Source organism: Falsirhodobacter xinxiangensis (assembly GCF_004959935.1).
In the GTDB taxonomy this organism is placed as follows: Bacteria; Pseudomonadota; Alphaproteobacteria; order Rhodobacterales; family Rhodobacteraceae; genus Falsirhodobacter; species Falsirhodobacter xinxiangensis.
This window is the reverse complement of the sequence record NZ_SMYN01000003.1, coordinates 1-230089: the sequence shown is the minus strand read 5'-3', so window position 1 is coordinate 230089 and position 230089 is coordinate 1. Positions and strand designations below refer to the sequence as shown.

The window sequence follows — 230089 nt, the reverse complement described above, 5'->3', positions numbered from 1 at the left end:
AACCCTAGAAATCCAGATCGGCGTAATGGGCGGGTTGCGGCATCCCCGGAACCTGATCGACCAGAAGCGACCGGAAGGCCGGGCGCGACTTGATCTTGGCATACCATTCCTTGACCACCTCGTGCCGGTTCCAGTCCACATCCGAGATGTAGTCGAGAGTGGACAGATGCGCGGCGGCGGTGAAATCGGCCAGCGTCATCACGTCACCCGCCAGCCAGCGGCGCTGGTCCAGCAGCCACGCCATGTAATCAAGGTGATACTTGATCCGCGTCGCGCCGAATTTGATGTTCTTACTGTCGGGATATCCTGCGCCGCTGATCTTCTTGTTCACCCGTTCGTAGACCAGTTTCGACGTGACCTCGTGGTGGAACTTGTCGTCGAACCACGAACACAGGCGGCGCACCTCGAATCGCCCGTCGGGGTCGCGCGGCATCAGCGGCGGCTGCGGCACGGTTTCCTCAAGGTATTCGCAGATCGCCTGGCTTTCGGTCAGAACCCGCCCGTCGATGCGCAGGATCGGCACCTTCCCGGCCGGGTTGCGGCGCAGGAAGTCGGGGTTCTGCTCCCAATACCGTTCCTCGACCAGCTCGACCTCGATCCGCTTTTCGGCCAGTGTCAGGCGCACCTTGCGGCAGAAGGGCGAAAGCGGAACGTGGTAAAGACGGTTCATGGGATCCTTCCGGGGCTAGGCCTTCTGAATGAACCCGCGCGGGCGGGTTTGCAAGCGGCTCAGCCCTCGAAACAGCGGGCGCGGCCATCCGCGCGGATCGTCGCCGCCCCGGACAGCGCGGCCTGCGAGCGTCCGCGCACGAATTGCGTCGGATTGGCCGCATCGCGACGTTTCGGATCGGGCAGGATCGCCGCCAGACGCGCCGCCTGAACCGGGGTCAGATCCGCCGCATCGACGCCGAAGTAATGCCGCGCCGCCGCCTGCACGCCAAAGACCCCGTTCCCGAATTCCGCCACGTTCAGATAGACCTCGAGGATGCGGCGCTTGGACCAGAACGTCTCGATCACCGGGGTCAGGCCAGCCTCCATCGCCTTGCGAAGCCAGGATCGCCCATGCCACAGGAACACGTTCTTTGCGACCTGCTGGCTGATGGTCGATGCGCCGCGATTGGACCCGGCATTCACCGCCGACCGGATCGCGGCCATATCGAAGCCCCAGTGCAGGCAGTAATTGGCATCCTCGGCGGCCACCGCAGACCGCGCCATGACCGGGGCGATATCATCCCAGTCGGCCCATTCCTGTTCGACCCCGCCCAGCCGCTGTCCTTCGGCGAACATGTAGGGCGTGGTCGGTGGGTTGAGGAACGAAAACAGCAGCACGAAGAAGGCGAAGACCCCCGCCACGCCCAGCACAAGCCGCAGCGCCCAGCGGCGCAGCAGCGGCCTCGGCGCCGGTTTCTTCGGGGCGGGTTTTCTTGCCATGCGTTCCTGTAGCCCGCGCCCGAGGGCCGATCAAGAAAAAGGCCCGCACGTGGCGGGCCTTTCGTTCATTCCGCCGGAACCGCCTGCGGTTCCTCGGACAGCGGATGCGGCAGGTGGACCAGCATCTCGCGCGGGCAGGCTTGCAGGAAGTTGCCCTTTTCCGCCGCCCAATCGCGCAGGATCTGTGCGCCCTTCTGGCTGCCCGTTTCGGCGACATGGCGTTCGATCATGCCTTTCAGCTGCGCTTCCCAATGCGGATGCGACACCGCACAGGTCACCAGCGTTTCAAGGTTCATGAAATCCTCGGCCACGCCCTGCGGGTCATAGAGATAGGCCATCCCGCCCGTCATTCCCGCGCCGAAGTTCGCGCCGATGGAGCCGAGGATCACCGCCAGACCGCCGGTCATGTATTCGCAACCGTTGGTCCCGCAGCCCTCGATCACCACCTTCGCGCCCGAGTTGCGGACCGCGAACCGCTCGCCCGCGCGGCCTGCCGCGAACAGCCAGCCGTCGGTCGCGCCATACAGCACCGTGTTGCCAATGATCGTGTTTTCGGATGCCACCAGCGGCGAGGCCATCTGCGGGCGCACCACGATGATGCCGCCCGACAGGCCCTTGCCGACATAGTCGTTGGCATCGCCCTGCACCTCGATCTTCAGGCCTGGCACCGCAAAGGCACCCAAGGACTGCCCGGCGTTCCCGGTCAGCTTGATCGACAGGTGATCCGGTTGCAGGCTGTTCCGCATCCCGAATTTCCGCACGATATGGCTCGATGCGCGCGTCCCGATGGTCCGCAGCGTGTTCCGCACGGCATAGGACAGCTGCATCTTCTCGCCTTCCTCGAAGAAGCGGGCACCGTCCTTGACGATGTCGGCGTCCAGCGTGTCGGGCACGTGGTTGCGGGGCTTCGAGCGGTCATAGGTGATCCGGTTCGACCCATCCACGGTGATCAGCAGCGGGTTGAGGTCCAGATCGTCCAGATGCGCCGAACCACGGCTGACCTGCGACAGCAGGTCCGCCCGCCCGATGATCTCGTCGATCGACCGCGCGCCGATGGAGGCGAGGATTTCCCGCACTTCCTGCGCATAGAAGGTGATCAGGTTCACCACCTTGTCCGCAGAACCGGTGAACTTCTTGCGAAGCTCGGTGTCCTGCGTGCACACGCCGACCGGGCAGGTGTTGGACTGGCACTGGCGCACCATGATGCAGCCCATCGCGATCAGGGCGGCGGTGCCGATGCCATATTCCTCGGCCCCCATCATCGCGGCCATGACGACGTCGCGGCCCGTGCGCAGACCGCCATCGGTGCGCAGAGTCACCCGCTCGCGCAGGTTGTTCATCGCCAGAACCTGATGCGCTTCGGTCAGGCCCATCTCCCACGGCAGACCGGCATACTTGATGCTGGTCCCCGGCGAGGCACCCGTCCCGCCGTTGTGACCAGAAATCAGGATGATGTCGGCCTTCGCCTTCGCCACACCCGCTGCGATGGTCCCGACGCCGGACGAGGACACCAGCTTCACCGTCACCTTGGCGCGCGGGTTGATCTGTTTCAGGTCATAGATCAGCTGCGCGAGGTCTTCGATGGAATAGATGTCGTGGTGCGGCGGGGGCGAGATCAGCGTCACGCCCTTGGTCGAGTGGCGCAGACGCGCGATCAGTTCCGTCACCTTCATGCCCGGAAGCTGGCCGCCCTCGCCCGGTTTTGCACCCTGGGCGACCTTGATCTCCAGTTCCTCGCACGCGTTCAGGTATTCGGCGGTCACGCCGAACCGCCCCGAGGCGACCTGTTTGATCTTGGCCGACGGGTTGTCGCCATTGGCTTCCGGCAGGAAGTGTTCGGGCAGCTCGCCCCCCTCGCCCGAGTCGGACTTGGCGCCGATGCGGTTCATCGCGACGTTCAGCGTCTTGTGCGCTTCCGGCCCCAATGCCCCCAGCGACATGCCCGGCGTCACGAACCGTTTGCGGATCGAGGTGATGCTCTCCACCTCCTCGATCGGCACCGGCTTGCCCAGCGGCTTGATGTCCAGCAGATCGCGGATGTGGATCGGCGGGTTCGCGCGAAGGGCCGCCGAATACTGCTTCCAGATGTCATAGCTGGCGCGGTCGCAGGCCGATTGCAGCATGTGCATCGTCTGCGCTTCCCAAGCGTGCTTTTCCCCCGAACGGCGGGCCTTGTAGAAGCCGCCGATGGGCAGCACGTCCTGACCGCCCAGCCAGCCGCGCGCATGAACCTCCTCGGCCTTGCGCTGCAGGCCGATCAGGCCGATGCCGGAAATCCGCGACTGCATGCCGGGGAAATATTCCGCGACCATGGCGCGCGAAAGCCCCACAGCCTCGAAGTTCAGACCGCCGCGATAGGAAGAGATGACCGAGATGCCCATCTTCGCCATGATCTTCAGAAGGCCCGCGTCGATGGCGTCGCGATAGTTGCGCATCGCCTCGGTGATCGTGCCGTCCAGCAGGCCGCGCGCGATGCGGTCCGCCAGCGAATCCTGCGCCAGATAGGGGTTCACCGTGGTCGCGCCACAGCCGATCAGCACCGCAAAGTAATGCGGGTCGATACATTCCGCCGAACGCACGTTGACCGAACAGAAGGTCCGCAGACCCTTGCGCGTCAGCCACGAATGCACCGCGCTGGTGGCAAGGATCATCGGCATCGCGACACGATCCTCGGCCTGCGCTTCGTCCGACAGCACGATATGGCCCGCGCCCGACCGCACGGCATCTTCGGCCTCGGCCCGGATGCGGGCCAGAGCGTCAGCCATGTCGGTGCCTGCGGGGAAGGTGCAGTCGATCACCCCCACCTGATCGCCGAACTGGCGCAGCATCACCTCGAACTCGGCATTCGCGACGAAGGGCGATTCCAGCACGAGGATCTCGGTCTGCGACGAATTCTCGTCCAGCACGTTCTTGAGGTTGCCGAACCGCGTCTTCAGCGACATCACCCGGCTTTCGCGAAGCGAGTCGATCGGCGGGTTCGTCACCTGGCTGAACGCCTGACGGAAGAAATGCGACATCGGACGGTAGACCGAGGACAGCACTGCAGCCGGCGTGTCATCGCCCATCGAGGCGATCATTTCCTTGCCGTCCTCGGCCATCGGGGCCAGAACCTGCTCCAACTCCTCCAGCGAATAGCCGGCGGCGATCTGGCGGCGGCGCAGTTCGGCACCGTCGAAGCGCACCGATTCCGGCACCTCGCGCAGCAGGCTGTTCAGGTCCGTGACCTTTTCCACCCATTCGCCATAGGGACGCTCGGCGGCCAGCTTGTCCTTCAACTCGACGTCGTGGAACAGACGGCCCTCGGCCATGTCCACGGCGATCATCTGCCCCGGCCCGAGCGCGCCCTTCTCGCGGATGGTGGTCTCGTCCACCGGCACCATGCCCGCTTCGGAGCCCGCGATCAGCAGCCCGTCGCCCGTCACGACATAGCGCATCGGGCGCAGGCCGTTGCGGTCGAGGCCGCCGCAGACCCAGCGGCCATCGGTCATCGCCAGCGCCGCCGGGCCATCCCACGGCTCCATCACGGCGTTGCAGTAGTTATACATGTCCTGCCAGGCCTTGGGCATTTCCTCGGTCTGTTTCGACCATGCCTCGGGGACCAGCATCGTCTTGGTCATCGGGGCGGAGCGCCCGCCGCGGACCAGAACCTCGAACACCGCGTCCAGCGCGCCGGAATCCGACGTGCCGCCGGGGATGATCGGCTTGATGTCCTCTGCCGCCTCGCCGAAGGTCGAGGACGCCATGCGGATCTCGTGGCTGCGCATCCAGTTGACGTTGCCCTTCAGCGTGTTGATCTCGCCGTTATGGGCAAGCATGCGGAAGGGCTGGGCCAGCCACCACTGCGGGAAGGTGTTGGTGCTGTAACGCTGGTGATAGATGGCGAAGGCGCTTTCGAACCGTTCGTCCATCAGGTCGGGATAGAAGACCGCAACCTGTTCGGCCAGCATCATGCCTTTATAGATGATCGACCGGCAGGACAGCGAGCAAAGATAGACCCCCGCGATGCCGGCGGCCTGTGCCGCCTTCTCGATCCGGCGGCGGATGATGTAAAGCTCGCGCTCGAACTGTTCTTCGTCGATGGCCTTGTCGCAGCGGATCAGGATCTGCTCGATCTCGGGGCGGGTGGCGTTGGCTTTTTCCCCCAGAACCGAGGTGTCCACCGGAACGTGACGCCAGCCATAGATGTAATGGCCCATGCGCAGGACTTCGGTTTCCACGATGGTCCGGCAGCGTTCCTGCGCGGCGAAATCGGTGCGCGGCAGGAAGACCTGCCCCACGGCGATCTGCTTGGACGTATCCGGCTCGTGCCCGGTGCGGCGCACCTGATCATAGAAGAAGGGCACCGGGATCTGGACGTGGATGCCCGCACCGTCGCCGGTCTTGCCGTCGGCATCGACCGCGCCGCGGTGCCAGATCGCCTTCAGCGCGTCGATCCCCGCCTGCGTCACCTTGCGCGAGGGTTTGCCCGAAATGGACACGACAAGGCCCACGCCGCAGGACGATTTCTCGTCCTCGTCCTTGTAAAGGCCGTTCTCGTGCAGCCAGGCGCGTTTGGCTTCCTGCTCGCGAACCCAGTTTTCATCATAAACGGTCATGGCTGGCCTCCCTCAGAGGAACTGGCAATCATTGCGAAGAATTCGTCGCCGGTCAGGCGTTTGGTCGGACCGGCAAAGTCATAGGCGGCGGGTTTGCGGTCGATGAAGATCTCGTCCACCAGTTTCAGCCCCGAAAGGTCGTCCAGCAGGCCGGGCGAAAGGTAGTAGTCGGCCTCCCCTCCGGTCGCGCGGAACCATAGGTTCGATCCGCAGGTCGGGCAAAAGGCGCGCTGGCCCCAGTCCGACGATGTGTATGTCGCAACTTCGCCCGTCACGGTCAGGTCGGCGGCGGGAACCGGCACGGAAAAGCCGATCATCCCCTGCCGACGGCAATTCTCGCAATGGCAGGCGTGCATGTCATGGGCGAGGTTGGTCACCGAAATCTGCACGGCGCCGCAAAGGCAATGTCCGGTCGAGGTCATGCTGGTCCTCCGCTTGGTTGCAGTTGCGACAGGATGGCGTCGCAATCGAAGATCGGTTGGGTCGCGGCGAAGCCTTTCTCGCCGGGAAAGATGAACTGCACGGGCCGTCCGTCGAAGGGGACCCAGTTGCCGTCCGCGTCCTGAAACTCGGACGGGCCGGAGAAGAACATCCGCATGTCGGGGCTGATGTATTCCCGCCCGCGCGACCGGCGCATCACGTTCCCGGCGCTGTCCGTTTCGGCGAATTCGAACTCGGTTTCGCGCAGCGGAATGCCGTCGATGGTCACGTCGGTCCCGGTCAGGCTGTCGAAGCCCTGCACGTGGCTTTGCGCGCCATCCTCATGCTCCAGCCGAAAGTCATAGCGGTCCACGCCGCCTGCCAGCAGGTCGCTGAACGAGGCCGGGTCCTTCCTGTCGCCAAGACGCTGGGCCGAGCCGCGCTCCATCCCATAACTTTCGACCCATTCCGCTTCGGAGTTGATGCGGCTGAAGAAATAGGGGCCTTCCTGGTCGGCATCCATGCGCCATTGATCCCCGGCGGGGTCCGACGCGCAGCGGAAATGATTCGACACGCGGCACTGGCGGGATTGGACGGTCATGAACGTCTCGCATCCCGGCGGGGGAACGAACCCTGCCGCCAACGCGGGCGCCGGAAGCAGCGCCGCGATGACAAGCGCGCGGATCATTCCGCAGCCACGGCGGCGGGCTGCGCCAGATAATCCATGATCGCATCCGCCGCTTCGCGCCCGTCGCGGATGGCCCAGACCACCAGCGAGGCGCCGCGCACGATGTCGCCCGCAGCAAAGACGCCGGGGATGTTCGTCGCATGGCTGCGGAAGTCCGCCTTGACCGTGCCCCAGCGGGTCGCGCCTAGATCGGGGGCCGACCATTGCTGCGGCAGGTCTTCCGGCTCGAAGCCCAGCGCCATGACGACCAGTTCGGCGGGTTCTACGTAATCCGCACCCTCGATCACCTCGGGCATCTGGCGGCCCGAGGCGTCGGGCTGGCCCAGACGCATCTGCTGCACGATCACGCCTTCGACGGCATCGCCGCCGGTGAAGCCCTTGGGTGCGGTCAGCCAGACGAATTCGACGCCTTCTTCCTCGGCATTCTGCGTCTCGCGCTGCGATCCGGGCATGTTGGCCTTGTCGCGGCGGTAAAGGCATTTCACGCTGGTCGCGCCCTGACGGATCGCAGTCCGAACGCAGTCCATTGCGGTATCGCCGCCGCCAATGACCACTACCCGTTTGCCGCTGGCATCCAGATCGCCGTTGTCGAAGGCCTCGACCTCGTCACCGAAGCTCTTGCGGTTGGAGGCGGTCAGATAGTCCAGCGCCTTGACGATCCCGGTCGCACCCACACCCGGGGCCGAGATGTCGCGCGCCTTATAGACGCCCGTCGCGATCAGAACCGCGTCATGCTGGCCGCGGATCGCGTCGAAGCTGATATCGACGCCGACATTGCAGTTCATCACGAACTGCACGCCCGCCGCTTCAAGCTGCTCGACGCGGCGCATGACCACGTCCTTTTCCAGCTTGAAGCCGGGGATGCCATAGGTCAGCAGCCCGCCGGCGCGGTCGTAACGGTCATAGACCGTGACCTGCACGCCCTTGCGGCGCAGCGCGTCGGCCGCCGCCAGACCACCCGGGCCCGCGCCGATGATGCCGACCGACTCGACGCGCTCGGATTTCGGCTTCTGCGGAGTGACCCAGCCGTTCTCCCACGCGGTGTCGGTGATGTATTTCTCGATCGAGCCGATGGTCACGGTGCCGTGGCCCGACTGTTCGATCACGCAGTTGCCTTCGCACAGACGATCCTGGGGGCAGATGCGGCCGCAGATTTCCGGGAAGGTGTTGGTCGCTTGGCTGATCTCATAGGCTTCCTGCAGCCGCCCTTCGGCGGTCAGGCGCAGCCAGTCCGGGATGTTGTTGTGCAGCGGGCAATGCGACTGGCAATAGGGCACGCCGCATTGGCTGCACCGGCTGGCCTGCTCCTTCGCCTTTGCATCGGCGAATTCGCGGTAGATCTCGTGGAAATCCTCGGTGCGCAGATCGGGCAGGCGTTTCTCGGGCATCTCGCGCGCGGTCGAGACGAATTTGAGCATCCGTTGCTGGGCCATGGCTGGGCTATCCTTGCGAAGCAGGCGACTGGCCACCCTATTATCGCTAGTCCATTCCGGATAAAAGTCAGCAGTGCTGACCTATTACTCACTTTTTATATGCCGCGCCCCAGTCGGGTGAAGATTTCTTCGGCGAAATAGGTCAGCAATGCTTCCCTATCACCTCAAAAGCCCAGCGAAAGCAGGGTCAAGGCAACCGCACCCACGACGATTCGCCACCAGCCGAACAGGCTGTATCCGTGGTTCGACACATATCCCAAGAGCCATCTTACCACGAAAACCGCCGAAATGAACGCGGCGACGAAGCCGATGGCGATGATCCCCGCAGCATCCGCATCGATCACGTCGCGATTCTTGTAGAGGTCGTAGGCAAAGGCGCCGAACATGGTCGGCATCGACAGGAAGAACGAAAACTCCGCCGCCGCGCGCTTGCTGACACCCATGGCCAGCGCCCCCACGATGGTCGCCCCCGACCGCGACGTGCCGGGAATCATCGCAAGGCACTGGATGAAGCCGATCTTGATCGCCACCGGCAGCGGCAGGCGCATCGCGTCTTCGTATTTCGGGTTCACCGCCAGCCGGTCCACGAACAGAAGGATGACGCCACCCACGATCAGCATGATGGCGATCAGCTTCGGCGTTTCGAACAACACGGTCTTGATGAAATCATGCGCCGCCACACCGATGAACACGGCGGGCAGAAACGCCAGCAGCACCGACAGAAGGAACCGCCGCGCGTCGGGATCGTGCGGCGCGGCACGCACCACGGCCAGCAGCTTCGCGGCATAGACCGACAGCACCGCCAGCACGGCGCCAAGCTGGATCACGACCTCGAACGCGCGACCCGCGCTTTGGAAACCGATGAAGTGACCCAGAAGCAGCAGATGCCCCGTCGAGGAGACGGGGATGAACTCTGTCAGCCCCTCCAGAATACCAAGGATAAGGGCTGCAAGAGTGTCTGGCATAGGTTTCAGGCCTTCAAATTCTTCGCGGACTCTTTAATCGCGGCATATTGGCCCGAGGGCCTAAACCGCCACAAGTATTCGGGAATAACCGATTCAAAAGCAACCGGCTGAATGCCGAGTGCGGCAAAACCCCGCGCGCCTTCGGACACGACATTGTCCTTGGCCAGCAACCGAAGCTGATCGCGCGTCAGGAGCGTGTTGGAGATCAACCCGCCCGTCAGCCCCTGCACCAGATCCAACCCGCGCGCGGGAATCGCGGCCAGCACGGACGGCAGGCCAAGCACCCATTTGCGACGCATGATGACGGTCAGCATCTGCTGCATCAGCTCGCGCAGCGTCGCGACCTCCGGCCCGCCAAGCTCGTAGATGCCCGGCGCCGCCCCGTTCACGCCGGCGACGACGGCCTTTGCCAGATCGTCCACATAGACCGGCTGGAACCGGGTCTCGGCCCCGACCAGCGGCAGGATCGGGCCGGACATGCCAGCGAAACGGTTGAAGAACTTGTCCTCGGTCCCGAACAGGACGGACGGGCGCAGGATCACGGCGGCGGGGAAGGCCGCCTGAATCGCAGCTTCTCCCTCGGCCTTGCTGCGGGCGTAATCGCTGCTGGAATGCGCGTCTGCCCCAAGTGCCGAGACGTGGACGAGGTTCGAAACACCCAGTTCAGCCGCGATGCGCGCCACGCGGCCCGCGCCATCGGCCTGCACGCCCTTGAAGGTACTGCCGCCGCGCGGGTTCATGATGCCGACGCAGTTGACGACCGCATCAGCCCCCTCCATCGCCGCGCGCACCGACGCGTCGTCGCGGATGTTGCAGAAGACGGGGGTGACCTGCCCGACATGCCCATACGGCTTGACGAACAGCGCCTCGTTCGGGCGGCGGACGGCGACGCGGATGCGCCAGCCCTCTTTCGCCAGCCGCCGCGCGACATAACGCCCGACGAAGCCAGAACCGCCAAAAATCGTGACCAGCTTGCCCATCTCTCCGCCCCTGTTTGGGATTGGTTTTGCGGGTTTAGCCTTATCCGCAAGGGCGCGGGCGAACAAGCCGCAATGAACGGCAAGAAATCTTCACAAAGCCTGTTGACACCCCCCGCCGACCTCCGTAGATAGCCCCCCACGACATCAGCCCAGATGGCGGAATTGGTAGACGCGCACGGTTCAGGTCCGTGTGCCGCAAGGCGTGGAGGTTCGAGTCCTCTTCTGGGCACCATTACCAAGGCGAAAGCCCCGCGGTCGAAAGACGCGGGGCTTTGTCATTTCCAGCGCATGGGGAAAAACGTCGGGATCAGCCCCGGCGCAGCGATGCCGCCGCACGGCGGGCAAGAAGCGCCTCGGCGGCGTTGTTGCTCGTCTCGGCCTCTGCCTCCAGCCCTTCGGCCAACAGGAGCACCGTTTCGCGATCGGGGGCGAGCCCGCGGACCAGCGTGGTGATCATCCGCACGGCAGCGCTGCGGGTGGAGCTAAGCTCGTTGCGGACAGACAGCAGATCCCGGCCTTGCACGCTCATGACGTCTCCTTCTTTTCGCTGCCATGGGATTCGGAGAGGGACGGCAGCTCGGGAAAAAGAGTTTCACAGCTTCAACTATCGTAAAAGTTGAATCAGCATCGGGAGCGCAATTTTAGTTCGCCTGTGCCCCCTCCGTTGCCGGGTCGGGCAGGTTCGCCCCCGTCAGCGGCTGGTCGTCCGGCGCGCCCGTGCTGTCGCTATAGATATAGAGCATCCCGGCGGCCATGATTGCAGCGATGACGAAGGCGATCAGAAGTCCCCGGATCGGACGGCGCGAGTTTTCCATGCATCTCTCCTTTTGCGCTGGAAACAGGCCAAAGACCGCGCCGGTTCCACAACGATTCCTTGCGATCCCGCCCCGAAGGGCATAGCTGACTGCCTGTCCCCCGCGCGCAAGAAAGGCCGTCATGACGATTCACCTGCATCAGAACGATCTGCCGGACGGGCTGGACCTTGGCGCCGTCGTCGCGATCGACACCGAGACGATGGGCCTCGATCCGCGCCGCGACCGGCTTTGCGTCGTGCAGCTTTCCTCGGGCGATGGCGATGCGCATCTGGTGCAGATCGCCAAGGGCGCGACGCGCGCGCCGAATCTTGAACGGCTTCTGGCCGATCCGGGCGTGGTGAAGCTGTTCCATTTCGGCCGATTCGACATCGCTGCGCTGTATAACGCCTTCGGTGTCGTGACTGCGCCCGTCTTCTGCACCAAGATCGCGTCGAAGTTGATCCGGACCTTCACCGACCGCCACGGGCTGAAATACCTGCTGGCGGAACTGGTGGGCGTGGACGTGTCGAAACAGCAGCAGACGTCGGACTGGGGCGCGGCGGTGCTGAGCGATGCGCAAAAGGAATATGCCGCGTCCGACGTGCTGTATCTGCACCGTCTGAAGGCGGAGCTGGAGCTGCGGCTGGAGCGTGAAGGCCGGACCGAGCTTGCCCGCCGCTGCTTCGACTTCCTGCCGACGCGCGCGCAGCTGGACCTGATGGGATGGGACGAGCCGAATGACATCTTCCACCACTGATTTCCTGGACACCGCCCGCCGCGTCATCGGGATCGAGGCCGACGCCCTGTCCACTCTGTCAGGATCGCTGGACGACAGCTTTGCCCAGGCGGTCGAGACGATCCTGCGTGCGCGCGGCCGCGTCATCGTGTCCGGCATGGGCAAGTCGGGCCATATCGGCAAGAAGATCGCGGCAACCCTGGCATCGACCGGAACCCCCGCGCAATTCGTTCACCCGGCCGAGGCGAGCCACGGCGATCTGGGCATGGTCACCAAGGACGACGTCGCGCTGGTGCTGTCCTTCTCGGGCGAGACGCCGGAGCTGGCCAACCTGATCGCCCACACCCGCCGCTTCGACATTCCGATGATCGGCGTGGCGGGACGGCCCGATTCGACGCTGCTGCGGCAGGCGGATGTGGCGCTGGTCCTGCCCGCCGCCCCCGAGGCCTGCGGCACCGGGATCGTGCCGACCACATCGACCACCATGACGCTGGCGCTGGGCGATGCCCTTGCCGTCGCGCTGATGGAGCATCGGCAGTTCACGCCCGAACATTTCCGCGTCTTCCACCCCGGCGGCAAGCTGGGCGCGAGACTGGCGCGCGTAGCCGACCTGATGCACCGCGACCTGCCGCTGGTGGCGTCCGACATGCCCATGCCCGACGCGCTTCTGGTGATGAGCGGCAAGGGCTTCGGTGTCCTTGGCGTGACCGAGGGCGACCGGCTGGTCGGCATCGTCACCGATGGCGACCTTCGCCGCCATATGGACGGGCTGCTGTCGCTGACCACCGGTCAGGTGATGACGCGCGGACCGCGCACCATCGGCCCCGACGCCCTGGCCGAAAAGGCCGTGGCGGTGATGCAGGAGCGCAAGATCACCTCGCTTTTCGTGGTCGAAGGCGAGCGCCCGGTCGGCCTGATCCACATCCACGACTGCCTGCGGGCCGGGGTGGTGTGACATGACGAAGCGCGGGGACAGACATTCGCGCCGCGTCGCCTTTCTGAAGGTGGTGCTGCCGCTGGTGGCGCTGGTGCTCTTGTCCACGATCTTCCTCGTCTCGCGCACGATCGACCCGGACGATGCGATCCCCTATGCGCAGGTGGATGTCGAAGGCCGGGCGATGGACCCGCGCATGACGCTGCCGACTTGGTCCGGCGTGACCGAGGACGGGGCCGCGCTGGCCATCTCCGCCGCCGAGGCGCGCCCGCCCACCGACAGCGCCGCCGCGACCGCCACCGCCCTGCGCGCGCTGCTGACCACCCCCGACGGCGTCAAGACCGAGGCGCAGGCCACCAGCGGCACGTTGGACGGCAACACGTTGCGGCTGGACGGCGCCGTGCGGCTAACCAATTCCGCCGGATACGACATCCGTGCGCCGGGGCTGGTCACGACGCTGGACCGCACCGGGATTTCCAGCACCGGCGCGCTGACGGCGCAGGCCCCGATGGGCCAGATCACCGCCGGCGGAATGACGCTGGGCGAGGATGATGCGAAACCCGGCAATTACCGTCTGGACTTCACCGGGGGCGTCAAGCTGATATACACCCCTCCCAAGCAGCCTTGAGGCCCGCCATGCTCAGACCTTTCGCATTGATCCTCGCGCTTCTCGGCTCGCCCGCGATGGCGCAGCAGGTCGTGGAATTCGGCGGGCTGGCGCAGGACTCCTCGCAGCCGGTCTCGGTCGATGCGGACAGCCTTTCGGTCAATCAGGCCGATGGCAGCGCGACCTTCACCGGCAACGTCCGCGTCGCACAGGGAGAGATGCGGCTGGGCGCCGAAGCCATCCGCGTCATCTATGGCGAGGAGGAGGGCGAGATCCGCAGCCTCGACGCCACGGGGGGCGTAACGCTGGCGAACGGCCAGATCGCGGCCGAAGCGCAGACCGCCACCTATACCATCGCCAGCGGCACGGTCGAAATGACGGGCGACGTGCTGCTGACCCAGGGGCAAAGCACCATCGCGGGGCAGAAGCTGATCATCGATCTTCAGGCGGGGACCGGCACGATGGAGGGGCGGGTCCAGACCCTGTTCCGCCCGGAACAGAAGCAATGAACGAGAATACCGGCCTGCATGTCAGGTCCATCCGCAAAAGCTACAAACGCCGTCCGGTCATCCGCGACGTGACGATGCATCTGGACCGGGGCGAGGTCGTGGCCCTGCTTGGCCCGAACGGGTCGGGCAAGACGACCTGCTTTTACTCCATCGCCGGGTTGGTGACGCCCGAGGGCGGGCAGGTGCTGATCGACGGGCGCGATGTCACGCCGCTGCCGATGTATCGCCGTGCGCGCCTTGGCATCGGTTATCTGCCGCAGGAAGTGTCGATCTTTCGCGGGCTGACGGTCGAGGACAACATCATGGCCGTGCTGGAGATCCGCGAGCCCGACCGCCACCGCCGCCGCGAGCGGCTGGAGGAGCTGCTGAGCGAGTTCTCCATCACCCATATCCGCCGCGCCCCGGCACTGGCGCTGTCGGGGGGCGAACGCCGCCGGGCCGAGATTGCGCGCTGTCTTGCCGCCGATCCGCATTATGTGCTTCTGGACGAACCCTTTGCAGGCGTGGACCCCATAGCCGTGGGCGATATCCGCCATCTCGTCCATGACCTCAAGGGTCGCGGGATCGGCGTTCTGATCACCGACCACAACGTGCGCGAGACGCTGGAGATCGTGGACCGCGCCTATATCCTGCATGACGGCACGATCCTGAAAAGCGGATCGACGGATGAAATCGTCGCCGACGAGATGGTCCGCCGCGTCTACCTTGGCGAAAATTTCCGCATGGCGTGAAGCCCGTTGACAGAATCCCGTGTCGCGCGCCAACTGTGAAGGATGCGTGACAAGGTCCAACATGCCTTTGTGTCGGCCGAATCCACCGCCCATTCGCGGCGCAGGGTGGAAATGAACGCATCACTCCCCAACATAGGAAGATGGGCCGCAACTTTCGGCCCGGGACTACAGAATTGGAGGAAAGACCATGCGGTATCAGATCAGCGGCAAGCAGATCGACGTGGGCGAGGCGCTTCAGACGCACGTGAAATCGGAACTTGGCGAGGTGGTGGACAAATACGCCCAGCGCCCGACCGAGGCGGTGATCGTCTTCTCTCGCATGGCGCATGAACATGTGTGCGAGGCCACGATCCATCTGTCCACCGGGCTGACCGCGCAGGCCAAGGGTCATGCGACCGAAATCTATGCCGCGTTCGAATCCTGCCGCGAGAAGATGGACAAGCAGATGCGCCGTTACAAACGCCGCCTGCGCGACCACCACCGCGACCGCGTGGCCCCGGTTGAATACGGGGGCGGTTCCTCGTATATCCTCGCCCCGACAGAGGAAGCCGAGGATCAGGACGGCCAGGGCGATCAGCCCATGATCATCGCCGAGATGGAGACGAAAGTCCCGTCGATCACCGTGGGCGAGGCGGTCATGCAGCTGGAACTTGGCGGTCAGAAGATGCTTGTCTTCCGCAACGAAGGACATGGGGGCGTGAACGTCGTCTATCGCCGCGAAGACGGCAATATCGGCTGGATCGACCCGCGCAACAGCAAGTAAGGCCGTGACCCGGCCGGGGATAGCATGGAACTGACCAAACTTCTCGCGCCGGAAGCCGTCCGGGTTCTGGGTCATCTGACCAGCAAGAAACGGCTGTTTCAGGACCTGGGCGAGGTTGCGGCCGCCGCATACGGCATGAACGGGTCGGCCGCGACCGACGGTTTGCAGGAACGCGAATCCCTTGGCCCGACCGGGGTGGGGCATGGCATCGCCCTGCCCCACGCCCGCCTGCACGAGCTGAAACAGATTCAGGGCGTGTTCATCCGGCTGGAAAAGCCGCTGGATTACGACAGCGTGGACCGCCAGCCGGTGGATCTGATCTTCGCGCTGTTCGCGCCCAAGGATTCGGGGGTGGACCATCTGAAGGCGCTGGCGCTGGTGTCGCGCACGATGCGCGATCCGCAGGTCGTGGCCAAGCTGCGCGCCAATACCGACCCGGCCAAGCTGCATGCGATCCTGACGGAATCGCGCGCGTCGCAGGCGGCCTAACCCTCGCGCCAGTCGGCAAAGGCGAAGGCGTCGTAGTCGCGGCGATAGGCGTCGCGTGCCGCCGCCTCGATCTCGTCATCGACGAAGGCCGAAAGCGGGAAAAGCGCGTCCTCCTCGGGGGCGAGCGGCGGCGCATCGACGCCAAGCTCCGCCGCCAGATGCGTCAGACCCGTCTCCAGCCGGTCGTGGCGCAGGATCATGTCGGGGGCGCGGAACGTGCCCATCCCCTGCACGGTCTCCATCTGTGACGCGAAGGGCGCTGCCACGCGCAGGCCGGTCTGCCCCGACAGGTTCAGCTTCAGGAAGGTCAGGAACCCGAGGAACAGGTCGCGATGCGCCTCGATCCCCAAGGGCGCCTCCGGGTCTAGCAGCGGCAGGCCATAGCTTTTGACCAGCGCGCGGCGAATATCGGGGAACCGGCCGGCAAGGATGTGGCGGCAGAAACCGTCATGCGCGCGGGCCAGCGGATGCCTCAGCACCGTGAATCCCACATATCCGGGATTGCCGTGCCGCCAGCGCCGGAACGAGCGCCAGTCGAACCGTTCGTGCAGATCACCGATCCCGGCCATCCAATCGGTGACCCGCTGCTCGGACGCGCCCTGCATGGGCATGAACACCAGCGGCATGTCGCGCAGCGCGACCAGCGACGGGATTGCCAGCCCCCGGCGCGGCTCGAAATTCGGGATGGCGGAAAAGTCGAACCGATCCACGCGCGCCAAGGCGACCTCGACCGCCTCGGGATTCTCGACCTTTTCCGAGATCGGGTCCGGGTTCTGCTTCTTCAGCTTGCCGTCGAGGCCGTCCAGCCGCCCCTCGACCCCAAGGAACCGCGCCAGCCCGTTCAGCACGTCGATATCCTGCAGATCGGCATAGTCGATGTGGAACGCCGCCTGACCCGAAAGCTGGATGCGACGGTTGAGATAGCGGTAGAACTCCTGCAACTCGTCCAGATGCGCCTCGAACCCCTCGGGGTCGAAATGCACGCGGCTTGACCGCAGCTTCTTCGCATGGGTCAGCTTCCACTGGTCGGTCTGCCGCGCAATCAGCAGCGAGACATAGCTTTCCAGCGGGTTGCGCGTCAGGATGATCTTGGCACAGCCCGGATCGTCCAGCACCGCCTCGGTCACACGGGGGTCGTGGTCCTGAAACTGCCGGAACCCCGGCATTCCCCCTTCGGCCCGCATCAGGGCCAGCATGCGCAGCGGGTCCGCCGCGCGGGCGGGCATGTCCATCCCGAACGCTTCGAAACGGTTCAGCCTGCCGATGAAGGCGGGATTGAACAGCTCTCCGTGGCAGGCGACGCCGGGCAGCGCATTCAGGTTCGCTTCAAGGAAGTTCGATCCGGTCCGCATCGCGGCGAACATGACGAAGGAATGGAAGGACAAGTCAGCTCACCAGAAACGGGCGGTCGCGGCCCGGGTTGAAATCGTCCGAGGCGGGGTAGTCGCCCATCAGCGTCGGCTGCATCCCCTGATTGCGCAGGTCCTGAAGAAACCGGCCGAAGCCCGAAAAATCGGCCATGCGCGGCAGGTCCGCAAGGCGCGGGCGCAGGCGGGGGGCGATCTCCTCGACGATGGTTTGCAGCGGGTCCATCGGATTTTCAAGAAACTCGGCCAGCGGCCAGATGCGCACGCGCGCCTTGACCCAGCTTGCGCGCAGCAGCGCCAGATGCGCCGCCTCGATCTTCTGCAGGCGCGCGACCTCCTTGCGAACCTCGGCAAAGGGCAGGCCCGAATGGAACAGCGGCAGCGCGAAGGCGCCCGAGATGACCGAGATCTGCGCGTTCACATCCCCCGCCATGAATTCGTTCAGCGCCTGATTGTCCCCCGGCCCGGTCTGGAAACACTGCCGTTCCCCGCGCGCGTTCCACAGAAGGCTGGTCAGGAAACTGCGCGGGTTGTAGTCGCGCAGCTTGGCGCTGTCGGACAAACCGCCGTGAAAGACAGCCTCGCCCCCTGCGAAATGGACGCGGTCCGGCGCGAACAGATGGCCGTGCACCCGCCCGCCCGTCATCCGGCCCAGCCACGGCTCGAATTCCGGAAAGACGTCGGCGAAGCCCTGAAATGCGGAATAGGGCGCGGCCGTGCGTCCATTCTCGAACTCCCGGTCGGGAAAGCGGCTTTGCATATAAAGGCCGGGACGTCCGTTCACCCGCCGGTCCACCGCCTTCGAAAACAGCTTGTCGATGCGCCCCGGATTGGGCTCTGCCGCCACACGCTTGCCGTCGGGTGCAAGGAAGGTTTTGTAAAGCTGGTTCGCATGCGGCCAGATCTTCCGCGCAACGAGACAATCCGAGCGGCGCAGCAGCCCAAGGTGATCGTCATAGAAGATATGCGGCTTGCCTTGGAAATCGAACTTCGACAGCGTCAGCGACCGGCTTTCGATCCGTCCCGAATACCGGCGAACGAGGCTTTGGAAATAGCTTTCGTCCGGAATCCAGACGCGGCGGAAATAGGCGTCATGCACGCGCCGATCCGGGCTGTTCAGGATCGCCGCCAGCGTGCCGCGCGTCAGGCACCACCACTGGCTGCCCAGATGCGGCTCGACCCCGGCGGGGATGGTGCGGCTGAACCCCGCGCGGCGTTGAAGCCGGACATAGCCGTCGAACAGCGCCCGCTGGCTGCGCCACGAGAACGGAAACCGCAAGGTGAAGCGTTCGCGGTCAAGGCCGCCGACGGTCCAGCCCACGTCTTCGGTAGTCACGGATTCGATGAAATCCGTGCCGGGCCGCGCGGCAAGATACGCCTCCAGATCCGCGACCGGACGCAGGGGCAGGCAGGCCCCCGAGGCGAGAAAGACATGATCGACCTGCGCGAAATCGCGCAGCATCAGCGCCCCCGCGCCCAGAGTTGCCGCGACCAGCCCCCAGCTTCCCCATTCGCAGGCGAAACGGTCCGAAAAGCGCACATTCCCCAGATCGGCCAACTGCGCCTTCAGCCGTGCGAACGGCTGCGCCTTCACACGGGCGTCGACATGGATCACGACCGGACTGCCCGCCTCGGCCCAATACCGTGCCACCTGCGCCGCGCGGTCGAAGGCGGTGTGGCACAGCATGATGAAGCCGACCGTCATGCCCAGTTCCCCTTCGACATCAGCCCCAGCATCTCCAACTGCCGCCAGTTGACGTACTGCTCGCTCCACCGCGTCCACAGCACCGGCTGCGTGTCATAGGCGGCATATTCGCGCCCGTAATGCTGCTGGCGCTGCGATTCCTCGGCGGTCTTGCCCTCGAACGTGTCGATGAACTTGGCGTGCAGCAGACAGCCCGACGCCTTTTCGCCGCCGCCGCTGTCATAGACCTGATTCAGCCCGCGCGGCAGCAGCATGTGGGTGGAACTGACATAGGCATAGTTGCGGTGCCATTTCACCAGCGGCACCTTGTTCAGCGCCGGGGCCTTGGATGGAGCATCCGCAAAGAACATCCGCGCGCGCGGCCCGCCCTGAATCCACAGGTTCCGCAAATCGGGATTGCGGCTGATCTGGTAATTGCCGCCGTCGAACCAGCTCGCGATCTCCAGCGGGTCCTGCCCTTCGGCATAGCGGGCATCGGCGATGCGACCCTTTGGATACATGTCCACCATCATCGCCCCAAGCGAGCGGATGGCACAGGTGTCCAGCCAGTCGGTCAGCGCGCGCAGGGGCCGTGTGTCGGAAAAGGGATAAACGAGGAATTCGTCCACATCCACCGTCAGCGCCCAATGCCCATGCGCGTGGCGGCGCAACAGCAGGTTCAGCCAGTCCACCCCGAAACGCGACCGGGCATAGCTGGCTTTCGTGGTCCAAAGCGACACGTCCGGTTGCTGCGCCAGATACTCGCGCCCGCCATCGCCGCTGTCATTGTCGACGAAGAAGAAGTGGTTCACCCCGATCCGGCGATAGAAGTCCAGGAACCACGGCAGACGTATCCTTTCGTTCCGCAAGGTGCAGAACAACAGGATGTCCGTGCGCCGCAAATCCGAGGTGCGATCCACCACGGGCCGCAATTCGTGCCTGCGGCGAAAGGCGCGCAGGTGCCAGCGTTTCCGCCGCAACCGAAGCCTGTATGAATCGACGATGCCCAAATGCGCAGCCCTGTGGCAGGTATCCCCTACGTTCTAGTTTTCCTACCCAGGAATGTAAACGAAAGCTCAGACCCAACCACCACGCGACATAAGGCCAAGCGCCTCCAATTGGCGCCACCCGCGCAGCCGTTTGGAATGGGGGCCGTGCAGCACCGGATCGGCAATCAGCGCATCGTAGTAATTGTCGAACAGTGCCGGATCGAAGAAATGTTCGCCTCGCGCCTTTTCCAGCGCAGCGCGGCCCGGCGCACCATCGGCGAATTTGTCGTGCAGCAGAATCCCGGAAGGTCCGCCGTCATAAAAATGATTGAGCCGGCGCGGCAGGATCGAATGGGTGGAGTTCACATAAGCGAAACGCCGGTTCCATTTCACCAGCGGCACCTTGGTCAGCGTCGGCCCCCGGCGCGGATCGTCCAGCAACATCCGGCTGCGCACCCCTCCCTGTATCCAGAGGTTGCGCATCTTCGGCTGCATCTGGATCGAGTAATTGCCGCTGTCGAACCATTCCAACGCGCCGCCCCCGGACAGACGCCCTTTGGGGTAAAGATCCAGCATCATCGCCGGGAACATCTCGCGTCCCTGCGCATCCAGCCAGCCGGTCAGCGCCCGCAGATCGCGCGTCTCCCAATAGGGGTAGATCAGCGCCTCGTCCGCATCAAGAACCAGCGCCCAATGCCCGTGCGCATGGCGCATCATCAGCCAGCCGATCCAATCCAGCCCGAACCGCGCAGCGCGATAACCCGCCCCCGTCCGCCACAGCGAGACATCCGGCTGAGCGGTCAGGAACTCTGCCGTTCCGTCATCGCTGCCATTGTCGACGAACAGGAAATGTCCCACACCCAGACGTCGGTGATGGTCAAGAAACCCCGGCAAGCGGGGCATTTCGTTCCGCACGGTTGAAAAGCACAGGATCGCATCCGCGCCGATTGCCGCAGTTCGGTCCTGAACCGAGACAATCGCCCCCCGCGAACGAAAACACCGCCACAGGATGCGGCGGCGTTTCCAGCGCAGGTTCCAGGCCACCCGCAATTCGCGAACGGATGGCCCTTGCACCTTTTATTGCGCAGCCTTCTGCATGGCGTTGACCTCGGCCAGATACTGGCTGAACTCCTCGCGCAGTTCGTCCCGTGCAAGGCCGAAGGCGACGGTCGCCTGAAGGAAGCCCGCCTTGGACCCGCAATCGTAGCGCTGGCCGCGGAACCGCAGGCCATAGACGCCGGACTTGTCGATTTCCTTGGCGATCGCGTCGGTCAGCTGGATTTCGCCGCCCGCACCGGTTTCCTGCGCGTCGAGCGTGTTCAGCACGTCGGGCGTCAGGATGTAACGGCCGATGACGGCAAGGTTGGACGGCGCGTTGGTCTTGGGTTTTTCGACCATGCCCTTGACCTTGACGATCGAGCCCATGTCTTCCTGAATATCCAGAATGCCATAGGATTTCGTCTTTTCCGGCGCGACTTCCATCGCGGCGACCATGCAGCCGCCAGTCTGCTCATAGGCTTCGACCATCTGCTTCAGGCAGGGGTTTTCAGCCGCAATCACGTCGTCGGGCAGCATCACCGCAAAGGGCTCGTCGCCGATCAGGCGGCGGGCGCACCAGACGGCGTGGCCCAGACCCATCGCCTTGTGCTGACGGACATAGGCGATGCGCCCGCTGTCCATGTTGGTGTCTTCCAGAACCTTCAGCAGATCGTCTTTGCCGGAATCGCGCAGCGACTGTTCCAGCGCGGGCGAAAAGTCGAAGTAATCCTCCAGAGCACCCTTTCCGCGAGAGGTGACGAAGATGAATTCCTCGATACCGGCAGCGCGCGCCTCGTCGATCGCATATTGGATCAGGGGGCGGTCCACGAGGGTCAGGATTTCTTTGGGGATCGACTTGGTCGCCGGAAGAAAACGCGTGCCCATTCCCGCGACGGGAAAGACCGCTTTCGTGACCTTCTTGATTGTCATAGCTCTCACTTTTCACCAGGGCACAGATACAGTGCCGTAAGGGAGGAATTTTTTTGAGCCCCTTGCAAGGGGGCATCTGAACACCGGACGAAAATAGATTAGCGCGACGTTAAAAAGGATCAATGACCATTATGCAGCCGCAGAAAAACATTGGCCGATAACCGCCGGTCAGCGCCTCCTATTTCAGCGATACACCCGGTGCGAAAGCGATGAAGAACGGATTCTCGTAACCCTGTTTACCATAAAGCAGCGGCGAATGGTCATCGAATCGCACCACCTGCCCGCCAGCCCCGCGCAGGACCGCATCGCCCGCCGCCGTGTCCCATTCCATCGTGCGGCCCAGCCGGGGATACAGCTCGGCCTCGCCGGTGGCGACGAGGCAGAACTTCAGGCTCGATCCCGCGCTGGTCATGTCGCGCACGGCGTATTTCGCGATGTAATCGTCGGTCGCCTGATCCCGGTGCGATTTTGATGCCACGACCATCAGCGCCCCGTCGTCGGGCCTCGACACCTCGATCCGGCGCAGGTTGCCCGGACGGTTCTTGTCCAGCGCGCCCGTCTCCTCGACCGACGTGCCGTCTGGCTGGGTATAGAACAGCCGCCCCTTCGCCGGGGCATAGACGACGCCGCGCACCGGCACGCCATCCTGCACGAAGGCAATGTTGACGGTGAAATCGCCGCGCCGCTGCACGAATTCCTTGGTGCCGTCCAGCGGATCGACGATCAGAAAGCTGCTGGCCGTGGCGGCATGGCTGTCCGCCTGTTCCTCGGTCACGATCACGGCGTCCGGAAATGCCGCGCGCAGCCCCGCAAAGATCAGCGCATCCGCAGCCTCGTCCGCCGCCGTCACCGGGCTGGCATCGCCCTTGGCGCGCACGTCGAAATCGTCCTTGCCATAGATTTCCATGATGCGGTCCCCCGCCTCCAGCGCCAGACGGCGGATTAGCGGGACGAGCGTGTCGAAATCCATGGGGCTCTCCATAAAGTTGAACGCGGGCACGTTGAAACGCCGCGCACGGTCCTTTATCCTTCGCCGGTAAGCGGACGGCAAGATTTCCCGTTCAGGTTCAGCGCGATCCCGCGGAGTGACGATGTTCAGAACCGAGACGAATCCCAGCCGCCTTGCCGCCGCCCTTGGCGTGGCAGAACTGATCTTTCACGCCTCGGTTCGTCATGTGCGCAAATCGCACGGGAATGCGGTGCTCGGGCTGGTGATGGCGATCGTGCAGACGGTCATCATGATCGCGGTCTTCTATTTCATGATGCACATCCTCGGGATGCGGCAGATGGCGATTCGCGGCGATTTCCTACTTTTCGTGATGTCGGGCATTTTCATGTTCATGGTCCACAACCAGACCATGAGCGCGGTCACCGGGGCCGAAGGTCCGACATCGGCGATGATGAAGCATTCGCCGATGAACCCCATCGTCGCGATCGCGGCCGCGGCGCTGGGCACGCTGTATATCCAGATCCTGTCGGCGGCCGTGGTCCTCTATCTTTACCATGCCATCGTCACGCCCATCAGCATCCGCGTGCCGACCGCCGTTCTTGGGATGCTGCTGCTGGCATGGGGGTCGGGCGTCGGCATCGGGATGATCTTCCTTGCGGCGAAACCCTGGCAGCCTGCGCTGGTCGGCATCATCTCGACCCTTTACCAGCGGGCGAACATGATCGCCTCGGGCAAGATGTTCCTTGCCAACCTGATGACGGCCAAGATGCTGGCCCTGTTCGACTGGAACCCGCTGTTCCATGTCATCGATCAGGCGCGGGGCTTTGCCTTTCTGAACTATCACCCGCATTACAGCACGGTCTCCTATCCCATCAAGGTGATGGTGGTCTGCGTCGCGATCGGCTTGATGGGGCAATTCTATACCAAGCGTTACGCCTCGGTTTCGTGGCACGCCAAAGGCTGATCTTGCATTCGCGGGGGCATTGGCCTATATGGCATTCAACAGCGGTGCTGCGGGGTCCAAACCCGACAGTTCCAACCGGATGATGTCGCGGGCCGCTCGGCCCGCTTTTTTGTTTTGGAAACACGATGTCCGACCTGATCGCAAAGACCGCCATCGACCGGCGTTTGGCCGAAATCGTGACCCCCACGATCGAGGGGCTGGGATTCGAACTGGTGCGCATCCGCCTCATGGGCGGCAAGACCCGCACGCTTCAGATCATGGCCGACCGCCCCGAAGGCGGGATCGTGGTGGAGGATTGCTCGAAGATCTCCACCGCCGTTTCGGCGATCCTGGATGTGGAAGACCCGATCGAGGAAAACTACACGCTTGAAGTGTCGTCGCCCGGCATCGACCGCCCCCTGACGCGGCTGAAGGATTTCGACATGTGGGCCGATTACGAAGCCCGGGTCGAGACGACCGAGCTGATCGACGGGCGCCGCCGGTTCAAGGGCTTCCTGCGCGGCACCGAAGGCGGCGAGATCCTGATCGAGATCGAGGAGGGTGGCGAGATCCTGACCATCGGCCTCGACTTCGAATGGCTGTCGGACGCGAAACTGATCCTGACCGACGATCTGATCGCCGAGATGCTGCGCCAGAAGAAGGCCAGCGGCGTATTCAACGAAGCGGATTTCGACGAGGTCGAAACCTCCGAGGCGGGCGACGAAGACGACGCTCCCGAAACCCAACCCACCCGTCACTGACAAGGGCATTTGCGACATGGCGATTACTTCGGCCAACCAGCTTGAACTCCTGCAAACCGCCGAGGCGGTGGCGCGCGAGAAGATGATCGACCCGGATCTGGTGATCCAGGCGATGGAGGACAGCCTCGCCCGCGCCGCGAAATCGCGTTACGGGGCCGAGCTGGACATCCGCGTCAAGATCGACCGCAAGACGGGCCGCGCCACCTTCGCGCGCATCCGCACCGTCACCGACGAGGCGGAGATCGAGAATCACCACGCCCAGATCACCATCAAGCAGGCCAAGCAATACAAGGCCGACCCCGAGATCGGGGACGAGATCATCGACGAAGTGCCGCCGGTGGACTTGGGCCGCATCGCCGCGCAATCCGCCAAGCAGGTGATCCTGCAAAAGGTGCGCGAAGCCGAGCGTGACCGCCAGTTCGAGGAATTCAAGGACCGCAAGGGCTCGATCATCAACGGCATGGTCAAGCGCGAGGAATACGGCAACATCATCGTGGACATCGGCCGCGGCGAAGCCATCCTGCGCCGGAACGAGAAGATCGGCCGCGAATCCTATCGCCCGAACGACCGCATCCGCTGCTACATCAAGGATGTCCGGCGCGAGCCGCGCGGCCCGCAGGTCTTCCTGTCGCGGACCGACCCGCAGTTCATGGCCGAACTGTTCAAGATGGAAGTGCCGGAAATCTATGACGGCATCATCGAGATCAAGGCCGTCGCCCGCGATCCCGGTTCGCGCGCGAAGATCGCGGTCATCAGCTATGACAACTCCATCGACCCCGTGGGCGCCTGCGTCGGTATGCGCGGCAGCCGCGTGCAGGCCGTCGTGAACGAACTTCAGGGCGAGAAGATCGACATCATTCCGTGGAACCAGGATCAGGCGACCTTCCTCGTGAACGCACTGCAACCGGCCGAAGTGTCGAAGGTCGTGATCGACGACGATGCGGGCAAGATCGAAGTGGTTGTTCCCGATGAACAACTCTCGCTCGCCATCGGCCGCCGCGGTCAGAACGTGCGTCTGGCCAGCCAGCTGACGGCGCTTGATATCGACATCATGACCGAAAGCGACGAGAGCGCGCGCCGTCAGGCCGAGTTCACCGAGCGGACGAATCTGTTCATGGAGACCCTTGATATCGACGAGATGATGGCCCAACTCCTTGTCTCGGAAGGGTTCACCAACCTGGAAGAAGTCGCCTATGTCGAGGCGGACGAGCTTTTGTCCATCGACGGCTTCGACGAGGGCACCGCGAACGAGCTTCAGGCCCGTGCGCGCGACCATCTGGAAGCGGCCAACAAGAAGGCGATGGACAATGCCCGCGCCCTTGGCCTCGAAGACAGCCTTGCCGAATTCGAAGGCCTGACCCCCCAGATGCTGGAGGCGCTGGCCAAGGACGACATCAAGACGCTGGAAGACTTCGCCACCTGCGCCGACTGGGAACTGGCCGGCGGCTGGACGACCGAAAACGGCCAGCGCAAGAAGGACGAAGGTGTTCTGGAGGCATTCGACGTCTCGCTTGAAGAAGCGCAGACGATGGTGATGACCGCCCGCGTCCTGCTGGGCTGGGTCGATCCGACGGAACTGGAAGCCGAGGCCCCCGAGGCCGAGGAAGAAGACGAGGAATAAGTGACGCGCGGCGGCCATCAGGAAACGGGAACCGATCCCGAACGGAAATGCATCGTCACGGGCGCTTCCAGCCCGAAGGTCGGGCTGATCCGCTTCGGCCTCGGCCCCGACGCGCAGGTGGTGCCGGATGTTCTGGCCCGCCTGCCGGGCCGCGGCTTCTATGTCTCGGCCGACCGCAAGGCGATCGAGAAGGCGGCGGCGAAGGGCTTGTTCGCCCGAGCCGCCAAACAGCCCGTCAAGGTGCCCGAGGGTCTGGCCGACATGGTCGAGGCGCAGGTGGCACGGCGGGTCGTGGACCTGATCAGCCTCGCACGCAAGGCGGGCGCGGCGGTGACGGGATACGAGAAGGTGAAGGACTGGCTGGTGAAGGACAAGGCGCAGATCCTTGTGCAAGCCAGCGACGGCTCGGAACGTGGCAAATCGAAGCTGCATCCTCCGGGCGGACCGAAGACGTTCATAGGCTGTCTGACCTCGCAGGAATTGGGTTTGGCATTCGGACGTGAACATGCGATACACGGCGCGCTTGCCGCTGGCGGACTCACGACGCGTGTTGTAGAGGAAGCGGCAAGGCTCGCCGGGCTTCGCGGTGACATCGGCAGCAGGGCTGCCGGAAGGGATACGAAAGACGCATGAGCGATACAGACGGTAAGAAACCCCTCGGCATGGGTGGCGCCCCGCGTTCGGGGCAGGTGAAGCAAAGCTTCAGCCACGGCCGCACGAAAAGCGTTCTGGTGGAAACGAAGCGCAAGCGCGTTGTCGTCCCGAAGCCGGGTGCCTCGGGGTCATCGTCGGGCGCGACGCATCTGGGCGACCCGTCCAAACGCCCCGCCGGGATCACCGACGCGGAGATGGAACGCCGCCTGAACGCGCTGAAGGCCGCCAAGGCCCGCGAGGCTGAAGACGCAGCCCGCCGCGCCGAGGAAGAACGCCAGCGCGAGGAAGATCGCCAGCGTCGCCGCGAGGAGATCGAGGCGAAGGAACGCGAGGAGCGCGAGCGCGTCGCCGCCCTTGCCGCCAAGGCCGAGGAAGAACAGCGCCTGAAGGCTGCTGCCGAAGCCGACGCGCGCCGCGCCGAAGCGGCCAAGAACGCACCCTCCATCCCCGAGGCGCCCTCGCGCGCTGCGGCGGCTGCGGCTGCTCCGCCGTCGTCCAAGCCGGGTCTGCCGACCCCGCGCAAGACGGACCGGGAGCGTGAGGACCGCGATCGCGGTGCCAAGGGCAAGGAAGACAACCGCCGCGGCGGCAAGCTGACCCTGAACGACGCGCTTTCGGGCGAAGGCGGGCGTCAACGCTCGCTCGCCGCGATGAAGCGCAAGCAGGAAAAAGCCCGTCAGAAGATGATGGGCAACCAGCGAGCCGAGAAGCAGTTCCGCGATGTTCGCATCCCGGAAACCATCGTGGTGTCGGAACTGGCGAACCGTATGACGGAACGCGCGGCCGACGTGGTCAAATCGCTCATGAAGATGGGCATGATGGTCACGATGAACCAGGCGATCGACGCCGACACCGCCGAACTGGTGATCGAGGAATTCGGCCACCGTGCGATCCGCGTGTCGGATTCGGACGTGGAACAGGTCATCCAGCATGAACAGGACAAGGCCGAAGATCTTCTGCCGCGTCCGCCGATCGTCACGATCATGGGTCACGTCGATCACGGCAAGACCTCGCTTCTGGATGCGATCCGCAAGGCCAACGTCGTTTCGGGCGAAGCTGGCGGCATCACGCAGCACATCGGCGCCTATCAGGTGCGGACCGAGAGCGGCACGCTGCTGACCTTCCTCGATACGCCCGGCCACGCGGCCTTCACCTCGATGCGGGCGCGCGGTGCGAACGTGACCGACATCGTCGTTCTGGTGGTTGCCGCCGATGACGCGGTCATGCCGCAAACGGTCGAGGCGATCAGCCACGCGAAAGCGGCTGGCGTTCCGATGATCGTCGCGATCAACAAGGTGGACAAGCCGGGCGCGAACCCGACCAAGGTCCGCACCGACCTGCTGCAGCACGAAGTCGTCGTCGAGGCGATGTCGGGCGATGTGCAGGACGTCGAGGTTTCGGCCAAGACGGGCGCCGGTCTGGACAATCTGCTGGAAGCCATCGCGCTTCAGGCGGAGATCCTGGAACTGCGCGCGAACCCCAACCGCGCAGCACAAGGCGCGGTGATCGAGGCGAAGCTGGACGTGGGCCGCGGCCCGGTCGCGACGGTTCTGGTGCAGTCCGGCACTCTGAAACGCGGCGACATCTTCGTCGTGGGCGAGCAGTGGGGCAAGGTCCGCGCGCTGATCAACGACAAGGGTGAGCGCGTCGAAGAAGCTGGTCCCGCCGTTCCGGTCGAGGTTCTTGGCCTCAACGGCACCCCGGCTGCGGGCGACGTTCTGAACGTGACCGAAACCGAGGCGCAGGCGCGCGAGATCGCGGATTACCGCGAGAAAGCCGCCAAGGACAAACGCGCCGCCGCAGGTGCCGCGACCACGCTTGAACAGTTGATGGCGAAAGCCAAGGCCGACAAGGACGTGTCGGAACTGCCGGTGGTGCTGAAAGCCGATGTGCAGGGTTCTGCCGAGGCGATCGTTCAGGCGCTGGAAAAGGTCGGCAACGACGAGGTCCGCGTGCGGGTCCTGCATTACGGCGTCGGTGCCATCACCGAGTCGGACGTGGGTCTGGCAGAGGCTTCGGGCGCGCCGGTCATCGGCTTCAACGTCCGTGCCAACGCTCCGGCTCGCAACTCGGCCCATCAGAAGGGCGTGGAGATCCGTTACTACAGCGTGATCTACGACCTGATCGACGACATCAAGCAAGCCGCGTCGGGCCTGCTGAAAGCCGAGGTGCGCGAGCACTTCATCGGCTATGCCACCATCAAGGAGACCTTCAAGGTCACCGGCGTGGGCATGGTCGCAGGCTGTCTGGTGACCGAAGGCGTGGCGCGCCGTTCGGCAGGCGTGCGCCTGCTGCGCGACAACGTCGTGATCCACGAAGGCACGCTGAAGACGCTGAAACGCTTCAAGGACGAGGTGAAGGAAGTCATCTCGGGTCAGGAATGCGGCATGGCGTTCGAGCGTTACGAAGACATCCGCCAAGGCGACGTCATCGAGATCTTCGAGCGGGAGGAGGTCGAGCGCAAGCTCGACTGATCCCCACCCCATCCAAAATGAAAAGGCCGGGCGATTTGCCCGGCCTTTTCATTTGCTGCCCGTAGTTCTGTTACCGGCCCGATACAGGAAAGCCGACGAAGGTCTTTTCATCCACGCGGACGATGATGCGTCCATCCGCCTGCTGACCCACGACGAGCCCCTGAACCGAGATGCAACTTCCCAAGGAAATCGTTCTCAACATGGCTATCCCCATAGCTAGTCCCCATGAGACAACCATACACAGAGAAATTAAAAATTCATCACCAAAGCTTCGTGATCGCTCATTCCTTGGTTGTATTGTGAACTTTTAGTCACAGCCAATCGCGCAGAATGGGGATCAACGGCAGGTCTGCCGGGGGCATCTCGTATTCCGTCAGCGCGCCCGGGCGCACCCAGGCCAACGCCTGCCCCTCATGCCCATGCGGCACGCCCTGCCATTTCCGACAGGCAAAAAGCGGCATCAGCAGGTGGAAATCGGCATAGGAATGGCTGGCGAAGGTCAGAGGCGCGAGGCAGCTGGCATGGGTGTCGATGCCCAGCTCCTCCTTCAACTCGCGGATCATCGCGGCTTCGGGCGTCTCACCCGGCTCGACCTTGCCACCGGGAAATTCCCACATGCCCGCAAGGGATTTCCCCTCGGGGCGCTGGGCCAGAAGAACACGGCCGTCGCTGTCGATCAAAGCGACGGCCGAAACAAGGACAATCTTCACGAACGATAATCCGCGTTGATGTCGATATAGCGGTGGGTCAGATCGCAGGTCCAGACGGTCTTCGCACCGCGCCCCAACCCCAGATCGACCGAGATCACGAGGTTCTCGCCCTTCATATAGGCCGCCGCATCCTCCTCGGAATACGACTTCGCTCTCCAGCCCCGCTCGGCCAGAACCATGTCGCCCAGCGAAATCTTCAGCTTGTCGCGGTCCGCCGCCGCGCCGGATTTGCCGACCGCCATGACGATGCGGCCCCAGTTCGGGTCTTCGCCCGCGATGGCGGTCTTGACCAGCGGCGAGTTGGCAATCGCCATCGCCACCCGCGTCGCATCCTCGGGCGAGGCCGCCCGCGTCACGCGCACTTCGACGAATTTCCTCGCGCCTTCGCCGTCCTTGACCACCTGATGCGCCAGATGCAGCATCACGCCCGACAGCGCCGCCTCGAAGGCTTTGGCAACCTCGCCGCCCTTCACCTCGGCGGCCGCGCTTTGGCCGGTTGCCGCCAGAATCAGCGCGTCCGAGGTCGAGGTGTCGCTGTCCACGGTGATCGCGTTGAACGTATCGTCCACCTGACGCGACAGCATCTTTTGCAGCAACGCCGGTTTGATCTTCGCATCGGTGAAGATGTAGACCAGCATCGTCGCCATGTCGGGCGCGATCATCCCCGACCCCTTGGCGATGCCCGAGATGCGGATCTCTCCGCCCTCGCCCTGCACGACCGCCGAGGCACCCTTGGGGAAGGTGTCGGTGGTCATGATCGCCCGCGCGGCCATCTCGATCCCCGACGGATCAAGCGAGGCCACCAGTTCCGGCACCTTCGCGGTGATGCGCTGATGCGGCAGCGGCTCTCCGATCACGCCGGTGGACGACGAGAACACGCGGCTGGCCGGGATGCCCAGCACATCGGCCACGCGCCCCGTCACGGCAGCAACCGACTTCACCCCCGCCGATCCGGTAAAGGCGTTGGAGTTGCCGGAGTTCACGATGATCGCCGCCCCCGCCTTGCGCGGAACCGTCATCGCCAGTTTCTCCTGACAGTCCAGCACGCAGGCCGCGCGGGTCGAGGACCGCGTGAACACACCCGCGACCGACGTTCCCGGCACAAGCCGGATCAGCGTGACGTCGGTGCGATTGGCGTAACGCACCCCCGCTTCCACCGCCGAGAATTCGACCCCGGCGATGTCGGGCAGCCTCGGGAACCCGTCCTTGGGTGCCAGCGGCGAGACCGACTTCACCTTCGCCTTCGGCGCATCGTTTTGCGCCTTGGCCTTGGTCAGCTTTTTCTTCAGCGACTTGGCCTCGGCCTTCCAGTCGGTCTTCGCCATGTTTTGGCTCCCTTATTCCGCGATCAAGGAATCGTTGCGAAGCACGCTCGGGTCAATAGTTTCTTCGCTGCGCGTGACGTTTGCGCCTTCGGTGATCTTGGTCAGGTGCTCGGTCACGGCAGCCTGCTGAAGTTCGGCCGCCAATTCGTCGCGCACGGCATCAAGCGTCGGCTTTCCCGCGTCGCGCGTCTCGTTCAGCTTCACCAGATGCCAGCCGAACTGGGTTTGGATCGGGTTTGACACCGCGCCCGGCTCCAGCGTGTTCACGGCATCCTCGAAGGGCTTCACCATCATGCCGGGTCCGAACCAGCCCAGCGAGCCGCCGTTCTGGGCCGAACCGGGGTCCGAGGAATTCTCGGTCGCCAACTTGGCGAAATCGGCGCCGCCGTCGATCTGGGTCTTCAGCTCCTTCGCCTTCTCCTCGCTGTCCACGAGGATATGCGACGCATTGTATTCGGTCGTCGGCGCCGCATCGGCATAGCGCGCGTCATAGGCGGCCTGAAGCGCCTCGTCCGTGACCGCCGCCCCTGCTACCTCCTCCAGCGCCTTGCCCGCCAGATAGGACTGACGTTCGAGGTTCATCGCGATCTCGTCCTTGGGGGTGATCTCGCCCTCGACCGACTGGGCCAGCGCCTCCTGCTGGATCAGCTGTTCAAGGATGCCCTGATACAGCGCATCGTCCGGCAGGCTTTGATACTGGGGGGGAAGCTTCTCGCGCAGCACCAGCATCTGGGCCAGCGTGATGTCCTTGCCGCCCACGGTTGCGACCACCGTGTCGCCCGAAGGCTCCTGCGCCATCAGCGGCGTTGCCAGAACCAGCGCAAGCGCGGTGAGGGACAGCTTCGTTTTCGTCAGCATCGACATACTCCGGGTAAGGCCGCGCGGGACGCGCGACGTTGACTTGGCCCCAGCCTGCCCTTACATCGCTTGCGTCACGAGTGAGGGGCCCGCCAGGACCTTGCGCCCACCATTTAAGGCGTAAGGACAGCCAAGGCCACACCCTCACACGATCATGTCACACGCCTTTGACACGGCCGCGCGGAGAAAACATGCTGGGTCTCGGAAGTATCGCGAAGAAGGTCTTTGGCTCGCCCAACGACCGGATCGTCAAATCGGTGCGCCCGCTGGTCGCCAAGATCAACGCGCTGGAGCCCGAGTTCAAGGCGCTGAGCGATGAAGGCCTGAAGGCGAAGACCGCCGAACTGCAAAAACGCGCCCGAGGCGGCGAGTCTCTGGACAAAATGCTGCCCGAGGCTTTCGCCAACTGCCGCGAAGGCGCCCGCCGCGCGCTTGGCCTGCGTGCCTATGACGTGCAGCTGATGGGCGGAATCTTCCTGCACCAAGGCAACATCGCCGAAATGAAGACGGGCGAGGGCAAGACGCTGGTTGCGACCTTCCCCGCCTATCTGAACGCGCTGACGGGCAAGGGCGTGCATGTCGTCACCGTGAACGATTATCTGGCGAAACGCGACGCGGAATGGATGAGCAAGGTCTATGGCCAGCTTGGCCTGACCACCGGCGTCGTCTATCCCTTCCAGCCCGAGGCGGAGAAGCGTGAGGCCTATCGCGCCGACATCACCTATGCCACCAACAACGAGCTGGGCTTCGATTATCTTCGTGACAACATGAAGAACTCGATCGAGGAAATGGCCCAGCGCGGTCACAACTTCGCCATCGTGGACGAGGTCGACTCGATTCTGGTCGATGAAGCGCGCACGCCTCTGATCATCTCCGGCCCGTCGCAGGACCGCTCGGAACTGTATGTGGCGGTGGACAAGCTTATCCCGTTCGTGACCGACGAACATTTCAAGCTGGACGAAAAGACCCGCAACGTGACCTTCACTGAAGAAGGCAACGAATTCATCGAGGACAAGCTGGCCGAGGTCGGCCTGCTGCCCGAAGGCCAGTCGCTCTACGATCCCGAAAGCACGACGCTGGTTCACCACGTCACGCAGGCGCTGCGCGCCCACAAGCTGTATCTGAAGGACCAGCACTATATCGTCCGCGACGGCGAGGTGATGCTGATCGACGAATTCACCGGCCGCATGATGAAGGGCCGCCGCCTGTCCGAAGGTCTGCATCAGGCCATCGAGGCGAAGGAGGAGGTCAAGATCCAGCCCGAGAACGTGACGCTGGCATCAGTCACCTTCCAGAACTATTTCCGCCTGTATTCCAAGCTGTCGGGCATGACCGGCACGGCCCTGACCGAGGCCGAGGAATTCATGGAGATCTACAAGCTGGGCGTGGTCGAGGTTCCGACCAACCGCGGCGTCAACCGTACGGACGAACACGACCAAGTCTATCGCACCGCGCGCGAGAAATACGAAGGCGTGGTCAAGGCGATCAAGGAAGCCTACGAGCGTCGCCAGCCGATCCTCGTCGGCACGACCTCCATCGAGAAGTCGGAGATGCTGTCGCAACTCCTGAACTCCGAAGGCATCCCGCATAACGTCCTGAACGCGCGCCAGCACGAGCAGGAGGCGCAGATCGTCGCCGATGCCGGCAAGCTGGGCGCAGTCACCATCGCGACCAACATGGCCGGGCGCGGCACCGACATCCAGCTTGGCGGCAACGTCGAGATGAAGGTGATGGAGGCGCTGGCCGCCGATCCCGAAGCGCATCCGGACGAATTGCGCACCCGCATCGAGGCCGAGCACGCCGAGGAGAAGGCCAAGGTTCTGGAAGCTGGCGGCCTTTACGTCCTTGCCACCGAACGCCACGAATCGCGCCGCATCGACAACCAGCTTCGGGGCCGTTCGGGCCGTCAGGGCGATCCGGGGCGTTCGTCATTCTTCCTGTCGCTGGAAGACGATCTGATGCGCATCTTCGGCTCGGAACGTCTGGACAAGGTGCTGTCCACGCTGGGCATGAAGGAAGGCGAGGCGATCGTGCACCCTTGGGTGAACAAGTCGCTGGAAAAGGCGCAGGCCAAGGTCGAAGGCCGCAACTTCGACATGCGCAAGAACCTTCTGAAGTTCGACGACGTCATGAACGACCAGCGCAAGGCGATCTTCAGCCAGCGGCTGGAGATCATGGCCGCCGAGGACCTGTCGGAAATCGCGCAGGACATGCGCCATCAGGTCATCGACGATCTGGTGGACGAATACATGCCGCCCAAATCCTATTCCGACGCGTGGGAAGTTGAGGAACTGGACGCGGCGGTGAAGGATAAGCTGGTGCTGGACCTGCCCGTGGCGGCGTGGGCGGCCGAGGAAGGCGTCGATCAGAACGACATCCGCGACCGCATCTTCGAGGCGTCGGACAAGGCGATGGCCGAAAAGCTGGAAGCCTTCGGCCCCGAGACGATGAAGAACATCGAAAAGCAGGTCCTGCTTCAGACCATCGACGCCAAGTGGCGCGAGCATCTGATGCGGCTGGAGCATCTGCGTTCGGTCGTCGGCTTCCGCGGCTATGCCCAGCGCGATCCGCTGTCGGAATACAAGACCGAAGGTTTCACGCTGTTCGAATCCATGCTGAACTCGCTGCGGCAGGACGTGACGCAACGCCTGTCGCAGATCCGCCCGCTGACGGAACAGGAGCGCGAGGCGATGATGGCGCAGCTGGTCCAGCAGCAGCGCGCGGCACAGCCCGTCGTGACCGAAGAAACCGCCCCGCCCGAGGAAGTGGACCCCTCCGTCTGGGGCGAGGTGGGCCGGAACGATCCCTGCCCCTGCGGCTCGGGCGAGAAGTTCAAGCACTGCCACGGCAAGCTGGCCTGATCATCCTGCGTGGAAAAGCAAAACCGAAGCCGCGAGGCTTCGGTTTTTTTCGTTCGCGGGATTACAGATACCCACTCGACCTGAACGACAATTCGCGTTCCTTACCCACGATCAGGTGGTCGTGCAGCGTGATCCCAAGCACCTGCGCCGCCTCCTGTATCTGGATCGTCATGGTGATGTCGGCCTGCGAGGGCGTCGGATCGCCCGACGGGTGATTGTGCACCAGGATCAGCGCCGAGGCGTTCAACTCCAGCGCCCGCTTCACCACTTCGCGCGGATAGACGGGCACATGATCCACCGTGCCTTGCCCCTGCTCCTCATCCGCGATCAGGACGTTCTTGCGGTCAAGGAACAGCACCCGGAACTGCTCCGTATCGCGATGCGCCATCGCGGTATGGCAATAGTCCAAGAGCGCGTCCCATGACGACAGCACCGGCATGTTCATCACCCGCGCCCGCATCATCCGCTGCGCCACGGCTTCGAGGATCTTCAGATCCTGCGCCACCGTCTCGCCCACGCCCTTGACCGCGACCAGCCGCGCGACGGGCGCCGTCACCACCCGGTTCAGATCGCCGAACGTGTCCAGCAGCAGACGCGCCAGCGGCTTTACATCCTGCCGCGGGATGGACCGGAACAGCAGCAATTCCAGCAACTCGTAATCCGGCATCGCCGCAGCGCCGCCTTCGGTGAACCGCGCGCGAAGGCGTTTGCGGTGATCGCCGATATAGGAGGGCAACTTGCCCGCGATCGGGGCCGCTGCGGCCTCGTCATCGAACAGGGAAAGGGGGGCTTCGCTGAATCCGCTCATGCGCTCACCCTGCCTTAAGGATGGTTGCGAAATCGTTAATGCAAGGCTAGCGTCGCGGCAGGGCTGGCACGGCCCGCCGTCCGCAATCATGGTGAACGTGCCGCGAACCGAACGCCGACCTTTCACCGGCGCGACTGTCAGCAACGCGGACCCTGACCGAAGATGCGCCCGAAAGGACGACGATGGACCCCAAACTCATGGCCAAGGCGCTGCGCGCCGAGCTGGACATTCCGCATTCCCGCGCTCTGGAAATCGTGGCCAAACAGCTTGGCTACCGCGACTGGAACACCGCCGCCGCGCAACCCCGCTTCACCGAAACCTGCCCTATCCTGCGCATCTTCGATGAATCGAAGGCGCTGGACTTCTATGTCGGCTGGTTGGGCTTCACGCAGGACTGGCAGCACCGCTTCCACCCCGGTGCACCGCTTTACACGCAGGTCTCGCGCGCAGGGTTGATCCTGCATCTGTCGGAACATCACGGCGATGCGGTGCCGGGGGCGACGACCTTCGTGCGGATGAAGAACATCCGCGCCTTCCACACCGAGGTGATGGCGAAGCCCTATGCCAACATGCGCCCGGGTCTGGAGACCGAAGAATGGGGCACGCAGATGACCGTCTACGACCCGTTCCGCAACACGATCCGCTTCTGCGAGAGTTAGTCGATGCCCATCCGGGCAAGGTAGCCTTCGATCAGCGGCACGTCGGAGGGGTTGTTCAACTCCCAGAACGCGGCGCCGGGGGCGGTCACTTCGACCGCCTGCACCGGGTGGCCGTTTTCAAGGAAACGGAGCTGTTCCAGCCCCTCCAGCTTCTCCAGCGAGCCGATATCCCAGCCCATATAGGCGTCCAGAGCGGCACGGCGGTAGGCGTAAAGCCCGACATGGTGGAAGACCGGCACGATCCCATCCACCACCGTCTGCGCGTTCGTGAAGGGGATCACTTCTTTAGAGAAATACAGCGCCTGGCCCAGACGGTTCGACACCACCGTCGTCGCCCCCACGCGGCCTGCACGGCGGTCGGCCATGAAATTCGCCAACGCCTCGGCATCGCAGCGCAGCACGGGCGTTGCAACGCCCATGCCGCCGCGCATCGCCTCGATCAGGGCGGTGACGAAATGCGGCGGGGTCAGCGGCGCGTCGCCTTGCAGGTTGACGATGACCTCGGCCGTGATGCCAGCGCGCTGGACGGCTTGCGCCACGCGCTCGGTGCCGTTGCGGCATTCGGGATCGGTCATGATCGTGTCGGCGCCGATGCGGTCGGCTTCTGCCTTGATGCGGTCATCATCCGTGGCGACGAAGACCGGAACGCCGACCTGCCTTGCCGCGATCACGGACCGCTCCAAAAGGCTGCGGCTGACGCCGTTCGCCCCTTTCAGCACCGCCAGCGGTTTCGCGGGGTAACGGGTGGAGGCATAGCGCGCCGGGATGATGATGCAGGCGTCCATGTCAGAGCCCCTTGGCCAGCGCGTCGAAGGCCCGCAGGTTCGCGATCAACGCCGGCATCTGGTCCACCGGGATCATGTTCGGCCCGTCCGACGGCGCGTTGTCCGGGTCCTGATGCGTTTCGATGAACAGCGCAGACACGCCCACCGCACAGGCCGCCCGCGCCAGCACCGGCGCGAATTCGCGCTGCCCGCCCGATGTGCCGCCAAGGCCGCCCGGTTGCTGCACCGAATGCGTCGCGTCGAACACCACCGGCCAGCCGGTCGCCGCCATCGTCGGCAGCCCGCGGAAATCCGTAACCAGCGCGTTATAGCCGAAGGAGGTTCCCCGCTCGCACAGCATGATGTTGCGGTTGCCGGTCGATTCGACCTTGGCCGCGACGTTCTTCATGTCCCAAGGGGCGAGGAACTGACCTTTCTTGATGTTGATAGCGCGGCCGGTCTCGCCCGCCGCCAGCAGCAGGTCGGTCTGGCGGCACAGGAACGCGGGGATCTGCAACACGTCGCAGACCTCGGCCGCCTTGGCGCAGTGCCACGGCTCGTGAACATCGGTCAGGACCGGAACGCCGAACTCGTCCTTGATCTGCGCAAGGATCTCCAGCCCCTTTTCCATGCCAAGGCCGCGTTCCGTCCCGATGGAGGACCGGTTGGCCTTGTCATAGCTGGCCTTGAAGATGAACTTCGTGCCGGTCGGCGCGCAGGCCTCGGCAATCCGCCCCGCCATCATCCGCGCGTGTTCCAGCGATTCAAGCTGGCACGGCCCGAGGATGAGCGAGATCGGGTTGTTCCCGCCGATGGCGATGTCGCCGATGGTCACGATGTTCATGGCTTTTCCCTCAGTTCTTCATACCGTCCCAAAAGCCCTTCACCTTCGAAAAGAAGCTGGAGCCTTCGGGATTGTTGTCCGATGACAGCGTGTCGAATTCGCGAAGGATCTCCTTCTGACGTGCCGTCAGGTTGACCGGAGTTTCCACCGCCAGTTCGATCAGCATGTCGCCCGATCCGCCACCGCGCAAGGCAGGCATCCCCTTGGCGCGCAGGCGCATCTGCTTGCCGGTCTGGCTGCCTGCCGGGACCTTCACGCGCGACATGCCGCCGTCGATGGTCGGAACCTCCACCTCGCCGCCCAGCGCGGCGGTGGCGATGGACACCGGCACGCGGCAGAACAGATGCACGCCGTCGCGCTGGAAGATCGCGTGCTCGCGCACCTCGATGAAGATGTAAAGATCGCCGGACGGACCGCCGCGCAGCCCCGCCTCGCCTTCCCCGGCCAGACGGATGCGGGTGCCAGTCTCCACCCCCGCCGGGATGTTCACCGACAGCGAGCGTTCCTTTTCCACCCGGCCCGCGCCATGGCAGACCTTGCACGGGTTCTTTACGATCTGGCCCATGCCGTTGCAGGTCGGGCAGGTGCGTTCGACCGTGAAGAAGCCCTGTTGCGCGCGGACCTTGCCCATGCCGGAACAGGTCGGGCAGGTGACGGGTTCGGCGCCGCCCTCGGCCCCGGTGCCGTGGCATGCACCACAAGCGGTCGATGCGGGAACGCTGATCGTCTTCTGAACCCCGCCGAAGGCTTCCTCAAGCGAGACGCGCAGGTTGTAGCGCAGATCGGACCCGCGGGTCTGGCGTTGCCGCCCGCCGCCCGCACCGCCGCCACGGCCCATGAAATCGCCGAACAGATCCTCGAACACGTCCGAGAACGCGCTGCCGAAATCGCCCTGCTGGCCATAGCCCTGCCCGGGGCGACCGCCGCCCATGCCGCCCTCGAAAGCCGCATGGCCAAAGCGGTCATAGGCTGCCTTCTTGTCGGCATCCTTCAGCACGTCATAGGCTTCGTTCACTTCCTTGAACTGCGCCTCGGCGTTGGGATTGTCCTTGTTGCGGTCTGGGTGAAGTTCCTTGGCCTTGGTGCGATAAGCCTTCTTCAGCTCCTCGGCCGAGGCTCCGCGGGCAGCGCCCAGAACATCATAGTAATCACGTTTTGCCATTCCGGTCCCTTATGCGGGAAGGCGGCCCGTTTCCGGACCGCCCCCCTTCACCGCTGATCCGAAAGGATCATTTCCGCTTGTCGTCGCCCAGATCCTCGAAGTCGGCGTCCACGATGTCGTCATCGACATTGCGCGGGCCTTCCTCGGGATTTGCGCCTTCGGCTTCCTGCTGCGACTTGTAGATCGCCTCGCCCAGACGCATCGCGGCTTCGGTCAGGTTCTGGATGCCGCCCTTGATCTTGCCGGCATCGTCCTTGGCAAGGTTTTCTTCCAGCGCGTTCATCGCCAGTTCGATCGCCTCGATCGTCGACGGGTCCACCTTGTCGCCATGTTCGGCGATGGATTTCTTCGTCGAATGGATCAGGCTTTCGCCCTGGTTCTTCGCCTCGACCAACTCCTTGCGGGCCTTGTCGCCCTCGGCATTGGCTTCGGCATCCTTGACCATCTTCTCGATGTCTTCGTCCGACAGACCGCCCGACGCCTGGATCGTGATGTTCTGCGCCTTGCCGGTGCCCTTGTCCTTGGCGCCGACCGACACGATGCCGTTGGCGTCGATGTCGAAGGTCACCTCGATCTGCGGCATGCCGCGCGGAGCGGGCGGGATGTCCTCAAGGTTGAACTGACCCAGCATCTTGTTGTCGGCAGCCATTTCGCGCTCGCCCTGGAAGACGCGGATGGTGACGGCGTTCTGGTTGTCCTCGGCGGTCGAGAAGACTTGGCTCTTCTTCGTCGGGATGGTCGTGTTGCGGTCGATCAGACGGGTGAACACGCCGCCCAGCGTCTCGATCCCCAGCGACAGCGGGGTGACGTCCAGCAGCACCACGTCCTTGACGTCGCCTTGCAGAACGCCGGCCTGAATGGCCGCGCCCAGCGCCACGACTTCATCGGGGTTCACGCCCTTGTGGGGCTCCTTGCCGAAGAACTTCGTCACTTCCTCGATGACCTTGGGCATGCGGGTCATACCGCCGACCAGAACCACCTCGTCGATCTCGTTGATCGAAAGGCCGGCATCCTTCAGCGCAGCCTGACACGGCTTGATCGACGCCTTGATCAGATCGCCCACAAGGCTTTCCAGCTTGGCGCGGGTCAGCTTCATGACCATGTGCAGCGGCGTGCCCGAGTTGCGGTCCATCGAGATGAACGGCTGGTTGATCTCGGTCTGCTGGCTGGACGACAGCTCGATCTTGGCCTTTTCCGCCGCTTCCTTCAGACGCTGAAGCGCCATCTTGTCGGCGGTCAGATCGACGCCATGCTCTTTCTTGAACTCGTCGGCAAGGTAGCTGACGATGCGCATGTCGAAGTCTTCGCCGCCAAGGAAGGTGTCCCCGTTGGTCGATTTCACTTCGAACAGGCCGTCGTCGATCTCAAGGATCGTGATGTCGAAGGTGCCGCCGCCAAGGTCATAGACCGCGATGGTCTTCGACCCCTTCTTGTCCAGCCCGTAAGCCAGTGCGGCAGCGGTCGGCTCGTTGATGATGCGCAGAACTTCGAGGCCCGCGATCTTGCCCGCGTCCTTGGTCGCCTGACGCTGTGCGTCGTTGAAATAGGCCGGAACCGTGATGACGGCCTGCGTCACACCTTCGCCCAGATAGGCTTCGGCGGTCTCTTTCATCTTCTGCAGGATGAAGGCCGACACTTGCGAGGGCGAATACTTCTCGCCGCGGGTTTCGACCCATGCGTCGCCGTTCCCGCCATCGACGATGGCATAGGGGACCAGCTTCTTGTCCTTGGTCACTTCGGCGTCGGTGACGCGGCGACCGATCAGGCGTTTGACTGCGAAGATGGTGTTGGTCGGATTGGTCACGGCCTGACGTTTCGCGGATTGCCCCACGAGCCGTTCATTTTCCGTGAAGCCGACGATGGAGGGCGTCGTACGCGCCCCTTCCGCGTTCTCGATCACTCGGGGTTGCGCGCCGTCCATGATGGCGACGCAGCTGTTGGTGGTCCCGAGGTCGATCCCGATGACTTTAGCCATGTGTTTGCACCTCTGCTTGGCGGCGATTTATGGGTCCAGGCCCGCGAACGGCTCCTGGCCCCCGATCCCAGATGCGGCCGGCAAGGCTGCCGCCCTACCCGGCTACCGGGCGTATATAAGGAGGGGGTTTTCGCGCTGCAAGCGTCACAGCACCGTGAATGCGATGAAACGTCTCAGACCCGCAGCCCGTCCATCGCGGCAACCAGCGCGGCGCTGATCCCCGGCTCGGACAGGGCATGGCCCGCCATCGGCACGATCCGCAGCTCTGCCCCCGCCCAGTTTTCGGTCAGGCGGTGTGCGGATACGGGCGGACAGATCATGTCCAGACGCCCCTGCACGACAAGCGTCGGGATATGCTGGATTTCCCGCCGGTTCCGCAGAATCCAGCCGTCATCGTCCAGAAAGCAGCGATTGGTGAAATAGTGATTCTCCAACCGGGCGAAGGCGCGGGCATATTCGGACGGCGCCTCGCCCGGCACGCCTTCGGTCTGGACCGAAGCAAGCGCGTTTTCCCAATTCGCCCAGATCCGGCCAAGCCGCGCTTCCTCGACGTGATCGCCGCTGAACAGGCGGCGGTTATAGGCCGCGATCATGTCATCGCGTTCCGCTTGCGGGATCGGCGCAACGAACCGCCCCCACAGTTCGGGATAGAACCGCCCCGCCCCGCCGCCATAGAACCAGTCGAGTTCCGCCTGCGTGCCAAGGAACACGCCGCGCAGCACCAGCCGGTTCACGCGTTCGGGATGGGTGATGGCATAGACCAGAGCCAGCGTCGCGCCCCAGCTTCCGCCGAAACAGATCCAGTCCTCGATCCCCAGAAGATGCCGGATGCGTTCGATATCGGCGACCAGATGCCATGTCGTGTTATCCTCGACCGAGGCATAGGGGCGCGAGCGTCCGCAGCCCCGCTGGTCGAACAGGATCACGCGGTAATGCGCCGGATCGAAATAACGCCGCATCGCCGGGCTGCACCCGCCCCCCGGCCCGCCATGCAGGACCAGAACCGGGCGCCCCTCGGGATTGCCCGCCTGTTCGACATAGATGCGGTGCCCGTCGCCCATATCGATCATCCGCTGGTCGAACGGCTCGATCGGGGGGTAAAGGAATTCGACTGCGCGTTTCTGGGCTGACCTGTGATCCATGATGATCCTATATAGCCGCCAAAGACCCGCCGCAAAAGGAATGCCCATGCAAACGACCATCGATCCCGCAGAAGTGGCGAAATTCGAGGCGATGGCAGCCGAATGGTGGGACCCGAACGGCAAATTCAAGCCGCTGCACGTCATGAATCCCTGCCGGCTGGATTACATCACCACACAGATCGCCGCCGAATACGGGCGCGATCTGTCGGCGGACCGCCCGTTCGAGGGGCTGCGCATCCTCGACATCGGCTGCGGCGGCGGGCTTCTGTCGGAACCGATGGCGCGTCTGGGCGCGACGGTGGTGGGGGCCGATGCCGCCCCGCGCAACATTCCGGTGGCGAAGCTGCATGCCGAACAGTCGGGCCTGACCATCGACTATCGCAACACCACCGCCGAGGCGCTGGCTGACGCGGGCGAACAATTCGACGCCGTGCTGAACATGGAGGTGGTCGAGCATGTGGCCGACCCCGCCGCATATCTGCGCGCCTGTCACGACCTTTTGAAACCGGGCGGGATCATGCTGTGTTCGACCCTGAACCGGAACGCGAAAAGCTTTGCCATGGCCATCGTCGGCGCGGAATGGGTCATGCGCTGGCTGCCCAAGGGCACGCATGACTGGAAGAAGTTCATCACCCCGGACGAACTTTACGCACTGATCCGGGGCGCGGGGCTGGACCCGGTGGACCGCAAGGGCATGGTCTTCAACCCCATCACATGGCGCTGGAGCCTTTCGGCCCGCGATCTGTCGGTGAACTACGTCACCGCCAGCATCCGGCGCTAACGCGACCGAAGCTGCATGGTGGCGGCGATCGCAAGGCTTGCCAGCACGATCAGAATGCCCCCGGCGGCAGTATGCGGGGCCGGAACGGGCAGCGAATAGGCAACGGCGATCACCAGCATGTGCACGAGGTAGACGTCCATCGACACCTGCCCAAGCCGCCTTGTCCAGCCAAGCTCCGGCAGCCGCACCATCAGCGCGACCGCCATCACCAGCGGGGCGAACAGGAACTGCTGCGCTCCTTCGATCCCCACGATGTCCAAAAGAGAACCCAGCAGCGAGCAGCCCATCGCCGCCGACAGCAACAGCACCCCGTTCCCCCGCGCGGCAAAGATCACCACACCCATCCCGACCGATGGCAGATAGAGTGCCCCAAGTCGCAGGATCAGCGGCAAACTGTCATCCGCCCAGAGCGCCAGCAGCGGCAACGATCCGACGCCCAGAACCACCAGCGCCGCACCAAGCTGTCCCCATGAAGAGATCTGCATCACCGTCCGGCGCGCCGCCCAAGCCAGCATGAAGGTCACTCCTACCGCCCAGGGCAGGAACCAAAGCTGCGCGAAGCTTCCACGCGGTGGCAGGAAGCGCCAGATTTCCACCATCGGATCGCCCCCGGTGGCAAAGGCCTGACCCAGCTTGCAGGCCAGCATGATCGCGCACCAGACGAAGAAGGGCTGCATCAGCCGCCATGTCCGCTGGCCCAGCGCGGCAGGGCGCCCCGATGTCAGCCCGCGCAGCGTGAACCAGACCATGCAGATGGTAAAGAATGCGACCGCGCTTTCGCCCAGAGGCGCCAGCGTGGACTTGCTGTGGAACTGCACGATGACCAACGCGGCCGCGAGGCGAAGATAGTCGATGGTGGGGTTGTATCCTTCCTGCACCGTCGGCGCGGAGGGGACGCCCAAAAGGCGGTATGTCATGGGAGGCACTCGCGGGACTGGTTACGGAACCCCACCGTCCTTCCACATTCCAAACATCGAATCCACCCGCGAATTTGCGGGTGTGACCCTTCCTGTCACCTCTTGCTTATCTGGGGTTGAAGCCCCGATCACCCCATCGCGCGAAGGGCGTCGCGTGCGGCACGATACCGCTCATGCCCCGCGTCGAAAGCGGCGGTAAGTGACGCATCCGGCGCAAATTCCCGCGCGATGGGCGGCAGGGTTAGCACGTCCGTCCCCGCCCCCGTCGCGGCCATCAGCGCCAGTCGCGCCGCGCCGAACGCGCCGCCGAAATCCCCGGCGGCGGGCAGCAGCACCGGCACGTCCAGCGCCGTCGCGATCATCCGCAACCAGTAATCCGAACGCGACCCGCCGCCCACGGCGATCAGCTTGTCCAGCCGCGTTCCCGTGGCGGCCAGCGCGTCGCGGCAGTCACGGATGGCGAAGGTCACGCCCTCCAGCACGGCGCGGGTTCCGGCCTCGCGGTCGGTCGCATGCTCTAGCCCCAGAAGCGCGCCGCGGATGGCGGCGTCGTTCAGCGGCGTCCGCTCTCCGCCCAGATACGGCAGGAACAGCCCCTTGCCCGGTGCGCGCAGATCGCCAAGGCCGGATGTCAGGCCCGACGCCCCCTCGCCTACCAGCCGCGCATACCAGTTCAGCGCATCGGTCGCGGCAAGGATCACGCCCATCTGGTGCCACGCGCCGGGAAGCGAATGGCAGAAGGTGTGCACCGCCGTCGCGGCATCAGGCTGATAGCCATCGTTGGCCGCGAACAACACGCCCGAGGTTCCCAGCGACACGAACGCTTCGCCCGCGCGCACGACGCCGACGCCCACGGCGGATGCGGCATTGTCTCCGCCGCCGCCCGCGATCACCACACCCTGCGGCAGACCCCATTTCGCCGCCAATTCGCCGCGCAGCGTGCCCGAGACTTCGGACCCCTCGACCAGACGCGGCATGTTTTCCCGCGTCAGCCCCGTCGCGGCCAGCAGATCGTCCGACCAGTCCCGCGCGCCGGTGTCCAGCCACGAGGTTCCGGCGGCGTCCGACATCTCGGCCACGTGATCGCCGGTCAGCCACAGGCGCAGGTAATCCTTGGGCAGCAACACCTTGGCGACCTTGGCCCTCAATTCCGGCTCGTGTTTTTCCATCCAGACCAGCTTCGGCGCGGTGAAGCCGGGAAAGACGATGTTCCCGGTGATCGCGCGGAACTTCGGATCGGCGTCCAGCGCGGCCGCCTCGGCATGGCTGCGGGTGTCGTTCCACAGGATCGCCGGGCGCAGCACCTTGTCCGCCGCGTCCAGCGCCACCGCACCGTGCATCTGGCCCGACAGGCCGATTCCGCGCACCGCCGACAGATCCTGAACCGCCAGTTCCGTCATCACCGCCTCGGCCGCCGCGATCCAGTCGGCGGGGGCCTGTTCGGACCATCCCTCGCGCGGGCGCTGCACCGTCAAGGGGGCGGTTGCCTCGGCCAGCACGCGCTGGCGGTCGTCGATCAGCACACCCTTCAACCCCGACGTGCCCAGATCCAAGCCGATATACATGCGCCCACCCTTTGCTGCCTGCGACATGACTAGCACGCCCTGCATCGCTGTGAACCCCCTTGGCGGCACGCCGCCGCGCCACAGATCAAACCGGGCGGAGTTGCGTTGCCCCACCCGGCCCAACCTGCAATAGTCCTTGAAAAAGAGAGGGACAGGTCTTGGCAGGAACACGAACGCTCACTCTGGCCGCGGTCATGGCGCTTGGCGCGACGGGGGCGAAGGCGCTGGATGCGCTGGTGTTTCAGGTGGTCGGCAACGATGCCGAACTGACCGAGACGATCCGGAACAGCTCGCTTCTGGCCGAAACCGTCCGGGGCGAGGATCGGCAGGATGGCGATCTGTTCGGCGCGGCGCAGGCGGAATACGGGCGGCTGGTGGGCGCGATGTATGCCGTCGGGCGCTATTCCCCGGTGGTCAGCGTCACCATCGATGGGCGCGAGGCGGCAAGCATCGCCCCGCTGAACGCACCGCAGGACATCCGCCGCATCGTCGTGCGCGTCGATCCCGGCCCGCAATTCCGCTTTTCCCACGCACAGGTGGCCCCGATCCTGACGGGCACCGAACTGCCCGATGGCTTCCGCGCGGGCGAGCCTGCTGAATCCGGGCTGATCCAGGACGCGGTGAAGGCCGGGATCGACCGCTGGCGCGATCTGGGCTTTGCCAAGGCCGAAACGCGCGGACAACGCATCGCTGCCGACCACCGCGCGCAGACCCTGTCCGCCGATGTCGCGCTCAGCCCCGGCCCGCGCCTGCGCTTCGGCCCCGTGACCGTCGCGGGCAACGAACGCATGAGCGCGCGCCGCGTCGAAAAGATCGCCGGCTTGCCGGAAGGCGAGCGTTTCTCGCCCGAAGAACTGGAGGCCTCGGCCAACCGCCTGCGCCGCACCGGCATCTTCTCCTCGGTCACGCTGACCGAAGGCACGCCCGTCGCGCCTGACCTTCTGCCGATCGAGATGACGGTGGTGGAACAACTGACCCGCCGCTACTCCATCGGGGCCGAGATTTCGTCCTCCGAGGGCGCATCGCTGACCGGATACTGGCTGCACCGCAACCTGCTGGGCGGGGGCGAGCGGCTGCGCGTGGATGCGGGCGTCGAAAACATCGGCGCGCAGAATTCGGGCCGCGACTACAACCTTGGCGTCACGCTGGAACGGCCCGCGACCATCACCGCCGACACCACCGCCAGCGTCAACGCCGCCGTCGCCAAGCTGGACGAGGAGGATTACGTCTCCGACAGCCTGACCTTCGGCATCGGGTTTTCGCACATCTTCTCGGAAGAACTGACCGGCAGCGTCGGGCTTCAGTATACATATTCGGACGTCAGCGACGATTCCGGCGACTATGTCTTCGAAACGGTCGCCCTGCCCTTCGGCGCGATCTGGGACACGCGCGACGACGATCTGGACGCGACCGACGGATGGTATGTCAACGCGCTGGCAACGCCTTGGGCGGGGCTTGGCGGCACGGAATCCGGTGGACAACTGACTTTCGACGCGCGCACCTATTACAGCTTTGGCACGCCCCGGCGGTTGACGCTGGCGGGCCGTGTTCAGGGCGGGCAGGTCTTCGGGCCGGACCCGCTGGATACGCCCCGCAACTACCTGTTCTATTCCGGCGGTGGTGGGACCGTGCGCGGGCAGCCCTATCAATCGCTCGGCATCTATCCCGACCCGTCCGACCCCGATTTCAAGATCGGCGGCACCGCCTTCCTCGCCGCCTCGGTCGAGGCGCGGGTGATGGTCACGGAAAACATCGGCGTCGTCGGCTTCTTCGATGCGGGCAGCGTCGGCGTCGACGATTTCACCGACACGGGCGAGGATTACCATTCCGGCGCGGGCATCGGCATCCGTTACGACACGGGCGTCGGCCCGATCCGCTTCGACGTGGCCGCCCCGGTTTCGGGCGGCACGGGCGAGGGCGTCCAGATCTATGTCGGCATAGGGCAGGCCTTCTGATGAGACATATCTTCGCATTCCTGCTGATCCTGATGCCCTTCGCCGCGCAGGCGCAGGGCGAGGCGGAGCGCGGCTGGCTGGAAGGCATCATCGAGGACAACCTGTCCTCGGCGGGCCGTCAGGTGAACATCACCGGGTTTCAGGGCGCGCTGTCCTCGCGCGCGACGATGACGGAGTTGACCATCGCCGATGATGACGGTGTCTGGCTGACCATGCGCGGGCTGGTTCTGGACTGGAGCCGTTCCGCCCTTCTTGCGGGCCGGGTCGAGGTGTCGGAACTGTCGGCCGAGGAGATCATCGTCGCCCGCGCCCCCGTCCCGCCCGAGGGGTTGGAGGCTGCGCCCTCCCCCGAGGCGACGCCCTTTTCGCTTCCCGAACTGCCCGTCTCGGTGAATGTCGGGCGGCTTCTGGCCGCGCGGGTCGAACTGGGCGCGCCGCTGCTGGGCGAGGCGGTTGTGGCCAGCCTCGACGCCTCCGCCCGCCTGTCGGGCGGCGAGGGCGAGGTCAGCCTGACCGCGAACCGCACCGACGGGCAGGAATTGCAGATCGCGCTGGATGCCAGCTATGGTAACGAATCGCGCCAGCTTGCGCTGGACCTGAACCTTGCCGAAGGCGCGGATGGCCTCATCACCCGCACGATCGGCCTTCCGGGCGCACCTGCGATCGACCTGACCGTGCAGGGCACCGGACCCATCGACGATTACCGTGCCGACATCGCGCTTGCGACCGACGACCAGCCGCGCCTGACCGGGGCCGTCACGCTGAACGGCGATGCCTTCACCGCCGACATCTCGGGCGATATCGCGCCGCTGTTCCTGCCGGACTATGCCGAATTCTTCGGCCCGAACATCGCGCTGAACGTCGAAGGCTCGCGCAATGTCGAGGGGGTGCTGGACCTGCCGGTGCTGTCGCTGACCTCGCAGGCGCTGAACCTGAACGGCGGGGTGACCATCGGCGCGGACGGGCTGCCGGACCGCGTGGCGCTGACCGGGCGGATCGCCGCGCCGGATGGCCAGCCGGTGCTGTTGCCGCTGTCCACCGATCGAACGCTGCTGACTTCGGCCGATCTGGATATCGCCTTCGACGCCAGCCAGTCGGACGACTGGCGCGGGCAGATCCGCATCGACGGGCTGGACCGGGATGATTTCGACGCGGAATCGCTGGTGCTGGACGGCACCGGAACCATCGCGCCGGGCAATGTGACGGGCGATCTGACCTTCACCGCCGCAGGCCTCGCCCCCGCCGATCCGGGGCTGGCACAGGCGCTTGGGCCAGAGGTGACCGGCAGCGCGCGGCTGCAAAGCGCCGATGTCGGCGCGGGGCTGAACATCGAACGGCTGCGGCTGAACGGCGAGGGCTATTCGCTTCGCGCCCATGCCATCGTCGAAGGGCTGTCCACCGGCCTGACGATAAGCGGCGACGGTGTCGCGCGGATCGAGGATCTGTCGCGCGCCGCCACGCTTGCCGGGATGCCGCTGTCCGGCACCACCGAGGCGCGGATCGGTGGGCGCTATGCCGCGCTGGAAGGCGGCTTCGATGTGCAGGTGGATATGGACGGCACCGACCTTGCCATCGGCCAGCCGCAGGTGGACGGGCTTTTGGCGGGGGACTCCGTCATCCGTCTGTCGGCCCAGCGCGACGAGGCGGGAACCCGCATCCGCAGCCTGAACGTGAACGCACAGACCCTGACCGCGACGGCCCAAGGGTTGATCGCCAGCAATGGCAGCGACATCACGGCCAATGTAAATTTTTCGGACCTGTCGCCCTTGGGCGCGGGCTATGGCGGCGCGCTGCGCGGCGATCTGGCCTTCACCGGCACCGTCGATCAGGGCCGCGTCACCTTCGATGCGGCGGGCGACACGATCCGCACCGGCATTGCCGAGGTGGACGGGCTTCTGCGCGGCCCATCGGTGATCCGTGTCGATGCCGGGCTGAATGCCGGAACCGTCACGCTGACCGAAGCGCGGGTGAATGCGACCACGCTGACCCTGACCGCAAACGGCACCTTGGCCGAGGCGGGCAGCGACGTGACCGCCGATCTGAACTTCACCGACCTGTCGGTTCTGGGCAGCTATCGCGGGACGCTGGTGGCACAGGCCGGGTTCAGCGGCACGCCGGAGGATGGGCGCGTGACCCTGACCGGACGCGGCACCAACCTTGCCATCGGACAGGCCGAGGCCGACCGGCTGCTGCGCGGCGACAGCACCATCGACGTGGCCGCGCGCCTGACCGGCGGGCAGCCGATCGTGGAACGCGCGAACATCACCAACCCGCAAATGTCGCTTCAGGCGACCGGCACAGCCATAGACGGGGGGCAGAGCCTCGATCTGAATGCGCGGCTGGCCAATCTGGGGCTGGTGCTGCCGGACTTTCCCGGCGCGGTCACGCTGGCGGGCACCGTTGCGCAACGGGCCAGCGGCTATGATCTGAACCTGACCGCGAACGGGCCGGGGGGGATCAATCTGCGCAGCAATGGCACCGTCGCGGCCGATTTCGGCAGCGCCAACCTTGGCCTTTCGGGTTCGGCACAGGCGGCCTTGGCGAACGTGTTCCTTTCGCCGCGTTCGGTCTCGGGGCCGCTTGCCTTCGATCTGCGGCTGAACGGGCCGCTGGCGCTGTCCTCGGTTTCGGGACAGGCGCGGATGACGGGCGGGCGGCTGGCCGATCCTGAACTGGGCTTTGCCCTGAACGACATCGGCGCACAGGTGGACCTGTCGGGATCGCGCGCGCGCATCGCCGTGCAGGGCAACCCCGAAGAAGGCGGGCGCATCGGCGTGAACGGCACAGTGGGTCTGGACGCGCCCAACACCGCCGATCTGACGGTGGACCTGTCGCGCGTGCAATACAGCGATCCGCAACTGTTCCGCACCATCGCGGGCGGGCAGATCCGCATCACCGGCCCGCTGACCGGCGGGGCGCTGATCGCCGGGACCGTCGCGCTGGAGGAGACGGAGGTGCAGATCCCCTCGGGCGGGTTCGGCGCGTCCGGGCGCATCGACGGGTTGATTCATGTGAACGAGCCCGCCGTCGTCCGCCAGACCCGCCAGCGCGCCGGGTTGATCGAGGAACCGGGCAGTGCCGGCGGCGAGGGCGGCACGCCGTTCGGGCTGAACCTGCTGATCTCGGCCCCGAACCAGATCTTCATCCGCGGGCGCGGGCTGGATGCCGAACTTGGCGGCGAGCTGCGCCTGACCGGCGATACGAACAACATCGTCCCCATCGGTGCGTTCAACCTGATCCGCGGGCGGCTCGACATCCTTGGCCGTCGTCTGGATCTGTCCGAGGCAAGCCTGCAACTGGAGGGCAATTTCGTGCCGCAGCTGCGCGTCGTCGCTTCGTCGTCCAACAATGGCGTGACCAGCTATGTCAACATCACCGGGCGCGCGGACGAGCCGGAGGTGACGTTCAGCTCCAACCCCGACCTGCCGCAAGAGGAGGTGCTGGCCCAGCTTCTGTTCGGGCGCGATCTGTCCACCATCTCGCCGCTTCAGGCGGCGCAGTTGGCCAACGCGGTGGCGACGCTGGCGGGCCGGGGTGGCGAAGGCATCGTGGGCAACCTGCGCCAAGGGTTCGGGCTGGACGATCTGGACGTGACCACGGGCGATTCCGGTGCCGCTGCGGTTCGCGCGGGCAAATACATCTCGCAGAACGTCTATACCGAGGTGGAGGTGGATTCGCAGGGCGAGTCGGAGATCAGCCTAAACCTTGACGTCAGCGACAGCCTGACCGTGCGCGGCAGCGCCGGGAACGAGGGCAACACCGGCATCGGCATCTTCTGGGAACGCGATTACTGATGATGATGGTGGGCGGCGCGTTCGGCATCGACCGCCGCCCCCAGCAGGATCACGAAGCTGGACAGATACATCCACATCAGCAACGCGACCACCGCACCGATCGAGCCATAGACCTCGTTATAGCTGTGGAAGTTCGACAGATACCACACGAACCCGCGCGAGATCAGCGCCCAAAGCAGCACCGCCACGAACAGCCCGCGCGTAAAGATGAACCGCTTGGCCTTGGGTGGGCGGTTCGGTCCGAGGCGATAGACCAGCGCGATCCCGAACACGACGAGCAAAAGCCCAAGGCCGAAATTCATCAGCTCCAGCGCGCGGCCCTGCCCGGTGCCTTCCGTGACGTATCGGATGATGACAGGGACCACGACCGCCAGCACCATCGCCGACAACACCACCCCCACCAGCGTCATCGTCAACACCAGCGACCGGATCATGTGCAAAAGTCCGCTGCGGCTGGGCAGGTGATAGATCGCATTGATGCCAGAGATCATTGCCGACACCCCCGCCCGCGCCGACCACAGCGCCAGCGCGGTCGAAATTGCGGTCGCCCATCCCAGATCGCGTGAGTTGGCGGCCAGAAGCGCCTCCACCTGATCCGAGACAAGCTTGAACGCATCGCCCGGCAGGAAATCCTGCGCCAGCGCAAGCTGCCCCCGGATCACGCCCGGATCGGCCCCGAAACCCCAGATCGCGATGACGGCGGCCACGGCGGGAAAGATCGCAAGGAAGCCATAGAAGGCCATCCCCGCCGCGATCATGAACAGATCGGCGGCTTCGGTCCTTGCCTGCATCCGTTTCAGCCAGGACCAGAGTTTTGCGATCGTCATGGGGGCCCTTTCCGTTTGCGCCACTATCGGCACTTGGCCCCCGTGCCGCAACCTAGAAGGACCGCGACACCGTCAGCCCGATGCCCGGCCCCTTGTCCAGATCGGCCTTGTCCAGATCGTAGGTCTGATACCAAAGCTCGCCCGCGACGCGATACTGGTCATAGCTGCGCGAGGCACCCACGCGCAGCACCGCGCCATCCACCGCTTCGGATGTGAGGCGGTGGGCGGGGTTGTCTGCCGTGTTGATCTCGTGCCACGCCACGGCGTAATGCAGGTCGAACTGCGGCAGTTGATGTTCGACGATCATCTGCACCATCTTGGAATCGGTGTCGATCGCCAACCCCATGGAATCGCCGTGGTTCGTGTAACCACCGGGATAGTAGGCGTTGTTATAGGCCGTGCCCGGCCCGCAATAGCCCGACCCGGATTCCGAAATCTCGGTCGTGGCGCCTTCCAGCGTCACGGTGGTCGGGGTGCCGAAGACCTGCGCCTTTCCTTCGATCCCGGCCAGATACATGAAGCAGGACGGCAGACCGCCCGCCTCATCCTCGCCCACCGCCTGCGCATAAATCCGCACCGGCGCCCAAGTCTCGGGAAGCTGCCACGACAGGCCAAGACCGGCAAGCTGGTTCGCCTCGGCGTTCGGGCCTTCGTTGGATTTGCCGAAAAGCATGTCGAGGAAGCTGTCGCTGTTCTCCGGCAGCCCCTCGCCGCCCCATTGCGCGGTGCGGACGAGGTCGATCTCGAACCCGTCAAACGGTTGCAGCTGGACGCGCATCCCGAACAGCTTGGTCTTGTCGGGATTGCCCTCGCTGTCGGACTGGCCAAGGAAGACCTCGGCTTTCCACGGGCCGATCCAAGCCAGCCACGGCGTCTCGAATGCGGTGAACTCGCGCTTCTCGGCATAGATCGCGGGGAAGGGCCGCGCATTGCCGGACATGATCAACGACGAAAAGCGCGACGGCGACCAGTGCCGGTCCACCGCGCCGATCCCGAAGGCCCAGTTCCCGGCATAGGTTTCGGCATAGGTCCCGTCCAGACGCAGCCCGTCCGCGTCATCCTCGGCCCCCAGATGCAGGCCGAAGCCGAAGCGGCCCGAGCGGTGATCCCACCCGGCGGTCGCTGCGACATTCTCGGCAAAGCCAAGCGCCTCGCGCTGACCAAGGAAGGGGCTGGAGGAGCCGCCCACCGCGAAGGACAGCCGATCCTCGGCCGCAGCCATGGTTGCAAGACAGATCGCACAGGCGGCAAGGGCGGGGATGCGTGGGGGCAGGATCAATGGCTTCACTTTCAATACTTACATGGGGCGCGCGGCGGGAAGCAGGGGCGTGTCGTCCTCGGCGCCGCCCGGCGGACGGTAACCTTCGACATAGGCCCGCACAACCGCGCGGGCAGCATCGGCGTCGCCCACCGCCACGGCAGAGCGCAGGCTGCGCAGCGCGCCCGCCATCTCCAGCTCCGACAGGCAGGCCTCGCGCGCGCGCAGGATCTTGGGATGGGGCGTGGTCAACAGCCCCTCGCCGATCAAAAGCTCCTCGTGCAGCTTCTCGCCGGGGCGCAGCCCGGTCACGAGGATTTCGATATCGCCATTGGGGTTGTCCGCGTCGCGCACGGTATAGCCCGCCGCTTCGATCATCTGCTGTGCAAGGTCGCGGATCTTCACCGGCTTGTCCATGTCCAGCACGAACACCTCGCCGCCGCATTCATCCTCGCCCGCGAACGACCCGGCCAGCATCACCAGCCGCGCCGCCTCGGCGATGGTCATGAAATAGCGGGTGACGTCCTCATGCGTCAGGGTCAGCGGGCCGCCGCGCGCGATCTGGTCCTTGAACAGCGGAATGACCGATCCCGACGATCCCAGCACGTTGCCGAAACGCACCATCGAAAACAACGTCCCGCGCGAGCGTTTGGCGATGTCCTGAATGACCAGTTCCGCCAGCCGTTTCGACGCGCCCATGATGTTGGTCGGGCGCACCGCCTTGTCGGTCGAGATGAGGATGAACCGCGCCACCCCCGCCTCGTTCGCGGCATCGGCCAGCGTGCGGGTGCCCAGCACGTTGTTGGCAAGGCCAGCGATCGGGTTCGATTCCACCAGCGGGACGTGTTTGTAGGCGGCGGCGTGAAAGACCACCTCGACATCGTGGTCGGCCATGACCATACGCGCCAGCCGCGCATCCGTGACCGATCCCAGAACCGGGACCACCTCTACCTCGTGCCCCGGAAGCTCGCGCAATTCGCGGTCGATATTGTAAAGCGCGATCTCGGACACTTCGAACAGCACGATGCGGCGGGGGCGCGCAGCCAGAAGCTGGCGGCACAGTTCCGATCCGACCGAGCCGCCCGCGCCCGACACCAGCACCGACCGCCCGACATAGGCCTCGGCCCCCTGCGGCAGCACCGCCTCCACCTGCCGGCGGTTCAGGAAGCGTCCCGGCACGACCGGGGCCAGCGCGTCGATCAGCTTCTCCTCGCCGACGAGCTGGGCGAAGGAGGGGACGTGCATCACCTTCATGCCGGTTTCCTGCAGCCCGCGCGCGATCTGCGCCTGACGCGGCGGCGAGGCCGAGGGCATCGCCAGCAGCACCCGCGCGATATCGCGGTCGCGCACCAGCCGGGGGATCTGGTCCGGCGGCAGCACCCGCAGCCCGGAAATCGTCGTGCCGTGCAGGGAAGGCTTGTCGTCGATGAAGGCAACCGGAACGATGGTATCGTGCGAGCGGAGCGCCGCCGCAAGCTGCACCCCCGTGTTGCCCGCGCCATAGATCAGCACCCGATGGCGCGGCTTGCCCCAGCGCAGCACCCACAACAGCGTATGCAGAAGGCCCATGCGAAGACCGACCGACAGCAGGAAGAACAGCATCCCGAACAGGATTATCCCCGCCCCCGGAAACGGCAGATCGAAGCCATGCACCGCCGCGCCCAGCCCCACGGCCATCAGCAGCGCCATAAGGCCGGCCTTCATGATCGCCACCGTCTCGAACGCCTTGAGCTGCACGCGATAGATGCCGGTGACGAAGGACAGCACCCCTGCCATGACCATCACCACCGGAAGAAGCGGAAGGATCAGCCGCACGAGCGAGGTCGGAACGAAGCTGTTATGGACCAGCGCGCAGGTCATGATCAGCGCGGCGGGCGCGATCAGGAGGTCAACGCCCAGAAGCAGCGCCTGTTTCTGGGACCGCGTAAGCGGATCGACGATGGAAAACAGGCCCGACCGAAGCGACATGACCACGCTCACTCGTCACCTTTGAAGCTGCACTCAGGCATTGCCGCCTTCCACAAGCAGGATTCCGAAAATTGTTTGGGTCTCAACGGTGCATCATCTTCGTAACGCAGCCGGAGGGACCCCTCAATGACGGGGGTCCGGTCTGCGCGGGTTTCCGCTTTGCATTCTGCGCCGCAGAGAGAAGAATAGAACCCGCGAGAGCGTCTGCCAGAGGATCGCAAGGTCAAAGCAGAAATTTTGCCGCCGTTGATAGATCAGGTCCAGCCGCGCCTTTCGCGGGATGCAGCGGCGGCAATAGACGGCATCCGTCTCCTCGGGGGTGGCACAGCGCGACAGGACACGTTCCTCGAACCCGTGGATGTGCAGTGACGCAAGACCCGTGATGCCGGGGCGGTTCTTCAGAACTTGCGCGTAAAGGTCGGGGAACCGCTCGACGTAAAGACGCAGCGGGGGGCGGGGGCCGACGAAGCTCATGTCGCCGCGCAGCACGTTCCAAAGCTGCGGGATCTCATCCAATCGCGCCTTGCGGAGAATGGCCCCGATCGGGCCGATCCGCGCCGACTTGTCACCCCCCGAGACACCGGAATCGCTGGCGGCAGGGCGCATCGTGCGCAGCTTCCACAGCGCGAAAGGCTGCCCGGGGGCCTTCATCCGCTCCGCCACATAGAAGATCGGCCGCCCTTCGACCGCCAGCAGCACCACGACCAGCACCGCGAAGGGGATCGCAAGCAGGATCGCCAGAACCAGTGCGAGACCAATGTCGAAGGCGCGTTTCAACGGGGACAAACCTGCCTCCATTCCGCGACCATGCGGGCGGGGTCGGCGGGCGGCAGCGGACAGATCGCGGCCAGACGGTCGGTCGAAACCCCCACACGGGCGACGCCCCCCGGACGGTCGGGGCCGAACCGCCACGCGATACCCGCCGCGTCCAGCAGCGCCGACATCGCAACGGGGGGCGGTTCGGCGATGTTCAGAATGCGCGGCAGGTCTTGCGCCGCCATCACTGCGCTCAGCACCCGCGCCAGCGTCACCGGCCCGATATAGGACCGCACCGGGTCCACCGGGTCCAGCACGACCTCGGCCCCAGCGCGGCCCAGAAGCGCATCCGCCCCGGCAACATTGCCCAGCCGCAGGATCGTCGCCGCGCCGGGCAGCGCCTCCATCCGCAGTTTGGCGCGCCCATAGGCGTTCAGCGGCGCAGGCTCGTCGGTTTCCGCAAAATCCCCGGCACCATAGACCGCAACCGAGGACATCAGGAACACCCGCGCCCCCCGGCGCGCCCCTTCGTCGATGGCGCGGGCGGCGGTGGTGACGTTATCCTCCAGCGGGCCGTTCGGATCGGTGACACCCGCGAGGTTCAGTATGACGCCGCCCCGCCCCTCCGGCCAGGCGTCGCCGCGCGACAGCCAGTGCGCATCCGGCCAAAGCGGGCGCAGCATCCGGCCCAGCTTGCCCGACGCGCCCGTGACGATCAGATCACTCGGCATTCTCGAACCGGGTGCGCATTTCCCGCAGCACGGGCAGAACCGCGCGGACCTTGTCGGCCCCCAGCGACGCGACGACATCGCCGATCAGCGGCACGATGGCGCTGACCGCCGCATCCCGCGCCTGTCGCCCGGCGGGAGAGATCGCGACGAACTTGCGCCGCGCATCGTCCCAATCGGGACGGATATGGATGTGGCCCGCCCATTCCAGCTTGGCCAGCGTATTGGTCATCGCCCCGCGCGTGACGTGGAACGACTTGGCAAGCTGCGCGGGCGTGCGCTCCTCTCCGGCGCGGGCCAGATGGTTCAGCACGCCGAAATGCGAAAGCTCCATCCCCTTGGGCAGAACCTTGGAGATGCGGTTGCGGGCCAGCTGGTCGGCCATGAACAGCTCTCCGAACAGGGCGATGGCAAGATCGCTCATACGAAGGGCCGGTCATGGGTCAGCGAGGGGATGCGGGTGCGGGCGCGGTCCACCTCGGCCAGATCGATCTCGGCAAAGGTGACGCCGGGCTGGTCGCCGCCATCGGCCAGAACCTCGCCCCACGGCGCGATGCACAGGCTTTGACCATGGGTGCGGCGACCGTTGCCATGGGTTTCGGCGTGGAACCCGGTCTGGGCGGGGGCAAGGATGAAGCACCCCGTCTCGATCGCGCGGGCGCGCAGCAGGATTTCCCAATGCGCCTGCCCGGTCAGGTGGTTGAAGGCGGCGGGCACGGTGATGATCTGCGCCCCCTCCTGCGCCAGATGGCGATAAAGCGCGGGGAAGCGCACGTCATAGCAGACCGTCATCCCGATCCGGGCCAATGGCGTATCGGCCACCACCGCAGCCCTGCCCGGACGATAGCCCGAGGATTCGCGATACACTTCGGTTTCCGACACGTTCACGTCGAACATATGGATCTTGTCGTATTGCGCGGCGATGGCCCCGTCCGGCCCGATCAGGAAGCTGCGATTGGCGAAACGGCCGTCCTCGTCATGGGTCTTCAGGCCCAATGATCCGATCAGCAGCCATTTGCCCAGACGCGCCGCCTCGTCCCGCAGGGCGGAAAGGGTCGGATCATCCTCCTGGTGGCGGAACACCTCGCGCTGATGGGCGCGACTGGAAGACAGGGCGTTGGTGCATTCCGGCGTCAGGATCAGATCGGCCCCGCCCTCCGCCGCCTCGCGGATGCGGGCCACCGTCTTCGGCAGGTTGGCCGAAGGGTCGTCCGTCACGGTCAGCTGCACCAGCCCCGCGCGCATCAGCCCGCCAGCATCGGGTCGAGCCCGCCCTTGGCATCCAGCGCGTGCAGATCGTCCGAGCCGCCGATGTGATGCCCGTCGATGAACACTTGCGGCACGGTGCGTCGTCCGTTCGCGCGCTGCGTCATCGCCGTGCGGATCGCCGGATCACGGCTGACGTCGATTTCGGTGTAAGCCGTGCCCTTGGATGCCAGCAGCCGCTTTGCCGCGTGGCAGAAGGGGCAGGTGGGCGTGGTATAGATCTCGACCGTGGCCATGCGAATTCTCCTGTACCGTCAGACTATAGGCATCTAGGCATTCTTCGCAACGCGCGCCAGCACCAGCACCGCGACATCTGCGGCCCCGACGCCGAAACAGGCCTCTGCCGCCGCGCCCAGCGTCGCGCCAGAGGTCATCACATCGTCAATCAGCAGGACCGGGCGGCCCTTCACCCGCGCCGGGCGGCGCACGGCCAGCGCCCCGGCCATATTGTCGAAACGCCCCTCGCGGCCCCGCCCCTCTTGGCTGCGGGTGTTGCGGGTGCGGTGCAGAAGGTCGGGCAGATGCTCCAACCCCGCCACCTTGGCAAGCGCACGGCCCAGCAGCGCCGACTGGTTGTATTTGCGCTTGATCAGCCGCGTCCAGTGCAGCGGCACGGGCGCGACGATCATCCCCGGTTGCAAGATCGGTGCAGCAGCACGGTGCAGCCACTTCCCCGCCGGGATCGCAAGGTCCAGCCGGTCGCCATGCTTCAGCGCCAGCACCAGCCGCCGCCCGTTGCCGTCATACATCATCGCCGCCCGCCCGCGCGACCACGGCGGCAACAGGGTCAGGCAATCGTCGCAGATGCCGCCATCGTCTTCGCCCGGCACCGGGGTTCCGCAACGATCGCACACGGCACCCGTGATGAAGGGCGTGTCGCGCCAGCATGGGCCGCACAGGCCGAAATCCGAGGTCACCGCCGCGTCGCAGCTTATGCAGCGCGGGGGGTAGATCATGCGCAGCACGCCTTGCAATCCCATCCGCCGCTCCTCATCTTGCACGCCATGACGCCGATCACCGACCGCCCCGCCCTGCTTGCCCACCGCGCCCGCGCCACGCGCGATGCGATGTTCCTGCACGAGGAGGTCGTGGCCGAGGTTCAGGAAAGACTGAGCGAGGTTAACAGAACCTTTACGGACCCGGTCGTCGTGACGCCTTTCCCCGAATTGTGGCCCTTCCCGACCGTTCCCGACGACGATGTGCTGGCCCTGACGCCGGGCGCGCATGATCTGGTGATCCATGCGCTGTGCCTGCATTGGGCGAACGATCCGGTGGGGCAGATCGTGCAATGCCGCCGCGCGCTGCGCCCCGACGGGCTGTTCATCTGCGCGGCCTTCGGTGGCCAGACACTGTCGGAACTGCGCACCGTGCTGACCGAGGCCGAAGCCGCGATCACCGGCGGCCTTTCCCCCCGCGTGCTGCCGATGGCCGAGATCCGGGACATGGGCGCGCTTCTGGGCCGCGCGGGGCTGGCGCTGCCGGTGGCCGACAGTTTCAAGCGCCGGGTCCGGTATCGCGACGCGCTGCACCTGATGCACGACCTGCGCGCGATGGGCGAGGCGAACGCTTTGGAGGGCCGCCTGCGCCGCCCGACCCGCCGCGCGGTGCTGCTGGACGCCGCCCGCCGTTATCAGGCGCTGGCCGATGGCGAAGGCCGCGTTCCGGCCACGTTCGAGACGATCTGGCTGACCGGCTGGGCGCCCGACGACAGCCAGCAGAAACCCCTGCGCCCCGGATCGGCGCAAACGCGGCTGGCCGACGCATTGAAGCTGCCCGAGTGACGGCGTATGTCCTTGGCCAAGCCAAGGAGCGCAGCATGAGCCACATCCCCGCAGGTCACCCGCCCGTGAAACCGCCAAAGGTGGGGGTCCTAGTCGCCAATCTGGGGACGCCCGACGGTTACGATTACTGGTCCATGCGCCGCTATCTGTCCGAATTCCTGTCGGATAAACGGGTGATCGACTACCCCTCGTGGAAATGGCAGCCGCTGCTGCAGCTGATCATCCTGTCGAAACGGCCCTTCACCTCGGGTGCGAATTACAAGCTGATCTGGAACCACGACAAGGGCGAGAGCCCGCTGATGACGATCACCAAGGACCAGACCGCGGCCCTTCAAGCCGCACTGCCCGAGGTGATGGTCGATTTCGCGATGCGTTACGGCAACCCTTCGACCAAGTCCAAGGTCGGGGCGATGGTCGAGGCGGGGTGCGAAAAGATCCTGTTCGTGCCGCTTTATCCGCAATATGCGGGCGCGACCTCGGCCACGGCGAACGACGCGTTCTTTGCCGCGCTGATGAAGGAAGTCCGCCAGCCCGCCGCGCGCGTGATGCCGGAATATTTCGAACATCCGATGTATCTGCAATCGCTGGCCGCATCCGTGACCGAGGCCTATGCCGCGCTGGACGACAAGCCCGAGGTGCTGGTCGCGTCCTATCACGGGATGCCGAAACGCTATCTGATGCAGGGCGACCCCTATCACTGCCAGTGCCAGAAGACGACGCGACTGCTGCGCGAAACGCTGGGCTGGGACGAAGGGTCGATTCACACCACCTTCCAGTCGGTCTTCGGCCCCGAGGAGTGGCTGAAACCCTATACCGTCGAACATGTGGCCGAATTGGCAAAACAAGGCAAACGCCACATCGCCGTCATGGCCCCCGCCTTTTCCGCCGACTGCATCGAGACGCTGGAGGAAATCAACGGCGAGATCCGCGAAGCCTTCCTCCACGCAGGCGGCGAGAAGTTCACCTATATCCCCTGCCTGAACGACCGGCCCGACCATATCGCGGCGCTGGCGCAGGCGATCCGGGAAAACCTGACAGGCTGGATATGAAAAAGGCGGTGGGTTTCCCCACCGCCTTTTCCGTATTTCGATGTTCCTGAAATCAGGAAGCAGCAGCAGCAGCCACAACCAGCAGCAGCAGCAGCGGAACGACGACGCCGCCAGCCGACGAGCTGGTGTCTTCTTCGACGACAGCCGGAGCCATGACCGGCTGTTCGATGACCGGCTCGGCCATGCCACCGGCGAATGCCGACGTTGCTGCGACCGAGAGAGCGGCTGCGAGAGCGAATTTTTTCATTTTGACCTCCAGTTATTGCGCACCAACGATTTTCAGAGGCGGTGATGCGCACCCAAGACTGTACCTCGTAGGGATGACTAAGCATCTCCGGTAACCAAATGCAATCTGGCGCAAATGGTTCCCGGGATGCCCGTTATCCACAGGGTTAAATTAGCAACACCTGCGTTCCGACCTTGGTCAGGTTGTACAGGTCGATGATGTGTTCGTTATACAGCCCGACACAACCATTGGATGAGGCCCGCCCGATCTTGCGGGTGTCATGCGTGCCGTGGATACGGTAATAGGTCCAGGAAAGATACAGCGCGCGCACGCCCAGCGGGTTGTCCGGCGCGCCGCCCTGGACGACTTCGGGCCATTCGGGATTGCGCTCGCGCATTGCCGGCGTAGGGCGCCACGAGGGATTCTCGCGCTTCTCCACGACGGTCGTGCGGCCACGGCGGGTCAGATCCTCGGACAGCGGAATCGAGGTCGGATAGAGGCGATAGACCGACTGGTCTTCGGACCAGTAGTGCAGCGCGCGCGAGGTCAGATCGACAAGGATCGCACCGTTGCGGGTGTTGTCGAAATAATCCTGCCAGTCCAGCATACGGAAGCTGGAGGTGTTGCTGCGAACCGTTGCCGAAGGCTCCATCACGGTCGTGCCGTCCTGCGCGAATGCGGGCAGCGCCATGGCACCCATGCCTGCGGCAGCCGCCCCCAGAAGCGCGCGGCGGTTAAGCTTCACGTCGCCCATCTACGAATCTCTCCTTGAAAAAGCGTCCGGCAAGGGGCCGGTATCGTCCGGCGGGGATCATACCGCCTGCGACAGTGCGTCGCAAACCACTATCGCCGAAGAACGTCGACAGTCACGCAGAGTTGCGTTTGAAACACGCCTTGCGATTGGCTATGACGACCCCCGCAACCTTTTTTTTCGGGACCGAGATGAAGAAGCTTTCCGTTCTGGCCCTTTGCGGCGCCATCGCCCTTTCCGCCTGCGGCACCGGCCAGTCCGTGCAATCCGGCCCCGGCATGTATCGCATTTCTTCGGCGGACGAAGCGGCGGTGACCTATCGCGTGCTCGATTCCGTCAACACGCTGCGTCAGGCGCGGGGCCTTGGCCCGCTGTCGCTGAACGCCGAACTGACCGCGGCAGCCGCGACCCATTCGCGCGACATGTCGGTGCAGAACCGCCCGTGGCATTTCGGATCGGACGGCTCCTCGCCGCTGGTCCGGGCGCAGCGCGCAGGCTATCGCGGCAAGCTTCTGGGCGAAAACATCTCGGAAACCTACCAGACCGAGCTGGAAACCGTCGCGAACTGGATGGGCAAGCCCGACACGCGCGACGTGGCGCTGAACCCCGCCGCGACCGATCTGGGCTTCTCGTGGTATCAGGAATCCAGCGGCAAGATCTGGTGGACCATGGTCACCGGCGCGGGCGGCGGGTCGATGATGATGGCCTCGGGCCTCTGACGCAAAAGGCCCCGCGAGGGGCCTTTTTCATTTCATGATGTGAATGACGGTCCCGACCCGGATCATTGAATAGATCTCCTCGATCTCGTCATCCGTGACGGCGATGCAGCCTGCGGTCCAATCGCGCTGCCGTTTCGGGCCACGCGAATCGCCGTGGATGAAGATGTCGCCGCCGGGCAGCTTGCCATTCGCCAGCGCGTTGATCCGGTCGTTCGCGTTGGGATACGAGACGCCGACCGACAGGTGATAGGCGCTGTTCGGGTTCTGGCGGTCCAGCCAATATGCGCCCTCGGGCGTCTTGCCATCGCCTTCGAACTGCTTGTGACCCACCGGCTGGAAGCCCAGCGCGATGTCATAGGTCTTCAGCACCCGGTTGCCGTTCAGAAGATACATTTTCCGTTCGGCCTTGTGGACCTGCACCGAGGTCACGGGCGGCCCGTCATAGTCGCGAAATTTGCTCGGCCCGCCGCCGATGCCGCTGTCGCCCCCGCAGGCGGCCAGAAACAAGGCCACCGCAAGGGCTGAAAGGATTTTCACTGCCCGCATTTTATTATCCGCTCGATGCGCTTTTTTCTGCGGATATATCCGAATCCCGCAATCGCCTAGCAGGAATTTTTCACGACACGGTGAAGCGGGCCGCCAGTTCGACATGCGGGCTCCAGCGGAACTGGTCCACGACCTCTACCCGGTCCAGCGCATAGCCCGCCGCGATCAACACCTTGGCGTCACGCGCGAAAGTCACGGGGTTGCAGCTGACCATCGCAATGCGCGGCACGCGGCTGCGCGCAAGGGTCGCAACCTGCGCCTCGGCCCCGGCGCGGGGTGGGTCGATCACGACGGCGTCGAAGCCCTTGAACTCGTCCGGCTCCAGCGGGCGGCGGAACAGATCGCGGGTTTCGGTCGTCACCCGTTTCAGCGCCGCATTGCGCCAGCCGCGATCCAGCGCGGCCATCATCGCGGCATCACCCTCCACCGCGTGAACCTCGGCCTCCTCTGCCAGCGGCAGGCTGAAGGTGCCGGACCCGGCGAACAGGTCCACGATCCGCTTCGCCCCCGCCGTCCAGCCGCGCACGAAGCCCAAAAGCGCCGCCTCGCCCGCCGCCGTCGCCTGAAGGAAGGCGCCGGGGGGCGGGGCGACCAGCGCCGCGCCGAAACGCTGCATGGGGTTCGCACGCAGGGCGATGGTTTCGCCTTCCCATGTCAGGCGGGCGATGCCCTGCGCCTCGGCCACGCGGGCCAGTTCAAGCCGCAGCATCGCGTCCAGGGGCTTGCCGCCCGTCACCGACACCTCCGGCCCGGCAAGGCTTTGCGTGACCGTCAGCGACACTTCCCCGGACCGAGAGCCGCCCGCCTTCACCAGCGCCTCCAGCGCGGGGAAGCTGGCCATCAGCTCCGGCGTCAGCAGGATGCAGTTCGGCACCGCGACCAGCGTATCGGACGCCCGCGCATGAAAGCCCAGCAGGACGCCGCCCTTGGTGCGCCGCCCGTGCAGCGTGGCGCGGCGACGGCTGCGCGGGGGCGATGTCACCGTCTCGCCCACCGGCGCGTCCAGCCCCTGCCCTGCCAAAGCGCCCAAGACCACCGCCCGCTTCCATTCCGCCACGAAACGGTCGGAGGCATGTTGCAGCGAACAGCCGCCGCAGGTGCGGTAATGCGGGCAGGGCGCCTTTACCCGGTCGGGCGAGGGTGTGATGATGGCATGTGTGTCCGCCTCGACCACCTCGCCCGGAAGCATCCGGGGGATGTAGACCGGGCCGTCCGGCCCCATCGCCACCGCATCGCCGCGATGGCCAAGGCGATCGATCGTCAGTTTCACTCGGCAGCCTCTTCCAATCCAAGAAAGCCGCCCGATTGCCTGTTCCAGTAGCGCGCGTAAAGCCCGTTCTGCGCCAGAAGCCCCTCATGTGTGCCTTCCTCGACGATCCGGCCCGCCTCAAGCACCACGATCCGGTCCATTTCGGCGATGGTGGACAGCCGGTGCGCGATGGCCAGCACGGTCTTGCCCTCCATCACCTTTTCAAGGCTGGTCTGGATCGACGCCTCGACCTCCGAATCCAGCGCCGAGGTCGCCTCGTCCAGCACGAGGATCGGCGCATCCTTGACGAAGGCGCGGGCCAGCGCGATCCGCTGGCGCTGTCCGCCCGACAGTTTAACGCCACGCTCGCCCAGATAGGCGTCATAGCCGGACCGGCCCTGATGATCGACCATGTGTTCGATGAAGGTGTCGGCCTCGGCCGCGCGGGCGGCGTCGGCAAGTTCGGCATCGGTCGCGTCGGGACGACCATAAAGGATGTTGTCGCGGGCGGACCGGTTGAACATCGCGGTTTCCTGCGTGACCATCCCGATCTGGCGGCGCAGGGATTCCTGCGTGATCTGCCGCACGTCCTGCCCGTCGATCGCGACCGTGCCCTTTTCCACGTCGTAAAGCCGCAGCAAAAGCGCGACCAGCGTGGATTTGCCCGCACCCGATGCCCCGACGATGCCCAGCTTTTCCCCCGGCGCGATGGTCAGGTCGATGTCATGCACCCCGCCGTGACGCCCGCCATAGGTGAAGGTCACGCCCTTGAACGCCACCTCGCCCTGCACGGCGGGCAGCACCTGCGCGCCTGCCGCATCGGGCAGCTTGTGCGGCACGGCCAGCGTCTGCATCGCATCCTCGACCTCGCCCACCGAGGTGTAGATCGACATGAGCGTGAAGCTGACCCAGCCCGACATCTGTGCCAGCCGCATCGAAATGGCACCCGCCGCCGCGATGGCCCCCGCCGTCGCCTGCCCGTTCTGCCACAGCAGAAGCGTGCCGCCGATCAGCACCACAGGCAGCACCCCAGACAGGAGCATCAACGAGCTGCGGAACGCGGTCGAGATGACTCCGAAGTCGAGGCTGCGCTGGCGGAACACCTCCATGGATTGCAGCGCCACGCGATCCTCGAACGCGTCATGAGCAAACAGCTTGACGGTCTTGATGTTGGTGATCGTGTCCACCACCTGCCCCGACACCATCGCCCGTGCCGCCGCCCGCGCCGCGGAATTGCCCCGCACCCGTGGCATGAAGAACCGGATCAGCGCAATATAAGCCACGAGCCAGACGCCCAGCGCCACCGCGAGCCAGCCATCGACCGAAATCAGGAAGATCGCAGACCCGATGACCGAGGCCAGCGCGAAGGCGACGGTATTGATGGTTTCCGACGCCACATCCGTGACCGCCCGCGCGGCCTGCATCTGCTTTTGGCTGATGCGGCCGGCGAAATCGTTGTCGAAGAAGGTGACGTCCTGCCCCATCGTCCAGCGGTGCAGACGGCTCAGCACCAAGGGGAACAGGTTCGGCTGCACCATGATCGCATTGGTGGCCGAACTTGCCCCGAAGGCGATGGGCCGCAGCAGCACGAAGAACACGATCAGGCCCAGCAGCAGGTGCCAGCCGTCGGCCAGAAACCGTTCGGTCCCGATCTCCAAAGCGCCGTCGATGACCCAGCCGAGGATGGAGGCCGACACCACCTCCAGCGTGCCCGTCGCCGCTGCGACGGCCGCGGCAAACAGCAGCGCGGGCCATGACCCTTTCAGGCACCACAGAAAGAATTTGCCCAGCGTCTTGGGCGGTGCCGTCTTCGCCGGGCGGAAGGCGTCGATCACCCCGCCAAGGTTTCGCAGGTTCATTCCGCCGCCCCCGTTTCCACATAATCCGTGTCGATGAAACCGCCCGATTGCCGCGCCCAGAACCGGGCATAGAGCCCGCCCTTGGCCAGCAATTCGTCATGCGTTCCAAGTTCGGCGATGCGGCCCGCGTCCAGCACCAATATCCGGTCCATCCGCGCGATGGTGGACAGGCGGTGGGCGATGGCGATGACCGTCTTGCCCTCCATCACGCCATAGAGCGTTTCAAGGATCGCGGCCTCGACCTCGCTGTCCAGCGCGGATGTCGCTTCGTCCAAGACGAGGATCGGCGCGTCCTTCAGGATGACGCGGGCAAGGCCGATGCGCTGGCGCTGCCCGCCCGACAGCTTCACCCCCCGCTCGCCCACCTGCGCGTCGTATCCGGTGCGGCCTTCCTTGTCCTGAAGCGTCAGGATGAAGTCATGCGCCTCGGCCCGCTTCGCGGCGGTCGCGATCTGATCCTCGGTCGCGTCAGGGCGGCCATAGGTGATGTTCTCGCGCACCGAGCGGTGCAGGAGGCTGCTGTCCTGCTGGACCATGCCGACATTGCGGCGCAGGCTGTCCTGCGTGACGCGGGCGATGTCCTGCCCGTCGATCTCGATCCGTCCGCCCTCGACGTCATAGAAGCGCAGAAGCAGCTTCACGAGCGTCGATTTCCCCGCGCCCGACCGGCCCACAACGCCGATCTTCTCGCCCGGGCGGATGGTCAGGGTCACGTCCTGCAAGCCGCCGCGGTCGCGCCCGTAATGGTGGGTCACGCCCTTCAGGTCGATCTGCCCATGCGTCAGCGCCAGCGGCTTTGCGTCGTCGGCATCGACCAGCGCGATGGGCTGGGCGATGGTTTCCATCCCTTCCTTGATGATGCCGAAGGATTGGAACAGCTGCGTCGTCGCCCACATGATCCAATAGGTCAGGTTGTTCAGCCGCATCACCAGCGCGGATGCCGCCGCGACCACACCGACGCTCGCCTGCCCCTGATACCACAGCAGCACGGCCCAGCCGATCACGCCCACGATCATCGCGCCGTTCAGCATGGTCAAAGAGATGTCCATGCGCGTGATGATCCGCATTTCCTTCAGAAAGGCCGTCCGCGCCTCCTCGATGGACTTGCGGGCATAGTCCAGCTCGCGCCCGTCATGGGCGAACAACTTCACCGAATGGATGTTGGTATAGGCATCGACGACCCGCCCGTTCACCGCCGACCGCGCGTCCGAGCTTTTCTGCGCCGCCGGGGCCGCATGCCGGATCGTCCAGCGCACGAGATAGGCATAGCCGAGCGCCCAGAGCAGAAGCGGAATCGCAAGGCGCGGATCGGCCTGCCCCAGCATCACCAGCGATCCGACCAGCGTCGTTGCGGCGAATGCCACCGCGTCGAAGATGTTGAAGATCGCATCCCCCGCCGCCGTCGGCGTCTGCATGATGCGGTTGGCCAGACGGCCGGCGAAATCGCCCTCGAACCAGCCGACGGGCTGGCGCAGGACGTGGCTGTGCGCCCGCCAGCGGATCAGCGTGCCGAAATTCGGCAGGATCGCATTATGCAGCAGCGCCGTGTTCGCCCCCGCGAACACCGGGCGCAGGAACAGCACGAAGAAGGCGACGCCCAGCAGTTCCCATCCGTGATCGGCCCAGACCTGCTGCGGCCCGCCCGAGGCCAGAAGGTCCACGACCCGCCCGACATACCAGATCAGCGCAAGGTCGATCACCGCGATGATGACAGCCATCATGGCCGTCACCACGAAGACCTTGCGGAAGGGCTTCATGTATTCCCGCAGGAACGGCCAAAGCCGGTTCGGTGGAGTGTCTGTCTGTGCATAAGGCTCGAAAGGATCAACGAGCCGTTCGAAAAATCGGAACACGGGAAAGCCTCGTCGTTACCCCGTGCATATAACCGCGAAAGGGCCAAAGGAAAACCGTCAGCGCAGAAGATCCTCGCGCGACAGCGAAAATCCGGAGGCGATCCAGCGGGCCTCGATCTCCTTCAACCTGGCACCAAGGGCGGCACCGGAAAGGGCGGGCATCAGATCGGCGGCGGTCACAGGGAATCTTGCAGCGGCGGCGGCATCGATGCCCTCGGTTTCAGGCAAGGATTCCATCAGCGCGGCGCGCACCAGGGCCGCATCGCGGGCGATGTCTGCACCATGCCGCCATGCGGTTTCAAGGATGTTTCCCTCCAGCGCGGCGCGGCGGATCAGCGTCAGGCGCGCAGCCTCGGACCGCGACAGGCGCAGGTCGGCCTCGCCCCCCAGAACGGCAAGACGGCGGATCGGATCGGGCGACAGGGTTTCCAGATGCACCAGCACCGGCAGCGCCCTTGCGTCCGACCCCGGCAGGACACGGCCCAGCACGCCCGCATGCGCCATCGCCGCGACCGAGGGCGCGGGATCGCGCGCGGCCAGCAGCTTCTTCATTTCGGCCCCCACCCGCTCGCGCGACAGGCTCTCGATCCCATCGGCATTCGCGGCGCAGGCGGCCAGACCATCCGCATCCAGATCGCGGCCATAGATCGCGTGAAAGCGGAAGAAGCGAAGGATGCGCAGGTAGTCTTCGCGGATGCGCGCCTCGGGGTCGCCCACGAAGCGGACGTGATGCGCGCGCAGGTCGGGCAGCCCACCCAACGGGTCGATGACCGTGCCGAACGCATCGGCGTAAAGCGCGTTCATGGTGAAGTCGCGCCGGGCCGCATCCTCGGCCACGTCGGTGGAAAAGGCGACCGTGGCGCGGCGCCCGTCGGTTTCGACATCGCGGCGGAAGGTCGTGACCTCGTGCGGGACGCCATTCGCGATGATCGTGACGGTGCCGTGCTCGATCCCTGTGGGGATGGTGCGAAAGCCCGCAGCCTCGGCCAGATCGCGCACCCGTTCGGGCCGCGCGTCGGTGGCGATGTCGATGTCGGACACCGGAACGCCCAGCAGCGCGTTCCGCACGCAGCCGCCGACGAAAAGCGCGCGGTGCGGTGCCAGCGCGTCGCAGACCGGACGCGCGGTGGTCAGCCAGTCGCCCGTGACCTTCATGCCATCCTCTCGGCCAGGCCGCGCAGGATGCGGGCTGTTGCGCCCCAGATGTAATACGGCCCCCACGGCACGGAATAGTATCGACGCACCCCGCCCTGCCATTCGCGCGACTGGATGGAATAGCGCGCGGGGTTCAGCAGATGTGTCAGCGGCACGGCAAAGGCCTCCTCGACCTCGGTCGCCTGCGGTTCGGGCGCGAAGGGTGATACGAGGCCGATCACCGGTGTCACGCTGAACCCGGTCACGGTTTCATGCGGCGGCAGAGTTCCCAGAACCTCGACGCAGGGGGGCGGCAGGCCGATCTCCTCCTGCGCCTCGCGCAGCGCGGCCTCGACGGGGGTTTCGCCCGCGTCCAGCTTGCCTCCGGGAAAGGCGATCTGGCCGGGATGGTGCTTCAGCCCCGACGCGCGTTTCGTCAGCCAGATGCGCCCCTCGTCCACCGCGATCAGCACTGCGGCCTCGCGCAGCTTGCGGCCCGGCGGCGCCCTGACCGCCGGGTTCAGATCGAAATCCGACGACGCGGCAGAGGGCCGCGCCACTGCGCCGATCAGCCGGTCACGCACGCGCGTCCGAGCCCAGCGTCGCCGGGTCGAATTCGTAATGCGCGCCGCAGAACTGACAGTCGGCGGTGACGATCCCCTCGTCTGTGACCATCTCGGCGATCTCGGACTGCGGATATTGCGCGAGCGAATCCCGCACCTTGTCGGCAGAGCAGGAACAGCCGAAGCGCACCGGCTGGGCGTCATAGACGCGGGGGGCTTCCTCGTGGAACAGGCGCACCAGCAGATCGGTGGGCGCAAGCTGCGGGCCGATCAGCTCCAGCTCCTCGACGGTGTCGAGAAGGTAGTTGGCGCGCATCCAGTTCTCGCCCTCGTCCCCGGCAAGGATGTCGGCATGGGTCAGAAGACCGCCCTCGCCCGTGGCTTCGCCCACCGAGGGGGACGCCTTGGGCATGTGCTGAAGCATCACGCCGCCCGCCCGCCACGTCTCGGTCGCCCCCGGCACCTGACTGCGGCCATAGGACAGCTCGAAACGCGTCGGAAGCTGTTCGGACTGCGCGAAATAGGTCTCGGCGCATTTGGACAGCGATCCGCCGGCGATGGGGGTGATGCCCTGATAGGGGACCGTGCCCTCGCCCTGGTCGATCAGGATGGCGAAATAGCCCGCGCCGATCTGGGCGAAGGCGTCACCTGCCGTCAGTTCCGCCGCCTCGAACATGGCATAGGCGCGGATGCGCGCGGGGGCGCCATCATCGGTCGGGCCGTAATAATCCGTCGCGATCAACTTCACCGCGCCGTTGCCGCGGATCTGCAGCGACAGCTTCCAGCGCAGCTTGATCGTCTGCCCGATCAGCGCGGTCAGCAGCGCGGCCTCGGCCACCAGCGACTCGATCTGCGGGGGGTAGTCGTGTTTGGACAGGACCTGCTCCAGAACGCCGTCAAGCCGCGCCACGCGGCCGCGGATGTCCGAACGGTCAAGCTGGAAGGGCAGGACGGTATCGTCCCATGCGATTTGCGTTCCGATGGTCATGGGGTTTCCTTGGGGCATAAGCCTTGGCATACCGCGCCCATATAGGGATTGAAGCCGCAAGGGCCAAGGGCATGATCAGACGTTACGGCGAACCCGTCATCGCGGGGCAAAGATACAAGCGCCGCCCCGGCGTCTATGCCGCATTGCTGCGGGGCGGGCAGGTTCTGCTGACGCATCAGGCGCAGCCGAACCCCGAATACCAGCTTCCGGGCGGCGGGATCGATCCGGGCGAACATCCCGTCACCGCCCTGCACCGCGAGGTGATGGAGGAGACCGGTTGGCACATCGCCATCGGCCCACGCCTTGGCACCTTCCGCCGTTTCGTCTTCATGCCCGAATACGACATGTGGGCGGAAAAGGTCTGCATCCTCCACGTCGCGCGCCCGGTGATGCGGATCGGTCCGCCGACCGAGGCCGGACACACCGCCGCCTGGATGGCCGCAGACGAGGCGCTGGACGCGGTCGCGACCGAAGGGGAACGCGCGATGCTGGCCCGCGCCCTCAGCCGGTATAGGTGAACAGCATCCCCGACACATCGTCGGGGAACGCCGCCCCACCGCGATGATCGCTCAGCCGCCAGACCAGCGCCTCCAGCATCTCCTCATCGCCCATCTGCGCGGCATCGGTCAGAAAGGCTGCAAGCGCCGCCTCGCCAAATTCGCCGCCCTGCGGGTCCGGGCATTCCACGACGCCATCCGACAGAAGAAACAGCCGATCCCCGCGCCCAAGCTGGAATTCGAGCCGGTTCCACGTCGCGCCTTCGATCAGGCCGATGGGCATTCCGCCCGCGCCCACCTGTTCGACCTCGCCGCCTGCCCGAATGATCATCGGATGCGGATGGCCCGCCTGAACCAGCCAGACGCGGCCGGTGACCATGTCGATCTCGGCGTAGCACATGGTGAAATACTGATCGACGCTGATCTCCTGCAGCATCAGGCGGTTCAGTCGATAGGCGACCATCTCGGGGGGCCATGCGCCGCCCTGCCCGCCATCGCTGCCCGTCAGCGCGATGTTCTGATCGCGCGACGCCCCCGACAGCAGACCCGCCAGCCGCGCCGTCATCATCGCCGACGCGACCCCATGCCCCGCCACATCCACCGAGAACAGCGCCAGCTTGCGTTCGTTGATGTTGAACCATCCGACCAGATCGCCGCCCACATGCCCCGACGGGCGCAGCAGCACCGACGCCGCCCCGCGCGCGAATTTCGCATGCCGGTCGCGCACCAGCGTCTGCTGAAGCTTTCGCGCCTCTATCAGGTCGCGGTCCAGCGAGTCGTAGACTTGCTGCAATTCGCGCAGCGTGCTGGTGATCAACCGGTTCTTTGCCACCAGTTCGGAATGCATCCCCATGATCCGCACCCCGGCCCGCAGCCGCGCGCGCAACTCGTCAGGTGCGACGGGCTTGATCAGGAAATCATCCGCACCGCCATCCAGCCCACCCACGATCTCGCTCTTCTCGGATTTGGAGGTCAGCAGGATGAAGTATCCGTATCCGTCGCGCGGCAATGCGCGGAACGCCTCGCAGAATTCGAGGCCGGACATGCCCTGCATCACCCAGTCGCTGACGATGATGTCGAAATCCGTCGCGCGGCACATCGCCAGCGCCTCCTCGGCGGTCGAGGCTTCGGCCACGCGGTATCCCCAGCGGACCAGCAGCGCCGAAAGGATCAGGCGTTGTGCGCGGCTTTCCTCCACCACCAGGACATGGGGCAGCGTCGTCGCGGCGGGGCCTTGGCTGAAAGCTTTCACCTGCACGGGATACACCTGTCTTGAACGAACACAGTCATCCGATTGCACCTGCAGCCGTTAAAAGACGGTGAACCCTAAAAAGCGCGCCATCATCCACTGGGCGTTAACGTTCGGGGTTCAGGGTGACGTTGCAACGGCGGGGGCGGCGATGATCGACTGGGCGCATCTGTATGGTCTTCGGGCCGATATCGGCAGCGATACCTTTGCAAAGGTGATCGAACTGTTTCTGGACGAGGCGGATGGAACGCTGGATCAGCTTGCCCGTCCGGGTGCGGAAATCCCGCGGCTTCTGCACATGCTCAAGGGCACCTCGCTGGCCGTCGGCTTCACCGAACTGGCGGCGCAATGCCGCGATGGCGAAAGACGCGCGGGTGCCGGGGCCGCGCCGGATCTGGCCGCGATCCTTGCCGCCTATCGCGCGGGGCGCGAACAGCTTCTGGCGGGTCTGCGGCTGGTGAACCTCGCGCCTGCCGAAGCGCCAAGCCGGGCCTGCTGAACGGCTTGCCTTTCCGCGCTGCGGCGGACTAGGCTCCCGTTGGAAATTCAGCGGGATCGAGGCACGGCGATGGCACCCAAATTCGGAACGAGCGGGCTGCGCGGCCTTGTCACGGAACTGACGCCCGAACTGGTGGCGGCCCATGTCACCGCGTTCGCCGCCGCCTGCCCGACGGGCGGCGCGCTTTACGTCGGGCGCGACCTGCGCCCCTCGTCGGCGCGGATCGCGGGGGATGTGGCGGCGGCTGGGCGCGCGGCTGGCCTGCGGGTCGTCGATTGCGGCGAAGTGCCGACGCCCGCGCTGGCGCTCGCCTCGATTTCGGCGGGGGCTGCGGCGGTCATGGTCACCGGCAGCCATATCCCCGCCGACCGCAACGGGCTGAAATTCTATGTCCCGAATGGCGAGATCTCGAAGGCGGACGAGGCTGCGATCCTTGCCATGCCCGCCCTGCCCGACGGCACCGAGGCTGGCCCCGCGCCGGTCACCGATGCCGATGCGGGGGACCGCTATGTCGCGCGCTATGTCGCGGCCTTCGGTCCGGACGCGCTGGCGGCGCGCAGGATCGGCGTCTATTCCCATTCCGCCGTCGGGCGCGATCTGCTGATCCGCGCCCTGCGCGAATTGGGGGCCGAGGTGGTCGAACTCGGCCGGTCCGAGACGTTCATCCCCGTCGATACCGAGGCGGTCGATCCGGACACGCGCGCCCAGCTTCGCGGATGGGCGGCGGGGCTGGACGCCATCGTGTCCACCGACGGCGACGGCGACCGCCCGCTGGTGACCGACGCGGCGGGCGAGGTGATCCCCGGCGACGTGCTGGGCCAGATCACCGCGCGCGTGATGGAGGCGCAGACGGTGGTGACGCCGGTGTCTTCGAACAGCGGCGTCGATGCCAAGGGCTTTGCCCGCGTGATCCGCACGCGCATCGGCTCGCCCTTCGTGATCGCAGGGATGGAGGGGCAGGACCGCGCCGCCGGATACGAGGCGAATGGCGGCTTCCTTCTGGGCTTCGATTCCAAGGGGCTTGCTGCGCTGATGACCCGTGACAGCCTGCTGCCGATCATCGCGCCGCTGGTCGCCGCCGGGGATGCGGGGCTGGCCGCGCTGGTCGCGGCGGAGCCAGCCTGCTTCACCGCCGCCGACCGCCTGACCGAGGTTCCGGTCGAACGCTCGCAAGCGCTGGTCGCGCGCCTGACCAAAGATGCGGCGGCGCGGGCGGAACTGCTCGCCGCGCTGGACGGGGCCGAGGCGCGGGTCGATCTGACCGACGGGCTGCGGATCGGCTTGACCGACGGGCGCGTCGTGCATATCCGCCCCTCTGGCAATGCCCCGGAGCTGCGGGTCTATGCCGAAGCGAAGACGCCGGATCAGGCCTCTGCCCTTTTGGCGGCAGGGCTTCGGGCGGTGAAGGAACGAGTTTGATTTTTCACAAGGTGTTTTGAATGGTTCAACATGTTTTGGTGACGGGCGGCGCAGGTTACATCGGCGCCCATGCCTGCAAGGTTCTGCGCGCGGCGGGGTTCGTGCCTGTCGCCTTCGACAATCTTTCGACCGGCTGGAAGGACGCCGTGCGGTTCGGCCCGCTGGTTCAGGGCGATCTGATGAACCGCGCCGATATCGACGCGGCGCTGGCGGAATACAAACCCGTCGCGGTCATGCATTTCGCCGCCCTGTCGCTGGTGGGCGAATCGATGAAGGACCCCGGTCTTTACTGGCGGGTGAACGTGAACGGCGCGCTGAACCTGCTCGAAGCCACCGTCGCGGCGGGCATCCGCAACTTCGTCTTCTCGTCCACCTGCGCGACCTATGGCGATCAGGATGGCGTCGTGCTGGACGAGGCGACGCCGCAGCGCCCGATCAACGCCTATGGCGCATCGAAACTGGCGATCGAGGAGATGGTCCGCAACTTCGGCGCGGCGCATGATCTGCGCCATGTCATCTTCCGCTACTTCAACGTCGCCGGCGCCGATCCCGAGGGCGAGGTGGGCGAACAGCACCGCCCCGAGACGCATCTCATCCCGCTGATGCTGGATGCGGTCGCGGGCAAACGCCCTGCGCTGACCGTTTTCGGCACCGACTATCCGACGCGCGATGGCACCTGCATCCGCGACTATGTGCATGTGATGGACCTTGTGGACGCGCATGTGCTGGGTCTGCGCTGGCTGCTGGACGGGGGCGAGGATCGCGTCTTCTGCCTTGGCACCGGATCGGGATTCTCGGTGCATGAGGTGATTGAGCATTCCCGCGCCGTCACCAACCGCGAGGTGCCCATCGTCATCGGCGATCGCCGTCCGGGCGACGCGGTGCAACTGGTCTCCGGGTCGGAATCGGCGATCCGCGATCTGGGCTGGAACCCCGCCCGTTCGACCCTGCGCGACATGATCGGCGATGCGTGGAACTGGGCCGGCAAACCGGGCTTTGCCGAGTGACCACGTTTTCGGTGATCGTTCCCTTTCGCAACGCCGAACGGACGATTGCCGAAACCGCCGCCTCGCTGATCGCGCAGGACTGCACGGAATGGGAGGCGCTGTTCCTCGATGACGGTTCCTCCGACGCTTCGGTTCAGGTGCTGCGGGGGTTTGCCGATGGGCGCTTCCGCATCTTGTCCGAAGGCCCCGGTGCAGCGCGGGGCGTGGCGCGCACGCGAAACATCGGCATCCGCGCGTCGGTCGGACGGTATGTCGCTTTTCTGGACGCCGACGATCTTTGGGCGCCGGAGAAACTGTCGTGCCAGCTGCGCGCGTTCCAGCAGCACGAGGAACGGATCGTCTTCTCCTCCTATCGTCGGTTCGGCGGCGCAAGCGGCATCGTGCTGGCAAAGCCCCGAGTGGAATGGAAGGATGCGCTGGCGGGAAATCCCATCGGCTGCCTGACCGGCGCGTTCGACACCGATTTCCATGGCCGGGCCGAGATGCCGGAGATCCCCTTTCACGAAGACTATGCCTTCTGGCTGTCGCTGCTGCGGCGCGGCCCTGCGCGCGGGCTGCCCGAGGTGCTGGCGCAGTACCGCGTCTCGCCCGGATCGGCCTCGGCCAACAAGGCGAAGGGTGTGCTGGCGGTGTGGCGGATTCTGGGGGCGGAGGGGTTGCCCCTGCCGCGCCGTATCGCCGGGGTGGCGGGCCATGTCGCGGGCGCCCTGCGCAAACGGGTCTAGCGTCGTTCGGGTGTCGCGCCGGACAGCAGCCGCACCATTTCGCCCAGTTCAACCGCCCAAAGTTCCATCCGCACCGCGCTGGCCGTCAGCCGCCAGCGCATCGGGTGCGCGGAGCGAAGATAGGCCGCGATCTCGCGCACCGGCGGGGTCAGGCTGCGGACCGTCCACATCACGCGCCGCCGCAGCGGGCCAGAGGCGATCTGCCCGCCCTTGATGCGCCGCGCCTTGGTCACCAGCGCCGCACGGCTGCCGCGGGCGGGGTGCAACACCTCGGCCTTGGGGGCGAAGGACAGGCTGTGGCCTCGGCCCACCGCCCGGCGGCAGAATTCGGCATCCCCGCCGGACAGCCGCGTGGGGTCGAAGCCGCCCAGCAGGGCGAAGACCTCCTTCGGCACGGCAAGGTTGGCGGTGACGGCATAGTTGCGGGTGATGAAACGGTGCTGCGGGATGCCGCGCACGGTGTCGAAGATTTCCCAACGATTGGCGGCTGGCCCGGGAACGATCGTCACCGGGCCCGCCCGCAGCCCTTCGCCGGGCAGCAGCGCGCAAAGCCAGTCCGGCACCGGGCGGCAATCGGCATCGGTGAAGACCAGCAGCCGCCCGCGCGCCTGCCCCGCGCCAAGATTGCGCGCGGCATAGGAGCCGGGGGTGGGGCAATGCAGCACCCGCAGCCGCCCCGCCAGGGCCGCCGGAACGACGGGCACCGGCGGTTCGGGCAGGTCGTTATCAACCAGCAGCACCTCGAAGTCGGTCGCTTTCTGCGCGGCCAGATGATCCAGCAGCAGCGGCACGTGATCCCAGTCGCGATAGATCGGCACGATGACCGAGATTGCGGGTTCAGCCATGTCCTGCCGCCTTCAGGTAAAGGTCCGCCGCCCGCTCCGCATCGAAGCGCAGCGCGGCCGCGCGGCGCGGGGCCGGATCGCCCGGATCGCGCAGGGCATCGGCCATTGCGCGGGACATCGCCGCCGCATCACCGACCGGAACCAGCCGCCCAAGCCCCGGCGTCACGATCTCGGACGGGCCGGAGGGGCAATCGGTCGACACTACGGGGCAGCCGCAGCCCAGCGCCTCGACCAGCGACAGGGGGAACCCCTCCCACCGCGAGGACAGCACGAACAGATCGGCATGGGACAACCACGCCAACGGGTTTTCGACATGGCCGGGCATCAGCACGCGATCCTCCATCCCGGCGATCTGCGCCTCTAGTGCAAGGCGGTCCTCGCCCTCGCCCAGAATGACGAGCCGCGCGTCCGTCAGGGGGCGAAAGGCCTTCAGCAGCGTGGGGAAATCCTTTTGCGCCGTCAGTCGCCCGACGGCCACGACCACCGGGCGTTTCGCGAACCATTCATGCGGTGCAGACGCTTCGGCCAGACGGCGGCGGGCGGGGGTCCAGACCGGGTTTTCGATCACGGCAACGCGGCCCTCGGGCAGCGCGAAAGCCGCCTCGATATCCCGTGCAACGCCGGCGGAGACGGCAACCAGCGCATCGGCCCGCCCGACCAGCAGCCGCGTCAGGCGGTCCGCCAGAATGTCGGCGCGGCGGGGAACGCCCGCCAACTGCGATCCGCGATGGGTGTGAAAGCTCCAGACCAGCCGCGTTGCAGGCCCAAGCCGCGCCAGACGATGCGCCGCCATCATCGCGACGTTCACATAATCGCGGGCCGAGATCAGGATGTCCGGCCGGGTGCGCCGCAGATGCCGCGCGGCGTTCACGATGCCGCTGCGGGCGCGGCGGCCCAGATGCACCACGGTAACACCGGGCGGGGCTTCGCGGTCCGTCTCCTCCTCCAGCAGCAGAAGGTCCACCTCATGGCCGCGCCGCACGAATTCCTCGGCCAGATTCAGCATCACGATGCCGATGCCGCCGCCACCGATGGTTCCGGGGCTCAGGCAGATGCGCACGGCATGCGATCCGCGAACAGGATTTCCTCCCACAGGTCGATCACGCGATCCGGGGCATAGGGGGCCATGCTGGGTGGCCCACCCGCGGCCAGCGCCTCGCGCAGCGCCTCGTTCTGCATCAGGCCCGACAGCGCCTCGGTAAAGGCGGTGCGGCGGGCGGTGTCCGATCCGTCGCCCACGGGAACCAGCCGCCCGTTCACCCCGTCCTGCACCAGACGGTTCAGCCCCGAGCAATCGGCGAACCCCACCACCGGCATCGCCGCCGCCAGCGCCTCGGTCACGGCCAACGGAAAGCCCTCGAACTCTGCCGGATGGGCAAGGATCGAGGCGGTGAGGTAGTGATCCGCCACATCGCTGCGATGCCCCATCAGCGTGACGGCGGGGATGCTTTCCGCACGGATGCGGGCGGCGAGGTCTTCTTTCAGCGGGCCGTCGCCCCAGATGCGCAGTTCCCAACCCGGAAAGGCGGGGGCGATGGTTTTCCAGCAATCGATCAGCAGCCCGTGGCGTTTCACCGTCGCCAGCCGCCCCACTGCCATGACCACCTTCTCGCGCCCCGTCACCTCGGCCGCGCGCGGGGTGACCGCGTTGGGAAGGACGCAGACCGACCGGCGCAGATCCTCGGAATACCAGTCGCGGTATTCCGGCAGCAGCACCGCGATCCTGTCGATGCGCGACATCAGCGCCAGACGGCGGCGCTGGTCCAGCCGGGTGTGGTTCCAGCGTTCCGGGTTCTGGAAATCCTGCTCCGGCGCGTTGTGCATCGAGGCGACGCGTCGCATCGGATGATCCACCTTCGCCTTGGCCAGCGCCGAGATGGCGGGCGGCATGAAGCCGATCACCACATCGGGCCGGGTCGCGCGCAGGTGCCGTTCAAGCCGCCGGGTAAATCCGCCGTCGCGGGCGATGCCGACGATCCGGTCCAGCACCGGATAATCCGGCAGGAAGGTCAGCCGGCTGCGAATCCATTCGGTGAAGAACCGCCAGCCGCTGCGCGGAGGCAGCAGGTTCGAGACGACCACCCCCGGCGCGGTGTCATAGAACGGTCCCTTGCCGCGCGGCTCGTGGCTCAGGATCTCGACCTCGTGGCCGCGGGCGGCAAGGGCGTTGGCGGTTTCGATCAGCACGCGCTCGGCGCCGCCGCTGCGCTGGGCGAGCTTCTCGATCACGAAAACGATGCGGCGGCCCGAGGGCGGCACGGGTTTGGGCTGGCGGATCATTTCGCGTCCGGCCCCAACCGCGAGATCAGGAACTGACGCCCCAATTCCCGCAAGGCGTCGTCGCTGGCCTCGTGGTCGATATCCACGCCGCGTGCAGCTGCGAGCCAGTCGAGAAGCGGCGCCCAGAGGTCCGCATCCTCGCGCCAGCGAAGGCCCAGATTGCGCGCGGTGCCGGGCAACAGCGTCGCCATCCGGTCAAGCGCGAGGTTTCGCCGCAGGGCGACATCCAGCGGCGATCCCGGCTGGGGCTGCGCCGCCTCGGTGCCGATCGTCGCCTCCAGCCCCAAACCGTGCATCCATGCCAAAAGCTGCGCCAGTGCGGGCGCTTCGAACAGGGTGACGCCATGCAGGACGAAGACAGGCTCCGCGCCATGTTCCCGCACCGCCCCGGCAAGACCGGACAGCATTTCGGCCCATTCGTCGCCGTGATCCTGCAACAGATGCGAGAAGATCAGCAACGGCTCGTCCCTCGCGCCGAAATCGCGCACAAGCGAACGGCCCATGATCGCGATGGCCGGTCCCTCGGGTTCCAGCAGGAAGTCGTGGGTCTGGCGGCCCGGAATCGGGACGGCCCAGGTCGCGGGGACAGGTGCGATGTTCGCACCGATCAGCGCACCGAGGGCATCGCCCGGCACGGCATCGGGGCCAAGCAGTGGGCGCGCGCCCACCGCGACGTGAACCTTCAAACTCATTCAGCCCCCGGCACGCAGACGGCTGCGAAGGACGTTGCGTGCAACCAGCAACGCATGGCGCGGGCTGCCCAAGGCGGCCTCTGCCAGATAGCGGGCGGCACCGATACGATCGCCATTGGAATAGGCGAAGCGCGACGCCAGCCGATTTGCCTTGTAATGCAGCTTCGACGACAGCGCACGGGGATAGCGGCTGATCGCGGGGGCGTTCTTGGCAAGGATCAGCTTGTAGCAGGCGTGAACCTCGGCTGCGTTGCGGCCGATGTCGGATTTGAAATACCGGCACAGCGCCCGGCGGCCCGGCGCGGTTTCGATCCGCCCCCCGCCGCGCACGAACCGCAGGAAGTAATCCAGATCCTGAAGCCGCGGCAGCCTTTCATCGAACCGCCCCGCGATGCGGAACGCCTCGGCCGTGCCCAGAAGCGTCCAGAGATAGGCGCGGAAATGATCGCCCACCAGCAGTTCCAGCACCTGATCGCCGCCGACGCGCTGCGACAGGGTCCGCGCCTTGCCGTGCTGTTCCCAGTCATAGGTGCAGGTGACCCAGACCGAGGAGATATCGACGCCCTGCGCGGTCAGGCTGTCCAAATGCGCGAACTGCCGCGCCGTCTTGTCGGGATACCAGATGTCGCCCGCATCCAGCCATGCCACATGGGTGGCGTCGGTCAGATCCAGCAGGCGGTTGCGGGTGCGCGGGCGGCCAAGGTTCTTCGGGTTCCGTTCGAACAGCACCGCAAAGGGCGTCGTGGCGGCGAAGGCATCGCAATGGGTCTGGGCGGCCAGCGCATCATGATCGGGCGATCCGTCATCGACCACGATCACACGCATCCTGCCGCGCCAGGTCTGTTCGGCGACGGAATCGAGCGAGCGTTTCAGGCCGTCGGGATCGCAGTAATGCGGTATCAGCACATCCAGCGCAAAGGTCACGGGTGTCATATCCTTTCGCCGGCGCCGGCAGTTCTGTTCGGTCGCGGTCACTATAGACCCGATGGGAAAGCGCGACAACTCGGCCCCGGGTCAATATGGCGAAGGTCCTCCTACAGGATAAAATCCGAAAGCGTCACACCGACCGTGTCCATCAGCACGATGTTCATGTCCGATCGCCCGTCGCCGTCGATATCCACCTGCACCACCGTATGCCCCCCCGAGGTGAAGATGCGAAGCTGCCCCGCGGCCGTGAAATCGTCATGGCCGATATAGTCGAAACGCTGGTGCCCGCTTCGCAGCACATTGGCGTCGATGGCCGACAGGTCGATCTTGTCGCCCTTGGTACTGAAATCGAGGATCTTGTCGCGGTTCGCATCCGGCGTGCTGTCCAGCACCGAGGTGAAGACGAACACATCCGCCCCAGAGCCACCAACGAGGTAATCCGCCCCCAGCCCCCCGTGGATCGTATCGTTGCCGCTGCCGCCGAAGATCGCGTCGTTCCCCGCCCCGCCATACAGCCTGTCCGGCCCGCCGTCACCCACCAGCCGGTCGGCCCCGTCTTCGCCATGAAGCACGTCCGAACCGAGGCCGCCGAACAGCCGGTCCCGCCCGAGGCTTCCGTAAAGCGTGTCGTCGCCGTCCCCGCCGTAAAGCTGGTCGTTGCCGCTGGCGCCATAGATCAGATCGTTCCCCGCCCCGCCGTAAAGCAGATCGTTCCCCCGGCTGCCCGCGATATGGTCGTTCCCCGCCCCGCCATAGATCCGGTCGTTCATCGCGCCGCCATAGAGGAAATCGTCGCCGTCGCCGCCATAGAAGATGCTGGACGTATCGCCGCCATGGATAGTGTCGTTACCCGCGCCCCCGTCCATCGTGTCGCGCCCTGCGCCGCCAAAGATGATGTCGTCACCCTCGTCGCCCATGATGCTGTCATTGCCGCCGCCACCGACCAGCGAATCGTGCCCCGCCCCGCCGAAGATCGTGTCCGCCCCCGCCCCACCGATCAGCGTGTCGTTGCCGCCCCGCCCCTCCATCCGCGTCGGCAGCGCGGTCGCGACCATGCGGTTGCCAGCCTCCGTGCCGATCATCACCGGCCTTCCCGGCGTGGGGTCCGGTATGGGCGCCGGAAGGTCGGGCATGACGGGGGGCATATGCGTCATGTCGATCAGATCGCCCAGCATCAGCTGCGACGGGTCCACAGACCTGCGGTTAGCGGTGAAGACCTCCAGAAACTCGGCCCCATAGCGGATCGTGAAACCGTTCGTGCTGCGCTGGATGGTCAACTGGTCGAGGCTGCGGATCATGCCCCAGGCGGAAATGTCGATCCTGTCCTTCCTAAGCTCGAAATCCGCGATCGTGTCGGGCTTTGCGTCGGCGGAGAAGATGAAGACATCCGCCCCCGCGCCCCCGGTCAGCGTATCGCTGCCCGCGCCGTCCATCAGGACGTCCGCGCCGCTGCCGCCCGTCTTCACGCCGACCGCGCCCTTGGGCGGCGCGAACAGGTAATGCCCGATCCCCCCATCCCGCAGCGAGGTCACGAAAATCTCGATCCCCCGCGCGCCCGAGGACAGCGCGATCGCCCCTATCCCGTCCAGCCCGTATTGCGCCGATCCCGCGATATGCGCGACGCCCAGCAGCCGCCCCCCGGGCAGAAGACGCATCACGCTGATGCCGCCATCCGATCCGCCCGCGACGACATAGGCGGCGCCGTCATGCATCACCACCTCCAACGCCGAGACATCGTCGAACCTGGTCGAAAGATCGTCGATCACATGGTCGGTCACCGTCAGCTTGCCGCCCGCGCCCATTTCAAGCACGCTGATCGAACCGCTGCCCGCCGCCGCGACGATGACATAGGCGCGCCCGTCCATCACCACAGTTTCCACCACGGTCGCAGCGTCGATCCAGAGGCCGGACTCCTTGGATTGGCTGTCGCGCGCCGCAAGGGTGCCGCCCGCGCCCACCTCCCACGTGACGATGCCGTCGGTGCTGGCGCTGACGAGGAAGTCCTTGCCCGCCAGCCGCAGCGAAGCCAGCGCCACCACATCCGCCGATGCCGTCACCGCCGCCTTCTGGAACGCGCCCGCCGCCGAAAACCCCAGCCCCGCGATCCCGCCCTTGCCCGCCAGCCCGCCGAAGACCACCTGCCCGCCCGAGGCCAGATCCACGGTGACGGCATGGACCAGATCGCCGCTCAGCCCCGCCTTGATCTGCACCGGGGCCAGAAGCGCGCCCTTCGCATCGGTCTGCCGCAGATACAGCGTGCCCGTGCCGCCGCCGCCATACAGCGCCGCCTTGCCCGCCGATGTGGTGATGAAGGCCAGCCCGGCATCGAATCCCGCCGCGTCGCGCCCCTCGAACGGGACGGCGGTCATCGCCTTGGTCGCGCCCTTTGCATCCACCGAAAACGACTGGATGATCCCGCCCCGGCGCGTCGCGGCATAGAGCACGGACAGCCCGCCCACCTCGCGGATCTCCAGATCCGCGATGGTGGACAGGTTCGCCCCTGCCGCCAGATCGATGCGCGATACGTAGGAAAGCATCCCCTCGTCCCAGATGTTTTCGGGACGCAGAGTGTCGTTTGCGGGCGCCTCACCCCCGCTTAACGAAATGAGGCGCTAAAGTGGCATTCCCGGCGAATTTCCCTAGAACTGCGCGATCATCCTGTCGAATTCACCCGTGACATGGGCGCGATCCGACCTAGCGCGCACATGGCGCATGATGTCCATTCCGCGCTGCCAATCCGGCCCGCCAAAGGATTCCCGTGCGAAACGAAGGGCTTCCAGGATTTCTGCGTTCGTACACCCCTCTGGCAGCAGATAGGGGTAATCGTCGCCCAAATAATATCCCGCATCGCCGGCATTGGACTGGATCATCATGTTCGCAGCGCAATGAGCGGCGACGAAACCCTTCAGGAACGGCTTGGCGCCATCGATTCCCCGCGATCTGCGCAGGGCATAATGGAAACTGAAGCCGCCGATCTGTTTCAGCCAGTCGTCGCTCTGCTTGCTGGTATCGACGAGGTTGAACGCGACCTGACGCGAGATGTCGTCGTCGATGACGGTGTTCACCAATTCGCCGAAATATCCTGCGGCGAAATCGCGGCGCGGCGCTTCGGGACGGGCGATTCGCAGATCGACGTGATGCGTGACGTGGAAGGCCTGCGTTTCGGGGAACCGCATCATGTAGTCGCGATAGCCCAGCAGCGAGGATGCCATCAGCGCATCCACATGTTCGACCAGCGCAGGGTTCGGCGGCTCGTCCACGAAATCGGCGATCAGGACGTTGTCGCGCGCCATCCTCTCCAGCACCTCGGGGGCGGTGGTCTTCAGGAATCCTTTGGTCAGAACGAGGATGCGGCCCTGCTGATCGGTGTCGGGGGTGAAGCGCACCTCGCGCCCCGGTTGGTTCGCGGCGACCAGCGCGGAAAGCTGCTCGCCGCGCAGGAAGGTCGATCCGGTCGCGCGATGTTCGGGCGCGAAGACGAAGTCGATCCCGCGCGCGGCGATCCGGCGCGGCGGCTGGTGCAGGTTCTTGCCGTCGCGATGCGGCAGCTTGAAGAAGAAACGGTTGGCGCGCGAGGTGCCGACGATCTCGGGCAGCACCTTGGGCTTCTGCCCGGTCTTCCACAGCAGATAGCCAAGGCTCAGCTGATCGCGCGAGGATCGGGTCGTGATCTCCTGCCACCACGCTTCCATGAAGGATGCGACATCGGCGGCGGCATGGCGGCGCCAGATGAACGACGCCTCGATCATGCCGCTTTCGCGCGGCAGGCCTTGTTCGGCGTAATGGCGGATCTGGGCGAGGATCTTTTCCGGCGCATGGCGCAGGTGGCCGATGATGGCGCACCCTTCCAGATAGACGTCGTCGCGCAGCGGGTGCTGGAACATCACCCAGTCGCCGCCCTGAAGACAGATCTCGATCAGCCGTTCGACATTGCCGAGGAACAGCGTGTTCGCATCGACGAACATGGAATAGTCGTATTCGGCCAGGTGCTTGTGCGGCAGGATCTTGAAGGTCTTCGCGTTCAGGTTCGGGCTTTCCATCCCCGGATCGCAGATGACCTGCCGCCAGCCGCATTCGGCGCGGGGGCGGTCGGTGAAGCAGATGTAATCCACCCCTTCGACCGGCGCGATCACCGGGACGAGGTCGTCTATGTCGCCGAACAGGGTGGTGTAGATGCAGATGCGCAGCCCGGCGCGCGCCCCGCCACCGGGGGCCACGGGCTCGAACGCTTCGGCATTGCGGCGGGTGGGGCGGTCGATCTTGGTGATCGTGCGGCGGTGCCGGTTCGGCTGCGCTTCGATCTTGCGCTTCTGCCAATAGGTTTCCCAGATCGCGGCGGCGGCGTCCCAGTCGCTGTTGATGGTTGCGTGGGTCGCCTCGCCCTCCAGCACCGCCGGGGTCACGCCGAAGCGGCTGGACAGAAGGTTCGCGCAGGTCGCGACGAACTCGTAATCGCCCTCGCTGCTGGCCTTGGTGATGGCGTCGTAAAGCAGCCCTTCGTCGCGCTGGATATGGGCCATGTAATAGGCCAGCCGATTCTCGGGGGCGACGGTATGGCCCAGCGTCGGAATCTCGGCCATGTCGAGGCTGCGGCTGGTGCGGCGGCCAAGGAACCGTCCGATCTTTTCGTAGTGCTCCTGCGGCGAAAGGCCGGTGCGGTCCACATCGGGATAGGTGTCGTGATAGAACTGGGCGTTGAACAACCCCTTCTTGGCCGCCGCCGCGATCCACAGCGCCATGGTGGGCAGGGCCGGAACATCCTCTTTGCTTCCGAACTGGATATAGTGGTGGAACGAGCACAGCTTGCGGCGCGACACGTCCGGGCGGTGGGCAAGATAGAAGTTCACGTTGAACAGCGGCGACGGGTCCGAGCCGAAAAGATCGCCGAAAAGATAGAAGTGATAGATCGGGTCCATCCCCGGCACAACCACGCGCGCAGATGTGCGAGCGTAATGCGCGGCGTCGAACAAGCCCGACTTGCGGATCGCATCGCAGCCTTTTGCCGCGCCTGCCACGCGGGCCACGGCATCGGTGCTTTCGCTTTGCAGATAGCGCCAGTCGTTGCACGGCCCATGCATTTCGATCGGCACCACCAGATGCCGCTTGCCCGAGGCGTCGCAGCGGTCGGTGACATAGGTCGAGCGGCGGGCGGCTTTGGGCAGGCCGCCGAACATCCGCTCCAGCGCGTGGGCGGTGGTGCCGTCCTTGCCGCTGCCGACGGCGGCCTCGGCGCTTGCCGCCTCGGTCAGCGCATCCGCATGTTCGGCAAGCCCCGCCAGAAGCGGACCCGCGATCCAGAACATCGTGCCGGTGAAGAACGGCCAGTCGAAGACCTGCATCCCCAGAAGGTGCATCAGGTCCGCGACCTTGGCGCGATTGCCATACATCAGCGCGTTGGCCGACCGGACCTGAAACGCGCCGCCGACCATGCCCGCGTTATGGTCTCGGTCGAACACGTCCAGAATCTCGGCCACCAGTTCAGGGGTGCCGCACAGCCCTTCGAACATCAGATCGCCCTGCTGGCGGCGCAGGTCGGATTTGCGGTTCTTGGTATGCAGCTTCAGCACCGCGCGGTAACGGTGCAGCCCGCGCAGGCGGCACAGCTGGATGAAGGGAATCACGTCCATCCCGATATTGGGAAGCGCGATCACCTCGGCCTTCGGGAAGTCGGCAAAGACGGCGCCCTCCAATCCGGGGGCGATTTCGTCGCGGCAGGTGACGAACAGATCGAAACCGGGCGGGATGTTGCGCAGATATGCGGCGATCATCGGCCACATGTCTTCGTAATAGATATGGAGCGCCACCGCGAGTTTCGGAGCCGGCATTCTGCAACCCTTGATTGATCCCGCGCAGCCGCGACGTGCCGTCATGCTGCACCTGCAAACTGGCTGCACAATCGCCGATCACCCCCCGGATGGCAACCCGCCCGCAGGCGTTGCGAGGCCGCCGGGCGGTGGGGCCAGCACAATTTAACTTCGGGCGCCCACAGATATGCCGAAGATTTCCACCGGAGAAACCGCATGTCCAGCCTGTCCCCCGCCCTGTCGTTGCCGTTCCTGGAACCCGCGCAGGCGCAAAAGCACGTCACCCATAACGAGGCGCTGCGCCTTTTGGACGTGTTGGTGCAGCCCGTGGTTGCGGACCGCACCCTGCGCGCGCCGCCCACCGCCCCGGCGGAAGGCGACCGCCATATCGTCGCGGCGGGCGCGACCGGCGACTGGGCGGGGCAAAGCGGGCGCATCGCGGTGCGGGTGGAGCAGCATTGGGAATTCATCGCGCCCCAGCCGGGCTGGACGGCGCATGTCCGGGCCGAGGGCACAGCGGCGACATGGACCGGCACCCTCTGGGCCACGCCGGCCGAGCAGGAGTTGCGCGCCCAGCGTCTGGGCGTCTCGGCCACGCCGGACGATGCGAACCGTCTTGCCGTATCGTCCCCTGCAACGCTGTTGAACCATGCGGGGGCAGGGCATCAGTTGAAGGTGAACAAGGCCGCCGCGGCCGACACCGCGAGCCTGCTGTTCCAGAACGGCCATTCCGGACGGGCCGAGATGGGGATCGTCGGCAACGACAACTTCACCGTGAAGGTCAGCGCGGACGGCAGCAGCTTTGCCACCGCGATGACCATCGACCGCGCCAGCGCGCAGGTGCAACTGGCGCATGGGCTGACGGTGGCAGGCACCATCGGCGGGACCGCCGTGCAGTCGGGCGCGACGGATGCGACAGCGGACCGGCTGATGCGGGTCGGGGCCTTCGGCCTTGGGGGGCTGACGCCGATGATCGGGGATATGGCGACGACGGCCAATTCCATCGCGCCGGGCTTCTATCATCTCGACACCTCCAAGGGGTCCACCGGCGGGCCCGCGGGCGTCACCTTTGCCACGCTGATCCACCTGCGCCGGGCCGTCGGCGGGGGAGAGACGCAGATGGTCGTCGTGCAGGCGCCCGAAAACCTTGCTGGGCAGATCCACACGCGGGCGCGCGGTTCGGGCGCGTGGTCGGCATGGCGCGTGATGTGGGACAAGGCCTCGACCACGGTCGATGCCAACGGGTTCCTGAAACAGGCCAGCCCGATCCTGCGTCTTTTCGACGACGCGACCGAAGAACCCGTCCAGCCCACCGGCGCGACCGTCCTGCGCGGCGGGGTCGGTCATCACGAATTGCACGGCACGCTGGGCCTTGCACGATCGGGCTGGCAGATCGAGGTGCCGCGCGATCACAACGGCAACATCCTCGTCCACGTCGCGACGCGCTGGCAGGACGGGGTGCTGCATATCGACGTATCCGCCCCCGCCTGGGTGGATGGCCGTGTCGAAGCGGGGGCGCCTGCACCCATCCCCGAGGGCCGCTGGATCGACATCCGTCTGCACGAGGAACCTGCGGTTGATGCCCTAACCGTTTGACGGGGCTTTGCGGTTGCGCGATCACTGCTCCGGCAACGTCAGGGCAGAGGCGGCGACATGAAGACAGCTCTCATCACCGGATCGGCGGGTTTCATCGGCTTTCACCTTGCGCAGCGGCTGCTGGGCGAAGGGTGGACAGTCCGGGGGATCGACAGCTTCTCGGACTACTATGACGTGGGGCTGAAACGCCGCCGTCACGAGATCCTGTCGGCGCTGCCGGGGTTCGAGGGCGTCGAAGGCCGGGTCGAAACGCCCGGCCTGCTGCGCGAAATCATGCAGGACGCGCGCCCCGACATCGTCGTGCATCTGGCGGCGCAGGCGGGTGTGCGCCATTCGATCGACGCGCCGCGATCCTATGTCGAGGCGAACCTCCTGGGCACCTACGAGGTGCTGGAGGCGGCCCGCGCGATCCCGCCGAAGCATCTGCTGATCGCCTCCACCTCCTCGGCCTTCGGGGCGAACACCAAGATGCCCTATGCCGAAACGGACCGGGCGGACCATCAGATGTCCTTCTATGCCGCGACGAAGAAGGCCGGGGAATCGATGGCGCATTCCTATGCCCATCTTTACGGTATCCCCACCACGATGTTCCGCTTCTTCACCGTCTATGGTCCATGGGGACGCCCCGACATGGCACTGTTCAAGTTCACCAAGGCGATCCTGTCGGGCCAGCCCATCGACATTTACAACAACGGCGACATGCTGCGCGACTTCACCTTCATCGACGATCTGGTCGAAGGGATCGTGCGCCTGTCGGCCGCAATCCCCGGCACCGTTCCCGCGGGCGATTTCGACAGCCTGTCCCCGGTCGCGCCGTGGCGGGTGGTGAACATCGGCAACGGCACGCCCGTCCGCCTGCTGGATTTCGTCGAAGCGATCGAGGATGCGACGGGCCGCCGCGCCGAACGCAACCTGATGCCGATGCAGCCCGGCGACGTGCCTGCGACATGGGCGGATGCCACGCTGATCGACGCGCTGGTGGGCAAGCTGCCGCATACCGATATTCGTGACGGGGTGGCCCGGTTCGTCGATTGGTATCGGGGCTATTACCGTGTCTGACGCCCGGCGGATCGCCCAGAGCGGGCTGTTCGACGCAAGCTGGTATCTGCGCCGCTATCCCGATGTGGCGCATCTTGGGCTCGATCCGCTGGACCATTTCCTGCGTTTCGGCATGGCGCTGGACCGGTCGCCCGGGCCGGGGTTCGATGCGGATTTCTATGCCCGCAGCCATCCCGAGACTTCGGGCCGCACGCTGCTGCATTTTCTGGAACAGGGCGCGGCACTGGGATTCGCGCCCCTGCCCGCCGACGATTTGTGCGATCACCGACGCAACGCGCTTCGCCCCGACAGGGCGACCGACATCCGCGCCGGGCTGATCCGCGCCGATCTTGCGAATTTCGTGCTGGAGGCGGAATTTTGGCTGCAGGGCGGCGCTGCGCCGGTCTTGCGGGCGGGCAGGCGCGAGTGCGCGGGCGAGGCGTTCGACGCACCCCCTTCCGCCGCCGTGCCGCCGGGGGCCACGGTCTTCCGCGCAAGGCTGCCGCTGTCCGACCTGGATCTGGAAGCCGGGACGCGCATCGTCGCGTCGGGCGTGTCCTTCGCATTTTCGATCCCTGTCGTGCCCGTGGCGACGGCGCCCGATCAGCCATTGGCGGGGCCGCAGGATGTGGTCAAAGGGCGGCTGGATCATGCGGGGCGGCGCATGGCGCAGGGCTGGGCGCATATTCCCGGCAAGGACAGCCGGGTGGAGCTGCTCTTGTCGGTCGATGGCGTGCCACATGCGGTCCTACGCACCGGCCTTGCCCGGCCCGACGTGGCAGAGGGATCGCAACCGGGTTTTCGCATCGACCTTCCACCGAACCTCGCGCCCTGTGCGGCGGTCGAGGTTTCGGTCGCCCCGACCGTCGCCAAAGGCGTTCTTACCCCGGCAAGGCGCGTCCTGCGCCCCTCGGGCACGCTGTTCCCGCTGCCCGCGCCGAACCCGGTTCCCGTGATCCCGACGGGGGACGGCACGGACACGGTCTCGGTCATCATCCTGAACCGCAATGGCGAGAGCCTGCTGCGTGCCTTCTTCGACAGCGCCAGGGCGACTGGCGATCTGGACGGCTGCGAATGGATCGTGATCGACCACCGCTCGGACGATGGCTCGCAGGCGGTCTGCGAAGAAATGGGCGTGCGCTTCATCCGCCGCGACGGCAATTTCAGCTTCAGCGAGTCCTGCAATTTCGGCGCAGGATTGGCGCAGGGCCGCATTCTTCTGTTCGCCAACAACGATCTGGTGCTGCATGCGCCGTTCCTGCCGCTGTTGCGACGGCATTTCGCGGATGGGCGCTGCGGCATCCTTGGGGCGAAGCTGCATGATCATGCCGAAGGTCTGGCGCGCGGTCCGGTTCAGCATCTGGGCGTTCATATCGCCCCCCGCCTGTCCGGCGACGTGATCCGCCCGTTCGAGGCGCGCCGCACCGCCGAGACGCCCGACATAGGCCAGGGCGCCCTGCGCGTTCCAGCGGTGACGGGCGCCTTCCTTGCCATCGCCAAGGACCGTTTCGGCGCATTGGGCGGGTTCGACGAAGGCTATGTCTATGGCATGGAGGATGTCGACCTGTGCCTGCGCGCTCTGGAAGCGGGGATGCCCGTGCTGTGCGAGCATGGATTCGACATCACCCACCATCGCGGCTTCACCCGCGACGCCAGCCCAAGCCGCGCGCGGCGAGAGCGCAACTATCAGCGTTTCAACCACAGATGGGGTGCGGCGCTGCGTCATGCCGTGCCGCAGGACGTGGCGTTCTGGACCGGATCGCGACCCGTGATGGCGGGGCCGGCCCCGGCGCCGGGGGTGCATGTGCGCGACCCCGAAGGCGGTGATCTGTCAGGCATCGACATCGCACCCGAAACCCCGCACGCGACCGGGATCAGCCCGTTCATCCGTATGCTTCCCGGCCCGCTGGACGGCCCGCGCCCTTTGCGCATCGGCATCAAATGCCCCGCCCCCGAGGCCGAGACCGCCCGCTGGGGTGATTTCCACTTCGCCGAAAGCCTTGCCACCGCGCTGGGCCGTCTGGGCCATACCGTCCGCGTCGATTGCCGCGAGCATTGGTCCGCCCCGATCGGCGATGCCGACGATGTGGTGATCGTGCTGCGCGGGCTTTTGCCGTGGGTGCCAAAGCCGTCGCAGATCAGCATCCTTTGGGTCATCAGCCATCCCGGCGATCTGCCCCCGGCCGAGGTCGAGGGATACGACCTCGTCTGGTCGGCCTCGCAGACCCATGCGGACCTGCTTTCCTTGCTTTCGGGGCGCAAGGTCGGCTTCCTGCCGCAATGCACCGACACGGACCGTTTCGCCTTCGACGAAAACCGGATCGGCGCGCGACCGGACCGCGTGCTGTTCGTCGGCAATGCGCGCGGCGTTCATCGCGACGCGGTGCGCTGGTCGTTGGAGCGGGGGATCGACCTGCATCTGTTCGGCAAAGGCTGGGGGCCGTTCGTGCCGCAAGACGTGGTCCGCGCGGCCAACATCCCGAACACGGTGCTGGCGGATTTCTACGCCTCCAGCCGGATCGTGCTGTGCGATCACTGGGAGGATATGCGACGCCTCGGTTTCGTGTCGAACCGGGTGATGGATGTTCTGGCCGTCGGTGGGCGGCTGGCGGTGGACGATGTGGCGGGGATCGAGTCCCTCCTCCCCGGCGGCTATCACATCTTCCGGGACGCGCAGGGGCTCCATGAGGCCGCGAGCGCCGCGCCGGACCTGTCGCCCGACGGGATCGAGGCGCGCCGCCGCATCGCCCTGCATGTGCACGCGCATCACTCCTTCGATGCGCGCGCCCGGACGCTGGACGTCGCGATCCGCGAACGACTTCTCGCGGCGCGGCATACCGCGCTTCACGCGGGCGCCGCCGCCGTGGCAGGCTTGTATTCACACCCGAACTCTGCTGAGTTCAAAGGCAAAATCGCAGGAGACGGGCCGCATGGCGAAACGTGAAAAGATCCGCCTCGAAGCGGCGCCCCAAGACGGCAACGATCTTGAAACGGTGCTTGGCCTGCGGTCCATGTTCCGCAAGCCGCATTACCTGAACACCTCTGCCTGGACCGAACATGTCCCTTTCGCCTTCTGGATGATCGAGGCACTGCGCCCGCGCGTCTTCGTCGAACTCGGCAGCCATTACGGCGTCTCCTATTTCGCCTTCTGTCAGGCGGTCGAGCAGCACGGGCTGGGAACGCGCTGCCACGCCGTCGATACGTGGAAGGGCGACGAACATGCGGGCTTTTACGGCGACGAGGTGTTCAAGACGGTGCGCGCGCATAACGACGCGCATTACTCCGGCTTCTCGCAGCTGATCCGCGCGACCTTCGACGACACGCTGGAATATTTCGCGGACGGTTCGATCGACCTTCTGCATATCGACGGGCTGCACACGCTGGAGGCGGTCCGGCACGACTTCGAGGCATGGCTGCCCAAGATGTCCGACCGCGGCGTGATCCTGCTGCACGATACCAACGTGCGCGAACGGGGCTTCGGCGTGCACCTGCTGATGGACGAGCTGCGCAGCCGACATCCGGTGTTCGAATTCATGCATTGCCACGGGCTGGGCGTCGTGGGCGTCGGGACCGACCTGCCAGAGCCCGTGCGCGCGCTTCTGCGGGCCGGGGCGGACCCGGCGGCCTGGCAGACGATCACCGGAGTCTTCTCGCGCCTTGGCGAAGGCTGCATGCTGACCCGCAAAAACGCCGCCGCCGAACGCCGGGCCGATGTGGCCGAACAGCAGGTGCGCGACCGCAAGAAGAACATCGAGGATCTGACCGGCCAGATCGCGAAGCTGACCGAGGATGCGGCCGGACAGGTTCCACGCGCCGATCTTGACGCGCTGGACGCGCGGCTGCGCGCGCAGGAAGGCGACAACGTCGCCCTGCAATCGGCCATCGAAGCACTGGAGACGCGGCTGCGCGACGAGGAAGGCCGCCTGTCCGAAGCCCAAAGCGCGCTGATCCAGAAGCGCCACGAAAGCGACGAGACGGACGCCGCCCTGACCGCCCTGCGCACCGAACACGAGGCCCTGCTGGCCGAACTGGACACGCTGCGCGACGCGAGCAGCCGTCACGAGGCCGACGCCGTCCGCCTTTCGGACGACCTTGCGGAACGCGACGCCAATATCGACGAACGCTTCCGCGAAATCGCCATCCTGTCCTGCCGCATTCTGGATGCGGAGGCGCAGGCGAAGGCCCCTGCTCCGCCCGCGGCGCCCGTCATCGACAAATCCGCCGCCGATGCCGAGTCGAAAAGACTGCGCGGCCTGATCCGCGAGGACAAGGCGCGCATCCTGCGGCTTGAAGCGGCGCTGAAAGCCACCCGAGCCGAGCTTGGCAAGGCGCGCAACACGCAAGACGCGCTGTTGAAAAGCACATCGTGGAAGATCACCGGACCCCTTCGCCGCGTGATCCGTCTGGTGCGCGGTCGTTAATTCTCCATCGAGGCGAGGTGGCCGCGGCGCAGGAAGATCAGCGCCAGCATCGTCAGGATCATCCCAAGACCGAACCCGTATCCCATCGTGTCGAAGCTGGAATGATAAGTGGGATAGAACCCCTCGCGCACCAGTGCGATGCCGTGGATCAGCGGGTTCCACCACAGGAGATCGCGAATCGCCGGCGATAGATCATCGGGCAGATAGAAGATGCCGGACGCGATCATCAGCGGACGGCTGACAATCTCCCATATCCGTGTCCAGACGGGGAAGTATCCGATCAGCAGGCAGTTCATCATCCCGACGCCCAGCCCCATCGCCGCCATCATCGAAAGCCCGATCAGGATGGAATAGACGTTCAGGATCGTATGCGTGTCCACGATGATGAAGATGCCGGCGATGATCAGGCAGAAGACCACCAGTTCCGTCAGCACGTTCAGGATGAAGCGGGCGATGACGGAATCGATCCATGTCACGCGAGGATAGGCCAGAAGCGGTTTGGAATACCGCACCGCCCGCCCGATCTTGGCGCTGGTGATCGAGAACATGCTGAAGGGCAGGAATCCGGTGGCATAGAACAGGATGAAGCTGGTCCCAAGCGCAGGGGCATGGACCAGCAGCGAAAACGCGATGGACATCATGATGATGGTGCCCAGCGGCGACAGGATGGCCCAGATGTATCCGCCCGGCGACCGGCCATAGGTCGACCCCATCTCGCGCAGGACAAGCGCGCCGATGACGCGCAACGTCTGGTATCGCGGCGGCGGCAGCGCGACGGAGGGAGCTTGCGGTAGGCTGGGGGAACCGGACATCACGTTCCTTTCAGGGCTGCCCCAGACCTGCCACTTCGCGCCCGCGCCCGCAAGCGGGGTCGGGCGGGCGGGCGGAAAGCCGCGCCGCGGAAACTGAACCCTTGACCCCCCATCGGCCAAGGTCATATCGCGGTAGCGCTGACAGGAAATTCAAGGGAGCGGGCAGGTTGACAACCCACTATCTGATCGGAGGCAGCGGCATTCCGAACTACGGCGACGAACTCATCGCATCGGCCTGGATCGCGTTCATAGAAGGCAAGCACCCGACCGACGGCATCGTGCTGGACGTAAAGAACCGCAAGGCGTCGATGGAGATCGTCCGCTCCGGCCCCAACGTCACCCATGTCTCGTCGCTGAAGGATGTGGCCCATACCAAAAGCGCATCTGACGTCTGGGGCAACATCCGCCGGGGTTTGGGTTTCATCGACAATAACGGCTTCAAGAAATACGAAAAGGCCGCGCCGCTGCGGGACGCGATGGACGACCTCGGGACCTTTCACGTCTTCGGCGGCGGCTACATCAACACACGCTGGCCCGCTGCGGCCTTCTACCTCGGCCTTGGCGTCGCGGTGAAGGAGAAGACAGGCGCGAAACTGTTTGCATCGGGTCTTGGCCTGATGCCGTGGGCGCCGCCGGAAACCGAAGCGGAAAGGGAACTGGCGGCCCGAGTGGCTGAAGCCTTCGACGTGCTGGAAGTCCGCGACCAAGCCTCTGCCGATGCCTTCGGCGCCCCGATCACCGCCGGGCTGGACGATGTTTTCCTGCTGCCCACCCCGCAGCGGCAGGCGGGTCTTCCGCCGACGCTCCACATCTCGCTGACCTTTGCCGAAAAGAACTGGGAAGGCTTTGCCGACCGTCTTGTGGCCCATGTCGCGCAAACCTACGCCCCAGCCTTCCAGCGCGTCACGTTCTGGAACAACGCGCCCGACAAGGACGCCTTCGCGCTGAAGAAGGTGCGCGAGGCGATTCCGCAGGTCGAGGTGATCGAGATCGGGGATCTGGTGAACGCCCCCCTGCCCTTCGGCGAAGATGACGCCATGGTCACCACCCGCTTCCATCCGCATATGATGGCAGCGCGGGCGGGAATTCCCGGCCTCTATCGTCAGGGCAATTCCTATTACATGACCAAGCACGGTTCGGTCGCGCTGCTGGGTTCGGGCATGAAGCCGGTAGAGATGAAGAACCTGCCGAACGTGCTGCCGACCGACCGCGGCACGCTGCACGCCCGCGACGCCGAACTGCGGGCACAGAAGCTGGCGCTGGCCGAAAGGATCTACGGCTAGCTGTCTTCGTCCTCGTCCTCGTCCTGCGGCACCTTGGCCGCGGGGCGCTTCTTCAGGCCGAGGTTCGCGATGTGGGCGGCAATGGCTTCCTCCACATCGTCGTAATACTTCATCTGGCCGTTGTTCAGAACGATGCCCGCGCGGCAAAGCTGGCGCACCTCGGGCATGGAATGGGTCACGACGATGGCCCCCGCCGTCTTCATCCGGTCAAGGAACAGCCCCTTGCTTTTGGCGCGGAACGACGCGTCGCCCACCGCCGTCACCTCGTCCACCAGATAGGTGTCGAAGGGGATGCCGACCGACACGCCGAAGGCCAGACGCGATTTCATCCCCGATGAATAGGTGCGGACCGGCAGATTGAAATGCGCGCCCAGTTCCGCGAAATCGGCCACGAAATCGCACAGCTCGTCGCTGTCAACGCCATAGATGCGGGCGATGAACCGTGTGTTCTGCGCGCCCGTCATGTCGGTGTGGAAGCTGCCCGAATGGCCGACCGGCCAGGAAATCGTGCCGGTCGTCTCGATCTCGCCGTCGTCCTGGCTGATGCGCCCGCCGATCATCTGGAGCAGCGTCGATTTGCCGGCCCCGTTGCGCCCCAGAAGCGCGACCGAGGTCCCGCTGGGTATCGTCAGCGACACGTCCGACAGCAGCATCTTCCGCCCGCCACCCGGAGTGCGGAACCCTTTGGTAAGGTTCTTGAACCGGATCATCAGCGCCGGTCGCGCAGCGCGTAAAAGACAAGGCTGCCGATCGCCCAGGCAAGGAACGAGAACAGCGCCACCAGCCCGACCAGGAGGCCGCGCTGCGGAAACTCCGCAGTCTCGGCCAATGTCGGGCGGATATAGGAAGCGAGGTAGCGGTTGCGGCGGTTCGCCTCGGCCACCGCCGCGTCATAGGAGGCAAGCGCGGCGGTATAGGCGGTTTCGGCAAATTCGCGGTCCACCGTCAACCGCTCGAACTCCGACACGACCGTGGCGTAGTTGGTGCCGTTCGGGCCGCGCTGCGTGTTGCCGAATTTCTGGCGTTCCTGATCGATGCGGCTTTCGATCACCTCGATCCGCCGCTGGGCCTGCACGACGCGCGGATCGTCCGCCCGCGTGCTGCCCGCCACCAGATCCAGCTGCACCAGCGCATCGGCCAGTTGCGCCTGAAGGCTGGCCAGAACGCCCGTCTGCCCCTGAAGATCGGCGGTGATGTCCACGATCTGGTTTTCCACCCGGAACGAGGTCAGCCCGTCGCGCGCATTCTTCAGCCGTTCGACCGCGACATCCAAATCGTCGCGGGCATATCGCGTCGCGTCCTCGCGCGCGACGGTCGAAAGCTCGTTGATCATGCGCGAGCTTTCGTCGTGGATCGCCTCGGCAATGCGGCGGGCGTCCGTCGGATCGAAGGCCAGCACCCGAAGCTCCAACAGTCCCGAGCCGCTGTCATACGAGATGCGGACCATGCGCCGCCAGTAATCGCGCAGATCCTCGATGCTGCCGGACGAATCGAAGGTCATCAGCGGATCGGAATCGTGATGGCGCGCATACATCTCGCGCAGGTTCACCTTGGCGTCGATGGCCTGCACGATGTCCTGACTGCGGATGAATTCGTAAAGCACGTCACTTTCATTCGCGCTGGTCGTGCCAAGCGTGCGGCCCAAACCGCCCAGAAGGTCGATCGCGCCAGACGATTCCTCGCTCCGCACGGTGAAGGCAAGGGTGGAGGCATATTGGTCCGCCGCCCGCAGGTAGAGATAGGCTGCGCTGGCCAGCACCGGCAGGATGACCATGACCGCGAACGCGACCAGAATGCCGTAATGGCGCGGCATAGCCTTGGCCTGCGATACGACGCTGCGGAACTGCGTCGTGGCGGCTGCGGCCGCCGTCGGCAGCCGGGGCCGGGCGGGACGCGGGCGCGGCTTGGCCGGTTCCGGCCTTGCGACCTTGGGAGGCGTTTCGGGATCTTGCGCCATTACGCTGACTTCCTGTGCATCGCCCGCCGCCGGCGCGCGTTCCGCCTCTGATTACCCCGAGGCCCACCCAAGGGGCAAGCAACAGGGGCAGTATTCGGCGGAACCGTGATCACCGCCCGCTTTGGTCCAACAGGTGGCGCGCTCAGGCAGCTTCGGCAAGCAGTTTAGCTTCGAATCCCCGCAGGATTCGCCGCGCCGTGCTGCCATAGCTTTCGGGCAGGGCACGCAGGCTGGGGAAGATCGCGAAAAGCTCCTCTCGCACCGCGGCGTTCAGACCGCCCAGCGAGTGATCGCCCGGATGGAAACTTTCGGTCTCGGCGCCGTTGGCATGGATGATCTCGTGCCGGTCGAACAGCATGTGGATATAGGTGACCTCGGGCATCTCCACCATGCTGGCGCGCCCCGCCTCGGCCAGATGCTTGGCGGCCAGAAGGACCTCGCGTTCCGCGAACAGCAGTTCCGCGCGAAAGCCCCGGACCAGCATCCGATGCTGCGGCGACACGAGGATATCCGCCGTCAGCTCCGGAATCGTGCCCCTGCCGATGCGGATCGGAGCAAACCGCCCCATGCCCGGCACGTTGGATCGACCGATCCAGCGGATCGGTTGCGGGCCGCGGTCGCGCGTGATGACCATGTCGCCTTCGGCCAGCGTCTCGACCGCGCGTGCTCCCAAAGGGGTGGCGATCATCGTGCCGGGCGTGAAGCAGATGATCTGCTCGATATTGGCGAAGCTGATGGTCGTTCCGTCCGCCAGCGTGACCGAGCCGTGCATCGCCCCGGTGATCGGATCGCGATAGGAAATGTGGGTCTGGTAGCCCTTGGCCCCTCCCAGATCCAGAACGTCCATCTCGGGGGAGCCATCGGCGTTCTGCGATCCGTCGATGCTGATCCCGGCATCCGCGCGCCCTGCGGCATTGTTCGGCAGATCGTCAAGGACGAAGCGGTCGCTGCCCGCCCCGCCCACCGCATGATCGCCGCGCCCGAAGTGGATCGCGTCATCGCCATCGCCGCCGAACAGCCTGTCGGCCCCGTCGCCCCCGAACAGGACATCATTGCCTGCGCCGCCATAGAGCAGATCGTTGCCGCCATCGCCAAAAAGCGTGTCATGCCCGTCGCCCCCGTCCAGCGTATCGTCGCCATGGGCCGCGCCTTCCACTTCCGGCGGGGTGCCGACCATCTTGCTTTTGGCAAGGTTCTCCATCCGCCCGCCGGTATCGGGGCCTTGGATTCCCGCTTCGATCAGGTTGGCACCCTCGTTCTCCCAATACCGGATCTCGATGGTATAGGTGGCGCCCGGTTCCAGTTGCACCTGCGCCGTGCGCGCGGTCATGACCTGATGATAGTCGTTGTTCATATAGGACGTGACCTTGCCGGTCCCGTCGTCTGTGAAATCCAGCGCCTTACCATTCGCATCGCGGATGATGACGCGCGATCCGTCATCCGAAGCGGTGCGGATGGTATAGGCACCGCCCTGCACGACATTCAGCGTGCTGGTATAGATGACGCCGAAATCGTTCGGGTCGACATCGCTGCCGCGCGCGTTCTTGGCAAGGTGATCGAGGTGGAAATCCCCCACATGCCCCTCGCCGATCAGCCTGCCCTCCTCGATCGAGGCGGCCTGATCGTCGCGGCTCTCGAAATCCTTGTCATAGATGCGATAGTGCCACTGCCCGGCCAGCGGCTGATCCCCGCGGATCACGTCGCTCCCGCGCCCGCCGTCGATGAAATCCGCACCGCCGCCGCCCGATAGCGTATCCGCCCCGGTGCCGCCTTCGATCCTCTGATCGGTGCCCGTCGCCGGATTGGCGCTCTTGTTCCCAGCCATAATCGTTTCCCGCACATCACTGCCCGGGCGCTCGATACGCGGCGGCAAATGTGCGGGGCGTTAAGATGCCGCCCGCAGGTCGCGGAATCTGATCGGCATTCGTGATGAATTGAGCGGATTATGCCGCGCCCGATGGCGGACGCCATCGCAGCCTTGCAGACGGATTTTGGGAAGAAGTGGTGCCGCTGAAGGGCATTGAATGCCGCTATATCTAGACATCAGCAAATATCATCAAGTGTCTAAGTAGCTGTACTGCATAGATGTTGCCTTTATGTTCGATATCATTCAAAATCACTTTATCTCGTCCAATACTACATCTAGGGGTGGACCCTAAGGGGGACTGAGGCGGCAGTGATTAAGGGTGGACTGGTGCGCGCAACAAATCGATTGAGTGCCAAGGGTGCAGCGGCGTTGGGAGGTGGCAAGTATGCCGACGGAGCCGGTCTGTGGCTAGTGAAGGATGATTCGCCGCGCGGCAAGTGGGTGCTACGAGTCACCGTCCACGGCAGGCGACGCGAGATGGGCCTTGGGCCCTTCCCTGCCGTGTCTTTGGCCGAAGCTCGCAAGCGCGCTGAGGAAGCTCGTATGCTAGTGCGGAGCGGGATGGATCCAATCAAGAACCGTGAACGCAAGTGCCGGGAAGCGGAGCGTGCCATGCACCTGCTGCACGAGGTGGCGGCGGATTGCTTCGAGAGCCGCAAGGCGGATCTCAAGGGCGATGGCGTGGCAGGCCGTTGGTTCAGCCCACTGGAAATCCATGTTCTGCCCAAGCTGGGAAAGGTGCCCGTCGCCGAGATTGACCAGAAGGACATCCGTGACTGTCTCGCCCCGATCTGGCATACGAAGGCCGCGACCGCAGCGAAAGCAATTAACCGGCTTGGCCTATGCCTGAAACATGCTGCCGCCCTGGGACTGGACGTTGATCTGCAGGTGACAGACAAGGCGCGTGCCCTACTGGGCCGCCAGCGTCACGAGGCTGAAAACATTCCCGCGCTGCATTGGCAGGATGTGCCCGCCTTCTTCGCCAGCCTGGACGACGGGACCGTAACCCATCTTGCTCTCCGCCTCCTCATCCTGACCGGCGTTCGATCATCGCCCCTTCGCTTCCTTCACGAAAGCCAGATTGCAGGCGAAGTGTGGACCGTGCCGGGGGAAGCCATGAAAGGCCGCAAGGGCACAACTGCCGATTACCGAGTTCCGCTGACGCCAGAAGCATTGGAGGTGCTGGAGGCCGCCCGCCGCCATGCCCGCGACGGCTTCCTGTTCCCCAGCGTCAGGAGGGTGTCATCTCAGATGCGACAATGGCCCGGCTGATGGAGCGGCGCGGGATGGAGGCCCGCCCGCACGGGTTCCGCTCATCGTTGCGCGATTGGCTGGCAGAGGCCACAGATGCCCCTCACGAGGTAGCCGAGGCATGCCTTGGGCACACAACAGATGGCGCCGTAGTGCGCGCATATCGCCGCACAGATTTCTTAGAACAACGGCGGGGCCTATTGGGACGCTGGGCGAAACACGTCACCGGGCAATCGGGCGCGGTCGTTCAGCTGGTGAGTGCATGATCTGCAGCTGGAAGCAGATGTTGGATGCGCGCGATTGGGATGGGCTCGAAGACTTTTCGCGGCACGCGTCACAGCAGGAATGCACAGAAATTCTTGATAGATTGGGCGCGCTGGTACCAAAGGTCACAATGACCAATGGAACGGAGGTTCAAGAAGTTTTCGCTGGCCCAGACGAAGTTCCGCCGGAATTAGCTGGAGCCGCGAAGATATTGCTGCTCGGAGAACTTGAAGCACGTGCCTTGGGTGATGAGTACATCCCATGTCTTCTAGATCAATGGCATGACTTGTCGGCTGCGGCCGAAGACCAGTGCAAGAAATTGGCCGCACTTCCAGAGGTGACAGAAGGATCAGCCCAAATGTCGCGCGTCCATCACGCGACTGAAGCAGCAGAATTGCTTAGGTTCATTCCAGCGGTGCTCGCCGCTGTCATGAATGATGAAAATGGGACGCCGGATGAACTTGGCAACGCACTTCAAGAACATATCGCTACGGTGGCCTTATACGCGTTTACGGCAGGCAGGCACCTTCAGATTGCGCTCGGCAAGGAGCACGAACCAGATGCCATAAGAGGCGAAAAGGTCGCTGGCGGTCTGCGAAATCTCGCCCATTCGACGAACAGGCGTCACGAAGGACCGCGTGAGCGAAGGTTCGCACGTCTGCGAGAACTTGTCCCACAAATCGGTTTGGATAAGGCCTGTGCAACCTGCGAGACCGAAGGCTTAGGCAAGCATGAAGCCATAAAGCGGCAGTGGAACCGCCACCTGCAAAAGCGGGACACCTAGTCCGCTGTCCCGAAGGTGAACTGACAAGGATCGGCCTCTCATTGAGCATAAAGGCTGACCAATGCATATCATGGACCCCCTACTGACGGCCCGAGAAGCTGCACCGCTGCTGGGTGTTAGCATCCCTACTTTTTGGCGGCGCGTGGCCGACGGCACCGTGCCGAAGCCGGTGAAGCTCGGCGCGCTGTCGCGCTGGCCCCAGTCGGAAATCATCGAAGTCATCGAGAAAGCGAAAGCCCGTCGCTTCGCCTGAGTAAAGCCGCCACCCTATAGCGGATGGCGGCTCGTGCTTCTCTGAGATCAATGATCAGAGAGCGTAGGCTGCGTATCCGCCGCGATCCAGCGGAAGGAACTTCAGTGACCAATCATCAAGGTTACACCCACGAACCCTCCTATATTTGCCCACTAGATGCTCGCAAACGCCTGCGTATGGAGTACGCGACTTCTCTTGCGATGGCGCTGCGTGACGCTGACCCGGACGACGCAGCGACCATCTGTGCAGCCTTTTTAGAAGAGCAGAAAACCAACGGACCGGTAATGGGCGATCCGTTCGGCACTACCACCAGTGATGCGCTGTTTTGGGCCGACTGTGCGCCCCCACATGAACTTGTTGCCTACGGCATGGCCGCTTTGGATCGTCTTCAAGATCAGCCGCTGGGTATTAAAAGCCGCAAGAAATTGTTCGCATGTCTCTGGAAGACTTTTCTTCCCTCCGATCGGCAGGCATTTCTTATGCGTGTAGACCCTCAAGGTCAGTTTATCGACAGGGGGGCGGCGTGAACGCGTATGACCCCTTCTACGCTCTGCCTACGGCCGATGACGTCCCGGAAGAGCGGGTGGAAACGACAACTGCTACCGTGCAGGTGCCATGTGTCCCTGCGTTTCGTTTCATTCCTGTGGATGAACTGAAATATCGACCGCCCGAGTTTCTAGTTTCCGGACTGATCGAGACTGAAGGGCTGGGGCTGATCTTCGGCGACCCCGGCTGCGGCAAATCCTTTTTAGCGGTCGATCTGGGATTGTCCGTGGCGACCGGCACGCCGTTCCATGGCCGCGAAGTCAAAAAAGGACCGGTGCTCCTCATCGCAGGCGAAGGGCACAACGGCTTGACTCGCCGGTTTCACGCATGGGCGAAGGACCGCGGGCAATCTTTGGCGGACGCTAGGTTGTTCACCTCGGAACGTGCCGCGCAGTTTCTTGACAAAGCTTCCGCGAACACAGTGGCCGCTGCGGTTGATGCGATCGCCCGGGTACATGGTCAGCCCAGCCTTATCATCGTGGATACCGTGGCGCGAAACTTCGGGGCGGGCGACGAGAACAGCACACAGGACATGTCAGGCTTCATCGTGGCGATGGACGACCTGAAGGCCCGCTATCCCGGCTGTGTGCTGATGCTGGTTCACCATTCGGGGCACGGTGACAAGGGCCGCGCGCGGGGGGCGATGGCCCTGAAGGGGGCGCTGGACTTCGAGTTTCGCGTGGAGCGTGACGGTGCCCGCGTCCGAGTCGTGAACACCAAGATGAAAGACGCGGAACCCCCTGCCGATCTACACTTCACATTAGAGGGCGTGGAACTTGAAGCTGATGCTAAGAGTGCGGTTTTGCGGGCTGGGGACGCCCCTGGACGGCAGACGCGCCTGACATCTCCGATGAAGCTTGCCATCTCGACGTATGAAAATGCCGCTCGTGAGCATGGCATATGGGAGGACGACGGCAGGACGTTCCGGGGCGTGCATGTCGATCACTGGCGCGGGGCCTTTTATCCCAAGCACACGGGCGACAGTATCGATACCAAAAGGAAGGCGTTTCAGCGGGTACGGTCCGATCTGGTAAGCGCAGGCCTGATGGCAGTTCAGGATGACGTCTATCTCGTGAGGATTAGCGAGATACAAACGGCAATCTTCACCGCTGGGGAGCCTCGCCGGGACAAACGGGACAAGGCGGGACAAGTCCCGGACTGTCCCGAAGCAGAAGTGGAATACAGCGGGACAAGCGGGACAAATGCCTAAAGGCATGTCCCGTGTCCCGCCCCGTCTGGCTCATCGCCCTACGGCATTCATCGGAGGAAGAAGGCGTGGCATGACCAGCATATTGACAGCCTGTGAATCCGCCGCTTTGCATTGCCGCACCGGCCTTTCCCGGAGTGTGCAGACAGCACGGTTGAGAATAAGTCGGCACGTCGGTGTTCTGAAGCCCTAGCGACACATGTTCAGAGTCTTGCGCGACCTGATCGCAATCCTTCTTCCGATAAGTGCTGCCAAGTCCTACACTCTCAGGATGGCAGACATGATCCAGCAGCACACCGCCCCATCTCCCCGCCATGTGGCGGCCGGTCTCGGCGATGCCTCCCGCCAAGAGATTTGCGGCCTGCTCGCCCTGCTCGACGCCGCACAGCTCAAGAGGATCGCAGGCGCCATGGGCGAGGCCGCGTGGCGAAAGCTGGCCTCCGACAACAAGCCTGCCACTGATCGCGTGACCGCCTTCGCCAATGATCTGATGGATGGGCCTCTTCCAACTGATGCGCTGCGGGCAAGGCTCTGGCTCAGCATGAAGCAGGACCTGGGCCTGCCGGGCCTCTACCCGCTCTCGACGCGTGGGCTGGATGAGGAGGCCTCCGCCATTTCAGTGCGCGCTTCCGAAATCCTCGCCCCCGCCATTTTTGAGGCGCGGGAACAGAAGGCAGATGCCGATCGGTCGATCCTTGGGCGAACCAGCAGCAAGCTCATGCGCGCCGCGCCGGGAGCCCGCAGGCGGGCAAGCGCGGCCGTCACCTTTCCGGACGTCGTCGCGCATGAACTTGCGGGGCTCATGGAAGGCCTCACGCAAGCCGAAAGCACGCGCGATCTAGACCCAGAGGTTGCCGCTGCCATTCGCAAGGGCCAGCAGGCAATCTCTACGGCGGCCATTGCCGGAGGCGGATGGGCGACACTAGCCGGGGCGATCGGATCCGCGGGCTTCGCGCCCTACATCGCGGCAGCAAAGTTGTCGGCCGTGATCCCCTTCGTGTCGGGGCCGACGCTGACATCGCTCCTGTTTGTCATGATAAACCCCGTGACCGTCCTCGCCGGAAGTGCTGCCCTCGGCTATTGGGCAATCAACGGTCAGGCCAGCGCCGCCCGTGAACTTGCAGCGGCAAGGATCGCTATTCTCCTGACCCTGCATGGTCAAGGTTCGGGATCCGGGATGGCAGCGCTCCTAGACGCATTCCGCGCCCTTCATCGGATGGCCGACACGGATCTCCTCCACCTGGACGACAATCAACTCCACTCTATCCGACAGCACGCCGGCGCAATCACTACCGCCGTTTCAACCGGGATTCCGCCAGCGTCCCTTGCGGCGCCCGGTCTTTGGGGCGAGCGGATTGCAGAAGGCCAGGCGACTGACCGCCCAGACACGGCTCTCGTTGCAGGTCTGACGGCGGCCGATATGCTCTATCACGCCGCAGCGGTCGACCCGCTCGTCTTGGCCGCCGCCGACTTTTCGCGCGTGGCGGATATTGCCACCCCGCTCGACCTTGCAGTTCATGTTGCGGGTTTCGCATCCCCAGGCGGCCAGATCGGGCTGAGGGGTTACAGCGCTGAACAGTTCGTCATGGCACAGCTGATCGAGGACGGGCACGATGTGATGCTTGCCGAAGGCTCGACGACGCCGGGTTACGACCTCATCGTCGATGGAAGCCCGATCCAAGTCAAATGCGGCACCAACATCTCCTTGCTGCATGACCATTTTAAAAAGTATCCTGACGTTCCGGTCATCGCCGATAACGCCTTGGCCTTGCAGGCCCAATCGCTGGACGAAGCTTGGGCGCCGATGGTGGCGACCACCAGTGGCTTCGATCTCGAACATGTGCAGAGCTTGGTCGATCAATCCCTGTCGGCTGCCTTGGGATTGGGAGAGGTCTCTGTCCCGTTCTATGCAGCCGTCATTGGCGGAGCGCGTGCGGCCCACAAGGCATGGACGGGACAGATCCCGATCGAGGACCTGCCGGCATGGTTGGTCATCGATCTGACCATCCGCAGCGGTCTGGCTGGCGCGGGGCAAACCGGAGGGGCTATCCTCGGCCTTGTTGTCCTGGGGCCGGCCGGCGCGCTGATTCTCGGCCCTATCGCAGGGGCGGCGGCTCTGCTGGGTGTTGGACGCGCTCATGACCTGCTGGACCGTGGGATCAGAAACGAATGGCGGGCAGAGGTTCTGAACGAAGCGCGCGACCTGCACAGGGGCTTGCTAAGTGGGGCGAACCGTCAGATTGGTGCCCTGACGATCCGTCTGGAGCGGTTTCGGAAGCACGGAAGCCATCTGCCCCAGGATCTCTTCGTCTGGCTTGAGGCGCGCATGGTGGACGATCTGATCGCCGCCTTTGAGGCGCGGGAACGGCTACCATCACCTTCGACCATGCGCGCCGCGATGGAGCTGCTCGTGAAAGCCTCGACGGCAGACATGATTGCGCCGGACGTTTTACGCGCCCGTCACAGGCTTGCCAGATGCCTCGCCGCAAAGCCCTCCACCACTGACGCAGCGAAAGAGCTTCATGCGAAGCTAGGTACAGCTCTTAGAGCGCGTGTTGGAAAGCCGTTTTAGAGCCGCTCCCTACCCGTAACCCAAGCGTCAACCTTGACTTCCTCAGGCATCGTGCAATTTATCAGCAGCTTCCTGCGGAGCGGATGGCCCTCGGAATGCGCTTGCGGAAATTCGACGCCACCCACGTAGTCGCAGGAAGCACCTTACTTCCTGCCATGCTAATCGAAACAAACCCGGCGCACCCATCTGGGTAGGGGTAGCAAATCTGCACGTAACCTGTGATTACAGGCAAACAGCGCTTGCGCACGGTGCAAACTTCGCGATTGCTAAGTGCAGAAGCGCTCGAAAATTATAGCTAATCTTTTGAACCAGTGGTGTGATCGAATGTTTTTAGCGGAAGCTGAACTGAGTAAAAAAGTAAAGGAAGTGATGGGCGGCAACGACGTCGCGTGCGCTGTAGCGTTTTGGGGGCGGGGTGCAGAGGAACTTCTACCGTCCGCACAAGGCCAAGCGCCTCGAGTGATCTGCAACGTCACTTTGGGGGGCACTAATCCTTCAACGCTGCAGAAATTGAGCTCGATACACGGAGATCAACTTCGCCATCACGTAAATCTCCATGCGAAGGTGTACATTTCCGACAAGGGACTGGTAGTCGGTTCCGCAAATGCGTCTGACAACGGTATCGGCCTGACAGGTGCCAAAGCTGCATTGGTTGAAGCAGGCAGTTTTTATGAAGCGAATACCGGACCATGGCGCGACGCGCTAGATTGGTTCAATCTTGCGTTCGCCTCGTCGCCGGTCGTTGACGAAAAGGCTATCGCCATCGCGAGTCGGACTTGGATGCCACCACGAACTCCCGGCCGAGGCCAAGCCGCGGTTCCGGGTTCTTTGTTTAGCCTAGTGTGCGCCCAGCCGAATGCCTTCTCTGACATTGGGTTTGTTTTCGTGGATGAAGTCAACGATCGTGAGGTTTTGGAGGACCTCATCGCAAAGGAGGCTCAGGAGGGTGGTCAGAACGGCCCGGGGTGGGCGCTCCATTCTTCGTTTTTGAACTGGGGTAAAGACGAAGTCGCATCGTGGCCCGCGCATTTCTTTGAGTTCTGGCTCAAAGGCACTCCGCGAGTATATGCTTACGAGACAATCAAAACTGTTCTGGACGATGATGAGGGGCATGTCCTAGGAGCAAAGCGCTGGGACGCTATGGTGAAGCGATTGAGTTCCCGGGACGTACGGCTCCCTTCGCAAAGCTCAGTGGCAAACGCGGATCTGAAGTTGGCGAAACTCCTGCATGGCGGCGAAAGTCGCGTTTTCCGTAATGGCTTTGAGTTGGTCGATGCCATCAATCATCTGGAAAAGCAAAGTTCTTGATTTCTTGAGTGCATGAAGATGATGGCGCGATAACGCATGTGTATCGCGCCATTCGTTGATAATTGATCTGCTCCAAGGTGTTTCGAAGCAGGTCCTGCTATCAACTTAGAGAGGCTTGTTCATGCAAAGCCTCGTATAGCCGTCCTGGCCCCATCAGCGCATCCTTAAGCCCTTGCTGGACGACCTCAGATCCGAGCGCTTGGCGACTCATCTCCGAATGAGCGTCGAGCGCGTCGATGAACGCATCGACCATCGCCTTCTTAAGAGCAGGCGAGTTCGCGAACTGTTCTTTCAAGTTGCCGCTTGCTTGCTGGGCAAGCGTGCGGTTCTCCAGAAGCTTGTTCTTTACGGTCAGCATGTAGGACAGCTTATCGTTATCGGTCAGATCGCCGGTGAACAGATCGTTTAACTTATCGACGATCTGCGACAGCAGCGCCTTCTCTTTGTCCTGCACGCTTCCAGAGCCTGACTCAGTGATAGGCTTCAACTTCTCGCCGTCTGTGCCCAGCGTCAGATGTTTCGCGCCAGCAGTCGACAACTTATGATGGGTCAGCGCCACTTTGCTTAGGTCGACCCCCTCACGCTCTCGGCCAAAATCGAGGAGCGGGATGAGACGACGGTAAAAGATGCTCCGTGCTTCAATCGCAGTCGAGCCGTAGTCGAAGATCTGCGACAGAAACGCATAAAGTCTAAGGAACCCACCCATGTTGGAACGGAAGACGATCAGAGCCTCCTGCTCTTGCTTAGCTGCCGCCGCCGAGCTTGTGTCACCTTCTGCTAGTGCCGTCGCCTCGGATGAACGAGCCGCCTTGAAGGCTTTCAGAAGCCTGTCCGCCACAGGCTCAATCGCAGCGGACAGCGCCGCATGACTGGATTTCAGATCTAGCTCGGCGCGAACGACGCGATCAACCTCGAAGTCATCGTAATATCCCAAGCCGTCCAGCTTCGCCCGCAGGTCGAGCACCTGGTTCGGATCGGTCACCGCCTCCAGTTCTGCCGTCGCATAATAGGTCTTAAAGGCTGCGAGGATGTCGTCGGCGCTGTTGGCGAAATCAAGGATGTAGGTCGTATTCTTAACCTGATCGCCGTCCTGCCATGCCCGGTTGAGGCGCGATAGCGTCTGCACGGCTTGAATGCCTGCAAGTCGGCGGTCGATATACATGCCGCACAGAAGCGGCTGGTCAAAGCCTGTCTGGAATTTGTTCGCGACGATGAGGACGTGGAAGTTCGGCCCTTTGAACGTCTCGCGCATGTCTCCCTTAAGGCCGGGGTTCAGCAGCTTGCTTGTCTCCGTGAACGGGTCGGGACCGCTTTCAGGGTCAGTCACCTCGCCAGAGAACGCGACCAACGTGCCAAGGCCATAGCCCTTGTCGGCAATGTACTTTTGGATGGCCAGCTGCCAGCGCACAGCCTCTTTGCGGCTTTCGACCACCACCATAGCCTTGGCCCGACCGCCCAGCAGTGGCATGACCATCGAGCGGTAATGCTCCACAACGACCGCAACTTTCTGGCTGATGTTGTAGGGGTGCAGCTTGACCCATTGCATCAGCGATTTCTGCGCCGCACCGCGATCGACTTCCTTGTCGTCCATCTCTTTGCCGTCGCTCGCCAGCTTGAACGCCAGCGAATAGGGCGTGTAGTTCTTCAGCACATCGAGGATGAAGCCCTCTTCGATCGCCTGGCGCATGGAATAGACGTGGAACGGCGCGGGCAAGTTGCCGGGACCGGCGGGGCTTTCCGGATCGGGGCGTCGACCAAACAGTTCCATGGTCTTTGCCTTGGGGGTCGCGGTGAAGGCTACGAAGGTGATCCCCGACGGCGAGGCCTTGGCTGCCATCTGTGCGGCGAGAATGTCCTCGGCACCGACCTCGCCGCCATCCTGCAAGGCCGCGAACTCATCGGCTGACAGCACCTGCTTCAGCTTCGATGCCGCCTCGCCGGTCTGGCTGGAGTGTGCCTCATCAGCGATCACCGCGAAGCGCCTGCCTGTCGTGGCGGCCAGCTCCTGTACGGCGGCTAGCGCGAAGGGGAAGGTCTGGATCGTACAGACGACGATCTTCTTGCCACCCGCCAATGCCTCGGCAAGCTTTTCGCTTTTCGACCCCGTCTCACCGGTGATCGTCTCGACCACACCCGCGGTCCGCTGGAAGGCAAAGATCGCCTCCTGCAACTGCGTGTCGATCACCGTTCGGTCCGACACGACCACGATCGATGAGAAGATCTTCTCGTCCTTCTCATCATGCAGGTCGGCGAGCAGATGTGCGGTCCAGGCGATGGAGTTCGTCTTGCCCGATCCTGCCGAATGCTGGATCAGGTATTTGCCACCCGGCCCCTCATCCAGCACAGTTGCCCGCAGCTTTCGCGTTGCGTCCAGTTGGTGGAACCGCGGGAAGATCATACCGGACAATTGCTTTTTCGGGTTCTGCACGCCGACCATGAAACGGCCCAGAATGTCCAGCCAACTGTCCCGTGCCCAGATCTCCTCCCACAGATAGGCTGTGCGGTGACCATTCGGGTTCACCGGATTGCCTGCCGCGCCGTCATCGCCTTTGTTGAAAGGCAGGAAACGGGTGTCTGGGCCTTGCAGCCGGGTCGCCATCATCACTTCGCGGTCACTCACCGCGAAATGGACCAGCGCGCCGCCGGGGAAGGACAGCAGTGGCTCGGGCTTCTGCCCCTTCTCGACGGGCCTGCGGTCGAAGCGATACTGGTCGACCGCGTCCTGAATGTTTTGCGTGAAGTCGGTCTTCAACTCCGCCGTCGCTACCGGGATGCCATTCAAGAATAGCACGAGGTCGATGCACTTTTCGTTCGACACCGAATAGCGCAGCTGGCGCACGACTCGCAGGCGGTTGGCCTGATACCTTTCGGTGATGTCGGGGTTAATGCCCATGGCGGGACGGAACTGCGCGAGGGTCAACGGAGCCTTCAGGCCAAGGATCTCGATTCCCCGGCGCAGCACCTCCAGTGTTCCACGTTCATCTAGCTGCTTGCGCAGACGGTCGAGGATGACCGCCTCCCCATGGCGAGCCTTGGCGTCTGCCCAGGCTTTCGGCTGCGTCACCTCTGCCCAAGCTGCAATGTCCGCCGGGAACAGGGCGCGGGCGCGGTCATAGTTTGCGGCATCGCCCGACGCATAGAGCCAGCCTTGGCTCGAAAGGTGGTCGCAGATCACCTCTTCGAAGCCGATTTCCTTATGCGTCGCCATCAAATCAACCTATCCGTATACGTCTTCCGCCCAGTCCCGTTGGGCACGATGTCTTGTCGGCGCATCCAACCCAATTGATCAGCAAGGTATTGCGCGGACAACCTTTCCTTCTTCGCGGGATGCCAGTTCTCCCGCACCTCGTGGATAAGGTCGGCGTCGCTCGGGGCCTTGCCATCGTTGAGAAAGTCGTTCCACGCGGCATAGAGGGTCGCGACCGCCTCTATCTGCCTGGTCCCCATGTCGCCCAAGAGATCCATCAGGCGCAGAAACCCGTCCATCCGGTCGCCAATCTTTGCCGCGAGGTCGGCGCGCAATTGCGAGGCATCACCGATGAAGTCATAGCGATAGGCGCCTTGATCTCCCGGCTCCCGTGTCACACGGACGGCATTGGCAGCAGACAGTTCGGCTTCAACTTGGTCGCGGAGCCCGATGTCCAGCGGGCCATTGGCCGCGCGAAGATAGGTCCCGCCGATCCCGTCGATGTTCGCATGGGTCTGAGCCATGAAGAGCATCTTTTGCAACCAGACCCGCCCATGGTCCGATTGCCGCCCATGTCTGGCGATTACGATACCCGCGACCATGGCCGAGACGTTCAGGAGCTGCTGAGGTACAGCGACCGGCACCACCGCCTCGCGAACGTCGATCTTGCCAGTAACGGCAGCCGAGATCAGGGCAGCGCGGCGTTCCTGCAAAAGTGCGATAGCGGAGGTAACAGTCTCGGAAAGGGCATCAAGGCGAGCCGTTTGCTCGTCCAGATACCGCCGAATTTCTTGCTGTTCACTCAAAGGAGGCAGCGCCATCCAAATTTTAGTCATTCGAGTTAAACCAAGATCTTGGTTTGTAGCTCCCCGAGTATGAAGCTGAGATTGCTCGTAGCATCCTGTGCTGTTCAATGCATGAGCTACAAAGAACGGATCAACGTTCGGGATGAGTTTTAGGACGGCGATATGCACCCAAACCTGAAAATCAAAATCCAAATCCACAACACGAGCAACACCTGTCGTTCCTCCCTTTGTATAAAGGATATCGCCACGCTCAGGCACTATTCGTTTCGAAAACTCTTTGAAGTCTGATTCCGAGATAAATTTGACGTCATCTAAATGCCATTGATCAATGGCTACATTTCTTGCCGACAGAAACGGAATGCCTTCATCAACGTAAGATGGAGAAAAATGCGGGCCATCAGAAATGCTTTGGCAAAGTCTTCCTAATGCCACTCGACCCCACCCCTCCGGAATATCCCCGAGCCAATCGATGCCCGAGGGCTTGAGGGGGGCGGTGGGGTTCAGGCCTTTGGTGACGGCGTGGCTGATGACGGCCTGACGCTTCTCGGCCAGAAGCGCGATCAGGCGGCGCTGCTCCTCCACCAAGGCATCGATCTTCGCCGTCTCGCGGTCGAGGAAATCCGCAATGGCGCGTTGTTCGTCGTTTGATGGAACAGGAAACCGGGTTTCGTGCGCATCGGATCGAGATAATCCTGGAACACCAGTATCTTGGGAAACTGCGCCAAAATCCCCGATATGCAATGTCCAGTATAGCCACCGGATATCGCATAATGCTGCCCGTTTATCGATGAAGTAGACAGTATCGATAGCGAAGCAGTTGTCGTCACTCCAATTCAGTGCGCCATAGCTTCCTTTTCGCCCCACCAAAATAGCAGGCCCTATAGCATTATTGCTGCTATGCCATCCCACAGGTCCGTTAGATCCAAAGACCACAACATTCCCATCGATATCTCGGACGTCTGCGGCAAGCGCGTCACCGTAGGCTAAGAAAGTAATGCGCTTCAGCGGCAAGACCTCCCAAGTTTCAGGCACTTTCCCCAGCGTTCTAACACCGCTGTCCTTATAGGCCGGATAGCGCTTCATGCCGTCAGCCCCTTCAGCATCTCCTGAATCCGCGCGGTGAAACCAGCCAGATCGGCATCAATCTCGGCCAGCGGGCGCGGCGGCTCGAAGACGTAGAAATGCCGGTTGAAGGGGATCTCGTATCCGACCTTGGTCTTGTCGGGGTCGATCCAAGCATCCGCGGCATGGGGCAGAACCTCGCGCGCAAAGTATGCATCAATGTCTTCGGCCAGCGGCACGTTCTCGGTATCGCGCAGGCTGCTGTCGGGCTGCGGCTTGCCCTTGGCCTTGCCGCGCTGGCCAAGGACGACATTGCCGTCCTCATCCTTGAGAGGACGTTCTACGGTGATGCTGCTATAGCCGAAGGCCGCGTTCGGCAGGATGCGCGACAGGGGCGCGAGCTTGACCTTGCCGCCCTCCGGCGCGACGGGGGGCGTCTGGCCGGGCATTACGACCTCGGTCCCGATCTCCTTGCCGCTGTCGTCGATGATACGGGCAAGCTCGGCCTCGGTGAACGCGCCGAACAGCTTGGTGATGGTCTCGATGTCGCCCTCGCCCATCTCCCTGCGTTTGGAGCCGAGGGATTTGCGCATCTTTTGCCAGAAGCCCGAGCCGTCGATGAGTTGCACCTTGCCCTTGCGTGCCGCCGGTTTGCGGTTGGTCAGGATCCAGACATAGGTGGCAATGCCGGTGTTGTAGAACATGTCGGTCGGCAGGGCGACGATCGCCTCAACCAGATCGGATTCCAGCACGTAGCGGCGGATCTCGGATTCACCCGACCCCGCGCCGCCGGTGAACAGGGGTGAGCCGTTCAGGACGATGCCGAAGCGCGAACCACCCTGCTTGGCGGGGCGCATCTTCGACAACAGGTGCATGAGGAACAGCAGCGAGCCATCCGAAACGCGCGGCAGGCCGGGACCGAAGCGGCCGCCGTGGCCTTTCTGGTCATGCTCGGCACGGACGGCCTTCTCGACCTTCTTCCACTCGACGCCGAAGGGCGGGTTCGACAGCATGTAGTCGAACTGCTCGCCCATGTGGCCATCGTCCGACAGGGTGTTGCCGAAGGTGATGTTGCCGACATCCTGACCCTTGATCAGCATGTCCGCCTTGCAGATGGCATAGGATTCCGGGTTCAACTCCTGCCCATAAAGCGAGACCGAAGCACCGGGGTTCATGTTGACCAGATATTCCTCGGCCACCGACAGCATACCCCCGGTTCCCGCCGTTGGATCGTATATCGTGCGGACGACGCCGGGTTTGGAAAGAGCCGCATCATCTTCGACAAAGATGAGGTTGACCATCAGGCGAATGACCTCGCGCGGGGTAAAGTGTTCCCCTGCGGTCTCATTCGAAAGTTCGGCGAAGCGGCGGATCAGTTCCTCGAAGACCAGACCCATCTGATGGTTGGTGACCCGGTCGGGGTGCATGTCGATCTGGGTGAACTTCTCGACCACCTGATAGAGCAGCCCCGCCTTGGCAAGCCGGTCGATCTGGGTGTCGAACTCGAACTTGTCGAAGATATCGCGCACCTCGGGCGAGAAGCCGAGGATGTAGGCCCGCAGGTTCGCGGCGATGTTGTCCTGATCGCCGATGAGCTTCTTCAGGTCAAAGGGCGAGGCGTTGAAGAAGGACTGCCCCGCCTTGCGCCGCAGGAACTGCTCCACCGGAAGCCCCTGCGCCTTGCGCAGTTTGAGCTCCTCCAGCACAGCTTCCTTGGATGGCGAAAGGACACAGTCGATCCGACGAAGGACCGTGAAGGGCAAAATGACCTTGCCGTAGTCCGATTGCCGGTAATCGCCACGGAGAAGGTCGGCGACGCTCCAGAGGAAGGCGGACAATGATTGCTGGTTCACGGCGAGGCTCCTGTAAGTCAAGCCTCTGTATGGCAGCAAAGCGCGTCTTGACAACACAACCTTAAAGCAGACGATTGATCAGCTTTTCAAACTGAAATTGTGTCAGCCGAGTCGAGAGAGGATTTTCGAGCCTTAGGATCGACCGTTCCTCAGGCAACAGACTTAACATTTCTAAACATCGAAAAAGTCTTTGACTGCATCACGCATCGGGATGGCCGTCAGAAGTTCCAGCGATAAACGGGATGAAGAGACGGGCGTGATTACATTCACATCGAATGGTTCGAGACTTTGGAACGGCGGCCGCTGCGGATGCTACACTCTAACGTCTTCGAGCCGTCAGCCTGATAAAGCGAAAGCCATAGGGGGGACGGAAAGGGGGACTGGAGAAAGAAAAAGCCTCGCAAGTGACTGACACTACGAGGCTTTTTTGTTATTTCTGGTGCCGCTGAAGGGACTCGAACCCCCGACCCCATCATTACGAATGACGTGCTCTACCAGCTGAGCTACAGCGGCCTGGTGGCGGGCTATTAGCATTCTCCCGCCACGGGGTGAAGCCCTAATCTGCGGGTTTCTCCATCGTGTCGTCGCGCGGGGGCATCCCCACGATCAGGGGCAGCAGTTCGGTTCCGGTCGCGCTTGGTCCCGCGCCTTCCACCGGCTCGCGCCAGGACAGGGTATCGAAGCCGCCGCAGTTGTCGCAGATCGGTGTCCATTGCGAATGGACCGCCTGACATTTGTCGCAGCACCATTGCGGGCCACGCGGCGCGGTCAGCGCGCGGGTCAGCCAGCCGCGCACCACCGCATCGTCCGCCCCCTCGCCGCGTTCGATGGCGGCCATGATGGTCAGGGACCGCACGGTGGGCGCGTCGGTCGCCAGCTTGCCCAGCGCGCGGCGGGCACCCGGGAAATCCTCGGCGGCGATGGCAAGTTCGGCGGCCAGAAGGCGCGTTTCGGAATGATCGGCATGAAGGCCCGTCAGAACCTCGAACCGGCGCAGGCGCTCGCGCGGGGTCTCGTCCGGTGCGATCTCGGCAAAGGCAGAGGCGAGGTCGGGATGCGGCTGCGCCTCCCATGCCTTGCGCAGCACTCGCGATGCGTTCTTGGCATTGCCTTGGGCGATATAGCTGCGGGCCGCCATCACCGCCGCCGGGATCAGGTCGGGCGAGCGCTTGTTCGCTTCGATCGCCGCCTCGCGCGCTTCGATCGAGGCGTTGTCGTCCATGACCGTCCGCGCCTGTTGCAACGCCAGAACCGCGTCGCGGCGCTGATAGACGGCTTTGGGCAACTCGCCCGATTTGCGTTTCGCATCCAGCGTGGCGCGGGCGCCCTTCCAGTCGGCGCTGTCGGCCTGCAGCTTCAACAGGATGTCCTGCGTTTCGGAGTGTTTGGGGCGCAGGGCGAAGGCGCGCTCGGCCAGTTTCAACGCCGTCTCGTTGTCACCCTCGTCCAGCTTCTGCCGCAAGAGGCCGCGAATCCCGGTGAAGCGGGTCTTGTCGTCGGCCAGCAGTTTCTTCCAGGCATCCTCGGCCCTCGCACGGTCACCGGCCTTTTCCGCCGCCTGCGCGATCAGCAGCGTCGTCAGTTCGGGCTGGTCCAGATACCGCTCTGCCCGCGTTGCTTTCGTCAGCGCCAGACGCGGCTCGCCCGAGGCCAGCGCGAACATCGCCTCCGACAGCGCCTCGCGGCCCTTGCGATCGCGCGAGCGGTCGAAATAGCGCGTCAACGCAGTCTCGTCCCCGTTCAGGAACCGCAGGAAAGCGACGATCAGCGTCACCAGCTTCATCAGCAGCCACAGCGCGGCGACGATCAGCAGCGCCGCGATCAGCGTCTGGATCGGGCCCAGCGTCAGCTCCCACCCCGACACGGCGACGCGGATGCCGCCGCCCGAATCCAGCAGCCAGCTGGCGGTCAGGCTTGCCGCCGCGATGACGGCGACGAAGATCAGAACCTTTGCAAGCGACCAGAGCATCAACGCGCCTCCAGCGACGAAAGGGCGGATTCGGCCTCGACCCGGCGTTCGGCCTCGCTGCGCCAATCCGTCATCGCGCCCTGACCTTCCAGCGGCAGCGCGCGAAGCTGGTCCAGCGCGCCCGCGACATCGGCATTTGCCAGCGCCGCCTCGGCCCGCGACAGGATCGCGTCCGGGTCGTTGCCCTCGCGCGGGGTCAGGGACCGGGCGCCGGTCTGGCTGCGCAGGAACGATCCGACCCGGTCGGCCCAGGTCGCGCCCATATCCGCGGCAAGAGATGCCTCCAGCCCCGCGCGTGCCGCTTCGGGGAAGTCCTGTTGCAGTTTCAGGATCGAGGGCAGCCCTTCGGCATTGTCGGCAAGGATCGGTGGAACCTCGACCCCCGCTTCGCGCAGACTGTCCAGCGCGGTGGTGAAGGGGGTGCCGCTGTCCAGCGCCGCCGCGATCCGCGTCAGCGAGGCGGAAACCGTCGCCGCGCGGGCCGTCGCTTCGGCCTGCTGCTGGATGGACTGCGCCTCGGTCCGGGCCTGATCCAGCTGTTCGCGCGTCTGATCGACGATGGCCTGCATGTCCGGGGCCAGCGCGCCCGAGGTCATCTGGCCGCGAAGCTGGTCGATCTGTGCGCGCAGCTCGTCCACCGGCGAAGGGGCGTTTTCAAGCGCCGCGATGCGCCCCTCGACCCCCGACAGGTCCGGCGCGGCGGCCGATGCGACGCGGTCGCGCAGGGCGGTGATCTCCTGTGCCTGACGCGTGATCTCGGCCTCCAGCGCGGATGTGTCGCGAATAGGCCAACCGTCGGGCACGAATTGCGCGGCGCCGAAGCCCAGACCGGCGGCGACGATGCCGCCCAGCAGCAAGGGCAGAAATACCGACCGTTGCGGCGGCGCGGCATGGGGTTCCGCCGGAACCGACAGGTCGGGAACCGGCTTCGGTTCCGGCTCTGGCTTCGGTCCGATGGCAACCTCCGCCTCAGCCTTGTTCTCGGGCTTGTTTTCGGGGCGGGTGTCTTCGTCTGCCATGCCGGTGCCTCATACGGGAAACTGCGATACGCCAAGAACCTAGCTTTGCCGCTCTCATGTCTCAAGACTCTGCATCGCGGCGATAAGGTCAATCATCGCGGCGGCGGTCGGTTCGGCGGCGATCCGCACTTCGACGGCGGGTGGGGCGGCGGCCGCCACCGCAGGGCTGAGGCAGGCGAGGCGAAGCGGTGCGCGCGCTGCGATCCGCGCGAACCGCCGCGCGCTGGCGGGCGAAAACAGCGGAACGATCACCGGGGCGGCGCCTTCCAGCAGGGCAAGCGCCTCGGGCGTCGGAGGAAGGGGGACGATGTCATAGACCACGGCTTCGGCGCAGGGGATGCCCGCGCCAATCAGCCGGGCGGCCACATCGCCCCGCGTCTCGCGCCCGCGCAGGTGCAGACAGCGCCCCGGCGGCGCATTCAGGATCGCCGCCACCAGCGCATCGGCATCGCCCGAGGCCGACCACGCCTGAAATCCCGCCTGCCGCGCGACCTCGGCGGTGCGGTCCCCCACGCACCACGCGCGCGGTGCAGGCAGCCGCCCCCCCAGCGCATGCACGGCGTTTTCCGAGGTGAAGATCGCGCAATCCGCCAGCGGCAGGTCCGGGTGCAGGAACCGCACCTCGGCCAGCGGGGATTGCACGATGCGCCCGACCAGCCGCGCCGCGAACCGCGCAGTCTGCGCCGCAGGGCGCGTCAGCAGGATAGGGATGTGGGATTGCCCGGGCATGGCACGAAGGTTACATGCGGGTCAGACCCCAGACAACCGGCGCATCATGGACACGCTCACCTTCCTTGGTATCGAAAGCAGCTGCGACGACACGGCCGCCGCCGTGCTGCGCGGGTCTGCGATCCTGTCGTCGGTGGTCGAAGGTCAGACGGCGCTGCATGCGGCCTTCGGCGGCGTCGTGCCCGAGATCGCCGCCCGCGCCCATGCCGAACGGCTGGACATCTGCATCGAAGCCGCGCTTGATCAGGCGGGCGTTTCGCTGGCCGATCTGGACGGGATCGCGGTGACCGCCGGGCCAGGGCTGATCGGGGGCGTGCTGTCGGGCGTGATGTGCGCCAAGGGGCTGGCGGCGGCGACGGGCCTGCCGCTGGTGGGCGTGAACCACCTTGCGGGTCATGCGCTGACGCCGCGTCTGACCGATGGGGTGGACTACCCCTATCTGATGCTGCTGATCTCGGGCGGGCATTGCCAGTTCCTGACCGTGCGCGGCCCCGAGGATTTCAGCCGTATCGGCGGCTCCATCGACGACGCCCCTGGCGAAGCGTTCGACAAGACCGCGAAGTTGCTGGGCCTGCCCCAGCCCGGCGGGCCGGAAGTGGAGCGCGAGGCGGCAAAGGGCGATCCGAAACGTTTCGCCTTCCCGCGTCCGCTGCTGGACCGCCCCGGTTGCGACATGAGCTTTTCCGGGCTGAAGACCGCGCTGCTGCGCCAACGGGATGCGCTGGTCGCGGCGCAGGGCGGGCTGACCCGCGCCGACCGCGCCGACATCTGCGCGGGGTTCCAGCAGGCCGTGGCCGATGTGCTGGTCGAAAAGACCCGCCGCGCGCTGAAGGTGTCGGGCGCAAAGGTGCTGGCGGTGGCGGGGGGCGTGGCCGCCAACACGCTGATCCGGGCCGGCCTTCAACGCGTCGCGGCCGAGGCGGGCGCGGATTACGTCGCGCCCCCGCTGCGCCTTTGCACCGACAATGCGGCCATGATCGCATGGGCCGGGATGGAGCGGTTCCGCATGGGCGCACGCGACGGGATGGACCTTGCCGCCCGCCCGCGCTGGCCGCTGGACACCACCGCCGCCCCGCTGATCGGGTCCGGCAAGAAGGGAGCAAAGGCATGAGCGTCGCGATCCTTGGCGCAGGGGCCTTCGGCACCGCCCTTGCCATTGCAATCGAGGGGCCGGTTACGCTTTGGGGGCGCGGACTTGTGGGCCGCGAGGCTGCGCGCCTGCCCGGCGTCACGCTGCCGGACAGCGTCCGCATCGCGCCGGATCTGGGCGCCATCACCGAAAAGACCGTGTTGCTGGCGGTGCCGATGCAGGCGCTCGCTGGGTTCGTGCGGGACCATGCGAAGTTGCTGGACCGCCGCCGTGTTGTCGCCTGCTGCAAGGGAATCGACCTTGCCTCGGGGCTTGGCCCGGCAGAGGTGATCGCCCGCGCCTGCCCCAACTCCATCCCCGCCATCCTGACCGGACCCAGTTTCGCCGCCGACATCGCGCGGGGTCTGCCGACCGCGCTGACCCTTGCCTGCGAGGATGAGGCCGTGGGCGAATTGATCCAGCGCGAGCTGTCCGGCCCCGCGCTGCGCCTTTACCGCACGACCGATGTGACGGGGGCCGAACTGGGCGGCGCGCTGAAGAACGTGGTCGCCATTGCGGCGGGAGTCGCGATCGGGGCGGGCATGGGCGATTCCGCCCGCGCGGCGCTGATGACCCGGGGCCATGCCGAAATGCTGCGGCTGGCCCATGATCTTGGCGCGCGGGCGGAAACGCTGGCGGGGCTTTCGGGGCTGGGCGATCTGGTGCTGACCTGCACCTCTGACCAGTCGCGCAATTTCCGCTATGGCCGTGCGCTGGGCAGCGGCGCGGACTTCCCTCCCGGCCAGACGGTCGAAGGGGTTGCGACCGCGCTTGCCGTCGCTAAGCTGGCGCATGATCGCGGCGTGGACATGCCGATCGCGCAGATGGTGGCCGCCCTCGTCGATGGTCGCATATCCGTCGCCGAGGCCGCGAAGACCCTGATGACCCGCCCTTTGAGGAGTGAATGATGCGCGTCGCCCTGATCTGCCGTGACAAATCCGGCCATCTGCAAACCCGGATGGACAACCGTGCCGCGCATCTGGCGCATATCGAAGCCTCGGGCGTGGTTGAAAGCGCCGGCCCGCTTCTGAACGACAAGGGCGAGATGGCCGGATCACTGGTCATCCTGCTGGTGGAGGATCTGGACGTGGCCAAGGACTGGGCCGCGAACGACCCCTATGCCAAGGCCGGTCTGTTCGAGGATGTGCAGATCATCGAATGGAAGAAGGTCATCGGATGAACTACTGGCTTTTCAAGTCCGAGCCGGACACCTGGAGCTGGGACCAGCAGGTCGCCAAAGGCGCCGAGGGTGAAGAATGGGGCGGCGTGCGCAACTATCAGGCGCGCAATTTCATGCGGGCGATGAAGGTGGGGGACCTCGGGTTCTTCTATCACTCCAACATCGGCAAGGAAGTTGTCGGCATCGTCGAAGTCTGCCGCGAGAGCGAGCCTGACAGCACGACCGAAGACCCTCGCTGGGACTGCGTGATGATCCGCGCAGTAGAGCCTGTAAAGGTCCCGGTGACGCTGGAAGATTGCAAAACCACGCCCGCGCTGAAGGACATGGTGCTGGTCAACAACTCGCGGCTGTCGGTGCAGCCGGTGACCGCGGACGAATGGAAGACGATCCGCAAGATGGCTGGGCTGTAGCGCATCGGTTCCGAGCGTTCGACTGCCGGTGGTTTTAGGACAGAACTGCCATTCAGCTCCATGAAGCTTTCAGCGGTGGCAATACAGCTACGTCCTCAATGGCGTAGGCAATGCCGTCAACCAGAAGGCCATTGGGCATTTCACAACCCAGCGGTTGGCGGGCTATCTGCCGGAAGCCCAGCTTCTGCGCCAAGCGAGCGCTCGCTGCATTAGGGGCCGCGTGACCCGTTGTCGCTAAGCGGGCATCCCAAAGCTCGAACGCGGCCCGTATCATTGCATTGACCGCCTCTGCCCCATATCCTTGTCCGGAGGCAGAGGATCGCACCCAGTAGGACAGACGGAATTGGCCTCGTCGCCAGATCGGCATGAGATCGACGGCTCCAACGCAACGACCTGAAGCCCACGCAAGATATGACAGTCGTTCGCGTCGATTGGCGGCTTCCACGTCTTGTGCCAGACGCTCCGACTGCCACTGCGCATCGCCCTCCTGATCCACCTTACCCATCGACTGGTGAAACCACGGCGAAAGCTCCGCATAGCTTTCGCGCCTTGCCTGTGCGACCGCTGTGGCGTCATCCATGACGGCAGGACGAAGTTGAAGCCGCGGTGTCTGCACAATCTGCGGCAGCAGACAGGACATGGGGTCCGCGAGGCGTGCGTATGGCAGTGACATGGCTCTCTACCGGAGTGATCGGCATGATCTTCGCCCGGATTACGTCAGATTGGAAAGACCGCTCCGACCTGGCACAAAGCAAAAGCCTCGCGGGAGGGCGCCCGCGAGGCTTCATCGGAAACTCAGCCCGGATCAGTTCATCTGTCCGATGGACCAGAACAGCGTCTCGCCCGAGGAGTCGTCCACGCCGTCATTGTCGGTGACCACCCAGCCGATACCGTCCGCGTCGATGGCGAAGCCTTCGACCTTGTCGAGGACGTATCCGTTCAGCTTCTTCAAGTCGGGAATGAAGTCGTGAACTTCTTCCTTGGTCACGACCGGTAGCGTTTCGCCGAAGGCGGTTGCGGTCAGTTCGGAGACTGGGAAGCGGAAAAGCTTTTTCGTGACCGCCGCCGCGCCGATCAGGTTGTCGCGCTCGATCACATAGGCCCAGTCGCCGTCGATGGTCAGCTCCGACAGGCCCATCCATCCGGTCTCTGCCGCTTCCAGCGGATAGGCGACGGCGCCGACCCATTCCTTGGCATCCGTGTCATAGGCCATCAGCTTGACCTGACCGTCTGCATCGTTCCATTCACGCTGCACGACGACCCAGACCAGATCGCCCTGCACCGCGATGCCTTCGAAACCATAGCGGGTCTGACCTTCCAGAGCCTCGGCCGGAAGCGCGACCTCGGTCTTGATCTCGCCCTTGGCGTTCACGTTGTAGATCGCGTGGGGGATCAGACGGTCGTCGCGCCCCTCGGAGGCGAGCCAGAAGCCGCCCTTGCCGTCGGTCGCGATGCCTTCGATGTCCAGCTTCTGTGCCGGGTGGCCGTTGCGGGTCACGATCAGCTTGTTCGTGATGCGCGCGGGCGTCTGGGTCGCGTCGATGGTGAAGATCGCAGGTTGGTTGCCATAGACGCTGTCGGACACGGCGAAAAGCTGGCCGGCTGCTTCGCCTGCCGCCAGACCCGAAAGCGCGCCCCAGCCGATCAGCTCCTCGGACCCGGCCGAGGTGATCATCGGATAGGCCGCAGGGCCTTCCCCGGCCTCGAACAGCATGACATGGGCACGCGCGCCGCCGTCTTCGCCAAGGTCGGCCTCGTTGGCCGACACCAGCAGGTTGCGGGACGGGATCGCGACCAGACCTTCCGGGCTGACACCCGAGGGCAGGATCTGCGTCAGCCCCGGCTGCGACGGGTCCGTCACGTCATAGACGCCGATGACCGAAGCGCGTTCCGACACGACGAAGACATAGGGCGTGCCGTTGAAGGTCGCGACCTCGATCGACTCCAGCTCGACCCCTTTGGCGTCGGAACGCTTTTCGGGATAGTGGCCGATCTCGGCCACCGCACGTTCAAAGGACGCGCCGGATTCGTAAACCACCGTTCCGTCGCGGTTGAAGATCGTCCAGCCGCGCGATCCGCCTTCGTAATCGCCCTCGTTCGCCGTGGCGAAATGGGCGTCGTCGATCCATTTGACGCCATCGGGTTCGCGCGGAACATCGGCCAGCGTCTCGGTGAAGGACAGCTCGCCATTGTCCTTGGCGTCCACGCCCTCCAGCGTCACGGTCCCGGCGCTGAAATGCGAGGTGACCGTGCCATCGGCGCCGATGACGGCGATGTGGTTGTTTTCCTGCATCGTGACGACGATTTCGCCGTTCTCGTTGATGTCGACATATTCCGGCTCGGGATCGTCGCTGCCGACGGCAGCAAGGCCGGTCAGGTCGATCTTCTGCATCCCTTCGCAGTCCAGCTCGCCATTGGCGACCGGCAGCTTGACGACATAACCGGCAGGAAGCTGCGGCAGCGCGCCGTCGTTCACATCCTCGTCGCGCTGGTTTTCGATTGCGATGGCCAGAAAGCTGCCATCCTTCGCCTTGGCGACGGAATCCGGCTGGCCGCCCAGATCGCAGGATTCAAGCACTTCTTCCGTTTCCAGATCCAGCACGCGAAGCTGGCCCGAGGGATCGGTGAAGGATTCCGACGTGTCCACGCCGACGAAGACGCGGTTGCCGATGATGACCGCCGTGGTCGGCTCGCCCTCCATCGCGACATTGCCCAGCGGTTTGGGATTTTTGCCATCGGTGATGTCCAGAAAGCCCAGAACGCCCAGCGGGCTGTCGGAATAGACGATGGTGTTGCCGTCTTCGGAAACCGAGATGATTTCGGCCGAGGTCGGAAGGGCGCGATCCTCGCCCTCCGCCATATTGTCCGGCGTCGCGAAGGAGGCGATGCGGTTGAAGGTTGTCTCGGCCATTGCGGGCATGGCGGTCGCCAGCGCGATGGCCGAGGTCAGGAGCGCGAATTTCTGCACGGATCTGTCCCCGAAGATGCGGTTGTCTGCCGCACCTGTGCCGGGGTTCCGAAACAGGAACGTGAAAGTTTTGCGACGATTTCTTGACGCGCTGCAACGCATCAAGGATCAGGAAACGGAATGCTCCATATCCACGACATCCCGAAGGGTGCCGTCAGATCAGGTATTCGGCCAGAACGTCGTCGCCGGTGATGTCGCGGTAAGCGAAGCCATGCTCGTCCAGCTTGCCGAACAGGCGCGGGAAGTTCTCGGCCTGTTTCGTTTCGATCCCGATCAGGATCGAGCCGAAGTTGCGCGCCGATTTCTTGAGGTATTCGAACCGCGCCACGTCGTCGTCCGGCCCCAGCATATCAAGGAAATCGCGAAGCGCGCCGGGGCGCTGCGGCAGACGCAGGATGAAGTATTTCTTCAGCCCGGTGTAACGCTGGGCGCGCTCCTTGACCTCGGGCAGACGTTCGAAATCGAAATTCCCGCCAGATGTGACGCAAACGACGGTGCGACCCGAAATGTCGCCCAATTCGGCCAGCACGTTCACCGACATGGCCCCGGCAGGTTCCAGCACCACGCCCTCGACGTTCAGCATTTCCAGCATGGTCACGCAGATGCGGTCTTCGGGGGCCAGCAGGACCTGATCGGGCGACGCCCATTTCAGCGCCTCATACGTCCGCTCGCCCAACCGCGCGACAGAGGCACCATCGACGAAACTGTCCACCTTGTTGAGCTGCACCGGATGGCCCGCCTTCAGCGCCGCCGTCAGGCTGGCCCCGCCCACGGGTTCGACGAAGCGGAACTCGGTCTGCTCGCCCAGAGTGTGCAGGTATTTCGTGACGCCCGAGGCAAGACCGCCGCCGCCCACCGGCAGCACGACCATGTCGGGCGCACGGCCAAGCTGCTCCATCATCTCGACCGCGACCGAGGCCTGGCCTTCGATCACGTCGTCATCGTCGAAGGGGGCAAGGAAATGCGCGCCCCGGTCGGCGCACCATGCCTTGGCGGCCGCAAGCGTCTGGTCGAAATAGTCGCCCGTCAGCACGATTTCGACGAACTCGCCCCCGAAGGCGCGGGTCTTGTCGATCTTCTGCTGCGGCGTGGTGATGGGCATGAAGATCGCGCCCTTCACCCCGAAATGGCGGCAGCAGAAGGCCATGCCCTGCGCGTGGTTTCCGGCGCTGGCGCAGACGAAAAGCTGCTGGTCCGGATCGCTTACCCGCATCTTGCGCATCGCGTTGAACGCCCCCCGCAGCTTGTAGCTGCGGACCGGCGTCAGATCTTCGCGCTTCAGCCAAATCTCGGCGCCGAACCGGGCGGACAGGAAGTCGTTCCGTTGCAGCGGCGTCTGATCGAACAGATCACGCAGGGCAAGGGTGGCGGCGCGGGCGTCTGATGCGAAGTTTTCCATGCGCGAAGGCATGACAACGGGATGACGAAAAGGCAAGCCCCGCTTGAAACGCAGGTGGAAACTGGCTATCGCGACCCGAATGTCCCCGTTCATGGAGCCGCCGATGTCCGCGCCCAAGAAAGTCGTCCTTGCCTATTCCGGTGGTCTGGACACCTCTATCATCCTCAAATGGCTTCAGACCGAATATGGCTGCGAGGTGGTGACCTTCACCGCCGATCTGGGCCAGGGCGAGGAACTGGAACCGGCGCGCGCCAAGGCGGAACTGCTGGGGATCGCGCCCGAGAACATCTATATCGAAGACGTGCGCGAGGAATTCGTGCGCGATTTCGTTTTCCCGATGTTCCGCGCCAACGCGCTGTACGAGGGGCTGTATCTGCTGGGCACGTCCATCGCGCGGCCGCTGATCTCCAAACGGTTGGTGGAGATCGCGCGCGAGGTCGGTGCCGATGCCGTGGCGCATGGCGCGACCGGCAAGGGCAACGATCAGGTCCGGTTCGAACTGTCTGCCTATGCGCTGAACCCCGAGATCAAGGTCATCGCGCCGTGGCGTCTGTGGGACCTGACCAGCCGCACCAAGCTGATCGAGTTTGCCGAGGCGAACCAGATCCCGATCGCCAAGGACAAGCGCGGCGAAGCGCCGTTCAGCGTGGACGCGAACCTGCTGCACACCTCGTCCGAAGGCAAGGCGCTGGAGAACCCCGCCGAGGCCGCGCCCGAATACGTCTATCAGCGCACCGTGTCGCCGGAAGACGCGCCGGACACGCCCGAATTCATCGAGATCACCTTCGAGAAGGGCGACGCCGTCGCGATCAACGGCGAGGCGATGTCGCCCGCCACGATCCTGACCAAGCTGAACGAGCTTGGGGGCCGTCATGGCATCGGCCGTCTGGACTTCGTGGAGAACCGTTTCGTCGGCATGAAGTCGCGCGGCATCTATGAAACCCCCGGCGGCACCGTTCTGCTGGAAGCCCACCGCGGGATCGAGCAGATCACGCTGGACAGCGGCGCGGGCCATCTCAAGGATTCGATCATGCCGCGTTACGCGGAGCTGATCTATAATGGCTTCTGGTTCTCGCCCGAGCGCGAGATGCTTCAGGCGCTGATCGACAAGAGCCAGGAGCATGTGACGGGGACCGTTCGCCTGAAACTCTACAAGGGGCTGGCGACGACCGTTGGCCGCTGGTCGGACCATTCGCTGTATTCCGAGGCGCATGTGACCTTCGAGGAAGACGCCGGCGCTTACGACCAGAAGGATGCGGCAGGCTTCATCCGGCTGAACGCGCTGCGGCTGAAGCTGCTGGCCACGCGGAACGCGCGGGTCAAGTGACCGGCTTGAACGAAACAAGGGGCGCCCTCGGGCGCCCCTTTTCATGATTGCAATGGTCACTCGAAATCAAGAACTCTGGACGACTTTAACAACTCGTTAATGCACTGGCCGGGCCGGGTGACCAGTTATGCCGAGGTCTGCAAAAGTCTCGTATCATCACGGGAATGTCAGGTAAAATCCGCCACTTACAACCTTTGCGTGTCCGACTGACGTATAGGACATGTCCGAAAGGTCAAGTCATCTGGGCCAGGAATGTCTCGACCTCGGCTGCGGTGGGCATGGCGTCGGCAGCGCCGTGTCGTGTGACCTGAAGCGCAGCGGCGGCAGAGGCGCGCAGCATCGCGCCTTCGGCCCCTTCGCCCATGTCCAGCGCGGCGGCAAGCGTGCCTGCGAAACAGTCACCCGCGCCCGTCGTGTCCACGGGATCGACGCCGAAGGCCGGGACGTGCAGCGGGTGCTGTCCGATCCATTCCGCGCCTTCGGCCCCGCTGGTCACGATCATCTCGACCGGGGGGACCTCGCCCATCGCGGCGCGCAGGGATCGCGCCTCGACCGCGTTCATCACCAGAAGCGAGACATGCGGCAGCACCGCGCGCACCGCCTCGGGATCGAAGGGCGCGGCAGAATAGATCACGCGCATCCCCCGCGCAGCCCCGGCGGCGGCGGCCTCTGCCTGTGCCGAGGTTTCGTTCTGCAAAAGCAGAAGATCGCCCGCCGCGGCTCCGGCAAGGTCCGGCGCGGCCAGCACCCGGTTCGCGCCGGGGAAGATCACGATGGAATTCTCCGCCCCCGGATCGACGTTGATGATCGCATGGCCCGTGGGCGTGTCGGTCACGGCGATGTGGCGCACGTCCACTCCGGCGGCGGCCAGAACCTCGCGCGCCCAGGCGCCGTCATGGCCGACGGCGCCCAGATGCAGGCAGCGCGCCCCGGCCCGCGCCGCGGCGACGGACTGGTTCGCGCCCTTTCCCCCCAGCCCGACCTTGTAATCGCTGGCCTGAAGCGTCTCGCCCGGATTGACCAGATGCGGAACGCGATAGACGTGATCGAGGTTTATCGAGCCGAAGTTCCAGATCGCCATTCATCCCACCTTGCAGGCCGCCATGACCGCCATGTTGACGATATCGTTCACCGTCGCACTGGTCGAGCAGATCTGGATCGGTTTCGGCACCCCGGTCAGGATCGGGCCGATCACCGTCGCGCCCGCCATCTCCTGCATCAGCTTGACCGAGATCGAGGCCGAGTGCCGCGCCGGGACGACCAGCACGTTGGCAGGCCCCGTCAGGCGGCAGAAGGGATAGTTCGCCATCTGCGCGGCGTTCAGCGCCACGTCCACGGTCATCTCGCCATCATACTCGAAATCGACGCCGCGCGCGTCCAGAACTTTCGGCGCCTGTCCCAGCTTGACCGCCCGTTCCGATTTGGGCGAGCCGAAAGTCGAGAACGACACGAAGGCCACCCGCGGATCGAGGCCGAGGTTGCGGGCCACCCCCGCCGCGCGTTCCGCGATATCGGCCAGATCCTCGGCCTCGGGCCATTCATGGACAAGCGTGTCCGAAATCAGCACGATGCGGCCCTTGTGCAGCAGCGCCGTCACCCCCGCCGCGCCCGAACCGGGGGTGGCATCGAAGACGTGGTTGATGGCCGACAGCACATGCGCCGATTTGCGCGTGGCCCCGGTCACCAGCCCGTCGCCATGCCCATGCTCCAACATCAGCGCCGAGAAGACGTGACGGTCGCGCCCCACCAGACGGCGGATGTCATGCGTGTCGAAGCCGCTGCGGCCAAGGCGGGAATAGAGGAACTCCTTGTAGGCTTCCAGATGCGGGGTGTTGGCGGCGTTCACCACCTCCAGCTCGCGCACGGCATCGCCAAGGCCCGCCGTCTCCAGCTTCTCCTTCACGTCGCCCTCGCGGCCCACGACCAGCGCGCGGCCCAGACCTGCCCGCTGATAGGCGACGGCGGCGCGCAGCACGCGCGGATCGTCCCCTTCGGCAAAGATCATCCGCGCCTGCGCCGATTTCGCGCGGGCATGGATGCCCTGCAGGATCGAGGCGGTCGGGTCCATGCGCGATTTCAGCTGCGCTTCATAGGCAGCAAGGTCGATCTCGCGCCGGGCCACGCCGGTTTCGATCCCGGCCTTGGCGACGGCGGGCGGAAGCGCGTGGATCAGGCGCGGGTCGAACGGCGTCGGGATGATGTAGTCGCGCCCGAAGCTCAGCTCGCGCCCATAGGCGACGGCGACCTCATCCGGCACATCCTCGCGCGCGAGTTTCGCCAGAGCCTCGGCGCAGGCGATCTTCATCTCGTCGTTGATCGCGCGGGCATGGATGTCCAGCGCGCCGCGGAACAGATAGGGGAAGCCGAGGACGTTGTTCACCTGGTTCGGGTAGTCCGAACGGCCCGTCGCCACGATCGCATCCGGGCGGACGGCGTGGGCATCTTCGGGCGTGATTTCCGGATCGGGGTTGGCCATCGCGAAGATGACCGGGTTGTCGGCCATGGATTTGACCATGTCCTGCGTCACCGCGCCTTTGGCCGACACGCCAAGGAACACGTCCGCGCCCTTCATCGCCTCCTCCAGCGTGCGCAGATCGGTGTTGGCGGCATGGGCCGACTTCCACTGGTTCATGCCTTCGGTCCGGCCGGCGAAGATGACGCCCTTGGTGTCGCACATGATGCAGTTGTCATGCTGCGCGCCCATCGATTTGAGCAGCTCCAGACAGGCGATACCGGCAGCGCCCGCGCCGTTCAGGACGATGCGGACGTCTTCGATCTTCTTGCCCGACAGCTCCAGCGCGTTGATCAGGCCCGCGGCGCAGATCACTGCCGTGCCATGCTGGTCGTCATGGAACACGGGGATGTCCATGATCTCTTTCAGGCGCTGCTCGATGATGAAACACTCGGGCGCCTTGATGTCTTCGAGGTTGATGCCGCCGAAGGTGGGGCCCATCAGGCTGACGGCCTTGATGATCTCCTCGGCGTCCTCGGTGTCCAGTTCGATGTCGATGGCGTTCACGTCGGCGAAGCGTTTGAACAGGACCGCCTTGCCTTCCATCACCGGCTTGGACGCCAGCGCGCCCAGATTGCCCATGCCAAGGATCGCCGTGCCATTGGAGATCACGGCGACCATATTGCCCTTGGTGGTGTAATCATAGGCCGCGCCGGGATTGTCCGCAATCGCCTGCACCGGGACCGCGACACCGGGGGAATAGGCCAGCGAAAGATCGCGCTGCGTCGCCATGGGCGTGGACGGGACGATGTCGAATTTACCGGGGCGCGGCTCCAGATGGTAGGCAAGCGCTTCTTCGTCGGTGATCTTGGTTCTGGACATGGCTTTTCCCCTTTTTTGCCGTCTTAGCCGCTGAAAATCTGGGCGGCAACCGTGCTGGCGCAGCATTGGCGGGGACGTTAGAAAGGCGGTCGAGCGACCGGAGGACCACATGACCGAGCCCACGCCCATGATGGCACAATATCTGGAGATCAAGGCGCAGCATCGGGATGCGATCCTGTTCTACCGGATGGGTGACTTCTATGAGATGTTCTTCCACGACGCCATTCTGGCTTCCGAGGCGCTGGACATCGCGCTGACGAAACGCGGCAAGCATCTGGGCGAGGATATCGCCATGTGCGGAGTGCCGCATCATTCGTCGGACGGGTATCTGCTGGGCCTGATCCGCAAGGGGTTCCGCGTCGCCATCGCCGAACAGATGGAGGACCCCGCCGAGGCGAAGAAGCGCGGATACAAGGCGGTTGTCCGGCGCGAGGTGGTGCGCGTCGTCACCCCCGGCACGCTGACCGAGGATGCGCTGCTGGAGGCGCGGCGGCACAACTATCTGGCCGCCTTTGCCGAGGTGCGGGACGAGGCCGCGCTGGCATGGACCGACATTTCCACGGGCGAGCTGCGGGTGATGAGCTGCCCGCGCCCGCGTCTGCTGCCGGAACTGGGACGCCTGTCGCCGCGCGAACTTCTGGTGGCCGAAGGGTCCGAGGTCGCGCCCGAAGGCATGGCCATCACCCCGCTGGCCCGGTCGGCCTTCGACAGCGCCTCGGCCGAGAAACGTCTGCGGGAGTTGTGGAAGGTCGGATCGCTGGAGGGCTTCGGCGGCTTTGCACGGGCCGAGGTGTCGGCACTGGGCGCGCTGGTCGAGTATCTGGACCTGACGCAGCGCGGTCGGATGCCGCTGCTGCGCGCCCCCGTGCGCGAGATGCCGGGGGCCGCGATGCAGATCGACGCCGCCACCCGCCGCAATCTAGAGGTGACGGAGAGCATGGCGGGCGGCCGCGACGGCTCGCTGCTATCCTCCATCGACCGGACCGTGACCGCCCCCGGCGCGCGGCTGCTGGAACGGCGGCTGGCATCGCCCTCCTGCGATCTGAAGGTGATCGCGGCGCGGCATGAGGCGGTCGCGTTCCTTGTGGACCATGCGCGGGCGCGCGCCGATCTGCGCGAGGATCTGCGCCGCGTGCCGGATATGGACCGCGCCCTGTCCCGCGTCGCGCTGGACCGCGCGGGGCCGCGTGATCTGGCCGCCATCCGTGCCGGGCTTACGCAGGCCGAGGCGATCGGGCGCATGTCGGACGTGCCGGAGTTGATGACGGATGCGCTGTCGGCGTTGCGCGGGCACGAGGGGCTGTGCGACCTGCTGGATCAGGCGCTGATCGCCGAGCCGCCGCTGCTGGCGCGCGACGGCGGCTTCATCGCCGAAGGGTTCGACGCGGAACTGGACGACACCCGCCGCCTGCGCGACGAGGGGCGCGGCGTCATCGCGAAGATGCAGGCCGAGTATGTCGCGCAGACCGGCGTGCAAAGTCTGAAGATCAAGCACAACAACGTGCTGGGCTATTTCATCGAGGTCACCACCACGCATGAGACGGTGATGCGCGAGGCGGGCTTCATCCACCGCCAAACCACCGCCAACCAGCTGCGCTTCACCACGCTGGAACTGTCGGAACTGGAAACGCGCATCCTCAACGCGGGCAACCACGCCATGGAGATCGAGAAGCGGCATTTCGCGGCGCTTTGTGCTGCCATCATGGAGAACGCCGCCGCCATCGGCACCGCCGCGCGGGCGCTGGCGCAGCTGGACGTGCTGGCGGCGCTGGCCGATCTGGCCGTGGCCGAGGATTGGTGCGCGCCGAAGGTCGATGACAGCCGTGCGTTTCATGTGGAACAGGGGCGGCATCCGGTGGTGGAACGCGCGCTGCGGAAGAAGGGCGATGCGTTCGTTGCCAACGACTGCGATCTGACGACCGCGCCGATCTGGCTGCTGACGGGTCCGAACATGGCGGGGAAATCGACCTTCCTTCGTCAGAACGCGCTGATCGCGCTTCTAGCGCAGGCGGGCAGTTTCGTTCCGGCCAAGACGGCGCATGTCGGGCTGGTCAGCCAGCTTTTCAGCCGGGTGGGTGCGGCGGACGATCTGGCACGCGGGCGGTCCACCTTCATGGTGGAGATGGTCGAGACGGCGGCGATCCTCAATCAAGCCGATGATCGTGCGCTGGTCATTCTGGACGAGATCGGGCGCGGCACTGCCACCTATGACGGGCTGTCGATCGCCTGGGCCACGATGGAGCATCTGCACGATGCGAACCGCTGCCGCGCGCTGTTCGCCACGCATTACCACGAGATGACCGCGCTTTCGAAAAAGCTTTCCGGGATCGAGAATGCGACCGTCGCGGTGACCGAGCATGAGGGGGACGTGATCTTCCTGCACTCGGTTCGAAAGGGCGCGGCGGACCGATCCTACGGCGTGCAGGTGGCGCGGCTGGCGGGTTTGCCGGGCGCGGTGATCGAGCGTGCGAAGGCCGTGCTGGAGGCGCTGGAGGCGGGCGACCGCGAGGGCGGGCGGCGTCAGGCGGTGATCGACGATCTGCCGCTGTTCCGCACGCCTGCCCCCGCGCCCGTCAAAGCCTCGGCGGTGGAGGCGAAGCTGCGAGAGGCGAGCCCTGACCAGATGACGCCGATGGAGGCGTTGAAGCTGGTCTATGAATTGCGCGGGATGCTGTGAAAAAGGCGCCCCGAGGGGCGCCCACTCATGCCGGGGTCGAAGACACGCCGACCTGCGCCGGACGCAGAAGGCGGTCATGGATCATGAAGCCTTCGGTCATCACCTGAATGATCTGGCCCGCCTTGGTGCCGGGAACCGGTGCTTCGAACATCGCCTGATGATGCTGCGGGTCAAACTGGTCGCCGATGGCGGGTGCGATGGGCGTAACGCCATGCTTGGTCATCACGTTGAGGAGTTCGCGCATGGTCAGCTCGACGCCTTCGATCAGGGCGGCGGCCTGTTCGCGCTGTTCCTCCGTCGCGGCATCCAGCGCGCGGCGCAGGTTGTCGTGCACGGGCAGCAGGTCGCGGGCAAGGCGGGTGCCGCCATATTGCTCGGCCTCGCGCCGGTCGCGGTCAGCACGTTTGCGGGCGTTTTCGGCATCGGCCAGCGCGCGCATGAAGCGGTCGCGCAGTTCGTCCCGTTCGGCGCGCAGGGCTTCCAGCTCGGACGTGTCGTCCAGCATTTCGGGCATGTCGGTCATGTCGTCCTTGTTCTCTTCCGTCATATTCCTATCCCTTGCCCCGTTCCGACACGAGGCGTCCGACCAGTTGCGCCGTGTAATCCACGATCGGCACGATGCGGCCATAGTTCAGCCGCGTCGGCCCGATCACGCCCACGGCGCCGATGATCTTCCGATCGGCGTTCATATAAGGAGAGACAACCAAAGAGGAACCCGAAAGTGAGAAAAGCTTGTTCTCGGAGCCGATAAAAATGCGCACCCCGTCGCCGGTTTCGGTCAGATGCAGGTATTCGGCGATGTCGCGCTTGCGTTCCAGATCGTCGAACAGGCTGCGGATGCGCTCCACGTCGCGCGCGTCGGCGTCCAGAAGATTGGCCTGACCGCGCACGATCAGACGCTCGGACTGCTCGCCGGGGTTTTCCCACAAGGCGAGGCCGGCATCGACAAGGGCTTGCGCAAGGCTGTCGATTTCCTGCCGCCGTTTGGCCATGTCCTGCACGATGGTCTGACGCAGCTCGGTCAGGGTCTTGCCGCCCGCCAGCGCGTTCAGGAAATTCGCCGCTTCGCGCATGGACGACGCCGTCTGGCCGGGCGGCGGGGCGAAGACGCGGTTTTCCACCTGCCCGTCGGCAAAGACCAGCACCACCAGCGCGCGGTCGGGGCCGAGGCTGACGAATTCGATATGGCGGATCGCGGCCTCGTGCTTCGGGGCGAGCACAAGGCTGGCGCCGCGCGTGATGCCCGACAACGTGTTGCTGACGCGGTCGAGGATGGTCGCGACATCCGCGTCGCTGCCGCTGGCGTCGATGCGTTCGCGGTCGGCTTCGGACACCTGCCCGACCTCCAGAAGCCCGTCCACGAACATCCGCAGTCCAAGCTGGGTCGGCACTCGCCCCGCCGAGATGTGCGGGCTGTCCAGAAGGCCCAGAAACTCCAGATCCTGCATCACGTTGCGGATCGTGGCCGCGCTGACCTTTTCGTTCATCGAACGGGTCAGGGTGCGCGAGCCGACAGGCTCTCCGCTGGAAAGGTAGCCTTCGACCACGCGGCGGAAAACCTCGCGCGAGCGGTCGTTCATGTCGGCCAGCAGTTTCGGAACTTCGGTCATCGGCATCACTTTGGCGGGTAGCCGAGATTACGGGCGGCGTGCCCCCCGCGTCAATGCTTGCATCCGCAGGGCTTCGGGCAGTATCTGGGGCCAAGCAAAAAAGGAGTTTTCCATGCGTCCCTCCGGCCGTCACCTGAACCAGCTGCGCGACGTCTCGATCGAGCCGAACGTGATGAAACATGCCGAAGGGTCGTGCCTGATCAAGATGGGCGAGACGCATGTGCTGTGTTCCGCCACCATCGAGGACAAGGCGCCTTCGTTCCTGAAGAATACCGGCCTTGGCTGGGTGACGGCGGAATACGGGATGCTGCCCCGCGCCACCAACAGCCGCAACCGGCGCGAGGCCGCGGCGGGCAAGCAATCGGGCCGCACGCAGGAAATCCAGCGTCTGATCGGGCGGGCGCTGCGGGCGGGCGTGGACCGCTCGGCGCTGGGCGAGCGGCAGATCGTGATCGACTGCGACGTGCTTCAGGCCGATGGCGGCACGCGCTGCGCGTCGATCACCGGTGGCTGGGTCGCGCTGCGTCTGGCGATGAACAAGCTCTTGAAGACCGGGGCGATCGTGTCGGACCCGCTGGTCGATCACGTCGCCGCCGTGTCCTGCGGCATCTATGCCGGGCAGCCGGTGCTGGATCTGGACTATGCCGAGGACAGCACCGCAGGCACGGACGGGAACTTCATCCTGACCGGACGCGGGCGTCTGATCGAGGTGCAGATGTCGGCCGAGGGCGCGACCTTCTCGCGCGAGGAGATGATGCAGCTTCTGGATCTGGCCGAGGCGGGGAATGCCGCGCTGGTCGCTGCGCAGAAGGCGGCCATCGCATGAGGAAGTTCGAAGGGGACCGCCTGCTGGTCGCCACCCACAACAAGGGCAAGCTGGCCGAGATGACGGCGCTGCTGGCACCCTTTGGCATTTCGGTGGTGTCGGCGGCGGAACTGGGCCTGCCCGAGCCTGTCGAGACGGAAAACACCTTCGTCGGCAATGCGCGGATCAAGGCCCATTCGGCGGCCAAGGCCTCGGGGCTGCCGGCGCTGGCCGATGACAGCGGGATCACCATCGACGCGCTGGACGGCGCGCCGGGTGTCTATACCGCCGATTGGGCTGAAACGCCGAACGGGCGCGATTTCGTCATGGCGATGACCAAGACATGGGAGAAGCTGGAGGCAGCGGATGCGCCCTTCCCGCGCACCGCCCAGTTCAACGCCACATTGGTTCTGGCCTGGCCCGACGGGCATGACGAGGTGTTCGTGGGTCGTCTGCCAGGGCAGGTCGTCTGGCCGATGCGCGGCGCGCAGGGCCACGGATACGACCCCATCTTCCAACCGGACGGGTTCGACACCACATTGGGCGAATTGCCGACCGAAAAGAAGAACGAGATCTCCCACCGTGCGGATGCGTTCCGCAAACTTGTCGAAGGATGTTTCGCGTGAAACTCATCTCCTCTGGATCGCCCTTCGAGGCGAAAATGGGATATTCCCGTGCGGTCGTTAAAGGCGACTGGTGCTTCGTTTCGGGCACCACCGGCTATGTCGATGGCGTCATGCCCGAAGGCATTGCCGATCAGGCGCGGGGCTGCTTTGCGACCATCGGGCGCGCGCTGGCCGAGGGTGGGTTCTCCTTCGCCGACGTGGTGCGGGTGCAATACACCGTGACCGATGCGGCGCTGGTCGATGATCTGGTCCCTGCGTTGGGCGAGGTTTTCGCGGACGTTCGCCCCGCCGCAACGATGGTCGTGGCTGGCCTGATCAAACCGGAAATGCTGGTCGAGATCGACGTCACGGCCTTCAAGGGGTAAGTCATGGAAGATTGGCGGAACGGAGGGTTCGGGCTCTACCTGCACTGGCCGTTCTGCCAGTCGAAATGCCCTTATTGCGATTTCAACAGCCATGTGGCCGCCTCGGTGGACCAGAAACGGTGGGAGACGGCCTTTCTGGCCGAGATCGACCGGATCGGGGCCGAGACGCAGGGCCGCGTGCTGAACACGGTCTTCTTCGGGGGCGGCACGCCGTCGCTCATGAACCCGGACCTTGTGGCGGCGATCCTTGAACGGGTGCGTTCCACGTGGATCATGGCAAACGATCTGGAAGTGACGCTGGAGGCCAATCCCGGCTCGGTCGAGGCGGGTCGGTTTCGCGGATTTTCCGAGGCGGGGGTGAACCGTGTCTCGATGGGCGTGCAGTCGCTGCGGGACGAGCATTTGCGGCGGCTGGGTCGGCTGCATTCGGTCGCGGATGCGAAGCGGGCCTTCGACATCGCGCGGTCGGTCTTTGATCGTGTCAGCTTCGATCTGATCTATGCCCGGCAGGACCAGACGCTGGACGACTGGCGCGCGGAACTGGGCGAGGCGCTTTCTATGGCGGTTGATCACCTGTCGCTTTACCAGCTGACCGTGGAGGACGGGACCGCATTCGGCGACCGTCTGGCCCGCGGGGGGCTGAAGGGGCTGCCCAGCGACGATCTGGGGGCCGATATGTATGCGCTGACGCAGGATCTGTGCGAGGCGGCCGGGATGCCCGCATACGAGGTTTCGAACCATGCGCGTCCGGGGGCCGAGTCGTGCCATAACCGGATCTATTGGGAGGGCGGCGATTATGCCGGGATCGGTCCCGGTGCGCATGGACGGCTGACCCTGGACGGCGTCCGCTGGGCGACTGTTGCCGAGCGGATGCCGGATGCGTGGCTTGCGCGCGCCGAGGCGGGATCGGGCGAGTTGCCGCGCGAGGCGATGAGTTCTGGCGAACAGGCTGACGAATACCTCATCATGGGTCTGCGCCTGTCGGAAGGGTTGGAAATCGCCCGGCTGGCCGGAATGAACGCGGCCCCCTCCCCGGCGAAGATCGACGATCTGGCGCGGATGGGGATGGTCGAAATGACCCAAGGGCGCCTCAGGGCGACCGCAGAGGGCCGGATCGTGTTGAACTCGGTCATCGCCGCGCTGGCGGCGTGATGCGGCCTGTATGGGCCGCTCTGGGCTTCCTTGCCCTCGGTCTTGGGATTGTGGGCGTCGTCCTGCCCCTGCTGCCGACGGTGCCGTTTCTGCTTTTGGCCGCCTGGTGCTTTGCCCGATCATCGGAACGGCTGCATTCGTGGCTGATGCGGCATCCCCGGCTGGGGCCGCCGATCCGCGATTGGCGCGCAAGGGGTGCGATCTCGCGCAAGGCGAAGATCGCGGCCAGCGTGTCGATGTTGGCTGTGTGGTTGGTCTCGGTAGGGCTGAAGCTGCCCGGCCCGGTGATCGCGATTCAGGCCGCGACGCTGGGCTGCGTCGCGGTGTTTATCTGGACGCGCCCTGATTGATCTGGGTCAGCACCCGACAGAGGTTGTCCAGATCTTCCAGCGTCTTGTAGCGGATGGACAGCACACCGCTCTCTCCGCCGGCAAGGTGTTCGATCTGAACCTCCATGCCCAGATTTGCGGAAAGATCGCCCTCCAGCGCGCGTGTGTCGGCGTCTTTTTCAGCCCGCGCACCCCGCGCTTTGGACGGGGCGGCACCTTTCGCAAGCTTCTCGGTCTCGCGGACGGAGAGGCCCTTTTCGACGACCTTTCGCGCAAGCTCGGATGCGTTTTCCGATGTGATCAGCGCGCGCGCGTGGCCGGCGGAAAGCTTTCCTTCGCGCAGCATCGCCTGCACATCGTCGGGAAGATTCAGCAATCTCAATAGGTTAGCTATGTGAGAGCGGCTTTTGGAAAGCGCCTCCGCAAGCTTTTCCTGTGTATGGCCGAAGCGTTCCATCAACTGGCGGAAACCCATGGCCTCCTCGACCGGGTTCAGATCGGCGCGCTGGATGTTTTCGATGATCGCGACTTCCAGAACTTCGGTATCGTCGAAATCACGAATTACGACCGGGAGATCATGAAGTTGCGCCAGTTGCGAGGCCCGCCAGCGCCGCTCGCCCGCGACGATCTCGTATCGGTCGCTGTGCGGGATCGGACGCACGATCAGCGGCTGGATCACGCCCTTCTGCCGGATGGACGCAGCAAGGTCGTTCAATGCCTCTGGCGCGAACTCGCGGCGCGGCTGGTCGGGATTCGGCACGATCTTTTCGATCGGAACCGTCATGTCGGCGCGGCGGCCGCTTTCCGTCGGAGCGCTGACGTTGATATCTGCCATCAAAGCCGACAGCCCGCGGCCCAATCCTTTGCGTTCCTTGCGGTCCATCACGCTCTTTCCTGTTCCTTTACGCGTCTGCGCGCGGTTATTTCTTGCGCAAGGGCGCGGTAAGCTTCGCTGCCCTTGGATGTGCTGTCATAGGACAGGACCGGCATAGAGAACGAAGGCGCCTCGCTGACCCGAACATTGCGCGGGATGATCGTCGCAAAAACAAGCTCGCCCAAGGTCTGGCGCGCGTCATTTTCAACAAGCTGCGACAGGTTGTTGCGCTTGTCATACATTGTCAGCACAATGCCTTCGATCCGCAGGTCGGTATTGGCACTCTGACGCACCTCGCGCACGGTGAGCATCAGCTGAGACAACCCTTCCAGCGCGAAGAATTCGCTTTGAAGCGGGACAAGAACCGCATCCGCCGCGACGAGAGCGTTGATCGTCAGAAGGCTCAGCGAAGGCGGGCAGTCGATCAGAATGAAATCCAGCGGAGGGAGCGTGACATCCTTGTCCCGCAACGCATCGCGGAGCAGAAAGCTGCGTTTTTCATTCGCGATCAGCTCCATATCCGCCGAGGACAGGTCGGCGTTGGCAGGGCAGACAAATAGGCCTTCGATCTTGGTGGGGCGGATCACCTGATCCAACGTTGCACCCTCGAGCAACAGATCGAATGTAGTCAGATTTCGCTGCGCAGCCTCGATTCCAAGGCCCGTCGATGCGTTTCCTTGCGGATCGAGATCGACGACAAGCGTTCCGTAGCCCTTCTCGCACAGTGCGGCGGCGAGGTTTATTGCGGTCGTGGTCTTCCCTACCCCGCCCTTCTGGTTTGCAATCGCGATGATCCTTGGCGCGGATTTGGGAAGCGGTTCAGACACGGGACAGATCTTTCACTTCAAGAATGACGGCGGACGGGTCGGTTATACTCTCATGGCTTCGATAGTCCAGATTCCACGTCTTCTGCGCTGCTTCCAGTTCGTGCGAAGCAGTGGCTCCCTTAGGAAATAGCCCCTTCCCTCGTGCCGCTCGATGGCGCACAAAAAAACCACAAAGCTGATCAAGGGATGCCAAAGCGCGCGCGGAAACCACATCGGCGTTCAGGGGGTCAACAGCTTCGATACGAGCATTCAGTATCTGCGTGTTCAGGCCCAAAATCCGGCTGGAATGGCGCAGAAATTCGCATTTCCGGGCGTCGCTTTCCACCAGCGTGATACGAGCCGCCGGATTGCGCTCTTTCGCAATGATTGCAACCACGATGCCGGGAAAACCTCCCCCACTACCCAGATCAACCCAGTGATCGAAATCACCGGCCAATGTGTAAAGTTGAGCGGAGTCCTGAATGTGCCGCTGTTCAATGTCCGAAACGGTTGACCTGGCGATCAGATTGATCGCCGGATTCCATTTGATCGCCAAGGCGGAAAATTCAGCCAAGCGGTGCGATGTTTCACGTGAAACATTCACAATGCCTTGGCCTCTTGCTTGAGTCTTCGAACTTTCGACAGGATCAGCGTCACCGCGGCAGGCGTCATCCCTTCGATCTTCATCGCCTGAGCCAAATTCACAGGGCGCAGTCGTTTCAACTTTGCAGTCAACTCAAACGACAATCCCGAGATGCCGTCGTAATCCATCGCATCGGGCAGCAACACAGCTTCATCCCGAGTGATCGCATCGGCTTGTCGCTGTTGGCGTTCCGAATACTGGTCGTAAAGCGCATCGGTCGCCACCTGCTCACGAATATCGGAGCCAAATTCTCCGAATTCGGGGACAAGTTGCAAAACAACGCTTTCGTCAACATCCGACAACGCGAGCACCGACAGCCCAGTGCGGCGTGCGCCATCCCGGCTGACTGAAACACCGACGGAGGCCAGGTGATTGCTCGTGAACGATTGTTTCGAAAGCAGATTTTTCGCTTCAGTCAAATCGTTCAGCTTCGTCTCGAATGCCCCCTTCCGTGCATCACCAACCACACCCAATTCGACTGCCATGGGCGTTAGGCGCTGGTCCGCATTATCTGCGCGAAGCGTGAGACGGAATTCTGCGCGCGACGTGAACATCCTATACGGTTCGGTCACGCCACGCGCCACCAGATCACTTATCATCACACCAATATAGCTCGATGTGCGACTGAAGATGACCTCGCCCTCTCCCCTCGTTGCCCGCGCAGCATTCAAGCCCGCAGCAAGTCCCTGCGCGGCCGCCTCTTCATAGCCGGTTGTGCCGTTGATCTGGCCGGCCAAATAGAGACCCGGCACTTCCTTGAGCTCCAACGTCTCCTTCAACTCGCGCGGATCGAAATGATCATACTCGATCGCGTAGCCGGGTTGGAGGATCTTCACTTCCTCCAAACCAACGATGCTACGCACGTAGGCCTCCTGAACAGCGACGGGCAACGACGTCGAGATACCGTTGGGATAGACCGTATGATCCTCCAAGCCCTCAGGTTCGAGGAAAATCTGATGCGAGTTCTTATCGCTGAATCGAACCACCTTATCCTCAATGGAAGGACAGTATCGAGGACCTACCCCCTCAATGTGACCGCCATACATCGCGGAAAGGTGGAGGTTGTCACGAATAACCTCGTGCGTTCTCTCGTTGGTATGCGTGATACCACAAGAAATTTGTCGAACCAGAGGCGCGCGGTTCATGAAAGAAAGCATGACAGGATCTTCATCCCCATCCTGCCGTTCCAACCGGGTCCAATCGATCGTCCGCCCGTCAAGGCGCGGCGGCGTCCCTGTTTTCAGACGCCCCCGACGCAACCCCATGTCGGCGAGTTGTTCGGCCAAACGTATCGACGGGCGGTCCCCCATCCTTCCACCGGAATGATTGACGTCGCCAATATGTATCCGACCATTGAGGAAAGTTCCCGAGGTGAGAACGATCGCCCTGCCTGAAATTTCCGTATCGTCAGCGAGCTTTACGCCCGAAGCCCTGCCAGAATCGCTCAACAAGGCGACGGCTTCGCCTTCGATGATCTCCAGTCCCGGCAGTACGGCAAGCCGCCGCTGAACCGCGGCGCGATAAAGCGAGCGGTCCGCCTGAATACGGGGCCCGCGAACGGCTGGTCCTTTGCGCCGGTTGAGCAGCCGATACTGAATACCGGCCTCATCGCCAGCAGCACCCATGATCCCGTCGAATGCGTCAACTTCGCGGACCAGGTGGCCTTTGCCCAGCCCCCCAATCGCCGGGTTGCAGGACATCACGCCGATTCCGGCCTTGGACAAGGAAATCAGCGCAACCGCGCAGCCCATCCGTGCCGCTGCGGAAGCCGCCTCGGTGCCCGCATGCCCACCGCCAATTACGATCACATCAAAATGTTTCACGTGAAACACCTCATTTGCCGATGCAAAAACTTGAGAAGATTTCGCCAAGCAGTTCTTCGATATCCACCCGACCGACCAAGCTGTCGAGTTGCCGGATTGCCAGCCGCAGATCCTCTGCCGCAAGCTCCGCCCTACTTACCTCACTCGATACCTCAAATCGCGCTGATTCCATAGAGGCAATCGCGCCTTCGATGGCAAGCCGATGACGCTCTCTGGTCACGGTTGCGGCACCGGCGCCGGCGGCGCTTAGCCGCGCAGTGATCTGCGCAACCAGGTCATCAATCCCTTGCCCGGTCAAACCGGATACACCGACCCCGTGAAGATCGGCCTTTGCGCGAACGACGATGTCACCCGCCAGTGGCGCAAGCGGCAATACCTCCCCGCCATCGAGGAACACTCGCAAATCTGCTCCACGCGCCCGCGTCATCGCCCGGTCGATTCCGATCCCTTCAACGACGTCGTCGGTTTCACGCAGCCCGGCGGTGTCCAGCAGGCTGACCGGCAAACCGGCGAGTTCCATCCGCACCTCGATCACATCCCGGGTCGTGCCCGCGATTTCCGAGGTAATGGCAGCATCACGACCCGCCAAGGCATTGAGAAGTGTGGACTTTCCGACGTTTGGCGCGCCGATGATCGCAACCTCGAACCCGTCCCGAATACGTTCTGCGATCCGCGATCCCGCAACTTCGGCCCGCAGGTCCAACAAGACGCGGTCAAGAAGCTCCAGAACTTCCGGCGTCACATCGACCGGAACGTCCTCATCCGCAAAATCGATCGTCGCTTCCAGAAGCGCGGCGGCCCGGATCAGATCACGCCGCCACCCTTCGGCCTTGCGCCCGATAGCGCCCGACAGCACGCGAAGCGCCTGACGACGCTGCGCCTCGGTCTCCGCATCGATCAGATCGGCCAGCCCCTCGACCTGCGCCAGATCGAGGCAACCATTCTCCAAAGCACGGCGGGTGAACTCCCCCGGCTCGGCCAAGCGCAACTCCGGCTGCGAAGAAAGCGCGCGCATGACGGCGGATACCGTCGCGATGCTGCCGTGAAGGTGAAGCTCCGCCACCCGCTCGCCGGTGAAACTCGCACCGTGGTCGAAAAGGATGACCAGCGCCTCGTCCAACAGGACGCCATCATGATGAAGCCGCCGAAGCGCCGCCTGCCGCATGGGCGGCAGTTTCACGCCAAGCGCGGCGACCGCGTCATAGGAAAATGATCCCGAAAGGCGCACCACGGATACCCCAGCGCGCCCTCGGGCGCTGGCCAGGGCATATATCGTTTCCATGGTTCAACCCATTGAATTTTATCAGCTATTCATCGAATCGAAGAAGTCCGAATTCGACTTGGTCTGCTTCAGCTTTCCAATCAGGAACTCGATCGCATCGGTCGTGCCCATCGGATTCAGGATGCGGCGCAGCACATAGGTTTTCTGCAGATCGGTCTTCTCGACCAGCAGATCCTCTTTACGCGTGCCGGATTTGAGGATGTCCATCGCCGGGAAGACGCGTTTGTCGGCCACCTTGCGGTCCAGCACGATTTCCGAGTTACCCGTGCCCTTGAATTCTTCGAAGATCACCTCGTCCATCCGGCTGCCGGTATCGATCAGCGCGGTCGCGATGATGGTCAGCGATCCGCCCTCCTCGATGTTCCGGGCCGCGCCGAAGAAGCGTTTCGGCCGTTGCAGCGCATTCGCGTCCACACCGCCCGTCAGAACCTTGCCAGAGGACGGGACGACCGTGTTGAAGGCCCGACCAAGGCGCGTGATGCTGTCCAGCAGGATGACGACGTCGCGCTTGTGCTCGACCAGACGCTTGGCCTTTTCGATCACCATCTCGGCCACGGCGACGTGACGCGTCGCGGGCTCGTCGAAAGTGGAGGAAACCACCTCGCCCTTAACCGAGCGCTGCATGTCGGTGACTTCCTCGGGCCGCTCGTCGATCAGCAGAACGATCAGATAGCACTCCGGGTGGTTCACCTCGATCGAATGGGCGATGTTCTGCAACAGAACCGTCTTGCCCGTCCGCGGCGGCGCCACAATCAGCGCACGCTGTCCCTTGCCGATGGGCGAGACGAGGTCGATGATCCGCGCCGAACGATCCTTGATCGTCGGATCCTCGACCTCCATCTTCAGCCGCTCGTCCGGATAAAGCGGCGTCAGGTTGTCGAAATGGACCTTGTGGCGCGCCCGCTCCGGATCGTCGAAGTTGATCTTCGTGACCTTGGTCAGGCAGAAATAACGCTCATTCTCGCTGGGTGCCTTGATGACGCCCTCGATCGTGTCGCCCGTGCGCAGCGAAAACTGGCGGATCATGTCGGGCGAGACGTAGATATCGTCCGGACCCGACAGATAGTTCGCCTCGGGCGAGCGCAGGAAGCCGAAACCGTCCTGAAGAACCTCCAGAACGCCATCGCCGCCGATTTCCCAGCCTTCTTCGGCATGTTCCTTCAAAAGCGAGAACATCATCTCGCCCTTGCGCATAGACGGGGCGTTCTCAACTTCCCACTCTTCGGCCATCGCAAGCAGATCTGCCGGCGTCTTGGCTTTCAGGTCGGAAAGTTTGATGCTTTCGATGGTTTCGGTCATGAAAATGCTTGTCCTGAGGCGCGACGCCCTCACGCGGGGCTCGCTGCGGTCACTTGGAAACGGGGGGCGCGTCAGACCGGATGGCCCTGCTTTGGCGGCAAATAAGCACCGAATCCCCCAGAGTCAACTCAGAACCGGACGATCACCGAAATCACGATGACGATCATGAGCAGCGTCGGCAGCTCGTTCATCATCCGAAACTGCCGACCCGTCACGGAATTCGTGCCTTTTTCGAAGTCTTTGCGGCGTTTTCCCAGCCAATGATGGAACCAAGTCATCGCCAGCACCGCCACAGCCTTCGTCCATGGCCAAACCTGCGACCAATCGACGATCCCGGGTGTGAAAACCAGACAAAGCCCAAAGATCCACGTCGCGATCATCGCCGGATTCATGATCGCACGCAGCAAACGACGCTCCATCGTGCGGAAAAGCTCCTCCGGCGGGCTTGCTTCGGCGTGATAGACGAACAGCCGGGGCAAATAGAACAGCCCCGCCATCCACGCGATGACGGCAATCACGTGAAACGCTTTCGTCCAAGGGTAAAGGCTTATCAGAAGGTCTGTCATGGGCAGTCTTCATAAGAAAAGAAAAGATTAAAGAGAAGATAGATGGTGAAGTAGGGCCTGTGGAAATCGGAAGACTCTGAATCTTCCCGCAGGTTTTCCCACCGCCTGCGACCTGTGGATAACTCTTGGGGTTAACCTTCGTTAATCAGGGTGCAAGCACAAAAATCGCCAACAAAACAAGGCCAGCCAGCGTCATGGGCCGTATGTGGAGAACCGGAGGGAGAATCTGCTGGCAAGCTGGTGAGAAAGAGGTTTTCCATCCCTGCGCTGCCGCCGGGTCCACAGGGGGATAACCGGCCCTGCCAAGCTTGACTTTTCCCGTGGCGAAACCCATCCCTCGGGCATGGGCCAATCCATCACCCGTCCTTTCGCAGGAACACACCCGGTTTATCCACAGAGTCCTCCATGCGCCTGATCCTCGCCTCCGCCTCCGAAACCCGGCTGAAGCTGCTGCAAGCGGCTGGCGTCAGGGCCGAGGCGCTTCCCGCGCGCATCGACGAAGAAGCCATCCGCCTCTCGCTTGAGGCCGAAGCCGCCAAACCCCGCGACATCGCCGATACGCTGGCCGAGATGAAGGCGCGCAAGCTGGCTGAAAAGCACCCCGACGCGTTGGTCCTGGGCTGCGATCAGGTTCTGGCCTTCGAAGGAAAGGTTTGGGGCAAGCCCGAAACCCCCGATCAGGCGCGCGATCACCTGCGCGCGCTGCGCGGGCAGACCCACACCCTGATTTCCGCCGTCGTCGCCTATGAAAAAGCCGAGCCGGTCTGGCGCCATGTGTCCGAGGCGCGGCTGACGATGGGCCGTTTCTCGGACGACTTTCTCGACGACTATATCGCCCGCAACTGGGACAGCATCCGCCATTCCGTCGGCGGCTATAAACTGGAGGAGGAGGGAGTGCGCCTGTTCATCGACATTCGCGGCGATCATTTCACGATCCTCGGCCTTCCGCTTCTTCCGCTCTTGGCCTGGATGGGCAACCGGGGGTTCATCCCCGCATGAGCCTGCCGAAAATCCCCCTCGCCGGTGTCATCGGATCGCCCATCGCGCACAGCCTTTCGCCCCGGCTGCACGGATATTGGCTGAGCCGTTATGGGATCAAAGGTCACTACATCCCGATGGACATCGCGCCGGACGATCTGGCCGAAACCCTGCGCACCCTGCCGAAATTAGGTTTCCGCGGCGTCAACGTGACGGTCCCCCACAAAGAAGCCGCGCTGCGTCTTGCCGATATCGTCACCGACCGCGCCGCGCTGATCGGCGCTGTGAACACGCTGATCTTCCTGCCCGACGGCAAGATCCATGCCGACAATACCGACGGCTTCGGCTTCATGGAGAACCTGCGCCAGCGCGCGCCGGACTGGGACCCGAAATCCGGCCCCGCCGCGCTGATCGGCGCAGGCGGTGCGGCGCGCGCAGTCATCGCCGCCCTTTCGGACGCAGGCGTCACCGAAATCCGCATCACCAACCGCACCCGTGCCCGCGCCGAGGCGTTGCGTCAGGATTTCGGCGCCAAGGTCGTCGTGCATGACTGGCTTCAGGCGGGCAACATGCTGGACGATGCGACGACCGTGGTGAACACTTCCTCGCTGGGGATGGTCGGCAAGCCTGACCTGCGTATCCCGCTGGACGGCCTTTCGCCCAAGGCGCTGGTGACCGACCTCGTCTATAACCCGCTGGAGACGACCTTGTTGCGCGAGGCACGGGCCGCGGGCTGCACGGTGGTGGACGGCCTTGGAATGCTGCTGCACCAAGCCGCGCCGGGGTTCGAGCGTTGGTTCGGCCAGCGCCCCGAGATCGACGACGCCACGCGCAGCTTCGTGCTGAACCAATGAGCTTCCGCCTCGGCCTGACCGGATCGATCGGCATGGGCAAGACCACGACCGCCCGCTTCTTCGCCGAAGCCGGCATCCCGGTCTGGGACGCCGATGCCGCCGTCCACCGCCTGTATCGCGGCGCCGCCGTCGCGCCGATGCGCGCCGCCTTCCCCTCGGCCGTGACGGATCATGTCGACCGCGACGCGCTGAAACGCATCATCGCCGCAGACCCCGCCGCCCTCACGCGCATCGAATCCATCGTCCACCCTCTGGTGGCCGAGGATCGCCGCACCTTCATCGCGGATACCAAGGCCGATCTGATCCTTCTCGACATCCCGCTCCTGTTCGAAAAGGGCTACGAGGCCGAGATGGACGCGACCCTCCTCGTCACCGCCCCGCCCGAAATCCAGCGTCAGCGCGTCCTCGCCCGCCCCGGTATGACCGACCAGGCGCTGGATGCGATCCTTGCCCGCCAGATGCCCGACCGCGACAAACGCGCCCGCGCCACCCACATCATCGAAACGCTGGCCCTTGACGCGACCCGCGCGCAGGTCCACGCCCTGATCGACCACATCCGGAGCCGCCATGCGTGAGATCGTCCTCGATACCGAGACCACCGGCCTCGACCCCCTGACCGGCGACCGCATCGTCGAGATCGGCGGGGTGGAGCTGCTGAACCACATGCCGACGGGCCGCACCTATCACCAATACATCAACCCCGAACGCATGATGCCGAAAGAGGCGTTCGAGGTTCACGGCCTTGGCGACGACTTCCTGCGCGACAAGCCGGTCTTCCGCGCGGTGGGGCAGGCTTTCCTCGACTTCGTGGGCGACGACTCGCAGCTCATCATCCACAACGCGCCGTTCGACATGAAATTCCTGAATGTCGAACTGGAGAAGGTGGGCCTTCCGACCATCCCGATGCACCGCGCGACCGACACCGTGCAGATGGCGCGCAAGAAATTCCCCGGCTCGCCTGCCTCGCTGGACGCGCTCTGCCGCCGTTTCGGCATCGACAACTCCGCCCGCACGAAACACGGCGCGTTGCTGGACAGCGAGATTCTGGCCGAGGTCTATCTGGAACTGATCGGCGGGCGGCAACCTGATCTGGTGCTGGCGACGGGTCCGCGCCAGCAATCGGGAACGCAGGACGAATGGCGTCCCCGCCCGCGCCCGGTCCCGCTCGCCTCGCGTATCACGGAAAGCGAGGCCGCCGCCCATGCCGCCTTCGTGGCAAAGCTGGGCGACGGCGCGATCTGGCTGAAACGTCAGGAAACCAGCGTCTGAGCCTTCTGAGCCTCGGCGCGGCGCTGAAGCTCGGCGCGATACAGCGCAAGGAAGTCCACGTTGTCCACGTTCAGCGCGGGGAAACCGCCATCGCGCGTCACGTCCGAGATGATGCGGCGGATGAACGGGAACAGCAGGCGCGGGCATTCGATCAGCAGGAATGGGTGGATCTGATCCTCGGCCACGCCTTCGATCAGGAACAGCCCGCCATATTCAAGCTCCAGCAGGAACAGCGTCTCGCCGCCGTTCTTGTTCTTGGACGTGACCTTGAACTTGACGATCACCTCATACTGGCTCGGCTGCTGGCGTTTGCGGCCGTCAAGGCTGACCTGAACCTGAATGTCCGGCTGCACGTCCGTGCCGCCGATCCCCTTCTGCGCCACCATGTTTTCGAAGGACAGGTCGCGCACATATTGCGCCAGCGCCTGCATCCTGACCTGCGGCGGGGCTGCGGGGGTCTCGGGTGCGCTGGTGCCGTTCGTATCGGTCATCGGTATCTCCTCAAAGCCGTCGCAAAGGTTCTAGCAGGAACCTCAATGCCGGGTCCATGCCGAAGGCGGTTGATGCGTCGGCGTCTTCTGCGCGTCCAGGTCGATATACTCCCCGTCGATCGGCACATCCCGCGCCGGCGCCGCAGTCCGAACGCGGACCTTTGCCCGCAGCCGCGCCAGCACGAAGGACCGCACGGGTGGCAGCAGAAGCAAAAGCCCCAGCGTGTCGGTCAGGAACCCCGGCAGGATCAGCATCATCCCGGCAAAGACCAGCATCGCCTTGTTGGCCAGCGGCGTCATCGGATCGCTTTGCAGCTTGCGCATGTGCTGCGCGCCGCCTTGGGCGCGGATGATCGACATGCCCGCCATCGCGGTGCCCAGCACCACGGCCAGCGTCCACCAAAGCCCGATCGCCGCCCCGATGGTGACGAAAAGCGATATCTCGATCAGCGGAAGGCCGATCAGTATGGCAAAAAGCCACATGCGCATACTCCTGTCTTTGCAGGGGCGGCGGTAGACTTGGCCGCCCCCAGCCCCTACATAGGAACGAACCGGGGCCGATACCAACCCCCGTTCGTCGATCCCGAGGTTTATACTGCATGAGTTCCACCATGATCCAACTGCTCGTCCTTGCGGCGATCGCGGTGTTCCTGATCCTGAAACTGCGCTCCGTCCTTGGCACGCGCGAGGGGTTCGAGAAACCGCCGGTGCAAGCCGATACGGTCGATCCGCTGCCCCGCCGCGGGTTCGAGGTGATCGAGGGTGGCCCGGACCGCGACATCACCGATCACGTTCCCGAAGGGTCTGACAGCGCCGCAGCCCTTGCCGCGATGAAACAGGCCGAGCCTTCCTTCTCGGTGAACGAATTCCTTGGCGGCGCGCGCGGCGCGTATGAAATGATCCTTATGGCGTTCGAGAAGGGAGAGATCGAACCGATCCGCCCCTTCGTCTCGGACGAGGTCTATGAGGTGTTCCACGGCGCCGTCGAAGCCCGCAAGGAACAGGGCCTGACGGTCGAGGCGAATTTCGTCGGCCTGCGCGAACTGGCGCTGAACGAGGCGACCTTCGATACCACCACGCGCGAGGCGGAGATCGCCGTGCGTTTCCTGGGCGAGCTGACATCGGTGGTCAAGGATGCCACGGGCCAGATCGTCGAAGGCAACGCGACCGAGGTGAAGCGTCAGCGCGACGTCTGGACCTTCCAACGCATCATGGGCGCGAACGATCCCAACTGGCGTCTGGTCGCGACGGGCGAATAAGTGCGCGGGCTGATCGCCGCGCTGATGCTGACGACCGGCAGCGCCAGCGCGGAAATCTCGTTTCACGATCTGAAGGGCTGGGCCGGGGAAAACCACGGCGCGGCCCTTTCCGCATTCCGCGCCACCTGCGATCTGGTCCCCGACATCGCCCACCTTTGCACCCTGCCCGCGCCCGACCCCCGCGCCTTTTTCGAAGACAACTTCCGCCCCGTCCTGATCGGCACCCCACCCGCGCTCTTCACCGCCTATTACGAACCGGAGCTGGCCGGATCGCCCACCCGCACCGACCGTTTCGCCCATCCCGTCTATGCAATGCCGCCCGAAGGCCCGCCCCCCATCCCGCGCGCGGATATGCCCGCCGCACTGGAGGGACGGGGGTTGGAGATCGCGTGGCTGGACGATCCCGCCGAGGTGTTCTTCCTTCAGGTCCAGGGGTCTGGCCGCGTCCGCTTGCCGGACGGCAAGGTGATCCGTCTCGGCTATGCCGGAAAGAATGGCCTCGAATATCGCTCCATCGGGCGGGAACTGGTCCGGCGCGGCGTCTTCACCGTGCCGCAAGCGACCGCCGAGGCGGTGAAGGGCTGGATACGCGCCAATCCCGCAGAGGGCACGGCGCTGATGAACCACAACCCGTCCTTCATCTTCTTCCGCAGCCTCGATCTGCCGCCCGATACCGGCCCCATCGGCACGATGGGTCGCCCCGTCATTCCGATGCGCAGCATCGCGGTCGATCCGGAACATGTCCCGCTGGGCCTGCCGGTCTGGGTCGAACGCGACGGGGCTGCTCCCGGTCTGTTCGTCGCCCATGACACCGGCAGCGCGATCAAGGGGCCGCAGCGGGCCGATATCTTCATGGGCAGCGGCCCCGAGGCAGGCGCTGCCGCCAGCCCGGTCGCCGATGGCGGCCGCATGATCGTTCTGGCGCCGCGCTGATGCCCCGCCGCCGCACCCTGCGCCCGGACGAGGAGGAGCTTTGGAACGCCGTCGCCCGCACGGCAGCCCCGATGCACCCCAAGCGCCCCGTTGCTCTGCCGGAAACACCGACCGCGCCGATCCCGAAACCCAAGGCTCCGCTTGCGGCCTTCACCTTGGCCACCCCGGCCCCGCGCGGGCATGACCTTGCCCCCACGATCCGCGACCAGCTTGCCACCCAGCCCCTGCGCATGGATGCCAAGCAATTCGGGCGCATGACCAAGGGCCGCCTCGCCCCCGAGGCGCGGATCGACCTGCACGGCATGACCCTGTCCGAGGCGCATCCCGAACTCGTCGCCTTCATCCTCGGCGCGTTCAGCATGGGTCTGCGGCTGGTGCTGGTCATCACCGGCAAGGGCAAGCTGAAGGACGATCACGGCCCCATCCCGCAGCGCATGGGCGTTCTGCGCCATCAGGTGCCGCAGTGGCTGCGTCTGCCCCCCCTCGGCCCCGTGGTGCAACAGGTGGCCGAGGCGCATCTGAAACATGGCGGATCGGGCGCCTATTACGTCTATCTGCGGCGAAAATAACTGCTAACGTCGCCCGAAAAGGGGGACGTCATGGGCATCATCATCACCGGCATCGTCGCGACGCTGATCTTCGATCTGTGGGGGCTGGTGATCTCGCGCATCATGGGCACGCCCGGCCCGGCATGGGGCCTTCCGGGGCGCTGGTTCGCACAGATCGCCAAGGGCCGCGTCTTTCACGACGACATCGCCGCCGTCCCACCCGTCCGGTCCGAGGCCGCCATCGGTTGGAGCCTGCATTACGCCATCGGCGTCCTCTATGCCGCGATCCTGCCGGCCATCAGCCCCGGCTGGCTGGATGCGCCCACCCTCGCCCCCGCGCTGATCGTCGGTATCGTCACCGTTGCGGCAGGCTGGTTCGTCATGTCGCCCGGCATGGGGAATGGCATCGCCGCCAGCCGCGCCCCGAACCCGTGGAAGGTTCGGGGGCTGCAACTGGCGGCGCATGTCGTCTTCGGCATCGGCCTCTGGATCGGCGGGCTGCTACAGAACGTAGCGTGACAGGTCGGCCGATCGCGACAGCTCGCCCAGGTTCTTCTCGACATAGGCGGCATCGACCACCACCGCCTCGCCCCCACGGTCGGGCGCGACAAAGGACAGTTCCTCGAACACCCGCTCCATGACGGTATAAAGCCGCCGCGCGCCGATATTCTCGACCGTCGCGTTCACCTCGGCGGCGATGCGGGCCAATGCCGCGATACCATCCTCGGTGAAGGACACGGTGACGTCCTCGGTCCCCATCAACGCCGTGTATTGCCGCGTCAGGGCGTTGTCCGTCTCGGTCAGGATGCGGGTGAAATCGCCCTCGGTCAGCGCGCGAAGCTCCACCCGGATCGGCAGACGTCCCTGCAATTCCGGCAGCAGGTCCGACGGTTTCGCGATGTGGAACGCGCCCGAGGCGATGAACAGGATGTGGTCGGTCTTCACCGGCCCGTGCTTGGTGGAAACCGTGGTCCCTTCGATCAACGGCAGCAGATCGCGCTGGACCCCCTCGCGCGAGACATCTGCCCCCCGAGCATCCGCGCGCGCGCAGACCTTGTCGATCTCGTCGATGAAGACGATGCCATTCTGCTGCACGGCCTCCAACGCCGCGGCCTTCACTGCTTCGTCGTCCAGCAGCTTGTCGGCCTCCTCGGACATCAGCAGATCATGGCTCTCGGCCACCGTCACCTTTTTCTTGACCGTCCGCTGGAAAGCCTTTCCGAAAAGATCGCCCAACTGCATCATGCCGGGCTGGCCGCCCTGCCCCAGATCCATCTGGCCCAAGGGATTAGCCTCGCGCACCTCGATCTCGATCACGGTGCCGTCCAGCTCACCCGCCTTCAGCTTCGTGCGGAACATCTCGCGGGTCTGCTCGCGCGCGTCCTTTCCGGCGATGGCTTCGATCACCCGGTCCTCGGCGGCCTTGGCGGCGCGGGCCTTCACATCCTCGCGCATCCGTTCGCGCGTCTCGATCATCGCGGCATCGACCAGATCGCGGATGATGCTGTCCACGTCGCGCCCGACATAGCCGACCTCGGTGAATTTCGTCGCCTCGACCTTCAGGAACGGCGCGCGGGCCAGCTTGGCCAGACGGCGGCTGATCTCGGTCTTGCCGACGCCGGTCGGCCCGATCATCAGGATATTCTTGGGATACACTTCGTCGCGCAGGTCGTCCTTCAGGCGCTTGCGGCGCCAGCGGTTGCGCAGGGCCACGGCGACGGCGCGTTTGGCGTCCTTCTGGCCGATGATGAAGCGGTCAAGCTCGCTCACGATCTCGCGCGGGGTCAGGTCAGTCATGAAAACCTCTCAGGAACTTTGCGGCAAGGCGGCTGGTTTACCTTCCAAAGGAAAGGAAACATCATGCCGACACCTGCCGAACTGGAACGTAAATTCTGGAAACATCTGCGCAGCGACATGACGCTGATGCTGGGCCTTGCAGGGCGCGAGGACGGCCATACCCGCCCGATGACGGCGATCATCGACGCCGACGCCGATCACGGCCCGATCTGGTTCTTCACCAGCACCGACAACGAGATCGTCAAGCTGGGCGGCGGACGCGCCAGCGCGGCCTTCGTCTCCAAGGGCCACGACCTTTACGCCACCATCCACGGATCGCTTGCGGTCGATACCGATCCCGCCGTCGTGGACCGTCTGTGGAACAGCCACGTCGCCGCGTGGTACGAGGGCGGCAAGACCGATCCCAAGCTCGCGCTGCTGCGCTTCGATCTCGAAGGTGCCGAGATCTGGGAAGACGCCTCCTCGATCGTCGCGGGCATCAAGTCGCTGTTCGGCGCCGATCCCAAATCCGATTACAAGGACAAGGTCGCCGAAGTCCCGCTGCGGTAAATCAGGACGCTGCAATGCGCTCCACCGTCAGGTTGCCGTTGGTATAGACGCAGATATCGGCGGCGATCTGCATGGCGCGGCGGGCGACGTCCTCGGCCCCGAGGTCCGATTGAATCAGCCCCCGCGCCGCCGCCAGGGCATAGTTGCCGCCAGAACCGATGGCGGCAATGTCATGCTCCGGCTCCAGCACATCGCCGGCGCCGGTGATGATGAACAGGTCGGTCCCGTCCGTCACGATCAGCATCGCCTCCAGATTGCGCAGGTATTTGTCCATGCGCCAATCCTTCGCCAGTTCGACGCTTGCGCGGGCAAGCTGTCCCGGCAGCGCCTCCAGCTTCTTCTCCAACCGCTCCAGCAGGGTGAAGGCGTCTGCGGTCGATCCGGCGAAGCCCGCGACCACCTCGCGCCCGCCGGGGTTCAGGCGGCGCACCTTGCGGGCCGTGCCCTTGATGACCGTCTGGCCAAGGCTGACCTGCCCGTCGCCTGCAATCACAACCTCGCCGCCCCGCCGCACGCCGATGATCGTCGTTCCGTGCCAGCCGGGAAATTTCTCGTCCGCCATAGGGCCTCCTTTGCTTGCGCTCTATATGGCGGTGCGACACTTGCGCCTCAAGCCTTCCGCGCAGACGGATTGACGGAGCAAGGTGGGGTGCGTATCCCGATGCGGGAAGAAATGGGCAGGCAAAATGCGGATCTGGATAGAAAACAAACAGATCGCGCGGGGCGTCCGGCATGTCGCGCGGATCGAGGGTTCGGCAAGATCGACCGCACTGTGGTTTGACATCGAATCCGATCATCCCGTGCCCGAATTGCAGCTTGCCGACCCCTTCGCCTGCGCGCTGCTGATGATCTGCATGCGGTCGGGCGAGCCTTTGCAGATCGAAGGTGACGTCTCGCGCCGGCTGCTCCAGAACCTCGACGAGTTTCAGGCGGTCTATCGCGCATGGATGCCGCGAAGCTGGAAGCAGGTGGACATAACCGCCCGGAATGAGGTCACGGTTGCGCCCGACCCGGCCCTGTCGAACCGCGCCGTCGTCGCGCTTTCGGGCGGCATGGATGGCGCGTTCAGTTATCTTCGCCACCGCCACGGCCGCGATCTGGCCCGCCCGCTGGATGTGACGGCGGCCTTCCTTGTGCACGGTTTCGATTCCCGCGTCAGCCATGTCGAGGATTTCGAATTCATGCGCAAAAGCGTGACCGGGCTGATCGGCGACGATCCGGTGGCGCTCTATACGATCCGCACCAACCTGCGCGACGCCCGGCTGGTCCCGAACTGGAGCCATGCGCATGGCACCGGCCTTGCCGCATGCGCACATTTCTTTGCGGCGACGCATGGTGTCGGGCTGATCGGCGGCGATTTCAAATACAGCGACTATCCCCCGGCTTGGGGTTCATCGCCGGTCATCAACCACCTGCTGTCAAGCGAGCGGCTTCGGATGACCTATGATGGCGCCGAATACAGCCGCACGCAAAAGGCGGAATGGCTGAGCGACTATCCCACCGCGATGAAGAACCTGAGCGTCTGTCACAAGGGACCGGCCGGCGAGCCGTGCTGCACATGCGAGAAATGCATCCGCACGGTGCTGAACTTCCGCGTGGTGGGAAAGACGCCGCCCGAGAATTTCCGTCTCCCGATCCGCAACGAGGACATCTCTGCGATGATCTTCGACACAGTGCCGCGGATGATCTTCGCGCGCGATCTTTACCTGACGGCGAAACGCCGCGGCGTGACGGATTCTTGGGTCAAGCATCTGGGCACCGCCATCCGCAAGACGCGCGAGGCGGAAGGGGCGCCGCAAAGCGCCCCCCAAGGTCTTAGATTGCGCCGTTGATCCAGTTGGCCAGCGCGGCCTTGGGCGCGGCACCGATCTTGTTCGACACCACCTCGCCATCCTTGAACAGGAACAGCGCCGGAATGCCGCGCACGCCCAGCTCGGCCGGCGAGCCGGGGTTTTCGTCGACATTGACCTTCACGATCTTCACGCGGCCCGCATATTCGGTCGCGAGTTCCTCCAGCGCCGGGCCGATCTGGCGGCAGGGGCCACACCATTCGGCCCAGAAATCCACGACGACGGGGATGTCGGACTGGCGGACCTCGGAATCGAAGGTGGCGTCGGTAACGGGAACGGTGGCCATGGGAACACTCCTGAACTGGTTGCACAACAGGTAAGGAGCGGCCCTCCCACCGTCAAGAAGCGCAGTTTGCGCCGGATTCCTCCGATCCTTGCCGCGGCGCGGCAAAACAAAGGTGACAGCCGCTGCGGGGATTGCTACGCCTTTGTTCGGAATAAAGGATGAGAGTGGGATGCAGATAGAAAAGACCAAGCTCGACGGTGTCCTCGTCATCACGCCGCGCCGCTTCGGCGATGATCGCGGCTTCTTCTCGGAAAGCTGGAGCCGGAAGCTGCTGGCATCGCACGGCATCGACATAGACTTCGTGCAGGACAACCACTCGGTCTCCTCGGCGGTGAATACGGTGCGCGGGCTGCATTTCCAGTCGCCCCCCCATGCGCAGGCGAAACTGGTGCGTTGCGGCAAGGGCCGTCTGTTCGACGTGGCAGTGGACATTCGCGAAGGCAGTCCCACCTACGGCCAATGGATCGGCGAGGAGCTGTCGTTCGAGAACGGCAAGCAGCTTCTGATCCCCGCCGGTTTCCTGCACGGTTTCGCAACGCGCGAGCCGGATACCGAAATCTGCTACAAATGCTCCGACTATTATGCGCCCGAATGTGACGGCGCGGTGCGGTGGGACTCTGTCGGGATCGACTGGAACCTGACCGGCGATCCGATCCTGTCCGCCAAGGACACTGCCGCCCCCGCCCTTGCCGATTTCAAAAGCCCCTTCGCCGTGGAGACCGCATGAAACTTCTGATCACCGGGGGCGCAGGCTTCATCGGCTCCGCAGTCGTGCGCCAGGCCATCCGTGACGGCCATTCGGTCGTGAACGTCGATGCGCTGACCTATGCCGCCTGTCTGGACAACGTGGCGGATGCCGCGAAATCCCCGAATTATGCGTTCGAACAGGCCGACATCCGCGACCGCGCCGCGCTGGACCGCATCTTTGCCGCGCACAAGCCGGACGCAGTGATGCACCTTGCGGCGGAATCCCATGTGGACCGTTCCATCGATGGTCCCAAGGATTTCATCGAAACCAACGTCAACGGCACCTTCAACATGCTTGAAGCCGCCCGCGCCTATTGGACCGCGCAAGGCAAGCCGGACACCTTCCGCTTCCACCACATCTCTACCGACGAGGTGTTCGGGACGCTGGGCGAAACCGGCCAGTTCACCGAAGACACCCCCTATGCCCCGAACAGCCCCTATTCGGCGTCCAAGGCGGCTTCGGACCATCTGGTGCGCGCGTGGCACGAAACCTATGGCCTGCCGGTGGTGATGACCAACTGCTCGAACAATTACGGGCCGTATCACTTCCCCGAAAAGCTGATCCCCGTGGTCATCCTGAAGGCACTGGCGGGCGAGCCGATCCCCGTCTACGGCCAAGGGCTGAACGTGCGCGACTGGCTTTACGTGGAAGATCACGCCGACGCGCTGCTGACCGTGGTGGCGAAGGGCGAGCTTGGCCGCAGCTACAACATCGGCGGCGAGAACGAGGCGCGCAACATCGACATCGTGACGACCATCTGCACGATCCTTGATGAAAAGCGGCCCAAGAACCACCCCTATGCCGAACAGATCACCTTTGTCGCCGACCGTCCGGGCCACGATCTGCGCTATGCCATCGACCCCGAACGCATCCGCACCGAACTTGGCTGGCGCCCGTCCGTGACGCTGGAGCAAGGTCTGGAAAAGACGGTGCAATGGTATCTGGACAATGACGCATGGTGGCGCCCGCTTCAGGACCGCGCGGGCGGGCGTCTGGGAACCAAGGCATGAGGGTGCTGGTCTTCGGATCGACGGGGCAGGTCGCGCAGGAGCTTCGCCGCCTCGCCCCCGAGGCGCGGTTCCTGTCGCGCCAGGACGCCGATTTCATGGACCCGGACGCCTGCGCCGCGCAGGTCCGGGATGCCGATGTGGTCATCAACGTCGCCGCATGGACCGCCGTGGACAAGGCCGAGGCCGAGGAGGACGCCGCGACCACCGTCAACGGTCACACCCCCGCCGCCATCGCGCGGGCCTGTGCGGCGGCGGACATCCCGTTTCTGCATGTGTCCACCGATTACGTCTTCGACGGCTCGGGTGACAGCGCGCGTCTGCCCACCGATCCGGTCGGCCCCTTGGGCGCTTATGGCCGCAGCAAACTGGTGGGCGAGGATGGCGTGCGCGATGCTGCCGGTCCCCACGCGATCCTGCGGACCTCGTGGGTGTTTTCGGCCCATGGCGCGAATTTCGTGAAGACGATGCTGCGCCTGTCGGAAACCCGCGATGCGCTGACCGTGGTGGACGATCAGATCGGCGGCCCCACCCCGGCAGCCGACATCGCGGCGGCGCTGCTGTCCATTGCGCGGCAGTTCCACGAAGGGCGCGGCACCAGCGGCATCTATCACTTCGCGGGCGCGCCGGACGTTTCCTGGGCCGACTTCGCGCGGGAAATCTTCGCACAGGCCGGGCGGAAGGTTGCGGTCACGGGCATTCCCACCTCGGATTATCCGACGCCCGCGAAACGCCCCGGCAATTCGCGGATGGATTGCTCCAGCCTCGAACAGGATTACGGTATCGCCCGCCCCGACTGGCGTGCAGGTTTGGCACAGGTTTTGCAGGATTTGAAATGACCAATCGCAAGGGCATCATTCTGGCGGGCGGATCGGGCACGCGGCTTTATCCGATCACGATGGGCGTGTCGAAACAGCTTCTGCCGGTCTACAACAAGCCGATGATCTACTATCCGCTTTCGGTGCTGATGCTGACCGGCATCCGCGAGATTGCGGTGATCACCACCCCCGAGGATCAGTCGCAGTTCCAGCGCCTTCTGGGCGATGGCAGCCAGTGGGGCGTGTCGTTGACCTATATCGTGCAGGCATCGCCGGACGGTCTGGCGCAGGCCTATCTTCTGGCCGAGGATTTCCTTGCCGGTGCGCCTTCGGCCATGGTGCTGGGCGACAACATCTTCTTCGGCCACGGCCTGCCGGATCTGCTGCAAGAAGCGGATGCGCAAGCCAGCGGTGGGACCGTCTTCGGCTATCACGTCGCCGATCCCGAACGCTACGGCGTGGTCGATTTCGACGAGACGGGCCGCGTCCGCACCATCATCGAAAAGCCCGAGGTTCCGCCCTCGAACTATGCGGTCACGGGTCTCTATTTCCTCGACGGCACCGCGCCGGAGCGGGCGAAGCAGGTCCAGCCCTCCGCACGCGGAGAGTTGGAGATCACCACGCTTTTGGAGATGTATCTTCATGACGGCGCGCTGGAGGTGAAGCGTATGGGCCGCGGTTACGCGTGGCTGGACACCGGCACGCATGGCAGCCTGCTTGACGCGGGCAACTTCGTGCGGACGCTGGAACTGCGTCAGGGCATGCAGACCGGCAGCCTGGACGAGATCGCCTTCACCCAGGGCTGGATCACCGCCGAGGAGCTTCAAATCCGCGCCAACCTGTTCAAGAAGAACGATTACGGCCGCGCGCTACAGGATCTTCTGTAACGAGGCAGCGGTCAGATCGGAGGGCAGCGGCATCAGCGTGCCGCTGCGCGTCCACAGGATCGCGGTTTCCACCGCGCGGCCCGGATAGATCTGGCGCAAAACCTCGGAATAGGCGCCCATCTGTCGCAGCAGCCCTTCTGGCACCTGCGCTGCCGATCCCGGCACCACCGCGTTCGATTTGAAGTCGATGGCCAACACCCTGCCCGGCTCCACGATCAGCCGGTCGATGGTGCCCAGCACGCGCTTGCCGCCGATGCTGCCCGTCACCGGAACCTCGGTCAGTGCCGCCGCGCCGAAAAGCTGCGGATGCGCGGTCAACACCGCCTCGACCTCGGCCAGCATCGGGGCGTGATCGAACCCCGCCAGCAGCCGCGCGGCCAAATCCGGGCGCAATGCCGGCTCCACCCCCGGCAGATGTTCCAGCAGCAGGTGCAGATGCGTGCCGCGCAGCTTGGCGGCCTCCTCCTCCAGCCCCTCGCCCGGCAGCGCCTTCGCCCCGCCAAGGTTCGAGGGCGACAGCGGACGCACCGGCAGCACAGGATCGGCGGCGTGACGGCGCGCCCAGTCGGGCAATGCGGCCAGCGGCTGCACTTCAGCAGTGGCGGCTGGCATCGGCGCGGGCCAATCGCCCTCCTCCAGCAGCAGCCCGCCCTGATGCGGCTTCGCCCCCGCGCTTTCCATGCCCTGCCGGATCAGGTCATACCACGCCTCGCCCGAGGCAAGATCCCCCGCCGCCGCCGCGATCAGCCAGCACTGCGCCCGCGTCAGCGCGACATATAGCAGCCGCATGGATTCCGCTTCGCGTGCCGCCTTGCGGGCCTCCAGCGCGGCGGCCATCGCCGGGGGTGCCTCGTCGCCGGACATACGCCAGACGGCGCGGCCATCGTCGAGCATCACCAGATCGTCCCGGTCGCGCGCCTTGTGATCGGCAGTGTCGGGCAGGATGACGATGGGCGCCTCCAACCCTTTCGACCCATGCACCGTCATCACCCGGATCATGTGCCCCGCCGAATCCATCCGGCGTTTCACCACCACATCGTCGGTGGTCAGCCATGACAGGAACCCGGTCAGGCTGGGCACGTCGCTGCGCTCATAGGCCAGCGCCTGCGACAGCAATTCGTCGATGCCATCCTCCGCCTCGGACCCAAGGCGCGCCAGAAGTTTGCGGCGACCGTCATGGCGGGTCAGCATCCGTTCGATCAAATCATACGGGCGCAGGAAGTCCGCCTGATCGCGCAGGTCCTGAAGAATGCGGACGGTGTCGCTGTCCTGATGGCGCAGGCTGGCCCAGAGATACCCTTCGCGCGGCTGGGCGAGGCGATAAAGCTGATCCTCGGTCCAGCCGAACACAGGCGAGCGCAGGGCAGCGGCCAGCGACAGGTCATCCTCGGGCGTGGACAGGAACGCCAGCAGCGCGCCCAGATCGCGCACCGCCAGTTCCGCGGCCAGCTTCAGCCGGTCGGCCCCGGCGATCGGCAGGCCCGCCTTCTTGCAGGCGCGGATCAGCGGGCCGAACACCCCCGACCGTCCGCGCACGAGGATCAGGAAATCCCCGGCGTGAACGGGACGGAAACCCTTTCCATCCGGAATCTGCACCCCATCCGCAATCATCTGGCCGATCTTGGCCGCGATGCGTTCGGCCAGCCGCGCATGGTGATGCTCGTCCGAGATCAGATCGACCGGGCTCCACCATTCCTCATCCTCGGGGAGCTTGGACGGCTCGAACGGGGGCCAGAGTTCGACCCGCCCCGGCATGTCGCGAAAGGCGATATGGCGCAATTCGCCGCCCAGCGCCGCCAGCCGCGCCTCGGGGAAGGTCATGTCCACCAGCCGCAGCACCGCCGCCGAGGATCGGAAGGAATGTTCCAGCGACAGGTCCTGCAAACCCATCAGCCGTTCGGCAAAATGGTGCTTCATACGGTCGAAGGCGGCGACATCCGCGCCTTGGAACGAGTAGATCGACTGCTTCTTGTCGCCCACCACGAAGATCGTGCGCTCGACATCCCGCGCGCCTTCCCCGGCGGCGAATTCCTGCGCCAGAAGTTCGATCACCCGCCATTGCTGGGGCGATGTGTCCTGCGCCTCGTCCACCAGAATATGGTCGATCCCGCCATCCAGCCGGAACAGCACCCATTGCGCGACCGAAGGATCGGTCAGCAACCCGACGGCGCGCGTGATCAGGTCGTCGAAATCCAGCCAGCCGCGCATCGCCTTGCGCCGTTCGTATTCCGGCAGGAAAACGCTGGCGAAGCGGTGCAGCACCGCGCTGCGTTCGGCAGCCGCCAGGGCGATGCGCGACGCCCGCGCAGCCTCCACGCGGCGCATCAGGTCCTCCAGCCGGTTCAGCAAAGGGCCAAGCGCGGCCTGCATCGCCTTGGTCGGGAACTTGCCGATCTTGGCCCCGAAGGGCGAGGCCGCCGTGCCGCCGAACAGCAGCAGCTTTTCCAGCGCCAGAAGTGTGGACAGATCCGCCGGAAAGCGCAGCTTCAGCAGCGTCTGCGCCGCCGCAAGATCGGTCGTCTTGCCGCCGGCCAGAACCTCTGCCACCTCGGCCAACCAATCTTCCTCGCCGCCGATGAAGACCTGCGCCAGAAGCCCGTCCGCATCAAACCCCGCAGGCACGCCAAAGGCATCGCGGCAGTCCGCGGGCGACATCGGCCGCGCGAAGCCGTCGCGTTTTCCGGCGACCTGCATCGACAGCGCGCCGAAATCCTCGCCGGTATAGGCACGGGCAAGGGCGGCGACGGCATCGGGTGCGATGCGGTCGGCCATCTCCTCCACGATCTCCTCGCGCAGAAGGCTTGCCGCGCGGTCGTCCAGCTCGGTGAATTGCGGCGACACGCCTGCCTCCAGCGGGAACCGCCGCAGAAGGGTCGCGCAGAAGGAGTGGATCGTCTGGATACGCAAGCCGCCCGGCGTTTCGATCGCGCGGGCGAACAGGCGGCGGGCCTTGGCCAGCACGTCCGGCCCCATCGCACCGATGCCCAGCGTGGACAGGGCGGAGGACAGCGCCGCATCCTCCAGCATCGCCCATTCGCCAAGGCGGCGGAACAGGCGGTTCTGCATTTCGGACGCCGCGGCCTTGGTATAGGTCAGGCACAGGATGCGCTGCGGCGCGACATCGGCCAAGAGCAGCCGCGCCACCCGGTCCGTCAGCACGCGGGTCTTGCCCGATCCCGCATTGGCCGACAGCCATGTGGACGCATCGGGCCGCGCCGCCGTCACCTGCCGAAGCGTCGCGTCATCCATTTTCATCGCCCACATCCTCCGGCATCGACGGGTCCTGCATTTCCCATTCGCCGAAACGGGCCAGATGGTCGTAATCGCCGGGGAAACGTTCGCCGAACATCGCGCGGCGGGACGGGTATCCTTGTTCGCGGGTCAGATATTGCCCGACCAGTTCATGCAGCGATTCCCATGCCTTGCCCATGATCTCGGGCGTCATCACGGTTTCTTCGACCTTGGCCGAGGCGCCAAGGCCTATATAGCTGATCCTGGCCACGTCCGACGGCCCAAGCGCCGCGAATGCACCACGCGCGGCCATCGCCGCCTCCAGCAGAAGCTGCTTTTCGAACGCCTTCTGCTGTTTCTGGCTGGGGGGCGACCCGGTCTTGTAGTCGATGATGTGCAACCGTCCGTCCTCCAGTTGGTCGATCCGGTCGGGCTTGGCGATCAGCGTGAAATTCAGCGGGGTCAGCGGCACGCTTCCCGGTTCCTCCAGCCAGACGGGGGTGCCGCCCATCGCGGCCTCGGTCTTCAGGAAGAAATCGGCGGCGCGGTCCATGCGGGCCTGCCACAGCGCGCGGGCGGCGGGCCATGGCACATCCGCCTCCAGCACGCGGGACGCGATGGCGCGCAGACGGATGCGGGCTTCGTCCGGTGTCTCCTCCGGGCGGTCGCGCACGAATTCCTCGAGGATCGAATGCAGGATCGACCCGCGCAGGCGTGCATCGGGCGCGTGGCGCAGCGGGTCCAGCGCGCGCAGACGCAGGACATGCTTGGCATAGATGGCATAGGGGTCGCGGATCAGATCGCGCACGCCCGTCACCGCCAGTTTCGTCGGACGCGCAGCCAAGGGCGGGCGGGGTGCGGGGCGTGGCGCGGGCGGCACCGGGGCATCCGGCGTTTCCAGCCGTTCGGCCATCGTCAGCCACGCCCGCCCGCGTGCGCGCATCGCAGCCAGCGCATCCTTGCCCCCCTTGGCGGGCAGCCCGTCCATCAGGTTCTGCAGCCGGTTCAGCCAGCGCGAGGGCACGGTTTCCGCCTCGGCGTCGCGGATGCTGCGGGTCAGCACCACCTCGGGCGCGGCGATGGCCTGTTGGTAATCATGTGCTGCAAGACCGATGCGCCGTTCGGGCAAAAGCAGCCCGGCCTGAAGCCGCATCTGCCGGTTCAGCCACGGGTCGGGCGGCGGCAGCGCGGGCCAGATGCCATCGTTCAGCCCGCCAAGGATGACCAGATCCGCGCCCTGAACCCGCGCCTCCAGCGTGCCCCAGATCATCACGCGCGGATCGGCGATGACGGTGTCGCGCACCTCGCCGCGCGACAGGACAGCGTCGAACATGTCGTTGTAATCGGCGGGGGAGAGGACGCCGCCATGAACCGCCTCGGCCCGCAGCATGGTCATGCAATCATGGGCGGATTCGCCCGCCGGACTGGTCCAGAGACGCCCCGGCTGGCCCGCCGGGCCGCAGGCCAGCGCATTCGCGATGGCCAGATGATGCTCCAGATGATCGGCGAGCAGGCGCGCGGAAATCGTTTCCAGACCCGTCAGCGTGCGGCCCACCCAGTCGGCCCAGTCGCGGATGCCATCGTCTGGCCGCGTGTCCGCCCATATGCGCAGATCGTCCAGCGTCGGAAAGGGCGGTCCGTGACGGCGCAGGCGCAGTTCCAGATCGCGGGTCCAGCGCAGGTGGTTTCCCCGGTCCGACCCCGAGGCCGTGACCGGGTGTTTCAGCAGCGTCAGCAGCACCTCGGGCGTCAGGCGTTGGCCCATCAGGCGGCCCACCATTCGCAAAAGGCGGCCCTGTGCGGTCTGGCTCAGCGGCTCGCCGGCGGAATCGTCGGGGATGATGCCCCAGCGGTCCAGCGCCGCGGCGACCATCCGCGTCAGCCCACGGTCGGGAGAGATCAGCGCCGCCCGCCGACCATCCTCGGCCGCTTTGCGCAGGATCAGCGCGACGGCCAGCGCCTCGGCTCGCGGGCGGGGGGCCTCGATCAGGGTCACGTCCTGCATCGCGGCCGACAGGTCCGGCAAATGACGGCCTTCCTCCAGCCACTGATCGGTGACCGGGGCAGGGCGAAGCGACAGTGAAATCAGCCGATTGCGGTCCTGCGACGGCGGCGCGTCACCCGTCCAGCGCGTCACGTCGCCCGGCGTCAGGTCCAGCGCCCGCAGCAGGTGGTGGAAACGGTATTGCGGATGATCCTCGGCCGTCAGCGCATCGGCAAGCCCGTCCCAGACCGCATCCGGCATGTCGAAATCAAAGCCCGGCAGCACCAGCACGCCATGATCCAGCCGTGCCACAGCCTGCATCAGCAGCGCCGTCGTGCCGCGCGACCCGGTGGAGCCTGCGATGATGACCGGCGCGGTGGGCGGGGCCAACTGCCACAGCGCGACCAGCCGGTCCACCGCCATGCGCTGGCGCACCTCGGGGTCGGGGGCATCCCTGTCCTGCGCCAAGGGGGCGACGATGTTCACGAAAGCCTGCGTGCGCGCCCAATGCGCCGAATGGTGCGACACGTCGAGGGTCGCGATCGCCTCGGGCGGCACGCCTTCTGCCTGCATTTCCGACATCAGGTCTGCCAGGCTGTCGGCCAGATCGAAGATCGCCGCGCGGGGTGCGAGGTCCGGCTGCGCATCCAGCAGGGCCGAGATCAGCCGCGTCAACTCCAGCCGTCGCCGCAAGGGCGGGGTCGCGTCCGGCAGGCCGGGCACCAAGGACGGCACATCGCCCAGAAGCCGCACACGCGGCAGGAATGACGCCCCATCCGCCGTCAGCAGGTCCACCACCCGGCGACGCATCCGCGCGGTGTTGACGAAAAGCTGCACCGCCGCCATCGCCTCGGGCGGCTGGCCTGCCATCCGCGCGCGCAGTCCGGCAACCAGCGCGGCGGGGAAATCGACGCCGGGCGGAAGTCCGGAAACCTCACCCATGCAAAAGCGCCTCCGCCAGAGGGATGCTTTCGGGGCGGCCCACGTCGCACCAGCCGCCGTCATGGGTGATGCCGTGCAGACGGCCCTGCGCGATCATCCGGTCCCACAGCAGGTTCAGCGAGAACTTCCGCTCCGCAATTCCCGCCAGCCCCTCCGGCTTCAGGATCTGCGCGCCAAGATAGACAAGCCCCGGCGCGCCGTTCGCCCGCACCAGTGGATCGCCGATGAAGTCCCCGGTGCCGCGATGCCCCGTCGCGCGGTCGGCAGGCAGCAGCAAGAGCAGTCCGTCCATCCGCGCCGGATTCCATGCCGCCAGAAGTTGCGTCAGCGGGTTCGCCCCGGTCCAGACGGCATCGGTGTTCAACGTCATCACAGGCCCGTCGCCCAGAAGCGGCAGCGCCGCGCGCAGACCGCCCCCGGTTTCCAGCAACTCCGGCTCATAGGACAGCGGGATATCGACATGCGCGGCGATCTGGTCCGGCAGGTAATGCGTGTTGGCGACGATCCTGGTGATGCCCGCGCCCCGCGCGATGTCCAGCGCGTGGTCGATCAGCGGCTTGCCCGCCACCGGGATCATCGGCTTCGGACGGTTCGCGGTCAGCGCGCCCATGCGGGTGCCAAGACCGGCGGCGAACAGCATCAGGGGCAACATGCGGCGATCCTTTCCAGAACCTCGGGGGTGGGTTCGGGCAGGTCCGGGGCGACCCTCGCCAGCGCCGGATGGGCGAGGTTCCTTTGCACCTGCGCCCAGACGCGCGGGATCAGCCGCAGATAGCCCGGTTTGCCTTGCGCCGACAGCCGCGCAAAGATGCCAAGGATGCGAAGTCCGCGCTGTGCGCCGAACACGGCATAGCTGGCGCGAAACGCCTCGGACGGGTCGAACCTTTCGATCATCGCCGCTTCGGTTTCCGGCGACACATCACGCCGCGCATCCTGCAGAAGCGAGACGAGATCGTAAGCCGGTTGCCCCATCTGCGCGAGTTGGAAGTCCAGCAGCCCGACCCGGGCCAACCCCTTGCGCGCGGGCAGCCAGAGCAGGTTTTCGGCATGGTAATCGCGCAGGATCATCACGCGGGGACCATCGGCATGGGCGCGGATGGCATCTTCCAGCGCAGCTATCGTCGGTTCGGGATCGCCGCGATCGCCGGTGGCAAGGCGGCGATACCAGTCATAGGCGGGCAGGATCGCCGTGGCCCAATCGCGCGCCGAAAGATCGGGCAGGGCGGGCGCAGGCGCGGATTGCAGATGCCGCAGCACGTCGGTCGCGGGGGCGTAAAGCTCCGCCTCTCGGGCCGGGTCGCGGTCCAGCAGACGGGCGAAGACGTCGTCGCCCAGATCCTCCAGCAGCAGGAACCCGCGCGGCAGATCCTGCGCGACGATCGCGGGCGGCGACAGGCCAAGCCCCGCCAGATGATCCGTGATGCGCACGAAATCGGCGGGATCGTCGCCGGTTCCGGGCGGTGCGTCCATCAGCACATGGCCGCCCACGCGCGAATATCGCCGGGCCGAGGCGTCGCCTGCCAGCGGCACAGCATCCCCCGGCGCGATCCTTTCGCCCTGCACGCGGCGCAGATCGTCCAGCAGGCCGGGGCGCGTGCAGCGCAGCGTCGCGATGCGGCCTTCGCCGTCAATCTCCAACCGCAGGTGCAGCGCGTGATCGGGCGTCAGATCGCCCAGCCGATCCGGCCATTCGATCAGGCAGACGGCATCTTCCATCGCGCTGTCCAGCCCCAGTTCCATCGCCTCGTCCGGGTGGGACAGGCGATAAAGGTCCGCATGCCAGACCTCGAAATCTGGCGCGTCATAGGTCTGGACCAGCGTGAAGGTGGGCGAGGGGACATCCTCGTATCTGCCCAGCGCGGCGCGGATCAGGGCGCGGCACAGATGCGTCTTGCCCGCGCCGATGCCGCCTTCCAGAAGCACCGCATCGCCCGGGTGCAGAACCCGCGCAAGGTCCGCGCCCAGTTCGGCGGTGTCGTCATCGGTGGCAAGCGGCAGGGTCAGGGCGGTCAGGAACATGCCCGGAACATGGCCGCAGCCGCCCGCAGGTGCAAGGGTGTTCAGACAGCGATGCGGGCGGGTTCGGCATCGGCCGTGACGATATGAAAGCCGATCAGCGTCGCGCCGCCGGGCAGGGGCGTCATGCGGCACTGCACCGCCCGCCCATCGGTCAGGCGCGCGATGCCGATCTGCGCCTCGCGCGGGCCGAGGCTGACGACGAAATGTTCCACATCGACCCAAAGCGGGGTCGGTGCGCACATGCGCCGCCAATGGCCGCAAAGGGCGCCGATGCCCTCGTCGTTCAGCCCGCCTGCGGGATCGTGGCGCCAAAGGTCGGAATAGGCGGCGTTGGACATGACCAACTGCCCGCCTTGGGAAAAGACGACGATCGCCTCGTCCACCGCGTCGATCACCGACTGGCCCAGTTCCAGATCGGCACGATAGCGGCGCGTGCGGGTCATCTCGGTCGAGATATCCTCGAACATGAGCGCCAGCGCGCCGTTCGGGTGCGGACGGCCGATGACGCGATAGGTCTGGCCGGAGGGCAGGCTCCACGTTTCCTCGTATCCGCCGGTCGAGGCGGCCTTTTCCAGATCGGTCATCTGGTTGCGCCAGCCACGGTAATCCTTGGGTTCGGGGATCATGCTGCGGTCGCGCATCGCATCCAGCACGGCAAACAGGGTCGGGCGGCGCGACAGGAAATCGGGCTGAAGGCCCGACAGGTCCATGAGGGCCGGGTTGAACATCGCAAGCTGGCGCTGGCGGTCGAAGATGGCAAGGCCGATCGGCAGGTCCGCGAAGGTCCGCGTCAGCGTCTGCTTGAATTCGCGCAGGGAGGTTTCCGCCTGAACCGCGCCGTCGATGGGCAGCGCGAAGACCAGCCTGTCGCCGCCCGCATCGTCGAAATGATTGAGGTCGAACCAGAGGCCCGCCTTGCCGTCGTCAAGCCGTGCGCGCGCATCCGCCGCGCTTGGGAACAGGCGCGGCAGGGGCCAGCCGATCTCCTCTCCGCCCGGAAGGCGGTGCAGGGCTGCGGCAAGATAGGCGGCGTTGGCCCAGACCACCTCGCCGCCCGCCTCGCGCCACGCCATGAAGGGTGCGGCGGACATGGCGGCGCGCAATTCGGCCAGTTCCGCCGCCTGCGCACGGTGGGCCAAGGGATCGCCGGGCGCTTCGGCAAGGTCCGACAGGGTGATCCGTGTCAACCCGCCGCCATATTCCGCGTTCAGCGTCAGCCCTTCGGCATGCTGACCCGAGGCATGCAGAAGCAGCGCGCCTTCGGTCACCAGATGGCGCAACTGTTCCTCGCACCCCGGAAACCGCGGCGCGAGATAGGCCATCAGCCGCGCCCAGGGACCGCCGCGCGCGCCCTGCTGCGACACCGACAGCAGCCGCCGCGCCGAGGGCGTCGCGTCCAGCAACGCCTCGCCGTCGAAGATGAAGACGGTGCCGGGGCCTTCGGCGCGGAAGACGCTGTCGCGCGACCGCTCGCGCGCAGAGGCGGCCGAGATCAGAAAGAAGCCTGCGGTTGCGGCCAAAATGGCGATCGCCCCGACTTCAAGAACGAGACGCAGACTGAGTTCGTGCATGTTTCACCGCAAGCGTCCGGGCATGCCGGCAAGGTGCTGCACGTTTGGGCCGAGTTCATTAACAATCGGTTAACCTTAGATTGCCAATGCAAGAATGATTGCAACCTGTGGGCAATTTGCCACTTTAGCCGAAGGGAAGGTTGTCGCCCAGCGGCCCATCCTCCGGCTCCAGCGCGTCGCGGGGCCAGATCACCTCGACCACGGCGCCGCTGCGGCCCAGACGTTCCTGCGGATCGAGGAAGGGATCTGCGGCATTGGCAAAGCGCAGCCGCGCGCCGGTGCGTTCCAGCAGCGTCTTGGCGATGAACAGGCCAAGGCCCATGCCTTCGTATTCGGGCCGCGTCTCGGTCCTGCGGGACCGCACGAAAGGCTCGCCGATGCGCCCGATGATCTGCGAGGAGAAGCCGCTGCCGTCATCGACGATGCGGACGAGGATCGTCTCGTCATCCCAGCAGCCGTCGATCCAGACGGTGCTGCGGGAAAAGTCCACCGCGTTCTGGATCAGGTTGCGCAGCCCGTGGATCAACTCGGCGCTGCGCAGAACGGTCGGCATCCGCTCGTCGCCATCCTCAAGCGGCAGGAAGGTGAATTCGACCGCCTTTCCGCGGGCCAGATGCGGCTCTGCCGCGTCGCGCAGCAGGGCCGACAGGGGGGCCTGGCGCATATGGGGGTCGTCCTTGCCCGCGCGGCCCATGGATTGCAGGATGTCGCGGCAGCGGTTGGCCTGATCGCGGATCAGGGCCGCATCCTCGGCCAGATCGGGGTGGTCCTTCAACTCCTCCATCAGCTCGGCCGAGACGAGCTTGATCGTGGCAAGCGGCGTTCCCAACTCATGCGCCGCCGCCGCGACCACGCCGCCAAGGTCGGTCAGCTTCTGCTCGCGCGCCAGCGCCATCTGCGTCGCCAGCAGCGCGTTCGAGGTGGAACGGATCTCGGTCGAGACCTGCCGTGCATAGACCGAGGTGAAGCCGATCCCGATTACCATCGACAGCCAGAACCCGAAGGTGAAAAGCTGCGGCGTGACCAGAAGCGATCCGTCCGAAAGCTCCATCGGCAGGTGATACACGGTCACGAAACTGACCAGCACGGCGGCGCAGACAGCAATGGCGATGGTGGTCGCAAGACCAAGCGCCGAGGCGGAAATGACGACCGGCGCAAGGATCAGCAGCACGAACGGGTTTGACAGCCCCCCGGTCAGATAGATCAGCACCGTCAGCTGCACCATGTCGAAGATCAGCGTCAGCATCGCCTCGGTTTCGGTCAGGCGGCGGTTGCCGGGAAAGGCGAATGCCGAGGCGAGGTTGGCGCAGATTGCCGCGACCACCGCCAGATAGCAAAGGCTGATCGGCAGATGCACGTCCAGCACCCTGTAGGCATAGGTGATGGCGGCAAGCTGGCCCGCAATCGTCATCCAGCGCAGCGTGATGAGGGTGCGAAGGCGCAACCAGTCGCCGCGCGGCAGAAGACCCTTTGGGTGGGATGTCATCGCAATTCCGTGACCGGGACAATAAGGCCCATTGTTATGCCCGCCCGCATGGGGGATCAATGCGCCGATCCGAGGGGAGTGGGAAGATGAAGAAAACATATGCTCTGCTGGCGGCAGGCGTCCTGGCGGCTGCGCTTGGCGTGACCGGCGGGCTGATCGTCTTCGGCAAATCCTCGGACAAATACGCGCAATGCCGCGAAGGTCAGGTCGGGGGCGGCACCATCGGCGGGCCTTTCGAATTGATCGATGGGCAGGGCAATTCCGTCACCGATGCCGATGTGATTACCGGGCCGACACTTGTCTATTTCGGCTATACATTTTGTCCGGATGTCTGCCCTTTCGACAACCAGCGGAATGCCGAGGCGGTGGATATATTGGAAGAACGCGGCATCGACGTTAAGCCCGTTTTCATTTCTGTCGACCCCGCCCGCGATACGCCTGAGGTGATGGGCGAATACGCCGAAATGATGCATCCGCGCATGGTGGGTCTGTCCGGGTCCGAGGATCAGGTGAAGGCGGCAGCGGATGCCTACAAGGTCTATTATCAGGCGCAGAAAGCCGAGGACGGCTTTTATCTGGTGGACCATACCACCTTCACCTATCTGATGATGCCGGGCGAAGGGTTCATGGATTTCTTCCGCCGCGAGGTCACTGCGGAACAGATGGCGGATCGCGTCGCCTGTTTCGCGGAAGCGGGCTGATTTGACCGGGCTGCGGGGCGATTGTAAGTTGATTATCGAAAGGGAACCGAATGGCTGAAGACACGCATCCCGAACTTGGCGCGGACCGGACATTGTTGCTGGTCGATGATGACGAATCCTTTGTGAAACGTCTGGCCAAGGCGATGGAAAAGCGCGGCTTCATTCCCAAAACGGCCGAAAGCGTCGCCGAGGGGCAGGCCATCGCGAAATCCCGCCCCCCGGCCTATGCGGTGGTCGATCTGCGGCTGGAGGACGGCAACGGTCTGGACGTGGTCGAGACGCTGCGCGAGCGGCGCCCGGATTGCCGGATCGTCGTGCTGACGGGATATGGCGCCATTGCGACGGCGGTTGCGGCGGTCAAGATCGGGGCGACGGATTACCTGTCCAAACCTGCGGACGCCAATGAAGTGACCAATGCCCTTTTGGCCAATGGCGAGGCGCTGCCCGAGCCGCCGGAAAACCCGATGTCGGCGGATCGCGTGCGGTGGGAACATATCCAGCGCGTCTATGAAATGTGCGATCGGAACGTTTCGGAAACGGCGCGGCGGCTTAATATGCACCGGCGCACATTGCAGCGGATTCTTGCCAAACGCAGTCCCAAATAATTGAATGGCCAAAAGGACAGGGTCGTATCTTTTCCAATCATGTTGCGATAGTTTGTTTTCCGGGGCTACACCGGATCTGTCTCCATTTTCGGAGCACAAGGAATAAAGAATCGATATGGAACTGAACAACCTTTCCCTGAAAGAACTCAAGGATCTTCAGTCGCGGGTCGGCAAGGCCATAGCCACTTACGAGGATCGTCGAAAGCGCGAGGCGCTGACGCAACTTGAGGCAAGTGCGCGGGATCTTGGATTTTCTCTTTCTGAATTGGTGGACGCGCAGACGCAGAAGAAACGTCCGGCGACTGCGCCCCGTTTCGCAAACCCGAACAATGCGGATGACACCTGGTCGGGCCGGGGACGCAAACCGCGCTGGTATATCGAGGCAATCGAGTCCGGCAAGGAACCTGCCGAACTGGAAATCAACTAAACATTGTTTCCGCCCGCCAGCAGAATTGCATGGCGGGCGACGAATTCGGACCGAACTTCGACCGGTGGGCGCAGACGGATTTCAAGACCATCCGTCACCGCCCGATCCGGTTTGCCGAAGAAGCGCAGCGCCTCCCTTTCGGTGAAGCCCGCGATCTGGGTCGCCTCCATATGTGCCGAAATCCGGTCCGCGCGCTTGATCGCCCGTTTCAACGCCGGCGGCAGCGCCGCAGGAAGTCCGAAGCGGATATGGACCGCCGCCGTCAGCCGCGCATCCAGATCGCCGTAAGCCGCACCCACCGCGGCTTTGACCGGGCTGATCATGTCGCCGATGACATATTCCGGTGCATCGTGCAGCAGGGCCGCCAGACGATCCGCCGCCGTCGCCGCAGGGTTCAGGCGGCCGAAGATCTCCTCGACCAGCAGCGAATGTTCGGCCACCGAATAGGGGAAATCCCCCGTTGTCTGCCCGTTCCAGCGCGCAACGAACGCAAGGCCATGCGCGATGTCCTCGATCTCGATATCCATCGGTGTCGGGTCCAGCAGATCCAGTCTGCGGCCTGAAAGCATTCTTTGCCATGCCCGTGTCATATCGCGATCGCCAACCGTTTCCGAAGCCGCACAGATAGCGCCGCGGACGTGCCGCGAAAAGCTGGCATCTGCCCATCTTGGAACATCGCGGCCGCTTCTGCGTTGGAATGGCGTCAGAAAGGGAAGATCATGACCAAACTTTCGCGCCCGGCCTTGGCCTTGGCTGCGATCGCCACCACGGCACTGCCCGCCTTTGCCGCGATCCGGCCCGAAACCCCTCCTATCGACCTTGCGGTCTATGACGCGATGCCCCGCATCGGCGAGGCACAGCTGCCGACCGACCCCTATTGCGATCAGGCGGACACGCTTGCCGTGACCTTGGGCGAGGAATATGGCGAGGAAGTCATGCTTGCCGCCATGAATCCCAACGGCACCAGCTTCCGTTTCTGGGCCTCGGACGAGTTTGGCACATGGACCGTTAGCTATGTCCGCGCGGATGGGGTCAACTGCGTCGTCGGCTCGGGCACCGGATGGACCGAGGGGGACAGCGCCGCAGGACATATGCAGGCGCTTGGCATCGACCTCTGATTGCCGCGCGGGTCCCCGGATGCTATGCCTCACCCGAACAAAACGGAGCGTGACATGGCCGACTACGTCGTCAAGGACATCAACCTCGCCGCTTTCGGCCGCAAGGAACTGACCATCGCCGAAACCGAAATGCCGGGCCTGATGGCGCTGCGCGAGGAATACGGCGCGGCGCAACCGCTGAAAGGCGCGCGCATCGCGGGCAGCCTGCACATGACGATCCAGACCGGCGTTCTGATCGAAACGCTGGTCGCCCTTGGTGCCGAAGTGCGCTGGGCGTCGTGCAACATCTTCTCGACCCAGGATCACGCAGCAGCGGCGATCGCCGAAGCGGGCGTTCCGGTGTTTGCCGTCAAGGGCGAGACGTTGGAGGAATACTGGACCTATACCGACCGCATCTTCGATTTCGCGGATGGCGCGAACCTGATCCTGGACGATGGCGGCGACGCCACGATGTATATCCTGATGGGCGCGCGGGTCGAAGCGGGCGAGACGCAGATCCTCGACGTGCCGACGTCGGAAGAGGAAGTGATCCTGTTCGCGCAGATTCGCAAGCGTCTGGCGGCATCCCCGGGCTGGTTCACCAAACAGCGCGACCTGCTGAAAGGCGTGTCCGAGGAGACGACGACCGGCGTGCACCGTCTGTATGATCTGCACAAGAAGGGTCTGCTGCCCTTCCCGGCGATCAACGTGAACGACAGCGTGACCAAGTCGAAATTCGACAACAAATACGGTTGCAAGGAATCGCTGGTGGACGGCATCCGCCGCGCGACCGACACGATGATGGCGGGCAAGGTCGCGGTCGTTTGCGGCTATGGCGACGTGGGCAAGGGCTCGGCGGCCTCGCTGCAGGGCGCAGGCGCGCGCGTGAAGGTGACCGAGGTCGATCCGATCTGCGCGCTGCAAGCCGCGATGGACGGGTTCGAGGTCGTGCTGCTGGAAGACGTCGTGGACAGCGCCGACATCTTCATCACCACCACCGGCAACAAGGACGTGATCCGCATCGAGCATATGCGCGCGATGAAGGACATGGCCATCGTCGGCAATATCGGCCATTTCGACAACGAAATTCAGGTCGCCGCGCTGAAGAACCACAAATGGACCAACATCAAGGACCAGGTGGACATGATCGAGATGCCCTCGGGCGCGCGGATCATCCTGCTGTCCGAAGGTCGTCTTCTGAACCTCGGCAATGCGACCGGCCATCCCAGCTTCGTGATGTCTGCCAGCTTCACCAACCAGACTCTGGCGCAGATCGAACTTTGGACCAAGGGCGACGAATACCGGCCCGGCGTCTATATCCTGCCGAAACAGCTGGATGAAAAAGTCGCCCGCCTGCACCTGAAAAAGATCGGCGTGAAACTGACCACGCTGTCCAAGGATCAGGCCGACTATATCGGCGTGACGCCCGAAGGTCCGTTCAAGGCAGAGCATTACCGCTACTAAGAAATCTCTTTGTGAATGTCCGGTGGGGGCCTACCCTCGCCGGACGTTTCATCAAGGAGGACATTATGAGCAAGCGCGACGCGCTGATTGCGAAATACGCGGCCGACCTTTCCGACAAATGCGGGGTGACTGCCGACCCGGACCTGTTGAAGAAGGTCGTGATCGGTTGCGGCCCGGCGATCTATTCCGACGACGCCGAGACCGTCGCCGCCTCGGACCCCGAGGAGCTGGAGCGTATTCGCCGCAACTTCCTGATGAAGAAGCTGGGCCTTGCCGACAGCCCCGCGCTGGCCGAGGGCATCGACGCCGTGATCGAGCGTTATGGCCGGTCCAATCGCAACAAGTATCGCGCGGTCGTCTATTACCTTCTGGTGGACCATTTCGGCAAAGCCTCGGTTTTTGCGTGAAGTTTTCATGACATAGGAATAATCCGGCAGGCCTCTCGTCTTCCCCGTGCAAACGCAACGGAGGAGCTTGCAAAATGACCGGAGCCCATGTCCTGAACCGCAATGGCCTGAAATGGGCCTTCACCACCCGCCGCGTCGCACAATCGGATGCGGTGCTGCTTCAGCCCGATCTGTCGGGCGCAATTCCCGGCGATCTGGTCCTGTGCGAGATCGCCGCCCTGGGTCAGCACCGCAAAATCCAACTGGCCGACCGCCGCAACTCGGAAAGCTATTTCGGCGACCGTGTGGTGCTGTGCCTTGGCGACCGTTATGCCCCCGACCAGTTCGAGGGCCGCGCCGAACTGGCCGAGATGTCTGACCTGCTGGCAGGCGGCGGCATCGTCGGCAGCATGAAACACGCCCATGCCCGGATGGCGCCGCCGACGAAGCTGCGCGTGCTGGGTCTGGTGGCCGATGGCGCGGGCCGGGTGCTGAACGTCGCCCGCTATGCGCTGCCCGAGGCGACGATCCCGGATCATGTGACGGTTCTGGGCGTGTTCGGCGCCTCGATGAACGCGGGCAAGACGACCGCCGCGGTCAGCCTTGCCCATGGTCTGACCCGTGCCGGCCTGCGTGTCGCGGGGGTGAAGGCGACCGGCACCGGCGCCTTTGGCGACTTCAACGCCTTCGAGGATGCGGGCGTGCCGGCCACCGATTTCACCGATGCCGGGATGCCCACCACCTATTGCATGCCGATGGGCCGGATCGAACAGGGTTTCGCCACGCTGGTCGGCAACGCCGCCGCCCATGGGGCCGAGGTCGTGGTGGTCGAGATTGCCGACGGCGTCTTTCAGGCCGAAACGGCGGCGATCCTGCAATCTTCGACCATTCGCGACCGGATGGATGGCATCCTGTTTGCCGCGCCCGACGCGCTGGGCGCCTATGGCGGGGTGGAACTGCTGAAGACCTTCGGCCTGCGCCCCTTCGCCATCTCGGGGATGGTCACGCTGTCGCCGCTGGGCCGGGCCGAGGCGGAGCGCGCGACAGGCATTCCGCTGCTGTCGCGGCAGGACCTGACCGATCCGGCGCAGGTGACCGACATTCTGGGGCTGAGCGTGGCAGTGGCGGCATGACACCGCTGCCGCGCATCACGGACGGGGGCCGCTGTTCGGCCCTCGTCTTCGTGATCCTGCTGGGGATCGCACAGGCGGCGAGCCTCGGGGCCGTCGCCTTCGGCACCCGCGCTGCGTTTTCTGCGCTGCATGGCGGGATAGGGCCGGGGCCCGAGGTTCTGGTCACGCTGGCCGCAGGGGGTATCGCGGGGGCGCTGCTGCACCTTGCCGCGCGGGTGCAGGCCGAACGGCTGGGCCAGCGGTATGTCGCGGACCTGCGCCGGGTGCTTTACCGCCACATCGCCGGGATGGATGCCGAGACGTTGCAGGGCCGCCGGCTTGGGATGCTGTCCATGCGCTTTGTGGGCGATCTGTCGGCGGCCAAGGGCTGGGTGGCAATGGGCGTCACCCGCGGCCTTGCGGCGGTCGCGGTCCTGCCGGGGGCGATCATCGCGATCTGGCTGGTCAGCCCGCGTCTTGCCCCCGTTGCCTTGCTGCCGCTGCTGCTGGCGGTGGTCGTGACGGCGGCCGTGGCCTTGGGCCTTGCGGATCGCCATCGCGGATTGCGCCGTCGTCGCGCGGCCATCGCGGGCGACATGATGGAACGCATCGCGCTTGCACCGCAGCTGGACCTTGCGGGCCGCACGGCGCAGGAACTCGATCGTCTTGCGGGCGCCAGCCGCGCGCTGGAGGCCGAGGCCGCATCCCGCGCCGCCCGCGCCGGGCTGCTGCGCGCGTTGCCGGCGATGGGCGCGGCGCTGGCGGGGGTTGCCGTGCTCGGCTCCGCCGCCCGCATGGGCGTGCCAGCCGCCGAGGTTGCGGCGATGCTGGCCACCCTGTCGATCCTGATGTTTCCCTTGGGCGATCTGGCCGGGGTCTGGGATCGTTGGTGCGCATGGCGCATCGCGCGCGAACGCTGCATTTCGCTTTTGTCGCTGCCGTCGAAGGCCCGGCGGGCGCAAGCATCCGGCGCGGTATCTCTGGCGCTGGAGGGTTTGGGGTCGGTGCCGCCGGGGGCGCTGGCGGTGGTCAGCGGGGCATCGCCCGGACCCGCGCTTCGCAGCGCCGCCGCGCAGGGTGGCGCGATGGGGGTGAATTACGGTCTGCCGCCGGGGAAACTGCCGCGCATCGCCTATATCTCGGACAGGGCGATGATCCTGCGCGGCAGCCTGCGCCGCGCCCTGACGATGGGGGTGGACCCGCGCCCGCATCCACATGCGATCCGCAAGGCGGCGCGGCAATTCGGGCTGTCCGGGCTGCTGGACCGGATGGGGTCCACCCGGTCGCGCGTGGCCGAAGGCGGGCGGGGCCTGTCCCATACCGAAAGGCTGGCGGTCGAGATGACGCGCGCCGCGCTGATGCGGCCCGATCTGGTGGTGATCGACCATCCCGGCATCCTGCCGCAAGACCCGTTGTTGGCGCGGCTGGCGCGGGCGACCGGCGCGACCATCCTGATCGGGCAGGAAGCCGACGGCCCGCTGCGCCTTAGCCTAGCGCCCCCGGCCTAGGCCCCCCGGTCGCCCAGTCCAGAAGTTCCGCCGTATGGACGACCGGAATGCCCGTGCCCGACCCGATCTGCATCATGCAGCCGATATTCCCGGCGCTGATGACCTCAGGCGCTGTCGCTTCCAACGCGGCGACCTTGGCGGCCTTCAGCTGGCCGGAAATCTCGGGCTGCATCAGGTTGTAGGTGCCTGCCGATCCGCAGCAGATATGGCTGTCCTTCGGCTCCACCACCGTGAAGCCCGCGGCCTTCAGCAGATCCTTCGGCGCGGCGCGCACCTGCTGGCCATGTTGCAGCGAACAGGCCGAATGATAGGCGACGCGCAGCGGCGGGGCGTGCGTGGCATCCGTCAGGCCAATGCCCGACATGACCTCGGTGATGTCCTTGGCGATGGCCGACACGCGGGCCGCCGCTTCGGCCAGCGGATGATCGCGAAAGATGTGGCCGTAATCCTTCACCGTCGTCCCGCAGCCCGAGGTGTTGATGACCAGCGCATCCAGCCGGTCCAGCTCGGGCATCAGCGCACGGATGTTCGCCTCGGCCATCGCGTGGCTCTTGTCGGTCTTGCCCATGTGATGGGTCAGCGCACCGCAGCAGCCGACGCCGTCCACGATCACGACTTCGGCCCTGTGGCGGGTCAGCAGGCGGATGGTCGCGGCGTTGATGTCCGGGTTCAGCGCGCGCTGGGCACAGCCGGTCAGCAGTGCGACACGTTTCGTCGGCGCGGCGGCGGGGATCGTGCGGGGGCTGTCATCGCCCGGTTTGGGCAGGCGGCGCGGGGCCATCGCCAGCATCGCGCGCAGCCGCGCATCCGGCATCAGCCGTGCAAATGGACGCCCCACCTGCGCCAGCGCGAGCGCCGCCCGGAACCGCCCCGGATAGGGCAGGACCTGCGCCAGCACCCACCGCAGCGCGTGATCGTGCCACGGGCGGCGATAGTTCGCCTCGATATAGGCGCGGGCGTGGTCGATCAAGTGCATGTAATGCACGCCGGACGGGCAGGTCGTCATGCAGGACAGGCAGGACAGGCAGCGATCCAGATGCTTCACCGTCTTGGCATCCGGAACACGGTCGTTCTCCAGCATGTCCTTGATCAGGTAGATGCGCCCCCGCGGGCTGTCGAGTTCATCCCCCAGCACCTTGTAGGTGGGGCAGGTGGCGGTGCAGAAGCCGCAATGGACGCAGGACCGCAAGATCTGGTTCGACCGCGCGGTGTCCGGGTCGGCAAGCTGGGTTTCGGTGAAATTGGTCTGCATGTCAGCCCCCCATCAGGCCGGGGTTCAGGATGCCCGCCGGGTCGAACTGGCGGCGCAGGTTGCGCACAAGGATCTCGGTGCCGGGCGCGGTGGGAAGTGGGCCGCCGACCTGCATCGAATGGCGAGTGATGGCGCGCACATCGGCATCCCCCTGATACCAGATCAACCCGCCCGCCCAGTCCAGCGCGACGCGGCCCCCCAGCTTTGCACAGATCGCCGGGGCGTCGGTCGGCTTGCACAGGATGCGCCAGAGCGGACCGGTGAAGCTGGCGGCATCACGGATCGCGTCCCAGTCGGGGGCGGCAGGTTCGGCCCCCGGCAGCAGCGCCGACAGCCGTTCGGCGCGATAGGCGACCTGCGCCTCCAACCCCTCGATCCGCAGATAGGCCGTGCCGTCCAGCCATGCCGCGCCCGACACTTCGAACGGGGTGCCAAGCGCGGTGCAGAACAGGTCCACCGCCTGCGACACTGTCGCCTGAAAGGCCAGCGTCGTCATCGTCTCCGGCCGGGGCAGGGTTTTCAGCGCAACCTCGGTGATGACGCCCAGCGTGCCATGCGATCCGCAAAGCAGCTTGCCGAGGTCCAGCCCGGTGACGTTCTTCATCACCCGCCCGCCGTTTTTCAGGATGCGCCCGCGCCCGTCGATGAAACGCAGGCCCAGCAGATGGTCGCGGCAGGCCCCCGCCAGCACGCGCCGTGGCCCCGAGACGTTGGCGGCCACCACGCCGCCAATGGTCGGCGTGCCATTGGTGCCAAGGACGCGGCGATGGTCCATCGGCTCGAATGCCAGCATCTGCCCTTCGCTGGCCAGAACCGCCTCGATCTCCTCCATCGGGGTGCCTGCCCGGGCGATCAGGGTCAGCGCGCCGGGCTCGTAGGTGACGATGCCGGAATGGGCGCGGGTGGACAGCGTGCCGGTGCCATGGCTTCGCGTGCCGCCCCCTTCGATGAACAGGGCGGTTCTTGTGTCATGGGCCGTGGCGATGGCTTCGGCGAGGTCCTGTTCCGTCATCCCCCGCTTCGATGCGCGCGGCTCGCCTCCAGCGGAAAGACCTTGGCGGGGTTCAGAAGCCAGCCGGGGTCGAACACGTCCTTCACCTGCATCTGGATCGCCAGATCTTCGGGTGCGTATTGCACGCCCATCAGGTCGCGCTTTTCGATCCCGACGCCATGCTCGCCCGTCAGGCAGCCGCCGACCTCGACACAAAGGCGCAGCACGTCGGCGCCGAAAGCCTCGGCGCGTTCCAGATCGCCGGGCTTGTTGGCGTTGAACAGGATCAGCGGGTGCATGTTGCCGTCGCCGGCATGAAAGACGTTGGCGACCTTCAGACCGTGTTCCTGCGACAGCTCTCCGATCCGGCGCAGCGTGAACGGCAGTTTCGACACCGGAACCGTGCCGTCCAGACACAGATAATCGCCGATCTGACCCATCGCGCCGAAAGCCGACTTGCGCCCCTTCCAGATCGCGAGCGATTCATCCGCGTTGCGGCTGACGCGAAATTCCACGGGGTTCAGCTTTTCCGCGATGGCGCGGATGCGGGCGGTCTGATCCTCGATCTCGGCCGGGGAACCCTCGACCTCGACGATCAGGACGGCCTGGCAATCGGGGTATCCGGCGCGGGCAAAGCGTTCGACTTCGCGCAGGCAGACATCGTCCATGTATTCGATGGCGACCGGGATCACCCCCGCGCGGATGATGCTGGCGACGCATTCGCCCGCCACTTCGGCACTGTCGAAGCCGATCAGCATCGGCAGCGCGCCTTCGGGGCAGGGCAGGATGCGCAGCGTCGCTTCGGTCACGATGCCAAGCTGGCCTTCGGACCCGCAGATCAGGCCCATCAGGTCCAGCCCCATCGGCCCCATCTCCGGCCCGCCCAGATCAACGATGGTGCCATCGGTTAACACCATGCGTGCGCCCAGAAGGTTGTTGGTCGTGACGCCGTATTTCAGGCAATGCGCCCCGCCCGAATTCATCGCTATATTGCCCGCGATGGTGCAGGCAAGCTGCGAGGACGGATCGGGGGCATAGAAGAACCCCTCCGGCTCCAGTTCGGCGCTGACGGACAGGTTCGTCACCCCAGTCTGCACGCGGATGAAGCGGTTGCGGGTGTCGATCTCCAGCACGCCCGTCAGGCGCAGGGTGGCGATGATGACGCTGTCGGCGGTGGGCAGCGCGCCGCCCGCCAGCGACGTGCCCGCCCCGCGCGGCACGACCGGCACGCCGAAGCCGTGGCAGACGCGCATGGCGGCGGCGACCTCCTCGGTCGTGCGGGGAAGCACCACGGCCAGCGGCGGGCAGCGATAGGCGGTCAGCGCGTCGCATTCATAGGCCCGCGTTTCCGCCGGATCGTGGATGACCGCGCCTTCCGGCAGAGCGGCGGTCAGCGCGGCGACGATCTCTCCCCGCCGCGCGAGGATGCCACCGTCTGGTTCGGGCATCAGGATCGTGGACATTACGGCACCAGCAGCGTGAAGGGCCACAGATACGCCTGCGCCATCACCAGAAGGCCGACGAGGCTGGCCAGCACGATCGAGTGCATGAAGACATAGCGCAGGATCTGGCTTTCATGCCCATACCAGTTGGTCGCGGTCGAGGCGACGACGATGGATTGCGCGTCGATCATCTTGCCCATCACCCCACCGGACGAGTTGGCCGAGGCCATGAGAACCGGGTTCAGGCCCAACTGTTCCGCCGTGGTCTTCTGCAATCCGCCGAACAGCACGTTCGACGCCGTGTCCGATCCCGTCAGCGCGACGCCCAGCCAGCCCAGAAGCGTGCCGAAGAAGGGATAGATCCACCCCGTCTGCGCAAAGGCCAGACCCATCGTGGCATCCGTGCCGGAGTAGCGGGTGACATAGCCCAGCGCCAACATCGCCGCGATGGTGATGAGCGAGAAGCGGACCACCCAGAACGTGCTGAAATATTCCCGCACCAAGGCACCGGGCGAGAATTTCAGCACCAGCCCGCCGATGATGGCCGAAAGAAGGATCGCCGTGCCGGTCGCCGACAGCAGGTTCAGCGAATAGATCGCGGCCTCGGGATGCGCCTCGGGCACCACGGGCGGCACCTTCATGACCAGATTGTGCAGCCCCGGAACTTCCAGCCGCCAGACCCACAGCGCATCCAGCGCCGCCTTGGACGAGGGCATCCCCCAGATGAAGACGAAGACCGACAGGATGATCCACGGCAGCCACGCGCGGAACACGGTCGCGCCCGAATGGGAATGTTTCGGCGCGACGGCGGGCGCATCGTCTCCGCCCCCCAGCTTGGTCGAGGTCCAGATGCGGGCGGGCTGCCAGACGCGCAGGAACCCGGCCAGCGCGGCCATCGAACAGATCGCGGCCACGATGTCGACCAGCCACGGCCCGTGGAAGTTCGACACCAGATATTGCGGGATGGCGAAGGCGAGCCCCGCGACCAGAAGCGCAGGCCACACCTCCCACATGCCGCGGCGACCGGCGAAGGCCCAGATCAGCCAGAACGGCACGATGACGGAAAAGAACGGCAGCTGCCGCCCGATCATCGCCGAAAGCTCCAGAAGGTCCAGCCCGGTAACGGCGGCCAGCGCGATCACCGGCGTGCCCAGCGCGCCATAGGCGACGGGGGCGGTGTTGGCGATCAGCGACAGGCCCGCGGCGGGCAGGGGCGCGAAGCCCAGACCCATCAGCATCGCCGCCGTCACCGCGACGGGGGTGCCGAAACCGGCCGCACCCTCGAAGAAGGCGCCGAAGGAAAAGGCGATGAACAGAAGCTGGAGTCGGCGGTCCGGCGTCAACCCGGCGATGGAATCGCGCAGGATGGAAAACTGCCCCGACTTTTCGGTCATCCGATACAGGAAGATGACGTTCAGGATGATCCAGCCGATCGGCAGCAGCCCATAAGCCGCGCCATAGGCGGCGGTCGCCCCCGCCATATGCGTCGGCATCCCGAAGCCGATCACCGCCACCGCCAGCGCCACGATCAGCCCGGCCAGCGCGGCGACATGCGCCTTCATGTGGAAAATCCCGATGCCGCCCAGCAGCACGATGATTGGCAACGCGGCCAGCAACGTGGACCACGTCATGCTGCCAAGCGGGTCATATACCTGCGACCAGGTCATCCGTTCTCCTCCCGTATAAGGCGACGTCTCCCCTCGTCGCTCTTAATTGGTAAGATCATTTGACCGAATCTGGCAACTGGTAATTTCCCCGGACCCGAGGCAGAAGGATGGCAGACAGACGGATGCCCCGATGACCGACACGCCCAAGACCGAACGCGCCGCCGAAGCGGTTGCCCGCCATATCGAGGGGCTGATCCTCGAAGGCACGCTTCGCCCCGGAGAGATGCTGCTGCCCGAGCGCGAGCTGGCCCTGCGGCTGGGGGTTTCGCGTCCGACCCTGCGCGATGGGCTGAAGGATCTGGAGGCGCGGGGGCTGCTGGAGCCGTCCGGCCGGGGGATCGCGGTGGCGCGGCTGGGGGCGGCGCTGATCGCGGACCCGCTGGTGGCGCTTCTGGCCTCGCGGGCCGAGGTGGCGGACGATTATCTGGAGTTCCGCGCCATCATCGAACAAAGCGCGGCGCGGATGGCGGCGATGCGCGCGAACGAGGTGGACCGCGGTATCATCGAGGGCTGCCTGACCGCCATCGACGCGGCGCATGACGCGGGCGATCCGGTGCAGGAGGCCGAAGCGGATGCCGACCTGCACATGGCGATCTACGAGGCGTCGCACAATGTCGTTCTGCTTCAGATCATGCGGGCGCTGTCGGGCAAGCTGCGATCCGATGTCATGGGCAACCGCGCGCAGCTTTTCACGCTGCCGAAAGCGCGCGATGCGCTGCGCGATCAGCACCGCGCCATCGCCGCCGCGATCCTTGCGGGAAAGCCGGAACGTGCGGCCAATGCGGCGGGCGCGCATATCGACTGGCTGCGCGATGCCGTCCGCCGGGTGAAGGAGGCCGAGGCGCAGCTGGACCTGTCGTTGCGGCGGCTGGATGGCGGCAAGCTGACGCGCTGAATTGCGATTGGAGGCAGTCTTTCCTTTCAATTCATTGCGATCTGGGGCATCGAACAGGCAGACCCGTATCCTGCGAAGGACTCCGCCGTGTTCAGAACCAAGCTCCTTTCAAGCTGCATTTTCCCCGCCCTTCTTGCCGCGCCTGCCTTTGCCCAGGACGCCGGTGCCTGCGGCCAGCCCATCGCGCTGACGCAAAAGCTGCCCACCGCCCTGTCGCCCGACTTTGCCGAGGTGACGCTGGTGACGCGCCCGGTGCGGTCCGAACCCGCCTATGTGGAATTCGAAGTGACCGAGCCGACGGAGCTGACGCTTCAGACGCTGGGCCGCGGGATCGACACGGTGCTGGCGCTTTATGCCGCCGATGGCAGCCTGATTTCCTGGGACGATGACGGGGCGGGCGATCTGGATGCGCAGATCGGCACCACGCTTCAGCCCGGCACCTATTGTGCCCAGTCGCGCCTTCTGGGCGGAGAGCCGACCAGCGATGCGATGGTGATCGTCCTGGCCTCGCCCGGTCTGCCGCCCGATCCGCTGGCGGCGGAAAACGAAGCCATCGCCGCGACCTGCGCCGACCCGAACCTGACGCCGGTGCTGGCCGAAGGCATCGCCGGTGGCGAGACGCAGAGCGTGACCGGCACCATCGGCAGCAGCGGCTCGCAATCCTATCGCGTCGGCGTGGATGCCCCGGTCGGCCTGCGCATCGATGCGGGCAGCGCCGAGATCGACACCTTCCTGACCGTGCGCGACGCCTCGGGCGCGCTGCTGTTCGAAAACGATGACCATGCCGAAATGCCCGGCACCGACAGCCGCATCGCCGAAAGCTTCGAGCCGGGCGAATATTGCGTGACCGTCGCGCCCTATAGCGAAGGGTCGGGCAGCTTCACGCTGGAAGTGTCGGCCGAAAGCGCCTCGGGGGCCGAGGTCGCGCAGGGCGTGCGGATTCCCGAAGCCGGCGACGGCGCGGCGATCGAGGAGCTGGGCACGCTGGAGACTGCGCTGGAAAGCAAGACGCTGGACCGCGCCCGGACGCTTTGGACCGCGTTCGATGTGACCGCCGAAGGCCCCGTCACGATCGAAGGCGTCAGCGTCACCAGTTCCTTCACCCTGCGCCTGTTCACCGAGACCGGGGAGCTGGTTCAGGAGGAGATCAGCAGCGGCTCGCTCGCATCGGCGGAATTCGTGGCCGAACTGGCAACCGGGCGCTATCTGGTCGGACTGACGAATGACGATGCCTCGGACGGGCTGAAGATGCGGCAGATCAAGCTGCGCAATTGAATGACGACACGGGCCGGACCTTCCCCCCGGAAGTCCTGCCCGTGCGCCGCCCCTGACGTCCTGAACATGTCCGTTGGTCACGGCCATATGGGAACGATCTCACACGCTTCCCGGTTCCTCTGGGTTGTGCATCCAAAGAAAAGGCGCCCGACGTGAACGACTTTACGGATGACCGATCCGACCTGGGTGGCTGCGCCGCCGAACCCATCCATATTCCGGGGTCGATCCAGCCGCATGGCGTGCTTCTGGCGATCCGTCCGGATGGTCTTGAAATCGTGCAGGCCAGCGGGAATGTGGCGTGGATCGTGGCCGGGGATGTTCTGGGCCGGGTGCTGACCGAGCTTCCCGGGATGGGCGGTCTGGCCGAGGCGCTGCGCGGTGATCTGCCCAGCGACGGCACGGCGACCCTGTGCACGCTGGAATCGGGCGGGCAGACATGGGCTGTCGTGGCGCATCGACTGCCCGATCTGATCATCGTGGAATTCGAGGTATCGCACGCGGGTGCCGGATCGCTGGACGTGCTGCACCCCCGCATCCGGCGCGGGGTCGAGGCGCTTCAGGCCGTGGCGGACGTTCCGGCGCTGGCCGCGTCCATCGCCCAGCAGGTCCGGGAGCTGACCGATTTCGACCGCGTCCTCGTCTATCGTTTCGACGAGGACTGGAACGGCATCGTCATCGCCGAGGAGGGGAACGGGGCGCTGCCCTCCTATATGAACCTGCGGTTTCCGGCGGCGGACATTCCGGCACAGGCGCGTGAACTCTACCGTCTGAACCGTCTGCGCCTGATCCCGGATGCGGGATACGAGCCGGTTCCGATCCTGCCGGCGGACCCTCTGGACCTGAGCCATTCGGTGCTTCGCAGCGTATCGCCCGTGCATGCGCAATACATGCGGAACATGGGAACGGCGGCGTCGATGTCGATCTCGATTCTGGACGAGGGGCGGCTTTGGGGCCTGATCGCCTGCCACAACGCGCTGCCCAAGCGGGTGCCGATCCATGTGCGCAATGCCTGCGACTTTCTTGGCCAGATCGCGGCGATGCTGATCGGCGCGCGCACCCGCAGCGCCGAGGCGGCGGAGCGGGTCGCCCTCCATGCGGTCGAGGCGCGGCTGCTGTCGTATATGGCCGCCGAGCCGCGTTTCATCGACGGTCTGACGCGCCATGCCGACGACGTGCTGGAACTGACCGATGCAAAGGGGGCGGCGCTGATCTTCGATGGGCGATGCCATCTGCTTGGTGCGACCCCGACCGAGGATCAGGTGCTTGCCATCACGGACTGGCTGAACCGCACGCAGCCGCATGATGCGCTGTTCCAGACCAACGCGCTGGCCACGCATATGCCGGGTGCCGAAACATTCGCCGAGGTGGCCAGCGGCGTCATGGGCATGACCATCTCGCAGCTTCATGCGTCCTATATGCTGTGGTTCCGGCCCGAGGTGGTGCAGACCGTCAGTTGGGGCGGCGATCCGAGGAAGGAAACGGGCAGCATCAACCCGCGCGAATCCTTTGCCGCGTGGCGCGAACTGGTCCATCAGCGGGCCGAGCCGTGGACCCCCGCCCAGATGGAAACCGTCCGCAGCCTGCAAGGCGCCGTCACCGGCATCGTCATGCGCAAGGCCGAGGAAATGGCGGAACTGACCGAGGAACTCCGCCGCTCGAACAAGGAACTGGAGGCGTTCTCCTATTCCGTCAGCCACGATCTGCGCGCGCCGTTCCGCCACATCGTCGGCTATGCCGAATTGCTGCGCGAGGAGGAGAACGGGCTGGATGCGCGCGGGCGGCGGTATCTGGACACGATCATCGAAAGCGCGTTTTCGGCGGGGCGTCTGGTGGACGATCTTCTGAACTTCTCGCAGATGGGGCGGGCGGTGCTGACGCCGCTGCCGATCGACATGAACAAGCTGGTGGCCGAGGTGCGGCGGATGCTGCGCCCGGAAACCGAAGGGCGCAGGATAGAATGGCATGTGGCGGACCTGCATCCGGGCGTGGGGGATGCGTCCTTCCTGCGGTCGGTCTGGCAGAACCTGCTGAGCAACGCGATCAAATATACGCGCGGCAAGGACCCTGCCTCGATCACGATCACCTCGACCCGCGGGACAGGAGAGACGGTCTGGTCCGTCGCCGATGACGGGGTGGGCTTCGACATGGCTTATGTGGAGAAACTGTTCGGGGTTTTCCAGCGTTTGCACCGCATGGAGGATTACGAAGGCAGCGGGATCGGGCTTGCCAACGTGCGCCGGATCGTGGAACGTCACGGCGGACGAACATGGGCGGAAGGCGCACTGGGAAAAGGTGCGACCTTCCATTTCGCATTGCCCGACCCGGTGAAGGAGAAGACATGGCAGAATTGAAGCCGATCCTGCTTGTCGAAGACAATCCCAAGGATCTGGAACTGACCCTTGCCGCGCTGGACCGAAGCCAGCTTGCGAACGAGGTGGTGACCGCTCGCGACGGGGCCGAGGCACTGGACTGGCTGCTGTATCGCGGCCCGCATTCGGGCCGCCCCCCTGTCGATCCGGCAGTGGTGCTGCTGGACCTGAAGCTGCCCAAGGTGGACGGGCTTCAGGTGCTGGAGAAGATCAAGGGCGATGCCGATCTGCGCCACATCCCGGTCGTGATGCTGACCGCATCCAAGGAAGAACGGGATCTTGTCCGCAGCTATGAGCTTGGGGTGAACGCCTTCGTCGTGAAACCCGTCGATTTCAAGGAATTCTTCAAGGCGATCCAGGAGGTCGGCATGTTCTGGGCCATCCTGAACGAGCCGCATCCCCCGCGTCCGCGCAACCAGCCGATGCGGATCACCGAGGCGTGACGGGCAAGGCCTCCATTCTGCTGCTGGAAGACAGCGCGCTCGATGCGGACCTCGTTGCGGAACATCTGCGGCGGGGCGGTATCACGCACGATCTGCACCGCGTCTGGACGCGCGAGGATTTCGCCGCCGCGCTGGATGGCGATTATGACCTGATCCTTGCGGACTATACCCTGCCGACCTTCGACGGCATGTCGGCGCTGAAACTGGCGCGGGTCGCCCGGCCGGATTTGCCGTTCATTTTCGTCTCGGCCACGCTGGGCGAGGAGATCGCGGTCGAGGCGTTGAAGGATGGCGCGACCGACTACGTCCTGAAGACCCGGCTTCAGCGGCTTGGCCCCTGCGTGTCGCGCGCGCTGCGCGAGGCGAAGGAGCGGGGCGCGCTGCGCGATGCCGAAACCCAGCTTGACCAGAGCCGCGCCCGTCTGGATGCGGCGCTGGAAATCGCGGGGCTTGGCACCTTCGAATGGTGCGCCTGCCGCGATGCGCTGGTGCTGGACGCCCGTGCCCGAGACATCCTGCGCGCCGCGCCGCAATCCATGGCGGCGTTGATCGCGCTGGTCGATGGGCCGGAGCGGGGCGCATTGCGGGATGTGCTGGACGATGCGGCGAAGGGCCGCACCCGGCTGGAGACGGATTTCGCGCTGCCGCTGCCAACGGGCGATGTCCGCAGCATCATGATGATCTGCGATCTGACCTCGGGGAAGGGCGATGCCGCCTATGGCGTGCTGTTCGACGTGACCGATCGGCGCGCCGCCGAACGGCAGCAGGCGCTGGTGATGCGCGAATTGCACCACCGGGTGAAGAATTCGCTGGCGTCGGTGCAGTCGATCATCAACTTCACGCTGCGCACCTCGGACGGGATGGAGGATTTCGCGCAAAGCATCCGCCGCCGTATCCGGTCGCTGGCATCAAGCCACACGCTGCTGACCGACAACAACTGGTCGGGCATCGGGCTTCGTCAGGTCGTGCTGAGCGAGCTTGCCGCCTATGCCGATGCGCGCCGGGTGACGCTGGAGGGGCCGGACATCTATCTGCCTGCCGATACCGCCCTGCCGCTGGCCTTGGCCATCCACGAGATGACGACCAATGCCGCGAAATACGGCAGCCTGTCGGTGGCCTCCGGCAAGGTCGCGGCGCAATGGCGGCTGGAGAACGGCAATGTGCTGCATTTCGATTGGCAGGAAAGCGGAGGGCCGATCGTGGTGCCGCCGACGCGGCGCGGCTTCGGCTCGATCCTGCTGGAGCAGGCGCTGGGCCAGCAGCTTGATGCGTCCGTCGAACAGGTGTTCGATCCCGGCGGGGTCCGTATCAGCATCGTGACGCACCTGCCGCATTGAAGAAGGGCGCCCCGTGGGGCGCCCTTTTCATGTCATGCCTTGCGGCGCAGCTTGCTGAAGATGTTCAGCACGAAGACGAAGAACACCGGCACGAAGAAGATCGCAAGGATCGTGGCCGAGATCATCCCCCCGATCACCCCGGTCCCGATCGCGTTCTGCGAAGCGGCCGACGCGCCCGTGGCGATGGCCAGCGGCACCACGCCCAGCGTGAACGCCATCGAGGTCATCAGGATCGGGCGGAAGCGCAGCTTTGCCGCCTCGACCGCCGCTTCGATCAGGGTCATGCCCTGTTCGCGCAGGTCCTTGGCGAATTCCACGATCAGAATCGCGTTCTTCGCCGAAAGGCCGATGATCGCGATCAACCCCACCTTGAAATACACGTCGTTCGGCATGTCGCGCAGCATCACCGCCGCGATACAGCCGATGACGCCCAGCGGCACGACCAGCATCACCGAAAGCGGGATCGACCAGCTTTCGTAAAGCCCCGACAGCAGCAGGAAGATGAACAGGACCGACATCGCGAACAGGATGGTCGAGGTGTTGCCCGAGGAAATCTCCTCCAGCGTCTGGCCGGTCCATTCATAGGCGAAGCCCTGCGGAAGCTGTGCGGCCAGCCGCTCCATCTCTGCCACGGCAGCACCGGAGGAATAGCCGGGCATCGCCTGACCCGCGATCCGCACCGCCTGATAGCCATTATAGCCGACGACCTGGCTCGCCCCCTGTTCCCATTCCACCGTCGCGAAGGACGAGAAGGGGACCATCCCGCCATTCGAATTGCGCACGGTCAGATTCAGGATGTCCTCGGCCTGCATCCGGCTGTCCTGCTGCGCCTGGACGATCACGCGCTGCATCTTCCCCTGGTTCGGGAAGTCGTTGACATAGGTGGAGCCGAGGTTGGCCGAGATGGTCTGGTTGATGTCGCTGAAGGCGACGCCGAAGGTCTGGGCCTTGTCGCGGTCGATCACGATCGACACCTGCGCGGCGGCGGGCATCCCTTCGGTCCGCAGGCCGGTGACGATGCCGCCCTTCTGCGCTTCTTCCATCAGTTGCGCCGCGGCCGCGTTCAGCGCCTGCTGCCCGTTCCCGCCCCGGTCCTGAAGGCGGAAGGTGAACCCGCCCGAGGTGCCGAAGCCCGGAATCGCCGGCGGCGACAGCGAGAAGATCTGCGCGTCCTTTTCCGCGAACAGGGTCATGTTGGCGTTCATCGCAATCTCGTCCGCGGTCTGGTCACGGTCTGCCCAGTCGGTGAAGGTGATGAAGGCAAGCCCCGCGTTCGGCCCCTGACCCGAGAAGGAGAAGCCGCGGATGGCGAAGATATTCTCGATCGCCGGGTTCTCTTGGTAATAGCCCTCGATCCGGCGGATCGCGGCATCGGTCCGCTGCGAACTGGCGGTGGCCGGGGTCTGGATGTCAGAGATGATGAAGCCCTGATCCTCGTTCGGAAGGAACGAAGTCGGCAGCGAGGTGAAGCCCAAGCCGGTGATCGCGACGATGCCGACATAGATCAGCATCACGAGGCCGGTGCGCCGCGTCAGGATCTTCACGCTGTTGCTGTAACGGTTCGTCGCCGCGTCGAACTTGCGGTTGAACCAGCCGAAGAAGCCCTTCTTCTCGTGATGGCCCTTGATCGGCTTCAGGAACGTCGCACACAGCGCGGGCGTCAGCGTCAATGCAAGGAAGGCCGAGAACAGGATCGAGACCACCATCGTCAGCGCGAACTGGCGATAGATGATGCCGGTCGATCCGGGGAAGAAGGCCATCGGGATGAACACCGCCGCCAGCACCAGCGTGATGCCGATGATCGCGCCCGAAATCTCGCCCATGGCTTTTTGCGTGGCTTCCTTGGGGGGCAGCCCCTCGGTCGCCATGATGCGTTCCACGTTTTCGATCACGACGATGGCGTCATCGACAAGGATGCCGATGGCCAGAACCATCGCGAACATGGTCAGCACGTTGATGGAGAAACCCGCGACCAGCATTACCGCGATGGTCCCCGCCAGCGCGATCGGCACCACGATGGTCGGGATCACGGTATAGCGGAAGTTCTGCAGGAACAGGAACATCACGATGAACACGAGGACCATCGCCTCGATCAGCGTGTGGATCACCTTTTCGATGGATTTGGCGACGAAAGGCGAGGTGTCGTAGGGGATCGAGTATTCGACGCCCTCGGGGAAGAACGCCGAAAGCTCGGCCATCTTGGCCTGGATTTCCTCGGATGTGGCAAGGGCGTTGCCGGTGGTGGACAGCTGCACCCCGATCCCGGCGGCGGGAAGGCCGTTCAGGCGCGAGGCGAAGTTGTAGCTGTCGGACCCGATCTCGACCGTGGCGACGTCGCGCAGACGGACGGTGGAGCCGTCCGGGTTGGCGCGCAGGACGATGTTGCCGAATTCTTCGGGTTCGGTCAGCTGGCCCTTGACCAGAACGGTCGCGGTCAGCTGTTGGCCGATGGGGTTCGGGTCGGCACCGATCTGGCCCGCCGCGACCTGCGCATTCTGGGCCTGGATGGCCGAGGCCACATCGGCGGGCGACATGTTCAGGCCCGTCAGCTTGTCCGGGTCCAGCCAGACGCGCATCGCTTCTTCGGACGCGAAGACCTGCGCGCGGCCAACGCCGTCGATCCGGCGGATTTCACCGACCACGTTGCGGTTGATGTAATCGCCCAACGCGGTCGCATCCATCGTCCCGTCGGACGAGGTCAGCGCGACCACCATCAGAAAGCCCGCGCCCGCCTCTTCGACCGTGACGCCCTGATCGACGACCGATTGCGGCAGCACGGGTTCGACCCGGCTGACCGCGTTCTGCACGTCCACCTGCGCGGTGCCCACATCGGTGCCCGGCGCGAAGGTCGCGGTGATCGACACCGAGCCGGACACGTCCGAGGTCGATTCGAAATACTGGATGCCCTGAATGCCGTTCAGCTCCTCCTCGATGGGCTGGGCGACGGACTGATACATCTCGGTCGGGGTGGCGCCGGTGTAGACCGTCGAGATCTGGATCTGCGGCGGCGCCACCTGCGGGTATTGCGCGATCGGCATCTGCGGCAGCGACAAAAGCCCCGCGATGACGATGAAGATCGATATCACCCAGGCAAGAACCGGGCGAGTGATGAAGAATTGTGCCATGAATTCCTGCCGTTATTCAGCCAGCGCGGCCTGCTGCCACGCCTCGGGGACGACCTTTGCGTCGGGGAACAGCTTTTGCGCCCCTTCGACGACGACGCGCTCGCCTGCATTCAGCCCGTCATCGACAAGCCAGCGGCCGTTGACGGTCTGGCCCAGCGTCACGGTGCGAAGTTCGACCGTGTCGCCGTCCTTGACGACATAGACCTGCGCATCGCCCTGCTGGTTGCGGATCACCGCCATCTGCGGGATCGCCAGCGCGTCGTTGCGGACGGCCTGTTCGATGCGGATGCGGACGTAAAGGCCCGGCAGCAGGTTGCCCTCGGGGTTCGGGAATTCGCCGCGCAGCGTCACCTGACCCGTGGACTGATCCACCGTCGCTTCGGAGAACAGCAGCTTGCCCGGATGATCGTATTCGGTGCCGTCGTCATAGAACATATGCACCTGCGCTTCGCCGGGGGCGGTTGCGACAAGCTGCCCCGCTTCCATCGCGCGGCGCAGGCGCAGCACTTCGGACGAGGATTGCGTGAAGTCGGCATAGACCGGATCAAGCTGCTGAATGGTCGCCATCACGTCGGTCTGCGCCGCGACGAGCGCGCCTTCGGTGATGGTGGCCCGCCCGATGGTGCCGTCGATGGGTGCCTTCACCTCGGTATAGTCGAGGTTCAGCTGCGCTTCCTGCAGCGAGGCTTCGGCGATGGCGACGTCGGCATCGGCCTGCGCCAGCGCGGTGATCGCGGCGTCATAGGTGGTGGCCGAAGACACGCGGCGGTCGCGCAGTTCCTGCTGGCGGTCGGCCTCGGTCCGGGCGTTCAGCTGCGCCGCGCGGGCGCGTTGCAGCGTACCTTCGGCAGAGGCGACGCGGACACGGTAAGGGGCGGGGTCGATGCGATACAGCACGTCGCCCTGATTGACCACGCTGCCCTGTTCGAAGACGCGTTCGACAACGATACCGCCGACGCGCGGGCGCACCTCGGCGATGCGGGTGGCCGAAATGCGGCCCGGAAGTTCATTCACCACCGGAAGCGGTTCCGGCGTCAGGGTGATGACGCTGACGGGGGTGGGGGGCATTTCGCCGCCCTGCTGGGCAAGGGCGGGCGATGCGGCAAGAAGGCTCAGGGCCAGGATACGAAAGGCTTTCATTTTTGGACCTGCGGATTGGAGAGGGAGGTGTCGGGTTCGCCCGACATCAGCCATGCGATGTCGGTCAGGATCTGTTGGCGTTCCGCTTCCGAAAAGGTGTGGAAGCCGAAATATTCCATCGAAAGAAGACCGTTCAGTGCCAGCCATGACAGGCGGGCCGAGCGGGGATCGTCGGATTGCGAAAGGATGCGGCAGACGTCTTCGTTGAACGCCTCGCGCATCAGGGTGCGGCAGACGTCATTGGTGCCCGTCCCCGCCGAGATGACCATGGCGGTTGCCATGTCCTCTTCGGAGGGCGGCGTGCAGGAACAGTCCAGAAGCGCGCGCAGCCATGCGTTCGGCTCGCCCTCGCGGGCTTCGGCGGCCCGGGCGATGTTGGCGCGCTTTTCGTCGATGCGGGATTTGATGAAGGCGGCCAGAAGCTGGTTCTTGTTCTGGAAGTCGTAGACCACGCTGGATTTGCTGATGCCCGCCTCTTTGGCGACGGCATCTATGCTCAGCCCGGCGATGCCGGACTGGCGGACGACCGATTCGATCGCCTCCATCGTGACGTTACGATCAATGGTGCGCTTGCGTCCCAAGCTGCCCTCGCTGCACTGCGGAAAATAGATATACGCTCGTTCGGATATAATCCAAAGCGCGTCAGGTCAAGCGAAACTCCGCCGAACTCAGGCCGCGCGCCCGCGTTTGCAACTCCAACGTGCAATCCGCCAGTCGGGATGCGTATCGATCCAGCGGGCAAGGTAGGGCTGCGCCTCGAAGGCGCAGACAATCGGGTTTTCGGCGTAATAGGCCACGCTGCGCTTTTCGCAGGCCGAGGGCGAGGCGGTCAGGCAGGCGATGAAGATCAACTCGATCATTGGCGAACCCGCATGGAAGGGTGCCTTCCATCGGCATCATGCCTTACCCGGGCCGCGAATCCGAGACCTTTTGCCGCAGTCAGGCGTCCAGCGCGCGAAGATAGTCGCGGCACCATGCCTGCACGTCATGCGCCAGCAGATGATCCATCATCCCGCGCCAGCGTTCGCGCCGTTCTTCGGGGGACATCGACAGGGCGCGTTCGATGGCTTGCGCGGTCTGTTCGCTGTCATGCGGGTTGCACAGGACGGCGCCCTTCAGCTCCTGCGCCGCACCGGCAAAGCGCGACAGGACCAGAACGCCCGGATCGTCGGGATTCTGGGCCGCGACATATTCCTTGGCCACAAGGTTCATCCCGTCACGCAGCGGCGTGACCAGCCCGACCCGCGCCTCGCGATACAGCCCCGCCAGCGATTGCCGCCCGACCGAGCGGTTCACGTAACGCACCGGCGTCCAGTCTATCTGCCCCAGCGTGCCGTTCACATGGCCGGCCAGCGATTCCACCTGCTTTTGCATCTGCCGATATTCCGGCACGTCGGATCGCGAGCTTGGCGCGACCTGAAGCAGCGTCACCTTGCCCTGCCGGTCGGGATAGTCCTGCAAGAACCGCTCGAACGCATTGATCCGTTCGGGGATGCCCTTTGAATAGTCCAGCCGGTCCACCCCGATGATCAGCGCGCGGTCGCCCATGCTGGCGCGCATGTCGCGCACCGTCTGCGTGCGGCGCGAATTGGCGGCAAGGCGGGCGAAATCCTCGGTCTCGATTCCGATGGCGAAGGTGGCGGCGCGGAAGTCGCGGCCGTAGGCGGTCAGGCTGGCCGAGGACGGGCTGGCAGCATCGTCCGCCGCGCGCCCGCCTTCGCCCTCGCGGATCAGGCAGCTGATGTAATTGTCCAGATCGTGATCGGTCTGGAAACCCACGAGGTCATAGGCCGAAAGCCCGCGCAGGATCTGATCATAGATCGGCATCGCGAACAGGATGTCGGCGGGTGGCCACGGGATGTGCAGGAAGAACCCGATCTTGTTCTTCACCCCGCGGCGGCGCAATTCCTCGGCCAGCGGGATCAGGTGATAGTCGTGCACCCAGATCGTGTCGTCAGGCTCCAGCAGCGGCAGCAGCCGGTCCGCGAACATGCGGTTCACGCGGAAATAGCCGTCCTTTTCCCGCCGCGCATATTCGGCAAGGTCCAGACGGCAATGAAAGATCGGCCACAGCACGCGATTGGCGAAGCCGCTGTAATATTCGTCCATGTCCTTCTTCGACAGGTCGGTCAGGACATAGCTGATCTTGCCATTCTCGCGCGTGGAGACCGGGCCGGGCTCGTTCGCACCGACGGATTTGCCGGACCAGCCGAACCAGATGCCGCCCTTGTCCTGAAGCGCGGCATGGACCGCGACGGCCAGTCCGCCCGCAGGGATGTTGCCGCGCTTGTCGGGCAGCGGCACGCGGTTCGATACGACGATCAGCCGGCCCATGCGATCCCCCGCAGAATGTCGCGCAGTGCTTCCGGCGAGGGCAGATGCGCCTTTGCCGCCGTGGGCTGTTCCGGATCGCCCACGCGGATGCCGATTCCCCCGGCGGCGCTTGCGATCGGGAACATCGCCTCGTCCGTCACATCGTCGCCGATCGCGATGGGGCGGCGGCCCTTGAATGGCGCTTCGGACAGAAAGGCGGTCAGCGCCGCGCCCTTGCTTGCCCCCGAGGGGCGCAGCTCGATCATCATCTTGCCGCGCTGGAGCGTCCATGCGTCGCCCACTTCGCGTGCCACAACCTCCATGGCGGCCTCGGCCTCGGCCTGACGATCCGGCGCGCCCCGGTAATGAAGCGTGAGGGCGGCGGCCTTGTCCTCCACCACCATGCCGGGGATGTCCGCGAAATGGGCCAGCCGCGCGCGGGCAAGGTCTAGCCCCGGCGGAACCTCGACCATCTGCATCCCGCCATCCGCGCGTCGCCGTTCGAACCCGTGCAGGCCCGCCATCGGAAAGGCATGACCGAACCGCCCGTCGGCCCAGTCGATCCGCCGCCCGGTCACCAGCGCCAGCGCGCCTCCCATCCGGTCCGACAGCCGCCGCAACATCTCTGTCAGATCGGGCGGGATCTCGACCCCTTCGGGGGTGGGGGCCAGATCGATCAGCGTGCCGTCGATGTCGAGGAAGATCGCGTGGTCCGAGGGGCGCGTGGCAAGGTCGGAAAGGGGGTGCATATGTCCATGGTTGTTGTTCCGGGGGCAGGACAGAAGCTGTGGCAACCTGCCGCGATGTCCAACCTTTTCTGCGGGAACCTGCTGCGCTGCGGCGCGGTTGCGCCTGCGATACAGGAGGACTGCATGGACCGTGACACCCCCGCCGACTTCACCCCGCGCTTTGCCGGATCGGACCGGTTGAAGGGCCGCATCTGCTTTGTTTCGGGCGGGTCGTCCGGCATCGGGCGGGCGGTGGCACGCCTTTATGCCCGCGAGGGGGCGAAAGTCGCGATCACGTGGCACAGCGACGAGGATGAGGCCGACGAGGCCGCTGCCGAGATCAGGGACGAGGGCGGCGAGGTGCTGGTGCTGAAGCTGGACGCGTCGGACCGCGCCGACTGCTTTCGTGCGATCCGCGACACGGTGCAGCATTTCGGCGCATTGGACGTGCTGGTCTGCAACGCGGGCATCCAGAGGTCCGAAACGGACGTCACGAAGATCGACGAGGCGTGGGTCCGGCAGATCTTCGCAACCAATGTCCACGGGTATCTGTGGCTGGTGCAGGCCGCGCTGGAGCATATGCGGCGCGGGTCGGCCATCGTCTTCACCACTTCGGTCAATGCCTATCGCGGGCATCGGATGCTGGTGGACTATTCCGCCACCAAAGGGGCGGAGCTTGCCCTGCTGCGGTCATTGGCGGCGAACCTGACGGATCGCGGCATCCGGGTGAACGGGGTCGCGCCGGGGCCGATCTGGACGCCGCTGATCGGCGAGACGATGCCCGCCGATGACGTCGCGCAATTCGGTCAGGACGTGCCGATGGGCCGCCCCGGCCAGCCGAACGAGGTCGCCCCGGCGTTTCTGTTCCTTGCCTGCGAGGATTCCAGCTATGTCACCGGGCAGGTGATCCACCCCAATGGCGGCATCCCGGTGAACGGCTGATCACCAATCACTCATCAGCCAGCTTTTGAAATCTGGGCGTTCGGTCAGCACTGCGCCCTCCGCATCCTTGAGGATGCCGTTGTCGAAGAAGAAATCCCCGGCGGCTTCGATCTTGGCTGGGTCGATCTGGCCCGCCTGGCCCGCCGCATCCACCAGATAGGCGCCATCCGCCAGCGCCTTCATCGACCCGCGGATCTGATCGGGGTTGGACAGCATTCCCGCCGTCGCGTCGATCAGGATGTCTGCGGCGGCATCCGGGTTGGCGGCGGCCCATGCGTAACCTTCGGCGGTGGCGCGCAGGAAGGCTTGCGCATCGGCCGGATGATCCGCCATCCACGATCCGCGCCCGCCGATCAGCGTGGTGTGCTGATCCGGCACGCCATAATCGGCATAGCGGAACGCCTTCTGCTCCAGCCCCAGAAGCTGCGCGTTCACGCCCTCCCAGGTATAGACCTCCAGCGTGAAATCGACCCGCCCCGAGGCCAGCGCCTCATAGGCCGAGGTGCCGAGCGTGACGTTGGTATAATCGCCCTTGCCGCCACCATTGCGGATGATGGTGCCGATCAGCGCGTTCTCGTAATCGCTGCCGAAGCCGCCATAGGTGCGACCGTCCAGATCGGCGGGCGTCTCGATCCCGCTGTCTGCGTTGAAGACCAGCCGCCCCGTCTCGTGCTGAACGACCGCATAGGCGGCCTTGAGGTCCGCCCCCGCCGCCGCGCGGGTGAAGAACCCGCCCGAGGTCAGCACCCCGAACTCGGCCACGCCGCTGTCCACCAGCACTGCCGAGGACGTGTCGGTATAGGGCAGGATCGTCACGTCCAGCCCGGCGGCGTCATAGATCCCCCGCGCTTCGGCGACGTAAAGGCCGATGTGGTTGGTGTTGGGCGTCCAGTCCAGCGCGACGGTCAGGTCGGCGGCAGCGGCGGGCGCGGCGAAAAGCATCAGGCAAAGGGCGCGGATCATGCGTCTCCCTCCAGCAGGGTTTCGAGGATTTGGGTCTCAAGACGGTGGGTGTCGCCGGTGACGGCGAATTCATGGGTCACGCGCGCCGGGCGGGCCGACAGGACATAGATGCGGTCCGACAGCGTCACCGCCTCGCGCACGTCATGGGTGACCAGAAGCGCCGTCCAGCGATGCGCGCGCCAGCGGTCTTTCAGCCAGCGCTGCATCCCGGCGCGGGTCAGCGCGTCCAGCGCGCCGAAGGGCTCGTCCAGCAGCAGCACCCGCTTGTCCTGCACCACGGTCCGCATCAGGGCGGCGCGTTGGCGCATCCCGCCCGAAAGCTGGTGCGGCCAGTGGCGCTGGAACCCGTCCAGCCCGAATTCGGCGAACAGGGGCGCGATGCGGGCGCGGGCCTCGGCGCGGGGGATGCCCTGCACCTCCAGTCCCAGCGTCACGTTGTCGATCATGCGCCGCCATGGCATCAGCGCATCGCGCTGGGGCATGAAGGCGAAGGGCTGGCCTTGCAGCGGCGCACCGTCCACGCGGATGTCGCCGGTCGCTTGCAGCGCCCCGGTCAGCACCCGGAACAGCGTCGATTTCCCTGCACCCGAGGGGCCGAGGATCGACACGAATTCCCCCCTGTTCACGGTCAGCGACAGCCGGTCGAGGATGGACCGCCCCCCAAGGGTCACGGAAAGGTCGCGTATCTCCAGCATCAGCGCCCCCATGGCATGACGATGCGCTGCACTGCGCGGGTCAGGCCGAACAGGGTCAGCGTCAGGGCGGAACTGATGCCGACCGCCGCCAGCACCAGATCGGGGCGGAAGTTGTTCTTGGCGTTCAGGATGAAGATGCCCAGACCCTGCACCGCGCCCGCGTATTCGGCAAAGATCGCGGCGACCACGGCATAGGTGATCGAAATGCGCAGCCCGTTGAAGAAGAAGGGCAGCGCCGAAGGAAGCCGCGCAAGCCGGAACACCTTGGCCCGCGACGCGCCCATGGAGTGCAGCAGCGCCTCGATCTCGGGCTCGGTTGAATCGTAGCCTTCGATCAGGGCCAGCAGCATGGGAAAGAACGTGACCAGCGCGACAAGCAGGATCTTCGGAGTCAGGCCGAAGCCGAACCACAGCACCACCAGCGGCGCGATGGCGACCAACGGCAAGGTCTGGCTGATGACGAAGACCGGCAGCAGCGCGCGGCGCAATGGGCGGGCGAAGTCCAGCAGCACCGAAAGCAGGAACGCCAGCGCGGTTGAAAACGCGAAGCCGAGGCAGGTCGCGCGGATCGTGGGCAGGGTGTTCTGCCACAGCACCTCGCGTTGCAGCCATGCCTGCACGGCGATACGGGACGGGGCGGGCAGGATCTGCGGCGGGATGCCCGACAGGCGGGCATAGCATTCCCACGCCAGAACCACCGCCACGAGGACGGGGAGGGCGCGCATCAGCGGCGGCTGGGCGAGTTGGCCGAGACCGTCAGGTCGATGGTGACATGCCCGTTCGGCGGGCCGAAGCTGCACAGTGCCTGCTGGATCGTTGCAAAGACTGCGCCACTGTCACCGCCGATCCGGGTGCAGAAATTCTTGGACCGATCAAAGGTGCCGGACCGTTTCAGGAAATCGATGCAGCCATAGATTTCTTCCATGTGGTCGCCCGCGCCCATGACGTAAAGCGACAGTTGCGCATCGGCGCGGCGGTCCAGAACGGGGGCTTCGGCGACCGCGGCAAGGGCGGCGGTCTTTCGATCCTCCAGGGGCGCGCGGATGCCATAGCTGGAGGTTTCGCAGATCGGATCGTCCGGCTCTCCGGGGCAACCGCGAGAGATGGTGGCGTGCAGCACCACATGCGCACCGGTTCCGGCGGCGTGGGCGTAAAGGTCGCGCATGGCGGGGAACAGAACCTCGGGCGGGCCGACCAGCAGGGTTGATATGTCGTCCGTCTCGATCCGCAGGCGATCGCGATAGGGGTCCAGCGCGGCAAGCGCCGCCGTGATCACGCCGACGAAATCGCCGGTCATGGGATAAAGGGATATCTGTGCGCCCGAAAACATCTCGTTTCTCCTCGCTACGCTGGCATGATCCAGATCAGCTGAAAGGGTCCGCGAGCATGCCGCCCACATCTCAGCCCCGGCGATACGGGACACCCCTGTGAATTCCGCGATGCGTAGCGGGTTCGCATTCGCCTTGCAAGGAACTTTGCGGCGGCGCGGCGCTTGTTTCGCGGGTAAGCAAGGGGTGCCGGATGCCAAGACGCTATTCATGGGGGGCAGAGCAGGTCGCCCCCGGACTGTGGAGCTTTGCGCTCTGGTCGCCCGAGGCGCGCGAGGTCGTCGCCGAGGTCGAGGGTCGCCGCATTCCGCTGGCGGCGCAGGACGGCTGGCATATCGGCGAAGGCGCGGCAGAGGCGGGCGAGCGATACAGGCTGGTCGTCGATGGTCAGGCGATCCCGGACCCCGCATCCCGCGCACAGGAAGGCGACGTGCATTCCGCCTCGGTCCTGACCGTTCCCGCGCCGCCGCCCGAATGGCCGGGTCGCCCGTGGGAAGAAGCGGTGATCTATGAGCTGCATCTGGGACTGTTCACCGAAGGCGGCACCTTCGCCTCCGCCCGCGACCGGCTGCCGGAACTGGCGCGGCTTGGCATCACGGCGGTCGAGATCATGCCGGTCGGGCAATTTCCGGGGCAGCGCGGATGGGGCTATGACGGGGTGCTGAGCTATGCGCCGCACAACGCCTATGGCAGCCCGCAGGATTTCCGCGATTTCGTGGCGGCTGCGCATGATCTGGGGATCATGGTGCTGCTGGACGTGGTCTATAACCATTTCGGGCCGGATGGGAACTGGATCGGGGCGGTGACGCCGTCCTTCTTCGATCCGTCGGAACATACGCCATGGGGCGCGGCCATTGCCTTCGACCAGCCCCCGGTGCGGCGGTTCTTCATCGAGAATGCGATCTATTGGCTGCGCGATTTCGGGCTGGATGGGCTGCGCTTCGACGCGGTGGACCAGATCCGCGACCCGGACTTTCTGGCCGAGATGGCAGCCGCCATCCGGGCCGAGGGGTTTTCCCGCCCGATCCACCTGACCACCGAGGACAACCGCAACATCACCGCGCTGCACCACCCCGACACGGGGCAGTATGACGGCGAATGGAACGACGATTACCACCACTGCATCCACGTTCTGCTGACGGGCGAGGTGCATGATTACTATGCGAGTTTCGGCCATGACCCGATGGGCGATCTGTGCCTGTCGCTGCAATGCGGATACGTCGAACAGGGCCAGCCGCGCCCGCCGAACCGGACCGGGCGGGGCGAGTCGTCCTGCGATCTTCCATGGCCGGCCTTCGTCAACTTCAATCAGAACCACGACCAGACCGGCAACCGCGCCAAGGGCGAACGGCTGCTGGCGCTGGCCGACGCGGACGCGGTGAAGGTGGCGCATGGGCTGCTGCTGTTGTCGCCGTTCACCCCCCTGCTGTTCATGGGCGAGGAGGCGGGCGAGACCGCGCCCTTCCAGTTCTTTGCCGATTACGAGGGGGAATTGGCCGACAAGACCCGCGAGGGGCGCGCGAAGGAGTTTCCGGGTTTCGAATTCACCGATCCGATCGATCCCGAAACCTATGAGGCCTGCCGCCCTCGCGCGGACGATCCGGTCTGGCGCGATCTGACGAAGCGGCTGCTGGACTTCCGCCACGACCGCATCGTGCCCCTGGTCAAAAGCGGACGGGCCGGGGAGGCGTCGGTCGAACGGACGGGGCCACGCAGTGCCGTGGCCGACTGGCCGTTCAACGCGGGTCGGCTGCGGATCGCGGTGGATTTCGGCGATGGCACCGCCCAGCGCGGGCTGTTCGGCATGGCCGAAGGCAAATGCAGCCTGTCGCTCTGGATCGAGGCGTGATCACATCATCGGAATGCCGCCGGTCACCGCGATGGTGGCCCCCGAGACATAGCTGGATATTGGATCGGCCAGCATGACGTAGGAGGATGCAAGCTCCACCGGCTGGGCCGGGCGTCCCATCGGGGATTGTTCGCCGAAATGGGCGACCTGTTCTGCGGGCATCGTCGCGGGAATCAGTGGCGTCCAGACCGGGCCGGGGGCGACGCAGTTCACCCGGATGCCCTTGGGCGCCAGCATCTGCGCCAATCCATTGGTGAAATTCTGGATCGCGCCCTTGGTCGTGGCATAGGCCAGAAGCTGCGCGCTTGGCTTGTCCGACTGGATCGAGGCGGTGTTGATGATGGACGCGCCGGGTCGCATATGCGGCACGGCCGCCTTGCACAGCCAGAACATCGCATGGACGTTCACACGGAAGGTCAGATCCCATTCGGCATCGCGTATGTCCGCAATGTCCGGAATGGCGTTCTGATGCGCGGCATTGTTCACGAGGATGTCGATCCATCCGAACTGTTCGACCGTGCGGCGGATGATCTCGCGGCAGTTGGTGGGGGTGCCGATATCGGCCTCCAGCAGCAGCGCGCGGCGGCCCTCCCGTTCGATCAGCGCGGCGGTCTCCTGCGCCTCAGCGGCTTCGGACAGGAAGGACAGCGCAACATCCGCCCCTTCGCGCGCATAGGCGATGGCGACCGCCCGCCCGATGCCGCTGTCCGCGCCGGTGATGAGCGCGACCTTCCCCGCAAGACGGCCCGCGCCCTGATAGCTTTCCTCGCCGCAGTCGGGCACCGGGTCCATCCGGCGGGCATCGCCCGGAAGCGGCTGCGGCTGCTCAGCAAAGGGGGGTTTGGGGAAAATCGTCATGGCATCTCCTCCGGGGGCATGCGGGACATCTGGCCGTGCGGGCAACTCCGCCCACCCTGCAATGTTCCGCCGCCTGCGCATCCAGAGCGCGAAAAAACACCGGGGCGTCCGGGAACCTTTCCGCGCAGGGCGGGTTCCCCATGTGCATCGACGGTTGTGCGTCCCCATCGCCTGCCTGTTGTCACCGTCGATGGTCCAAAAGCCGCCCGTGGGATGTTCCCTCTCCTGCGGGCGGCGTTTTCTTGTCCGGCGGCGCGGGCTGGTGTTAGATGCCGCCAAAAGGACAGGACATGAGCCAGGACACGCTTCTTATCCCGCAGACCCCCGCCCCCGAGGCGTTCATGGATGCCGCCGCCGCCGTGGCCCGCCTGCGCGAGATCTATGACATCGCGACCGGATTTCTGGCGCAGGCCTTCGCCGAAACCATCGGCGGTCATCGCCCCGCCGCCCGCGTTCGCGCATTCTATCCCGAGGTGCGGATCACCACGACCAGCTTCACCCGCGTCGACAGCCGGTTGTCCTTTGGATATGTCGCTGCGCCCGGCACCTATGCCACCACGGTCACGCGCCCCGACCTGTTCGCCAATTACCTGACGCAGCAGATCGACCTTTTGATCCAGAACCACGGGGTTCCGGTGGTGATCGGCGCGTCGGATACGCCGATGCCGGTGCATTTCGCGCTGGCGGGCACGCCTTCGGTTCTGGTGCCGCAGGAAGGCGCGATGGATTTCTCGATCCGCGACGTGTTCGACGTGCCGGACCTTGCGACGACCAGCGACGACATCGTGAACGGCCAGCGCCAGTTCAACGATGACGGGTCGGCCCCGCTGGCCCCGTTCACGGCGCAGCGGATCGACTATTCGCTGGCGCGGCTGACCCATTACACCGCGACCGCGCCCGAGCATTTCCAGAACCACGTCCTGTTCACCAACTACCAGTTCTATGTCGACGAGTTCGAAGCGATCGCGCGGGCGGCACTGGCAGATCCGGCCAGCGGCTATACCGCCTTCGTCGCGCCGGGGAACCAGATGATCACCGATGCGGACGCCCCCATCGCGCATCTGGCCAAGCTGCCGCAGATGCCGACCTATCACCTGAAACGTCCGAGCGGGCAGGGGATCACGCTGGTCAATATCGGCGTCGGCCCGTCGAATGCGAAGACCGCGACCGACCACATTGCCGTGCTGCGGCCCCATGCCTGGCTGATGGTCGGGCACTGTGCCGGTCTGCGCAACAGCCAGAACCTTGGCGATTTCGTGCTGGCCCATGCTTACTTGCGCGAGGATCACGTGCTGGACGCCGACCTGCCGGTCTGGGTCCCGATCCCGGCGCTGGCGGAAATCCAGATCGCGCTGGAAGACGCGGTCGAGGAAGTGACCCAGCTTGAAGGCTACGAGCTGAAACGCATCATGCGCACCGGCACCGTCGCCACCATTGACAACCGCAACTGGGAGTTGCGTGACCAGTCCGGCCCGGTCCACCGCCTGTCCCAGTCCCGCGCCATCGCGCTGGACATGGAAAGCGCGACCATCGCCGCCAACGGCTTCCGGTTCCGCGTTCCCTACGGCACGCTTTTGTGCGTGTCGGACAAGCCGCTGCATGGCGAATTGAAGCTGCCGGGCATGGCCTCGGACTTCTATCGCACGCAAGTGGCGCGCCATCTGCATATCGGCATCCGCGCCATGGAGCGCCTGCGCGAGGAGCCGATCGAGCGGATTCACAGCAGAAAACTGCGCAGTTTCGACGAGACGGCCTTCCTTTGAACGCCATCACGGGGGATTTCAGCCAAAAGGGGTTGCCTTGCGCGGGAAAAACCTGTGTAGCGGCTCAGATGCCCAATCTGGCTGAAGAATAAACGATCAGGAGACAGCAGATGTCCAAACCGATGACCAAGACCCAACTCGTCGCGACGCTGGCCGAAGAAATGGGCGGCGACAAGAAGACCGCGACCGCCGCGCTTGACGCGATCGCAGCCATCATCACGCGCGAAGTCGCTGCCGGCGGCGCCGTCACCCTGCCGGGCCTTGGCAAGGTCGTCTGTCGCGAGCGCCCCGAGCGTCAGGTCCGCAACCCGGCAACGGGCGAGACGATGACCAAGCCGGCCGACAAGCAGGTGAAGTTCACCATCGCCAAGGCGCTGAAAGACAGCGTCAACGTCTGATCCTTCGGGATGGTCGAAATGGGGGTCGCCGAAAGGCGGCCCCTTTCAGTTCCGGGGCACCCGCATGGACATCCGTTCGCTTCTAATGGGAATGGGCTTCGCGCTCATGTGGTCCTCGGCTTTCACGACCAGCCGGATGGTCGTGATCGACGCCGCCCCGCTTCATGCGCTGGCGATGCGTTTCCTGCTAGCGGGGATCGTCGGTTGCGCGATCGCCTTCGCCTTGGGCCAGCGTCCGCGGCTTGACCGGGCACAATGGCGCGCGACGATCACCTTCGGGATCTGTCAGAACGTCATCTATCTGGGCTGCAACTTCGTCGCGATGCAGTGGATCGAGGCGAGCCTTGCCGCCGTGCTCGCATCGGCCATGCCGCTGGTGGTGGCGCTGGCCGGGTGGGTCTTCTTTGGGCAGCGGTTGCGGCCCTTGGGCATCGCGGGGCTCGTGGCGGGGTTTGCGGGGGTTCTGGTCATCATGGGCTCGCGCCTGTCGGGCGGGATCGGCATCGAAGGGGTGATGCTGTGCCTTGTCGGCGTGACCGCGCTGGCCTTTGCCGCGCTGACCGTGCGCGGCGCATCGGGCGGGGGCAATCTGTTGATGGTGGTGGGGTTGCAGATGCTGGTCGGGGCTGCGGTCCTGACCGTCCTTGCGCTGCTGTTCGAGCCGTTCCGCTTCAACCCGACGCCACGGTTCTTTGCGGCCTTCATCTATACCGTGCTGGTGCCGGGCCTGGTTGCGACATGGATATGGTTTCTGCTGGTCGGGCGGATCGGAGCGGTCCGGGCGGCGACCTTTCACTTTCTGAACCCGTTCTTCGGCGTCCTGATCGCCTCGGCGCTGCTGGGCGAACGGATCGGGATGTGGGACATCGTGGGCGTCGTGATCGCCGCCGTGGGGATTCTTGCGGTGCAGATGTCGAAGGCGCGCAACAGCGGCGCCTGATTTATCTTACAACTTCACTCGGGTAATTGACCTTTTGGCCGGCCGGGACTAATCCGGCGGTCATCCCGGCAGATTGCCGGACCGCCAGCCATCGCGCGAGCCCTCATCCCCGAAGATATTTTTTACGAGGAAAGCCAGATGGCTGCATGTTCCCGCATGCGCGCCGCCCTGCTGGGCAGCGCCGCATTCCTGTTCCCCATCCAATCGCTGGCGCAAGACACGCTGCTTGCGCCCATCATCGTCGAAAGCAAGCGCGAGGTGGCGACCGACACCGCCGCGCCCGTGACCACGATCGACCAGCGCGAGATCGACGACCGGCAGGCAGGGACCATCGCAGAGCTGATCGATTCCGTTCCCGGCGTCACGCTGATGAACGGATCGACCCCGTCGGGATCGGGGATCAACATCCGCGGCTTTGGCGCCAACGGCACCTATGGCACCGACGGGATGGTGCTGATTCAGGTGGACGGCGCAACGCAGGGGGCGGAGGAGCTCTATCGGCTTGGCACCCAGCTTTACACCGACCCCGCGCTCTACAAAGAGGTCGAGGTCGGGCGCGGCACGGTGGGCAGTTTCGAATACGGGTCCGGTGTGATCGGCGGGCGCGTGCAGCTTCGCACCAAGGATGCGTCGGATTTCACCGGCGGGGTTCCGGGCTGGGCCGGGCGGCAGACGCTTGAATTCGGGTCGAACGGCGACGGGATCACCTCGTCTTCGATCCTCGCATGGCAACCGACCGAGGATCTGGAATTCCTTGGCCAATATGTCTGGCGCGATCAGGACCGGCAGGACGACGGCGACGGCAACTGGACGGGGGGCGAGGCGTTCACCCTGCGCTCGGCGCTGCTGAAGGGGAAATACACCTTCGGCGCGGCCAAGGATCAGGCGGTGACGCTGTCATGGAACGATTCCGACACGCCCGAACGCGATGTGCCCTATGACATGATGGGTCTTGGCGCGGGGTCGTTCGGCAATGTGGATCGCGATGTGAAGATGCAGACGGCGATCCTTTTGTATGAATGGGACCCGGCCAGCGCGCTGATCGATCTGGAAGCGAACCTGAGCCGGTCACGGCAGAAGATCGACAGCACCTATATCCTCGGCTCGTCCCCGAACGATCAGGGGATGGCGTTGGGCGATGCCGACCACGACACGACCACGACGAAGCTGACGGTCAAGAACACCGCGCGCTTTGCCGCAGGCGGCGATCACACGCTGCGCACCGGATTCGAAGTGATCGACCGCGACCGGGTTTCGGCCAGCTCGGCCCCGGGCGGGACGGACAAGCGTTTCGCGCTGTTCGCCGTGGACGATGTCGAGATCGGCAGGTGGACCATCAGCCCCTCGCTTCGTTACGAGACGCAGAAGCTGGAGACGTCCGAAGCCGCGATCGGCACTTTCGGCACCGAGTTCGACAATGACGCGCTGATGGGCGGGATTTCGGCGCGCTATGCCTTCGACAACGGCGTCGCGGTCTTTGCCAGCGTCGCGCATACCGAACTGCTGCCGATCCTTGACGATTACACCGCCGCCGGATTGGCGAATGGCTGGATGAACCAGAGCCAAGCGGCCCGGTCGTGGGAGTTGGGCGCGTCCTATGGCGGGGGCGACCTGTTCGCGGCGGGCGATGCCTTTGCGATCAAGGGCAACCTTTACCGCACCGACATCCGCGACATGACCACCTATAGCGGGATCGAGCAGGTGGAGATGAAGGGGCTGGAACTGGAGGCGGCCTATAGCCTTGAAAGCGGCTTCTATACCGACCTGAACCTGAACATCACCGAGGGCGACCAGTTCGTGACCGCGCAGGGCGACTGGAACTATTGGTCGAACGCGGCGGCGGACCGGCTGCGTCTGACGGTCGGGCAGCGGTTTGGCGACGAGCTGGACCTGAGCTGGGAAGCGGTTGCGAATGCGCGGTTCGACCGGGTCAACCCGACCACCTTCATGGGCGTGACGACGCCGGGGGTCGAGACGCCCGGTGGTGTCGTGCACAACATCCGCGCCAGCTATACCCCGCAGTCAGGCGTTCTGGCCGGGACGGAGTTGCGGCTGGGCGTCGAGAACCTGTTCGACCGCGACTACCGCCCGCGTCTTGCGACCCGCGATGCGGCGGGGCGGAACATCAAGTTCACCATCGCCAAGGCGTTCTGACGGCGAGGGGCGGCCTCCGCCCCTTTGCAGGGCGGGCGCTGGCGCAGTTCCGGCGGGCGGGGTATAAGGGGAACATGCCCAGCCTGTGCCGCGCCTGTCTGAACACATATGATGCAGGCGCGCGGTGCCCCGCCTGCCGCAGTCCGCGCGTGATCTCGCATCCCGAACTGTTCGACCTGTCGATCGCGCATATGGATTGCGACGCATTCTATGCCAGCGTGGAAAAGCGCGACAATCCCGAACTGCGCGACAAGCCGGTGATCGTCGGGGGCGGCACGCGGGGGGTCGTTTCCACCTGTTGCTATATCGCGCGGATTTCGGGCGTCCGATCGGCCATGCCGATGTTTCAGGCGCTGAAGCTGTGCCCGGAAGCGGTGGTCGTGAAGCCGCGTTTCGACGCCTATGTGGAGACCAGTCGCGCGATCCGCGCGATGATGGCCGAGATGACCCCGGCGATCGAGCCTCTGTCGCTGGATGAGGCGTTCATGGACCTGTCCGGCACCGCGCGTCTGCATGGCGCGCCGCCTGCGGTGATGATGGCCCGGCTGGTGAAACGGATGGAGGAGGAGTTGGGCGTCTCCGGCTCGGTCGGGCTGTCGCACAACAAGTTTCTGGCCAAGATCGCCTCGGATCTGGACAAGCCGCGCGGGTTTTCCGTGATCGGTCGGGCCGAAACGCAGGAGTTTCTGGCCCGCCAGCCGGTGCGGATCATCTGGGGCGTCGGCACCGCGGCGCAGGCGGCGCTGGAATCGGCGGGGATCAGGACGATCTCGGACCTGCTGCGGTGGGATCGGCGCGATCTTGGGGCGCGGTTCGGGTCGATGGGCGACCGGCTGTGGCGGCTGGCGCGGGGCGAGGATCAGCGGGCGGTCGCGCCGGATCACAAGCTGAAGTCGATCTCCAAGGAAACCACCTTCAACGAGGACACGGCGGACCCGGAGATTCTGGACGGGCATCTGTGGCGGCTGGCGGTGCAGGTGTCTGACCGGGCCAAGGCCAAGGATCTGTCGGGGCGGACGGTGGTGCTGAAGATGAAGCGGGCGGATTTCTCGCTGATCAGCCGCCGCCATGCCCTGGGCGATGCGACGCAGTCGGCAGACCGAATCTATCGCGAAGGGCGGGCCTTGTTCGATGCGGCGGGTCGGATCGGGCCGCTGCGGCTGATCGGGATCGGCATTTCCGATCTGGCCCCTGCGGCCGTGGCGGATCGCAGCGGCGATCTGCTGGACCCGGATGCCACGCGCCGGCGCAAGGCCGAAGCTGCGACCGACGCGATTCGTGCCCGGTTCGGGACGGATGCGATCATCAAGGGGCGCGCGCTGCGCTGAGCTATTCCGCGGCCAGCGGCAGGCTGCCCTGCCCGATCTGGCACAGGTCCGCGATGACGCCCTGCATCAGCCGCGCGAAATCGGCAAAATCGGTGCTGCGTTCGATTCGCGCTTCGTCCATGTAAAGCGAGCGGTCGATTTCCACCTGAATGGCATGCTGGTTGCGCGACGGGCGACCATAGGCCTGCGTGATATAGGCCCCGGCGAAGGGGGCGTTGCGGCTGACGCGCAATCCGGTGCGGGTGAAGGCGGCCTCCACCCGGTCCATCACATCGCGCCCGGCGGCGGCGCCGAAACGGTCGCCCAGCACGACCTGCGGACGGGGCTGGCCGTTGCGGGTATGCGAGTCGATCGCCTCGCGCGGCATCGAATGGCAGTCGATCAGAACCGCCTCGCCAAAATCGGTGCGGGTGCTTTCCAGCAATTCGCGCAGCGCGCCGTGATAGGGAATCCAGTGGCGGGCGATGCGCGATTCGGCTTCGGTGATGGAAATCTTGCCGCGATAGATGGGCCGGCCATTCGCGACAACGCGGGGAATCACCCCCAGCCCCGAGGATACGCGCGGATTGTGCGGGCTGCGCGAGATCCCTTCGATCAAGGCCGGGTCCAGTTCATCCGACGCACGATTCAGATCGATATAGGCGCGGGGGGCGCGGGCCGCGATCAGCGCCGCGCCATGCAGCGGTGCAGGGGCGAAAAGCTCGTCCACGAAGGCATCCTCGGACGAGCGGATCGCCAATGCATCAAGGGCCGTTGCAGCCAGGAAGGGCAGCGGATAGTCCCGCCCGCTATGGGGAGAGGAGAAGACCACGGACGTCGTGCACCTGACGGGCAGGTGCAGGTTATAGGCATCGGTCCCGCTCATGCGCGCCTCCTTCACGGGATTCGATATAGCGCGGATTTTTCCCGTGCCGAAACCCCTTGAACACCCCGGCGACTCTATTTATAGACACGCCACCGAACGGGCGATGGCCCAGCCGGCAGAGTGGGCGGTTAGCTCAGCGGTAGAGCACTACGTTGACATCGTAGTGGCCACTGGTTCGATCCCAGTACCGCCCACCATCTTACGCCGCCCCCATCCGTGGGGGCATGTTTGTTTCAAGGCGCACGCGCGCCGCTGAATGGGAGAAGAGAGATGAAGGTTGCGAATTCGCTCCGCTCGCTCAAGCTGCGCCACCGCGACTGCCAGGTCGTGCGCCGCAAGGGCCGCGTCTATGTGATCAACAAGACGCAGAAGCGCTTCAAGGCGCGTCAGGGCTGAGCCCGGTCGACATCGAATTTCAAAAAACCGCCGGGTAACACCGGCGGTTTTTTCTTTGGCGCTTGACGCCTTTCCGGCCCGCGACAGATCGTATTCATGAGCTTGCGCGATCCCGCCTTTGCCTTCGACCTTGCCCATCCGGGGCCGCGTCTGCGATTCGCGGCGACGTGGGCGGTGCTCCTGACGGCGCTTGCTTTTCTGGACGGGGCGCTGGCGGCGGCGGTGTTCATCTTTGCGGGCGGAGTCGTCGTTGCCGGGGCGGGGCGGTATCCCCATCCGCGCATCGGACTTTGCAACGTTCTGACCTTCCTGCGGCTGGCGCTTGCCTGTCTGCTGGCATCGCGCATCGGCGAAGATCCCGGCTGGCCCGAGGTCGGGATTGCCGTCGCGGCCCTTGCGACGGACGGGGTTGATGGCTGGTCGGCGCGGCGGGCGGGGCTGATCTCTCGTTTCGGGGCGCGGTTCGACATGGAGGTCGATTCGGCATTGGCACTGGTGCTGGCCTGCCTTGCGGCGGAGCGGCTTGGCGGTTGGGTGCTGCTGCTGGGGGTCATGCGCTATGTCTGGCTTGCGGCGGGGCTGGTGGTGCCGCGTCTGAACGCGACACTGCCGGACAGCCTTGCGCGAAAAACGGTCTGCGTGATCCAGATCGCGGCGCTGATCGCGGCGATCTGTCCGGCGGTGCCAGAGGGTGCGGCTATGGCGGTGGCCACGATCGCCGGGGCTCTGCTGATCTGGTCCTTCGGGCGCGACGGATCGTGGCTGCTGCGCCGGGCATGAAGGCACTGGCAGCGGCCCTGCTGATCTGGGCGGTGCTTGTCCTGCCGGGGCCGCCCGTCTTTCCGGTGGAGCTTCCGGTCCTTCTGATCCTGTCGCGCCTGCGTCCGCTGCGGCTCGTGCTGTGGCTTGGTCTGCTGGCGATTCTGGCGGTGCGCGTCGCGGATGCCGGGATGGGGATGGCGTTCGGGCGTCCCTTCGATCTTGTGGCCGACTGGCCGCTGCTGCGATCGGGGTGGGATTTGGCGCGGGCATCGGTCGGGGATCTGCGCGTGGCCTTGGCGGTTCTGCCGGTTCTGCTGATCGTCTGGGGCCTGCACGCGGCGCTTCGGCAGGGGATGGCGCTTCCCCTGCTGGCGCTCGTTTTGGTCCTGCCGCCGGACGCGCCCGCGGTGCGGTTGGTCTCGAGCAAGGCCGAGGCAGTCGGGCGCACCCTTGCCGACCTGCGCATCTTCGAGGCTGCGGCGCAGACCGACCCGTTCAACGGCGCGCCAGAGGTGCTGTCGGCGCTGCGGGGGCATGACGCGGCGATCCTGTTCGTCGAAAGTTATGGCCGCGCCAGCTTCGACAACCCCCGTTATGCCCGGCACGAGGCCATCCTGCGCGAGGCAGAGCCGCGGTTGCGGGCCCGGGGATATGCGATGCGGTCGGGGTGGCTGACCTCGCCCGTGATCGGCGGGCAAAGCTGGCTGGCCCATGCGACGCTGTTTTCCGGGCTGCGGATCGCCGATCAGGGGCGGTATCGCGCCTTGCTGCAAAGCCCGCGCCGCACGCTGTTCCATCTGGCGGATCAGGCGGGGTTGCACACGTTGGCCGTCATGCCCGCCATCACCCTGCCATGGCCCGAGGGGCGGATGCTGGGCTTTGCCGAGATACTCGCCGCCAAGGACATGCGATATGCGGGCCGCCCGCTGAACTGGGTGACGATGCCGGATCAATACACGCTGTCGGTGCTGGGGCGGCGGATGACGGGGCAGGGCATGTTCGTAGGGGCGGCGCTGATCTCCTCGCATGCGCCATGGGTTCCGGTGATCGGCATCGAGGATTGGGACCGGATCGGCGACGGGGCCATCTTCGACGGCAAGGGCTGGGACGCCCGCAGCCCCGAGGAGGTCTGGCGCGACCCCGAAACCATCCGCGACCAGTATCGCGACTCGCTTTCCTATGCCTTGCGGGTGGTGATGGGATTTGCGGAACGGCAGGGCGAAAACCTGCCACTTCTGGTGGTGCTGGGCGATCATCAGCCTGCCGCATTCGTGGCGGGGGGTGACAGCCGCGACGTTCCGGTGCATGTGATCGGCCCCCCGGACCTGATCCGGCGCTTGGATGGCTGGGGGTTTTCGGACGGGTTGGTGCCGTGCCTCGATCTTTCCCCATGGCCCATGGAGGCGTTTCGTGACAGATACCTCGGCGCTTTCACGGATGAGGCAGAGAACAGTGCGGATTGACAGCAGCGCCCCCCTTTGGCGCATCCTTCGCGTCGTCGTGCCTCTGGCGATCCTTGGGCTTCTGTGGGTCTTTGCCGATGGGCAGGAGATCGCATCCCAACTGCGCCGGGCCGACCCGAAGTGGCTGCTGGCGGCGCTGGCGGTCTGCCATGCGCAGACGTTGCTTTGCGCCTATCGCTGGCGACTGACGGCGGGGCGGCTTGGACAGCACCTTCCGGGGCGGATCGCGGTGCGCGAATACTATCTGGCGCAGTTCCTGAACCAGACCGTGCCGGGCGGCGTCGCGGGCGACGTCGCGCGGGCCGTTCGGGTGCGGGGCGACGACATGGCCCGGTCGGGCGCGGCCGTGGCCATCGAACGGATCAGCGGGCAGCTTGGGATGCTGGCGATCCTGCTGGTCGCGCTGCCGCTGGCGATGATGGAGGGGCTGCTTCCGGCGCGGCTGGGAATGCTGCCCTTCGTTCTGGGCATCGGGATCGCGCTGGCCTTGCCGCTCGCGCTGCGGTTCGCGCCACGCCGCCTGCACCAGATGCGCGATCATGTGCGCGTGGGGGTGGTGGACATCTGGCCGCTGCAATCGGTGCTGGGGCTGGCCATCGCGGGCTGCAATATCCTCAGCTTTGCGTTCTGCGCTGCGGCCATCGGCATCGCGCTGTCGCCGCTGGCTGCGGCCGCGCTGGTGCCGCTGATCCTCGTCGCCATGCTGATCCCGGCTTCGGTCGCGGGCTGGGGCTTTCGCGAAGGGGCGGCGGCGCTGCTTTTGCCGCTGGCGGGGGCCGGGGCACAGGGGGCCATCGCGACCAGCGTGGCCTTTGGCGCGATGATCCTGCTGGCCGCGCTGCCGGGCGTGTTCCTGCTGCGCCGCCCGCAAGGGTTCCGTGCCGCCGGATAAGGTGATTTACACGCGGGCGGCGATTTCCTACGATTCCATCAAAGGAGCATTCGCCATGCCGACACCGCTTCACCCCGTCGCTGCCATCGCGCTTCGCACAGGTGCGCTTGCCCTTGCGGTCTGGGCTGTCCGCCGCGGGCTGGATCGGGGCCGCACCGACCAGCGGGCCGAAGATGCGCTGGACGATCTGGATGACGGGCTGGCGCTGCACCGTCCCGTGGACCGCGACGGGCAGACTAATGCCGGGGCGCGGTTCCGCCGCCGGCTGACCTGGCAGGGCGGCGGGGTGGAGGTCGATGCCTCTATGCTGGCGCGTGTCCGCATCCGAAAGTTGTAGCTGCGACAATCGGGCGCAGCGTGCTTTCATCGCAGTGCAACCTGTCCCGCTCTATCTAGAGCCGCGTTCTCAACATCTGGAAAGAACCCATGGATCTTCTTGCACTTGCCCAGGACCCGACGGTCTGGGTCGCCCTTCTCACGCTGATCGTGATGGAGGTTGTGCTGGGCATCGACAACCTGATCTTCATCTCGATCCTGACCAACAAGCTTCCCGAACATCAGCGCGAACGGGCGCGCCGGATCGGCATCGGCCTTGCGCTGATCATGCGCCTTGGCCTTCTGGCGACGGTGGCGTGGATCGTGCAGCTGACCCAGCCCGTCATCACCATCCTTGGCAACGAATTCTCGTGGAAGGACATCATCCTGATCGCGGGGGGGCTGTTCCTTGTCTGGAAAGCCACGAAGGAGATCCATCACGCGATGGACCCGGTCGATCACAAGGACAACATGGTCGGAAGCGCGGCCACCGTCAGCTATGGCGGCGTGATCGCTCAGATCCTGCTTCTGGACCTCGTCTTTTCCATCGACAGCATCATCACGGCCGTTGGCATGACCCCGCATGTGCCGATCATGGTGATCGCGGTCGTGGTCGCGGTGACGGTCATGCTGCTGGCCGCGAACCCGCTGGCGAACTTCATCGAAAAGAACCCGACCATCGTGATGCTGGCGCTGTCCTTCCTGATGCTGATCGGCACGACGCTGATCGCCGAAGGCATGGGGTTCCACGTGCCCAAGGGCTATGTCTATGCCGCGATGGCGTTTTCGGCGCTGGTCGAACTTTTGAACATGCTGTCGCGGAATGCGCGCCGAAAGAAGGCCTGACGCTGCGGCAGACATGACACGGACAAGGGGCGGCGCAGCGATGCGCCGCTTTTGTTTGCTGGACGATCACGATTCCGTTGTCTAGAAAAAGCGGCAGGATCGCCCGGAGGATGGGGCGCGCCGCAAGCGAGAAGGCCGCCGAAAGGCGGCCTTGCCAGGAGGAGAGGTTTCGTGTCCCACGCCGACGATCACGCAGGCACACGCCGAGATTTTCTATACTATGCAACCGCCGGTGCAGGTGCGGTCGCTGCGGGTGCCGCCGTGTGGCCGCTGGTCAACCAGATGAACCCGTCGGCCGATACGCGCGCGCTTGCGTCGATCTTCGTCGATGTCTCGGGCGTTCAGGTGGGCACGCAGCTGACGGTGAAATGGCTGGGCAAACCCGTCTTCATCCGCCGCCGCACCCCCGAGGAGATCGAGGCCGCCCGCGCGACGCCGCTGGGCGATCTGCCGGACCAGCTTGCGGAAAATGCGAACGCGCAATCGGGCGCGGATGCGTCGGATGAAAACCGTTCGCTGGACGAAGCGGGCGAGTGGCTGGTGATGATGGGTGTCTGCACCCATCTGGGCTGTGTGCCGCTGGGCAATGGCGCGGGCGATTTCGGCGGGTGGTTCTGCCCCTGTCACGGATCGCATTACGACACATCGGGGCGCATTCGCCGCGGGCCTGCGCCCAAGAACCTTCCGGTTCCGGTCGCGGCCTTCACCGACGAGACGACGATCCAGCTGGGACAGGGGGCGTAAGATGGCCGGAATTCCGCACGATCATTACGAGCCCAAATCCGCACCGGAAAAGTGGCTGCACAAGCGCCTGCCGATCGTCGGGCTGCTGTATGACACGATCATGATCCCCACGCCCAAGAACCTGAACTGGATGTGGATCTGGGGCATCATCCTGACATTCTGTCTGGCGCTGCAAATCATCACCGGCATCGTGCTGGTCATGCATTACACGCCGCATACCACGCTGGCCTTCGCGTCGGTCGAACACATCATGCGCGATGTGAATGGCGGGTTCATGATCCGCTATCTGCATGCGAACGGCGCGTCGCTGTTCTTCGTTGCGGTCTATATGCACATTTTCCGCGGCCTCTATTACGGCTCGTATAAAGCCCCGCGCGAGGTGACGTGGATCATCGGGATGCTGATCTACCTTGCGATGATGGCGACGGCGTTCATGGGCTATGTGCTGCCCTGGGGCCAGATGTCCTTCTGGGGTGCGACGGTGATCACCGGCCTGTTCGGGGCGATCCCGGGCATCGGGCCGTCCTTGCAGGAATGGCTGCTGGGCGGGCCTGCGGTGGAAAACGCGACGCTGAACCGCTTCTTCTCGCTGCATTACCTGCTGCCCTTCGTGATCGCAGGGCTGGTCGCGGTGCATATCTGGGCCTTCCACAGCACCGGCAACAACAACCCCACCGGGGTCGAGGTGCGCCGCACGTCGAAAGAGGAAGCCGCCAAGGACACCGTGCCCTTCTGGCCCTATTTCGTGCTGAAGGACCTGCTGGCGCTGGCCGTGATCCTCGTGGTGTTCTTCGCCATCGTCGGCTTCATGCCGAACTACCTTGGCCACCCCGACAACTATATCGAGGCGAACCCGCTGGCGACGCCCGCGCATATCGTTCCGGAATGGTATTTCCTGCCCTTCTACGCCATCCTGCGCGCCTTCACGGCGGATGTCTGGATCGTGCAGATCGTGCAGTTCGTGACCTTCGGCATCGTGGACGCCAAGTTCTTCGGCGTGCTGGCGATGTTCGGCGCGATTGCGGTCATGGCGCTGGTGCCGTGGCTGGACACGTCCTCGGTGCGCTCGGGCCGCTATCGTCCGATGTTCAAATGGTGGTTCGCGCTGCTGGCCTTGGATTTCGTCGTGCTGATGTGGTGCGGCGCGATGCCGGCAGAAGAACCCTATGCCACGATCTCGCTGATCGCGGCCGCCTATTGGTTCGCGTATTTCCTCATCATCCTGCCGCTTCTGGGCGTGATCGAGAAACCGCTGCCGATCCCGGCCACGATCGAGGAAGACTTCGCAGCGCATCACGACGACAAGACCGGCGGCACCAAGACCGTGGCTGCGGAATAAGGGAGCGGGAAGATGATGAAACGCACCATTCTTGCCGCCCTCGTCGCGGTCCTGCCCCTTGCTGCCCACGCCGCTGGCGAGGCGGCCCATATCGAGGACGTGGCCTTTTCCTTCGAAGGCCCGTTCGGCAAGTTCGACGAACACCAGCTTCAGCGCGGGCTTCAGGTCTATACCGAGGTGTGTTCGGCCTGCCACGGCATGAAATTCGTGCCGATCCGCACACTGGCGGACGAGGGCGGCCCCGCGCTGCCCGAGGATCAGGTCCGCGCCTATGCCGCGCAGTTCACCGTGACGGATGCGGAAACGGGCGAGGATCGTCCCGGCGCGGCCACCGACCACTTCCCGCATTCCAGCCTTCCGAACGCCCCGGACCTGAGCCTGATGGCCAAGGCGCGCGCCGCGTTCCACGGCCCCTATGGCACCGGCATCAGCCAGTTGCTGAACGGGATCGGCGGGCCGGAATACATCCACGCCATCCTGACCGGATATACCGGCGAGGAAGTGGAGCAGGCGGGTTCGGTCTTCTATGAGAACCACGCCTTCCCCGGCGGTCTGATCGCGATGACCCCACCGCTTTCGGACGGGCAGGTCACGTATCAGGACGGGACGGAGGCGACGGTGGACCAGATGTCGATGGACGTCTCGGCCTTCCTGATGTGGGCGGCGGAGCCGAAGCTGATGGCACGCAAACATGCGGGCCTGACGGCGGTGATCTTCCTGTCGGTGCTGTCGGTCCTGCTTTACCTGACCAACAAGCGCATCTGGGCGCGGGTCAAGAAACCTCACGCCCCGAGGTAAGCGCGCAAGGCGGGCGGCGGGCTGTCCAGCAGCGCCGCCGTCGGCATGGGCGGATGGGCGACGCCGTCCGCCAGCATCACCGTGCGCCCCGCGATGCGCCGTGCATCGGCGGGGTCATGCGTGACCATCAGGACCAGCGCATCGCCCGCGACCTGATCGACCAGATCCAGCATTTCCTGTTTCAGCGCCGGGCCAAGCGCGGCGAAGGGTTCGTCCAGCAGCAGGATGGGCCGCGCGCGCAGCAAGGCTCGCGCCAGCGCCGCCCGCCCCTGCTGTCCGCCCGAAAGCTGTGCCGGTTTCCGTGTGCCAAGGCCGGAAAGACCGACACGCTCCAGCGCCTCGTCCACGCCATCGCTGCGGCGAAGGTCCGGCGAGAGGCCAAGCGCGAGATTTTGTGCCACGGTCAGATGCGGGAACAGGTTCTGGTCCTGAAACAGCGTGGTCACGGCACGCTTGCCGGGATCGGCGGGCAGCTCGGTCCCGTTCCAGCGCACATGGCCTTGGACCGGCACGAAGCCGGCGATCGCCATCAGCAGGGTGGATTTACCGGCGCCCGATGGGCCGATGATCGCGATCCGCTCTCCCGCGCTGGCGGTCCAGTCGGCTGTCAGGCGGAAGTCGTCCCAGATCACGGTCAGGTCAAGTTGCAGCACGTCGCCCCCAAGCGTCGAAGGTCCAGAAAAGCCCGAAGGACAGCACCACCAGCAAAAGCGCCGCCGCCCCGGCCTGTTCCATCCGATAGGCGCCCATCAGCTGTTGCACCATCAGCGGCAGCGTCGCGCCGCCCTGTCCGGCGAACAGCGCGATCACGCCCAGATCGCCCATCGACAGCGCCGCCGAGACGCCCGCCGCGAATCCCAAGGGCTGGGCAAGACGGGGCAGCACCAGCCAGCGCAGCCGCGCCGCGCCGCGCATCGCCAGCGAATCCGCCAGCCTGCCGTAATCCGCCTCGATGCGCGCGGTGGCCGGCGCGAGGATGCGATAGGCGAAGGGCAGCGCCAGCGTCGCGTTCACAAGCATCGTGACCGGCAGGGCCAGACGTTCAGGCGCGGCAAAGGGGTGAATGGCAAGGAAAAGCCCGGTCCCGAGGACCAGCGAGGATGCGGCAAGCGGCAGCGTCGCCGCCAGTTCGGCCCATCGGCGGCGGGCCAGCGCAAGGGCCAGTGCCGCCGCGACCGTCAGCGCGGTGGAGGCCAGCGCCACCGCCAGCGACCGCCCCGCCGCCGACCACACCGCCATTGGCAGCGACGCCAACCCAGGCAAACCGCGCTGCGCCACCATCAGCAGCGGCAGCGTCACGAACAGGGACGCCGCCAGCATCACCGCTGCATCCGCGATGCGCCGCCAGCCGGCAGGGCCGAATGCGACTTGGCGGTCCAGCCCCGCGCCAAGACCCGAGGGCAGCGCCACCCGCGACGCCAGCAGCACCGCCGCCGCGCAGATCGCGAATTGCAACGCGGACAGGCTGGCGGCGCGGCCCAGATCGAACTCGAACCGCAATGCCTGATAGATGGCGAGCTCCACCGTCGTCGCCGCGGGGCCGCCGCCGAGGGTCAGCGCGACGGCGAAGCTGGCAAGGCAGATCACGAAGATGACGGTCAGCGCGCCGGGCAGAACCTCGCGCAGCATCGGGCGTTCGAGGTGGCGGGAGATGTCGCGGGCGGAGAATCCCAGCGATTGCGCCAGCCGGAAGCGTTCCGCCGGGATGCCCTGCCAGCCTTGCAGGATCAGCCGGACCGCCAGCGGCATGTTGAAGAACACATGCGCCAGCACGACGCCATGGAGGCCATAGATCGACAGCTCGGTCCCGAGCGTCCGGTTAAGCAGCCCCGCGCGTCCGAAGATCGCCAGCAGCCCCAGCACCGCCACGATCACCGGCAGCAGGAAGGGCGCACCCAGCAGCGCGATCAGCGCCCCGCGCCCGCGAAAACGCCGCCGCGCCAGCGCCCGTGCCACCGGAATGGCCAGCGCTGCGGACAAAAGCGCCGACAGTGCCGCCTGCGTGACGGTGAACCGCAGGGCGGGCCAGTCGACTCCCCACCCCTCGGCCCGCAGGGCGACCAGCGCGAGCGGCCCGAAGACCAGCCCCGCGATAATCAGCGCGACAATGCGGCTTGCCATTCGGCGATCGCCTCGGCGCGCAGGGAGGCGGCCTCGTCGGGGGTGAGGGTCAGGGTCTTGCCGGGTTTCGGCAGGTCGCCGAACGGGTCGGGGCCGGCGGCCGGATACATCCAGTTCGTTTCGGGAATCGCCTGCTGGAAGGCGGGGGTGAGCATGAAATCCATGAACCGATCCGCCAGCGGCGAGGCGTTCGCCAGTTTCGCCGCGACCTCGACCTGAAGGTAATGGCCTTCGGTGAAGATGGCGGCGGCCTTGGTATCATCGCCTTCGGCCAGCAGGTGATAGGCGGGGGAGGTGGAATAGCTCAGTACCATATCCGCCTCGCCTTCGGTGAACAGGCCGTAGGCTTCGGACCAGCCGGGGGTGACGGTCAGGATATTGTCCGCCAGCCCGCCCCAGATCTCGGGTGCGCGGTCGCCGTAGGCCGCCTTGACCCACATCACCAGCCCGAGGCCGGGGGTCGATGATCGCGGGTCCTGAATCACCACGCGCAGGTCGGACGCCGCCAGTTCCTCGAAATCGGTGGGCGGGGCAAGGTCCGTGCGGTGGACGAAGGCGAACCAGCCCCAGTCGAAGGGCAGGAAGGTGTCGTCGGTCCAATCCACCGGCAGGTCCAGCGCAGGGGTCTGGCCGTGGGGCGCGAACAGGCCCGTCGCCTTCGCCTCGGCCATCAGGTTGGTGTCGAGGCCAAGGACCACATCGGCCTCGGTCCGCGTGCCCTCCAGCTTCAGGCGGGCCAGAAGCGCGGCACCGTCGCCGGGGGCGATGAAACGCAGGTCGCAGCCGCATTCGGCCTCGAACGCCGCTTCGATGGCGGGGCCGGGGCCCCATTCGGACACGAAGCTGTCATAGGTCATCACGGTCAGCGTTTCCGCGTTCGCAGCGCAAGGCAGCAGGGCAAGGAGCAGGTGGCGCATCGTCATCCTTTCAGTCTCGAAAGGGGATGGCTTGCCGTGCCAACCTTCCCTCCGCCGGTGCAAGCCGGATCAGGTTCGACGGGTTCGCGGATCGCATCTCAGCCCAGAAGGCACCCCGAGGTTCCCAAAGGCTAGGGCGCGGCAGCCTTGCGGGCAAGGGGGCTTCCCGGCTATGGGTCGGGCAAAGCAGGGGGTCCGGGCATGAGCTTCAACACTTTCGGCCATCTTTTCCGCGTGACGACATGGGGCGAAAGCCACGGTCCGGCGCTTGGGGCGACGGTGGACGGCTGCCCGCCCGGCGTCGATGTCGATGCGGCGGCGATTCAGGTCTGGCTGGACCGGCGCAAGCCCGGCACCAGCAAATTCACGACCCAGCGGCGCGAGGCGGACGAGGTGAAGATCCTGTCCGGCGTGTTCGAAGGCAAATCGACCGGCACCCCGATCCAGCTGATGATCGAGAATACCGATCAGCGGTCCAAGGATTACGGCGACATCGCGACCAGCTTCCGGCCCGGTCATGCCGATATCGCCTATCACCTGAAATACGGGCTGCGGGATTACCGCGGGGGCGGGCGGTCTTCGGCGCGGGAAACTGCCGCGCGGGTCGCGGCGGGCGGCGTTGCGCGCGCGGCGCTGGCGGTGCTGGCACCCGGGCTGCGGATCACGGGAACGATGGTGCAGATGGGGCCGCATGCCATCGACCGCGCACGGATCGACATGGCCGAGGCGGAACGCAACCCGTTCTGGTGCCCCGATCCCGTGATGGCGGCGACATGGGCGGACTATCTGGACGATCTGCGCAAGGCGCACGATTCCGTCGGGGCGGTGATCGAGGTGACTGCGTCGGGCGTTCCGGCGGGGATCGGCGCGCCGGTCTATGGCAAGCTGGATACCGATCTGGCCGCCGCGATGATGTCGATCAACGCCGTGAAGGCGGTCGAGATCGGCGAGGGCATGGCCGCCGCGTCCTTGACCGGGTCCGAGAATGCCGACGAGATCCGCATGGGAGCGAACGGGCCGGAATACCTGTCGAACCATGCGGGCGGCATCCTTGGCGGGATTTCGACCGGGCAGGATGTGGTGGTGCGGTTCGCGGTGAAGCCGACCTCGTCGATCCTGACGCCGCGCCGCACGATCAACATGGCGGGCGAGGAAGTCGAGCTGATCACCAAGGGGCGCCACGACCCTTGCGTCGGCATCCGCGCCGTTCCGGTGGCTGAAGCGATGATGGCCTGCGTGATTCTGGATCACATCTTGCTGGATCGCGCCCAGACGGGCGGTGTGCGCGGCAGGATCGGCTGATTTTTTCAGCGCCTCAAAGACGCGGGACTCCAAGGGGTTGTGCGGCTATCGGCGGCTTTTCGCCCTTGTTTCATTGGGCTTCGGGGAACCGGGCCGGGGATCGTTCGTTTGTTAGCCAGACAGTCTGAAATGGAGATTACGACATGGCTGACTATCGCGACGAACAGACCCCCCCGCGGGTCCACTACAACAACACCGTCCAGCCCGAGCGTTCGGGCAGCTCGATCTTTCTGATCGTCGGTGCGGTAATCGCGCTTCTGGCGATCCTCTGGTTCGCATTCTCGGGTGGCGAGTCCACCATGGATACGGCGGCTCCTCCGGCAGTCGAAAGCACGGCTCCGGCGACGGGTGACACCGCAGTGACGCCGACGGTTCCGGATGCGACGATGACGACGCCGGATGCGGCAACCCCGGAAGCCACGCCGGCCCCTGCGCCGACGACCCCGGCACCGGCACAGTAAACGGTTCTTGATTGACGGAAAGGGCGGCCCGAGGGCCGCCCTTTTGCTATTTCAACTCTGCAATCACCGCCTGTGCTGCCGCGCGCGGATCGGCGGCCTGCCAGATCGGGCGACCCACCACGATATGATCGGCCCCATCCGCGATGGCGGTCGCAGGCTTTGCCACCCGCTTCTGATCGCCCAGCGCCGCACCGGCGGGGCGCACGCCGGGGGTGACGATCAGCTTCCCCGCCGCTTCGGGCAGGGCGCGGATCATCGCCGCCTCTTGCGGGCTGGCGATGACGCCATCGGCCCCGGCAGCAAGGGCGCGGGCGGCGCGTTCCAGCGTGATCTCGGCCAGATCGCCGGGGCGGATCAGGTTCGCGTCCAGATCGGCGCGGTCCAGCGAAGTCAGGATCGTCACGGCAAGGATCTTCGTCTGGGACCCTGCTGCGCCATTCGCCGCCGCGCGCACGACCTGCGGATCGCCATGGACGGTCAGGAAATCCAGACCGTGCTGCGCGATGCCGCGCACCGCAGCCTCCACCGTCGCGCCGATGTCGAACAGCTTCATATCAAGGAACACACGCTTGCCGCGTTCGTGCTTCAACTCGTTGGCCAGGGCAAAACCGCCGCCCGTCAGCATCCCCAGGCCGACCTTGTAGAAGGAGGCCGCGTCGCCGATCCTGTCGGCGAGTTCCAGCCCCTGGACGACGTTCGGAACGTCGAGGGCCACGATGAGGCGATCGTCGGACATGGCGGAACCTTTCGCTGGGATTTCGCGCGTGATGCGGCGGCGGCGCCGGTCTGTCAAGGTTGACACGCCCTGCGCCCCGGTCGAACCTGCCGCGCAACCGGGGGTTACGCATGCAGATCAACATCACCCATGAACGCGCCGAGGGGAAGGGTTCCGGCCCGCTGACGGTCGGCTGGTTCCTGACCAGCGACAAGGGCGCGGTCATGTTCGATGCGCCCGAACGACTGGTGCAGCGCCCGCCGAACAAGGGTCATGCGAAATCCGCCGCCCGCTGCCCGGCGGTCGTGCAGATGGAGAGCCGGTATTTCGTCGTGAAATGCCCGTTCGATCTGCATCTGGGATTCGGGCGCGACGACAAGGGCAAGGCGCATCTGGTCAACCGTCTGGGCGCTGCCAGCCCCGTGCGGTCGAACAAGCTGAACGAGATCCTGACATTGGTGAGCGAACATGAATGGCGGTTCCCGGACCGCCCCACTGTTCAGCTTTCGCTGCCCTATTGTTTCATTGCGGACGAGCCGGTCTGGCTGACGCAGATCGGAACATTCGCGCATTACCGGGCCGATCCGCTGCCGGGAACGATCTTCGGCGGGCGTTTCCCCATCGACATCTGGCCGCGCCCGTTGATGTGGGCGTTCGAATGGCATGACACGACCAAGGACATCGTGCTGCGTCGGGGCGAGCCGCTGTTCTATGTCCAGTTCGAGGGAGATGCCCCGGACCGCCCCGTTCAGGTGACGGAGGTGGAGCGCACACCGGAACTGGCGCTGTATCTGGAGAAGATCTCGGGTGTGGTGAACTATGTCGGGCAGACCTTCAGCCTGTTCCGGGCCGCCGAGGAGATGCGACCCGAGAGGCTGGTCCTGCCCAAGAAACGCTAGGCCGCGCGGTTCATCTGGGCGCGGTCGGCCTGCGACTGGCCCTCGATCCGCGCGAGGTAGAGCGTTCTGGCGCTGTCGACCAGACGCTGGCGCAGGTTCTCTCCAAGGCTCGGCTCGGCGGTGCGGATGCGCACTTCGTATGGCACGGGGCGATGCGGCTCCTTAATCAGCAGCACCACCATCGCTTCGACTTGCCCGAAGTCGCGGGCATAACGGGCATGTTCGATTTCGGCAGAAAGAATGCGCATGGCGTTCCCTTTCATGTAACGGAAACATAACCCACACATGGTGCGATTGTTCCATGTTTTACAGGGGCGTCCGGATCACCACCCGGTGAATTATCCACAAGGCCCACCTCTTGAAAGCCGTCTGGGGTGGCGCCATCTGATCTGCGAGACCCGGAAGATCCGCGTGCCGAAATCGGGCGCGGTCGATGGCCGGGGGCTTTGGAAAAGGAGAGTGCCGATGAACCTCGAAAAGTTCACGGAACGGTCGCGCGGCTTCTTGCAGGCGGCGCAGACCATCGCGATGCGGGAAAGCCATCAGCGGCTTGCGCCCGAACATCTGCTGAAAGCATTGATGGATGACGATCAGGGGTTGGCCAGCAATCTGATCGCGCGCTCGGGTGGGGATGCCGCTCGGGTGGTGGAGGCTGTCGATCTGGCGGTTGGCAAACTGCCGAAGGTGTCGGGCGATGCGCAGCCGTTCACGGACCCGGCACTAGTGCGCGTGCTGGACGAGGCCGAGAAGATCGCAAAGAAGGCTGGCGACAGCTTCGTTCCGGTGGAGCGGGTGCTGATGGCGCTGGCGATGACGCCGTCGAAAGCCAAGGATGCGCTGACGGCGGGCGGCGTTTCGGCGCAATCGATGAACGGTGCGGTGAACGACATCCGCAAGGGGCGGACGGCGGACAGCGCCTCGGCCGAGGAAGGCTATGACGCGCTGAAGAAATATGCGCGCGATCTGACCGAGGCGGCCGAGGAGGGCAAGATCGATCCCATCATCGGGCGTGACGAGGAAATTCGCCGCGCGATGCAAGTGCTGTCGCGCCGGACCAAGAACAACCCTGTTTTGATTGGCGAACCGGGCGTCGGTAAAACGGCGATTGCCGAAGGGCTGGCGCTGCGCATCGTGAATGGCGACGTTCCCGAAAGCTTGCGGAACAAGCGTCTTCTGGCGCTGGACATGGGCGCGCTGATCGCCGGTGCGAAATATCGTGGCGAGTTCGAGGAGCGGCTGAAGTCGATCCTGAAGGAGATCGAGACCGCGGCGGGCGAGGTGATCCTGTTCATCGACGAGATGCACACGCTGGTCGGCGCGGGGAAATCCGAAGGCGCGATGGATGCGGCGAACCTGATCAAGCCTGCGCTTGCCCGGGGCGAATTGCACTGCATCGGCGCGACCACGCTGGACGAATATCGCAAATATGTCGAGAAGGACGCGGCCCTTGCGCGGCGGTTCCAGCCCGTGATGGTGGAGGAGCCGACGGTCGAGGATACGATCAGCATCCTGCGTGGGATCAAGGAGAAGTATGAGCTTCACCACGGGGTGCGGATCGCCGATGCCGCGCTGGTGGCGGCGGCCACGCTGTCGCACCGCTACATCACCGACCGTTTCCTGCCGGATAAGGCGATCGACCTGATGGACGAAGCCGCCTCGCGACTGCGGATGGAGGTGGATTCGAAGCCCGAGGAGTTGGACGCGCTGGACCGCCAGATCCTTCAGATGCAGATCGAGCAGGAGGCGCTGCGGAAAGAGGACGATGCCGCATCCGTCGACCGGCTGGAGAAGCTGGAAAAGGAACTGGCCGATCTTCAGGAACGTGCCGACGCCATGACCGCGAAATGGCAGGCCGAGCGCGACCGTCTGGAAGCAAGCCGGGGCCTGAAGGAGCATCTGGACCGCGCGCGGGCCGAGCTGGACGTCGCCAAGCGCGAGGGCAACTTCGCCAAGGCGGGCGAGTTGCAATACGGCACCATTCCGGGGCTGGAGAAGCAACTGGCCGAGGCGGAGACGCAGGGCGACCTTCTGGTGTCCGAAGCGGTGCGCCCCGAGCAGATCGCCGAGGTGGTGGAACGCTGGACGGGTATCCCGACCTCCAAGATGCTGGAGGGGGAGCGTGAGAAGCTGCTGAAGATGGAGGACGAGCTTCATCGCCGGGTGATCGGGCAGCGTCCTGCCGTGACGGCGGTGGCCAATGCCGTGCGCCGCGCGCGGGCGGGGCTGAACGACGAGAACCGTCCGCTGGGATCGTTCCTGTTTCTGGGGCCGACCGGCGTGGGCAAGACCGAGCTGACCAAGGCTGTCGCCGAATACCTGTTCGACGATGACAGTGCGATGGTCCGCATCGACATGTCCGAGTTCATGGAGAAACACGCCGTTGCCCGTCTGATCGGCGCGCCCCCCGGCTATGTCGGCTATGACGAGGGCGGGGTGTTGACCGAGGCCGTGCGCCGGCGCCCCTATCAGGTGGTGCTGTTCGACGAGGTGGAGAAAGCCCATCCCGACGTGTTCAACGTGCTGTTGCAGGTGCTGGACGATGGCGTTCTGACCGACGGGCAGGGCCGCCGGGTGGACTTCAAGCAGACGTTGATCGTGCTGACCTCGAACCTTGGCGCGCATGGCTTGAGCGTGTTGCCGGACGGGGCGGACCCTGCGGCGGCGCGGGCAGCGGTGATGGAGGCGGTGCGCGGACATTTCCGCCCCGAGTTCCTGAACCGTCTGGACGAGACGATCATCTTCGACCGTCTGGGCCGGGGCGACATGTCGGGGATCGTCGATATCCAGCTTCGCCGGTTGGAGAAGCGGCTGGCCGGACGCAAGATCGCGTTGGATCTGGACCAGTCGGCCCGCGATTGGCTGGCCGAGGAAGGCTACGATCCGGTCTTCGGGGCGCGCCCGCTGAAACGGGTGATCCAGCGCCACATTCAGGACCCGCTGGCCGAGATGATTCTGGCCGGGGATGTGCTGGATGGGACAACGGTTCACCTGACGGCGGGGGCGGACGGTTTGATCGTGGGCGACCGCGTGCAACCGTCGCGGCGCGAGAAACCGCAGGACGCCGTCGTGCATTGACGAAAGGCCGGGAGCGATCCCGGCCTTTTTCTTTTGAAAACGCCTTCGTGATGCGCTGATTGTCATCGGGCATCCTATCTTGATGCGGAAGAAGGAGGCCGCCATGTCCAGCCGCAACGATCTGAAATGGTCCGATGTCACGCCCGAACATGTCTGGCTGAATCGCCGCGCCGTGCTGGGCGGTATGGCAGGGCTGATCGCGACCCCTGCACTGGCGCGGGGGTATTCGACCGACGAAGCGCCGAATACCTTCGAGGAAATCACCACCTACAACAATTTCTATGAGTTCGGTCTCGATAAGGGCGATCCTGCGCGATATGCGGGGCAGATGACGACCGACCCTTGGGCGATCGAGATTGGCGGGCTGGTGGACCGGCCCGGCAGTTATGACCTTGCCGACGTGATGGCGATGGGCCCGATAGAGGAGCGGATCTATCGCTTCCGCTGCGTCGAGGCGTGGTCGATGGTGATTCCGTGGAACGGGTTCCAGCTGTCGCACTTGCTGGAAAAGGTGGGGATGCAGCCCTCGGCCCGCTATGTCGCGTTCGAGACGCTCTTGCGCCCCGAGGAGATGCCGGGTCAACGCTCGCGGATTCTGGACTGGCCGTATCGCGAGGGGCTGCGGCTGGACGAGGCCATGCACCCGCTGACCCTGATGGCGACGGGGCTGTATGGTCGGGACATGCCCAAGCAGAACGGCGCGCCGATCCGGCTGGTCGTGCCGTGGAAATACGGGTTCAAATCGATCAAGAGCATCGTGAAAATCACCCTGACCGCCGATCAGCCGTTGAACACGTGGAAGCAGTCGAACACGCGGGAATACGGATTCTATTCCAACGTGAACCCGCAGGTGAACCATCCGCGCTGGTCGCAGGCCAGCGAGCGCCGGATCGGTGGAGGCTTCTTTTCCAGTCGGCAGGACACGGTGATCTTCAACGGCTATGGCGATCAGGTCGCGCAGATGTATGCGGGGCAGGACCTGACCAAGGACTTCTGAGGTGCAACGGGTCAATCAGGCGCTGAAGCCGATTCCGGGCTGGGTGGTATATCCGCTGGGACTGCTGCCGCTGGCGTGGTTGGTGGTCCGGGGTGGGATGGGGGATCTGGGGGTCGATCCGGTCAAGGAGGTCGAGCACTCGCTGGGGCTGACCGCATTGCAGTTTCTGGTGGGCGGCCTGGCGATCACACCGTTGCGGCGAGTCACCGGCGTGAACCTGATCCGTTATCGCCGTGCCGTGGGGCTTGTCGCATTCTTTTACGTGGTGCTGCATCTGGCGGTCTGGCTGCTGTTGGATATCCAGCTGCGATGGGGCGAGATCTGGGCGGACATCCTGCGGCGACCTTACATTACCATCGGCATGCTTGGATTCGCCATGATGATCCCCCTGGCGATCACATCCAACAACGCGTCGATCCGGAGACTGGGGAGCAAATGGCGGGTGCTTCACAGGTTGACCTATGTGGCCGCGATCGCCGGTGCGGTGCATTTCATGCTGGTGGTGAAGGCATGGCCGACGGAGCCGCTTCTGTATCTGGGCGCGGTGGTGCTTCTGCTGGCGTTTCGGCTGCTTCCTCGGATGCGGGCTACCACATAGTGTTTTGAAGCGCCCGTGATACCATATCTGGTGTTCGCAAAACTATTTTGGTTTTGCCACCGGGTTTTCGCATTTTTCCTCTTGCGACCTTTGCGTGCTATCCGTAGATACCGCTTCACCGCAG

Annotated in this window: 207 protein-coding genes, 3 tRNA genes, 1 pseudogene and 2 riboswitches; of the genes and pseudogenes, 100 read left to right on the top strand and 111 right to left on the bottom strand. The window is 65.0% G+C overall.

The genetic code is table 11. From position 1 onward, the window contains the following. Positions 1-4: 4 nt before the first annotated feature. From fzlA to E2K76_RS05090, 8 genes are all read right to left on the bottom strand, one after another. Entirely contained in the window at positions 5-670 is a 666-nt protein-coding gene (gene fzlA, locus E2K76_RS05125; protein ID WP_136683200.1) for an FtsZ-binding protein FzlA, read from the bottom strand. A gap of 59 nt (positions 671-729) precedes the next feature. Continuing rightward, positions 730-1431 carry a monofunctional biosynthetic peptidoglycan transglycosylase gene (gene mtgA, locus E2K76_RS05120; RefSeq protein WP_136683199.1) on the bottom strand — a complete coding sequence of 234 codons (702 nt, stop codon included), beginning with the start codon at positions 1429-1431 and terminating at the stop codon, positions 730-732. A 65-nt stretch (positions 1432-1496) separates the two neighbouring features. Next, a complete protein-coding gene (gene gltB / locus E2K76_RS05115) occupies positions 1497-6026 on the bottom strand; it encodes a glutamate synthase large subunit (RefSeq protein ID WP_136683198.1) in 4530 nt (1509 codons plus the stop codon). Continuing rightward, positions 6023-6448 carry a GFA family protein gene (locus tag E2K76_RS05110; RefSeq protein ID WP_136683197.1) on the bottom strand — a complete coding sequence of 142 codons (426 nt, stop codon included), beginning with the start codon at positions 6446-6448 and terminating at the stop codon, positions 6023-6025. Before E2K76_RS05110 ends, gltB begins: the two co-directional genes overlap by 4 nt. Beyond that, entirely contained in the window at positions 6445-7134 is a 690-nt protein-coding gene (locus tag E2K76_RS05105; protein ID WP_136683196.1) for a hypothetical protein, read from the bottom strand. The genes E2K76_RS05110 and E2K76_RS05105 overlap by 4 nt, the downstream gene beginning before the upstream one ends. Beyond that, on the bottom strand, positions 7131-8567 hold the full coding sequence (locus tag E2K76_RS05100; protein WP_136683195.1) for an NAD(P)-dependent oxidoreductase: 1437 nt from the start codon (positions 8565-8567) through the stop codon (positions 7131-7133). The genes E2K76_RS05105 and E2K76_RS05100 overlap by 4 nt, the downstream gene beginning before the upstream one ends. A gap of 164 nt (positions 8568-8731) precedes the next feature. Next, positions 8732-9532: an undecaprenyl-diphosphate phosphatase gene (locus tag E2K76_RS05095; RefSeq protein WP_136683194.1), complete on the bottom strand. Its 801-nt coding sequence runs from the start codon at positions 9530-9532 to the stop codon at positions 8732-8734. A 5-nt stretch (positions 9533-9537) separates the two neighbouring features. Continuing rightward, complete coding sequence (locus E2K76_RS05090) at positions 9538-10512, bottom strand: complex I NDUFA9 subunit family protein (RefSeq protein ID WP_136683193.1); 975 nt, start codon at positions 10510-10512, stop codon at positions 9538-9540. A gap of 147 nt (positions 10513-10659) precedes the next feature. On the opposite strand from E2K76_RS05090, the gene E2K76_RS05085 reads away from it, so the two are divergent. After that, positions 10660-10744, top strand: a tRNA-Leu gene (locus tag E2K76_RS05085). A 75-nt stretch (positions 10745-10819) separates the two neighbouring features. On the opposite strand, the gene E2K76_RS05080 is transcribed toward E2K76_RS05085, so the two are convergent. Both E2K76_RS05080 and E2K76_RS20265 read right to left on the bottom strand, forming a co-directional pair. Next, positions 10820-11041: a hypothetical protein gene (locus E2K76_RS05080; RefSeq protein ID WP_136683192.1), complete on the bottom strand. Its 222-nt coding sequence runs from the start codon at positions 11039-11041 to the stop codon at positions 10820-10822. Positions 11042-11153: 112 nt separating this feature from the next. Beyond that, positions 11154-11327 carry a hypothetical protein gene (locus tag E2K76_RS20265; RefSeq protein WP_169053211.1) on the bottom strand — a complete coding sequence of 58 codons (174 nt, stop codon included), beginning with the start codon at positions 11325-11327 and terminating at the stop codon, positions 11154-11156. Between the two features lie 121 nt (positions 11328-11448). Between E2K76_RS20265 and E2K76_RS05075 the strand changes: the two genes are divergently transcribed. The 7 genes from E2K76_RS05075 to E2K76_RS05045 all read left to right on the top strand — a co-directional run bounded on the left by E2K76_RS05075 (position 11449) and on the right by E2K76_RS05045 (position 16075). Beyond that, complete coding sequence (locus E2K76_RS05075) at positions 11449-12063, top strand: ribonuclease D (protein ID WP_136683191.1); 615 nt, start codon at positions 11449-11451, stop codon at positions 12061-12063. After that, positions 12044-12997 (top strand): KpsF/GutQ family sugar-phosphate isomerase, encoded by a 954-nt coding sequence (locus tag E2K76_RS05070; protein ID WP_136683190.1) that lies wholly within the window; start codon positions 12044-12046, stop codon positions 12995-12997. The genes E2K76_RS05075 and E2K76_RS05070 overlap by 20 nt, the downstream gene beginning before the upstream one ends. Before the next feature lies 1 nt (position 12998). Continuing rightward, positions 12999-13604, top strand: coding sequence for a hypothetical protein (locus tag E2K76_RS05065; RefSeq protein WP_136683189.1), 606 nt, complete (start codon positions 12999-13001; stop codon positions 13602-13604). A gap of 56 nt (positions 13605-13660) precedes the next feature. Next, on the top strand, positions 13661-14092 hold the full coding sequence (gene lptA, locus E2K76_RS05060; RefSeq protein ID WP_246032906.1) for a lipopolysaccharide transport periplasmic protein LptA: 432 nt from the start codon (positions 13661-13663) through the stop codon (positions 14090-14092). After that, positions 14089-14823, top strand: coding sequence for an LPS export ABC transporter ATP-binding protein (lptB, locus tag E2K76_RS05055; RefSeq protein WP_136683187.1), 735 nt, complete (start codon positions 14089-14091; stop codon positions 14821-14823). The genes lptA and lptB overlap by 4 nt, the downstream gene beginning before the upstream one ends. A gap of 187 nt (positions 14824-15010) precedes the next feature. Next, on the top strand, positions 15011-15586 hold the full coding sequence (gene hpf, locus E2K76_RS05050; RefSeq protein WP_136683186.1) for a ribosome hibernation-promoting factor, HPF/YfiA family: 576 nt from the start codon (positions 15011-15013) through the stop codon (positions 15584-15586). Positions 15587-15610: 24 nt separating this feature from the next. After that, positions 15611-16075 (top strand): PTS sugar transporter subunit IIA, encoded by a 465-nt coding sequence (locus E2K76_RS05045; RefSeq protein ID WP_136683185.1) that lies wholly within the window; start codon positions 15611-15613, stop codon positions 16073-16075. Here the strand turns inward: E2K76_RS05045 and E2K76_RS05040 are convergent. The 6 genes from E2K76_RS05040 to cysQ form a co-directional block, all read right to left on the bottom strand. Next, positions 16072-17460, bottom strand: coding sequence for a nodulation protein NodH (locus tag E2K76_RS05040; protein WP_246032896.1), 1389 nt, complete (start codon positions 17458-17460; stop codon positions 16072-16074). The genes E2K76_RS05045 and E2K76_RS05040 overlap by 4 nt on opposite strands. A 1-nt stretch (position 17461) precedes the next feature. After that, positions 17462-19147: a DUF5927 domain-containing protein gene (locus E2K76_RS05035; RefSeq protein WP_136683184.1), complete on the bottom strand. Its 1686-nt coding sequence runs from the start codon at positions 19145-19147 to the stop codon at positions 17462-17464. Then, positions 19144-20136, bottom strand: coding sequence for a glycosyltransferase family 2 protein (locus E2K76_RS05030; protein WP_136683183.1), 993 nt, complete (start codon positions 20134-20136; stop codon positions 19144-19146). The genes E2K76_RS05035 and E2K76_RS05030 overlap by 4 nt, the downstream gene beginning before the upstream one ends. Before the next feature lie 66 nt (positions 20137-20202). Then, on the bottom strand, positions 20203-21159 hold the full coding sequence (locus E2K76_RS05025) for a glycosyltransferase family 2 protein (protein WP_246032895.1): 957 nt from the start codon (positions 21157-21159) through the stop codon (positions 20203-20205). 33 nt (positions 21160-21192) lie between these two features. Further along, on the bottom strand, positions 21193-22083 hold the full coding sequence (gene galU, locus E2K76_RS05020) for a UTP--glucose-1-phosphate uridylyltransferase GalU (protein WP_136683182.1): 891 nt from the start codon (positions 22081-22083) through the stop codon (positions 21193-21195). 178 nt (positions 22084-22261) lie between these two features. Beyond that, a complete protein-coding gene (gene cysQ, locus E2K76_RS05015; RefSeq protein WP_136683181.1) occupies positions 22262-23053 on the bottom strand; it encodes a 3'(2'),5'-bisphosphate nucleotidase CysQ in 792 nt (263 codons plus the stop codon). 121 nt (positions 23054-23174) lie between these two features. Here cysQ and E2K76_RS05010 point away from each other — a divergent pair, with 121 nt between their 5' ends. The 5 genes from E2K76_RS05010 to infB all read left to right on the top strand — a co-directional run bounded on the left by E2K76_RS05010 (position 23175) and on the right by infB (position 29485). After that, on the top strand, positions 23175-23996 hold the full coding sequence (locus tag E2K76_RS05010; RefSeq protein WP_136683180.1) for an ABC transporter permease: 822 nt from the start codon (positions 23175-23177) through the stop codon (positions 23994-23996). 125 nt (positions 23997-24121) lie between these two features. Continuing rightward, positions 24122-24736, top strand: coding sequence for a ribosome maturation factor RimP (rimP, locus tag E2K76_RS05005; protein WP_136683179.1), 615 nt, complete (start codon positions 24122-24124; stop codon positions 24734-24736). 16 nt (positions 24737-24752) lie between these two features. Continuing rightward, positions 24753-26357: a transcription termination factor NusA gene (gene nusA / locus E2K76_RS05000; protein WP_136683178.1), complete on the top strand. Its 1605-nt coding sequence runs from the start codon at positions 24753-24755 to the stop codon at positions 26355-26357. Beyond that, positions 26358-26990, top strand: a complete 633-nt coding sequence (locus tag E2K76_RS04995) for an RNA-binding protein (RefSeq protein WP_136683177.1) — start codon at positions 26358-26360, stop codon at positions 26988-26990. It begins immediately after the preceding gene. Next, a complete protein-coding gene (gene infB / locus E2K76_RS04990; RefSeq protein ID WP_136683176.1) occupies positions 26987-29485 on the top strand; it encodes a translation initiation factor IF-2 in 2499 nt (832 codons plus the stop codon). The genes E2K76_RS04995 and infB overlap by 4 nt, the downstream gene beginning before the upstream one ends. 311 nt (positions 29486-29796) lie before the next feature. On the opposite strand, the gene mutT is transcribed toward infB, so the two are convergent. From mutT to E2K76_RS04975, 3 genes are read right to left on the bottom strand one after another with little or no spacing between them, the layout of a single operon-like run. Then, a complete protein-coding gene (gene mutT, locus E2K76_RS04985; protein WP_136683175.1) occupies positions 29797-30195 on the bottom strand; it encodes an 8-oxo-dGTP diphosphatase MutT in 399 nt (132 codons plus the stop codon). Then, a complete protein-coding gene (gene argJ / locus E2K76_RS04980) occupies positions 30192-31520 on the bottom strand; it encodes a bifunctional glutamate N-acetyltransferase/amino-acid acetyltransferase ArgJ (protein WP_136683174.1) in 1329 nt (442 codons plus the stop codon). The genes mutT and argJ overlap by 4 nt, the downstream gene beginning before the upstream one ends. A 12-nt stretch (positions 31521-31532) precedes the next feature. Then, positions 31533-32384 carry a peptidylprolyl isomerase gene (locus E2K76_RS04975; protein ID WP_136683173.1) on the bottom strand — a complete coding sequence of 284 codons (852 nt, stop codon included), beginning with the start codon at positions 32382-32384 and terminating at the stop codon, positions 31533-31535. Positions 32385-32569: 185 nt separating this feature from the next. Here E2K76_RS04975 and secA point away from each other — a divergent pair, with 185 nt between their 5' ends. Next, a complete protein-coding gene (gene secA / locus E2K76_RS04970) occupies positions 32570-35239 on the top strand; it encodes a preprotein translocase subunit SecA (protein WP_136683172.1) in 2670 nt (889 codons plus the stop codon). 61 nt (positions 35240-35300) lie between these two features. On the opposite strand, the gene radC is transcribed toward secA, so the two are convergent. After that, positions 35301-36047 carry a RadC family protein gene (radC, locus tag E2K76_RS04965; RefSeq protein WP_136683171.1) on the bottom strand — a complete coding sequence of 249 codons (747 nt, stop codon included), beginning with the start codon at positions 36045-36047 and terminating at the stop codon, positions 35301-35303. A gap of 182 nt (positions 36048-36229) precedes the next feature. Here radC and E2K76_RS04960 point away from each other — a divergent pair, with 182 nt between their 5' ends. Continuing rightward, positions 36230-36706, top strand: coding sequence for a glyoxalase superfamily protein (locus E2K76_RS04960; RefSeq protein ID WP_136683170.1), 477 nt, complete (start codon positions 36230-36232; stop codon positions 36704-36706). Here the strand turns inward: E2K76_RS04960 and E2K76_RS04955 are convergent. From E2K76_RS04955 to pip, 5 genes are all read right to left on the bottom strand, one after another. Continuing rightward, the gene (locus E2K76_RS04955; protein WP_136683169.1) at positions 36703-37491 is read right to left on the bottom strand and encodes a 3-deoxy-manno-octulosonate cytidylyltransferase; all 789 of its coding nucleotides are present in this window, start codon (positions 37489-37491) and stop codon (positions 36703-36705) included. The genes E2K76_RS04960 and E2K76_RS04955 overlap by 4 nt on opposite strands. Before the next feature lies 1 nt (position 37492). Continuing rightward, positions 37493-38314 carry a 3-deoxy-8-phosphooctulonate synthase gene (gene kdsA, locus E2K76_RS04950; RefSeq protein WP_136683168.1) on the bottom strand — a complete coding sequence of 274 codons (822 nt, stop codon included), beginning with the start codon at positions 38312-38314 and terminating at the stop codon, positions 37493-37495. Positions 38315-38324: 10 nt separating this feature from the next. Then, the gene (gene dnaJ / locus E2K76_RS04945; RefSeq protein WP_136683167.1) at positions 38325-39476 is read right to left on the bottom strand and encodes a molecular chaperone DnaJ; all 1152 of its coding nucleotides are present in this window, start codon (positions 39474-39476) and stop codon (positions 38325-38327) included. A gap of 67 nt (positions 39477-39543) precedes the next feature. Then, positions 39544-41451 carry a molecular chaperone DnaK gene (gene dnaK, locus E2K76_RS04940; RefSeq protein WP_136683166.1) on the bottom strand — a complete coding sequence of 636 codons (1908 nt, stop codon included), beginning with the start codon at positions 41449-41451 and terminating at the stop codon, positions 39544-39546. 173 nt (positions 41452-41624) lie between these two features. Next, positions 41625-42593: a prolyl aminopeptidase gene (pip, locus tag E2K76_RS04935; protein ID WP_136683165.1), complete on the bottom strand. Its 969-nt coding sequence runs from the start codon at positions 42591-42593 to the stop codon at positions 41625-41627. A 40-nt stretch (positions 42594-42633) separates the two neighbouring features. On the opposite strand from pip, the gene ubiG reads away from it, so the two are divergent. Continuing rightward, positions 42634-43374: a bifunctional 2-polyprenyl-6-hydroxyphenol methylase/3-demethylubiquinol 3-O-methyltransferase UbiG gene (gene ubiG / locus E2K76_RS04930; protein ID WP_136683164.1), complete on the top strand. Its 741-nt coding sequence runs from the start codon at positions 42634-42636 to the stop codon at positions 43372-43374. Here ubiG and E2K76_RS04925 read toward each other — a convergent pair. Together E2K76_RS04925 and xylB are read right to left on the bottom strand one after the other, a co-directional pair. After that, a complete protein-coding gene (locus tag E2K76_RS04925; protein ID WP_136683163.1) occupies positions 43371-44291 on the bottom strand; it encodes an acyltransferase family protein in 921 nt (306 codons plus the stop codon). The genes ubiG and E2K76_RS04925 overlap by 4 nt on opposite strands. Before the next feature lie 128 nt (positions 44292-44419). After that, positions 44420-45856, bottom strand: a complete 1437-nt coding sequence (gene xylB, locus E2K76_RS04920) for a xylulokinase (RefSeq protein ID WP_136683162.1) — start codon at positions 45854-45856, stop codon at positions 44420-44422. 158 nt (positions 45857-46014) lie between these two features. On the opposite strand from xylB, the gene E2K76_RS04915 reads away from it, so the two are divergent. Together E2K76_RS04915 and E2K76_RS04910 are read left to right on the top strand one after the other, a co-directional pair. Then, positions 46015-47811 carry an autotransporter assembly complex protein TamA gene (locus E2K76_RS04915; protein WP_246032893.1) on the top strand — a complete coding sequence of 599 codons (1797 nt, stop codon included), beginning with the start codon at positions 46015-46017 and terminating at the stop codon, positions 47809-47811. Continuing rightward, entirely contained in the window at positions 47811-51605 is a 3795-nt protein-coding gene (locus E2K76_RS04910; protein ID WP_136683161.1) for a translocation/assembly module TamB domain-containing protein, read from the top strand. The genes E2K76_RS04915 and E2K76_RS04910 overlap by 1 nt, the downstream gene beginning before the upstream one ends. Here the strand turns inward: E2K76_RS04910 and E2K76_RS04905 are convergent. The 9 genes from E2K76_RS04905 to E2K76_RS04865 form a co-directional block, all read right to left on the bottom strand. Then, a complete protein-coding gene (locus E2K76_RS04905; protein WP_136683160.1) occupies positions 51599-52432 on the bottom strand; it encodes a YihY/virulence factor BrkB family protein in 834 nt (277 codons plus the stop codon). The two genes, E2K76_RS04910 and E2K76_RS04905, sit on opposite strands and share 7 nt — an antisense overlap. Positions 52433-52484: 52 nt before the next feature. Then, entirely contained in the window at positions 52485-53720 is a 1236-nt protein-coding gene (locus E2K76_RS04900; RefSeq protein ID WP_136683159.1) for a capsule assembly Wzi family protein, read from the bottom strand. Between the two features lie 9 nt (positions 53721-53729). After that, positions 53730-55658, bottom strand: coding sequence for a polysaccharide biosynthesis protein (locus E2K76_RS04895; protein WP_136683339.1), 1929 nt, complete (start codon positions 55656-55658; stop codon positions 53730-53732). Positions 55659-55781: 123 nt separating this feature from the next. Further along, positions 55782-56444 (bottom strand): sugar transferase, encoded by a 663-nt coding sequence (locus tag E2K76_RS04890; RefSeq protein WP_136683158.1) that lies wholly within the window; start codon positions 56442-56444, stop codon positions 55782-55784. Next, positions 56432-57145 (bottom strand): NAD-dependent epimerase/dehydratase family protein, encoded by a 714-nt coding sequence (locus E2K76_RS04885; RefSeq protein WP_136683157.1) that lies wholly within the window; start codon positions 57143-57145, stop codon positions 56432-56434. The genes E2K76_RS04890 and E2K76_RS04885 overlap by 13 nt, the downstream gene beginning before the upstream one ends. Then, positions 57135-57566 (bottom strand): MarR family winged helix-turn-helix transcriptional regulator, encoded by a 432-nt coding sequence (locus E2K76_RS04880; protein WP_136683156.1) that lies wholly within the window; start codon positions 57564-57566, stop codon positions 57135-57137. Before E2K76_RS04880 ends, E2K76_RS04885 begins: the two co-directional genes overlap by 11 nt. Next, positions 57563-58387, bottom strand: a complete 825-nt coding sequence (locus E2K76_RS04875) for a carbon-nitrogen hydrolase family protein (protein WP_136683155.1) — start codon at positions 58385-58387, stop codon at positions 57563-57565. Before E2K76_RS04875 ends, E2K76_RS04880 begins: the two co-directional genes overlap by 4 nt. Beyond that, positions 58387-58644 carry a glutaredoxin 3 gene (gene grxC, locus E2K76_RS04870; RefSeq protein ID WP_136683154.1) on the bottom strand — a complete coding sequence of 86 codons (258 nt, stop codon included), beginning with the start codon at positions 58642-58644 and terminating at the stop codon, positions 58387-58389. The genes E2K76_RS04875 and grxC overlap by 1 nt, the downstream gene beginning before the upstream one ends. A gap of 33 nt (positions 58645-58677) precedes the next feature. After that, a complete protein-coding gene (locus tag E2K76_RS04865; RefSeq protein ID WP_136683153.1) occupies positions 58678-59388 on the bottom strand; it encodes a ComF family protein in 711 nt (236 codons plus the stop codon). A 24-nt stretch (positions 59389-59412) separates the two neighbouring features. On the opposite strand from E2K76_RS04865, the gene E2K76_RS04860 reads away from it, so the two are divergent. Both E2K76_RS04860 and hemH read left to right on the top strand, forming a co-directional pair. Next, positions 59413-60189, top strand: coding sequence for a methyltransferase domain-containing protein (locus tag E2K76_RS04860; protein WP_136683152.1), 777 nt, complete (start codon positions 59413-59415; stop codon positions 60187-60189). Between the two features lie 35 nt (positions 60190-60224). Further along, positions 60225-61238 carry a ferrochelatase gene (gene hemH, locus E2K76_RS04855; RefSeq protein ID WP_136683151.1) on the top strand — a complete coding sequence of 338 codons (1014 nt, stop codon included), beginning with the start codon at positions 60225-60227 and terminating at the stop codon, positions 61236-61238. A gap of 52 nt (positions 61239-61290) precedes the next feature. Here hemH and E2K76_RS04850 read toward each other — a convergent pair whose 3' ends face one another. Both E2K76_RS04850 and E2K76_RS04845 read right to left on the bottom strand, forming a co-directional pair. Further along, positions 61291-61485, bottom strand: coding sequence for a hypothetical protein (locus E2K76_RS04850; RefSeq protein ID WP_136683150.1), 195 nt, complete (start codon positions 61483-61485; stop codon positions 61291-61293). Between the two features lie 145 nt (positions 61486-61630). Then, on the bottom strand, positions 61631-62218 hold the full coding sequence (locus E2K76_RS04845) for a L,D-transpeptidase (protein WP_246032892.1): 588 nt from the start codon (positions 62216-62218) through the stop codon (positions 61631-61633). Between the two features lie 188 nt (positions 62219-62406). Between E2K76_RS04845 and E2K76_RS04840 the strand changes: the two genes are divergently transcribed. Next, on the top strand, positions 62407-62934 hold the full coding sequence (locus E2K76_RS04840) for a CAP domain-containing protein (RefSeq protein WP_136683149.1): 528 nt from the start codon (positions 62407-62409) through the stop codon (positions 62932-62934). A 27-nt stretch (positions 62935-62961) separates the two neighbouring features. Here the strand turns inward: E2K76_RS04840 and E2K76_RS04835 are convergent, their stop codons facing one another. The 7 genes from E2K76_RS04835 to hslO form a co-directional block, all read right to left on the bottom strand. Next, a complete protein-coding gene (locus E2K76_RS04835; RefSeq protein WP_136683148.1) occupies positions 62962-63480 on the bottom strand; it encodes a L,D-transpeptidase family protein in 519 nt (172 codons plus the stop codon). Between the two features lie 70 nt (positions 63481-63550). Continuing rightward, positions 63551-64702 carry a class I SAM-dependent RNA methyltransferase gene (locus tag E2K76_RS04830; protein ID WP_394343927.1) on the bottom strand — a complete coding sequence of 384 codons (1152 nt, stop codon included), beginning with the start codon at positions 64700-64702 and terminating at the stop codon, positions 63551-63553. A 44-nt stretch (positions 64703-64746) separates the two neighbouring features. Beyond that, positions 64747-66588, bottom strand: a complete 1842-nt coding sequence (locus E2K76_RS04825; protein WP_136683146.1) for an ABC transporter ATP-binding protein — start codon at positions 66586-66588, stop codon at positions 64747-64749. Next, positions 66585-68441 (bottom strand): ABC transporter ATP-binding protein, encoded by a 1857-nt coding sequence (locus E2K76_RS04820; RefSeq protein WP_136683145.1) that lies wholly within the window; start codon positions 68439-68441, stop codon positions 66585-66587. The genes E2K76_RS04825 and E2K76_RS04820 overlap by 4 nt, the downstream gene beginning before the upstream one ends. A 57-nt stretch (positions 68442-68498) precedes the next feature. Beyond that, positions 68499-69596 carry a CCA tRNA nucleotidyltransferase gene (locus E2K76_RS04815; RefSeq protein ID WP_136683144.1) on the bottom strand — a complete coding sequence of 366 codons (1098 nt, stop codon included), beginning with the start codon at positions 69594-69596 and terminating at the stop codon, positions 68499-68501. Further along, positions 69593-70159 carry a CoA pyrophosphatase gene (locus E2K76_RS04810; protein ID WP_246032891.1) on the bottom strand — a complete coding sequence of 189 codons (567 nt, stop codon included), beginning with the start codon at positions 70157-70159 and terminating at the stop codon, positions 69593-69595. Before E2K76_RS04810 ends, E2K76_RS04815 begins: the two co-directional genes overlap by 4 nt. Continuing rightward, on the bottom strand, positions 70152-71126 hold the full coding sequence (hslO, locus tag E2K76_RS20765; protein ID WP_246032890.1) for an Hsp33 family molecular chaperone HslO: 975 nt from the start codon (positions 71124-71126) through the stop codon (positions 70152-70154). Before hslO ends, E2K76_RS04810 begins: the two co-directional genes overlap by 8 nt. A 71-nt stretch (positions 71127-71197) precedes the next feature. Between hslO and E2K76_RS04800 the strand changes: the two genes are divergently transcribed. After that, entirely contained in the window at positions 71198-71644 is a 447-nt protein-coding gene (locus tag E2K76_RS04800; protein WP_136683141.1) for an NUDIX hydrolase, read from the top strand. On the opposite strand, the gene E2K76_RS04795 is transcribed toward E2K76_RS04800, so the two are convergent. Beyond that, positions 71628-72881, bottom strand: a complete 1254-nt coding sequence (locus E2K76_RS04795; protein ID WP_246032889.1) for a PP2C family protein-serine/threonine phosphatase — start codon at positions 72879-72881, stop codon at positions 71628-71630. The two genes, E2K76_RS04800 and E2K76_RS04795, sit on opposite strands and share 17 nt — an antisense overlap. A gap of 61 nt (positions 72882-72942) precedes the next feature. On the opposite strand from E2K76_RS04795, the gene E2K76_RS04790 reads away from it, so the two are divergent. The 4 genes from E2K76_RS04790 (at position 72943) to E2K76_RS04775 (ending at position 76522) form a co-directional block, all read left to right on the top strand. After that, positions 72943-73371 (top strand): Hpt domain-containing protein, encoded by a 429-nt coding sequence (locus tag E2K76_RS04790; RefSeq protein WP_169053209.1) that lies wholly within the window; start codon positions 72943-72945, stop codon positions 73369-73371. 69 nt (positions 73372-73440) lie between these two features. After that, complete coding sequence (locus E2K76_RS04785) at positions 73441-74790, top strand: phosphomannomutase (protein ID WP_136683139.1); 1350 nt, start codon at positions 73441-73443, stop codon at positions 74788-74790. A 20-nt stretch (positions 74791-74810) separates the two neighbouring features. Next, positions 74811-75797: a UDP-glucose 4-epimerase GalE gene (gene galE, locus E2K76_RS04780; protein WP_136683138.1), complete on the top strand. Its 987-nt coding sequence runs from the start codon at positions 74811-74813 to the stop codon at positions 75795-75797. After that, a complete protein-coding gene (locus tag E2K76_RS04775; RefSeq protein WP_169053208.1) occupies positions 75794-76522 on the top strand; it encodes a glycosyltransferase family 2 protein in 729 nt (242 codons plus the stop codon). Before galE ends, E2K76_RS04775 begins: the two co-directional genes overlap by 4 nt. On the opposite strand, the gene E2K76_RS04770 is transcribed toward E2K76_RS04775, so the two are convergent. The 7 genes from E2K76_RS04770 to E2K76_RS04740 all read right to left on the bottom strand — a co-directional run bounded on the left by E2K76_RS04770 (position 76519) and on the right by E2K76_RS04740 (position 87091). Then, positions 76519-77367: a glycosyltransferase family 2 protein gene (locus E2K76_RS04770; protein WP_136683136.1), complete on the bottom strand. Its 849-nt coding sequence runs from the start codon at positions 77365-77367 to the stop codon at positions 76519-76521. The genes E2K76_RS04775 and E2K76_RS04770 overlap by 4 nt on opposite strands. Then, the gene (locus E2K76_RS04765; protein WP_136683135.1) at positions 77360-78427 is read right to left on the bottom strand and encodes a glycosyltransferase; all 1068 of its coding nucleotides are present in this window, start codon (positions 78425-78427) and stop codon (positions 77360-77362) included. Before E2K76_RS04765 ends, E2K76_RS04770 begins: the two co-directional genes overlap by 8 nt. Next, positions 78412-79647 (bottom strand): glycosyltransferase family 4 protein, encoded by a 1236-nt coding sequence (locus E2K76_RS04760; RefSeq protein WP_136683134.1) that lies wholly within the window; start codon positions 79645-79647, stop codon positions 78412-78414. The genes E2K76_RS04765 and E2K76_RS04760 overlap by 16 nt, the downstream gene beginning before the upstream one ends. Beyond that, positions 79644-80339 carry a hypothetical protein gene (locus E2K76_RS04755; RefSeq protein ID WP_136683133.1) on the bottom strand — a complete coding sequence of 232 codons (696 nt, stop codon included), beginning with the start codon at positions 80337-80339 and terminating at the stop codon, positions 79644-79646. The genes E2K76_RS04760 and E2K76_RS04755 overlap by 4 nt, the downstream gene beginning before the upstream one ends. After that, positions 80340-81272: a glycosyltransferase family 2 protein gene (locus E2K76_RS04750; RefSeq protein WP_136683132.1), complete on the bottom strand. Its 933-nt coding sequence runs from the start codon at positions 81270-81272 to the stop codon at positions 80340-80342. A gap of 101 nt (positions 81273-81373) precedes the next feature. Next, entirely contained in the window at positions 81374-83803 is a 2430-nt protein-coding gene (locus E2K76_RS20970; protein WP_136683131.1) for a M10 family metallopeptidase C-terminal domain-containing protein, read from the bottom strand. Between the two features lie 102 nt (positions 83804-83905). After that, entirely contained in the window at positions 83906-87091 is a 3186-nt protein-coding gene (locus E2K76_RS04740) for a rhamnan synthesis F family protein (RefSeq protein ID WP_169053207.1), read from the bottom strand. 195 nt (positions 87092-87286) lie between these two features. On the opposite strand from E2K76_RS04740, the gene E2K76_RS20565 reads away from it, so the two are divergent. From E2K76_RS20565 to E2K76_RS04720, 4 genes are read left to right on the top strand one after another with little or no spacing between them, the layout of a single operon-like run. Continuing rightward, the gene (locus E2K76_RS20565) at positions 87287-88666 is read left to right on the top strand and encodes a DUF2793 domain-containing protein (RefSeq protein WP_220432171.1); all 1380 of its coding nucleotides are present in this window, start codon (positions 87287-87289) and stop codon (positions 88664-88666) included. Between the two features lie 57 nt (positions 88667-88723). Continuing rightward, positions 88724-89725 carry an NAD-dependent epimerase/dehydratase family protein gene (locus E2K76_RS04730; RefSeq protein ID WP_136683129.1) on the top strand — a complete coding sequence of 334 codons (1002 nt, stop codon included), beginning with the start codon at positions 88724-88726 and terminating at the stop codon, positions 89723-89725. After that, the gene (locus E2K76_RS04725) at positions 89718-92648 is read left to right on the top strand and encodes a glycosyltransferase (protein ID WP_136683128.1); all 2931 of its coding nucleotides are present in this window, start codon (positions 89718-89720) and stop codon (positions 92646-92648) included. Before E2K76_RS04730 ends, E2K76_RS04725 begins: the two co-directional genes overlap by 8 nt. Continuing rightward, positions 92635-94125 carry a class I SAM-dependent methyltransferase gene (locus E2K76_RS04720; RefSeq protein WP_136683127.1) on the top strand — a complete coding sequence of 497 codons (1491 nt, stop codon included), beginning with the start codon at positions 92635-92637 and terminating at the stop codon, positions 94123-94125. The genes E2K76_RS04725 and E2K76_RS04720 overlap by 14 nt, the downstream gene beginning before the upstream one ends. Here the strand turns inward: E2K76_RS04720 and E2K76_RS04715 are convergent. Beyond that, positions 94122-94937 (bottom strand): ABC transporter permease, encoded by an 816-nt coding sequence (locus tag E2K76_RS04715; RefSeq protein WP_136683126.1) that lies wholly within the window; start codon positions 94935-94937, stop codon positions 94122-94124. The genes E2K76_RS04720 and E2K76_RS04715 overlap by 4 nt on opposite strands. A gap of 167 nt (positions 94938-95104) precedes the next feature. Between E2K76_RS04715 and E2K76_RS04710 the strand changes: the two genes are divergently transcribed. Continuing rightward, positions 95105-96220, top strand: coding sequence for a polysaccharide pyruvyl transferase family protein (locus E2K76_RS04710; protein ID WP_169053205.1), 1116 nt, complete (start codon positions 95105-95107; stop codon positions 96218-96220). Here E2K76_RS04710 and E2K76_RS04705 read toward each other — a convergent pair. The 3 genes from E2K76_RS04705 to E2K76_RS04695 form a co-directional block, all read right to left on the bottom strand. Then, complete coding sequence (locus E2K76_RS04705; protein ID WP_136683124.1) at positions 96217-96930, bottom strand: ABC transporter ATP-binding protein; 714 nt, start codon at positions 96928-96930, stop codon at positions 96217-96219. The two genes, E2K76_RS04710 and E2K76_RS04705, sit on opposite strands and share 4 nt — an antisense overlap. Beyond that, a complete protein-coding gene (locus tag E2K76_RS04700) occupies positions 96930-98177 on the bottom strand; it encodes a sugar transporter (RefSeq protein ID WP_246032888.1) in 1248 nt (415 codons plus the stop codon). Before E2K76_RS04700 ends, E2K76_RS04705 begins: the two co-directional genes overlap by 1 nt. Before the next feature lie 142 nt (positions 98178-98319). Next, positions 98320-100002 (bottom strand): Hint domain-containing protein, encoded by a 1683-nt coding sequence (locus tag E2K76_RS04695; protein ID WP_136683123.1) that lies wholly within the window; start codon positions 100000-100002, stop codon positions 98320-98322. A gap of 351 nt (positions 100003-100353) precedes the next feature. On the opposite strand from E2K76_RS04695, the pseudogene E2K76_RS21050 reads away from it, so the two are divergent. The 8 genes and pseudogenes from E2K76_RS21050 to E2K76_RS04660 all read left to right on the top strand — a co-directional run. Further along, a pseudogene (locus E2K76_RS21050) lies at positions 100354-100572 on the top strand (Arm DNA-binding domain-containing protein); the annotation flags it as partial. A 33-nt stretch (positions 100573-100605) separates the two neighbouring features. Further along, positions 100606-101316, top strand: coding sequence for a tyrosine-type recombinase/integrase (locus E2K76_RS21045; RefSeq protein WP_342773621.1), 711 nt, complete (start codon positions 100606-100608; stop codon positions 101314-101316). Between the two features lie 241 nt (positions 101317-101557). Further along, positions 101558-102343, top strand: a complete 786-nt coding sequence (locus E2K76_RS04685; RefSeq protein ID WP_136683122.1) for a hypothetical protein — start codon at positions 101558-101560, stop codon at positions 102341-102343. A gap of 61 nt (positions 102344-102404) precedes the next feature. Beyond that, positions 102405-102596 carry a helix-turn-helix transcriptional regulator gene (locus E2K76_RS04680; protein ID WP_136683121.1) on the top strand — a complete coding sequence of 64 codons (192 nt, stop codon included), beginning with the start codon at positions 102405-102407 and terminating at the stop codon, positions 102594-102596. A 104-nt stretch (positions 102597-102700) separates the two neighbouring features. Further along, positions 102701-103123: a hypothetical protein gene (locus E2K76_RS04675; RefSeq protein ID WP_136683120.1), complete on the top strand. Its 423-nt coding sequence runs from the start codon at positions 102701-102703 to the stop codon at positions 103121-103123. Continuing rightward, entirely contained in the window at positions 103120-104352 is a 1233-nt protein-coding gene (locus E2K76_RS04670) for a helicase RepA family protein (protein WP_169053204.1), read from the top strand. Before E2K76_RS04675 ends, E2K76_RS04670 begins: the two co-directional genes overlap by 4 nt. Positions 104353-104629: 277 nt before the next feature. Next, on the top strand, positions 104630-106921 hold the full coding sequence (locus E2K76_RS04665) for a hypothetical protein (RefSeq protein ID WP_136683118.1): 2292 nt from the start codon (positions 104630-104632) through the stop codon (positions 106919-106921). A gap of 324 nt (positions 106922-107245) precedes the next feature. Next, a complete protein-coding gene (locus tag E2K76_RS04660) occupies positions 107246-108229 on the top strand; it encodes a phospholipase D family protein (RefSeq protein ID WP_136683117.1) in 984 nt (327 codons plus the stop codon). Positions 108230-108329: 100 nt separating this feature from the next. Here E2K76_RS04660 and E2K76_RS04655 read toward each other — a convergent pair whose 3' ends face one another. From E2K76_RS04655 to E2K76_RS04625, 7 genes are all read right to left on the bottom strand, one after another. Next, positions 108330-111437: a type I restriction endonuclease subunit R gene (locus E2K76_RS04655; protein ID WP_136683116.1), complete on the bottom strand. Its 3108-nt coding sequence runs from the start codon at positions 111435-111437 to the stop codon at positions 108330-108332. Further along, the gene (locus E2K76_RS04650; RefSeq protein WP_136683115.1) at positions 111437-113305 is read right to left on the bottom strand and encodes a restriction endonuclease subunit S; all 1869 of its coding nucleotides are present in this window, start codon (positions 113303-113305) and stop codon (positions 111437-111439) included. The genes E2K76_RS04655 and E2K76_RS04650 overlap by 1 nt, the downstream gene beginning before the upstream one ends. Next, entirely contained in the window at positions 113302-115137 is a 1836-nt protein-coding gene (locus E2K76_RS04645) for a type I restriction-modification system subunit M (protein ID WP_136683114.1), read from the bottom strand. Before E2K76_RS04645 ends, E2K76_RS04650 begins: the two co-directional genes overlap by 4 nt. Positions 115138-115574: 437 nt before the next feature. Further along, a tRNA-Thr gene (locus E2K76_RS04640) sits at positions 115575-115650 on the bottom strand. A gap of 43 nt (positions 115651-115693) precedes the next feature. After that, positions 115694-117106 (bottom strand): heme biosynthesis protein HemY, encoded by a 1413-nt coding sequence (locus tag E2K76_RS04635; RefSeq protein WP_136683113.1) that lies wholly within the window; start codon positions 117104-117106, stop codon positions 115694-115696. Further along, the gene (locus E2K76_RS04630) at positions 117106-118125 is read right to left on the bottom strand and encodes a COG4223 family protein (RefSeq protein ID WP_136683112.1); all 1020 of its coding nucleotides are present in this window, start codon (positions 118123-118125) and stop codon (positions 117106-117108) included. Before E2K76_RS04630 ends, E2K76_RS04635 begins: the two co-directional genes overlap by 1 nt. A gap of 54 nt (positions 118126-118179) precedes the next feature. Beyond that, a complete protein-coding gene (locus E2K76_RS04625) occupies positions 118180-118854 on the bottom strand; it encodes a uroporphyrinogen-III synthase (RefSeq protein WP_136683111.1) in 675 nt (224 codons plus the stop codon). Positions 118855-118897: 43 nt separating this feature from the next. On the opposite strand from E2K76_RS04625, the gene tsaD reads away from it, so the two are divergent. Genes tsaD through E2K76_RS04605 form a run of 4 tightly spaced genes read left to right on the top strand, consistent with a single transcriptional unit; the run spans position 118898 to position 121573 of the window. Next, positions 118898-119965, top strand: a complete 1068-nt coding sequence (tsaD, locus tag E2K76_RS04620; RefSeq protein ID WP_136683335.1) for a tRNA (adenosine(37)-N6)-threonylcarbamoyltransferase complex transferase subunit TsaD — start codon at positions 118898-118900, stop codon at positions 119963-119965. Beyond that, positions 119962-120891 (top strand): NAD(P)H-dependent glycerol-3-phosphate dehydrogenase, encoded by a 930-nt coding sequence (locus E2K76_RS04615; protein WP_136683110.1) that lies wholly within the window; start codon positions 119962-119964, stop codon positions 120889-120891. Before tsaD ends, E2K76_RS04615 begins: the two co-directional genes overlap by 4 nt. Further along, positions 120891-121163, top strand: coding sequence for a YciI family protein (locus E2K76_RS04610; RefSeq protein WP_136683109.1), 273 nt, complete (start codon positions 120891-120893; stop codon positions 121161-121163). The genes E2K76_RS04615 and E2K76_RS04610 overlap by 1 nt, the downstream gene beginning before the upstream one ends. Beyond that, a complete protein-coding gene (locus E2K76_RS04605; protein ID WP_136683108.1) occupies positions 121160-121573 on the top strand; it encodes an EVE domain-containing protein in 414 nt (137 codons plus the stop codon). Before E2K76_RS04610 ends, E2K76_RS04605 begins: the two co-directional genes overlap by 4 nt. A gap of 52 nt (positions 121574-121625) precedes the next feature. On the opposite strand, the gene E2K76_RS04600 is transcribed toward E2K76_RS04605, so the two are convergent. From E2K76_RS04600 to ilvA, 3 genes are all read right to left on the bottom strand, one after another. Further along, the gene (locus E2K76_RS04600) at positions 121626-122213 is read right to left on the bottom strand and encodes a GNAT family N-acetyltransferase (protein WP_220432170.1); all 588 of its coding nucleotides are present in this window, start codon (positions 122211-122213) and stop codon (positions 121626-121628) included. Between the two features lie 165 nt (positions 122214-122378). Next, entirely contained in the window at positions 122379-124493 is a 2115-nt protein-coding gene (locus E2K76_RS04595; RefSeq protein WP_246032904.1) for an esterase-like activity of phytase family protein, read from the bottom strand. 202 nt (positions 124494-124695) lie between these two features. Continuing rightward, positions 124696-125940 carry a threonine ammonia-lyase IlvA gene (gene ilvA / locus E2K76_RS04590; RefSeq protein WP_136683105.1) on the bottom strand — a complete coding sequence of 415 codons (1245 nt, stop codon included), beginning with the start codon at positions 125938-125940 and terminating at the stop codon, positions 124696-124698. Positions 125941-126043: 103 nt separating this feature from the next. Between ilvA and E2K76_RS04585 the strand changes: the two genes are divergently transcribed. Then, on the top strand, positions 126044-127267 hold the full coding sequence (locus E2K76_RS04585) for an argininosuccinate synthase (RefSeq protein ID WP_136683104.1): 1224 nt from the start codon (positions 126044-126046) through the stop codon (positions 127265-127267). Between the two features lie 232 nt (positions 127268-127499). On the opposite strand, the gene E2K76_RS04580 is transcribed toward E2K76_RS04585, so the two are convergent. Together E2K76_RS04580 and E2K76_RS04575 are read right to left on the bottom strand one after the other, a co-directional pair. After that, positions 127500-128348 (bottom strand): ribokinase, encoded by an 849-nt coding sequence (locus tag E2K76_RS04580; protein WP_136683103.1) that lies wholly within the window; start codon positions 128346-128348, stop codon positions 127500-127502. Continuing rightward, entirely contained in the window at positions 128349-130601 is a 2253-nt protein-coding gene (locus E2K76_RS04575) for an NADP-dependent malic enzyme (protein WP_136683102.1), read from the bottom strand. A 109-nt stretch (positions 130602-130710) separates the two neighbouring features. Here E2K76_RS04575 and mutS point away from each other — a divergent pair, with 109 nt between their 5' ends. Beyond that, positions 130711-133278 carry a DNA mismatch repair protein MutS gene (gene mutS / locus E2K76_RS04570; protein WP_136683101.1) on the top strand — a complete coding sequence of 856 codons (2568 nt, stop codon included), beginning with the start codon at positions 130711-130713 and terminating at the stop codon, positions 133276-133278. A gap of 25 nt (positions 133279-133303) precedes the next feature. Here mutS and E2K76_RS04565 read toward each other — a convergent pair whose 3' ends face one another. After that, on the bottom strand, positions 133304-133825 hold the full coding sequence (locus tag E2K76_RS04565) for a nucleotide exchange factor GrpE (protein WP_136683100.1): 522 nt from the start codon (positions 133823-133825) through the stop codon (positions 133304-133306). A 4-nt stretch (positions 133826-133829) separates the two neighbouring features. Next, positions 133830-134888, bottom strand: a complete 1059-nt coding sequence (gene hrcA, locus E2K76_RS04560; protein ID WP_136683099.1) for a heat-inducible transcriptional repressor HrcA — start codon at positions 134886-134888, stop codon at positions 133830-133832. Between the two features lie 112 nt (positions 134889-135000). On the opposite strand from hrcA, the gene rph reads away from it, so the two are divergent. The 5 genes from rph to E2K76_RS04535 are packed head-to-tail and all read left to right on the top strand — an operon-like array spanning position 135001 to position 138186. Continuing rightward, positions 135001-135714: a ribonuclease PH gene (gene rph / locus E2K76_RS04555; protein ID WP_136683098.1), complete on the top strand. Its 714-nt coding sequence runs from the start codon at positions 135001-135003 to the stop codon at positions 135712-135714. Continuing rightward, positions 135711-136319, top strand: coding sequence for an RdgB/HAM1 family non-canonical purine NTP pyrophosphatase (gene rdgB, locus E2K76_RS04550; RefSeq protein WP_136683097.1), 609 nt, complete (start codon positions 135711-135713; stop codon positions 136317-136319). The genes rph and rdgB overlap by 4 nt, the downstream gene beginning before the upstream one ends. After that, positions 136316-136684, top strand: coding sequence for a RidA family protein (locus tag E2K76_RS04545; protein ID WP_169053203.1), 369 nt, complete (start codon positions 136316-136318; stop codon positions 136682-136684). The genes rdgB and E2K76_RS04545 overlap by 4 nt, the downstream gene beginning before the upstream one ends. Positions 136685-136687: 3 nt before the next feature. Further along, complete coding sequence (gene hemW, locus E2K76_RS04540; protein ID WP_136683095.1) at positions 136688-137836, top strand: radical SAM family heme chaperone HemW; 1149 nt, start codon at positions 136688-136690, stop codon at positions 137834-137836. Beyond that, positions 137836-138186, top strand: a complete 351-nt coding sequence (locus tag E2K76_RS04535; RefSeq protein WP_136683094.1) for a YbaN family protein — start codon at positions 137836-137838, stop codon at positions 138184-138186. Before hemW ends, E2K76_RS04535 begins: the two co-directional genes overlap by 1 nt. On the opposite strand, the gene E2K76_RS04530 is transcribed toward E2K76_RS04535, so the two are convergent. From E2K76_RS04530 to hemJ, 7 genes are all read right to left on the bottom strand, one after another. Beyond that, on the bottom strand, positions 138164-139048 hold the full coding sequence (locus E2K76_RS04530; RefSeq protein ID WP_136683093.1) for a ParB/RepB/Spo0J family partition protein: 885 nt from the start codon (positions 139046-139048) through the stop codon (positions 138164-138166). The genes E2K76_RS04535 and E2K76_RS04530 overlap by 23 nt on opposite strands. Continuing rightward, positions 139048-139866 carry a ParA family protein gene (locus E2K76_RS04525; protein WP_136683092.1) on the bottom strand — a complete coding sequence of 273 codons (819 nt, stop codon included), beginning with the start codon at positions 139864-139866 and terminating at the stop codon, positions 139048-139050. Before E2K76_RS04525 ends, E2K76_RS04530 begins: the two co-directional genes overlap by 1 nt. Further along, positions 139859-140419, bottom strand: a complete 561-nt coding sequence (gene rsmG, locus E2K76_RS04520; RefSeq protein WP_246032887.1) for a 16S rRNA (guanine(527)-N(7))-methyltransferase RsmG — start codon at positions 140417-140419, stop codon at positions 139859-139861. The genes E2K76_RS04525 and rsmG overlap by 8 nt, the downstream gene beginning before the upstream one ends. A gap of 26 nt (positions 140420-140445) precedes the next feature. After that, a complete protein-coding gene (gene mnmG / locus E2K76_RS04515; protein ID WP_136683090.1) occupies positions 140446-142311 on the bottom strand; it encodes a tRNA uridine-5-carboxymethylaminomethyl(34) synthesis enzyme MnmG in 1866 nt (621 codons plus the stop codon). Positions 142312-142321: 10 nt separating this feature from the next. Beyond that, positions 142322-143593 (bottom strand): tRNA uridine-5-carboxymethylaminomethyl(34) synthesis GTPase MnmE, encoded by a 1272-nt coding sequence (gene mnmE / locus E2K76_RS04510; RefSeq protein WP_136683089.1) that lies wholly within the window; start codon positions 143591-143593, stop codon positions 142322-142324. Between the two features lie 21 nt (positions 143594-143614). Then, positions 143615-144892 carry a transcription termination factor Rho gene (rho, locus tag E2K76_RS04505; RefSeq protein ID WP_136683088.1) on the bottom strand — a complete coding sequence of 426 codons (1278 nt, stop codon included), beginning with the start codon at positions 144890-144892 and terminating at the stop codon, positions 143615-143617. A 128-nt stretch (positions 144893-145020) separates the two neighbouring features. Next, positions 145021-145458, bottom strand: coding sequence for a protoporphyrinogen oxidase HemJ (hemJ, locus tag E2K76_RS04500; RefSeq protein ID WP_136683087.1), 438 nt, complete (start codon positions 145456-145458; stop codon positions 145021-145023). A 405-nt stretch (positions 145459-145863) separates the two neighbouring features. On the opposite strand from hemJ, the gene E2K76_RS04495 reads away from it, so the two are divergent. From E2K76_RS04495 to dnaQ, 4 genes are read left to right on the top strand one after another with little or no spacing between them, the layout of a single operon-like run. Then, entirely contained in the window at positions 145864-146457 is a 594-nt protein-coding gene (locus E2K76_RS04495) for a Maf family protein (RefSeq protein ID WP_136683086.1), read from the top strand. Beyond that, a complete protein-coding gene (locus tag E2K76_RS04490) occupies positions 146454-147290 on the top strand; it encodes a shikimate dehydrogenase (RefSeq protein WP_136683085.1) in 837 nt (278 codons plus the stop codon). Before E2K76_RS04495 ends, E2K76_RS04490 begins: the two co-directional genes overlap by 4 nt. Further along, a complete protein-coding gene (coaE, locus tag E2K76_RS04485; RefSeq protein ID WP_136683084.1) occupies positions 147287-147865 on the top strand; it encodes a dephospho-CoA kinase in 579 nt (192 codons plus the stop codon). The genes E2K76_RS04490 and coaE overlap by 4 nt, the downstream gene beginning before the upstream one ends. Next, on the top strand, positions 147858-148559 hold the full coding sequence (gene dnaQ, locus E2K76_RS04480; protein ID WP_136683083.1) for a DNA polymerase III subunit epsilon: 702 nt from the start codon (positions 147858-147860) through the stop codon (positions 148557-148559). The genes coaE and dnaQ overlap by 8 nt, the downstream gene beginning before the upstream one ends. Here the strand turns inward: dnaQ and secB are convergent. Continuing rightward, positions 148541-149050, bottom strand: a complete 510-nt coding sequence (gene secB / locus E2K76_RS04475) for a protein-export chaperone SecB (protein ID WP_136683082.1) — start codon at positions 149048-149050, stop codon at positions 148541-148543. The two genes, dnaQ and secB, sit on opposite strands and share 19 nt — an antisense overlap. 42 nt (positions 149051-149092) lie before the next feature. Further along, positions 149093-149533, bottom strand: coding sequence for an FxsA family protein (locus tag E2K76_RS04470; protein WP_136683081.1), 441 nt, complete (start codon positions 149531-149533; stop codon positions 149093-149095). 116 nt (positions 149534-149649) lie between these two features. Here E2K76_RS04470 and E2K76_RS04465 point away from each other — a divergent pair, with 116 nt between their 5' ends. Genes E2K76_RS04465 through E2K76_RS04450 form a run of 4 tightly spaced genes read left to right on the top strand, consistent with a single transcriptional unit; the run spans position 149650 to position 152309 of the window. Beyond that, complete coding sequence (locus E2K76_RS04465; RefSeq protein ID WP_136683080.1) at positions 149650-150309, top strand: Tim44/TimA family putative adaptor protein; 660 nt, start codon at positions 149650-149652, stop codon at positions 150307-150309. A 24-nt stretch (positions 150310-150333) separates the two neighbouring features. Then, positions 150334-151242, top strand: coding sequence for a murein transglycosylase A (gene mltA, locus E2K76_RS04460; protein WP_136683334.1), 909 nt, complete (start codon positions 150334-150336; stop codon positions 151240-151242). Continuing rightward, a complete protein-coding gene (locus tag E2K76_RS04455; RefSeq protein ID WP_136683079.1) occupies positions 151242-151811 on the top strand; it encodes a Smr/MutS family protein in 570 nt (189 codons plus the stop codon). Before mltA ends, E2K76_RS04455 begins: the two co-directional genes overlap by 1 nt. A 30-nt stretch (positions 151812-151841) precedes the next feature. Next, complete coding sequence (locus E2K76_RS04450; protein WP_136683078.1) at positions 151842-152309, top strand: DUF2938 domain-containing protein; 468 nt, start codon at positions 151842-151844, stop codon at positions 152307-152309. On the opposite strand, the gene hslU is transcribed toward E2K76_RS04450, so the two are convergent. Then, positions 152292-153587, bottom strand: coding sequence for an ATP-dependent protease ATPase subunit HslU (gene hslU, locus E2K76_RS04445; RefSeq protein WP_136683077.1), 1296 nt, complete (start codon positions 153585-153587; stop codon positions 152292-152294). The two genes, E2K76_RS04450 and hslU, sit on opposite strands and share 18 nt — an antisense overlap. A gap of 63 nt (positions 153588-153650) precedes the next feature. Between hslU and E2K76_RS04440 the strand changes: the two genes are divergently transcribed. Beyond that, positions 153651-154136, top strand: a complete 486-nt coding sequence (locus E2K76_RS04440) for a pyridoxamine 5'-phosphate oxidase family protein (protein ID WP_136683076.1) — start codon at positions 153651-153653, stop codon at positions 154134-154136. 1 nt (position 154137) lies between these two features. On the opposite strand, the gene hslV is transcribed toward E2K76_RS04440, so the two are convergent. Further along, positions 154138-154698, bottom strand: coding sequence for an ATP-dependent protease subunit HslV (gene hslV, locus E2K76_RS04435; protein WP_136683075.1), 561 nt, complete (start codon positions 154696-154698; stop codon positions 154138-154140). A 124-nt stretch (positions 154699-154822) separates the two neighbouring features. On the opposite strand from hslV, the gene E2K76_RS04430 reads away from it, so the two are divergent. Next, entirely contained in the window at positions 154823-155968 is a 1146-nt protein-coding gene (locus E2K76_RS04430; protein ID WP_136683074.1) for a hypothetical protein, read from the top strand. Here the strand turns inward: E2K76_RS04430 and trxA are convergent. After that, the gene (trxA, locus tag E2K76_RS04425; RefSeq protein WP_136683073.1) at positions 155952-156272 is read right to left on the bottom strand and encodes a thioredoxin; all 321 of its coding nucleotides are present in this window, start codon (positions 156270-156272) and stop codon (positions 155952-155954) included. The two genes, E2K76_RS04430 and trxA, sit on opposite strands and share 17 nt — an antisense overlap. A 169-nt stretch (positions 156273-156441) precedes the next feature. Here trxA and rfbC point away from each other — a divergent pair, with 169 nt between their 5' ends. Genes rfbC through rfbA form a run of 4 tightly spaced genes read left to right on the top strand, consistent with a single transcriptional unit; the run spans position 156442 to position 159732 of the window. Next, positions 156442-156999, top strand: a complete 558-nt coding sequence (rfbC, locus tag E2K76_RS04420) for a dTDP-4-dehydrorhamnose 3,5-epimerase (RefSeq protein WP_136683072.1) — start codon at positions 156442-156444, stop codon at positions 156997-156999. Then, positions 156996-158030, top strand: coding sequence for a dTDP-glucose 4,6-dehydratase (rfbB, locus tag E2K76_RS04415; RefSeq protein ID WP_136683071.1), 1035 nt, complete (start codon positions 156996-156998; stop codon positions 158028-158030). The genes rfbC and rfbB overlap by 4 nt, the downstream gene beginning before the upstream one ends. Next, on the top strand, positions 158027-158866 hold the full coding sequence (rfbD, locus tag E2K76_RS04410) for a dTDP-4-dehydrorhamnose reductase (RefSeq protein WP_136683070.1): 840 nt from the start codon (positions 158027-158029) through the stop codon (positions 158864-158866). The genes rfbB and rfbD overlap by 4 nt, the downstream gene beginning before the upstream one ends. Then, positions 158863-159732, top strand: coding sequence for a glucose-1-phosphate thymidylyltransferase RfbA (gene rfbA / locus E2K76_RS04405; RefSeq protein WP_136683069.1), 870 nt, complete (start codon positions 158863-158865; stop codon positions 159730-159732). The genes rfbD and rfbA overlap by 4 nt, the downstream gene beginning before the upstream one ends. Here rfbA and addA read toward each other — a convergent pair. The 6 genes from addA to regB form a co-directional block, all read right to left on the bottom strand. Continuing rightward, positions 159715-162987: a double-strand break repair helicase AddA gene (addA, locus tag E2K76_RS04400; protein WP_394343925.1), complete on the bottom strand. Its 3273-nt coding sequence runs from the start codon at positions 162985-162987 to the stop codon at positions 159715-159717. The genes rfbA and addA overlap by 18 nt on opposite strands. After that, on the bottom strand, positions 162974-165889 hold the full coding sequence (addB, locus tag E2K76_RS04395; protein WP_136683067.1) for a double-strand break repair protein AddB: 2916 nt from the start codon (positions 165887-165889) through the stop codon (positions 162974-162976). Before addB ends, addA begins: the two co-directional genes overlap by 14 nt. Then, the gene (locus E2K76_RS04390; protein ID WP_136683066.1) at positions 165882-166541 is read right to left on the bottom strand and encodes a nucleotidyltransferase family protein; all 660 of its coding nucleotides are present in this window, start codon (positions 166539-166541) and stop codon (positions 165882-165884) included. The genes addB and E2K76_RS04390 overlap by 8 nt, the downstream gene beginning before the upstream one ends. Further along, complete coding sequence (tsaE, locus tag E2K76_RS04385; RefSeq protein ID WP_136683065.1) at positions 166529-167908, bottom strand: tRNA (adenosine(37)-N6)-threonylcarbamoyltransferase complex ATPase subunit type 1 TsaE; 1380 nt, start codon at positions 167906-167908, stop codon at positions 166529-166531. The genes E2K76_RS04390 and tsaE overlap by 13 nt, the downstream gene beginning before the upstream one ends. Positions 167909-167949: 41 nt before the next feature. Continuing rightward, positions 167950-169479 (bottom strand): PAS-domain containing protein, encoded by a 1530-nt coding sequence (locus E2K76_RS04380; RefSeq protein ID WP_136683064.1) that lies wholly within the window; start codon positions 169477-169479, stop codon positions 167950-167952. Between the two features lie 124 nt (positions 169480-169603). Continuing rightward, positions 169604-170965, bottom strand: a complete 1362-nt coding sequence (regB, locus tag E2K76_RS04375; protein ID WP_136683063.1) for a sensor histidine kinase RegB — start codon at positions 170963-170965, stop codon at positions 169604-169606. A gap of 86 nt (positions 170966-171051) precedes the next feature. Here regB and E2K76_RS04370 point away from each other — a divergent pair, with 86 nt between their 5' ends. From E2K76_RS04370 to E2K76_RS04360, 3 genes are all read left to right on the top strand, one after another. Continuing rightward, positions 171052-171666 carry an SCO family protein gene (locus E2K76_RS04370; RefSeq protein ID WP_136683062.1) on the top strand — a complete coding sequence of 205 codons (615 nt, stop codon included), beginning with the start codon at positions 171052-171054 and terminating at the stop codon, positions 171664-171666. 50 nt (positions 171667-171716) lie between these two features. Then, positions 171717-172271, top strand: coding sequence for an ActR/PrrA/RegA family redox response regulator transcription factor (locus E2K76_RS04365; protein WP_136683061.1), 555 nt, complete (start codon positions 171717-171719; stop codon positions 172269-172271). 109 nt (positions 172272-172380) lie between these two features. Continuing rightward, entirely contained in the window at positions 172381-172698 is a 318-nt protein-coding gene (locus E2K76_RS04360; RefSeq protein ID WP_169053215.1) for an H-NS histone family protein, read from the top strand. On the opposite strand, the gene E2K76_RS04355 is transcribed toward E2K76_RS04360, so the two are convergent. Continuing rightward, positions 172695-173288, bottom strand: coding sequence for an HD domain-containing protein (locus E2K76_RS04355; RefSeq protein ID WP_136683059.1), 594 nt, complete (start codon positions 173286-173288; stop codon positions 172695-172697). The genes E2K76_RS04360 and E2K76_RS04355 overlap by 4 nt on opposite strands. Positions 173289-173417: 129 nt before the next feature. On the opposite strand from E2K76_RS04355, the gene E2K76_RS04350 reads away from it, so the two are divergent. The 5 genes from E2K76_RS04350 (at position 173418) to E2K76_RS04330 (ending at position 178265) form a co-directional block, all read left to right on the top strand. Next, a complete protein-coding gene (locus E2K76_RS04350; RefSeq protein ID WP_136683058.1) occupies positions 173418-173816 on the top strand; it encodes a hypothetical protein in 399 nt (132 codons plus the stop codon). A gap of 54 nt (positions 173817-173870) precedes the next feature. Then, positions 173871-175259 (top strand): adenosylhomocysteinase, encoded by a 1389-nt coding sequence (gene ahcY, locus E2K76_RS04345; protein ID WP_136683057.1) that lies wholly within the window; start codon positions 173871-173873, stop codon positions 175257-175259. A 65-nt stretch (positions 175260-175324) separates the two neighbouring features. After that, complete coding sequence (locus E2K76_RS04340; RefSeq protein WP_136683056.1) at positions 175325-175666, top strand: DUF2853 family protein; 342 nt, start codon at positions 175325-175327, stop codon at positions 175664-175666. Between the two features lie 74 nt (positions 175667-175740). Next, positions 175741-176778 carry a dethiobiotin synthase gene (locus tag E2K76_RS04335; RefSeq protein WP_136683055.1) on the top strand — a complete coding sequence of 346 codons (1038 nt, stop codon included), beginning with the start codon at positions 175741-175743 and terminating at the stop codon, positions 176776-176778. Beyond that, complete coding sequence (locus tag E2K76_RS04330; RefSeq protein WP_136683054.1) at positions 176775-178265, top strand: ABC transporter transmembrane domain-containing protein; 1491 nt, start codon at positions 176775-176777, stop codon at positions 178263-178265. Before E2K76_RS04335 ends, E2K76_RS04330 begins: the two co-directional genes overlap by 4 nt. Here E2K76_RS04330 and glcF read toward each other — a convergent pair. The 4 genes from glcF to E2K76_RS04310 are packed head-to-tail and all read right to left on the bottom strand — an operon-like array spanning position 178243 to position 183617. Continuing rightward, on the bottom strand, positions 178243-179517 hold the full coding sequence (gene glcF / locus E2K76_RS04325) for a glycolate oxidase subunit GlcF (protein ID WP_136683053.1): 1275 nt from the start codon (positions 179515-179517) through the stop codon (positions 178243-178245). The genes E2K76_RS04330 and glcF overlap by 23 nt on opposite strands. Position 179518: 1 nt before the next feature. Next, on the bottom strand, positions 179519-180529 hold the full coding sequence (locus E2K76_RS04320; RefSeq protein WP_136683052.1) for an FAD-binding protein: 1011 nt from the start codon (positions 180527-180529) through the stop codon (positions 179519-179521). After that, the gene (locus E2K76_RS04315) at positions 180526-181962 is read right to left on the bottom strand and encodes an FAD-linked oxidase C-terminal domain-containing protein (protein WP_169053214.1); all 1437 of its coding nucleotides are present in this window, start codon (positions 181960-181962) and stop codon (positions 180526-180528) included. Before E2K76_RS04315 ends, E2K76_RS04320 begins: the two co-directional genes overlap by 4 nt. 8 nt (positions 181963-181970) lie before the next feature. Beyond that, positions 181971-183617, bottom strand: coding sequence for an L-lactate permease (locus E2K76_RS04310; protein ID WP_136683050.1), 1647 nt, complete (start codon positions 183615-183617; stop codon positions 181971-181973). 130 nt (positions 183618-183747) lie between these two features. Here E2K76_RS04310 and E2K76_RS04305 point away from each other — a divergent pair, with 130 nt between their 5' ends. The 5 genes from E2K76_RS04305 (at position 183748) to E2K76_RS04285 (ending at position 189936) form a co-directional block, all read left to right on the top strand. Beyond that, positions 183748-184512, top strand: a complete 765-nt coding sequence (locus E2K76_RS04305) for an FCD domain-containing protein (protein ID WP_136683049.1) — start codon at positions 183748-183750, stop codon at positions 184510-184512. Positions 184513-184599: 87 nt separating this feature from the next. Then, on the top strand, positions 184600-185787 hold the full coding sequence (locus tag E2K76_RS04300) for a hypothetical protein (protein ID WP_136683048.1): 1188 nt from the start codon (positions 184600-184602) through the stop codon (positions 185785-185787). Positions 185788-185939: 152 nt separating this feature from the next. Further along, a complete protein-coding gene (locus tag E2K76_RS04295) occupies positions 185940-188138 on the top strand; it encodes an ATP-binding protein (RefSeq protein WP_136683047.1) in 2199 nt (732 codons plus the stop codon). After that, entirely contained in the window at positions 188126-188599 is a 474-nt protein-coding gene (locus tag E2K76_RS04290; protein ID WP_136683046.1) for a response regulator, read from the top strand. The genes E2K76_RS04295 and E2K76_RS04290 overlap by 13 nt, the downstream gene beginning before the upstream one ends. Continuing rightward, positions 188596-189936 carry a sensor histidine kinase gene (locus tag E2K76_RS04285; protein ID WP_136683045.1) on the top strand — a complete coding sequence of 447 codons (1341 nt, stop codon included), beginning with the start codon at positions 188596-188598 and terminating at the stop codon, positions 189934-189936. Before E2K76_RS04290 ends, E2K76_RS04285 begins: the two co-directional genes overlap by 4 nt. A gap of 32 nt (positions 189937-189968) precedes the next feature. Here E2K76_RS04285 and E2K76_RS04280 read toward each other — a convergent pair whose 3' ends face one another. From E2K76_RS04280 to otsB, 6 genes are all read right to left on the bottom strand, one after another. Further along, positions 189969-193061: an efflux RND transporter permease subunit gene (locus tag E2K76_RS04280; RefSeq protein ID WP_136683044.1), complete on the bottom strand. Its 3093-nt coding sequence runs from the start codon at positions 193059-193061 to the stop codon at positions 189969-189971. A 12-nt stretch (positions 193062-193073) separates the two neighbouring features. Beyond that, on the bottom strand, positions 193074-194201 hold the full coding sequence (locus E2K76_RS04275; RefSeq protein WP_136683043.1) for an efflux RND transporter periplasmic adaptor subunit: 1128 nt from the start codon (positions 194199-194201) through the stop codon (positions 193074-193076). Further along, positions 194198-194782 (bottom strand): TetR/AcrR family transcriptional regulator, encoded by a 585-nt coding sequence (locus E2K76_RS04270; protein WP_136683042.1) that lies wholly within the window; start codon positions 194780-194782, stop codon positions 194198-194200. Before E2K76_RS04270 ends, E2K76_RS04275 begins: the two co-directional genes overlap by 4 nt. An 87-nt stretch (positions 194783-194869) precedes the next feature. Continuing rightward, positions 194870-195061 (bottom strand): hypothetical protein, encoded by a 192-nt coding sequence (locus E2K76_RS04265; RefSeq protein ID WP_136683041.1) that lies wholly within the window; start codon positions 195059-195061, stop codon positions 194870-194872. A 79-nt stretch (positions 195062-195140) separates the two neighbouring features. After that, entirely contained in the window at positions 195141-196535 is a 1395-nt protein-coding gene (gene otsA / locus E2K76_RS04260; protein WP_136683040.1) for an alpha,alpha-trehalose-phosphate synthase (UDP-forming), read from the bottom strand. Further along, complete coding sequence (otsB, locus tag E2K76_RS04255) at positions 196523-197263, bottom strand: trehalose-phosphatase (RefSeq protein WP_136683039.1); 741 nt, start codon at positions 197261-197263, stop codon at positions 196523-196525. Before otsB ends, otsA begins: the two co-directional genes overlap by 13 nt. Between otsB and E2K76_RS04250 the strand changes: the two genes are divergently transcribed. After that, positions 197264-198184 (top strand): SDR family oxidoreductase, encoded by a 921-nt coding sequence (locus E2K76_RS04250; protein WP_220432169.1) that lies wholly within the window; start codon positions 197264-197266, stop codon positions 198182-198184. Here the strand turns inward: E2K76_RS04250 and E2K76_RS04245 are convergent, their stop codons facing one another. The 4 genes from E2K76_RS04245 to E2K76_RS04230 all read right to left on the bottom strand — a co-directional run bounded on the left by E2K76_RS04245 (position 198185) and on the right by E2K76_RS04230 (position 201172). Beyond that, a complete protein-coding gene (locus E2K76_RS04245) occupies positions 198185-199147 on the bottom strand; it encodes an ABC transporter substrate-binding protein (RefSeq protein ID WP_136683038.1) in 963 nt (320 codons plus the stop codon). Then, positions 199144-199842, bottom strand: a complete 699-nt coding sequence (locus E2K76_RS04240; RefSeq protein WP_220432168.1) for an ABC transporter ATP-binding protein — start codon at positions 199840-199842, stop codon at positions 199144-199146. The genes E2K76_RS04245 and E2K76_RS04240 overlap by 4 nt, the downstream gene beginning before the upstream one ends. Next, entirely contained in the window at positions 199842-200567 is a 726-nt protein-coding gene (locus E2K76_RS04235) for an ABC transporter permease (RefSeq protein WP_136683036.1), read from the bottom strand. Before E2K76_RS04235 ends, E2K76_RS04240 begins: the two co-directional genes overlap by 1 nt. Next, a complete protein-coding gene (locus tag E2K76_RS04230) occupies positions 200567-201172 on the bottom strand; it encodes a YkoF family thiamine/hydroxymethylpyrimidine-binding protein (protein WP_136683035.1) in 606 nt (201 codons plus the stop codon). The genes E2K76_RS04235 and E2K76_RS04230 overlap by 1 nt, the downstream gene beginning before the upstream one ends. Further along, positions 201166-201279, bottom strand: a riboswitch (TPP riboswitch). Its footprint overlaps the gene before it by 7 nt. An 84-nt stretch (positions 201280-201363) precedes the next feature. Between E2K76_RS04230 and treZ the strand changes: the two genes are divergently transcribed. After that, positions 201364-203019: a malto-oligosyltrehalose trehalohydrolase gene (gene treZ, locus E2K76_RS04225; protein ID WP_136683034.1), complete on the top strand. Its 1656-nt coding sequence runs from the start codon at positions 201364-201366 to the stop codon at positions 203017-203019. On the opposite strand, the gene E2K76_RS04220 is transcribed toward treZ, so the two are convergent. Beyond that, a complete protein-coding gene (locus E2K76_RS04220) occupies positions 203020-203877 on the bottom strand; it encodes an SDR family oxidoreductase (RefSeq protein WP_136683033.1) in 858 nt (285 codons plus the stop codon). It abuts the gene before it with no gap. Between the two features lie 290 nt (positions 203878-204167). Here E2K76_RS04220 and E2K76_RS04215 point away from each other — a divergent pair, with 290 nt between their 5' ends. The 5 genes from E2K76_RS04215 (at position 204168) to E2K76_RS04195 (ending at position 210460) form a co-directional block, all read left to right on the top strand. Then, positions 204168-205640 (top strand): AMP nucleosidase, encoded by a 1473-nt coding sequence (locus tag E2K76_RS04215; RefSeq protein WP_136683032.1) that lies wholly within the window; start codon positions 204168-204170, stop codon positions 205638-205640. Positions 205641-205750: 110 nt separating this feature from the next. Continuing rightward, on the top strand, positions 205751-206038 hold the full coding sequence (locus E2K76_RS04210) for an HU family DNA-binding protein (RefSeq protein WP_136683031.1): 288 nt from the start codon (positions 205751-205753) through the stop codon (positions 206036-206038). Positions 206039-206102: 64 nt separating this feature from the next. Then, positions 206103-206978, top strand: a complete 876-nt coding sequence (locus E2K76_RS04205) for a DMT family transporter (RefSeq protein ID WP_136683030.1) — start codon at positions 206103-206105, stop codon at positions 206976-206978. A 138-nt stretch (positions 206979-207116) separates the two neighbouring features. Beyond that, entirely contained in the window at positions 207117-209132 is a 2016-nt protein-coding gene (locus tag E2K76_RS04200; protein WP_246032885.1) for a TonB-dependent receptor domain-containing protein, read from the top strand. A gap of 74 nt (positions 209133-209206) precedes the next feature. Further along, complete coding sequence (locus E2K76_RS04195; RefSeq protein WP_136683029.1) at positions 209207-210460, top strand: DNA polymerase IV; 1254 nt, start codon at positions 209207-209209, stop codon at positions 210458-210460. A 1-nt stretch (position 210461) separates the two neighbouring features. Here the strand turns inward: E2K76_RS04195 and E2K76_RS04190 are convergent, their stop codons facing one another. Further along, entirely contained in the window at positions 210462-211325 is an 864-nt protein-coding gene (locus tag E2K76_RS04190) for an N-formylglutamate amidohydrolase (protein ID WP_136683028.1), read from the bottom strand. A gap of 122 nt (positions 211326-211447) precedes the next feature. Between E2K76_RS04190 and E2K76_RS04185 the strand changes: the two genes are divergently transcribed. The 10 genes from E2K76_RS04185 (at position 211448) to E2K76_RS04140 (ending at position 218880) form a co-directional block, all read left to right on the top strand. Beyond that, positions 211448-211522 (top strand) — tRNA-Val (locus E2K76_RS04185). A gap of 73 nt (positions 211523-211595) precedes the next feature. After that, positions 211596-211721, top strand: coding sequence for a type B 50S ribosomal protein L36 (gene ykgO, locus E2K76_RS04180; RefSeq protein ID WP_045388515.1), 126 nt, complete (start codon positions 211596-211598; stop codon positions 211719-211721). Positions 211722-211817: 96 nt separating this feature from the next. Next, positions 211818-212501 (top strand): CDP-alcohol phosphatidyltransferase family protein, encoded by a 684-nt coding sequence (locus tag E2K76_RS04175; protein WP_136683027.1) that lies wholly within the window; start codon positions 211818-211820, stop codon positions 212499-212501. Next, entirely contained in the window at positions 212480-213946 is a 1467-nt protein-coding gene (locus E2K76_RS04170) for a sulfatase (RefSeq protein WP_246032884.1), read from the top strand. Before E2K76_RS04175 ends, E2K76_RS04170 begins: the two co-directional genes overlap by 22 nt. Next, positions 213936-214838: a lysylphosphatidylglycerol synthase transmembrane domain-containing protein gene (locus E2K76_RS04165; RefSeq protein WP_169053202.1), complete on the top strand. Its 903-nt coding sequence runs from the start codon at positions 213936-213938 to the stop codon at positions 214836-214838. Before E2K76_RS04170 ends, E2K76_RS04165 begins: the two co-directional genes overlap by 11 nt. Positions 214839-214893: 55 nt before the next feature. Beyond that, positions 214894-215175 (top strand): hypothetical protein, encoded by a 282-nt coding sequence (locus E2K76_RS04160; RefSeq protein WP_136683025.1) that lies wholly within the window; start codon positions 214894-214896, stop codon positions 215173-215175. An 89-nt stretch (positions 215176-215264) separates the two neighbouring features. Next, positions 215265-215999, top strand: coding sequence for a TerC family protein (locus tag E2K76_RS04155; RefSeq protein ID WP_136683024.1), 735 nt, complete (start codon positions 215265-215267; stop codon positions 215997-215999). Between the two features lie 171 nt (positions 216000-216170). Next, complete coding sequence (gene petA, locus E2K76_RS04150; protein ID WP_136683023.1) at positions 216171-216743, top strand: ubiquinol-cytochrome c reductase iron-sulfur subunit; 573 nt, start codon at positions 216171-216173, stop codon at positions 216741-216743. 1 nt (position 216744) lies between these two features. Further along, entirely contained in the window at positions 216745-218082 is a 1338-nt protein-coding gene (gene petB, locus E2K76_RS04145) for a cytochrome b (protein ID WP_136683022.1), read from the top strand. 12 nt (positions 218083-218094) lie between these two features. After that, the gene (locus E2K76_RS04140; protein WP_136683021.1) at positions 218095-218880 is read left to right on the top strand and encodes a cytochrome c1; all 786 of its coding nucleotides are present in this window, start codon (positions 218095-218097) and stop codon (positions 218878-218880) included. Here the strand turns inward: E2K76_RS04140 and E2K76_RS04135 are convergent. The 3 genes from E2K76_RS04135 to thiB are packed head-to-tail and all read right to left on the bottom strand — an operon-like array spanning position 218865 to position 221918. After that, the gene (locus tag E2K76_RS04135) at positions 218865-219533 is read right to left on the bottom strand and encodes a thiamine ABC transporter ATP-binding protein (protein ID WP_136683020.1); all 669 of its coding nucleotides are present in this window, start codon (positions 219531-219533) and stop codon (positions 218865-218867) included. The genes E2K76_RS04140 and E2K76_RS04135 overlap by 16 nt on opposite strands. After that, positions 219520-221001, bottom strand: coding sequence for a thiamine/thiamine pyrophosphate ABC transporter permease ThiP (locus E2K76_RS04130; RefSeq protein ID WP_136683019.1), 1482 nt, complete (start codon positions 220999-221001; stop codon positions 219520-219522). The genes E2K76_RS04135 and E2K76_RS04130 overlap by 14 nt, the downstream gene beginning before the upstream one ends. Continuing rightward, complete coding sequence (gene thiB / locus E2K76_RS04125) at positions 220977-221918, bottom strand: thiamine ABC transporter substrate binding subunit (RefSeq protein WP_136683018.1); 942 nt, start codon at positions 221916-221918, stop codon at positions 220977-220979. The genes E2K76_RS04130 and thiB overlap by 25 nt, the downstream gene beginning before the upstream one ends. 29 nt (positions 221919-221947) lie before the next feature. Continuing rightward, a riboswitch (TPP riboswitch) is annotated at positions 221948-222046 on the bottom strand. 73 nt (positions 222047-222119) lie between these two features. Here thiB and aroC point away from each other — a divergent pair. Beyond that, positions 222120-223220, top strand: coding sequence for a chorismate synthase (gene aroC / locus E2K76_RS04120; RefSeq protein ID WP_136683017.1), 1101 nt, complete (start codon positions 222120-222122; stop codon positions 223218-223220). A gap of 143 nt (positions 223221-223363) precedes the next feature. Further along, entirely contained in the window at positions 223364-223681 is a 318-nt protein-coding gene (locus E2K76_RS04115) for a hypothetical protein (protein ID WP_136683016.1), read from the top strand. A gap of 46 nt (positions 223682-223727) precedes the next feature. Here E2K76_RS04115 and pyrF read toward each other — a convergent pair whose 3' ends face one another. Then, positions 223728-224417 carry an orotidine-5'-phosphate decarboxylase gene (gene pyrF, locus E2K76_RS04110; RefSeq protein WP_136683015.1) on the bottom strand — a complete coding sequence of 230 codons (690 nt, stop codon included), beginning with the start codon at positions 224415-224417 and terminating at the stop codon, positions 223728-223730. A 110-nt stretch (positions 224418-224527) separates the two neighbouring features. Here pyrF and E2K76_RS04105 point away from each other — a divergent pair, with 110 nt between their 5' ends. After that, positions 224528-225295: a hypothetical protein gene (locus E2K76_RS04105; RefSeq protein ID WP_136683014.1), complete on the top strand. Its 768-nt coding sequence runs from the start codon at positions 224528-224530 to the stop codon at positions 225293-225295. On the opposite strand, the gene E2K76_RS04100 is transcribed toward E2K76_RS04105, so the two are convergent. After that, positions 225292-225543 carry a hypothetical protein gene (locus E2K76_RS04100; RefSeq protein WP_136683013.1) on the bottom strand — a complete coding sequence of 84 codons (252 nt, stop codon included), beginning with the start codon at positions 225541-225543 and terminating at the stop codon, positions 225292-225294. The two genes, E2K76_RS04105 and E2K76_RS04100, sit on opposite strands and share 4 nt — an antisense overlap. Before the next feature lie 217 nt (positions 225544-225760). Here E2K76_RS04100 and clpB point away from each other — a divergent pair, with 217 nt between their 5' ends. The 3 genes from clpB to msrQ all read left to right on the top strand — a co-directional run bounded on the left by clpB (position 225761) and on the right by msrQ (position 229965). Then, positions 225761-228370, top strand: coding sequence for an ATP-dependent chaperone ClpB (gene clpB, locus E2K76_RS04095; protein WP_136683012.1), 2610 nt, complete (start codon positions 225761-225763; stop codon positions 228368-228370). 103 nt (positions 228371-228473) lie between these two features. Beyond that, positions 228474-229367 carry a protein-methionine-sulfoxide reductase catalytic subunit MsrP gene (msrP, locus tag E2K76_RS04090; RefSeq protein WP_136683011.1) on the top strand — a complete coding sequence of 298 codons (894 nt, stop codon included), beginning with the start codon at positions 228474-228476 and terminating at the stop codon, positions 229365-229367. A gap of 1 nt (position 229368) precedes the next feature. Then, complete coding sequence (gene msrQ, locus E2K76_RS04085) at positions 229369-229965, top strand: protein-methionine-sulfoxide reductase heme-binding subunit MsrQ (protein ID WP_136683010.1); 597 nt, start codon at positions 229369-229371, stop codon at positions 229963-229965. The last annotated feature ends 124 nt before the right edge of the window (positions 229966-230089 follow it).

Coding starts and splice junctions, on each gene's coding strand:
- E2K76_RS04835 (WP_136683148.1), bottom strand. CDS start 63,480: ATGCGGGCAGTGAAAATCCTTTCAGCCCTTGCGGTGGCCTTGTTTCTG.
- E2K76_RS04495 (WP_136683086.1), top strand. CDS start 145,864: ATGCGCCTGATCCTCGCCTCCGCCTCCGAAACCCGGCTGAAGCTGCTG.
- E2K76_RS04235 (WP_136683036.1), bottom strand. CDS start 200,567: ATGCGCGCCCTCCCCGTCCTCGTGGCGGTGGTTCTGGCGTGGGAATGC.
- argJ (WP_136683174.1), bottom strand. CDS start 31,520: ATGGCGAAGACCGACTGGAAGGCCGAGGCCAAGTCGCTGAAGAAAAAG.
- rfbD (WP_136683070.1), top strand. CDS start 158,027: ATGAGGGTGCTGGTCTTCGGATCGACGGGGCAGGTCGCGCAGGAGCTT.
- E2K76_RS04705 (WP_136683124.1), bottom strand. CDS start 96,930: ATGATCCGGTTCAAGAACCTTACCAAAGGGTTCCGCACTCCGGGTGGC.
- tsaE (WP_136683065.1), bottom strand. CDS start 167,908: ATGTTCCTGACCGCCCTGACCCTGCCGCTTGCCACCGATGACGACACC.
- secA (WP_136683172.1), top strand. CDS start 32,570: ATGCTGGGTCTCGGAAGTATCGCGAAGAAGGTCTTTGGCTCGCCCAAC.
- E2K76_RS04370 (WP_136683062.1), top strand. CDS start 171,052: ATGAAGAAAACATATGCTCTGCTGGCGGCAGGCGTCCTGGCGGCTGCG.
- E2K76_RS04585 (WP_136683104.1), top strand. CDS start 126,044: ATGTCCGCGCCCAAGAAAGTCGTCCTTGCCTATTCCGGTGGTCTGGAC.
- mnmE (WP_136683089.1), bottom strand. CDS start 143,593: ATGGAAACGATATATGCCCTGGCCAGCGCCCGAGGGCGCGCTGGGGTA.
- otsA (WP_136683040.1), bottom strand. CDS start 196,535: ATGGGCCGGCTGATCGTCGTATCGAACCGCGTGCCGCTGCCCGACAAG.
- petB (WP_136683022.1), top strand. CDS start 216,745: ATGGCCGGAATTCCGCACGATCATTACGAGCCCAAATCCGCACCGGAA.
- E2K76_RS04880 (WP_136683156.1), bottom strand. CDS start 57,566: ATGAGCGATCTTGCCATCGCCCTGTTCGGAGAGCTGTTCATGGCCGAC.
- E2K76_RS04685 (WP_136683122.1), top strand. CDS start 101,558: ATGATCTGCAGCTGGAAGCAGATGTTGGATGCGCGCGATTGGGATGGG.
- E2K76_RS04100 (WP_136683013.1), bottom strand. CDS start 225,543: ATGCGCATTCTTTCTGCCGAAATCGAACATGCCCGTTATGCCCGCGAC.
- E2K76_RS05090 (WP_136683193.1), bottom strand. CDS start 10,512: ATGGGCAAGCTGGTCACGATTTTTGGCGGTTCTGGCTTCGTCGGGCGT.
- E2K76_RS04865 (WP_136683153.1), bottom strand. CDS start 59,388: ATGGGATTGCAAGGCGTGCTGCGCATGATCTACCCCCCGCGCTGCATA.
- mutS (WP_136683101.1), top strand. CDS start 130,711: ATGACCGAGCCCACGCCCATGATGGCACAATATCTGGAGATCAAGGCG.
- E2K76_RS04910 (WP_136683161.1), top strand. CDS start 47,811: ATGAGACATATCTTCGCATTCCTGCTGATCCTGATGCCCTTCGCCGCG.
- E2K76_RS04355 (WP_136683059.1), bottom strand. CDS start 173,288: ATGACACGGGCATGGCAAAGAATGCTTTCAGGCCGCAGACTGGATCTG.
- E2K76_RS04720 (WP_136683127.1), top strand. CDS start 92,635: ATGGCGAAACGTGAAAAGATCCGCCTCGAAGCGGCGCCCCAAGACGGC.
- ykgO (WP_045388515.1), top strand. CDS start 211,596: ATGAAGGTTGCGAATTCGCTCCGCTCGCTCAAGCTGCGCCACCGCGAC.
- E2K76_RS04885 (WP_136683157.1), bottom strand. CDS start 57,145: ATGCCGAGTGATCTGATCGTCACGGGCGCGTCGGGCAAGCTGGGCCGG.
- E2K76_RS04610 (WP_136683109.1), top strand. CDS start 120,891: ATGCGCGTCGCCCTGATCTGCCGTGACAAATCCGGCCATCTGCAAACC.
- galE (WP_136683138.1), top strand. CDS start 74,811: ATGGTTCAACATGTTTTGGTGACGGGCGGCGCAGGTTACATCGGCGCC.
- hslV (WP_136683075.1), bottom strand. CDS start 154,698: ATGGCGGACGAGAAATTTCCCGGCTGGCACGGAACGACGATCATCGGC.
- mtgA (WP_136683199.1), bottom strand. CDS start 1,431: ATGGCAAGAAAACCCGCCCCGAAGAAACCGGCGCCGAGGCCGCTGCTG.
- hemJ (WP_136683087.1), bottom strand. CDS start 145,458: ATGACAGACCTTCTGATAAGCCTTTACCCTTGGACGAAAGCGTTTCAC.
- E2K76_RS04160 (WP_136683025.1), top strand. CDS start 214,894: ATGCCGACACCGCTTCACCCCGTCGCTGCCATCGCGCTTCGCACAGGT.
- E2K76_RS04595 (WP_246032904.1), bottom strand. CDS start 124,493: ATGCCCGCAATGGCCGAGACAACCTTCAACCGCATCGCCTCCTTCGCG.
- E2K76_RS04625 (WP_136683111.1), bottom strand. CDS start 118,854: ATGCCCGGGCAATCCCACATCCCTATCCTGCTGACGCGCCCTGCGGCG.
- E2K76_RS04200 (WP_246032885.1), top strand. CDS start 207,117: ATGGCTGCATGTTCCCGCATGCGCGCCGCCCTGCTGGGCAGCGCCGCA.
- E2K76_RS04190 (WP_136683028.1), bottom strand. CDS start 211,325: ATGAGCGGGACCGATGCCTATAACCTGCACCTGCCCGTCAGGTGCACG.
- E2K76_RS04275 (WP_136683043.1), bottom strand. CDS start 194,201: ATGAAAGCCTTTCGTATCCTGGCCCTGAGCCTTCTTGCCGCATCGCCC.
- E2K76_RS04750 (WP_136683132.1), bottom strand. CDS start 81,272: ATGACACCCGTGACCTTTGCGCTGGATGTGCTGATACCGCATTACTGC.
- E2K76_RS04155 (WP_136683024.1), top strand. CDS start 215,265: ATGGATCTTCTTGCACTTGCCCAGGACCCGACGGTCTGGGTCGCCCTT.
- pip (WP_136683165.1), bottom strand. CDS start 42,593: ATGGATCACAGGTCAGCCCAGAAACGCGCAGTCGAATTCCTTTACCCC.
- E2K76_RS21045 (WP_342773621.1), top strand. CDS start 100,606: ATGGATCCAATCAAGAACCGTGAACGCAAGTGCCGGGAAGCGGAGCGT.
- E2K76_RS04280 (WP_136683044.1), bottom strand. CDS start 193,061: ATGGCACAATTCTTCATCACTCGCCCGGTTCTTGCCTGGGTGATATCG.
- secB (WP_136683082.1), bottom strand. CDS start 149,050: ATGACCGATACGAACGGCACCAGCGCACCCGAGACCCCCGCAGCCCCG.
- E2K76_RS04230 (WP_136683035.1), bottom strand. CDS start 201,172: ATGTTTTCGGGCGCACAGATATCCCTTTATCCCATGACCGGCGATTTC.
- E2K76_RS04630 (WP_136683112.1), bottom strand. CDS start 118,125: ATGGCAGACGAAGACACCCGCCCCGAAAACAAGCCCGAGAACAAGGCT.
- E2K76_RS04755 (WP_136683133.1), bottom strand. CDS start 80,339: ATGAGTTTGAAGGTTCACGTCGCGGTGGGCGCGCGCCCACTGCTTGGC.
- galU (WP_136683182.1), bottom strand. CDS start 22,083: ATGACAATCAAGAAGGTCACGAAAGCGGTCTTTCCCGTCGCGGGAATG.
- E2K76_RS04430 (WP_136683074.1), top strand. CDS start 154,823: ATGCGGATCTGGATAGAAAACAAACAGATCGCGCGGGGCGTCCGGCAT.
- E2K76_RS04130 (WP_136683019.1), bottom strand. CDS start 221,001: ATGGCAAGCCGCATTGTCGCGCTGATTATCGCGGGGCTGGTCTTCGGG.
- E2K76_RS04740 (WP_169053207.1), bottom strand. CDS start 87,091: ATGCCGGCTCCGAAACTCGCGGTGGCGCTCCATATCTATTACGAAGAC.
- E2K76_RS04365 (WP_136683061.1), top strand. CDS start 171,717: ATGGCTGAAGACACGCATCCCGAACTTGGCGCGGACCGGACATTGTTG.
- E2K76_RS04850 (WP_136683150.1), bottom strand. CDS start 61,485: ATGAAAAAATTCGCTCTCGCAGCCGCTCTCTCGGTCGCAGCAACGTCG.
- E2K76_RS04575 (WP_136683102.1), bottom strand. CDS start 130,601: ATGTCCAGAACCAAGATCACCGACGAAGAAGCGCTTGCCTACCATCTG.
- hrcA (WP_136683099.1), bottom strand. CDS start 134,888: ATGACCGAAGTTCCGAAACTGCTGGCCGACATGAACGACCGCTCGCGC.
- E2K76_RS04695 (WP_136683123.1), bottom strand. CDS start 100,002: ATGGCTGGGAACAAGAGCGCCAATCCGGCGACGGGCACCGATCAGAGG.
- rfbB (WP_136683071.1), top strand. CDS start 156,996: ATGAAACTTCTGATCACCGGGGGCGCAGGCTTCATCGGCTCCGCAGTC.
- E2K76_RS04455 (WP_136683079.1), top strand. CDS start 151,242: ATGCCCCGCCGCCGCACCCTGCGCCCGGACGAGGAGGAGCTTTGGAAC.
- E2K76_RS04895 (WP_136683339.1), bottom strand. CDS start 55,658: ATGTCGCTTCGGTCGGGCCTGTTTTCCATCGTCGATCCGCTTACGCGG.
- E2K76_RS04305 (WP_136683049.1), top strand. CDS start 183,748: ATGACCGACACGCCCAAGACCGAACGCGCCGCCGAAGCGGTTGCCCGC.
- E2K76_RS04975 (WP_136683173.1), bottom strand. CDS start 32,384: ATGTCGATGCTGACGAAAACGAAGCTGTCCCTCACCGCGCTTGCGCTG.
- E2K76_RS04440 (WP_136683076.1), top strand. CDS start 153,651: ATGCCGACACCTGCCGAACTGGAACGTAAATTCTGGAAACATCTGCGC.
- rfbA (WP_136683069.1), top strand. CDS start 158,863: ATGACCAATCGCAAGGGCATCATTCTGGCGGGCGGATCGGGCACGCGG.
- E2K76_RS04730 (WP_136683129.1), top strand. CDS start 88,724: ATGAAGACAGCTCTCATCACCGGATCGGCGGGTTTCATCGGCTTTCAC.
- rimP (WP_136683179.1), top strand. CDS start 24,122: ATGTCCGACCTGATCGCAAAGACCGCCATCGACCGGCGTTTGGCCGAA.
- E2K76_RS04600 (WP_220432170.1), bottom strand. CDS start 122,213: ATGTCCTGTCTGCTGCCGCAGATTGTGCAGACACCGCGGCTTCAACTT.
- E2K76_RS04245 (WP_136683038.1), bottom strand. CDS start 199,147: ATGATCCGCGCCCTTTGCCTGATGCTTTTCGCCGCGCCCGCCGCTGCC.
- lptA (WP_246032906.1), top strand. CDS start 13,661: ATGGCGCAGCAGGTCGTGGAATTCGGCGGGCTGGCGCAGGACTCCTCG.
- E2K76_RS04470 (WP_136683081.1), bottom strand. CDS start 149,533: ATGTGGCTTTTTGCCATACTGATCGGCCTTCCGCTGATCGAGATATCG.
- mltA (WP_136683334.1), top strand. CDS start 150,334: ATGCTGACGACCGGCAGCGCCAGCGCGGAAATCTCGTTTCACGATCTG.
- E2K76_RS05045 (WP_136683185.1), top strand. CDS start 15,611: ATGGAACTGACCAAACTTCTCGCGCCGGAAGCCGTCCGGGTTCTGGGT.
- E2K76_RS04635 (WP_136683113.1), bottom strand. CDS start 117,106: ATGCTCTGGTCGCTTGCAAAGGTTCTGATCTTCGTCGCCGTCATCGCG.
- E2K76_RS05080 (WP_136683192.1), bottom strand. CDS start 11,041: ATGAGCGTGCAAGGCCGGGATCTGCTGTCTGTCCGCAACGAGCTTAGC.
- E2K76_RS05010 (WP_136683180.1), top strand. CDS start 23,175: ATGTTCAGAACCGAGACGAATCCCAGCCGCCTTGCCGCCGCCCTTGGC.
- E2K76_RS04490 (WP_136683085.1), top strand. CDS start 146,454: ATGAGCCTGCCGAAAATCCCCCTCGCCGGTGTCATCGGATCGCCCATC.
- dnaK (WP_136683166.1), bottom strand. CDS start 41,451: ATGGCTAAAGTCATCGGGATCGACCTCGGGACCACCAACAGCTGCGTC.
- E2K76_RS04840 (WP_136683149.1), top strand. CDS start 62,407: ATGAAGAAGCTTTCCGTTCTGGCCCTTTGCGGCGCCATCGCCCTTTCC.
- hemH (WP_136683151.1), top strand. CDS start 60,225: ATGAGCCACATCCCCGCAGGTCACCCGCCCGTGAAACCGCCAAAGGTG.
- addA (WP_394343925.1), bottom strand. CDS start 162,987: ATGAAAATGGATGACGCGACGCTTCGGCAGGTGACGGCGGCGCGGCCC.
- E2K76_RS05105 (WP_136683196.1), bottom strand. CDS start 7,134: ATGATCCGCGCGCTTGTCATCGCGGCGCTGCTTCCGGCGCCCGCGTTG.
- E2K76_RS05035 (WP_136683184.1), bottom strand. CDS start 19,147: ATGACGGTCGGCTTCATCATGCTGTGCCACACCGCCTTCGACCGCGCG.
- regB (WP_136683063.1), bottom strand. CDS start 170,965: ATGACATCCCACCCAAAGGGTCTTCTGCCGCGCGGCGACTGGTTGCGC.
- dnaJ (WP_136683167.1), bottom strand. CDS start 39,476: ATGGCAAAACGTGATTACTATGATGTTCTGGGCGCTGCCCGCGGAGCC.
- treZ (WP_136683034.1), top strand. CDS start 201,364: ATGCCAAGACGCTATTCATGGGGGGCAGAGCAGGTCGCCCCCGGACTG.
- E2K76_RS04875 (WP_136683155.1), bottom strand. CDS start 58,387: ATGCGCGCGGGGCTGGTGCAGCTGACCGTGACGGACGACCCTTCGGCC.
- rdgB (WP_136683097.1), top strand. CDS start 135,711: ATGAGGAAGTTCGAAGGGGACCGCCTGCTGGTCGCCACCCACAACAAG.
- clpB (WP_136683012.1), top strand. CDS start 225,761: ATGAACCTCGAAAAGTTCACGGAACGGTCGCGCGGCTTCTTGCAGGCG.
- E2K76_RS04960 (WP_136683170.1), top strand. CDS start 36,230: ATGGACCCCAAACTCATGGCCAAGGCGCTGCGCGCCGAGCTGGACATT.
- E2K76_RS20970 (WP_136683131.1), bottom strand. CDS start 83,803: ATGCTTTCCTACGTATCGCGCATCGATCTGGCGGCAGGGGCGAACCTG.
- E2K76_RS04240 (WP_220432168.1), bottom strand. CDS start 199,842: ATGCTGGAGATACGCGACCTTTCCGTGACCCTTGGGGGGCGGTCCATC.
- msrP (WP_136683011.1), top strand. CDS start 228,474: ATGTCCAGCCGCAACGATCTGAAATGGTCCGATGTCACGCCCGAACAT.
- rho (WP_136683088.1), bottom strand. CDS start 144,892: ATGACCGAAACCATCGAAAGCATCAAACTTTCCGACCTGAAAGCCAAG.
- E2K76_RS04390 (WP_136683066.1), bottom strand. CDS start 166,541: ATGTTGCCCCTGATGCTGTTCGCCGCCGGTCTTGGCACCCGCATGGGC.
- E2K76_RS04320 (WP_136683052.1), bottom strand. CDS start 180,529: ATGACGGAACAGGACCTCGCCGAAGCCATCGCCACGGCCCATGACACA.
- E2K76_RS04105 (WP_136683014.1), top strand. CDS start 224,528: ATGCAGATCAACATCACCCATGAACGCGCCGAGGGGAAGGGTTCCGGC.
- hemW (WP_136683095.1), top strand. CDS start 136,688: ATGGAAGATTGGCGGAACGGAGGGTTCGGGCTCTACCTGCACTGGCCG.
- E2K76_RS04760 (WP_136683134.1), bottom strand. CDS start 79,647: ATGATCCGCCAGCCCAAACCCGTGCCGCCCTCGGGCCGCCGCATCGTT.
- E2K76_RS04650 (WP_136683115.1), bottom strand. CDS start 113,305: ATGAAGCGCTATCCGGCCTATAAGGACAGCGGTGTTAGAACGCTGGGG.
- E2K76_RS05110 (WP_136683197.1), bottom strand. CDS start 6,448: ATGACCTCGACCGGACATTGCCTTTGCGGCGCCGTGCAGATTTCGGTG.
- glcF (WP_136683053.1), bottom strand. CDS start 179,517: ATGCAGACCAATTTCACCGAAACCCAGCTTGCCGACCCGGACACCGCG.
- gltB (WP_136683198.1), bottom strand. CDS start 6,026: ATGACCGTTTATGATGAAAACTGGGTTCGCGAGCAGGAAGCCAAACGC.
- E2K76_RS04565 (WP_136683100.1), bottom strand. CDS start 133,825: ATGACGGAAGAGAACAAGGACGACATGACCGACATGCCCGAAATGCTG.
- E2K76_RS04350 (WP_136683058.1), top strand. CDS start 173,418: ATGACCAAACTTTCGCGCCCGGCCTTGGCCTTGGCTGCGATCGCCACC.
- E2K76_RS04535 (WP_136683094.1), top strand. CDS start 137,836: ATGCGGCCTGTATGGGCCGCTCTGGGCTTCCTTGCCCTCGGTCTTGGG.
- dnaQ (WP_136683083.1), top strand. CDS start 147,858: ATGCGTGAGATCGTCCTCGATACCGAGACCACCGGCCTCGACCCCCTG.
- E2K76_RS04380 (WP_136683064.1), bottom strand. CDS start 169,479: ATGCACGAACTCAGTCTGCGTCTCGTTCTTGAAGTCGGGGCGATCGCC.
- hslU (WP_136683077.1), bottom strand. CDS start 153,587: ATGACTGACCTGACCCCGCGCGAGATCGTGAGCGAGCTTGACCGCTTC.
- nusA (WP_136683178.1), top strand. CDS start 24,753: ATGGCGATTACTTCGGCCAACCAGCTTGAACTCCTGCAAACCGCCGAG.
- E2K76_RS04700 (WP_246032888.1), bottom strand. CDS start 98,177: ATGGCGCAAGATCCCGAAACGCCTCCCAAGGTCGCAAGGCCGGAACCG.
- E2K76_RS04265 (WP_136683041.1), bottom strand. CDS start 195,061: ATGATCGAGTTGATCTTCATCGCCTGCCTGACCGCCTCGCCCTCGGCC.
- ilvA (WP_136683105.1), bottom strand. CDS start 125,940: ATGGAAAACTTCGCATCAGACGCCCGCGCCGCCACCCTTGCCCTGCGT.
- E2K76_RS05095 (WP_136683194.1), bottom strand. CDS start 9,532: ATGCCAGACACTCTTGCAGCCCTTATCCTTGGTATTCTGGAGGGGCTG.
- E2K76_RS05065 (WP_136683189.1), top strand. CDS start 12,999: ATGACGAAGCGCGGGGACAGACATTCGCGCCGCGTCGCCTTTCTGAAG.
- E2K76_RS04925 (WP_136683163.1), bottom strand. CDS start 44,291: ATGACATACCGCCTTTTGGGCGTCCCCTCCGCGCCGACGGTGCAGGAA.
- E2K76_RS04330 (WP_136683054.1), top strand. CDS start 176,775: ATGACACCGCTGCCGCGCATCACGGACGGGGGCCGCTGTTCGGCCCTC.
- xylB (WP_136683162.1), bottom strand. CDS start 45,856: ATGTATATCGGCTTGGATCTGGGCACGTCGGGGTTGAAGGGTGTGCTG.
- E2K76_RS04205 (WP_136683030.1), top strand. CDS start 206,103: ATGGACATCCGTTCGCTTCTAATGGGAATGGGCTTCGCGCTCATGTGG.
- ubiG (WP_136683164.1), top strand. CDS start 42,634: ATGCCCATGCAAACGACCATCGATCCCGCAGAAGTGGCGAAATTCGAG.
- E2K76_RS04605 (WP_136683108.1), top strand. CDS start 121,160: ATGAACTACTGGCTTTTCAAGTCCGAGCCGGACACCTGGAGCTGGGAC.
- grxC (WP_136683154.1), bottom strand. CDS start 58,644: ATGGCCACGGTCGAGATCTATACCACGCCCACCTGCCCCTTCTGCCAC.
- infB (WP_136683176.1), top strand. CDS start 26,987: ATGAGCGATACAGACGGTAAGAAACCCCTCGGCATGGGTGGCGCCCCG.
- E2K76_RS04220 (WP_136683033.1), bottom strand. CDS start 203,877: ATGACGATTTTCCCCAAACCCCCCTTTGCTGAGCAGCCGCAGCCGCTT.
- thiB (WP_136683018.1), bottom strand. CDS start 221,918: ATGCGCCACCTGCTCCTTGCCCTGCTGCCTTGCGCTGCGAACGCGGAA.
- E2K76_RS04680 (WP_136683121.1), top strand. CDS start 102,405: ATGCATATCATGGACCCCCTACTGACGGCCCGAGAAGCTGCACCGCTG.
- otsB (WP_136683039.1), bottom strand. CDS start 197,263: ATGCACCCCCTTTCCGACCTTGCCACGCGCCCCTCGGACCACGCGATC.
- E2K76_RS04340 (WP_136683056.1), top strand. CDS start 175,325: ATGAGCAAGCGCGACGCGCTGATTGCGAAATACGCGGCCGACCTTTCC.
- ahcY (WP_136683057.1), top strand. CDS start 173,871: ATGGCCGACTACGTCGTCAAGGACATCAACCTCGCCGCTTTCGGCCGC.
- trxA (WP_136683073.1), bottom strand. CDS start 156,272: ATGGCCACCGTTCCCGTTACCGACGCCACCTTCGATTCCGAGGTCCGC.
- rph (WP_136683098.1), top strand. CDS start 135,001: ATGCGTCCCTCCGGCCGTCACCTGAACCAGCTGCGCGACGTCTCGATC.
- E2K76_RS04195 (WP_136683029.1), top strand. CDS start 209,207: ATGCCCAGCCTGTGCCGCGCCTGTCTGAACACATATGATGCAGGCGCG.
- E2K76_RS05075 (WP_136683191.1), top strand. CDS start 11,449: ATGACGATTCACCTGCATCAGAACGATCTGCCGGACGGGCTGGACCTT.
- pyrF (WP_136683015.1), bottom strand. CDS start 224,417: ATGTCCGACGATCGCCTCATCGTGGCCCTCGACGTTCCGAACGTCGTC.
- hslO (WP_246032890.1), bottom strand. CDS start 71,126: ATGACCATCGGAACGCAAATCGCATGGGACGATACCGTCCTGCCCTTC.
- E2K76_RS20265 (WP_169053211.1), bottom strand. CDS start 11,327: ATGGAAAACTCGCGCCGTCCGATCCGGGGACTTCTGATCGCCTTCGTC.
- cysQ (WP_136683181.1), bottom strand. CDS start 23,053: ATGGATTTCGACACGCTCGTCCCGCTAATCCGCCGTCTGGCGCTGGAG.
- E2K76_RS04825 (WP_136683146.1), bottom strand. CDS start 66,588: ATGAACCTGCGAAACCTTGGCGGGGTGATCGACGCCTTCCGCCCGGCG.
- E2K76_RS04830 (WP_394343927.1), bottom strand. CDS start 64,702: ATGGGGCCGGACGGCCCGGTCTACATCCCCCGGATGCTTCCGGGCGAG.
- E2K76_RS04905 (WP_136683160.1), bottom strand. CDS start 52,432: ATGACGATCGCAAAACTCTGGTCCTGGCTGAAACGGATGCAGGCAAGG.
- E2K76_RS04665 (WP_136683118.1), top strand. CDS start 104,630: ATGATCCAGCAGCACACCGCCCCATCTCCCCGCCATGTGGCGGCCGGT.
- kdsA (WP_136683168.1), bottom strand. CDS start 38,314: ATGAACATCGTGACCATCGGCGACATCGCCATCGGCGGGAACAACCCG.
- E2K76_RS04615 (WP_136683110.1), top strand. CDS start 119,962: ATGAGCGTCGCGATCCTTGGCGCAGGGGCCTTCGGCACCGCCCTTGCC.
- E2K76_RS04465 (WP_136683080.1), top strand. CDS start 149,650: ATGAGTTCCACCATGATCCAACTGCTCGTCCTTGCGGCGATCGCGGTG.
- E2K76_RS04310 (WP_136683050.1), bottom strand. CDS start 183,617: ATGACCTGGTCGCAGGTATATGACCCGCTTGGCAGCATGACGTGGTCC.
- E2K76_RS04335 (WP_136683055.1), top strand. CDS start 175,741: ATGACCGGAGCCCATGTCCTGAACCGCAATGGCCTGAAATGGGCCTTC.
- E2K76_RS04250 (WP_220432169.1), top strand. CDS start 197,264: ATGTCCATGGTTGTTGTTCCGGGGGCAGGACAGAAGCTGTGGCAACCT.
- E2K76_RS04860 (WP_136683152.1), top strand. CDS start 59,413: ATGACGCCGATCACCGACCGCCCCGCCCTGCTTGCCCACCGCGCCCGC.
- E2K76_RS05070 (WP_136683190.1), top strand. CDS start 12,044: ATGACATCTTCCACCACTGATTTCCTGGACACCGCCCGCCGCGTCATC.
- E2K76_RS04115 (WP_136683016.1), top strand. CDS start 223,364: ATGGCTGACTATCGCGACGAACAGACCCCCCCGCGGGTCCACTACAAC.
- E2K76_RS20565 (WP_220432171.1), top strand. CDS start 87,287: ATGTCCAGCCTGTCCCCCGCCCTGTCGTTGCCGTTCCTGGAACCCGCG.
- E2K76_RS04140 (WP_136683021.1), top strand. CDS start 218,095: ATGATGAAACGCACCATTCTTGCCGCCCTCGTCGCGGTCCTGCCCCTT.
- aroC (WP_136683017.1), top strand. CDS start 222,120: ATGAGCTTCAACACTTTCGGCCATCTTTTCCGCGTGACGACATGGGGC.
- E2K76_RS04785 (WP_136683139.1), top strand. CDS start 73,441: ATGGCACCCAAATTCGGAACGAGCGGGCTGCGCGGCCTTGTCACGGAA.
- E2K76_RS04955 (WP_136683169.1), bottom strand. CDS start 37,491: ATGGACGCCTGCATCATCATCCCGGCGCGCTATGCCTCCACCCGTTAC.
- E2K76_RS04290 (WP_136683046.1), top strand. CDS start 188,126: ATGGCAGAATTGAAGCCGATCCTGCTTGTCGAAGACAATCCCAAGGAT.
- E2K76_RS04450 (WP_136683078.1), top strand. CDS start 151,842: ATGGGCATCATCATCACCGGCATCGTCGCGACGCTGATCTTCGATCTG.
- E2K76_RS04215 (WP_136683032.1), top strand. CDS start 204,168: ATGAGCCAGGACACGCTTCTTATCCCGCAGACCCCCGCCCCCGAGGCG.
- E2K76_RS04715 (WP_136683126.1), bottom strand. CDS start 94,937: ATGTCCGGTTCCCCCAGCCTACCGCAAGCTCCCTCCGTCGCGCTGCCG.
- E2K76_RS04580 (WP_136683103.1), bottom strand. CDS start 128,348: ATGGCGATCTGGAACTTCGGCTCGATAAACCTCGATCACGTCTATCGC.
- E2K76_RS04530 (WP_136683093.1), bottom strand. CDS start 139,048: ATGGACCGCAAGGAACGCAAAGGATTGGGCCGCGGGCTGTCGGCTTTG.
- addB (WP_136683067.1), bottom strand. CDS start 165,889: ATGGGTGAGGTTTCCGGACTTCCGCCCGGCGTCGATTTCCCCGCCGCG.
- E2K76_RS04770 (WP_136683136.1), bottom strand. CDS start 77,367: ATGGCTGAACCCGCAATCTCGGTCATCGTGCCGATCTATCGCGACTGG.
- hpf (WP_136683186.1), top strand. CDS start 15,011: ATGCGGTATCAGATCAGCGGCAAGCAGATCGACGTGGGCGAGGCGCTT.
- E2K76_RS05100 (WP_136683195.1), bottom strand. CDS start 8,567: ATGGCCCAGCAACGGATGCTCAAATTCGTCTCGACCGCGCGCGAGATG.
- E2K76_RS04845 (WP_246032892.1), bottom strand. CDS start 62,218: ATGGGCGACGTGAAGCTTAACCGCCGCGCGCTTCTGGGGGCGGCTGCC.
- E2K76_RS04660 (WP_136683117.1), top strand. CDS start 107,246: ATGTTTTTAGCGGAAGCTGAACTGAGTAAAAAAGTAAAGGAAGTGATG.
- E2K76_RS04175 (WP_136683027.1), top strand. CDS start 211,818: ATGAGCTTGCGCGATCCCGCCTTTGCCTTCGACCTTGCCCATCCGGGG.
- E2K76_RS04210 (WP_136683031.1), top strand. CDS start 205,751: ATGTCCAAACCGATGACCAAGACCCAACTCGTCGCGACGCTGGCCGAA.
- fzlA (WP_136683200.1), bottom strand. CDS start 670: ATGAACCGTCTTTACCACGTTCCGCTTTCGCCCTTCTGCCGCAAGGTG.
- E2K76_RS04800 (WP_136683141.1), top strand. CDS start 71,198: ATGATCAGACGTTACGGCGAACCCGTCATCGCGGGGCAAAGATACAAG.
- lptB (WP_136683187.1), top strand. CDS start 14,089: ATGAACGAGAATACCGGCCTGCATGTCAGGTCCATCCGCAAAAGCTAC.
- E2K76_RS04655 (WP_136683116.1), bottom strand. CDS start 111,437: ATGGCGACGCATAAGGAAATCGGCTTCGAAGAGGTGATCTGCGACCAC.
- coaE (WP_136683084.1), top strand. CDS start 147,287: ATGAGCTTCCGCCTCGGCCTGACCGGATCGATCGGCATGGGCAAGACC.
- E2K76_RS04815 (WP_136683144.1), bottom strand. CDS start 69,596: ATGAAGGTCACGGGCGACTGGCTGACCACCGCGCGTCCGGTCTGCGAC.
- radC (WP_136683171.1), bottom strand. CDS start 36,047: ATGAGCGGATTCAGCGAAGCCCCCCTTTCCCTGTTCGATGACGAGGCC.
- rfbC (WP_136683072.1), top strand. CDS start 156,442: ATGCAGATAGAAAAGACCAAGCTCGACGGTGTCCTCGTCATCACGCCG.